The organism is Caulobacter sp. GW821-FHT12F03, from assembly GCF_058806855.1.
This window is the reverse complement of the sequence record NZ_JBXAQC010000001.1, coordinates 219092-445275: the sequence shown is the minus strand read 5'-3', so window position 1 is coordinate 445275 and position 226184 is coordinate 219092. Positions and strand designations below refer to the sequence as shown.

General features: G+C 68.6%; 201 protein-coding genes, 1 tRNA gene and 1 pseudogene (2 of these 203 running past the window's edge). 83 read left to right on the top strand and 120 right to left on the bottom strand.

Annotation, left to right across the window (positions count from 1 at the left end):
• On the bottom strand, positions 1-1025 hold the 5' portion of the coding sequence (locus tag AC1RN0_RS02095) for an ABC-F family ATP-binding cassette domain-containing protein (protein WP_492785772.1). Its footprint begins 604 nt before the window's first position; the window shows 1025 of its 1629 coding nt (coding positions 1-1025); it begins with the start codon at positions 1023-1025; its stop codon lies beyond the left edge, outside the window.
• 164 nt (positions 1026-1189) lie between these two features.
• On the opposite strand from AC1RN0_RS02095, the gene AC1RN0_RS02090 reads away from it, so the two are divergent.
• Together AC1RN0_RS02090 and AC1RN0_RS02085 are read left to right on the top strand one after the other, a co-directional pair.
• Positions 1190-1663, top strand: a complete 474-nt coding sequence (locus tag AC1RN0_RS02090) for a DoxX family protein (protein ID WP_492785771.1) — start codon at positions 1190-1192, stop codon at positions 1661-1663.
• A 117-nt stretch (positions 1664-1780) separates the two neighbouring features.
• Complete coding sequence (locus tag AC1RN0_RS02085; RefSeq protein WP_492785770.1) at positions 1781-2470, top strand: nitroreductase; 690 nt, start codon at positions 1781-1783, stop codon at positions 2468-2470.
• 16 nt (positions 2471-2486) lie between these two features.
• Here the strand turns inward: AC1RN0_RS02085 and AC1RN0_RS02080 are convergent, their stop codons facing one another.
• The 7 genes from AC1RN0_RS02080 to AC1RN0_RS02050 form a co-directional block, all read right to left on the bottom strand.
• The gene (locus AC1RN0_RS02080) at positions 2487-3941 is read right to left on the bottom strand and encodes an MFS transporter (RefSeq protein WP_492785769.1); all 1455 of its coding nucleotides are present in this window, start codon (positions 3939-3941) and stop codon (positions 2487-2489) included.
• A 54-nt stretch (positions 3942-3995) separates the two neighbouring features.
• Positions 3996-4724 (bottom strand): sugar phosphate isomerase/epimerase family protein, encoded by a 729-nt coding sequence (locus tag AC1RN0_RS02075; RefSeq protein WP_492785768.1) that lies wholly within the window; start codon positions 4722-4724, stop codon positions 3996-3998.
• Positions 4724-6415 carry a GMC oxidoreductase gene (locus AC1RN0_RS02070; protein ID WP_492785767.1) on the bottom strand — a complete coding sequence of 564 codons (1692 nt, stop codon included), beginning with the start codon at positions 6413-6415 and terminating at the stop codon, positions 4724-4726. Before AC1RN0_RS02070 ends, AC1RN0_RS02075 begins: the two co-directional genes overlap by 1 nt.
• Positions 6415-7197, bottom strand: coding sequence for a hydroxypyruvate isomerase family protein (locus AC1RN0_RS02065; protein WP_492785766.1), 783 nt, complete (start codon positions 7195-7197; stop codon positions 6415-6417). Before AC1RN0_RS02065 ends, AC1RN0_RS02070 begins: the two co-directional genes overlap by 1 nt.
• A complete protein-coding gene (locus AC1RN0_RS02060; RefSeq protein ID WP_492785765.1) occupies positions 7194-8336 on the bottom strand; it encodes a Gfo/Idh/MocA family protein in 1143 nt (380 codons plus the stop codon). The genes AC1RN0_RS02065 and AC1RN0_RS02060 overlap by 4 nt, the downstream gene beginning before the upstream one ends.
• 1 nt (position 8337) lies before the next feature.
• The gene (locus AC1RN0_RS02055; RefSeq protein ID WP_492785764.1) at positions 8338-9387 is read right to left on the bottom strand and encodes a sugar phosphate isomerase/epimerase family protein; all 1050 of its coding nucleotides are present in this window, start codon (positions 9385-9387) and stop codon (positions 8338-8340) included.
• Positions 9388-9511: 124 nt separating this feature from the next.
• Positions 9512-10159 (bottom strand): glutathione S-transferase family protein, encoded by a 648-nt coding sequence (locus AC1RN0_RS02050; protein WP_492785763.1) that lies wholly within the window; start codon positions 10157-10159, stop codon positions 9512-9514.
• Positions 10160-10279: 120 nt separating this feature from the next.
• Between AC1RN0_RS02050 and AC1RN0_RS02045 the strand changes: the two genes are divergently transcribed.
• From AC1RN0_RS02045 to AC1RN0_RS02035, 3 genes are read left to right on the top strand one after another with little or no spacing between them, the layout of a single operon-like run.
• On the top strand, positions 10280-10885 hold the full coding sequence (locus tag AC1RN0_RS02045; protein WP_492785762.1) for a hypothetical protein: 606 nt from the start codon (positions 10280-10282) through the stop codon (positions 10883-10885).
• Positions 10886-10904: 19 nt separating this feature from the next.
• Positions 10905-11747, top strand: a complete 843-nt coding sequence (locus tag AC1RN0_RS02040; protein WP_492785761.1) for a cytochrome b/b6 domain-containing protein — start codon at positions 10905-10907, stop codon at positions 11745-11747.
• Positions 11744-12529, top strand: a complete 786-nt coding sequence (locus tag AC1RN0_RS02035) for a molybdopterin-binding protein (RefSeq protein WP_492785760.1) — start codon at positions 11744-11746, stop codon at positions 12527-12529. The genes AC1RN0_RS02040 and AC1RN0_RS02035 overlap by 4 nt, the downstream gene beginning before the upstream one ends.
• On the opposite strand, the gene AC1RN0_RS02030 is transcribed toward AC1RN0_RS02035, so the two are convergent.
• The 3 genes from AC1RN0_RS02030 to AC1RN0_RS02020 all read right to left on the bottom strand — a co-directional run bounded on the left by AC1RN0_RS02030 (position 12526) and on the right by AC1RN0_RS02020 (position 14687).
• Positions 12526-12984 (bottom strand): MarR family winged helix-turn-helix transcriptional regulator, encoded by a 459-nt coding sequence (locus AC1RN0_RS02030; protein WP_492785759.1) that lies wholly within the window; start codon positions 12982-12984, stop codon positions 12526-12528. The genes AC1RN0_RS02035 and AC1RN0_RS02030 overlap by 4 nt on opposite strands.
• An 84-nt stretch (positions 12985-13068) precedes the next feature.
• Complete coding sequence (locus AC1RN0_RS02025; protein ID WP_492785758.1) at positions 13069-13833, bottom strand: SDR family oxidoreductase; 765 nt, start codon at positions 13831-13833, stop codon at positions 13069-13071.
• 59 nt (positions 13834-13892) lie between these two features.
• Positions 13893-14687, bottom strand: a complete 795-nt coding sequence (locus tag AC1RN0_RS02020; RefSeq protein ID WP_492785757.1) for an enoyl-CoA hydratase-related protein — start codon at positions 14685-14687, stop codon at positions 13893-13895.
• Between the two features lie 198 nt (positions 14688-14885).
• On the opposite strand from AC1RN0_RS02020, the gene AC1RN0_RS02015 reads away from it, so the two are divergent.
• Positions 14886-16145, top strand: coding sequence for an acyl-CoA dehydrogenase family protein (locus AC1RN0_RS02015; protein ID WP_492785756.1), 1260 nt, complete (start codon positions 14886-14888; stop codon positions 16143-16145).
• A gap of 98 nt (positions 16146-16243) precedes the next feature.
• Entirely contained in the window at positions 16244-17206 is a 963-nt protein-coding gene (locus AC1RN0_RS02010; protein WP_492785755.1) for a hypothetical protein, read from the top strand.
• Positions 17207-17232: 26 nt separating this feature from the next.
• Here AC1RN0_RS02010 and AC1RN0_RS02005 read toward each other — a convergent pair whose 3' ends face one another.
• From AC1RN0_RS02005 to AC1RN0_RS01980, 6 genes are all read right to left on the bottom strand, one after another.
• Complete coding sequence (locus tag AC1RN0_RS02005) at positions 17233-18864, bottom strand: cryptochrome/photolyase family protein (RefSeq protein ID WP_492785754.1); 1632 nt, start codon at positions 18862-18864, stop codon at positions 17233-17235.
• 3 nt (positions 18865-18867) lie between these two features.
• A complete protein-coding gene (locus tag AC1RN0_RS02000) occupies positions 18868-19023 on the bottom strand; it encodes a DUF2256 domain-containing protein (protein WP_492785753.1) in 156 nt (51 codons plus the stop codon).
• A 63-nt stretch (positions 19024-19086) separates the two neighbouring features.
• Positions 19087-20259, bottom strand: a complete 1173-nt coding sequence (locus AC1RN0_RS01995) for a carboxynorspermidine decarboxylase (RefSeq protein ID WP_492785752.1) — start codon at positions 20257-20259, stop codon at positions 19087-19089.
• Between the two features lie 5 nt (positions 20260-20264).
• On the bottom strand, positions 20265-21470 hold the full coding sequence (locus AC1RN0_RS01990) for a saccharopine dehydrogenase family protein (RefSeq protein WP_492785751.1): 1206 nt from the start codon (positions 21468-21470) through the stop codon (positions 20265-20267).
• A gap of 167 nt (positions 21471-21637) precedes the next feature.
• Positions 21638-21808 (bottom strand): hypothetical protein, encoded by a 171-nt coding sequence (locus AC1RN0_RS01985; protein WP_492785750.1) that lies wholly within the window; start codon positions 21806-21808, stop codon positions 21638-21640.
• A 172-nt stretch (positions 21809-21980) separates the two neighbouring features.
• On the bottom strand, positions 21981-22952 hold the full coding sequence (locus AC1RN0_RS01980) for a helix-turn-helix transcriptional regulator (RefSeq protein ID WP_492785749.1): 972 nt from the start codon (positions 22950-22952) through the stop codon (positions 21981-21983).
• 151 nt (positions 22953-23103) lie between these two features.
• Here AC1RN0_RS01980 and AC1RN0_RS01975 point away from each other — a divergent pair, with 151 nt between their 5' ends.
• A complete protein-coding gene (locus AC1RN0_RS01975; protein WP_492785748.1) occupies positions 23104-23580 on the top strand; it encodes a tRNA (cytidine(34)-2'-O)-methyltransferase in 477 nt (158 codons plus the stop codon).
• A 262-nt stretch (positions 23581-23842) separates the two neighbouring features.
• Here the strand turns inward: AC1RN0_RS01975 and AC1RN0_RS01970 are convergent, their stop codons facing one another.
• Positions 23843-25321: an MFS transporter gene (locus AC1RN0_RS01970; RefSeq protein ID WP_492786409.1), complete on the bottom strand. Its 1479-nt coding sequence runs from the start codon at positions 25319-25321 to the stop codon at positions 23843-23845.
• Positions 25322-25519: 198 nt separating this feature from the next.
• On the opposite strand from AC1RN0_RS01970, the gene AC1RN0_RS01965 reads away from it, so the two are divergent.
• Genes AC1RN0_RS01965 through AC1RN0_RS01955 form a run of 3 tightly spaced genes read left to right on the top strand, consistent with a single transcriptional unit; the run spans position 25520 to position 29471 of the window.
• On the top strand, positions 25520-26626 hold the full coding sequence (locus tag AC1RN0_RS01965; protein ID WP_492785747.1) for an acyl-CoA dehydrogenase family protein: 1107 nt from the start codon (positions 25520-25522) through the stop codon (positions 26624-26626).
• A gap of 11 nt (positions 26627-26637) precedes the next feature.
• On the top strand, positions 26638-27831 hold the full coding sequence (locus AC1RN0_RS01960; protein WP_492785746.1) for an acyl-CoA dehydrogenase family protein: 1194 nt from the start codon (positions 26638-26640) through the stop codon (positions 27829-27831).
• 32 nt (positions 27832-27863) lie between these two features.
• Positions 27864-29471 carry a fatty acid--CoA ligase gene (locus tag AC1RN0_RS01955; RefSeq protein WP_492785745.1) on the top strand — a complete coding sequence of 536 codons (1608 nt, stop codon included), beginning with the start codon at positions 27864-27866 and terminating at the stop codon, positions 29469-29471.
• Here AC1RN0_RS01955 and AC1RN0_RS01950 read toward each other — a convergent pair.
• The 4 genes from AC1RN0_RS01950 to AC1RN0_RS01935 are packed head-to-tail and all read right to left on the bottom strand — an operon-like array spanning position 29464 to position 33870.
• Entirely contained in the window at positions 29464-29814 is a 351-nt protein-coding gene (locus AC1RN0_RS01950; RefSeq protein WP_492785744.1) for a YybH family protein, read from the bottom strand. The genes AC1RN0_RS01955 and AC1RN0_RS01950 overlap by 8 nt on opposite strands.
• A gap of 35 nt (positions 29815-29849) precedes the next feature.
• Positions 29850-31445, bottom strand: a complete 1596-nt coding sequence (locus AC1RN0_RS01945; RefSeq protein WP_492785743.1) for an MBL fold metallo-hydrolase RNA specificity domain-containing protein — start codon at positions 31443-31445, stop codon at positions 29850-29852.
• Positions 31442-32326 carry a ribose-phosphate diphosphokinase gene (gene prs / locus AC1RN0_RS01940; RefSeq protein WP_492785742.1) on the bottom strand — a complete coding sequence of 295 codons (885 nt, stop codon included), beginning with the start codon at positions 32324-32326 and terminating at the stop codon, positions 31442-31444. The genes AC1RN0_RS01945 and prs overlap by 4 nt, the downstream gene beginning before the upstream one ends.
• Complete coding sequence (locus AC1RN0_RS01935; RefSeq protein ID WP_492785741.1) at positions 32323-33870, bottom strand: thymidine phosphorylase family protein; 1548 nt, start codon at positions 33868-33870, stop codon at positions 32323-32325. The genes prs and AC1RN0_RS01935 overlap by 4 nt, the downstream gene beginning before the upstream one ends.
• Positions 33871-34037: 167 nt before the next feature.
• Between AC1RN0_RS01935 and yghU the strand changes: the two genes are divergently transcribed.
• Both yghU and AC1RN0_RS01925 read left to right on the top strand, forming a co-directional pair.
• Positions 34038-34916: a glutathione-dependent disulfide-bond oxidoreductase gene (gene yghU / locus AC1RN0_RS01930; RefSeq protein ID WP_492785740.1), complete on the top strand. Its 879-nt coding sequence runs from the start codon at positions 34038-34040 to the stop codon at positions 34914-34916.
• A 76-nt stretch (positions 34917-34992) separates the two neighbouring features.
• Complete coding sequence (locus AC1RN0_RS01925) at positions 34993-35763, top strand: SDR family NAD(P)-dependent oxidoreductase (protein ID WP_492785739.1); 771 nt, start codon at positions 34993-34995, stop codon at positions 35761-35763.
• Positions 35764-35777: 14 nt separating this feature from the next.
• Here AC1RN0_RS01925 and AC1RN0_RS01920 read toward each other — a convergent pair whose 3' ends face one another.
• A complete protein-coding gene (locus tag AC1RN0_RS01920; protein ID WP_492785738.1) occupies positions 35778-37121 on the bottom strand; it encodes an FAD-binding oxidoreductase in 1344 nt (447 codons plus the stop codon).
• Positions 37118-37948, bottom strand: a complete 831-nt coding sequence (locus tag AC1RN0_RS01915; protein ID WP_492785737.1) for a DAPG hydrolase family protein — start codon at positions 37946-37948, stop codon at positions 37118-37120. Before AC1RN0_RS01915 ends, AC1RN0_RS01920 begins: the two co-directional genes overlap by 4 nt.
• Before the next feature lie 130 nt (positions 37949-38078).
• Between AC1RN0_RS01915 and AC1RN0_RS01910 the strand changes: the two genes are divergently transcribed.
• Positions 38079-38744 (top strand): TetR/AcrR family transcriptional regulator, encoded by a 666-nt coding sequence (locus tag AC1RN0_RS01910; RefSeq protein WP_492785736.1) that lies wholly within the window; start codon positions 38079-38081, stop codon positions 38742-38744.
• Here AC1RN0_RS01910 and AC1RN0_RS01905 read toward each other — a convergent pair.
• A complete protein-coding gene (locus AC1RN0_RS01905; protein ID WP_492785735.1) occupies positions 38741-39898 on the bottom strand; it encodes a saccharopine dehydrogenase family protein in 1158 nt (385 codons plus the stop codon). The genes AC1RN0_RS01910 and AC1RN0_RS01905 overlap by 4 nt on opposite strands.
• A 176-nt stretch (positions 39899-40074) precedes the next feature.
• Between AC1RN0_RS01905 and AC1RN0_RS01900 the strand changes: the two genes are divergently transcribed.
• Genes AC1RN0_RS01900 through acuI form a run of 3 tightly spaced genes read left to right on the top strand, consistent with a single transcriptional unit; the run spans position 40075 to position 42795 of the window.
• Positions 40075-40692 (top strand): glutathione S-transferase family protein, encoded by a 618-nt coding sequence (locus AC1RN0_RS01900; protein ID WP_492785734.1) that lies wholly within the window; start codon positions 40075-40077, stop codon positions 40690-40692.
• Positions 40638-41768, top strand: a complete 1131-nt coding sequence (locus AC1RN0_RS01895; RefSeq protein ID WP_492785733.1) for a phosphotransferase family protein — start codon at positions 40638-40640, stop codon at positions 41766-41768. The genes AC1RN0_RS01900 and AC1RN0_RS01895 overlap by 55 nt, the downstream gene beginning before the upstream one ends.
• A 40-nt stretch (positions 41769-41808) precedes the next feature.
• Positions 41809-42795: an acrylyl-CoA reductase (NADPH) gene (acuI, locus tag AC1RN0_RS01890; protein WP_492785732.1), complete on the top strand. Its 987-nt coding sequence runs from the start codon at positions 41809-41811 to the stop codon at positions 42793-42795.
• Between the two features lie 28 nt (positions 42796-42823).
• On the opposite strand, the gene AC1RN0_RS01885 is transcribed toward acuI, so the two are convergent.
• Both AC1RN0_RS01885 and AC1RN0_RS01880 read right to left on the bottom strand, forming a co-directional pair.
• Positions 42824-43597 carry an SDR family NAD(P)-dependent oxidoreductase gene (locus AC1RN0_RS01885; protein ID WP_492785731.1) on the bottom strand — a complete coding sequence of 258 codons (774 nt, stop codon included), beginning with the start codon at positions 43595-43597 and terminating at the stop codon, positions 42824-42826.
• A 24-nt stretch (positions 43598-43621) separates the two neighbouring features.
• On the bottom strand, positions 43622-44677 hold the full coding sequence (locus AC1RN0_RS01880) for a phosphotransferase (protein WP_492785730.1): 1056 nt from the start codon (positions 44675-44677) through the stop codon (positions 43622-43624).
• 153 nt (positions 44678-44830) lie between these two features.
• On the opposite strand from AC1RN0_RS01880, the gene AC1RN0_RS01875 reads away from it, so the two are divergent.
• Positions 44831-45634, top strand: a complete 804-nt coding sequence (locus AC1RN0_RS01875; protein WP_492785729.1) for an enoyl-CoA hydratase/isomerase family protein — start codon at positions 44831-44833, stop codon at positions 45632-45634.
• Between the two features lie 3 nt (positions 45635-45637).
• Here the strand turns inward: AC1RN0_RS01875 and AC1RN0_RS01870 are convergent, their stop codons facing one another.
• Positions 45638-46573: an oxygenase MpaB family protein gene (locus AC1RN0_RS01870; protein WP_492785728.1), complete on the bottom strand. Its 936-nt coding sequence runs from the start codon at positions 46571-46573 to the stop codon at positions 45638-45640.
• A gap of 5 nt (positions 46574-46578) precedes the next feature.
• Positions 46579-48183 (bottom strand): flavin-containing monooxygenase, encoded by a 1605-nt coding sequence (locus AC1RN0_RS01865; RefSeq protein ID WP_492785727.1) that lies wholly within the window; start codon positions 48181-48183, stop codon positions 46579-46581.
• A gap of 172 nt (positions 48184-48355) precedes the next feature.
• On the opposite strand from AC1RN0_RS01865, the gene AC1RN0_RS01860 reads away from it, so the two are divergent.
• Together AC1RN0_RS01860 and AC1RN0_RS01855 are read left to right on the top strand one after the other, a co-directional pair.
• Positions 48356-49588 carry an acyl-CoA dehydrogenase family protein gene (locus AC1RN0_RS01860; protein WP_492785726.1) on the top strand — a complete coding sequence of 411 codons (1233 nt, stop codon included), beginning with the start codon at positions 48356-48358 and terminating at the stop codon, positions 49586-49588.
• 86 nt (positions 49589-49674) lie between these two features.
• On the top strand, positions 49675-50154 hold the full coding sequence (locus tag AC1RN0_RS01855; protein ID WP_492785725.1) for a hypothetical protein: 480 nt from the start codon (positions 49675-49677) through the stop codon (positions 50152-50154).
• 77 nt (positions 50155-50231) lie between these two features.
• Here the strand turns inward: AC1RN0_RS01855 and AC1RN0_RS01850 are convergent, their stop codons facing one another.
• Positions 50232-50678, bottom strand: coding sequence for a hypothetical protein (locus AC1RN0_RS01850; protein WP_492785724.1), 447 nt, complete (start codon positions 50676-50678; stop codon positions 50232-50234).
• A 293-nt stretch (positions 50679-50971) separates the two neighbouring features.
• Here AC1RN0_RS01850 and AC1RN0_RS01845 point away from each other — a divergent pair, with 293 nt between their 5' ends.
• Positions 50972-52249: a tyrosinase family protein gene (locus AC1RN0_RS01845; RefSeq protein WP_492785723.1), complete on the top strand. Its 1278-nt coding sequence runs from the start codon at positions 50972-50974 to the stop codon at positions 52247-52249.
• Here the strand turns inward: AC1RN0_RS01845 and AC1RN0_RS01840 are convergent.
• The 4 genes from AC1RN0_RS01840 to AC1RN0_RS01825 form a co-directional block, all read right to left on the bottom strand.
• Positions 52246-53112, bottom strand: coding sequence for a hypothetical protein (locus AC1RN0_RS01840; protein WP_492785722.1), 867 nt, complete (start codon positions 53110-53112; stop codon positions 52246-52248). The genes AC1RN0_RS01845 and AC1RN0_RS01840 overlap by 4 nt on opposite strands.
• A 101-nt stretch (positions 53113-53213) precedes the next feature.
• Positions 53214-54671 (bottom strand): efflux transporter outer membrane subunit, encoded by a 1458-nt coding sequence (locus tag AC1RN0_RS01835; protein ID WP_492785721.1) that lies wholly within the window; start codon positions 54669-54671, stop codon positions 53214-53216.
• Complete coding sequence (locus tag AC1RN0_RS01830; protein WP_492785720.1) at positions 54655-56190, bottom strand: DHA2 family efflux MFS transporter permease subunit; 1536 nt, start codon at positions 56188-56190, stop codon at positions 54655-54657. The genes AC1RN0_RS01835 and AC1RN0_RS01830 overlap by 17 nt, the downstream gene beginning before the upstream one ends.
• Entirely contained in the window at positions 56187-57266 is a 1080-nt protein-coding gene (locus AC1RN0_RS01825) for an HlyD family secretion protein (RefSeq protein WP_492785719.1), read from the bottom strand. Before AC1RN0_RS01825 ends, AC1RN0_RS01830 begins: the two co-directional genes overlap by 4 nt.
• Positions 57267-57419: 153 nt before the next feature.
• Between AC1RN0_RS01825 and AC1RN0_RS01820 the strand changes: the two genes are divergently transcribed.
• Positions 57420-58379 carry a LysR family transcriptional regulator gene (locus AC1RN0_RS01820; RefSeq protein ID WP_492785718.1) on the top strand — a complete coding sequence of 320 codons (960 nt, stop codon included), beginning with the start codon at positions 57420-57422 and terminating at the stop codon, positions 58377-58379.
• Positions 58380-58389: 10 nt separating this feature from the next.
• Here AC1RN0_RS01820 and AC1RN0_RS01815 read toward each other — a convergent pair whose 3' ends face one another.
• The 12 genes from AC1RN0_RS01815 to ccoN form a co-directional block, all read right to left on the bottom strand.
• Positions 58390-60156: a carboxylesterase/lipase family protein gene (locus AC1RN0_RS01815; protein WP_492785717.1), complete on the bottom strand. Its 1767-nt coding sequence runs from the start codon at positions 60154-60156 to the stop codon at positions 58390-58392.
• Positions 60157-60250: 94 nt separating this feature from the next.
• Positions 60251-61255 carry a zinc-dependent alcohol dehydrogenase family protein gene (locus AC1RN0_RS01810; protein ID WP_492785716.1) on the bottom strand — a complete coding sequence of 335 codons (1005 nt, stop codon included), beginning with the start codon at positions 61253-61255 and terminating at the stop codon, positions 60251-60253.
• Between the two features lie 43 nt (positions 61256-61298).
• Positions 61299-63038 carry an N-acyl-D-amino-acid deacylase family protein gene (locus AC1RN0_RS01805; protein ID WP_492785715.1) on the bottom strand — a complete coding sequence of 580 codons (1740 nt, stop codon included), beginning with the start codon at positions 63036-63038 and terminating at the stop codon, positions 61299-61301.
• A gap of 133 nt (positions 63039-63171) precedes the next feature.
• On the bottom strand, positions 63172-64554 hold the full coding sequence (gene hemN, locus AC1RN0_RS01800) for an oxygen-independent coproporphyrinogen III oxidase (protein WP_492785714.1): 1383 nt from the start codon (positions 64552-64554) through the stop codon (positions 63172-63174).
• Positions 64555-64618: 64 nt separating this feature from the next.
• On the bottom strand, positions 64619-64783 hold the full coding sequence (ccoS, locus tag AC1RN0_RS01795) for a cbb3-type cytochrome oxidase assembly protein CcoS (protein WP_492785713.1): 165 nt from the start codon (positions 64781-64783) through the stop codon (positions 64619-64621).
• Positions 64780-66954, bottom strand: a complete 2175-nt coding sequence (locus tag AC1RN0_RS01790) for a heavy metal translocating P-type ATPase (protein WP_492785712.1) — start codon at positions 66952-66954, stop codon at positions 64780-64782. The genes ccoS and AC1RN0_RS01790 overlap by 4 nt, the downstream gene beginning before the upstream one ends.
• Positions 66951-67436 carry a FixH family protein gene (locus tag AC1RN0_RS01785; protein ID WP_492785711.1) on the bottom strand — a complete coding sequence of 162 codons (486 nt, stop codon included), beginning with the start codon at positions 67434-67436 and terminating at the stop codon, positions 66951-66953. The genes AC1RN0_RS01790 and AC1RN0_RS01785 overlap by 4 nt, the downstream gene beginning before the upstream one ends.
• Positions 67433-68938 carry a cytochrome c oxidase accessory protein CcoG gene (gene ccoG, locus AC1RN0_RS01780; RefSeq protein WP_492785710.1) on the bottom strand — a complete coding sequence of 502 codons (1506 nt, stop codon included), beginning with the start codon at positions 68936-68938 and terminating at the stop codon, positions 67433-67435. The genes AC1RN0_RS01785 and ccoG overlap by 4 nt, the downstream gene beginning before the upstream one ends.
• A 7-nt stretch (positions 68939-68945) precedes the next feature.
• The gene (ccoP, locus tag AC1RN0_RS01775) at positions 68946-69815 is read right to left on the bottom strand and encodes a cytochrome-c oxidase, cbb3-type subunit III (protein ID WP_492785709.1); all 870 of its coding nucleotides are present in this window, start codon (positions 69813-69815) and stop codon (positions 68946-68948) included.
• Positions 69812-69967, bottom strand: coding sequence for a cbb3-type cytochrome c oxidase subunit 3 (locus AC1RN0_RS01770; RefSeq protein WP_492785708.1), 156 nt, complete (start codon positions 69965-69967; stop codon positions 69812-69814). The genes ccoP and AC1RN0_RS01770 overlap by 4 nt, the downstream gene beginning before the upstream one ends.
• A 12-nt stretch (positions 69968-69979) precedes the next feature.
• The gene (gene ccoO, locus AC1RN0_RS01765) at positions 69980-70723 is read right to left on the bottom strand and encodes a cytochrome-c oxidase, cbb3-type subunit II (RefSeq protein ID WP_492785707.1); all 744 of its coding nucleotides are present in this window, start codon (positions 70721-70723) and stop codon (positions 69980-69982) included.
• A 10-nt stretch (positions 70724-70733) separates the two neighbouring features.
• On the bottom strand, positions 70734-72377 hold the full coding sequence (ccoN, locus tag AC1RN0_RS01760; RefSeq protein ID WP_492785706.1) for a cytochrome-c oxidase, cbb3-type subunit I: 1644 nt from the start codon (positions 72375-72377) through the stop codon (positions 70734-70736).
• A gap of 122 nt (positions 72378-72499) precedes the next feature.
• Between ccoN and AC1RN0_RS01755 the strand changes: the two genes are divergently transcribed.
• Positions 72500-72760 carry a hypothetical protein gene (locus AC1RN0_RS01755; RefSeq protein WP_492785705.1) on the top strand — a complete coding sequence of 87 codons (261 nt, stop codon included), beginning with the start codon at positions 72500-72502 and terminating at the stop codon, positions 72758-72760.
• Here the strand turns inward: AC1RN0_RS01755 and AC1RN0_RS01750 are convergent.
• A complete protein-coding gene (locus AC1RN0_RS01750) occupies positions 72757-73206 on the bottom strand; it encodes a hypothetical protein (protein WP_492785704.1) in 450 nt (149 codons plus the stop codon). The two genes, AC1RN0_RS01755 and AC1RN0_RS01750, sit on opposite strands and share 4 nt — an antisense overlap.
• A gap of 81 nt (positions 73207-73287) precedes the next feature.
• On the opposite strand from AC1RN0_RS01750, the gene AC1RN0_RS01745 reads away from it, so the two are divergent.
• Positions 73288-74034, top strand: coding sequence for a cyclic nucleotide-binding domain-containing protein (locus AC1RN0_RS01745; RefSeq protein WP_492785703.1), 747 nt, complete (start codon positions 73288-73290; stop codon positions 74032-74034).
• Here AC1RN0_RS01745 and AC1RN0_RS01740 read toward each other — a convergent pair.
• The 7 genes from AC1RN0_RS01740 to AC1RN0_RS01710 form a co-directional block, all read right to left on the bottom strand.
• On the bottom strand, positions 74031-74678 hold the full coding sequence (locus AC1RN0_RS01740) for an OmpW/AlkL family protein (protein WP_492785702.1): 648 nt from the start codon (positions 74676-74678) through the stop codon (positions 74031-74033). The two genes, AC1RN0_RS01745 and AC1RN0_RS01740, sit on opposite strands and share 4 nt — an antisense overlap.
• Before the next feature lie 224 nt (positions 74679-74902).
• On the bottom strand, positions 74903-76012 hold the full coding sequence (locus tag AC1RN0_RS01735; protein WP_492785701.1) for a ferritin-like domain-containing protein: 1110 nt from the start codon (positions 76010-76012) through the stop codon (positions 74903-74905).
• Between the two features lie 99 nt (positions 76013-76111).
• Complete coding sequence (locus AC1RN0_RS01730; RefSeq protein ID WP_492785700.1) at positions 76112-76237, bottom strand: hypothetical protein; 126 nt, start codon at positions 76235-76237, stop codon at positions 76112-76114.
• A gap of 55 nt (positions 76238-76292) precedes the next feature.
• Positions 76293-76700 carry a response regulator gene (locus tag AC1RN0_RS01725; protein ID WP_492785699.1) on the bottom strand — a complete coding sequence of 136 codons (408 nt, stop codon included), beginning with the start codon at positions 76698-76700 and terminating at the stop codon, positions 76293-76295.
• A 53-nt stretch (positions 76701-76753) separates the two neighbouring features.
• The gene (fixJ, locus tag AC1RN0_RS01720; RefSeq protein WP_492785698.1) at positions 76754-77359 is read right to left on the bottom strand and encodes a response regulator FixJ; all 606 of its coding nucleotides are present in this window, start codon (positions 77357-77359) and stop codon (positions 76754-76756) included.
• Positions 77352-78533 (bottom strand): sensor histidine kinase, encoded by a 1182-nt coding sequence (locus AC1RN0_RS01715; RefSeq protein WP_492785697.1) that lies wholly within the window; start codon positions 78531-78533, stop codon positions 77352-77354. Before AC1RN0_RS01715 ends, fixJ begins: the two co-directional genes overlap by 8 nt.
• A 58-nt stretch (positions 78534-78591) precedes the next feature.
• Complete coding sequence (locus AC1RN0_RS01710; RefSeq protein ID WP_492785696.1) at positions 78592-79254, bottom strand: helix-turn-helix domain-containing protein; 663 nt, start codon at positions 79252-79254, stop codon at positions 78592-78594.
• Positions 79255-79400: 146 nt separating this feature from the next.
• On the opposite strand from AC1RN0_RS01710, the gene AC1RN0_RS01705 reads away from it, so the two are divergent.
• On the top strand, positions 79401-80069 hold the full coding sequence (locus tag AC1RN0_RS01705) for a Crp/Fnr family transcriptional regulator (protein WP_492785695.1): 669 nt from the start codon (positions 79401-79403) through the stop codon (positions 80067-80069).
• A 3-nt stretch (positions 80070-80072) separates the two neighbouring features.
• Here the strand turns inward: AC1RN0_RS01705 and AC1RN0_RS01700 are convergent, their stop codons facing one another.
• The 3 genes from AC1RN0_RS01700 to AC1RN0_RS01690 are packed head-to-tail and all read right to left on the bottom strand — an operon-like array spanning position 80073 to position 84061.
• Positions 80073-81686: a tetratricopeptide repeat-containing protein gene (locus tag AC1RN0_RS01700; protein ID WP_492785694.1), complete on the bottom strand. Its 1614-nt coding sequence runs from the start codon at positions 81684-81686 to the stop codon at positions 80073-80075.
• A 48-nt stretch (positions 81687-81734) separates the two neighbouring features.
• Positions 81735-82475, bottom strand: coding sequence for a hypothetical protein (locus AC1RN0_RS01695; protein ID WP_492785693.1), 741 nt, complete (start codon positions 82473-82475; stop codon positions 81735-81737).
• A 17-nt stretch (positions 82476-82492) separates the two neighbouring features.
• Entirely contained in the window at positions 82493-84061 is a 1569-nt protein-coding gene (locus AC1RN0_RS01690; protein WP_492785692.1) for a toll/interleukin-1 receptor domain-containing protein, read from the bottom strand.
• Between the two features lie 170 nt (positions 84062-84231).
• On the opposite strand from AC1RN0_RS01690, the gene AC1RN0_RS01685 reads away from it, so the two are divergent.
• From AC1RN0_RS01685 to AC1RN0_RS01660, 6 genes are all read left to right on the top strand, one after another.
• Positions 84232-84516, top strand: coding sequence for a hypothetical protein (locus AC1RN0_RS01685; protein WP_492785691.1), 285 nt, complete (start codon positions 84232-84234; stop codon positions 84514-84516).
• Positions 84517-84521: 5 nt separating this feature from the next.
• On the top strand, positions 84522-85544 hold the full coding sequence (locus AC1RN0_RS01680) for a hypothetical protein (RefSeq protein WP_492785690.1): 1023 nt from the start codon (positions 84522-84524) through the stop codon (positions 85542-85544).
• Between the two features lie 191 nt (positions 85545-85735).
• Entirely contained in the window at positions 85736-86188 is a 453-nt protein-coding gene (locus AC1RN0_RS01675) for a hypothetical protein (protein WP_492785689.1), read from the top strand.
• Positions 86189-86267: 79 nt separating this feature from the next.
• Positions 86268-86708, top strand: a complete 441-nt coding sequence (locus AC1RN0_RS01670; protein WP_492785688.1) for a PaaI family thioesterase — start codon at positions 86268-86270, stop codon at positions 86706-86708.
• A 97-nt stretch (positions 86709-86805) separates the two neighbouring features.
• Positions 86806-88506, top strand: a complete 1701-nt coding sequence (locus AC1RN0_RS01665) for a class I adenylate-forming enzyme family protein (RefSeq protein WP_492785687.1) — start codon at positions 86806-86808, stop codon at positions 88504-88506.
• A 39-nt stretch (positions 88507-88545) separates the two neighbouring features.
• Positions 88546-88902 carry a thiol-disulfide oxidoreductase DCC family protein gene (locus tag AC1RN0_RS01660; RefSeq protein WP_492785686.1) on the top strand — a complete coding sequence of 119 codons (357 nt, stop codon included), beginning with the start codon at positions 88546-88548 and terminating at the stop codon, positions 88900-88902.
• Positions 88903-88911: 9 nt separating this feature from the next.
• Here AC1RN0_RS01660 and AC1RN0_RS01655 read toward each other — a convergent pair whose 3' ends face one another.
• The 3 genes from AC1RN0_RS01655 to AC1RN0_RS01645 all read right to left on the bottom strand — a co-directional run bounded on the left by AC1RN0_RS01655 (position 88912) and on the right by AC1RN0_RS01645 (position 92317).
• On the bottom strand, positions 88912-89157 hold the full coding sequence (locus tag AC1RN0_RS01655) for a hypothetical protein (RefSeq protein WP_492785685.1): 246 nt from the start codon (positions 89155-89157) through the stop codon (positions 88912-88914).
• A 121-nt stretch (positions 89158-89278) separates the two neighbouring features.
• The gene (locus AC1RN0_RS01650; protein ID WP_492785684.1) at positions 89279-89899 is read right to left on the bottom strand and encodes a hypothetical protein; all 621 of its coding nucleotides are present in this window, start codon (positions 89897-89899) and stop codon (positions 89279-89281) included.
• A gap of 129 nt (positions 89900-90028) precedes the next feature.
• Positions 90029-92317, bottom strand: a complete 2289-nt coding sequence (locus AC1RN0_RS01645; RefSeq protein ID WP_492785683.1) for a YadA-like family protein — start codon at positions 92315-92317, stop codon at positions 90029-90031.
• Between the two features lie 567 nt (positions 92318-92884).
• Between AC1RN0_RS01645 and AC1RN0_RS01640 the strand changes: the two genes are divergently transcribed.
• Positions 92885-93214 (top strand): hypothetical protein, encoded by a 330-nt coding sequence (locus tag AC1RN0_RS01640; protein ID WP_492785682.1) that lies wholly within the window; start codon positions 92885-92887, stop codon positions 93212-93214.
• A 112-nt stretch (positions 93215-93326) separates the two neighbouring features.
• Here AC1RN0_RS01640 and AC1RN0_RS01635 read toward each other — a convergent pair whose 3' ends face one another.
• The gene (locus tag AC1RN0_RS01635) at positions 93327-94808 is read right to left on the bottom strand and encodes a flavin-containing monooxygenase (protein ID WP_492785681.1); all 1482 of its coding nucleotides are present in this window, start codon (positions 94806-94808) and stop codon (positions 93327-93329) included.
• 171 nt (positions 94809-94979) lie between these two features.
• Between AC1RN0_RS01635 and AC1RN0_RS01630 the strand changes: the two genes are divergently transcribed.
• Positions 94980-96407: an amidase gene (locus AC1RN0_RS01630; protein WP_492785680.1), complete on the top strand. Its 1428-nt coding sequence runs from the start codon at positions 94980-94982 to the stop codon at positions 96405-96407.
• 90 nt (positions 96408-96497) lie between these two features.
• Here AC1RN0_RS01630 and AC1RN0_RS01625 read toward each other — a convergent pair whose 3' ends face one another.
• Together AC1RN0_RS01625 and AC1RN0_RS01620 are read right to left on the bottom strand one after the other, a co-directional pair.
• Positions 96498-97388 (bottom strand): TauD/TfdA dioxygenase family protein, encoded by an 891-nt coding sequence (locus AC1RN0_RS01625; protein ID WP_492785679.1) that lies wholly within the window; start codon positions 97386-97388, stop codon positions 96498-96500.
• Positions 97389-97596: 208 nt separating this feature from the next.
• A complete protein-coding gene (locus tag AC1RN0_RS01620; protein WP_492785678.1) occupies positions 97597-99021 on the bottom strand; it encodes a protein adenylyltransferase SelO in 1425 nt (474 codons plus the stop codon).
• 82 nt (positions 99022-99103) lie between these two features.
• Here AC1RN0_RS01620 and nhaA point away from each other — a divergent pair, with 82 nt between their 5' ends.
• Both nhaA and AC1RN0_RS01610 read left to right on the top strand, forming a co-directional pair.
• Positions 99104-100294 carry a Na+/H+ antiporter NhaA gene (gene nhaA / locus AC1RN0_RS01615; protein WP_492785677.1) on the top strand — a complete coding sequence of 397 codons (1191 nt, stop codon included), beginning with the start codon at positions 99104-99106 and terminating at the stop codon, positions 100292-100294.
• Between the two features lie 188 nt (positions 100295-100482).
• Entirely contained in the window at positions 100483-103023 is a 2541-nt protein-coding gene (locus tag AC1RN0_RS01610) for a TonB-dependent receptor (protein WP_492785676.1), read from the top strand.
• A 217-nt stretch (positions 103024-103240) separates the two neighbouring features.
• Here the strand turns inward: AC1RN0_RS01610 and AC1RN0_RS01605 are convergent, their stop codons facing one another.
• From AC1RN0_RS01605 to AC1RN0_RS01595, 3 genes are all read right to left on the bottom strand, one after another.
• Positions 103241-104170 carry an alpha/beta hydrolase gene (locus AC1RN0_RS01605; RefSeq protein ID WP_492785675.1) on the bottom strand — a complete coding sequence of 310 codons (930 nt, stop codon included), beginning with the start codon at positions 104168-104170 and terminating at the stop codon, positions 103241-103243.
• Between the two features lie 11 nt (positions 104171-104181).
• Positions 104182-106044 carry an AMP-binding protein gene (locus AC1RN0_RS01600; protein WP_492785674.1) on the bottom strand — a complete coding sequence of 621 codons (1863 nt, stop codon included), beginning with the start codon at positions 106042-106044 and terminating at the stop codon, positions 104182-104184.
• A 208-nt stretch (positions 106045-106252) separates the two neighbouring features.
• Positions 106253-107218, bottom strand: a complete 966-nt coding sequence (locus AC1RN0_RS01595) for an alpha/beta fold hydrolase (protein WP_492785673.1) — start codon at positions 107216-107218, stop codon at positions 106253-106255.
• A 141-nt stretch (positions 107219-107359) separates the two neighbouring features.
• Between AC1RN0_RS01595 and AC1RN0_RS01590 the strand changes: the two genes are divergently transcribed.
• Together AC1RN0_RS01590 and AC1RN0_RS01585 are read left to right on the top strand one after the other, a co-directional pair.
• Positions 107360-107581, top strand: a complete 222-nt coding sequence (locus AC1RN0_RS01590) for an antitoxin (RefSeq protein WP_492785672.1) — start codon at positions 107360-107362, stop codon at positions 107579-107581.
• Entirely contained in the window at positions 107521-107841 is a 321-nt protein-coding gene (locus AC1RN0_RS01585) for a type II toxin-antitoxin system RelE/ParE family toxin (protein WP_492785671.1), read from the top strand. The genes AC1RN0_RS01590 and AC1RN0_RS01585 overlap by 61 nt, the downstream gene beginning before the upstream one ends.
• Before the next feature lie 3 nt (positions 107842-107844).
• Here AC1RN0_RS01585 and AC1RN0_RS01580 read toward each other — a convergent pair whose 3' ends face one another.
• The 5 genes from AC1RN0_RS01580 to AC1RN0_RS01560 form a co-directional block, all read right to left on the bottom strand.
• Positions 107845-109416: a long-chain-fatty-acid--CoA ligase gene (locus tag AC1RN0_RS01580; RefSeq protein ID WP_492785670.1), complete on the bottom strand. Its 1572-nt coding sequence runs from the start codon at positions 109414-109416 to the stop codon at positions 107845-107847.
• A gap of 222 nt (positions 109417-109638) precedes the next feature.
• The gene (locus tag AC1RN0_RS01575; protein ID WP_492785669.1) at positions 109639-111078 is read right to left on the bottom strand and encodes an aldehyde dehydrogenase family protein; all 1440 of its coding nucleotides are present in this window, start codon (positions 111076-111078) and stop codon (positions 109639-109641) included.
• 105 nt (positions 111079-111183) lie between these two features.
• On the bottom strand, positions 111184-112131 hold the full coding sequence (locus AC1RN0_RS01570) for an SMP-30/gluconolactonase/LRE family protein (protein ID WP_492785668.1): 948 nt from the start codon (positions 112129-112131) through the stop codon (positions 111184-111186).
• Between the two features lie 31 nt (positions 112132-112162).
• Positions 112163-112636, bottom strand: coding sequence for an NUDIX domain-containing protein (locus AC1RN0_RS01565; protein WP_492785667.1), 474 nt, complete (start codon positions 112634-112636; stop codon positions 112163-112165).
• Between the two features lie 44 nt (positions 112637-112680).
• On the bottom strand, positions 112681-112845 hold the full coding sequence (locus AC1RN0_RS01560) for a hypothetical protein (RefSeq protein ID WP_492785666.1): 165 nt from the start codon (positions 112843-112845) through the stop codon (positions 112681-112683).
• On the opposite strand from AC1RN0_RS01560, the gene AC1RN0_RS01555 reads away from it, so the two are divergent.
• From AC1RN0_RS01555 to AC1RN0_RS01535, 5 genes are all read left to right on the top strand, one after another.
• Positions 112805-113551, top strand: coding sequence for an SDR family oxidoreductase (locus AC1RN0_RS01555; RefSeq protein WP_492785665.1), 747 nt, complete (start codon positions 112805-112807; stop codon positions 113549-113551). The two genes, AC1RN0_RS01560 and AC1RN0_RS01555, sit on opposite strands and share 41 nt — an antisense overlap.
• Before the next feature lie 13 nt (positions 113552-113564).
• Positions 113565-113969 (top strand): dihydroneopterin aldolase, encoded by a 405-nt coding sequence (folB, locus tag AC1RN0_RS01550; protein WP_492785664.1) that lies wholly within the window; start codon positions 113565-113567, stop codon positions 113967-113969.
• Between the two features lie 131 nt (positions 113970-114100).
• Positions 114101-114526 (top strand): hypothetical protein, encoded by a 426-nt coding sequence (locus AC1RN0_RS01545; protein WP_492785663.1) that lies wholly within the window; start codon positions 114101-114103, stop codon positions 114524-114526.
• A gap of 64 nt (positions 114527-114590) precedes the next feature.
• Positions 114591-114986 (top strand): DUF4870 family protein, encoded by a 396-nt coding sequence (locus AC1RN0_RS01540; protein WP_492785662.1) that lies wholly within the window; start codon positions 114591-114593, stop codon positions 114984-114986.
• Between the two features lie 135 nt (positions 114987-115121).
• Entirely contained in the window at positions 115122-115538 is a 417-nt protein-coding gene (locus tag AC1RN0_RS01535) for a hypothetical protein (protein ID WP_492785661.1), read from the top strand.
• A gap of 42 nt (positions 115539-115580) precedes the next feature.
• On the opposite strand, the gene AC1RN0_RS01530 is transcribed toward AC1RN0_RS01535, so the two are convergent.
• Positions 115581-116468: a branched-chain amino acid aminotransferase gene (locus tag AC1RN0_RS01530; RefSeq protein WP_492785660.1), complete on the bottom strand. Its 888-nt coding sequence runs from the start codon at positions 116466-116468 to the stop codon at positions 115581-115583.
• Positions 116469-116548: 80 nt separating this feature from the next.
• Between AC1RN0_RS01530 and AC1RN0_RS01525 the strand changes: the two genes are divergently transcribed.
• Genes AC1RN0_RS01525 through AC1RN0_RS01515 form a run of 3 tightly spaced genes read left to right on the top strand, consistent with a single transcriptional unit; the run spans position 116549 to position 119074 of the window.
• A complete protein-coding gene (locus tag AC1RN0_RS01525) occupies positions 116549-117034 on the top strand; it encodes a MarR family winged helix-turn-helix transcriptional regulator (protein ID WP_492785659.1) in 486 nt (161 codons plus the stop codon).
• A gap of 1 nt (position 117035) precedes the next feature.
• Positions 117036-117728, top strand: coding sequence for a response regulator (locus AC1RN0_RS01520; protein WP_492785658.1), 693 nt, complete (start codon positions 117036-117038; stop codon positions 117726-117728).
• Complete coding sequence (locus AC1RN0_RS01515; RefSeq protein ID WP_492785657.1) at positions 117728-119074, top strand: ATP-binding protein; 1347 nt, start codon at positions 117728-117730, stop codon at positions 119072-119074. Before AC1RN0_RS01520 ends, AC1RN0_RS01515 begins: the two co-directional genes overlap by 1 nt.
• Before the next feature lie 146 nt (positions 119075-119220).
• Here AC1RN0_RS01515 and proC read toward each other — a convergent pair whose 3' ends face one another.
• From proC to AC1RN0_RS01500, 3 genes are all read right to left on the bottom strand, one after another.
• Entirely contained in the window at positions 119221-120012 is a 792-nt protein-coding gene (proC, locus tag AC1RN0_RS01510) for a pyrroline-5-carboxylate reductase (protein WP_492785656.1), read from the bottom strand.
• Positions 120013-120024: 12 nt separating this feature from the next.
• Positions 120025-120534 carry a type III secretion system chaperone family protein gene (locus tag AC1RN0_RS01505; RefSeq protein WP_488899249.1) on the bottom strand — a complete coding sequence of 170 codons (510 nt, stop codon included), beginning with the start codon at positions 120532-120534 and terminating at the stop codon, positions 120025-120027.
• A gap of 125 nt (positions 120535-120659) precedes the next feature.
• Positions 120660-120929, bottom strand: a complete 270-nt coding sequence (locus AC1RN0_RS01500) for an accessory factor UbiK family protein (protein WP_492785655.1) — start codon at positions 120927-120929, stop codon at positions 120660-120662.
• 115 nt (positions 120930-121044) lie between these two features.
• Between AC1RN0_RS01500 and lgt the strand changes: the two genes are divergently transcribed.
• From lgt to AC1RN0_RS01465, 7 genes are all read left to right on the top strand, one after another.
• Positions 121045-121887: a prolipoprotein diacylglyceryl transferase gene (lgt, locus tag AC1RN0_RS01495; protein WP_492785654.1), complete on the top strand. Its 843-nt coding sequence runs from the start codon at positions 121045-121047 to the stop codon at positions 121885-121887.
• Positions 121887-122951 carry a class I SAM-dependent methyltransferase gene (locus AC1RN0_RS01490; RefSeq protein WP_492785653.1) on the top strand — a complete coding sequence of 355 codons (1065 nt, stop codon included), beginning with the start codon at positions 121887-121889 and terminating at the stop codon, positions 122949-122951. The genes lgt and AC1RN0_RS01490 overlap by 1 nt, the downstream gene beginning before the upstream one ends.
• Positions 122948-123724 carry a peptidoglycan editing factor PgeF gene (gene pgeF / locus AC1RN0_RS01485; RefSeq protein WP_492785652.1) on the top strand — a complete coding sequence of 259 codons (777 nt, stop codon included), beginning with the start codon at positions 122948-122950 and terminating at the stop codon, positions 123722-123724. The genes AC1RN0_RS01490 and pgeF overlap by 4 nt, the downstream gene beginning before the upstream one ends.
• Positions 123725-123801: 77 nt before the next feature.
• Positions 123802-124749 carry an alpha/beta fold hydrolase gene (locus AC1RN0_RS01480; protein ID WP_492785651.1) on the top strand — a complete coding sequence of 316 codons (948 nt, stop codon included), beginning with the start codon at positions 123802-123804 and terminating at the stop codon, positions 124747-124749.
• 22 nt (positions 124750-124771) lie between these two features.
• The gene (locus AC1RN0_RS01475; RefSeq protein ID WP_492785650.1) at positions 124772-125848 is read left to right on the top strand and encodes a mannose-1-phosphate guanylyltransferase; all 1077 of its coding nucleotides are present in this window, start codon (positions 124772-124774) and stop codon (positions 125846-125848) included.
• 94 nt (positions 125849-125942) lie between these two features.
• Positions 125943-128390: a glycosyltransferase family 4 protein gene (locus AC1RN0_RS01470; RefSeq protein WP_492785649.1), complete on the top strand. Its 2448-nt coding sequence runs from the start codon at positions 125943-125945 to the stop codon at positions 128388-128390.
• A gap of 11 nt (positions 128391-128401) precedes the next feature.
• Positions 128402-129586, top strand: coding sequence for a glycoside hydrolase family 130 protein (locus tag AC1RN0_RS01465; protein WP_492785648.1), 1185 nt, complete (start codon positions 128402-128404; stop codon positions 129584-129586).
• 36 nt (positions 129587-129622) lie between these two features.
• Here AC1RN0_RS01465 and AC1RN0_RS01460 read toward each other — a convergent pair whose 3' ends face one another.
• The 6 genes from AC1RN0_RS01460 to AC1RN0_RS01435 form a co-directional block, all read right to left on the bottom strand.
• Positions 129623-130678, bottom strand: coding sequence for a 2-oxoacid:ferredoxin oxidoreductase subunit beta (locus AC1RN0_RS01460; protein WP_492785647.1), 1056 nt, complete (start codon positions 130676-130678; stop codon positions 129623-129625).
• Positions 130675-132513, bottom strand: a complete 1839-nt coding sequence (locus tag AC1RN0_RS01455; RefSeq protein ID WP_492785646.1) for a 2-oxoacid:acceptor oxidoreductase subunit alpha — start codon at positions 132511-132513, stop codon at positions 130675-130677. The genes AC1RN0_RS01460 and AC1RN0_RS01455 overlap by 4 nt, the downstream gene beginning before the upstream one ends.
• A complete protein-coding gene (locus tag AC1RN0_RS01450; RefSeq protein WP_492785645.1) occupies positions 132510-134294 on the bottom strand; it encodes an FAD-dependent oxidoreductase in 1785 nt (594 codons plus the stop codon). Before AC1RN0_RS01450 ends, AC1RN0_RS01455 begins: the two co-directional genes overlap by 4 nt.
• Before the next feature lie 146 nt (positions 134295-134440).
• A complete protein-coding gene (locus AC1RN0_RS01445) occupies positions 134441-134767 on the bottom strand; it encodes a hypothetical protein (protein WP_492785644.1) in 327 nt (108 codons plus the stop codon).
• A gap of 13 nt (positions 134768-134780) precedes the next feature.
• The gene (locus AC1RN0_RS01440) at positions 134781-135437 is read right to left on the bottom strand and encodes a peptidoglycan L,D-endopeptidase MepK (protein ID WP_492785643.1); all 657 of its coding nucleotides are present in this window, start codon (positions 135435-135437) and stop codon (positions 134781-134783) included.
• On the bottom strand, positions 135434-136948 hold the full coding sequence (locus AC1RN0_RS01435) for a L,D-transpeptidase family protein (protein ID WP_492785642.1): 1515 nt from the start codon (positions 136946-136948) through the stop codon (positions 135434-135436). Before AC1RN0_RS01435 ends, AC1RN0_RS01440 begins: the two co-directional genes overlap by 4 nt.
• A gap of 410 nt (positions 136949-137358) precedes the next feature.
• Between AC1RN0_RS01435 and AC1RN0_RS01430 the strand changes: the two genes are divergently transcribed.
• The 4 genes from AC1RN0_RS01430 (at position 137359) to AC1RN0_RS01415 (ending at position 140254) form a co-directional block, all read left to right on the top strand.
• The gene (locus AC1RN0_RS01430) at positions 137359-137742 is read left to right on the top strand and encodes a DUF983 domain-containing protein (protein ID WP_492785641.1); all 384 of its coding nucleotides are present in this window, start codon (positions 137359-137361) and stop codon (positions 137740-137742) included.
• Between the two features lie 66 nt (positions 137743-137808).
• A complete protein-coding gene (locus tag AC1RN0_RS01425) occupies positions 137809-137964 on the top strand; it encodes a DUF3309 domain-containing protein (RefSeq protein WP_488899266.1) in 156 nt (51 codons plus the stop codon).
• Positions 137965-138177: 213 nt separating this feature from the next.
• Positions 138178-139509, top strand: a complete 1332-nt coding sequence (locus AC1RN0_RS01420) for an MFS transporter (RefSeq protein ID WP_492785640.1) — start codon at positions 138178-138180, stop codon at positions 139507-139509.
• Between the two features lie 7 nt (positions 139510-139516).
• A complete protein-coding gene (locus tag AC1RN0_RS01415) occupies positions 139517-140254 on the top strand; it encodes a DUF599 domain-containing protein (RefSeq protein WP_492785639.1) in 738 nt (245 codons plus the stop codon).
• Positions 140255-140269: 15 nt separating this feature from the next.
• Here the strand turns inward: AC1RN0_RS01415 and AC1RN0_RS01410 are convergent, their stop codons facing one another.
• Complete coding sequence (locus AC1RN0_RS01410) at positions 140270-140611, bottom strand: MmcQ/YjbR family DNA-binding protein (protein WP_492785638.1); 342 nt, start codon at positions 140609-140611, stop codon at positions 140270-140272.
• A complete protein-coding gene (gene msrA / locus AC1RN0_RS01405; protein WP_492785637.1) occupies positions 140608-141261 on the bottom strand; it encodes a peptide-methionine (S)-S-oxide reductase MsrA in 654 nt (217 codons plus the stop codon). The genes AC1RN0_RS01410 and msrA overlap by 4 nt, the downstream gene beginning before the upstream one ends.
• Positions 141262-141479: 218 nt before the next feature.
• On the opposite strand from msrA, the gene AC1RN0_RS01400 reads away from it, so the two are divergent.
• Positions 141480-141569: transfer RNA gene (locus AC1RN0_RS01400), tRNA-Ser, on the top strand.
• Positions 141570-141956: 387 nt separating this feature from the next.
• Here AC1RN0_RS01400 and AC1RN0_RS01395 read toward each other — a convergent pair.
• The 7 genes from AC1RN0_RS01395 to AC1RN0_RS01365 form a co-directional block, all read right to left on the bottom strand.
• Positions 141957-143618 carry a recombinase family protein gene (locus AC1RN0_RS01395; RefSeq protein WP_492785636.1) on the bottom strand — a complete coding sequence of 554 codons (1662 nt, stop codon included), beginning with the start codon at positions 143616-143618 and terminating at the stop codon, positions 141957-141959.
• Positions 143615-144034: a DUF2924 domain-containing protein gene (locus AC1RN0_RS01390; RefSeq protein ID WP_492785635.1), complete on the bottom strand. Its 420-nt coding sequence runs from the start codon at positions 144032-144034 to the stop codon at positions 143615-143617. The genes AC1RN0_RS01395 and AC1RN0_RS01390 overlap by 4 nt, the downstream gene beginning before the upstream one ends.
• Positions 144031-144396 carry a DUF3489 domain-containing protein gene (locus AC1RN0_RS01385; RefSeq protein WP_492785634.1) on the bottom strand — a complete coding sequence of 122 codons (366 nt, stop codon included), beginning with the start codon at positions 144394-144396 and terminating at the stop codon, positions 144031-144033. The genes AC1RN0_RS01390 and AC1RN0_RS01385 overlap by 4 nt, the downstream gene beginning before the upstream one ends.
• A 237-nt stretch (positions 144397-144633) precedes the next feature.
• Positions 144634-146052 carry a phage terminase large subunit gene (gene terL, locus AC1RN0_RS01380; protein ID WP_492785633.1) on the bottom strand — a complete coding sequence of 473 codons (1419 nt, stop codon included), beginning with the start codon at positions 146050-146052 and terminating at the stop codon, positions 144634-144636.
• Positions 146049-146444, bottom strand: coding sequence for a DUF5681 domain-containing protein (locus AC1RN0_RS01375; protein ID WP_492785632.1), 396 nt, complete (start codon positions 146442-146444; stop codon positions 146049-146051). The genes terL and AC1RN0_RS01375 overlap by 4 nt, the downstream gene beginning before the upstream one ends.
• Complete coding sequence (locus tag AC1RN0_RS01370) at positions 146434-147765, bottom strand: site-specific DNA-methyltransferase (RefSeq protein ID WP_492785631.1); 1332 nt, start codon at positions 147763-147765, stop codon at positions 146434-146436. The genes AC1RN0_RS01375 and AC1RN0_RS01370 overlap by 11 nt, the downstream gene beginning before the upstream one ends.
• A gap of 59 nt (positions 147766-147824) precedes the next feature.
• Entirely contained in the window at positions 147825-148469 is a 645-nt protein-coding gene (locus AC1RN0_RS01365; RefSeq protein ID WP_492785630.1) for a hypothetical protein, read from the bottom strand.
• Between the two features lie 251 nt (positions 148470-148720).
• Here AC1RN0_RS01365 and AC1RN0_RS01360 point away from each other — a divergent pair, with 251 nt between their 5' ends.
• Positions 148721-149170 carry a DUF4429 domain-containing protein gene (locus AC1RN0_RS01360; protein WP_492785629.1) on the top strand — a complete coding sequence of 150 codons (450 nt, stop codon included), beginning with the start codon at positions 148721-148723 and terminating at the stop codon, positions 149168-149170.
• Positions 149171-149311: 141 nt separating this feature from the next.
• On the opposite strand, the gene AC1RN0_RS01355 is transcribed toward AC1RN0_RS01360, so the two are convergent.
• Positions 149312-149785: a hypothetical protein gene (locus AC1RN0_RS01355; RefSeq protein ID WP_492785628.1), complete on the bottom strand. Its 474-nt coding sequence runs from the start codon at positions 149783-149785 to the stop codon at positions 149312-149314.
• 855 nt (positions 149786-150640) lie between these two features.
• Here AC1RN0_RS01355 and AC1RN0_RS01350 point away from each other — a divergent pair.
• Complete coding sequence (locus tag AC1RN0_RS01350; protein WP_492785627.1) at positions 150641-153643, top strand: RelA/SpoT-related domain-containing protein; 3003 nt, start codon at positions 150641-150643, stop codon at positions 153641-153643.
• Positions 153640-154518: a restriction endonuclease gene (locus AC1RN0_RS01345; protein ID WP_492785626.1), complete on the top strand. Its 879-nt coding sequence runs from the start codon at positions 153640-153642 to the stop codon at positions 154516-154518. Before AC1RN0_RS01350 ends, AC1RN0_RS01345 begins: the two co-directional genes overlap by 4 nt.
• Before the next feature lie 467 nt (positions 154519-154985).
• On the opposite strand, the gene AC1RN0_RS01340 is transcribed toward AC1RN0_RS01345, so the two are convergent.
• Positions 154986-159536 (bottom strand): NACHT domain-containing protein, encoded by a 4551-nt coding sequence (locus AC1RN0_RS01340; RefSeq protein WP_492785625.1) that lies wholly within the window; start codon positions 159534-159536, stop codon positions 154986-154988.
• A gap of 202 nt (positions 159537-159738) precedes the next feature.
• Positions 159739-160860, bottom strand: a complete 1122-nt coding sequence (locus tag AC1RN0_RS01335) for a DUF4238 domain-containing protein (protein ID WP_492785624.1) — start codon at positions 160858-160860, stop codon at positions 159739-159741.
• A gap of 276 nt (positions 160861-161136) precedes the next feature.
• On the opposite strand from AC1RN0_RS01335, the gene AC1RN0_RS01330 reads away from it, so the two are divergent.
• On the top strand, positions 161137-161448 hold the full coding sequence (locus AC1RN0_RS01330) for a hypothetical protein (RefSeq protein WP_492785623.1): 312 nt from the start codon (positions 161137-161139) through the stop codon (positions 161446-161448).
• A gap of 96 nt (positions 161449-161544) precedes the next feature.
• On the opposite strand, the gene AC1RN0_RS01325 is transcribed toward AC1RN0_RS01330, so the two are convergent.
• The 7 genes from AC1RN0_RS01325 to AC1RN0_RS01295 form a co-directional block, all read right to left on the bottom strand.
• Positions 161545-161988 carry a MerR family transcriptional regulator gene (locus AC1RN0_RS01325; RefSeq protein ID WP_492785622.1) on the bottom strand — a complete coding sequence of 148 codons (444 nt, stop codon included), beginning with the start codon at positions 161986-161988 and terminating at the stop codon, positions 161545-161547.
• Entirely contained in the window at positions 161985-163424 is a 1440-nt protein-coding gene (locus tag AC1RN0_RS01320) for an aldehyde dehydrogenase family protein (RefSeq protein ID WP_492785621.1), read from the bottom strand. Before AC1RN0_RS01320 ends, AC1RN0_RS01325 begins: the two co-directional genes overlap by 4 nt.
• A complete protein-coding gene (locus AC1RN0_RS01315) occupies positions 163421-164188 on the bottom strand; it encodes a carbon-nitrogen hydrolase family protein (RefSeq protein ID WP_492785620.1) in 768 nt (255 codons plus the stop codon). The genes AC1RN0_RS01320 and AC1RN0_RS01315 overlap by 4 nt, the downstream gene beginning before the upstream one ends.
• Positions 164189-164262: 74 nt before the next feature.
• Positions 164263-164727 carry a RidA family protein gene (locus AC1RN0_RS01310; protein ID WP_492785619.1) on the bottom strand — a complete coding sequence of 155 codons (465 nt, stop codon included), beginning with the start codon at positions 164725-164727 and terminating at the stop codon, positions 164263-164265.
• 2 nt (positions 164728-164729) lie between these two features.
• The gene (locus AC1RN0_RS01305) at positions 164730-165638 is read right to left on the bottom strand and encodes a dihydrodipicolinate synthase family protein (protein ID WP_492785618.1); all 909 of its coding nucleotides are present in this window, start codon (positions 165636-165638) and stop codon (positions 164730-164732) included.
• Positions 165639-165755: 117 nt separating this feature from the next.
• On the bottom strand, positions 165756-166466 hold the full coding sequence (locus AC1RN0_RS01300) for a glutamine amidotransferase-related protein (protein ID WP_492785617.1): 711 nt from the start codon (positions 166464-166466) through the stop codon (positions 165756-165758).
• Positions 166463-167482 carry a threonine ammonia-lyase gene (locus AC1RN0_RS01295; protein ID WP_492785616.1) on the bottom strand — a complete coding sequence of 340 codons (1020 nt, stop codon included), beginning with the start codon at positions 167480-167482 and terminating at the stop codon, positions 166463-166465. Before AC1RN0_RS01295 ends, AC1RN0_RS01300 begins: the two co-directional genes overlap by 4 nt.
• Positions 167483-167583: 101 nt before the next feature.
• Here AC1RN0_RS01295 and dgcA point away from each other — a divergent pair, with 101 nt between their 5' ends.
• Positions 167584-168561 (top strand): N-acetyl-D-Glu racemase DgcA, encoded by a 978-nt coding sequence (dgcA, locus tag AC1RN0_RS01290; protein WP_492785615.1) that lies wholly within the window; start codon positions 167584-167586, stop codon positions 168559-168561.
• Here dgcA and AC1RN0_RS01285 read toward each other — a convergent pair.
• From AC1RN0_RS01285 to AC1RN0_RS01250, 8 genes are all read right to left on the bottom strand, one after another.
• Positions 168558-169379: a M55 family metallopeptidase gene (locus tag AC1RN0_RS01285; protein ID WP_492785614.1), complete on the bottom strand. Its 822-nt coding sequence runs from the start codon at positions 169377-169379 to the stop codon at positions 168558-168560. The genes dgcA and AC1RN0_RS01285 overlap by 4 nt on opposite strands.
• The gene (locus AC1RN0_RS01280) at positions 169376-170491 is read right to left on the bottom strand and encodes a diaminopropionate ammonia-lyase (RefSeq protein WP_492785613.1); all 1116 of its coding nucleotides are present in this window, start codon (positions 170489-170491) and stop codon (positions 169376-169378) included. The genes AC1RN0_RS01285 and AC1RN0_RS01280 overlap by 4 nt, the downstream gene beginning before the upstream one ends.
• Positions 170488-171954, bottom strand: a complete 1467-nt coding sequence (locus AC1RN0_RS01275) for a M81 family metallopeptidase (protein ID WP_492785612.1) — start codon at positions 171952-171954, stop codon at positions 170488-170490. Before AC1RN0_RS01275 ends, AC1RN0_RS01280 begins: the two co-directional genes overlap by 4 nt.
• Positions 171951-173459: a M81 family metallopeptidase gene (locus tag AC1RN0_RS01270; protein WP_492785611.1), complete on the bottom strand. Its 1509-nt coding sequence runs from the start codon at positions 173457-173459 to the stop codon at positions 171951-171953. The genes AC1RN0_RS01275 and AC1RN0_RS01270 overlap by 4 nt, the downstream gene beginning before the upstream one ends.
• Positions 173456-174943: a M81 family metallopeptidase gene (locus AC1RN0_RS01265; protein ID WP_492785610.1), complete on the bottom strand. Its 1488-nt coding sequence runs from the start codon at positions 174941-174943 to the stop codon at positions 173456-173458. The genes AC1RN0_RS01270 and AC1RN0_RS01265 overlap by 4 nt, the downstream gene beginning before the upstream one ends.
• Complete coding sequence (locus AC1RN0_RS01260) at positions 174943-176394, bottom strand: serine hydrolase (protein WP_492785609.1); 1452 nt, start codon at positions 176392-176394, stop codon at positions 174943-174945. Before AC1RN0_RS01260 ends, AC1RN0_RS01265 begins: the two co-directional genes overlap by 1 nt.
• A 3-nt stretch (positions 176395-176397) precedes the next feature.
• A complete protein-coding gene (locus tag AC1RN0_RS01255; protein WP_492785608.1) occupies positions 176398-177753 on the bottom strand; it encodes an MFS transporter in 1356 nt (451 codons plus the stop codon).
• A 71-nt stretch (positions 177754-177824) separates the two neighbouring features.
• A complete protein-coding gene (locus tag AC1RN0_RS01250) occupies positions 177825-180116 on the bottom strand; it encodes a TonB-dependent receptor (protein WP_492785607.1) in 2292 nt (763 codons plus the stop codon).
• A gap of 127 nt (positions 180117-180243) precedes the next feature.
• Here AC1RN0_RS01250 and lhpI point away from each other — a divergent pair, with 127 nt between their 5' ends.
• On the top strand, positions 180244-181215 hold the full coding sequence (lhpI, locus tag AC1RN0_RS01245) for a bifunctional Delta(1)-pyrroline-2-carboxylate/Delta(1)-piperideine-2-carboxylate reductase (protein WP_492785606.1): 972 nt from the start codon (positions 180244-180246) through the stop codon (positions 181213-181215).
• On the opposite strand, the gene AC1RN0_RS01240 is transcribed toward lhpI, so the two are convergent.
• From AC1RN0_RS01240 to AC1RN0_RS01230, 3 genes are read right to left on the bottom strand one after another with little or no spacing between them, the layout of a single operon-like run.
• Positions 181179-182471, bottom strand: coding sequence for an alanine racemase (locus AC1RN0_RS01240; protein ID WP_492785605.1), 1293 nt, complete (start codon positions 182469-182471; stop codon positions 181179-181181). The two genes, lhpI and AC1RN0_RS01240, sit on opposite strands and share 37 nt — an antisense overlap.
• 2 nt (positions 182472-182473) lie before the next feature.
• Positions 182474-184690 carry a S9 family peptidase gene (locus tag AC1RN0_RS01235; protein WP_492785604.1) on the bottom strand — a complete coding sequence of 739 codons (2217 nt, stop codon included), beginning with the start codon at positions 184688-184690 and terminating at the stop codon, positions 182474-182476.
• On the bottom strand, positions 184687-186228 hold the full coding sequence (locus AC1RN0_RS01230) for a serine hydrolase domain-containing protein (protein ID WP_492785603.1): 1542 nt from the start codon (positions 186226-186228) through the stop codon (positions 184687-184689). The genes AC1RN0_RS01235 and AC1RN0_RS01230 overlap by 4 nt, the downstream gene beginning before the upstream one ends.
• A 134-nt stretch (positions 186229-186362) precedes the next feature.
• On the opposite strand from AC1RN0_RS01230, the gene AC1RN0_RS01225 reads away from it, so the two are divergent.
• Genes AC1RN0_RS01225 through dgcN form a run of 4 tightly spaced genes read left to right on the top strand, consistent with a single transcriptional unit; the run spans position 186363 to position 190245 of the window.
• A complete protein-coding gene (locus AC1RN0_RS01225; RefSeq protein ID WP_492785602.1) occupies positions 186363-187616 on the top strand; it encodes an aconitase X in 1254 nt (417 codons plus the stop codon).
• Positions 187613-188011: an aconitase X swivel domain-containing protein gene (locus tag AC1RN0_RS01220; protein ID WP_492785601.1), complete on the top strand. Its 399-nt coding sequence runs from the start codon at positions 187613-187615 to the stop codon at positions 188009-188011. Before AC1RN0_RS01225 ends, AC1RN0_RS01220 begins: the two co-directional genes overlap by 4 nt.
• On the top strand, positions 188001-189176 hold the full coding sequence (locus AC1RN0_RS01215) for a helix-turn-helix domain-containing protein (protein ID WP_492785600.1): 1176 nt from the start codon (positions 188001-188003) through the stop codon (positions 189174-189176). Before AC1RN0_RS01220 ends, AC1RN0_RS01215 begins: the two co-directional genes overlap by 11 nt.
• A 58-nt stretch (positions 189177-189234) precedes the next feature.
• Complete coding sequence (gene dgcN, locus AC1RN0_RS01210; RefSeq protein ID WP_492785599.1) at positions 189235-190245, top strand: N-acetyltransferase DgcN; 1011 nt, start codon at positions 189235-189237, stop codon at positions 190243-190245.
• On the opposite strand, the gene AC1RN0_RS01205 is transcribed toward dgcN, so the two are convergent.
• Positions 190242-191348, bottom strand: a complete 1107-nt coding sequence (locus AC1RN0_RS01205; RefSeq protein ID WP_492785598.1) for an NAD(P)/FAD-dependent oxidoreductase — start codon at positions 191346-191348, stop codon at positions 190242-190244. The genes dgcN and AC1RN0_RS01205 overlap by 4 nt on opposite strands.
• A 153-nt stretch (positions 191349-191501) precedes the next feature.
• On the opposite strand from AC1RN0_RS01205, the gene AC1RN0_RS01200 reads away from it, so the two are divergent.
• From AC1RN0_RS01200 to AC1RN0_RS01145, 12 genes are all read left to right on the top strand, one after another.
• Positions 191502-193598: a thiamine pyrophosphate-dependent enzyme gene (locus AC1RN0_RS01200; RefSeq protein ID WP_492785597.1), complete on the top strand. Its 2097-nt coding sequence runs from the start codon at positions 191502-191504 to the stop codon at positions 193596-193598.
• Complete coding sequence (locus tag AC1RN0_RS01195; RefSeq protein WP_492785596.1) at positions 193595-195082, top strand: indolepyruvate oxidoreductase subunit beta family protein; 1488 nt, start codon at positions 193595-193597, stop codon at positions 195080-195082. Before AC1RN0_RS01200 ends, AC1RN0_RS01195 begins: the two co-directional genes overlap by 4 nt.
• On the top strand, positions 195079-196008 hold the full coding sequence (locus AC1RN0_RS01190; RefSeq protein ID WP_492785595.1) for a branched-chain amino acid transaminase: 930 nt from the start codon (positions 195079-195081) through the stop codon (positions 196006-196008). Before AC1RN0_RS01195 ends, AC1RN0_RS01190 begins: the two co-directional genes overlap by 4 nt.
• A complete protein-coding gene (gene pobA / locus AC1RN0_RS01185; protein WP_492785594.1) occupies positions 196005-197186 on the top strand; it encodes a 4-hydroxybenzoate 3-monooxygenase in 1182 nt (393 codons plus the stop codon). Before AC1RN0_RS01190 ends, pobA begins: the two co-directional genes overlap by 4 nt.
• Before the next feature lie 5 nt (positions 197187-197191).
• Positions 197192-197905, top strand: coding sequence for a CoA transferase subunit A (locus AC1RN0_RS01180; RefSeq protein WP_492785593.1), 714 nt, complete (start codon positions 197192-197194; stop codon positions 197903-197905).
• Positions 197905-198546, top strand: coding sequence for a CoA transferase subunit B (locus AC1RN0_RS01175; RefSeq protein ID WP_492785592.1), 642 nt, complete (start codon positions 197905-197907; stop codon positions 198544-198546). Before AC1RN0_RS01180 ends, AC1RN0_RS01175 begins: the two co-directional genes overlap by 1 nt.
• A complete protein-coding gene (gene pcaH / locus AC1RN0_RS01170) occupies positions 198543-199241 on the top strand; it encodes a protocatechuate 3,4-dioxygenase subunit beta (RefSeq protein WP_492785591.1) in 699 nt (232 codons plus the stop codon). The genes AC1RN0_RS01175 and pcaH overlap by 4 nt, the downstream gene beginning before the upstream one ends.
• A gap of 2 nt (positions 199242-199243) precedes the next feature.
• The gene (gene pcaG, locus AC1RN0_RS01165; protein ID WP_492785590.1) at positions 199244-199888 is read left to right on the top strand and encodes a protocatechuate 3,4-dioxygenase subunit alpha; all 645 of its coding nucleotides are present in this window, start codon (positions 199244-199246) and stop codon (positions 199886-199888) included.
• A 12-nt stretch (positions 199889-199900) separates the two neighbouring features.
• Complete coding sequence (locus AC1RN0_RS01160) at positions 199901-201055, top strand: lyase family protein (protein WP_492785589.1); 1155 nt, start codon at positions 199901-199903, stop codon at positions 201053-201055.
• Positions 201055-202254, top strand: a complete 1200-nt coding sequence (gene pcaDC / locus AC1RN0_RS01155) for a bifunctional 3-oxoadipate enol-lactonase/4-carboxymuconolactone decarboxylase PcaDC (protein ID WP_492785588.1) — start codon at positions 201055-201057, stop codon at positions 202252-202254. The genes AC1RN0_RS01160 and pcaDC overlap by 1 nt, the downstream gene beginning before the upstream one ends.
• Before the next feature lie 200 nt (positions 202255-202454).
• Positions 202455-203600: an NAD(P)/FAD-dependent oxidoreductase gene (locus AC1RN0_RS01150; protein ID WP_492785587.1), complete on the top strand. Its 1146-nt coding sequence runs from the start codon at positions 202455-202457 to the stop codon at positions 203598-203600.
• Complete coding sequence (locus AC1RN0_RS01145) at positions 203584-204567, top strand: NADP-dependent oxidoreductase (RefSeq protein WP_492785586.1); 984 nt, start codon at positions 203584-203586, stop codon at positions 204565-204567. The genes AC1RN0_RS01150 and AC1RN0_RS01145 overlap by 17 nt, the downstream gene beginning before the upstream one ends.
• Positions 204568-204931: 364 nt before the next feature.
• Here the strand turns inward: AC1RN0_RS01145 and AC1RN0_RS01140 are convergent, their stop codons facing one another.
• On the bottom strand, positions 204932-206788 hold the full coding sequence (locus AC1RN0_RS01140) for a bifunctional helix-turn-helix transcriptional regulator/alpha/beta hydrolase (RefSeq protein WP_492785585.1): 1857 nt from the start codon (positions 206786-206788) through the stop codon (positions 204932-204934).
• A gap of 244 nt (positions 206789-207032) precedes the next feature.
• On the bottom strand, positions 207033-212066 hold the full coding sequence (locus AC1RN0_RS01135; RefSeq protein ID WP_492785584.1) for an ELWxxDGT repeat protein: 5034 nt from the start codon (positions 212064-212066) through the stop codon (positions 207033-207035).
• Between the two features lie 570 nt (positions 212067-212636).
• Between AC1RN0_RS01135 and AC1RN0_RS01130 the strand changes: the two genes are divergently transcribed.
• On the top strand, positions 212637-216629 hold the full coding sequence (locus tag AC1RN0_RS01130; RefSeq protein ID WP_492785583.1) for a beta strand repeat-containing protein: 3993 nt from the start codon (positions 212637-212639) through the stop codon (positions 216627-216629).
• Between the two features lie 327 nt (positions 216630-216956).
• Here the strand turns inward: AC1RN0_RS01130 and AC1RN0_RS01125 are convergent, their stop codons facing one another.
• Complete coding sequence (locus AC1RN0_RS01125; RefSeq protein WP_492785582.1) at positions 216957-217226, bottom strand: response regulator; 270 nt, start codon at positions 217224-217226, stop codon at positions 216957-216959.
• Positions 217227-217236: 10 nt separating this feature from the next.
• Here AC1RN0_RS01125 and AC1RN0_RS01120 point away from each other — a divergent pair, with 10 nt between their 5' ends.
• Together AC1RN0_RS01120 and AC1RN0_RS01115 are read left to right on the top strand one after the other, a co-directional pair.
• The gene (locus tag AC1RN0_RS01120) at positions 217237-217524 is read left to right on the top strand and encodes a hypothetical protein (RefSeq protein ID WP_492785581.1); all 288 of its coding nucleotides are present in this window, start codon (positions 217237-217239) and stop codon (positions 217522-217524) included.
• 616 nt (positions 217525-218140) lie between these two features.
• Positions 218141-218695, top strand: coding sequence for a helix-turn-helix transcriptional regulator (locus AC1RN0_RS01115; protein WP_492786408.1), 555 nt, complete (start codon positions 218141-218143; stop codon positions 218693-218695).
• Positions 218696-218850: 155 nt separating this feature from the next.
• Here AC1RN0_RS01115 and AC1RN0_RS01110 read toward each other — a convergent pair.
• A pseudogene (locus tag AC1RN0_RS01110) lies at positions 218851-219693 on the bottom strand (zinc-binding alcohol dehydrogenase family protein); the annotation flags it as partial.
• A gap of 435 nt (positions 219694-220128) precedes the next feature.
• Between AC1RN0_RS01110 and AC1RN0_RS01105 the strand changes: the two are divergent.
• Positions 220129-220569: a DUF2267 domain-containing protein gene (locus tag AC1RN0_RS01105; protein ID WP_492785580.1), complete on the top strand. Its 441-nt coding sequence runs from the start codon at positions 220129-220131 to the stop codon at positions 220567-220569.
• A gap of 12 nt (positions 220570-220581) precedes the next feature.
• On the opposite strand, the gene AC1RN0_RS01100 is transcribed toward AC1RN0_RS01105, so the two are convergent.
• The 4 genes from AC1RN0_RS01100 to AC1RN0_RS01085 form a co-directional block, all read right to left on the bottom strand.
• Positions 220582-221760 carry an acyl-CoA dehydrogenase family protein gene (locus AC1RN0_RS01100; protein ID WP_492785579.1) on the bottom strand — a complete coding sequence of 393 codons (1179 nt, stop codon included), beginning with the start codon at positions 221758-221760 and terminating at the stop codon, positions 220582-220584.
• A 111-nt stretch (positions 221761-221871) separates the two neighbouring features.
• Positions 221872-224307 carry a DUF3857 domain-containing protein gene (locus tag AC1RN0_RS01095; protein WP_492785578.1) on the bottom strand — a complete coding sequence of 812 codons (2436 nt, stop codon included), beginning with the start codon at positions 224305-224307 and terminating at the stop codon, positions 221872-221874.
• A 114-nt stretch (positions 224308-224421) separates the two neighbouring features.
• Complete coding sequence (locus tag AC1RN0_RS01090) at positions 224422-225642, bottom strand: BaiN/RdsA family NAD(P)/FAD-dependent oxidoreductase (RefSeq protein ID WP_492785577.1); 1221 nt, start codon at positions 225640-225642, stop codon at positions 224422-224424.
• Between the two features lie 56 nt (positions 225643-225698).
• Positions 225699-226184, bottom strand: the final stretch of a protein-coding gene (locus tag AC1RN0_RS01085; protein WP_492785576.1) for a TonB-dependent receptor. 1935 nt of this gene lie beyond the right edge of the window; the window shows 486 of its 2421 coding nt (coding positions 1936-2421); its start codon lies off the right edge, out of view — the gene reads right to left on this strand; the stop codon is at positions 225699-225701.

Here is a 226184-nt window from a genome sequence, read left to right as displayed (position 1 = left end):
TCCTCGTAGATCGGCCGGGCGCCGTAGCCCTTGTGGACGCCCCGCAGGCTGATCACGTCGTCGCCTGACCGAGGCGGGCTCCTGAACTCGAACTGGACCGACTGGCGACGACGCGGCGCCTCGACGCGGTCGATCTTGTCGAGCTTCTTCACCCGGCTCTGGACCTGGGCGGCGTGCGAGGCGCGCGCCTTGAACTTCTCGATGAACTTGATTTCCTTGGCCAGCATCGCCTGCTGGCGCTCGTACTGCGCCTGGCGTTGCTGTTCGCCGAGCGCGCGCTGCCGGTCATAGAAATCGAGGTCGCCCGAATAGGTGATCAGCGAACCGGCGTCGATCTCGACCACCTTGCCGATGATCCGGTTCATGAAGGCGCGGTCGTGCGAGGTCATCAGCAGCGCGCCGTCGTAGGACTTGAGGAAGGCCTCGAGCCAGATCAGGCTTTCCAGATCGAGGTGGTTGCTGGGCTCGTCGAGCAGCATGCCGTCGGGCCGCATCAGCAGGATGCGGGCGAGCGCCACGCGCATTTTCCAGCCGCCGGACAGCAGGCCGACATCGCCGTCCATGCGCTCCTGGCTGAAGCTGAGGCCCGCCAGCACTTCGCGCGCCCGCGCCTCAAGCGCGTAGCCGTCCAGCTCCTGGAACCGTTCCAGCACCTCGCCGTAGCGTTCCATGACGGCGTCCAGCCGGTCGGCCTGGTCCGGATCGACCATGGCTGCTTCAAGGTCCGACATCTCGGCGGCGAGCGCGCTGACGGGGCCGACCCCGTCCATCACCGCAGCGACGGCGCTCTGGCCCGACATCTCGCCGACGTCCTGGCTGAAGTAGCCGATCGTCATGCCGGGATCGATCACCACGAACCCGTCGTCGGGCTGCTCCTGGCCGGTGATCATCCGGAAGAGCGTCGTCTTGCCGGCGCCGTTCGGGCCGACAAGCCCGACCTTCTCGCCCTTCTGCACGCCCATCGAGGCGTCGATGAACAGGAGCTGGTGGCCGTTCTGCTTGGAGATGTTGTCGAGGCGGATCATGGGGCGGTCTGCTAGCGCGGGGGGCCGGCAAGCGCCAGCCTCCGGGTCAGGACAATTCGCCGGAGCGGCGTCGCAGCATCCTCATCTGACGGCGCTACGGCCGCTGGCGTCGCGCCCGGCCGCGACCCGGTGCTAGTCTGGTCGCCAACGTTCGGGGGAACTTCATGACCAACCTGCTGATGCCGGCCGGGATCCTCCTGGGACCTGTGTTGATCGTGGTTCTTGTCAGCCTTGTCCGGCCATCCGTGCGGTTCCGGTGGGCCAATGTCTTCCGGCTCTACCTGACCCTGCTGTTCGGCTTCTTCGGCGTCTACGGCCACATCCTGCACGCGCAGTCGGTGGTGGAGCTCATTCCCCCGTTCTTTCCGCTGCGGGTCGAGTCCAGCTACGCCAGCGGCGTGCTGGAACTGGCCTTCGCGGTCCTGATCTGGACGCGGTGGGCGCGCATCACCGGCTGGGCGATCATCGTCTATCTGGCCCTCGTCCTGCCGTTCAACATCTACGGCTGGACCGTCGCCACCAACACGCCGAGCTACGTCAACGCGCCCTGGTACCTGTGGGTTCGCGTCCCGCTGCAGGCGGTGTTCATCGCCTTCGCCTGGTTCGGGACACGGGACCGCAAGACTCTGCCGGCTTGACGCGACGACGGCTCAGTCTGGGCCGGACACTTTTGCCAATCACGATCTTCCGTTGGCCTGACGCTGCGTCAGGCAGCTTCAATCGCCGACACGCCACAACGCCATCCAGGGTCCAACATGCAATTCGACGACGTCATCCTCGGCCGCCGCAGCATCCGCGGCTACAAGCCCGACCCGGTTCCCCGGGCGCTGATCGAGGAAATCATCAATCTGGCGATGCGCGCGCCGTCGTCGATGAACACCCAGCCGTGGAACTTCTACGTCATTACCGGCGAACCGCTGAACCGCATCCGCGCCGGCAACACCGAACGGACCCTGGCCGGGGTCCCGCAATCGCGCGAGTTCCGCACCGGTCAGGCCTTCACGGGTCCGCACCGCGAGCGGCAGATCGGCGTCGCCAAGCAGCTCTTCTCCGCGATGGGCATCGCGCGCGACGACGCCGAGATGCGCCAGGACTGGGTGCTGCGGGGCTTCCGCCAGTTCGACGCGCCGGTCTGCATCATCGTCACCTATGACCGCGTGCTGGACGGCAGCGACGACACGCCGTTCGACTGTGGCGCGGTGGCCACCAGCCTGGTCAACGCCGCCTGGTCGCGCGGGCTGGGCGCCGTGATCAACAGCCAGGGCATCATGCAGTCGCCCGTCGTGCGGGAACACGCCGGCATCGCCGATGACCAGATCATCATGAAGAGCATCGCGCTGGGCTGGCCGGACGAGACCTTCCCGGCAAACGCCGTCGTCTCCGAACGCAAATCCGTCGACGAGGCAGCCGTATTCGTCGGCTTCGACGACCCGGCGCGAGGCTGATCGGGGGTCCGACGGGTCAGCCGGGCGGCGGCGTCCGCCCGAGCGCCGCGGCGATCTCCGCGTGGCGGGCCCGGGTGATGTTGTAGGCGGCGAAGATGATCAGCGCCGCGACGGCGATGACCGCCGCGATCGGACCCCAGATCATCACCAGGCGAACCTGCATGTCATGCGGCAGCACAGCCCCTACGGTCCGCCCGACGTCCTTGGGAAAGTGAACGAGGTCCAGCGCCACGCCGGCCACCATCACGCCCAGACCGGTCGCCGCCTTGTTGGCGAACCCCAGGCCGGCGAAATAGAGCCCCTCGCGACGGCGGCCGAACAGATGCTCATGCTCGTCCGCCGCGTCGGCCATCATTGAGGGATAGGCGACCGAGACGAATCCCGTGCCGATCCCGGCGACGAAGGAATTGATCTGCATCGGCAGCAGGGCGGCGTCACCGAGCGGCAGCCAGACGCCGGTCAACATCGCCCCCTGCAACACCAGCCAGTTGGCGATCAGCAGGCCGAAGCCGACGACGACGACGACCTTCTTCTCCAGCACCTTCTGGAGCGCCGGCGCGGCCGAGACGCCCAGCAGGATGCCGACGAGGTAGGCGTATCCGATGAACTGGATCAGCTCGCTCTTCATGCGCCAGACGAAGACGAAGGCGTGGTTATTGAGACTGGCGTTCAGGCCGAGGGCGGTGAACAGCACCACGGCGGAGATGAACAGCAGGCGGAACGAGCGGTTGGCGAAGATCTCGGCGACCTCGCCGGGCAGGCGTCTCCACATGGTCGAGACCACCTGGTCCGGCTGCGGCAGGCTCGCGGCATAGCGGCGCACGCCGAGGCAACAGATCGTCATGCAGACCAGCAGGAACCCCGCCACAGACCAGCCGAAGCCTGGATAGCCCTGCGGCTGCTGCAGGCCGCCATGGGCGAAGAACACCGAGTAGCCGACGGCGGTGATGATCACCGCCGACACGATGCCGGCGAACGCGCGATACATGACGACGCTGGTGCGTTCGCTGTAGTCGGTCGTCATCTCGGCGCCGAGGGCGATGTAGGGAACGTTGAACAGAGAGATGGCGCTACGGGCGGCGACCGACATCGCCGCCAGCCAGCCGAACAGGGCCAACTGCCCCAGGCCCGCCGGCGGGGAGAACAGCAACCCGATCGATACCGCGATCAACGGCGCCGCAAGGATCATCAACGGAAGGCGCCGACCGAGACGCGATTTCAGATTGTCCGACCAGGAGCCGACGACCGCATCGACCACGGCGTCGAAGGCCAGACTGACCGCCAAGGCGGCGCCCACCAGCGCACCGGACAGGCCGAGCACCGCCGAATAGTAGAAGAAGATGAAGCCGATGGCCGCGTCGAAACCGCCGTTCTGCGCGGCCTGTCCCAGGCTGTAAGCGAGCTTGACGAGCAACGGCGGCCTGAGCGGCAGGGCCTGGCCGTCGGCGATTGCCGGCGTATCAATATTCAAGACGTCTTCTCCCCCAATGCCGTCAACGCGGCGGCGTCGCCCCTGCGGGCAGGCCTAGTCCAGCGTCCGGAGGTAGCCCACGCTGGCCTCGACGCTGGGCCACCAGGGTTTGGGCGGGAAGTCGTGCTCGACGAACATGTGCTCGACCCCGGCGGCCTTGCCGGCCGCGATCAGGGCGGGGAAGTCGAGCGTGCCGGCGCCGACGTCGGTCATCTTGCCATCCGCCGCGTAGTCCTTGAGGTGCAGCAGCTTCACCCGGCCGGCGAGCTTTTCGATCATCGCCTGCGGATCCTCGCCGGCGGTCTTCAGCCAGAACACGTCCAGCTCGAAGAACAGCAGCGACGGGTCCGACTCGCCGACCAGGATGTCGAACGGCCGGAAGCCACGTGCGGTGTCGAACTCGAAGTGATGGTGGTGATAGGCGAAGCGGAAGCCCTCGTCCCGCGCCTGCCGGGCGAAGGTCTGGGCCTGGGTGACGACCGCCGTCCAGTCCGCGTCGTTCGGATCGACGAACGGCAGGACGATGAAGCGACAGCCGAGGGTCCGGGCGACCTCCAGAACGCGCGCGGCCTGGCCGGTCAGATCGGCCAGGCCGACGTGCACCGACGGGCAGTCCAGCGCGATCTCGCGCATCCGGTCGGCCAGCGGCGCGAAGTCCATGTCGAGGGGCGCGGCGAATTCCACCGCGTCGTAGCCGGTCTCGCGTATGCGCTCGAGCGTGCCGACCGGGTCCTCGGCGAACGGCTTGCGCAGGGTGTAGAGCTGGAGGCCGACGGGGGTCATCAGAGGGCTCCTTGTTCGAGCAGGTCGGCCGCATGGTTCGCCGCCCGCGCGGTCAGGGCCATGTAGGTCAGGGAGGGGTTCATCGAGGCGCTGGAGGCCATCACCGCGCCGTCGGAGCAGAACAGGTTGGGCGCCTCGTGCGCCTGGCCCCAGCCGTTGAACACCGAGGTCGCCGGGTCGCGGCCCATGCGCGCCGTGCCCATCTCGTGGATGCGGTCGCCGGGCGGGGTCAGTTCCGCGCTGGCGGCTTCCCAGTCGGTGATGTCGGTGCAGCCGGCGGCGCGAAGCATCTCGGCTGCGTCGCGCGCCGCGGCCCGCATCATCGCGTACTCGTTCGGCCCGTGCGTCGCGCCGATGACCGGCACCGGAATGCCCCAGCTGTCGCGACGGGTCGGGGACAGGGTCACGCGGTTCTCGGGATCGGGCAGCACCTCGCCGAACGGCAGCAGCGAGAAGCGCCAGCCGCGGTGGCCGACATCCTCGTCACCCGTGCCGACCCCCTGGACGGCGCCCTCGGTGTTGCGCGCGCGGACCGCGCCGCCCTGCATGCCGAAGCCGCGCACATAGGGTTTGTCGCCCTCGGTGACGTTGGCGTAGCGCGGGATGTAGATGCCGGTGGGCCGGTCGTTCTGGAACGGCACATCGCCGAAGCCGGGCATGCTGCCGACGATGGGCTTGGTGCTGACGTGATCCATCAGGTTGCGGCCGACCTGGTCGCTGCCGTTGGCCAGGCCGTTCGGGAAGGCCTCGGAGCGCGAGTTCAGCAGCAGGGCCGCGGTGTTGATGGCCGAGGCGTTGAGGAAGACGATCCGCGCCTCGAACACCTCGCCGGTCCTGTCCGTCCGGTTGATGGTCCGCACGCCCGTGACGCGGCCGGTCGCCGGGTCGTGGATGACGCTCTCGACAACGCGGTCGGTCAGAACCGTGAGATTGCCCGTCTTGAGCGCCGCCGGCAGGGTCGCCGCCTGGGTCGAGAAGTAGGCCCCGTACGGACAGCCGTGATGGCACTTCACATGCTGTTCGCAGCGCCGCCGGCCGACGTCCATCTGGGGCTTGGCGACGCGGCTGAGGTTGGCCGTCCGGCCCATGATCATCCGACGGGTCGGAAAGTCCGCCTCGATGCGGGCCTTGGCGGCCAGCTCGACGTCGTTGAACGGAAAGGCCGGCAGGAAGTCGCCGTCCGGCAGCTGCTCCAGGCCGTCATAGTCGCCGCTGATCCCGGCGAAGGCCTCGACGTGATCGTACCAGGGCTCGAGGTCCTCGTAGCGGATCGGCCAGTCGACGCCGTGTCCGTCCTGCAGGTTGGACAGGAAGTCCTGCGGCGCCCAGCGGTAGGACTGGCGTCCCCAGGTCAGCGACCGGCCGCCCAGGTGATAGCCGCGGATCCAGCGGTACGGCTTGCCGGGGACCGTCTCGTAGGGATGGTCGTGGTCGCTGGCCCAGAGGGCCTTGTTGGAGTTGAACAGGGCGTAGGTGACCCCGACGAGATAGGGGTAGTGCAGGTCCGCCTCGTCCTTCGGCACCTGGTCGTCGCGCCGACGCAGCTTGAGGGCCAGGTCGTGGCTCTGGTCGGGGCCGTTGGTGACCTCGGGCCCGCGCTCGAGCATCAGCACCTTGAGACCGCGTTCGCAGAGCTCCTTGGCGGCCCAGCCGCCGCTGATGCCCGAGCCGACGACGATGGCGTCGAACATCACGCCGCTCCCTTCGATTGTGGTGATCCGTCGAACTGGCTGACCGCCGCGCGCAGCGCCGCGACCGGCTCGCCCCGGGGGACGAACTCGTGGCCCACCCAGTGTTTGTAGCCCAGATGCCGCAGCAGCCCGGCGATGGCCGGCCAGTTGATTTCCTGGCGGTCGTCGAGGTCGCGGCGGCCCGGCGCGCCGGCGGTGTGGACATGGCCGATCAGGTCGATGTTGGCGCGGATGGTGCGCATCAGATCGCCCTCCATCAGCTGCATGTGATAGCCGTCGTAGAGCAGGCGCAGGGCCGGCGAGCCCACGGCCCGCACCACATCCGCGCCGAAGGCCGTGCGGTCGCACTGGTGGCCGGGGTGGTCGACCTTGCTGTTGAGCAGCTCCATCAGCAGCCGCACGCCCGCCTGCTCGGCATGGGCGACGACCGGCGCGAGGCCCTCGATGCAGGCCTCGATCGCCGGGCCGTCGGCGCCGTCCCCGATGCGGTTGCCGGAGAAGACGATCACCGCCTCGCAGCCGCCGGCCGCGGCCGTGTCGATGTTGCGGCGAACCTCATCGGCAAGGGCTGTGTGCAGGGAGCGGTCGTTGAAGCCGCGCTCCAGGGTGTGGCCGGTCAGGGTGACGATGGACAGGCCCGCGTCGCGCGCCACCGGCCAGAGCGCCTCGGGCAGCATCTCCACCCCCTGCGCCCCGGCGGCGGCGGCCTCGCGCAGCAGGGTCGCCGGTTCGACCTCGCGGCCGGCGGTGAAGGACCACCAGGCGAAGCTCTGCCGGATCATGCGGCGTCCCCGCTCATGGCCATCCAGCGGCCGTCGGCCGCGGCGCTGCGCACAGAGGCGTCGATGAACCGGACCCCCTCGACCCCGGCGGCGATGCCCGGCAGGTCCGTCGTCGGCGCGGGCTTGCCGGCCTTGTGCGCGGAGATCAGGTCGGCCGCGTCGGCGTAGATCCGCGCGAAGCCTTCGAGATAGCCCTCGGGATGTCCGGCCGGGATGCGCGTCGCCGCCATCGCCGCCGCCGACAGGTCGGGGCCGCCGCGTCGCAGGATGCGGGGCGGCTCGCCGAGCGGGGTGTAGCGCAGGATGTCCGGGTCCTCCTGGGACCATTCCAGCCCGCCGGTCTCACCGTAGAGGCGCAGCCGCAGCCCGTTGGCCGCCCCGACCGCCACCTGGCTGGCCCACAGCTGGCCGCGCGCGCCGGACGCCCAGCGCAGGCGCAGCTGCACGTCGTCATCGAGCCGCCGCCCCGGCACGAACCGCGAGGTCTCGGCACTGACCTGGTCGGCCGCCCCGCCGAGCACGAACGTCGCCAGGTGATAGGCGTGGGTGGCGATGTCGCCCAGCGCCCCGCCCGGTCCGGCCTGGGCCGGGTCGCCGCGCCAGTCGGCCTGTTTGTTGCCGGGCAGCGGCGTGGCCAGCCAGTCCTGGGCGTACTCGGCCTGCACCACCCGGATCGCGCCGAGCGTCCCCGCCGCGACCATGGCCCGCATCTGCCGGACCATGGCGTAGCCGCTGTAGTTGTGGGTCAGCACGAACGGCGTTCCCGTCCGCGCCACGGTTTCGGCGAGGTCGAGCGCGTCGGCCAGGCCGGTGGTCAGCGGCTTGTCGCAGATCACCGCGATGCCGGCTTCGAGGAAGGCCCGCGCGGGGCCGTGGTGCAGATGGTTGGGCGTGACGATGGCCACCGCGTCGATCCGGTCGGGGCGCGCCGTTTCGGCCCGGGCCATCGCTTGCCAGTCGCCGTAGCAGCGGTCGTCCTCCAGGCCGAGCGTCTGGCCGAAAGCCCGCGACCGGCCGGCTTCGCCGCTGAAGGCCCCGGCGACAAGGGTCCAGCGGTCGTCCAGCCGCGCGGCCATGCGGTGCACCCCGCCGATGAAGGCGCCCTCGCCGCCCCCGATCATGCCCAACGTCAGGCGCATCTCAGCGATCGAGGCCCAGCAGCCGGCGATTGGCCGCCGCGTCCACGTCGGTGGCGAGGAAGTCGTCGAAGCTCTTGCCCGTCACCTGGATGATGTGGTCGCGGATGAACGGCGCGCCTTCCCGGGCGCCGTCGCCGGCGTCCTTCAGCGCGCATTCCCATTCGAGCACCGCCCAGCCCTGGTAGCCGTATTGCGCGAGCTTGGAGAAGATGGCCTTGAAGTCGATCTGGCCATCGCCCGGCGAGCGGAACCGTCCGGCCCGTTCCTTCCACGGCGCATAGCCGCTGTAGACGCCCTGCCGCCCGGTCGGCCGGAACTCCGCGTCCTTGACGTGAAACATCCGGATGCGCTCGTGGTAGAGGTCGATGTAGTCGAGATAGTCGAGCTGCTGCAGCAGGAAGTGGCTGGGGTCGTAGAGCAGGCAGGCGCGGGGATGGTGGTCCACGCGGTCCCAGAACATCTCCACCGTCGTGCCGTCGAACAGGTCCTCGCTGGGATGGATCTCGTAGCAGAGGTCGACGCCGACGTCGTCGAACGCGTCGAGAATCGGCCGCCAGCGCCGGCCCAGCTCGTCGAACGCCGCCTCGACCAGTCCGGCGGGCCGCTGCGGATAGGGATAGAGATAGGGCCAGGCCAGCGAGCCCGAGAAGGTGGCGTGGGCGTCCAGTCCCATCCGCCGCGACGCCTTCGCGCCCAGCAGGACCTGCTCGACCGCCCATTCCTGTCGCGCCTTCGGGTTGCCGCGCACGCGCGCCGGCGCCGAACCGTCGAACATCTCGTCATAGGCCGGATGCACCGCGACCATCTGGCCCTGGGTGTGGGTCGACAGCTCGGACACCTCAAGGCCCGCCGCCGCCAGAACGCCCTTGACCTCGTCGCAGTAGGCGTCGCTTTCGGCCGCCAGTTTCAGGTCGAACAGCCGCCGGTCCCAGGTGGGAATCTGCACGCCCTTGTAGCCGAGATCGCCCGCCCAGCGCGCGATCGCCTCAAGGCTGTTGAACGGCGGTTCGTCGCCCGCGAACTGCGCCAGGAAAATGGCCGGGCCCTTCATGCATCCTCCCTTGAAGGGCCGCCTGCATCGGGCCGCCCGTCCATTGTTGGTCTGAGGTTAGCATGCGCCGGGCCTTTGGCGAGGCCGTCCGGGCGTCGATCTGACCGGCTGGCCCGCGCGGGCGTCAGGCCAGCAGCAGCGGCATGCCGGGATCGCCCTTTTCCATCGCCCGGCGGTAGGCCGGGCGCGCGCCGATGCGTTGCAGATAGGCCCGGATGTTGGGAAAGGCGGTCAGGTCGCGGGGGATGAACAGCCGCATGGTGGTGAGCGGGAAGACCATCATGATGTCGGCCGCGGTGAAGGCCTCGCCGGCGAAAAAGGGCGCCTCGCCGAGCCGCTGCTCGACCAGGTCGAAGATCTTCGCGCTGCGGTCGTTCATGAAGGCGCGGCCGGGGTGGTCGCCGGCCACGCCCAGTCCATTGGCCACAAGGGCCAGCATCTCGGTGGCGACGAAGGAGCCGTTGGCGAAGTGGAGCCAGAACAGGTAGTCGCCGTAGTCCGGATGCCCGGGCTCGAGCGCCAGCCGGCCGTCGCCGTACCGGCCGACGATGTAGTCCACGATGGCCCCGGATTCGCCGAGAGTCCGCCCGCCGTCGGTGATGACCGGCGCCATGCCCATCGGGTGTAGCGCCTTGTAGGCCTCGGGCGCCAGGCGGGTGACCGGATCGCGGGCATAGAGCTTCAGCGCGTAGTCGATGCCCAGCTCCTCGCAGAGCCAGACGATCCGCTCGGACTGCGAGACGCCGAGGTGGTGCACGACAAGAGCGGTCATTGGATCGGACTCCGGCAGGGCTGGCGCCGGCCTGAGGCCGGCAAATTATATTGCACACAATCGAATATCATGCAGATTGACGGGCGTCTCGCATCAACCGAGCCGCCTCCGGAGCATACCATGAAGCGCCTGGCCCTGATTCTCGCCGCCACCCTCGCGACCGCCGCCGCCGCGATCGCCCAGCCCGCGCCGCCCGCGCCCCAGGCCCTTCGTGGAACGGTCGTGAAGGCGGACGCCGCAAGCGTCGTCATCCGTCCCCGCACCGGGAAGCCGTTGACGATCGCCCTGACGCCCGACTGGACCGTCCAGGTGACCAAGCCCATCGCCGTGTCCGAGATTCGCGAGGGCAGCTTCATCGGCACCGCCGAAATCCCGCAGGCCGATGGCAGCGGCCGTTCGCTGGAAGTCCATGTCTTCCCGCCGGGCGTGAAGGTCGGCGAAGGCCACTACGCCTGGAACCTGCGCAAGGGCTCGATGATGACCAACGGCACTGTCGGCAAGGTGACCGTCGGCAGCCGTGGGCGCGAACTGCTGGTCAGCTATCCGACCGGAGAGCGCAAGATCGTCGTGCCGCCGAAAGTACCGGTGGTGCAGATCACCAACGGCGCCCGCGCCATGGTCAAACCCGGCGCGCCGGTCTTTCTGATGGCCTTCCCCAAGCCCGGCGGCGGTCTGATAACCGGCGCCATCGCCGTGGGTGAAAAGGGCGCGCCGCCGCCGATGTAACGGCGGGCGCGACCAGCCCATGACGCAGATGATCGAACGGACACGAAAGGCGGAAACGGCGGTCTACCGTCATCCCCTGCTCGTGCGGGCGACCCACTGGGTCAACGCCCTGTGCCTGCTGGTGCTGCTGCTCAGCGGCCTGCAGATCCTCAACGCCCACCCGGCCTTCTACTGGGGCCAGATCTCGCGATTTGACCGCCCCCTCGCCGCCATCGACGCCGTTCAGGCGGAGAACGGCGACCTGCGCGGGCGGCTGACCGTCGGCACCGCGCGGATCGACACCACCGGGGTGCTGGGCGCGTCGAAGTCCGGCGGCGACCAGCTGCAGAGCCGCGCGTTTCCGTCCTGGCTGACCCTGCCGTCCTACCCCGACCTCGGCGCGGGGCGGCGCTGGCACTTCGCGTTCGCCTGGGTGCTGGTGCTCAACGGGCTGGCCTACCTCCTCCATGCCTGGCTGACCCGGCGGACGCGGACCGTGCTCTGGCCGACCAGGGAAGACCTGCGGGGCCTGAGCCGCACCGTCCTCGATCACCTGCGATTCCGCTTCCCGCACGGCGAAGAGGCCCGGGGCTACAACGTGTTGCAGAAGCTCGCCTACCTGGCGGTCATCTTCGGGCTGCTGCCCCTGATGTTGATGACGGGCCTGGTGATGTCGCCGGCCATGGACGCGCGACTGCCGTTGCTGGGCGATCTGCTGGGGGGACGCCAGTCGGCGCGGACCCTGCATTTTCTGTCCGCCTCGGGGCTGACGCTGTTCTTCCTGGTGCACGTGGCCATGGTCGTGGCCGCCGGGCCGGTGAACGAGATGCGCTCCATCCTGACAGGCTGGTTCGTGATCAGGCGGGAGAAGGTCGAGCCATGACCAGCGATCATGGTGGCGGTACGCGCCGCAGTCTTCTGGGCGGAGCCCTGACCGGGGTGGCGGCCGCCGGCCTTTCCGGCTGCGACCGCGTGACCGCGTCGCCAGCCATCAACAAGGGGCTGGGCGCGACTGAAGGCCTGACCTTTCACGTCCAGCGCCTGCTACTCGGCCGATCCGCCCTGGCGCGCGAGTATCCGCCGAGCGCCATCGCGCGGGACTTCCGGGCCAACGGCTCGACCCGGCCGGACAACGAGGACTACCAGCAGCACCTGGCGAACGGCTTCAAGGACTGGCGGCTGGAGATCGGCGGGCTGGTCGAGCGGCCGCTCAGCCTGTCGCTGGACGACCTGCGCAAGGCGCCGGGCCGCAGCCAGATCACCCGCCACGACTGCGTCGAGGGCTGGAGCAGCATCGCCAAATGGAAAGGCGCGCGGCTCGGCCCGCTGCTGGACCGCGCCGGGGTCAAGCCGGGCGCGCGCTATGTCGCCTTCTTCTGCGCCGACACCCTGGAACTGACGCTGGACGGCAGCGGCGACTACTACGAGACCATCGATCTCGTCGACGCGCGCCACCCGCAGACGATACTGGCCTACGAGATGAACGACGCGCCGCTGCCGGAAGCGCACGGCGCGCCGATCCGCCTGCGGCTCGAGCGGCAGCTCGGCTACAAGATGGCCAAGTATGTCATGCGGATCGAGCTGATCGACAGCTTCGCCGGCCTGGGCCTCGGCAAGGGCGGCTACTGGGAAGACCGCGGCTACCAGTGGTACGCCGGCATCTAGGGCTCGGCAGACCGCAGCCCCAGCACCAGTTGTTCGACCAGCCCCTTAAGCGTCACGGCGTCGCTGATCGGCATGGGCAGCTGGCAGAACACCGCCGCCGGCACCGCCGACGCGGCCTGGCGCAGGTCACGCGCCTTGTCGGTCAGGTCGATCATCACGCGACGCTCGTCGGTCGGATCCCGCGTCCGCGTGACCAGGCCGGCCTTTTCCATGCGCTTGAACAGCGGCGTCAGGGTGCCGGAATCGAGGCCCAGCTTCTGGCCCAGCTCGCCGACGGTCCGGGGCGCGCGCTCCCACAGCGCCAGCAGGGCGATGTACTGCAGATAGGTCAGCCCCAGCGGCTCCAGCAGCGGCCGGTAGATGCGCGTCATCAGGTTGCTGGCGGAATAGAGCGCGAAGCAGAGCTGCAGATCCAGACGGAGCGGATCGGGGGGCTGCGCATCGGTTCCGGCCAAGACGACTTTCCTCACGTTACGCACCCCGGCGCCCGCGCCCATAAGGCGGCCAGTTCGCCGGCCGTTCAAGGCGCCCCGCGCGCCCTACCCCTCGTACCGCCGGTTGAGCTTGCGCATGCCGCCGATCCAGCGGCCGTAGTCGGCGGTCTTGTTGCGCATGTAGTCGAGCACCTGGGGGTGCGGCAGGATGAGGAACTGTTCGGCGGCGATGGCCTGGACGACCATCTCGGCGAGCGGCTCGGGCTCCATCATGCCGTCGACGCTGGCCACGCCGTCGGGATTGCCGGCGGTCATCGCCGTGCGCACCGCCTGCGGGCAGAGGACCGAGACCTTGATGCCCTGGTCGCCGTGAGTGATGGCCAGCCACTCGGCGAGGCCGACCGCCGCGTGCTTGGTCACGGCGTAGGGCGCCGAGCCGATCTGGGTCAGCAGGCCGGCCGCCGAGGCGGTGTTGAGCAGATAGCCGCCGCCGCGCGCGGTCATCAGCGGCACGAGATGCCGGGCGGCCCAGACATGGGCCATGACGTTGATGTCCCAGATGCGCTGCCAGTCCGCGTTGGCGGCTTCCGCCCCGCCCGCCACGCCGATGCCGGCGTTGGAGCAGAACAGGTCGATCGGGCCGTGGTCGCGCTCGACCGTCTCGATCAGGCCCTGGATGTCGGCCTCGCGGCTGACGTCGACCGTGAAGGCGACGCCGCCGACGCTGTCGGCCGTGGCCTTGACCCCCGCCGCGTCACGGTCCGCGCAGACGACCAGCTTCGCGCCCTCGGCGGCGAAGCGCTGGGCCATGGCCCGGCCGATGCCGCTGGCGGCGCCGGTGACGACGATGATGCGATCCTTGAGATCCATGGCGTTAGCGCTCCCCGCGGGACGTGTTGTTCTGGTTGGATGGATAGAGCCGGCCGGACCTAGCGGCCGCGGAACACCGGCGGACGCTTCTCGACGAAGGCCAGGGAGGCGGCCTTGTGGTCCTCGGTCTGCATGGTGCGGACCATGTGGATCGCCTCGGCGTCCATGGTCTCCGACAGGGTGCCGTGCTCGGCGATGGCGAGGTTCTTCTTCATGTAGCCGATGGCCACGGTCGGCAGGTCGGCCAGGCGGCGGGCCAGGGCGGCGGCCTCGCGGGCGAGGTCGGCGGTGGGCACGGCGCGGTTGACGATGCCCAGCCGGGCCGCCTCGGCGCCGCTGATCACGTCGGCGGTGAAGTAGAGCTCCCGCGCCTTGGCCGGGCCGACCAGCTTGGTCAGGAAATAGCTGCCGCCGTAGTCGCCCGAGGCGCCGATCTTCGAGAAGGCCGTGGTCATCTTGGCCTCCTCGGACGCGATACGGAAATCGCAGGCGAGCGCGATCGACAGGCCCGCGCCGGCGGCCGCGCCGGGGATGACGGCCAGCGTCGGCTTGGGCATCTCGTGCAGCCAGCGACTGAAGTCCATGCCGTTGCGCAGGCCGTTGACCCGCTGGTCGAAGGTCGGCGCCTCGCCGACCGGCCCGGCCACAAAGCCCTTCACGTCGCCGCCGGCGCAGAAGGCGCCGCCCGCGCCGGTGATCACCACGACCCGCACGTTGGGGTCCAGCGCCAGCCGGGGCGCGGCGGCCGACAGGGCCGCCAGCAGCTCGCCGGTCAGGGCGTTGCGCGACTCGGGACGGTTCATCGTCAGGGTGGCGACGCCGTCCTCGAAGGTCTCGATCAGCTGGTCGGTCATGGGGTCGAAGTCCTTGTGCGGCGGCGTGGGCGTCAGGGTCCGGCGGGCAGCCTAGATCAGGCTCCGGAGGCGGGCCAACGCGAGAATTGCATTGACCCGACGGCGCCCCACTTCCAGGGTGACAGTCAAACAACTGTTTGACGCAGAGTCGGGCGAGCCGCAATCGCGGTGTTCTCCGACCGATCCCCGGAGACCGCCATGAGCAACATCGTCGACATCCGCCCGGACGCCGAGGCCGAGCTGAACAACCTGGCCATGTCGGAGTCGGCCAAGCCGCTGATGGAGGCGGTCAAGCGCCACATCGCCGAGAACGTCGAGCCGATCACCGAGGAGTTCTTCCGCCTGGGCGAGAACCGCACCGACCGCTGGAGCTGGGCGCCCGGCCAGCTGGAGCTGCTGGAAACCGCCAAGGACAAGGCCAAGGCCTCCGGCCTGTGGAACTTCTTCCTGCCCGAGAGCGAGATCGGCCGCGGCCTGACCAACCTCGACTACGCCTACATCGCCGTCGAGCTGGGCAAGAGCCCGCTGGCCTCGGAAAGCCTGAACTGTTCGGCGCCGGACACCGGCAACATGGAGGTTCTGGAGCGCGTGGGCACGCCCGAGCAGAAGGAGCGCTGGCTGAAGCCCCTGCTGAACGGCGAGATCCGCTCCTGCTACGCCATGACCGAGCCGGGCGTGGCCTCGTCGGACGCCAAGAACATCGCCACCCGCGCCGAACTGATCGGCGACGAATGGGTGATCAACGGCGAGAAGTACTACATCTCCGGCGCCGGCGACCCGCGCTGCAAGATCATGATCTGCATGGTCAAGACGAGCCCCAACGCCGCCGCCCAGTACCAGCAGTCGCAGATCCTGATTCCCATGGACACGCCCGGGGTGGAGATCCTCGGCCCGATGCATGTGTTCGGCCATGACCACGCGCCGCGCGGCCACATGCACCTCAAGCTCAACGACGTGCGGGTACCCAAGGAGAACATCCTGCTCGGCGAGGGCCGCGGCTTCGAGATCAGCCAGGTGCGCCTGGGCCCGGGCCGTATCCATCACTGCATGCGTTCGATCGGCAAGGCCGAGCGGGCGCTGGACCTGATGGTCAAGCGCGCCACCACCCGCGTCGCCTTCGGCAAGCCGCTGATCCAGCTGGGCAAGAACCTGGAACTCGTCAGCCGCGCGCGCATCGAGATCGAGGCCATGCGCCTGATGGTGCTCAAGGCCGCCAAGGCCATGGACGTGCTGGGCAACCGCGAGGCCCGCATCTGGGTCAGCATGGTCAAGGCCATGGTGCCCGAGAAGGTCTGCGAGATCATCGACCAGGCAATCCAGATTCACGGCGCCACCGGCCTGTCGGAATGGACGCCGCTGGCCGAGATGTACACCGACGTGCGCCACCTGCGCTTCGCCGACGGTCCCGACGAGGTGCACCACATGGTCGTCGGCCGCGCGGAGCTGCACCAGCACTGAGGCGGCGCGGTTCGCAGAACGCCGGTTGATTTCCTGTTTGAGATGCGATTTTGAAGTGTGGAGACGCTTCAGGATCAGCTCGGGACGGGAAATCTCGGATGGGTATCGGACGGAGTTTTCAGGCGGCGCCGCTGCTGATGGGTCTGGCGCTGCTCGCGGCGCCAATGACGGCGCAGGCGCGGTCGGGAGAGTCCCCGGACGACTGGAAAATCGTCGAAGCCGGCGGCTGCAATTTGCTTATCAACGCCCAGAGCTTTGACATGTTTGCCGGCTTCGTGGCCCCGGAGGGCTTTCAGTTCCGGTCCGTGACCTGGAAAGGCGGGTGCGACGCCAACGGCCTCGCCACCGGTCCGGGTCATGCCATCGTGGCCATCACCGATCCCTTCGGAAAATCGTCTCAGTCCGACTACCGCGGCACGACCCGCAACGGGGCTTTCGAGGGAAGGGTGGCGATCTGGCGGCTGGTCCCGGAGGGGCCTGGCGGTTCTTATATCGTCGACCAGAGCGGCCTCGATGACTCGGGCGACACCTACTATAAGTACGTCTTCACCCGCGGTTGTCGCGACATGGATTTCTGCACCAGCCCGGCGGGCGGCGACACGGTGCTTCAGGCCTACCTTCGCAAACGCGCGGAAGACGACAGAGCCCCCGTGACGGCCGCCACCGGCGCGGCTTCGACGGGCGGCGCCAGCAGCGGCGGCTCAAGCGGCGGCGGCGGCGGCGGCCGAGGCTTCCAGAACAGCTGCGTCAGCGTGCGAGCGCCCGAAGGCGACCGCGCGCCCGGCGCCTGGGCGGCCAACGACTGGGCGCTGGTCAATAGCTGCGACGTCAAGCTTTACGTCACCTGGTGCGCCCGGCCTTCGGATGTCACCGCCGGGCTCAACAACATGTGCACCGACCGCAAGTTCGTGACCAACGAACTGCCGGCCATGGGCACGATCCTGTTCCAGACGGTCAGCGACTCGGTGGCGGTGGACCTTTACGCCTGCCGCGCGCCGAACTTCCCGCAGGACGCCGCCTTCGGCGATGACGGCCGCCTGACCGCAACAAGGTGCCCCTGACGCGCTAACAGTCCCCCCGCCGCGGATCAGGCGTTTCGCCCATCGCCGCCTTGCGCCTGGAAGCCTCGGTCATCGTGTTCTCCGGGACGGCGGGCCAGAACGGACCTGGTGGCGCCCAGAGCCGTTCTCGCCGCTTCCGCGTCGGCGAGCAGATCGCGGCGTCTGTCCTCGCCAAAGCCGTCAAGGGTGCGGTAGGGCATGGCCAGCCGGGCGTTGCCGGCCAAGCGCGCGCGGTTGCGCTCGAGGAAGCCCCAGTAGAGCCGGTTGAACGGGCATGCGCCGTCGCCCGACCTGCCTTTGACGTCATAGCGACAGCCGCCGCAGTAGTCGCTCATCCGGTTGATGTAGGCGCCCGAGGCCGCGTAGGGCTTGGAGCCGACAATGCCGCCGTCGGCGAAAGTGGCCATGCCGCGGGTGTTGGGCATCTCGACCCATTCGTAGGCGTCGGCGTAGACGCTCAGGTACCAGTCGTCGACCGCGTCCGGATGGACTCCGAGCAGCATGGCCAGGTTGCCGGTGACCATCAGCCGCTGGATGTGATGGGCGTAGGCCTGGCGCCGGGTCGAGCGCACCGCGTCGGCGACGCAGGCCATGTCCGTCTCGCCCGACCAGAAGAACCACGGCAGCACGCGGTCGGCGTCAAGGGCGTTGCGCAGGCCGTACTCCGGCATCTTCAGCCAATAGACGCCGCGCACGAATTCCCGCCAGCCGAGGATCTGGCGGATGAAGCCCTCGACCGCGTTCAGGGGCGCGCGGCCCGTCCGATAGACCGCCTCGGCGCGACGGCAGGTCTCCAGCGGATCCAGCAGGCCGATGTTCAGCGACGCCGAAACCAGCCCGTGCCACATCCAGGGCTGACCCTCGGCCATCGCGTCCTGCCAGTCGCCGAAGCCCGGCAGGATGTCGGTGAGGAAGGTTTCGAGAGCGGCCTCGGCCTCCGCCGGCGTCGTCGGCCAGCCGAAGCCCTCGAGGTCGCCGAAATGGTCCGGGAACAGCCGCGCCACGTCGGCGATGGCGTCCCGCGCCGTGGCGTTCGGCGCGGTTCGCGCCCGGGCCGGCGGGCGCAGCCCGCGGGGCAGGCCCTTGCGGTTCTCCGCGTCGAAGTTCCAGCGCCCGCCCGCGGGCTCGCCGCCGTCCATGAGCAGGCCGGTCTCGCGGCGCATCTCGCGGTAGAAATACTCCATGCGCAGCTGCCGCCGGTCACCGGCCCAGGCCCGGAAGCGCGCGTGCGAGCAGATGAACCGGCCGTCCTCTCGCACCTCGACGGACGCCAGCGACGTCGCGGCGAAGACTTTGAGCGCTTCGGCCAGCCGCCATTCGCCGCAGTCGGTCATGACGACGCGCGCGCACCCGGTTTCGGCCACGGCCCGCTGAAGTTCTCCGACGATGGAGTGGGTGTTGGCCGGATCGTCGATCCGCACGTAGCGCACCCGGACGCCGCGCGCCGCGAGGCGGTCGGCGTGGCCGCGCATGGCGGCGAAGATCAGGGCGATCTTCTGCTTGTGATGGCCAACGTAGGTGGCCTCGGCGCGAACCTCGGCCATCAGGACGATGTCGCTGTGAGCGTCGAGGCCGTCCAGGGCGGACAGGCCCTCGGAAAGCTGGTCGCCGAGCACGAGCCTCAGCGTCGGGCCGCCCTGTGTCCGCCGGTCCGTCACCCGTCAGGACTCCGTTCGATCGGGCCGCGCGCGCCGGCAGCGGTCAGAGCAGTAGCGGACCTCGTCCCAGCAGGCCGCCCACTTGCGACGCCAGGCGAACGGTCGTCGGCAGACGGCGCAGTCCTTTGTCGGGAGATCGGACTTGCGCCTTGCCTTCATCGTTCCTGCCCCGTCGGCTATGACCGCCGCCAGATAGGCCGATCGGCGTCCGCGCCCACCCCGTCAGGAGAGCCGGTCGCGGAAGTCCTCGTAAGCGAACCGGCGCACGAGCGTCAGGGCGTCGGTGTCGCTGTTCCACAGGGCGATCGCCGGCAAGGGCACGCCGTTGAAGGTGTTGGTCTTGACCATCGAGTAGTGGGCCTGGTCGAGAAAGGCGATGCGGTCTCCCGGCCGGGGGATGGCCGCGAAGCCGTAGTCGCCGATGATGTCGCCGGCCAGACAGGACGGCCCGCCGATCCGGACCGTGACGCCGTCCGCCCGCTCGCCCAGCAGCGCCGGGCGGTACGGCGCCTCGATGACGTCCGGCATGTGGCAGGTGGCCGAGATGTCGGTGATGGCCACCGGCATCGCGTTGTCGAAGGTGTCGAGGATCTCGCCGACCAGGATGCCGGCGTCCAGGGCGATCGCCTCGCCGGGCTCGAGATAGAGCTGCAGGCCATGACGTTCGGCGATCCCGCGCAGGAAGGCGATCAGGTCTTCGCGTCGGTAGTCGGCGCGGGTGATGTGGTGGCCGCCGCCAAGGTTCAGCCACTTGACCGACCCCAGCATGCCCCCGAGCCGGGGTTCGACCGACGCCCAGATCCGCTCGAGCGGCTCGAACCCCTGTTCGCAGAGGGCGTGGATGTGCAGCCCGTCGACGCCCGCGAGGTGCTCGGGCCGCAACTGCGACACCGGAAAGCCCAGCCGCGAGCCGGCCTGGCAGGGGTCATACTTGGCGACCTCGGCCTCGCTGTGCTCGGGGTTCAGGCGCAGGCCGATGTCGAACACCTCGCCCTGGTCGCGCGCGGCGGCGATCAGGTCGGTGAACCGGGCGATCTGGCCTGGCGAATTGAAGATCACCGAGTCCGACAGCCGCAGGATCTCCGGCAGGTCCTCGCGCTTGTAGGCGGGGCTGTAGGTGGTCAGGTGACCGCGGTAGTGCTCGCGCGCCAGCCGCGCCTCCCACAGACCCGAGGCGCAGACGCCGTCGAGATACTCGCCGACCAGGTCGGCCAGCGACCACATCGAGAAGGCCTTGAGCGCCAGCAGCACCCGGGCCCCCGAGCGCTCGCCGACGTCTCTGAGCGCCGCGAGATTGTCCCGCACGGCGACCGCGTCGACCACGAAACAGGGCGACGGGACGCGGGTCAGGTCAAGGCGGGCGAATGCGCCGGGACCGGCGGCCCTGGTTTCCATGGCCATCAGAAGGCGAGCGGCGCCGGCAGGTCCTGGACCTTCCAGGGCAGGCCCTGCTCGTTGAGCATGGCCATGAACGGGTCGGGATCGAGCTGCTCCATGTTGAACACGCCCTCGCCTTTCCACTGGCCCGTCAGGATCAGGGCCGCGCCGATCATTGCCGGCACGCCGGTGGTGTAGCTGACCGCCTGGTTGCCGGTTTCGGCGTAGGCCGCCTCGTGGTCGCAGATGTTGTTGATGTAGACCGTCTTCGCCTGACCGTCCTTCACGCCCGTCGCGATCGTGCCGATGTTGGTCTTGCCGCGCGTGATCGGGCCCAGCGACGCCGGCTCCGGCAGCAGGGCCTTGAGGAACTCGATCGGGATGATCTCCCGGCCCTGGAACATCATCGGCTCGATGCGGGTCATGCCGATATTCTCCAGCACTTCCAGGTGCTTGAGATAGGAATCGCCGAAGGTCATCCAGAAGCGGATGCGCTTGATCTCCGGATAGAACTTCACCAGCGATTCCAGCTCCTCATGGTACATGAGGTACATGTTCTTCGGGCCGACCTGCTCGAAGTCGAACACCTGCTTGTGGCTCAGCGCCGGGCCTTCGACCCACCGGCCGTTTTCCCAGTGCCGCGACGGCGCGGTCACCTCGCGCAGGTTGATCTCGGGATTGAAGTTGGTCGCGAACGGCAGGCCCGTGTCGCCGCCGTTGCAGTCGAGGATGTCGAGCGTGTCGATCCGGTCCAGCAGGTGCTTCCGGGTGTAGCCCGTGAACACCGAGGTCACGCCGGGGTCGAAGCCGCTGCCCAGCAGCGCCATGAGCCCGGCGTCGCGGAAGCGGTCCTGGTAGGCCCACTGCCAGCTGTATTCGAACTTCGCCTCGTCGCGCGGCTCGTAGTTGGCCGTGTCCATATAGTGGACCCCGGCCGCCAGGCAGGCGTCCATGATCGTCAGGTCCTGGTAGGGCAGCGCCAGATTGACCACCAGCGCCGGCCGGACCTCGCGGATCAGGGCCGTGGTCGCCGCGACGTCGTCGGCGTCGATCTTCGCCGTCGTGATGCTCACGCCGGTGCGCTGCTTCACCGATTCGGCGATGGCGTCGCACTTGGCCTTGGTGCGACTCGCCAGGGTGATGTCCGAAAAGACGTCGCGGTTCATGGCCATCTTGTGGACCGCGACCGAACCAACGCCACCGGCGCCGATAACCAATACTCTGCTCATGTATCTCTTTCTGGCGCGGAAGAAGCCATCTCGCCAAGCCCCCCAACAAACAGTGCGCCCCGATTATCATGTCGGCGGCGGGGGGACTAACCCCGAAACTTTCCGGGACAGGACCGTCGTCGCGCCGCCGTCGCCCGGCGGCCCCGGTCGACGGCGAGCAACGGGTGTCACGGCGGCGGCCCGCCGCCGTCCGGACCCCGCCCGTCACACTCGCACAGGCTCTCGGGCTGGTCGCAGCCGGGGCACATCGGCTCGGGCCTGCCGAGCAGGAGCCAGGCCAGGGCGCTGACCGTCAGGGCCCCGACCAGCGTCAGAAGCGAAAAGACGAAGGCGATCATGGACGCCTCCCGTCGATGCCGGAAAAAGTCCCACGCGCCCGTCCGGGCCAGACCCCGCGGGTCCCACCTTGTGTCATGCCACCCTCGCTGACGCCCCCACGGCGTCGTCGACGGTAAACTACGAACCTCACACGTCAGGATTGGTCGTTCCGAAAATGCGCGCGACGAGTCTTCAGAGGCTGAAGCGCGCCAGTTCACCGGCCATCATCGCCTTGAGGCTGTCGGGCCCGAGGATCTCGATCTCGCCCCGCCAGGTGAACAGGTGCCAGCATAGCTCGAGCAGGCCGCCGGCGCGCAGGCGCACGATCAGGCTCCCGTCGTCCTGTGGCTCGAAGCTCTGGCTGGGATGGAAGCGATAGCTGGCGGCCCGGGCCGCCGCCGCCGGCGTCGCCCGCAGGACGATGTCCTCGAGCGGCTCCTGGAACACCCCGAACGAGCGGTCGGCGAAAGCGACCAGGTCGAAGCCGTCCGGCACGTCGCTGGGGGTGTCGAGCAGTTCGACCTCGTCCATGCGGTCAAGCCGCCAGAGCACCGGCTGCGGCGCGCCGACCCGCCGGGCGACGAGATAGTAGACCGAGCCGAACAGCAGGCCGCAGGGATCGACCGTCCGCGTCGCCGGCGCGCCCTCGCCCGACGGCCGGTAGGTGAACCGCACCTGCTTCATCGCCAGCAGCGCCGCCCTCAGCCGCCGCAGGATCGCCGGGTCGCAGGAGGGTCGGGGACCAGGGCTCAGGGCGATGCGTTCAGCCAGGGCGAGGGCCTCGACGTCGGCGGCGTAGCGCACCCGCAGGCCCGGCTTGATGCGCGCCTCGACCTTGCCGGCCAGACTGCGCAGGCTGTCGGCGCGGGCCGACAGGCCGTCGTTCTCGGCCGCCTCCGCCGCCAGCGCCAGATCGGCCAGTTCCTCGACCGTCGGGACCTCGAAGAAGGCGTCCAGCCCGCCGCGGATCAGAAACCGCTTGGTCCGTCCGTCGCGGACCTCCTCCATCTGCGGAAACAGGTCGCGGACGGCGTCGCGCATCCGCTCGGCCGTGCGCCGGTCGACCTCGAACTCGGCGGCGATCTCGTCGATCGACAAGCCCTCGGCCGAGGCCGCGAGGCGGCGCGAGAGGCGCAGGACGGCGGCAGCTTTTTCGAGACGCATGGGACCGTCCGGTTGAGTCGTGTCGCGCCGACGATCCTCCCGGTAGCCGCGACCATCAAGGCATAACCCGTCAGGATCGGTCGCATTGGACCCCGGGGCCGGTCCGGGGCTAGACAACCGTCCTGTTCCCCGCCGTTCGTGAGTCCCGCCTATGTCGCCGAGCCGGCCCCGCCTGGCCCTGTTCCAGCCGGTCATCCCGCAGAATGTCGGGGCCTGCATCCGGCTGTCGGCCTGTTTCGGCGTGGACCTGCATGTGATCGAGCCGGTCGGCTTCCGCTTCGACGACAGCGCCATGAAGCGGGCGGCGCTCGACTATGGGCCGCTGGCGCACATGACCCGGCACGCCGACTGGGACGCGTTCCGGCGCGACCGGGCGCCGGGGCGGCTGGTGCTGTTCACGACCAGGGGCGCGACGCCGCTGGACGCCTTCGCCTTCCAGCCGGATGACGTGCTGCTGTTCGGCAGCGAGACGGCCGGCGCGCCGGAGGCGGTGCACGCCGTGGCCGACGCCCGGGTGGTCATCCCGCTGCGGCCGGACGCGCGATCGCTGAACCTGTCGGTCAGCGCGGGGATCGGGCTGTTCGAGGCGCTGCGGCAGACGGGCGGGCTGGGGGACGCGCTCCCCTGAGCGCTTCCGTGATGACCGGGCGGGCGCGGGTCCGGATGCTCCCCTCCGGGGGAAGACCCTGCACCTGGTCCTCAAACCCCACGAACACCGCCGCCTCGTCGACCGACTTGCGGTTGGAGACGACCGTGTCGGCCGGGAAGCCGTCGTCCGGGCAGCCCATGGCGACGCAGATCATGATCACCTGGTCGTCGGGGATGCCGGCGTGCTCGCGGACCCCCTCGTCGAAGGTCAGTGATGAACCCGTCTTCGGCGGTCTGCAGGATCAGTCGGCAAGGCGGATCGTCGGCTCGGGCGCCGGCGTCGCCGCCGTCAGCTGCAGGGCCTTGACGATCTCGGCGTGACGCACGCGGGTGATGTTGTAGGCGGTGAAGATGGCCATCGAGACCAGCGACAGCAGCGCCGCGGCCGGGGCCCAGATGAGGATCAGCCGGAACTGCACGTCGGCCGGCAGGATCGCCCCGACCGTGTGGCCGATGTCCTTGGGAAAATGGATCAGGTCGAGGGCCACGCCCGCGACCATGACGCCCAGGCCCGTGGCCGCCTTGCCGGCGAAGCCCAGGCCCGCGAAGTACAGCCCTTCGCGGCGGCGGCCGAACAGGTGCTCATGCTCGTCGGCGGCGTCGGCCATCATCGAGGGATAGGCCACCGAGACGAAGCCGACGCCGATGCCGGCGATGAAGGAATTGATCGCCAGCGGCGTCAGGGCCGGGTCGCCTTCCGGCGCGAACACCCCCGCCAGCCGCAGGATCGGCAGCACCAGCCAGACGCCGATCAGCAGCACGAAGCCGGCCATCACGACATTCCGCTTCTCCATCATCCGTTGCAGCATCGGCGCGCCGGACACGCCCAGCAGGATGCCGGCGAGGTAGGCGTAGCCGAGCACCTGGAGCAGCTCGCTCTTCAGCCGCCAGACGAAGACGTAGGCGTAGTTGTTCAGGCTGGCGTTGACCCCGACGGCGACGAACACGACCACGGCCGAGAAGAACAGCGTGCGGAACGACCGGTTGCGGAAGATCTCGGCCATGTCGCCCGGCAGGCGGCGCCACATGGACCCGGCGTGCGCCGCCGGCTGCGGCAGGCCGGCCGCGTAGCGCCAGACGCCCAGGCAGCAGAGCGCCATGCAGACCAGCAGCACGACCGACACCGACCAGCCGAACCCGGGGTATCCCTCGGGACGCTGCAGGCCGCCCCGGGCGAAGAAGAAGGTGTAGCCGACGGCGAGGATGAACACCGTGGAGAAGATGCCGGCGATGGCGCGGTAGACCACCACGCTGGTGCGCTCGGTGTAGTCCGTGGCCATTTCGGCCCCGAGCGCGATGTAGGGCACGTTGAACAGCGAAATGAAGCTGCGCGCGGCCACCGACATCACCGCCAGCCAGCCGAACAGGCCGAACTGCCCCAGGCCCTGCGGCGGCGAGAACAGCAGGCCGATGGAGATCGCGATCAACGGCGCGGCGAGCATCATCAGCGGCAGGCGCCGGCCGAAACGGGACTGGATGTTGTCGGACCATGAGCCGACCACCGGATCGACCACGGCGTCGAAGGCGAGACTGACCGCCAGGGCCGCGCCGACGAGGGCGCCCGACAGGCCGAGCACCGCCGAATAGTAGAAGAAAACGAAGCCGATCGCCGCGTCGAAGCCGCCGCTCTGGGCCGCCTGGCCGAGGCTGTAGGACAGCTTCACGAGCCGCGACGGGCGCAGGTCCACCCTGCCCGCGGCCGGTCCGGCCGAGTCTTCCACGATCGACAAAAGCTTCCCCCCAAGGGTGGTCTTGTTTTGCGCCAAGCGTAGCGGCCGGACCGCGCATGGCAATGACCCGGGGCGTGATTTCCCCTTGCAGGCTTGAGAATTCCGCATTCCGCAGGGGAAGCCCGAGACCGAGTCTTCCGCTTGCCTTCCCCGCCGTCCGGCTGGCATTCGAAGGTCAGGGAGAACGCCATGATCACATTCGAGCTCAACGAAGAGCAGACGATGATCCGCGACAGCCTCAAGGGCTTCGCCGCGGACGTACTGGCCCCGGCCGCGCGCGCCATCGACGAGTCCGGCGAGACGCCCGACTCGGTGATCCGCCAGGGCTGGGATTTCGGCCTGATCGCCGCCGCCATTCCGGAAGCCTACGGCGGCGGCGGCGGCGAGCGGTCGTGCATGACCAACGCGGTGGCGCTCGAAGCGCTCGGCGGCGGCTGCGCCAGCCAGGCCGTGGCCATCATGGCCCCCGGCCAGTTCGTCGGCGCCCTGCTCGACTTCGGCACCGAGGCGCAGAAGACCGAACATCTGCCGCGCTTCGCCGGAACCGAACCGGTGGCCGCCGCCGTGGCGATTCAGGAGAGCCAGTTCGGCTTCGCCGCCGGCGCGCCGCGCACCACCGCGACCCGCAAGGGCAACGGCTGGGTTCTGAACGGTGAGAAGCGGCTGGTCCCGCTCGGCGACCGCGCCGACACCTTCCTGGTGCTGGCGGCCGAGCCCGAGAGCGGCGGCGCGGTGTCCGCCTTCATCGTACCGCGCGACACCGCCGGCCTGACCGTTTCCGCCGAGAGCGGAACCCAGGGACTCAAGCCCGTGCCCAAGGCGAAAATCCTGTTGAAGGGCGTCGAACTGCCCGGCTCGGCGCGTCTCGGCGGCGACGCCGGCATCGACGCCGCCCGGCTGGTCAACCAGGCCCGCGTCGGCGCGGCGGCGGTGGCCGTCGGCCTGTCGCGCCAGGCCACCGACTTCGCCATTCCCTACGCCCGCGAGCGCGTCGCGTTCGGCGAGCCGATCGGCAAGAAGCAGTCGATCGCCTTCATGCTGGCCGACATGCACATCGAGTGCGAGTCGATGCGCTGGATGGTCTGGAAGGCCGCCAGCCTGCTGGAGCACAAGGACCCTGGCGCGGCCAAGGCCAGCGTGCTGGCGCAGGACTATGTGCGCCGCAAGGCCGTCAAGATCGCCGATGACGCCCTGCAGATCTTCGGCGGCCACGGCTTCATCCGCGACCTGCCCCTCGAAATGTGGCTGCGCAACGCCCGCACCCTGACCGTCCTCGACGGTCCGGTCTCGGTCTAGGAGCTCCGACCATGGCTGACTTCCGACTTTCCGACATCGACCAGCGGATCCTCGACAAGGTGATCGAGGTGGGCAATTCGACCACCGCCCACACCCGCTACTACGAGGACCACGAGCACGAGTTCCCGCCCGAGCGGCTGGAGGGCGAGATCGGCTTCGAGGCCGTCTTCCCGCTGTTCGGCCAGCGCAAGCCCGACGACACGCCGCTGATGACCTTCATGATGGCCGTCAGCATGGCGCGCGGCTCGACCAACGGCGTGGTGCGCGGCCTCGGCCTCGGCATGCCCGGCGCGCGGGCCGGCGGGCTCGGCAACGCCGCCCTGCAGTCGGCCGGCACGCCCGAGCAGAAGGCCAAATGGGGCAACCTGTTCCTGGCCATGTCGATCACCGAGCCGGGCGTCGGCTCCGACACCAAGGCGATCCAGACCACCGCCCGCCTCGACGGCGACGAATGGGTGATCAACGGCGACAAGATCTTCGTCACCGACGGCGTGCGCGCCGACGGGGCCATCGTCTGGGCGACCATCGACAAGTCGGCCGGTCGCGCCGGCATCAAGTCGTTCCTGGTGCTGAAGGACGCGCCCGGCTTCGAGCTGGTGCGCAAGGAAAAGAAGATGGGCATCCGGGCGTCGGACACCGCCGCCTACGCCTTCCGCGACTGCCGCATCCCGCGGGAAAACCTGCTGGGCGGCGACGAGACCGTGCCGAAGGGCGGCGGCTCGGCCTCCTACAAGGGGGTGATGAAGACCTTCAACATGACCCGCCCGGCCGTGGCCTCCGGCGGCGTCGCCAAGGCCAAGGGCGCGCTCGAGTTCGCCAAGAGCGCCATGGCCGCCGAGGGGATCGAGGTCGACTGGGACAAGAGCTTCAGCCAGCGCAGCGCCGTCGAGCAGAAGCTGATCGAGATGGAAGCCGACACCGAGGCCGCCGCCCTGACCGTGCTGCACGCCGCCTGGCTCAGCGACACGCGCCAGCCGAACAACCTCGAAAGCTCGATCTGCAAGGCCAAGGGCGGCGAGGTCTGCCGGACGATCCCGCAGGCCGCCATGGATGTGCTGGGCGGCATGTCGGTCAGCCATGACCACCTCGTGGAGAAGTACCTCCGCGATGGCCGGATCAGCGACATCTATGAAGGCACCGGCCAGATCCAGCGGCTGATCATCGCCCGCGAGATCCTCGGTTACTCTTCGGAAGAACTGACCTGACGGTCATCCAGAGTTCACGACAGGACAGTTCCATGAGCACCGCCAGGACCGCCCCGCCGGTCGATTTCGACCAGATGCCGACGCTCGCCCATGTGGCGCGCTACCACGCCCGCGAGCGGGGCGACGCCACCGCGCTGGTGTTCGAGGGACGGGAGAGCAGCTTCGCCGACTTCGACCGGCGCACCAACCAGGTGGCCAACGCGCTGAAGGCGGCGGGGCTCTCGAAGGGTCAGCGCATCACCTACGTCGGCAAGAACAGCGACCACTATTTCGAGCTGCTGTTCGGCGCGGCCAAGGTCGGGGTGGTGATGACGCCGATCGGCTGGCGGCTCGCGCCGCCGGAAGTGGCCTACATCATCAGCGACTCCGCCGCGCCGCTGGTGTTCGTCGGGCCCGAGCTGATCGGCCAGGTCGAGACGGTCGCCGCCCTGCTGGAGTCCCAGCCGCGGGTCATCGCCATGGAGGCGGCCGGCGCGGGCGACTATCCGCTGTACGAGGCCTGGCGCGACGCCGCGCCGGACAGCGATCCGGGCGTCGAGATCAGCGTCGGCGACGTGGCCGTGCAGCTCTATACCTCCGGCACCACGGGCAAGCCCAAGGGCGCCATGCTGACCCACGCCAACATTCTCGGCGGACGTCGCCAGGCGGCCGAGGCCAACATGCCGTGGAACAGCTGGAGCCCGGAGGACGTCAGCCTGGTCGCCATGCCCGTGGCCCACATCGGCGGCACCGGCTGGGGCATCGTCGGCCTGTTCAACGGCGCCAAGGGCGTCGTGGCCCGCGAGTTCGATCCGTTCAAGGTGCTCGACTTCATCGAGCAGGACCGCATCAGCAAGATGTTCATGGTGCCCGCGGCGATGCAGATCGTCGTGCGTCAGCCGCGCGCCCGCGAGGTCGACTACAGCCGGCTCAAGTACATCCTCTACGGGGCCAGCCCGATCCCGCTCGACCTGCTGCGCGAGTGCATGGAGGTGTTCGGCTGCGGCTTCTGCCAGCAGTACGGCATGACCGAGACCTGCGGCACCATCGTCTACCTGCCGCCCGAGGACCATGACCCCGCCGGCAACGCCCGCATGCGCGCCGCCGGCCTGCCGATGCCGGGCGTCGAACTGAAGATCATCGACGAGGAAGGCAGGACCCTGCCGCCCAATACCGTCGGCGAGGTGGCCACCCGCTCGGTGGCCAACATGGCCGGCTACTGGAACCTCGACGCGGCCACCCGGGCGACCATCGGCGAGGACGGCTGGCTGCGCACCGGCGACGCCGGTTATCTCGACGAGGACGGCTACCTGTTCATCCACGACCGGGTGAAGGACATGATCATCTCCGGCGCCGAGAACATCTATCCCGCCGAGGTGGAGAGCGCGGTCTACGGCCACCCGGCGGTGGCCGAGGTGGCGGTGATCGGCATCCCCGACGAGAAGTGGGGCGAGGCGGTCAAGGCCGTGGTGGCGCTGAAGCCCGGCGCGACCGCCGACGCCGAGGACATCATCGCCTTCGCCCGCACCCGCATCGCCGCGTTCAAGGCCCCCAAGAGTGTCGACTTCATCGACGCCCTGCCCCGTAACGCGTCGGGCAAGATCCTGCGCCGGGAGCTGCGCGATCCCTACTGGGCGGGCCGCGAACGCCGGGTCAACTGACGGGGCCGTAGCAGGCGAAGGACCGGATGACCCTGTCGCCGGGACCGAACTCGAAGGTCTCGGCGACGGTCTGGCCGCGGTGGTTGCGGTAGATGATCGTCAGGCAGTCGTGCCCGGTCAGCACCTGACGCAGCTCGAACCGCAGCGCCGGCTGGGCGTCCAGACCGCCCCGCCAGTAGCCGCGCAAGGCCTCGACGCCCTCAACGCGGCCGTCGCCGAGGCGCGCCCGGGCGACCGGCGAGAGGAACACGATCTCCGGCGCGTAGTGCGACAGGATGCGGTCAAGGTCGTGGCTGTTCCAGGCCGCCAGCCATTCGGTGGCGAAGGCTTCGGGATCGGGCATCGGGGCGCTCCGCTGACTCGTCAGCGGACAGCAAGTCAGGCCCGGCGTTTTCCGGCAAGGCCGGCGCGCACGTTCGACAGGATGGCCTCGCGGGCGGCGTCGTCCGGGGCGTTCTCCAGCGCCTCGTCCAGCGCCATCAGGAAGCCGGCGCGGGCGTTGTGCCAGTCCAGCGCGGCGGCGGCTTCCGGGGCGATGCGCGGCGGCTCGCCCGGCGCATGCTCGGCCCGCGCCCGGTTGAGCACGAAGGTCTCGTCCAGCCGGGGGGCCAGCAATTGCCCGGCCGGCAGGCCCGCCGCGACCAGACGCTCGCGCAGGCCCTCGACCGCCCGGGGCTCGCCATGCGCCATGAAGATCGAGCCGCGCACCGGCAGCCGCGCCTTCGCCCACGCCACCAGCCCGGCGGCGTCGGCATGGCCGGAGTAGGAATCGAACATGCGGATCTCGGCCTGGACGCGGATCTCCTCGCCCTGGATCGTCACGCGCCGCGCGCCGTCGGCCAGCAGCCGGCCGAGCGTGCCGGCCGCCTGGAAGCCGGACAGCAGCACCGTCGTCTCCTTGCGCCACAGCAGCCGCTTGAGATGCTTGCGGATGCGGCCGGCGTCGCACATGCCGCTGGCCGCGAGGATCACGTGCCAGCCCTTGAGGCGATCGAGGCCGTCGCTGTCCCAGGGCTTGTCGAGATACCGCAGCCGTTGCGACTGCCGGGCGCCCTCGAACGGGTTGCGGCCCTGGTCCCGGTTCCAGCCGCGCTCGAGGAACACCTCGGTCGCCTCGATGGCCAGCGGGGAGTCGAGGAAGATGTCGCCGCCGGGAGCCTCGCCGTCGTCCATGACCTGCACCAGGTCGGCAAGCAGCTCCTGCGACCGCTCGACGGCGAAGGCCGGGATCAGCAGCGGGCCGCCGCGGGCGTGGGCGTCGCGCAGCTCCTGGGCCAGAGCCTTGCGGCGAGCGACGGCGTCGACGACGACCCGTTCGCGGTCGCCGTAGGTCGACTCCATGATCAGGTGGTCGAGACCGGAAGGCCCCTGTGGGTCCGGCACAAAGGCGCTGCCGCCCGGCCCGATGTCGCCGGAGAAGAACAGCCGCATCGGCTCGCCCTCCCCCTCGACCAGCACCTCGATCGAGGCGGCGCCGAGGATGTGGCCGGCTTCCCAGTAGGTGGCGGTGACTCCCGGCGCGACCGTCACCGGCTCGCCCAGCTTGACCCGCTCGAACTGGCGCATGACGCGCGCGGCGTCACGCTCGGTGTAGATCGGCTCGACGACCGGCCGGCCGCGCTGCTGGTTGCGGCGGTTCAGGTGCTGGACCTCGGCCTCCTGGATGCCGCCGGCGTCGGCCAGCATGACCTTGCACAGGTCGCGGGTGGCGGCCGTGGCGTGGATCGGTCCCGCGAACCCGGCCAGCATCAGCTTGGGCAGCAGGCCCGAGTGGTCGACATGGGCGTGGGTCAGCAGCACAGCGTCAAGGGTCGCCGGATCGAACGGAAACGGGTTGTAGTTCAGCGCCTTGAGGGTCTTGGAGCCCTGGAACATGCCGCAGTCGATGAGCACGCGGGCCTTGTCCGTCCGCAGCTCGGCGCAGAAGCCGGTGACGCAGCCGGCCGCGCCGTGGAAGGTCAGAGTGGGGGTCATGCGGCGATCTCGCTTCGCAGGGCTTCGGCCAGCCGGCCGGTCAGGTCGAGGGCGTTGGTCGGGTGTGTAATGGAGTCGCTGGAGACGATGCGGCGGGCCCCGGCCTCGCGCAGATGGTCCAGGGCGTCGGCGTCGAACAGGGCGTGAGCCACGGCGACATCGACGGACGCGGCGCCCGCTTCGCGCAGGTGGTGGATCGCCTGGACCAGGGTGCCGCCGCTGGAGCAGATGTCATCGAGCAGCAGCGTGGCGCGGCCGGCGACCGAGGGGCCGGCGCCCAGCGTCATCTGGACCTCGCGGTCGCCCAGACGTTGCTTGTCGAAGGCGGTCCAGTCCGTGTCGAGCCGCGCGGCGGCGGCCTGGACCCAGGGGCGGGATTCGCTGTCCGGCCCGACGATCAGCGGCTGCTCGCCGACCGCGGCGACGGCCGCCAGATCGCCGCCGATGTCGATGTTGGTCGCCGGAATCCCGAGCGCCCCGGTCAGGGAGGCGGTGCGGTGCAGATGGGCCTGGACCGTGACCAGCCGGTCGAAGGCGCCGCCGAGCCAGCCGCAGACCAGGTCGCGGCTGAGCGGCTGGCCCGGGGCGAAGACCATGTCCTGGCGGAGGTAACCGAGATAGGGCGCGACCAGCACGAGGCGGGTGACACCGGCCCTGCGCCAGGCGTCGGCGGCCTGCAGCAGCGGCACCAGCCGCGTGTTCGGCTGGTTCAGCGCGCGGTAGGCGATGACCGTGGTCGCGCGGGTCACCGGCACGGTGGGCAGGGTTTCGCCGTCGGGAAAGGTCTTCAGGTCGATGATCGCCGCCGGCACGCCGAGCGCCGCCGCCAGCCGCTCGACCGGCCCTTCGTCGCCGGGAAAGCCGTGCACCTGGATGGTCATGGCGCGGCGACCCGGAAGCCGGACTCGGCGCCGGCGGCCTCGGCGGCGAAGGCGAAGTCCGACGGGTCGGAGGCGTAGACCCGGTAGAGCGGATCGCCCTTGCGCACGACATCGCCGATGCGATGGAACAGTTCGATGCCGGCGCCGGCGTCGGTCGGCGCGCCGGCCAGACGGGCGACCGTGGCGATGCGCAGGCAGTCGATCGACTCGACCCGCCCGTCCCGCTCGGCCCTCGCCTCCATTCCCAGCGTGCCTGGGCCCGCCCGGAGCGGCGAGGCGCCCTGGGCCTCCATGATCGCGTGCATCCTGTTCAGCGCTGCGCCGGACTCCAGCAGTTCGCGCGCCCGCGCCTCGGCCTGGCCGCCGGGCAGGTCGGGGTCGGAATCCAGCACACGGGCGGCCAGGCGGATGGCCTTCTCGCGCAAATCCGCCGGCGCCCCGGGCTCGTTGGCCAGCACCGCCATGACGTCGCGCGCCTCCAGCCACGGGCCGACGCCCCGGCCGATCGGCTGGCTGCCGTCGGTGAAGACCACCTCAATCTCGAGACCGAGGTTGGTGGCGACATATTCGAACAGCTTGCGCAGCCGCAGGGCCGCGCGGTTGTCGCGCAACTTGGCCGAGGGCCCGATCGGCAGGTCCAGCACGAGGCGGCCGACGCCGGCCGCGACCTTCTTCGACAGGATCGAGGCGACCATCTGTTCGGGGGTGTCGATCGACAGGGGCCGCTCGACGGAGATCAGCACGTCGTCGGCCGGCGACAGATCGACCTTGCCGCCCCAGATGACGCAGCCGCCGCAGCGCTCGACGACGTCGTGCATCTCGGCCTCGGACAGGTCGACGCGGGCCAGCACCTCCATGGTGTCGGCCGTCCCCGCCGGCGAGGTGATGGCGCGGGACGAGGTCTTGGGGATGGTCAGGCCGTGCGCCGCGACGATCGGGGCGATGATCAGCGAGGTGCGGTTGCCCGGGATGCCGCCGATGCAGTGCTTGTCGACGACGCGGCGGCCGTTCCAGTCGAGGCGGGCGCCGGCGGCGATCATGCCGCGGGTCAGGCCCAGCGTCTCCTCCGGCGACATGAAGCGGGCGCAGGCGACGAGGAAGGCGGTGACTTCCATGTCGCTCCAGCGGTGGGCGGCCAGGTCCTGGGCGACGGCGACAAAGGTTGCGTCATCCAGGGTGTGGCCGTCGACCTTTGCCCGGATGGCCGCCAGGCTGTCGGGCGCGCGGGCCTGGGACACCTGGATGGGGTCGCCCGGCTTCACGCCGAGGCGGCGGAACAGCGGCTCGGGCAGGCCGATCTCGTCCGGCGCCAGCAGGCCGTCGTCGCCGATCATGGTGGTCGCCAGCAGGCTGCGCCCGCCGGCCTTCAGCTCGATCCGGCGCGAGCCGCGCAGGCGTTCGGGGCGCAGAACCAGACTGCAGCGCGCCAGCACGGCGACGTTCTCGCGGAAACTGTCGAGCCCGAGCCGCCGGGCCCTCAGGATCCCGCCGCCATCGGACGAAGCCTCGACCGCCTTCACCTCGCCCGTACTCACCTTGATCATGTTACCCCCGATGGCGAACCATGACCTTCCAACGCTCCCTTGCATTGAGCGACATCAAAGGGTCGCCCCGCTTGCAGATTTCGTCGACTAGCCAAACCGGGCCCGGTCCTCCACATGTCATGCAACGGAACCAGCGTTCGCCAAATTCAGACCCGGAGCACCCCCGCATGTCCGACGCCCCTGCCTACACGCCGCCGAAGGTCTGGACCTGGAACAAGGAGAACGGCGGCCGGTTCGCCAATATCAACCGGCCGATCGCCGGGCCGACGCACGACAAGCCCCTGCAGGTCGGCAAGCACCCGCTGCAGCTCTATTCGCTGGCCACGCCCAACGGAGTGAAGGTCACGGTGATGCTCGAGGAGCTGCTGGCCAAAGGACACGCCGGCGCCGAGTATGACGCCTGGCTGATCAACATCAGCGCCGGCGACCAGTTCGGCAGCGGCTTCGTCTCGGCCAACCCGAACTCCAAGATTCCGGCGATGGTCGACCACAGCGACCCGGCCAAACCGATCCGCATTTTCGAGTCCGGCGCGATCCTGATCCACCTGGCCGAGAAGTTCGGCGAGTTCCTGCCCACCGATCCGGCGGCGCGGGCCGAGACCCTGTCCTGGCTGATGTGGCAGATGGGCAGCGCGCCCTACCTCGGCGGCGGTTTCGGCCACTTCTACGCCTACGCGCCGTTCAAGATGGAATACCCGATCGACCGGTTCGCCATGGAGGTGAAGCGCCAGCTGGACGTGCTCGACCGCCGGCTCGGCGAGACCGAGTACCTGGCCGGGGCGGACTATACGATCGCCGACATGGCCGTCTGGCCCTGGTACGGCGCCCTGGCCAAGGGGCTCGTCTACGACGCCGGCGAGTTCCTGCAGGTGCAGGACTACAAGAACGTCCAGCGCTGGACCGACCAGATCGCCCAGCGGCCGGCCGTCAAGCGCGGCCGGATGGTCAACCGGGTGATGGGCGATCCCGCCAGCTGCCTGCCCGAGCGCCACGACGCCGGCGACTTCGACACCAAGACCCTCGACAAGGTGGCCAAGGCCGACTGACGAGGCCGCGCCGCCTTCCTTCCGCATTCAACGAGGGTGGCGCCATGAGCGCGCGCCCCGACATCAGGGACGACCCATGGATCTTCAGCTCAAGGGCAAGAACGCCGTCATCCTCGGCGGCACGCGCGGCATCGGCCGGGCGATCGCCGAGACCCTCGCCGCCGAGGGCGCAAATGTCGCCGTCTGCGCGCGCAACGCCGACCAGGTGGCCGAGGCCGTCGCGGCGCTGGGCGCCACCGGCGTGAAGGCGACCGGCGCCTCGGTCGACATCATGGACGGCGCGGCCCTGAAGGCGTGGATCGCCGCCGCCGGCGATGAGCTGGGCGGCATCGACATCCTGGTGTCCAACGCCGGGGCCATGGCCCAGGGCGGCGACGCCGGCGCCTGGACGCAGAACTTCCAGCTCGACGTGCTGGGCCTGGTGAACGCCTTCGATGCGGCCAAACCCTTCCTGCTGAAGGCGGCGGAAACGCACGGCGACGCCTCGGTGGTGATCATCGCCTCGGTCTCGGCGGCCGAGGCGGACTCGGCCAGCTCCTACGGACCGGTCAAGGCGGCCCTGATCCACTACGCCAAGGGCCTGTCGCGGCAGTACGCGCCCAAACACCTGCGGACGAACGTCGTCTCGCCCGGCACCGTCTATTTCGACGGCGGCGTCTGGCAGATGGTCGAGAAGAACGCGCCGGAGATGTTCAAGGGCGCCTTGGCGCGCAACCCGATGGGCCGCATGGCCACGCCGCAGGACATCGCCAACGCCGCCGTCTTCCTCAGCAGCCCCCTGTCCAGCTTCACCAGCGGCATCAACATGCTGGTCGACGGCGCGATCAGCCGGCGGGTGAACTTCTAGGGTCTGACCGCCCCCTAGTTCGCGCGGCCCATCCAGGGGTGGAAGCGGCCCTCGGGGTCCCAGACCGCACGGATCTGGTCCAGGCGCTTCATGTTGGCGTCCGACAGGAAGCGATCCGGCCGGCGGGCGAGGTTCTCGTCGGCCAGCTGGATGCCGCGGCTGTGGGCCGACAGCGCCTGCATGTGACGGGTCGCCCAGTCGCCGTGCGCCGCCTCGTCCGAAGCCTTCCGCAGGCCGCCGTAGAGCGCCAGATAGGTGCGCGCCTCGACCGAGAAAGCCATGTCCGGCCGGCTGGCGGGCGGGTTCCAGTTGAGCCACAGGGCATGACTGGGCGCCGGCGGCTGGCTGTCGGCGATGGCGCGCAGGGCCGGCAGCAGGGGGCCGATCGGCTCGTCCATCCACATGTTGTCGGCCTGCCAGCGGGTGTCCGGCAGGAACAGGGTCTTCTCGCCGGTCTTCATCATCTGGCCCAGCGACATGGGGACGAGCGGCAGGGTCAGGCTGGCCTTGCGGGCGACCGGGTCGGCGGTCATGAAGCGCACCGCCTCGAGCGCCTCCTTGCGGCTGTCAGCCATGACCGGGGAGAAGATCTCCAGGCCCGGCGCAAAGATGCCGATGGCCTTGCGGTTCATGACCATCTGGAACTCGACGCTCGGCGACACCGCCGGCCCGACGCGGTCGGCCCAGGTGAACACCTCCTCCAGATGCTTCATGCGGAACACCTGCAGCTTCAGGCCGATGTATTTCGGCCGCGCGTGCAGCCGGAGGTGAAAGCGCACGACGACGCCGAAGAAGCCCGGGCCCGACCCGCGCGCCGCCCAGAACAGGTCGGCGTTCTCAGTCTCGCTGGCGTGCACGACGCGGCCGTCGGCGAGGACCACGTCGATGCCGGTGACGTTCTCGCAGCCGAGGCCCAGCCGCCGGCTGTTCCAGCCGAAGCCGCCCTGCAGCAGGAAGCCGCCGATGCCGACGGTCCAGGCGTGGGCCACCGGAAAAAACAGACCTGCATTTTTCACGGCGGCATCGACGTCGCCGCAGTGGGCGCCGGGGCCGACGGTGGCCGTGCGGGCGACGCTGTCGACGGTGATGGCGTTCAGCCGCGAGACGTCGATCAGCAGGCCGTCCTCGCGGATGTGGTTCTGGGCCCAGCTGTGACCGCCCGAGCAGATGCTGACCTTGCGGCCTTCACGCGCCGCGCGGCGGACGGCGGCGATGACGTCGAGCACGTCGTTGGCCTGGACCACCACGGCCGGCCGGCGGCCGGGCTCGCGGGCGTTGAAACTGGTGCCGAGCACCGCAGCGTCGAAGCCGGGCGCGCCGCGTTCGAGGGTCACGCCCCTCTGGCCGGTGGATTTCATGCGGAGGGTCCGGTGCTGAAGGCGGCGTGGACATCGGGAAGGATGGTCGCCAGGTGGCTCATCTCCTGGGCGCAGTGGACCAGCAGGTCCGCGGCCTGTGAGGCTGAAAAGGGGGCCATCCGGCTGGCGGCGCGGCCGAGCGCGGCGCCGAGCGGTCCGGCCATGCCGCGCGGGCGGACGTTCTCGCCGCCGACCCAGAAGCGCGAGCGCATCTCCGCGCCGCCGGGGACGGGCCGCACATGGTGGATCAGCCAGCCGGTCTCGACCGGCGCGCCCGCGAGACCGCCGCGGGCGCAGATGGCCACGGCCCCGTCCCGCGCCAGCCGGGCCTCGTCGAGGCCGAGGCTGGCCGGCGGCACGAAGCGGATGGTCAGGCCCATCCGGCCGGCGCCGACGTACTCGACGACGTTGGAGGTGCGGCCGATGTAGTGGTCCAGGTCGTCGCGGCCATCGGACCAGGCGACATGCACATGGGCCTTCGGGTGCCAGAGCTTGTAGCGTTCGGCGTGGCTGCCGTGCCAGGCGAACCACCAGTCCCACATGGCCGGGGTGACGCCCGGCATCGGCGTCTTGACGAAGACCCGGGCCGATCCGTCGGGCGCGACGGTGTAGCCGGTCTCCACCGGCCAGTCGCCCGCGTCCAGCAGGTCCCCCGCCCGAGCGACCGGCGGCAGCAGTTCGTGGGCCACCGGCCCCGTCGCGAGGGCCTCGCGAACGTGAGCGGACAACGGGGCCATGTCCGGGCGGAAGAACCGGGCCGTGGGGCTGCGCGCGAGGTCCGTCGCGCTGTAGCCGAGGTAGAGGTCTTTTTCGGGGACGGTGGGCATCGGCGCCTCGGCTGAGCGGACACCCCCGAGCGGGCGGCGATATCCTGTTATTGGGATCATTCCCAAATTTGGGATATCTGTCAATTATTGGAAACGTCGCTATGATCCGGGTCCTCAGGGAGTCGCCGGTTTGATCGCTCAGGGCCTGTTCGCCACCGAAGCCAGCAATCTGGGCAAGAGCGCCCGCACGCGCGCGCGGCTGATGGACGCCGCCGTGCAGCTGTTCGCGCGCGACGGCTTCGAGGCCGCCTCGGTCAACGAGATCGCGCGGGTCGCGGGGGTGGTGAATGGCACCTTCTACGCGCACTTCCGCGACAAGGACGAGATCGCCGCCGCCGTGGCCCTGGGCATCGGCCACAATGTCGTGCGGCAGCTCGACGAAGCCATGACCGGCATCGAGGACGCGGTCGAGCGGTCGAGCCTGGCCACCCGGCGGTTCATCGACCTGGCCGCCAGCCAGCCCGACTGGGGCGCGGCCTTCGTCCGGGCCGTGCTGGTGTTCCGCGACCTGCGCGACAGCATGAGCGCCTATCTGCGCGCTGACCTGCAGCGCGGCGTCGACCAGGGCGTGTTCACGGTCGAGGTCGACGACCTGCTGATCGACACCTTCGCCTCGATGATCATGGGCGCCCTCGCCGGCCGGCTGCGCGGCGACTTCGGCCCTGACGCCGGCGCGCGGGTCTCGGCGCTGCAGCTGCGTATGCTGGGCGTCCCGGCCGACCGGGCGCGGGAGGTCTGCAGCCGGGAGATCCCGGCCCTGACCCTCGAGCTCGCGCCCCTGCCGAAGGGCGGCTAGGCCGTTTCGTCCCTGAAGGTCAGGCCGGCGTTGGCCGCGAGGCGATCGACGAGCGCCTGGCCCATCGCCGCGCCGGGCACCCAGACGCCGCCCGGCACGTCGGCGCGGTCCTTGACGAGGCAGATGGCCGTCTCTGCGATGATCTTCGAGGTCGAGCCGTAGCCCGGGTCCTTGTCGCCGTACACCGAGCCGCGCACCTGCTTGCCGTCGGCGTCGATGCCGATGAACAGCAGGTCGTAGAAGCCGGCCTCACGCTCTTCCTTGCTCGGCCCCTCGCCCGGCTTCGGCGCGCCCGCGCCGCCCAGGCTGGTGAAGGACGCGTCGGCGCCGGGGACGATCACCGACATCTCGTCGTAGACGAAGTCCGCGCCGTAGGCCTTGCCCTGCAGAAAGTTCGAGCGGTGGACGTTCTTGGTGTTGATCGTCGCCATCATGAACGGCCCGACCTCCTGGCCGAGATCCGGGTCGACGTGCTTGTCCATGCCGGTCGGCTGGGTCGGACCGGTGAAGCCGGGGGTCAGGGCGAAGGGGTTGAACATCAGCATGCCCAGCGCCGGGTTCTTCTGGATCGCCGCCATGGTCGCCGCCCCGCTGGCCGCGGTGCCGCCCGACAGCCCGCCGCGCATCGATCGGACCCGGCCCTTGATGCGCGGGACAGCGTGGCCCAGCCGCTGGCGGGCGATGGCCTGGGTGAAGAACACGCCCAGTTCGAACGGGATCGAGTCGAAGCCGCAGGAAAAGACGATCCGGGCGCCCGACGCCTTCGCGGCCGCTTCGTGGGCCTCAATCATCTCGGCCATCCAGTTGGGCTCGCCCGACAGGTCGAGGTAGTCGGTCCCGGCCGCCGCGCAGGCGGCGACGAGGTCGGAGCCGTACAGCTGATACGGCCCGACTGTCGTCAGGATGGCCTTGGCGCGGCCGACCATGGCGCGCAGCGAAGCCGGGTCAGAGGCGTCGGCGACGATCAGCGGCGTGTTGGCAGGGGCGCCGATCTCGTCGCGGACGGCGGTCAGCTTGTCGGCGCTGCGGCCGGCCATGGCCCAGCTCACGGACCCGCCCACGCCGTACTTGCCGGCGAGATACTCGGCCACGAGCCGTCCGGTGAAGCCGGTGGCGCCGTAGACGATGATGTCGAATTCAGCCTGGGGGTTCATGACGGTTCTCCTGAGCGCGGCGCGCACCCTCTCCTGATTTACGCCGTAAATCCAGAGTGGATCACTGAACGTCCGGCGGAATTTTCCGGCGGCCGTTGACGCGGGGTCCGGCTTGACGACCCCGCCCCCGGGCCGGTCAAGTCGCGGCAAAACCAGAAGCGACCGGAGGACGCCCCGTGAAACTCTACAATTCGATCGGTCCGAACCCGCACGTGGTGCGGATGTTCGCCGCCGAGAAGGGCCTGTCCCTGCCGACCATCGAGATCGACCTGCTGGGCGGCGAGAACCGCAAGCCGCCCTACAAGGACACGGTCAATCCCGCCGGCCAGACCCCGGCGCTGGTGCTCGACGACGGCCAGATCATCACCGAGATCACCGTCATCTGCGAATACCTCGAGGAAAAGCATCCGACTCCCGTGCTGATCGGCGCGACGCCGGAGCAACGCGCCGAGACGCGCATGTGGACCCGGCGCATCGACCTGAACATCTGCGAGCCGCTGACCAACGCCTTCCGGGCGGCCGAGGGCCGGGGCCTGTTCGAGAGCCGCATCAAGCTGGTCGGGGCCGAGGGCGCGGCCGAACTGAAGGCTATCGCCAGGGACCGCATCCTCTGGCTCGACGGCCTGATGGGTGACAACGCCTTCGTCTGCGGCGACCGGTTCAGCCTGGCCGACATCCTGCTGTTCGTGTTCCTCGGCTTCGGCGGCGAGGTGGGCCAGCCGATCCCCGACGAGGCGAAATGGGTCAAGGCCTGGTTCGCGCGCATCGCGGCGCGGCCGTCCGCGGCGGCCTGACCGCCGTGGGCGCCCCGTCATCGCCCGAGCCCGCCTGGGCGGGGATGGTCGATCTGGCCGTCCTCGAAGGCTGGATGGATGGCCAGGGCCTCGGCTCGGGACCGATCGAACAGGCCCAGGCCCTCGCCGGCGGGACGCAGAACCTGCTGCTGAAGTTCGAGCGGGCGGGCCGGGCCTATGTGCTGCGCCGTCCACCGCGGCATCTGCGCGACAATTCCAACGAAACCATGCGGCGCGAGGCGCGGATGCTGGCGGCGCTGGCCGGCTCCGACGTGCCGCATCCGGGCCTGATCGCCGCCTGTCCGGACGAAACCCTCATCGGCGCGGCCTTCTACCTGATGGAGCCGGTCGACGGCTTCAACCCGACCACCGGCCTGCCGCCGTTTCACGCCGGCGACCCGGCCGTGCGGCGGCGCATGGGCCTGGCCATGGTCGAGGGCATCGCCGCGCTGGGGGCCGTCGACCATCTGGCCGTGGGCCTGGCCGACTTCGGCAAGCCGGCCAACTATCTGGAGCGACAGGTGGCCCGCTGGCGGGCGCAGCTCGACAGTTACGCGGCCTTCGCCGAATGGCCCGGGCCGTCGGCGATTCCCGGCGTCGAGATCGTCGGCAAGTGGCTGGAGGAACACCGGCCGCCGAGCTTCCAGCCCGGCATCCTGCACGGCGACTATCACCTGTCGAACGTGCTGTTCCGGCCGGACAGCGCCGAACTGGCGGCGATCGTCGACTGGGAGCTGACGACCATCGGCGACCCGCTGCTCGACCTGGGCTGGCTGATGGCCACCTGGCCGGACGAAGGCCCGTCCGCCGGATCGGTCGGCGTCACGCCGTGGGACGGCTTTCCGACCCGGGCCGAGCTGGTGGAGCACTACCGGCCACGCACCACCCGCGATCTGGCCCACCTCGACTGGTACGCCGTGCTGGCCTGCTACAAGCTCGGCATCATCCTCGAGGGCACCCACGCCCGGGCCTGCGCCGGCAAGGCGCCCAAGGCCACCGGCGACCGGCTGCACGCCACCACCGTCGGCCTGTTCGAACGCGCCCTGCTGTGGGTCAACCGCGGCCTGGGCGTATGATCGGGACCGCCCCCTCCCCTCCCGCTGACCGGACCAGATCATGACCTTCAAGGCGCTGCTCGCGACCCGCGTTGACCGCACGGTTTCCGTTGACCTGGTCGACATGGCCGAGGCCGACCTGATGCCGGGCGACGTCTCGATCGACGTCGACTACTCGACCGTCAACTACAAGGACGGCCTGGCGCTCGCCGGGCGGCCGGGCGTGATTCAGACCTACCCGCTCGTGCCCGGCATCGACCTCGCCGGCACGGTCACGGCGTCGTCCCACGCCGGCTACGCCGTCGGCGACAAGGTCGTGCTGAACGGCTGGGGCCTGAGCCAGACGCACCATGGCGGCTACGCCCAGAAGGCGCGGGTCAACGGCGACTGGCTGGTCAAGCTGCCCGACAGCATCGGCACGCGCGACGCCATGGCCATCGGCACCGCCGGCTACACCGCCATGCTGGCGATCCTCGCGCTCGAACACGCCGGCCTGACCCCGGACAGCGGGCCGGTGCTGGTGACGGGCGCCAACGGCGGGGTCGGGTCTGTGGCGATCCTGATCCTGTCGCGGCTGGGCTACCGGGTGATCGCCTCGACCGGCCGTCCGGAAGAGAGCGGCTATCTGACCGCCCTCGGCGCCGCCGAGATCATCGACCGAAAGAGCCTGTCCGAGCCCGGCCCGCCGATCGCCTCGCCGAAATGGATCGGCGCCGTCGACTCCGTCGGCAGCCAGACCCTGGCCAACGTGCTGGCCCAGACCGACTATCGCGGCGCCGTGGCCGCCTGCGGCCTGGCCCAGGGCGTCGACCTGCCGGGTTCGGTGTTCCCGTTCATCCTGCGCAACGTGACCCTGGCCGGCATCGACTCGGTCAACGCCCCGTTCGAGGCCCGCGCGAAGGCCTGGGCCCGGCTGGCGCGGGATCTCGACCTGTCGAAGCTGGCGACGACGGTGACGCAGGTGGGGCTGGCCGAGGTCCCCGCCGTCGGCCGCGCCATCCTCGACGGCAAGGTGCGCGGCCGGACCGTGGTGGACGTGAACGGCTGAGGGCGGCGGAAGCGCGACCGCCCCCCAGCTACCGCCCGCTCTGGCCGTCGTCGACGCGGATGGTCGAGCCGGTGACGAAGTCCGAGGCCGGCGAGACGAGGAACAGCAGGGTGCTGTCCAGCTGCGCCGGATCGCCGAGGCGCTTGCGCGGGAAATGCTGGCTGATGTCGCCGACGCGCGAGAGCATGCCGTCCATCATCTCCGAGGCGAAGGCGCCGGGCGCGATGGCGTTGACGTTGATGTTGGCGCTCGACCACTCGACGGCCAGGGCCTCGGTCATGCGCACCACGGCCGACTTGGTGATCGAATAGAGGGCGGCGCCGTTGCCGCTGTATTCGAAGGCGGCGACCGAGGCGATATTGACGATCCGGCCCGGCTTCTTCGCCGCGATCAGCCGGCGGGCGACCTCGCAGCAGAGAATGTAGGGCGCGCGCAGATTCACGCCGATGACCCGGTCGATCAGGTCGACCGACATCTTCACCGCCCGCTGGGCGTCGGGGATGCCGGCGTTGTTGACCAGGATGGTCACCGTGCCGAAGGCTTCCTCTGCCTTGGCCACCACGGCCAGCAGCTGGTCGGCGTTGGTCACGTCGAGTTCGAGGGCCAGCGCCTCGCCGCCGTCGGCGCGGATCTCGGCGGCGAGGGCTTCCAGCCGGTCGAGCCGGCGGGCGGTCAGCACGACCTTGGCGCCGCATTTGGCGAGGGTCTTGGCGAAGCGCACGCCGAGGCCCGAAGAGGCGCCGGTGACGAGGGCCACCTGGCCGGTCAGGTCGGTGGAGACGTTGGGGATCGGATAGGTCATGGGCGGTCTTTCAGGGTCTGAAGATCAGTCGCGGCCTTCGAGGATCTCGAGGGCCTGTCTGGCGAGATGGGGCGTGCCGTTCTCGGCGGGGCGGTCGCTGGCGGCGTTGCCGGCCAGGATGCGGCGGTAGACGCCCTGCGAGATCGAGGCGAGGCGGAAGATCGAGAAGGCCATGTAGAACGGCCAGTCCTCGATCGGCCCGCGGCCCATGCGCTCGCAATACGCCGCCACGTAGTCCGCCTCGGTCGGAATGCCGCTGGCGGCGAAGTCGACGCCCTGCAGCGTGCCCCAGGACGGGGAGTGCGAGCGCCAGAGGAAGGCGTTGTAGGCGATGTCCGCCAGCGGGTTGCCAATGGTCGACAGCTCCCAGTCGAGCACCGCGATCAGCCGGGGCTCGGTCGGGTGGAACATGACGTTCTCGAGCCGGTAGTCGCCGTGGGCGATGGACACCGGGTCCTCCTTCGGGATGCGGCCCGGCAGCTGTGCGATCAGCGCCTCCATCTCCGGGATCAGCTCGCTCTCGGCGCCGCGGTACTGCTTCGTCCAGCGGCTGACCTGGCGCTCGAAATAGCCGCCGGCCTTGCCGAAGTCGCCGAGGCCGGCGGCGACGAAATCGACCTTGTGCAGCTTGGCCAGGGTGGCGTTGAGATCGTCATAGATCGCCGCCCGCTCGGCCGGGGTCATGCCTGGCAGGGTCGCGTCGCGGAAGATGCGGCCCTCGAGATAGTCCATGACATAGAAGGCCGTGCCGATCACCGCCTCGTCCATGCAGAGGGCGCGCATCTTCGGCACCGGGACGAGGCCGTCGAGGGCCTTCATCACCTTGTATTCCCGGTCGACCTGGTGGGCGCTGGCCAGCAGCACGCCGGGCGGCTTCTTGCGCAGGACATAGCGGCGCGGGCCGTCCGCGGCTTGCGTCGTCAGCAGGAAGGTCGGGTTCGAGGCTCCGCCCTGGAACTGCTGGACGATCATGGCGTCGCCGAAATCCGCGACCTCGCGGCGCAGCCAGGCCTCCAGCGGCGCCGGGTCGAACCAGTGGGCGGGCGTCACGTCGCGGACGGGGGGCGCGGAAGCGGTCATGGCGGAATCCTCTTTCGCCCGCACCATGGCCGCTTTCCCTTCCGGCGCCACAAGCCCTTACGTCGGGACACCCGAATTTCCCGATTGAGACGGCCCGTGCGGGCGCGCATCCTGTGACGCAACAAGGCCGGAAACCGGCGTGGGGAAACGATCATGAGCCAGGACGCCGCCGCCGAAAGCGTGACCTACGAGGTCGTCGATCATGTCGCGACCATCACCCTGAACCGGCCCGAGCAGCGCAACGCCCTGAACTTCGACGCCTACGACCGGCTGGAAGCGGCTTTCCGCCGGGCGGTGACCGACAGCGAGGCGCGCTGCGTGATCGTCACCGGCGCCGACCCGGCCTTCTGCTCGGGCGATGACGTGCGCGAGATCATGGCCGGGCCCAAGGCCGTGTCGAAGGACCGCTCGCCCGTGGTGCGGCACAGGCCCACGCCGGCGGCCATGGCGGCGCTGGAGTGCGACAAGCCGGTGATCGCGGCCGTCAACGGCGCCGCCGTCGGCTGGGGCATGGAGCTGGCGCTCTACGCCGACATCCGCATCGCCTCGGAGAAGGCCCGCTTCAGCGAGATGTTCATCAAGCGCGGCCTGGTCTGCGACGTCGGCGGCTTCTACCGCCTGCCCTCGATCGTCGGCCCGGCCAAGGCGGCCGAGCTGCTGTTCACCGGCGACATCATCGACGCGGCCGAAGCGCTGCGCATCGGCCTGGTCAGCGAAGTGACGCCGCACGAGGAGCTGATGACCCGCGCCCGGGCGATGGCCGCGCGCATCGCCTGCAACCCGCCGCTGGCGTTGCGGTACATGAAGGAGGGCCTGCGGCGCGGGACCTACGGCGACCCGCGCGACCTCGGCGGCTGGGCCATCGAGACCATCCGCGCCCTGATGAACACCGAGGACCACAAGGAGGGCGTGGCCAGCTTCCTCGAAAAGCGGCCGCCGGTGTTCATCGGACGCTGAGGTTCAGGCCGCGACCGTCTCGGCGGCATCCGGCGCCGAGGCGGCGCGCGCCGCCAGCAGGCGCTTTTGCGCCGCCTGGCTGCGATAGAGGAAGTTGGCAGGCAACCCGAGGCGCAGGCTGGCGTCGCACGGCGGCGAACCGGGGATGGCGATCCGGTCGGCCAGGGCCCCGGCCAGCTTCAGCGCGATGCGGTCGGCGGTGGTCAGGTCGTACTCGCGGCCCAGGTCGAGCTTCTGCCGCACGATCGGCGGCAGCAGGGACACCGACGCGCGCGCCAAGGCGCGGTGCAGGCTCTTCGGCGCGCCCGGGGCGGCCTGGCCCGACTGGATGATGGCGAGGAACTCCCCGACGATCGGATGCGGCTCGAAGCGGTCGACCAGCCTGTCCATCATGGCCAGGAAGTCGGCCGTCGAGGTCGGCGAGTGCTGCACGCCGTAGAGCCGGGCGACGGGCCCGGCTTCGCTGTAGAACCGGGTCTTCTCGGCCTCGCTCAGCGGCGACACGAACCGGTCGTAGGCGTTGAGGAAGCCATAGCCGGCCGTGGCGCTGACCCAGTCGAGCAGTTCCGGGTCCAGGGCTTTGTAGGCCTCGCCCTTCGGCGTCTCGCCGGTGACGCGCGCGTGCATGTTGGTGACGCCCTGGATCACGCGGCGCGCGGCGCTCTGCGGGCCATAGACCCCGACCATCGCCGCCACGCCCGTGCGCTTCGACCGACCGATCGGATCGACCTTGTAGGTCGAGTGATCCCAGACGCCCGAGCGGATGCGGGCGTCGGCGAACTCCAGCAGCACCGCCGCCACCCCGCCGATGGCGAGGGCGATGGGGTTCTTGTAGACGCGCCAGTGGACCGAACCCGGATCGGCCAGCGACGGCTCCCCGTGGGGATGACGGAAGTCGATCTTCCAGCCGAGGTAGGATTGCATGTCGAGCATGGCCATGGCGGTCACCGGCTGAGGGCGAAGCCGACGTAGCCATCGGCGGCGATCTGGTCGCAGCGCTTTTTGTAGCCCTCGCCGACGTAAGGCATGAAGACGCGGGGCTTGCCGGGCACATTGGCGCCCACGTACCAGGACGCCGCCCGGGGATAGAGCGTCTGATCGGCTTCTTCGTTCACATGGGCGACCCAGTCGTCCTGGGCCTGCGGCGTGGCTTCGATCAGCGCGGACTGGGTCTTCTGCACATGCTGGATGGCGTCGAAGATCCAGTCGACGTGCTGCTCGATCGAGTTGAGCATGTTGCTGAGCACCGAGGGGCTGCCCGGGCCGGTGACCGTGAACAGGTTGGGGAAACCGGCGACGGCGACGCCCAGGTAGGTTTTCGGGCCCTCCCGCCAGACGTCGCGCAGCGCCACGCCGCCGCGCCCGCGGATGTCGATGTTGAGCAGGGCGCCGGTCATCGCGTCGAAGCCGAGGGCGTAGACGATGATGTCGACCGGATATTCCGCGTCCGAGGTCCGCACGCCCGACTCGGTGATCGCCTCGATCGGCGTCTCGCGCAGGTCGACGAGGGTGACGTTGTCGCGGTTGTAGCTGGCGAAGTAGTCGGTATCGACGCAGGCGCGCTTGGCGGCGATCGGGAAGCTGGTCGGGGTCAGCTTCGCGGCCAGCACCGGATCCTTGACGATCTCGCGGATCCTGGCCCGGACGAAGTCGGCCGCCGCGTCATTGATCCGTTCGTTGCGCATCAGCTCCGGGATCATCGCCGCGGAGATCAGCCCGCCGCCATTCCACAGCTGCTCGACCAGCGGGGCCAGCTCCTCGTCGCTCGGGACCCAGCCCTTGGGCGGCAGGGGGATGCCCGGCTCGCCGCTGTCCAGCAGCGCCTTGTAGATCGGGAAGGCCTCGTTGAAGGCCGCCACTTCCTCGTCGGTCAGCGGCGTGTTGAGGGCCGGCAGGCTGAAGTTGGGCGTGCGCTGGAACACCGTGACCTGGGCCGCGTCGGCGGCGATCAGCGGCATCGACTGGATGGCCGACGAGCCCGTGCCGATGATGGCCACGCGCTTGCCCTTGAAGTCGACGCCTTCGTGCGGCCACTGGCCGGTGACATAGGCCTTGCCCTTGAAGGTCGAGGCGCCGGGCAGGTCGGGCACGCGCGGCACGGACAGGCAGCCGGTGCCCATGATGCAGAAGCGGGCGTCGAACACCTGGCCCCGGTCGGTCTCGACCCGCCAGCGGCCGGTCTCCTCATTGAACGCGGCCGAGACGACCTTCGTCTCGAACAGGAAGGCCGGCCGCAGGTCAAAACGGTCGGCGACATGCTCGGCGTAGGCGAGGATTTCCGGCTGGGTCGCGTACTTCTCGCTCCAGCGCCAGCTGTCGCGCAGCTCGTCCGACCAGGTGTAGGAATACAGCAGGCTCGGGATGTCGCAGCGGGCGCCGGGATAGCGGTTCCAGTACCAGGTCCCGCCCACGTCCTTCGCCGCATCGACGCCCTGGACCGTGAACCCCGCGTCGCGCAGCTTGTGGACCATGTAGAGGCCGGCGAATCCCGCGCCGACAACGACGGCGTCGACAGTCCGGGGAGCGTCCTGGGAAGGCGCGGTGGTCATCGTTTCGTCCTCTGGGGCGTGGAGGCGCGGCTGACGTGGCCCGCCTCTCGTTGGGTGTTTCAGGGCATTGAACACGGTTCCCCTGCGTCCGTGGCAAGGACAATTTGACTGACGCAGGGTTTGCCCGCGCCTGCTCGTGAAAACCGCGCCGAAGCGCGGAACGGAGGATGCGATGAAGCTGGCCTGGAGCGACGACGATGCGCGGTTCGCCGACGAGGTGCGCGCCTTTCTCGACGACAACCTGACGCCCGAGCTGCGCTCGGCCGGCTCGCGCATGACCAGCGTCTACGCCGACTACGAGACCGGCATGGCCTGGCAGAAAATCCTGCACCGCAAGGGCTGGGTGGCGCCGGCCTGGCCCGTCGAACACGGGGGCTGCGACTGGTCGATCACCCGCCGCTACATCTTCGCCAGCGAGCTGGCGAAGGCCGGAGCGCCGCCCGTCTCGCCCATGGGCATCGGCATGTGCGGCCCCGTGCTGATCGGCTACGGCACGGACGCACAGAAGGCCCGCTATCTACCGCGCATGCTGTCCGGCGAGGACTTCTGGTGCCAGGGCTACTCCGAGCCGGGCTCGGGGTCGGACCTCGCCACCCTGACCATGAGCGCGGTCGAGGACGGCGACAGCTTCATCTGCAACGGCCACAAGCTGTGGACCACCCACGCGGCCGTGGCCAACTGGATCTTCTGCCTGGTGCGGACCTCGACCGAGGACATCCCGCAGAAGGGCATCACCTTCCTGCTGATCGACATGGCCACGCCCGGCGTGGAGGTGCAGCCGATCATCTCGCTGTCCGGCGAGCATATCCAGAACCACGTCTTCTTCACCGACGTCCGCGTGCCGAAGGCCAACGTCGTCGGGCCGGTCGGCAAGGGCTGGACCGTGGCCAAGTACCTGATGCAGTTCGAACGGGGCGGCAGCGTCGCCGCGCCCGGGATGAAGGTTCGGCTGCAGCGCATCGCCGCCATGCTGAAGGCCGAATTCGGCGACGCGCCGGAGCTCGATGGCGAGGGCCGCGCCCTGCTCTCGCAGCTGGCCGAGGTCTCGACCCGGGTCGATGCGCTGGAGGCGATCGAGTCGACCGTCATGTCGAAGCTGTCCGGCGGCGAGGCGCCCGGGGTGGAGTCATCGATCCTTAAGACCGTCGGCACCGAGCTGAGCCAGCGGATCACCGAGGTGGCGCTTGCCGCGGCCGGCCTCTACGCCGTGGCCCACCAGCCGCATGCGGTGGCCGCGGGCGGACCGACGCCAGGCTTTGTTCCGCCGAACGACTTCAGTTCGGTCGGGCCGGCCTACAGCCACACCGTCGCGGCGAAGTACCTCAACGACCGGGCCGGCAGCATCTATGCCGGGACCAACGAGATCCAGCGCAACATCATGGCCAAGGCGCTGCTGGGCCTCTGAGTTCCCCCGTTCGCAGAAAGGCTTCGGCCCGCGGCCCGGTTGGCGTTATGGTTTCCGCCGAGCGATGTTCGCCCGCGAGGTTGATCATGATTGCGCTTCTGTTGGCCCTCGCCGCCGAGCCGGCGGCCGCCGAAAGCCAGGCGACGCTGCAGTCCTGCGACATGACGCCGAGCGGCTGGGTCTGCCACTACCAGATGCCGTCGGTGACGCTGCTGGTGTCGCCCGACGGCAAGGCGCCGGTGACCACGACCCCCGCCACGCCGACGACGTCGCCGGGCGCCACCCTGCCCGCCGTGCCGCCGGTCAGCGAGGTCGAGAAGGCCGAGGCCGCGCGCCAGGCCCGGCTGGTGGCCAGTTGCGCCGACGCCAACTGGCTGTCGCTGTGCCTGCCCGCCGACCGACGCGAGGCGCGCCGCCTTCGCGAGGAGATGGCCGTGAAGGCCGCCCTGCGCACGAAGGTCACCGGCCTGCTCAGCGAGCAGAAATGCGACGAGGCGATCAAGGCCGCCCTCGCCGGCGGGGACCTGCCGCTGGCCCGCGAGGCGCGCGATTTCTGCACCCGCTGAGGTCGTCACCATCCGCGCAAACGAAAACGGCCGGGCGTGAGCCCGGCCGTTCCGTATTGATCTGGTCGTGCGGCCCCTTAGGGGTGACCGCCCGGAGCCGGCTCGCAGCGTTCGCCTTCGGCGCAGCCCGAGAAGTGGATTTCCGGCGCGTCGACGGTGACGGTCGAGGGACGGACATAGACCTGCGGGCGTTGCAGGTAGATCTGCGGCGCCTGGATGTGGATCGGGGGCGCGTCGACGTAGACGGGCGGACCCTGGATGTCGATGCGGCCGGTGGCGACCTCGACCGGCGCGCCATAGACGCGCACGCCCGGCGCGCGGACGCGGATGTCGCCCCAAGACGAGGTCGGGCCATAGAAGACCACCGCGCGCGTGCACAGGCAGTCGACCGACCCCGGAGGGGGCGGGCCGTAGCCACCGCCCGGCGGGGGCGGCGGCGGGCCGTACGGGTCAGCCGCGAAGGCGGCGCCGGCGGCGGCGGAGGCGAGCGCAAAGACCACGCCCGCGATAATTCTGTTTTTCACGTCAGCACCCCTTCAGCGGATCACAAGACCCGAAGTCTTCGTCACTCGCCGGAACATCGTCCGGAGAGGTCCAGCCTGAGATAACGATGATTAACCATATAGCCGCGGTCAAGCGGCCAGATGCCCATTGTCCCTGAATGGGGAATTATCGGGCCATGGATGACGCCTGACAGGCGAGTCGTCGCCGCACAGCGTCGGGCAGCCGACAGTCCGGCGGCCATTCCCCCGCCGCGCGACGCCATTTGACTTCCCGCTCCGCACCCTGACGAATGCGCCGCCTGGGGGAGCCGGCCATGAGTTTCAATCGACGCGCTGTGCTGGGCGGCCTGGCCGCCGCCGGTCTGGCGGGCGCCGCCGCGACGACGGCCGGCGGACAGGCGTTGCGCACGCGCAAGCCGGTGTCATCGCTGGGCCGGGACGACCCGGACATCGCGGCCCTGCGACGGGCCATTCCGGTGATGCGCCAGTCCGGCGCCTGGGACGCCCAGATCGCGATCCACGCCGACATGAGCCACCGCCACCATTCGTCCTGGCGCTTCCTGCCATGGCACCGGCTGCAGCTGGCCTGGTTCGAGCGCCATGTCGCGGCGATCAGCGGCCGGCCCGACTTCGCCCTGCCCTTCTGGGACTGGGACGACGACCGGATTCCCGATCTCTTCCTGAGTGACCCGGTGTTCCGCGTCCCCGGCCGCACGGCCCAGCCCGGCGACAGCATCACCCGGTTCCTGACCCAGAACGACCAGTGGCTGAACGGCCGGCTGACCGACGACTTCGGCACCTTCTTCGGCCGGCCGCGCAGCGCGCGCGACGCGGGCGGACGCTACTACTCCGGCTCGGCCGAATGGGGCGGCCACAACCTGATCCACGGCTTCGTCGGCGGCGACATGGGCCGGCTGGACCGGTCGCCGAACGATCCGATCTTCTGGATGCATCACGCCAACATCGACCGGATCTGGACGCTGTGGCGCGGCAAGCATGCCGGCCAGGTGTTCCCCAAGGCCTGGCGCAACGAGTCGCTGGGCGGGTTCGTCGATCCGGCCGGGCGGGCGGTCGCGCCGGTGCTGGCCGGAGCCACGATCGAGACCGCCACGCTCGGCTATGTCTACAAGTTCGACCCGACGCCGCCGGTGGTGTTCGCCACCGCGCCCGGCCCGCCCATCGTGCGGCGCAGGTCCTACAGCTGGGCCATGCAGCGGATGGGGCCGGCGTCGGCCTTCGTCGATATCTCGCCGGCCCTCGCGCGGGGCCAGGCCGAGGCGGCGACCGGCTATCTGGAAGTCATGCCCGACCCGCACGCGGCGTCGATGGTGCGGTTCACGGCGCGGGCAAAGCGGGACGGCGCGGTGCTGTTCAAGGACGGGATCTTCCTCGTGCCGATGGGCCACGCCATGGGCAGCCAGCACTATCGCATCCAGCTTGAGGACGTCTGGCGCGGCCGCGACACCGGCGGGATAAGGCTGGAGATCGAGGCCGTCCCGCTGGTCGGGCGCGCGTCCAGCGACATGCCGACGACGCTGGTCGACTTCTTCCTCGACGCGGACCTGGCCTTCACCGCTTCGGATCAGGGCTAGCGGTTGTAGCCCTGCGGGGCGGGACTGTAGGGCGCTTCACCCGGATAGGGGCGCGGCGTCGACGGCCGGCCGTCGGCACACTGGATCGTCCGCCACTCGAACCGACCCTCGCTGACCAGCCGCTGGCGGCTGACCGTGCGATAGACCGGCGGAATCGACCAGGTCTCTTCCCGCTCCGGCTGAAGCAGCACCGGAACCCGCACCGTGCGGTACTGCGCCGGGATGACGCGCCGCTCCTGATGGGCCGGGCAGTCGACGACCTGGCGCGCGACGGTGCGGGTCTCCGCCGGGATGTCGATGCGGACCGTGCGGGCCGGCGTGCGCAGCACCTGCCGCGTCACCAGCCGGTACTCCGCCGGGACCTCGACCAGGCAGAGCACCTCCCCGGTCGGCAGGACCCGGGTCGTTCCGGGCGCGGCCGACACGGCGCCGCCCACGGCCTCGCGACGCCATTCGGTGTGCGCCGGACGGACCAGCACCCGCTCGGTGATCGTATCGTACTCGGCCGGAAGGGTTTCGAAGCGACAGGAGGCCGGCCGGACCACCACCGTCTCGTAGACGGTGCGCCAGGTCGCCGGCACGGTCCAGGTCTCGACCCGCTCGGGGCTGACCAGCTCCTGGCGCACCGCCTCGTCATAGACGGCCGGCACGATGCGCGAGCCGGTGCGGCCGGGCGTTTCGAGCACCTGCTCCAGGACGGTCTCGTAGCGCGGCGGGATCAGCACCTTCTCGTAGCACTGGCCGGGCACGGCGTTGGGCGGGCAGTCGTCGCCGCCGCCGGCCTGGGCCGCGTCGCCGCCGAGCACGGCGACGGCGATCAGCGCCGCCGACGTCGCCCCGAGCATCGGCATCCATCCGCGCATCGGCCGTCCGCCCCCTGATCCACCGTTAACCCTGATCCACTGAACACCGTTTCGCGGCGGCCCTGGCGGGTTTTCGGCTGACAGGCGAATTCCTCGCGCGGTCAGGCCGCGCGCCAGTCTCCGCCGGCGGCCGCGAACAGCCGGATGGCGTCGGCGAGCCGCCGCCCGCGCGCGCGGGCCAGATCGGAGGCGACCTCGCCGACGTGACGCTCGGCGTCATGGACGCTGGCCAGGGTGTCGCCGCCGCGCCGGAACGCGGCCTGGACGTCGCGCAGGTTCTGGTCGGCCTCCGCGAGCGCCCGCTGCTGCACGGCGATCGCGGCATCGTCGGCCGCCAGCGCCTGCAGGGCGTCGCTGACCTGGACGAAGGCGGCGAGCACGGTCTGGCGATAACGCGCGTCTGCGGCCAGCGCCGCCGCCTGGGCCGCGCGCTTGCGCGATTTCAGCACCCCGCCGTTGAACAGCGGCGCGGTCAGGCCGGCGCCGAAGTCCCAGCCGCTGGCGTCGTAGGAGAACAGGTCCGTCGGCTTGAGCGCGCCCTGGGCGAACGCTCCGGTCAGGCTGAGCCTGGGATAGAGGTCGGCCGTCGCCACGCCGACATCGGCCGTCGCGGCGTGCAGGTCGGCCTCGGCGGCGAGGATGTCCGGCCGCTTGCGGACGAGGTCCGACGGCAGGGCCACCGGCACGGGGCCGGTCAGGGCGAGGCCGTCAAGGCGGAAGCCGGGCGCGGCCCACTCGCCGGGGGCCTTGCCGACCAGCTGCGCCAGGGCGTGGCGGGCCGCCGCCAGTTCCGCCCGCAGCGGCGGCAGCAGCGCCTCGTCTTCCTGAAGCTGTTTGCCGGCTTCGAAGCGCCCGCCCGCCGTTGAGCCGCCCAGGGCGGTGGCGCGTTGCACGAGATCGATCTCGGCCTGGTCGGCGGCGATCATCCGCTCGGTGGCGGCGATCTGCTCGTCGAGCGTGGCGATGGTCACCGCCTGCAGCGCGACGTTGGCCGTCAGGGTCAGGTAGGCCGCTTCGGCGCGCCGGGCCTCGGCCTCCGCGCGGGCCTGCGCCCCCTCGACCCGGCGTCGTTCGCCGCCGGACAGGTCGAGGTCGTAGCGGATCGCGCCGCCCACCGAATAGAGGGTGAAGGTCGGATTGCTCATCGTCACGCCGCCGAAGTCGGTGAAGCCGAACGACTGCAGGTTGGCCCGCTGGCGCTTCACGCCGCCGGTGGCGTCGACCTGCGGCAGGCCTTCGCCGCGCGCCTGGGCCAGGGCCTCGCGCGAGGCCGTCAGCCGGGCGTCTGCCTCGGCCAGGGTCGGGCTGTCGGCCAGCGCCTGGCGGATGATCCGGTCGAGCTCGGGCGAGTTGAACGCCGACCACCAGACGCCGCGCCCCTCGGCGAGCGGGACCGTCCGCACACCGCCGACGGGCGCGTCGCCGGCCATGGCGTAGCCGGCGGTCGTCGGCGCGGCCGGCCGCGCGAAGTCCGGGCCGACCGTGGCGCAGCCGGCCAGGGTCAGGCCGGCCGCGCCGGCGAGCAGCAGGCTCCTGAGGGCGTCAGTCGATCGCGACATGGCTGTTGTCTCCCGCGGGGGGCTTCTTAGGCGCGCGCATCAGCAGGATCAGCGGCGCGCAGATGAGGCTGAGCACGACCATCAGGCGGAAGTCGTCGATGTAGGACAGCATCCGCGCCTGCTGGCCGATGAAGGCGTTGAAGGCGGCGATGGCGCTCTCGGAACTGAAGGTTTCCGGGCGATAGGCCTGGAATAGCGGATTGTCGGGCCGCACGTGCTCGACGAGGGCCGAATGGTGCTTCTCGGCGCCGCTGACGTAGAGCGCCTGCATGATCGAGATGCCGGCGGCCGAGCCGATGTTGCGCACCAGGGTGTAGACCCCCGCCCCTTCGGCGCGCAGGTGCGGCGCGACCTTGGCGAAGGCGATGGTGCTGAGCGGCACGAAGATCAGCCCGGTGCCCAGCCCCGACAGGAAGCCGGAGACGGCGATCGGCATGGCGTCCATGCCCAGCGAGAAGTGGGCCATCTGCCATAGCGAGACGGTGTTGATGACCAGGCCGGTGGTCAGAATGGCGCGGATGTTCACCCGGCCGATCAGCTGGCCGACGAACATCATCGAGATGAACGAGCCGACGCCGCGGGTCATGCTGATGACCCCCGCGTAGGCCACCGGATAGCCGAGCACCGTCTGCATCATCGGCGGCAGCAGGGCGAGCACGCTGAACATCAGCACCCCGGTGAAGAAGCCGAAGATGCAGCAGATGACGAAGTTGCTGTCCTTGATCAGGGCGCGGTCGACGAACGGCTTCTTCGCCGTGGCGATCTGCACGCCGAAGATCCACAGACTGATGATGACGATGACCAGGTAGGTCCAGATCTCGCGCGAGCCGAACCAGTCCTGGCCGGGGCCGCGGTCGAGCATCATCTGGAAGCCGCCGATGGCCAGCGACAGGGTGGCGAAGCCGAGGATGTCCAGGCGGTTCTTCACCAGCCCCTTCTTCTCGGACAGGAACAGGAACACGCCGAAGAAGGCCAGGATGCCGATCGGCAGGTTGATGAAGAACACCCAGCGCCAGTCGAGATTGTCGGTCAGCCAACCGCCGAGCACCGGGCCCATGACCGGCCCCAGCACCGCGCCAGCGCCCCAGACGGCCATGGCCTGGCCGTGCTTCTCCGGCGGGTTGATGTCGAGCAGCACGGCCTGGGACAGCGGGATCAGGGTGGCCCCGAAGATGCCCTGCAGCAGGCGGAACAGCACGATCTCGATCAGGCTGTTGGCGACGCCGCAGAGCATCGAGGCGACCGTGAAGCCGACGATCGAGACCATCAGCAGCATCTTGCGACCCAGCCGGTCGGCGAGAAAGCCGGTCAACGGCGTCATGATCGTCGAGGCGACGATGTAGGAGGTCAGCACCCAGGTGATCTGCTCGGCCGAGGCCGAGACGCTGCCCTGGATGTGCGGCAGCGCCACGTTGGCGATCGTCGTGTCCAGCGAGGTCATCACCGTCGCCAGCATGATGGCGACCGTGATGGCGACGCGGTTGCCGGCGTCGTCCCGCCCGTTGCGGGCCGCGCTCATCGCGGCCTGGACCGGTCGCGGACGTCGACCTTGACCCGGGCGCTGAGGCCGGCGCTCAGACGCGGGACGGGGCTGTCGAGTGCGATGCGCACGGGCAGGCGCTGCACGACCTTGACCCAGTTGCCGGTGGCGTTCTCGGCCGGCAGCAGGGCGAAGCTGGAGCCCGTGCCCGGCGAGAAGCTGGCGACGTGGCCGGTCAGCGTCTGGTCATAGGCGTCCACCTTGATGGTCACCGGCTGGCCGATGCGCATGTGGGCCAGCTGGTCTTCCTTGAAGTTGGCCTCGATCCACGGCTGGCCGGAGATCAGCCAGAACAGCGCCTGGGACGCCGCCACGCGGTCGCCGACCTGGATCTGGTCGACCTTGGTCACGATGCCGTCGGCCGGCGCCACGATGACCGCGTAGCTGCTGTCGAGACGGGCGCGCTCCAGCGCGGCCCGGGCGCTGAGCACGCGCGGCTGCTGGTCGACCGGCAGGCCCGGCCGGCCGCCGATCTCGGCCAGGGCCACGGCCACGGTCTGGTCGACCACGGCCGCCTGGTAACGGGCGGTATCGTAGGCGTGCGCGGCCTCGGCCGCCTGGGCCTGGGTGACGGCGCCGATAGCGGCCAGCTCCTTCTGGCGACGGGCCTCGCGTTCGAAGAAGGCGACGTTGCCGCGGGCCGCGAACTGGTCGATCAGCCGCTGGCGATAGACGGCCTGGGCGCTGCGGACCTGCAGGCGCGCGGTTTCGAGCGCCGCCTTCGCCTCCGCCTCGGAGACGGCCATCTCCGCCGCGTCAAGCCGCAGCAGCACCTGGCCCTTTTTCACGACCTGGTTCTCGTGCACCGCGACCTCGACGACGCGGGCCTCGACGCTGGAGCTGATCCGGGTCCGGGCGACCTGGACATAGGCGTTGTCGGTCGACTGGAACCGGCCCGAGGTGAGAACGAACCAGGCGACGAGGGCCAGCACGACCAGAGGTCCGGCGATCATCAACGGCAGGCGCAGCCGGCCGCTCAGGTCACGCCGGTGCTCCTTCTCGGCGGCCGCCTCGTCGGCGTCGGCGATGGCCTGGTATCCTTCGGCGTCGCTCACTCGTCGCTCCACGTCCATGCGCGGCGATCCCGACAATGGGCGCCGTCGAGTCTCATGCATTTTCCGGTGACCCGCGTCGGGAAGGCGCGGATAGGAGCGTTGCAATACGCCTCGCCTGCCACATGATCAAAATGATATGTTGTCACGCAAATCATGAATGACATTCATTTCAAATCCCTCGACCTGAACCTGCTGCGGGTGTTCGAAGCCCTGCTGGCGGAAGGAAACGCGACGCGCGCCGGACTGCGGCTCGGCCTGACCCAGTCCGCCGTGAGCCATTCCCTGTCGCGCCTGCGCCTGGCGCTGAACGACGAGCTGTTCGTGCGCGGCCCGTCCGGCCTGCAGGCGACGCCGCGCGCGATGGAGCTGGGCGGGGCCGTCCGCGAGGCGATGAAGCTGCTGGAAGCGGCCGTCTCTCCCCCGGTGTTCGACCCGGCGACCACCGACCGGCGGTTCGACATCGCGGCCGGGGCCTACACCGGCGCGGTGCTGATGCCGGCGCTCGTGGGACGGGTGCTGAAGACCGCGCCTGGCGTGCGCCTGCGCGTCCGCAACATCGAGGAACCGGTCACCGCCGCGCTCGATCGGGGTGACATCGACATGGTCATCGCCGGCTTCGAGCATGTGCCGGAAAGGTTCGCCTACCGGTCCCTGTTCAGCGAGCAGGGCGTGTGGGTCGTGCGGGCCGACCATCCCGCCGCCCGCCCCGGGATGACCGTCGAGGACATCGTCGGCCTGCCCCACCTGCTGGTGTCGGCCGGCCAGCCGGCCCGCGATCCGCGCCAGGACCAGCGCAACCTTCACCTGCTGCGCATATCAGCCTGGAGCGAGGACTACGCGCTGGGCTCAACCAGCATCAGCGATTTCGACGGCCCGGTGACCGTGCCCGATTCCTATTCGGCGCTGAGCATCGTGGTGCAGACGGACATGGCCGCGCTGCTGCCGCGCCGGTTCGCCCAGACGGCCGTCGAGAAGGGCCGCGTCGTGGTCGTCGAGCCGGCGACGCCGCCGCGCGCGTTCGAGATCGGCGCCGTGGTGCGCCAGGGCGAACAGGACACCGGCCCCGTCGCCTGGCTGCTGGGCCTCGTCGCGGAAACGGCCGCGACGATCTGAAGGCGGGCCGTCAGTGCGGCGGGCCGGCCTCCAGGCCGCGCGGGCAGCGGGCCGCCATCACCGGGCCCAGCTCGGGATTGTCGCGCGCCACGCGGGTCAGGATATCGCAGCGCTGGGCCTGGGTTTTCACCCGTTTGTCGGCCAGCAGGTCGGCGACGATCCGCTGGCTGGTCTCGCGGTCGCTGCTCATGCGCCAGCCGCCCCCGGCCGGGCTGTCGAAGATCATCATCCGCTCGGCCGCCGGGGCGTTCGACCAGGGCTTCCATTCCGGCAGCTTGCCGTCGACGCCGCGTCCCGGCGCGCCGGTGGCGGCGAAGTTGACCCAGTAGCTCATCATCGCGTTGGACAGGGCGATGCGGCCCGGTTCGTTGTGCTTCGTGAAGGCGAACCGGTCGAAGGCGCCCAGCAGCTTGAAGTGGCCGAAGACGAACGGGATCTCCAGGCTGTGGCCGGAGCCGAGCAGCTTGCCGAGATTGCTGATCAGCACCCGCCCCTCCTCGTCCCAGTCGAAGCGGTAGGCCCAGACCGTCGGCAGGCCGCCGGCGGTCATACGCGAGGCCGGCGTATCCACCGCGTTCAGCTTCCACATCCGGCTCGGATAACGGGAGAAGGCGTCGTAGAGGCCCTGCTTCCGGGCCACCGGCAACTTGCCGAACCAGTATTTCACCAGCGAGGGATTGAGCGCGTTGAACAGCTTCATCTCGTCCTGGTTCGTGCCGGTGATCACCGGTACGGCGTTGTACGCCGCCGGATCCCCCAGCACGGAGTCGACGCCGCCGGCCGGCAGGACCACGCCGTCGGCGATGATGCGGATCGGATCGCGCTGTTCGTCCGGCGTCTTGTAGGCCTGGTAGATCGCCTTGACCGGCGCCGCGCGCAGCGCCGCGCCGGTGATCGGATTGCCCTCGCCGACGATCTTCGGCGCCAGGGTGACGCCGGACTCGGCGCGGGGAAACTGTTCCAGCCCTTCGGCTTCCTGGATCGGCGTCGAGCGGAACGAGCCCGACTGGATGATCGCGCGGTGGAACAGGCCCTTCGCGCGGGGGCTGGTCAGCAGGGCGGCGACGTTCTGGCCGCCGGCGCTCTCGCCGAAGATGGTCACCCGGCCGGCGTCGCCACCGAAGGCGCCGATGTCCTGACGGATCCATTCGAGCGCGCGGATCTGGTCGAGCGTGCCGAAGTTCGGCGAGGCGTCATCCGGCAGCCCCCCCCCCTGGCGCAGGGCGTCCATCGCCATCCAGCCGAGCGCGCCGAGGCGATACTGGATAACGACCACCACGACCTTGTAGCGGGCGGCCAGGGCCGAGCCGTCGTACTGCTCGGCCCGGCCCCAGGTGTTGGAGCCGCCGTGGATCCACATCATCACCGGCAGCTTCGCCCGGGCCGCCGCGTCGGCGGCCATCGGCGGGGCGTAGACGTCGAGGTAGAGGCAGTCCTCCTGGCCGACGATGTCGCCGAAGCGTTCCTTCTTCACGCCGTCGAGGGCGCTGAGCTGCTGCGGGCACCATGGGGCGGGCTTCACCGACACGCGCTGGCCGGTCCAGGCGGCGGGCGGACGGGGGGCGCGCCAGCGCAGGTCGCCGACCGGCGGGGCCGCGAACGGGATGGCGCGCCAGACATGGGCGCCGGTGGGGGCGTCGACGTAGCCGACCACGCCGCCCTCGCCGATGACGCGGGCCGTCGCCGGATCGGCGGCCGGCGGCGCGGACGGCTTGCCGGTCGCGCTGGAACAGGCGGCCAGGGCCAGGACGGCCAGAAGTGCGACGATACGGTTCATGCTACCCCCCGAGGTCTCGCCGCATCAGATAGAGCGACTTCGCCGGACAGCCAACCGCCCCGTTCGGGACGTCGGCGTCCGGCGCGTCGGCGCGTCAGAACTCGAGGCAGATCTTGCCGAAGTGCTTCTGCGACATCTGGTGGGCGAAGGCCGCCGAGATCTGGTCCAGCGGGAAGGTCGAGTCGATCACCGGCACGATGCCGTTGGCCTCGATGGCCGCGATCATCTCTTCCTGGTCCTGGCGCGAGCCGACCGTGATGCCCTGGATGCAGACGTTCTTGGACATGGCCATGGCGGTGGGGATATCGCCCGAGACGCCGGTCAGCACGCCGATCAGCGAGATGTGGCCGCCGATGCGGCAGGCCTGGATCGACTGGCCCATGGTGCCGGGGCCGCCGATTTCGACGACGGCGTCGACGCCGCGGCCGCCGGTCAGCGCCATGGCCGCCGGGCCCCAGTTGGGCTCTTCCTTGTAGTTGATCAGATGATCGGCCCCGAGGGCCTTCAGCTTCGCCAGCTTCTCCGGCGAGGACGAGGTCGCGATGACGGTCGCGCCGGCCGCCTTGGCCAGCTGCAGGGCGAAGATCGACACGCCGCCGGTGCCCTGGGTCAGGACGATGTCGCCGGGCTTGATGCCCGCCTCGACCACCAGCGCGCGCCAGGCGGTCAGGGCCGCGCAGGGCAGCGTCGCCGCCTGGGCCGGCGTCCAGCCCTTCGGGATGCGGGTGAAGGCCGTCTCCGGCATGGCCACATACTCGGCCGCGAACCCCTCGGCGCTGTCGCCCGGCACGCCGAGCAGGCGCGGCAGGGTCGGGCCGCCGCCGGACCAGTTGGGGAAGAAGGTCGACAGCACCTGGTCGCCCACCTTGAACAGCGACGCGCCGGCGCCGAGTTCGACGACTTCGCCCGCGCCGTCGGACATGGGGATGCGGCCGTCCGGCACGCGGATCATGCCCGCGACGACGGCGAAGTCATGGAAGTTCAGCGAGCTGGCGCGGACGCGGACGAGGATCTGGCCCGGTCCCGGCGTCGGCCGGTCGCGCTCCTCGATGACGATGTTCTGCAGCCCGCCCGGGGCTTTGACGGCGGCGACCTTCATGGGGTGTCTTCCGGTATGTTCGGTTGAGGGATGGGGATCGTGACTATTCGGCGGCCATGGCCATGGCCGGCTCCTGCCGGCCGCGGATGAGCTTGCCGGGCATAGCGCCGGTGGCCTCGCCGTTCTCGTAGGTGACCACGCCGCTGACGATGGTGGCGACATAGCCCTGGGCGCGCTGGATCATCCGGCGGCCGTCGGCGGGCAGGTCGAAGACCATCTCCGGCGCCTGGATCGCCAGCCGCTCGAAGTCGATGACGTTGAGGTCGGCCTTCATGCCGACGGCCAGCACGCCGCGGTCGTTGAGTCCGTACAGCCGGGCGGTGTCGCGCGTCTGCATCGACACCACCTTCTCCAGCGGCAGGGTCGGGCCGCGTTTGCGGTCGCGCACCCAGTGGGTCAGCATGTAGGTCGGGAAGCTGGCGTCGCAGATCACGCCGCAGTGGGCGCCGCCGTCCGACAGGCTGAGCACGGTGTTGGGATCGTGCATCATCGCTTCGATGTGGTCGAAGTTGAATTCCGTGTAGTTCAACAGCGGCAGGTAGATGTAGCCGCGCCCGTCGTTCTCCATGAGCATGTCGTAGACGACGGCGTCGGGCGCCTGGCCGCTGGCTTCCGCGAGCGCCTTGATCGAGTCCTCGGCGCGGGGTTCGTAGTCGAGGCTGCCGTCCGGCTGCTGCAGCCGGAACATGCGGTCGAAGCCCTGGGTCATGATGGCGCCGAGCGGGCCCATCTTCTTGCTCGGATCGGCCAGGATGGCGGCGCGGACGGCCGGGTCCTTCAGCTTCGCGAGGCGTTCCTCGAACGGCAGGGCGGCGATGTCGCGATAGGTCTGGCGGCCGACGAAGGGGTGGATGGTGCTCTGCCAGCCGAGCACCAGGCCCGTGGGGCGGCAGGCGATCTGCGCGGCGATGCTGGCGCCCTGCGCCCGCGCCTGACGGGTCAGTTCGAGCAGCCGGATCCAGTTGCCAGGCTGCAGCGGCGACTGCAGCAGGCTGTAGGTCACCGTCACGCCGGTATCCATCGACATCGCCCGCATCCAGTCGAACTCGCGTTCGGCCGGGGCCATGTCCGACGACATCTCGAACACGCCGGGCGCGACCGCGGCCATGGCCTTGCCGATGGCCAGCAGCTCGTCCGCCGCCGCCGTCGTGCCGGGCATCACCGTGCCGTCCTTCGTCGTGTGGACCACGGTGCGCGAGGTCGAGAAGCCCAGGGCCCCGGCCGCCATGCCCTCGGCGACGATGGCCGACATCGCCGCGATGTCCTCCGGCGTCGCGTCTTCGTTGCGCGCGCCGCGTTCGCCCATGACGTAGGCGCGCACCGCGCTGTGCGGCACCTGGGTGGCGACGTCGAGCACGCGCGCCTGCCCGTCGAGGCTGTCGAGATATTCGGGGAAGGTCTCCCAGGTCCAGGTGATGCCCTCGGCCAGGGCCGAGCCGGGGATGTCCTCAACCCCCTCCATCAGCTCGATCAGCCACTCATGGCGGTCGCGCTTCACCGGGGCGAAGCCGACGCCGCAGTTGCCCATCACCGCCGTGGTCACGCCGTGCCAGCTGGAGGGCGAGAGATAGGGGTCCCAGGTCACCTGGCCGTCGTAGTGGGTATGGATGTCGACCCAGCCGGGGGTGACGATCCTGCCCGCGGCGTCGATCTCGCGGCGGCCCTTGCCGGGCACGACGCCGACGGCGGTGATCAGGCCGTTGTCGATGGCGATATCTGCGACAAAGGCCGGCGTCTCGGCGCCATCGATGACCCGCCCGTTGCGGATGACCAGATCGTGCATGTCCATCTCCCGTCGGAGGCGTCCCTGGCTGAGTGGCCGGGCGCCCCTTGTTGGACGGGATCATGGACGTGTCTTACGTGCGCGGAAAGTATGACCCGACGTCAGGCCGGGCCGGGCCGCCCAAAGCGGGGCGTCAGAGGACCCGGGAGAAGCGCGACTGCGCGCCGCTGCGCAGGTCGAAGACCCGGGCGACCGAGCGCAGCCAGGGCTGGCCGACCGGCGTCAGGGCGACCGTGTCGCCCGAGACCTCGACCAGACCGTCGGCCTGCATTCCGGCCAGCGCCTCGCGCTCGGGAGCCAGTTCGGCGGCCGACCGGCCGTGGTCGGCGCAGATCGCGTCCAGATCCACCGCCCGGCGGCACATCAGGGTCTCGATGATCGCGCCGCGGAAGCGATCCTCCTCGGTCAGGGTCACGCCCCGCGCGACCGGCAGGCGGCCCTCCTGGACGCGGCGACGCCAGCCCAGTTCGGTCGGGTCGTTCTGGTAGTAGCCCTGCGGCAGGCTGCTGATGGAGGAAGCGCCGACGCCGATCAGCGTCATGTGCGGGTCGGCGGTGTAGCCCTGGAAGTTCCGGCGCAGGCGCTTTTCCTTCATCGCCACGGCCAGGGGATCATCCGGCAGGGCGAAGTGGTCGAGGCCGATGCGGACATAGCCCTCCCCTTCCAGCAGCGCGGCCGCAGCCTCGCTCTGGTCGAGTCGCTCGGCGGCGCCGGGCAGGTCGCCCTGGTCGATGAGCTTCTGGTGCGACTTGACCCAGGGCACATGGGCGTAGCCGAACAGCGCGAGGCGCTCGGGCCGCAGGGTAAGCACGGTATCGAGGGTTCGCAGCACATCCTCGGTGCGCTGACGCGGCAGGCCGTACATCAGGTCGAGATTGATCGAGGCGATGCCCGAATCGCGCAGCCAGGTGACGGCCTGTTCGACGACCTCGAACGATTCGATGCGGTTGACCGCCTGCTGCACGTGCGGCGACAGGTCCTGGACGCCGATGCTGGCGCGCGTCAGGCCGTGGAAGGCGGCGGCCTTCACCCAGGACTCGGTGAGCACGGATGGGTCCAGCTCGGCGGCGATCTCCGCCCCGGGCGAGACGTTGAAGACGTGGCGCAGGGCGCGGAACAGGCTGCCGAGATCCTCGCGCGACAGCATGTTGGGCGTGCCGCCGCCGAGGTGGATCGCGCCGACATGGGGGCGACCCGGCAGGGCCTTCTCCAGCAGGGCCAGTTCCTCGCCGACGAAGGCGATGTAGTCGCTGATCAGGTTGCGGTTGCGCACCGCCCGCGTGTTGCAGCCGCAGTACCAGCACAGCCGCTTGCAGAAGGGGATGTGGACATAGACCGACAGACGCTCCTCGAGCGACACCTGGCCCAGCCAGCCGGCGACGGCGTCTTCATCGACCGCGTTCGAGAACTCGACGGCGGTCGGATAGCTCGTGTAGCGCGGCACGTTGCCGTCGTAGCGCTCCAGCAGGTGTTGGCGCTGGTCGGCGAAGGCGCTGATCGGGTCGGCCAGGGTCATTGCGGCATCCGGTTGGGGAACGACGCCAATGTGCAGGGCGATGGAACTTTCACCCTGATCTGTATCAAACCCCGGAGTCGGGTCCGTCGGCGAGGTGATCGTCGAGGATGCGGGCGGCGTCGCCCTTGGGGTCCTCGTACTGGCCGGAGCGGATGGTCCACCAGAAGGCGGCCAGACCCGCGAGGGCCAGCAGCAGCGAGAACGGGGCCAGCAGCAGGACGATGGTCATCGGCGTCCGCCCGTCAGGTTCATCCTCAGCGCGTTGAGCGTCACGACCAGCGACGAGCCGGACATGGCCACGGCCGCCACCAGCGGGTTGACGAAGCCGAACATCGCCGCGGGCGCGGCCACCACGTTGTAGAGGGCGGAGAAGGCGAAGTTCTCCATCGCCCGGCGGCGGGCGGCGCGGGCCACCCGGACGCTGAACGGCACGGCGTCGAGCAACTTGCCGGAAAACACCAGGTCGGCCGCGTTCTGGCTGGCGTCGACCGCCGACCCGGGGGCCATCGAGGCGTGAGCGCGGGCGATGGCCGCCGCGTCATTGAGGCCGTCGCCGACCATCAGGACCTTGCGGCCCTCCTGCTTCAGGCGGTCGAGCACGGCGACCTTGTCGAACGGGGTCAGGCCCGCGCTCCAGCGATCGATGCCGGCCTCGTTGGCGGCGCGCAGCACCGGGCCCGCGACGTCGCCGGACAGCACCTCGACCGTCAGCCCCATGGCCTTGAGCTGGGCCACCGTGTCGGCGGCGTCGGACCGCAGGCGGTCCTCGAAGGTGAAACGGACGCGGGTGTCGCCGTCGAAGCCGAACCACAGCTCTGTCTCGTCGGCGTGCAGCGATTCGACGCCGAGGAAGGCGGCGCGGCCGAGACGGGCGCGGCGGCCGTCGATGACGCCCTCGACGCCCATGCCGGCGACTTCGTTGACCTCGGTCGCGGCGTCCCCGCAACCGGCGGCCTCCGCCAGCGCGCGGGCCAGCGGGTGGCGCGAGGCGCGGGCCAGCGGCGCGGCCATGGCCAGCAGCTGCGGCGGGGCGTCGAGCAGCATCGGGCGGCCCTCAGTCAGCACGCCGGTCTTGTCGAACACCACGTGGTCGATCTCGGCCAGGCGCTCCAGCGCCGCGCCGGTCTTGACCAGCACGCCCTTGCGGAAGAGGCGACCCGAGGCGACGATCTGCACCGCCGGCACGGCCAGGCCGAGCGCGCAGGGGCAGGTGACGATCAGCACGGCCGCCGCGCGCAGCAGCGCCTCGCGCGGGCCGAGGCCGAGGGCCCAGCCGCCGGCGAAGGTCAGGGCGGCCAGGGTGTGGACCACCGGCACGTAGAGAGCGGCGGCCTTGTCGGCGAGCTGAACGTAGTTGGAGCGGCTCTGGGCGCCGGCCTCCATCAGCCGCGCGATCGCGGCGATCGCCGAATCCTCGGAGCGGGCCAGAACCCGCAGCACCAGACGGCCCGAAAGGTTCAGGGCGCCGGCGTTGACCACCGCGCCGGGGCCGACGACCAGGCTGGCCGTCTCGCCGGTGATCAGGGCGTTGTCGAGATCCGAGCCGCCGGCCTCGATGATGGCGTTGACCGGGATGCGGTCGCCCGGAACCACGACCAGCGAATCGCCGACCTCGACCTCGCCGACCGGGATGGTCCGCTCGACGCCCAGGTCATCGATGCGGGTGGCGACCGGCGCCTGCAGCGCCAGCAGGTCGCGGGCCGCGCTGCGCGCCCTCGCCCGCAGCTTGTGATCGAGGTAGCGGCCGATGAGCAGCAGGAACAGCAGGGTGACGGCGGCGTCGAAATAGGCGTGCGGGCCGTTCTGGATCGTCTCGGAGAAGCTGACGATGAGGGTCAGGATCACGCCGATCGAGATCGGCACGTCCATGTTGGCCTTGCCCTTGCGCAGCGAGGCCCAGGCGGACCGGAAGAAGGGCTGGCCGGCGAACAGCGCGCAGGGCGTCGCGACCATGGCCGCGAACCAGTACATCAGCTGGCGGGTGGAGGGATCGAGCTCCTGGCCGAAAAAACCGGCCCAGACGGGCACGGTGAACATCATCGCGTTGCCGGCGCCGAACCCGGCGACGCCGAGCGCGAGGGCCAGCATGCGGCCCTCCTTGTCGTGCGCGGCCTCGGCCTTGCCCGGATCGAAGGGGGTGGCCGGATAGCCTTCCTTCTCCAGCGCGTCGATGATCAGGCCCGGATCACCCGTGCGGCCGAGGAAGCTGACGGCCAGCTTGCCGGTGGTCAGGTTGAAGCGGGCGGCCGAGACGCCGGGCGCGGCGGCCGCGACCCGTTCGATCTTGGCCATGCAGGCGGCGCAGCGCGCCCCGGTGACCAGCAGTTCGACCCGCCCGTGCTCCGTGTCGTCGGTGGTGACGAAGGCGGACAGGTCACGCGGGGCCAGGGCGATGGTCACGGCCGCACCATCCGGCGGTCGGCCTCGAACACCGCGCCGTTCGGATCCCTGGCAATGACATGCAGGTCCCAGGCGCCGTCGAGCGCGGAGGTGTCGGCGCGATAGCCGCCCTTGCCGTCCGGCGTGAAGGTCAGCGCGCGCTGGCCCTTCACCGTCGCCGGCCGCACCAGAACGCCGGTGACCGTCAGGCCCTCGATGCTCTTGCCGGCCTTGTCGGCCACCCGCACCACGACCAGATCGCGCTCTTCCTCGATGGTCGCCTTCCAGCCCAGCGCCGCCTCGCGGCGGCGTTGCGCCAGGGTGTTGTTGTACATGATGCCGGCTTCGTACGGATCGTGGATCGCCTCACCGGAGAAGGTCTTGTAGGCGGCCATGGCGAAGCCGACGTCGACGGCGATGATGATGCCGAAAAAGGCGATGAACCCGAGCAGGACATGCCAGCCCTTGATGGTGAACCCGGGGGTCGCTGTGAGATCGGTCATCGTGCGTTCGCCTCTCCTGAGAGGAACACCGTACGGGTTTCGGCGGCGGTCGACTTTGATCTAATCGAAAACGTGACCGGCAGACTGGGCGCCGTGAGAGCCGCTTCCGGCGCGTTGACGAACACCCGCATGGCGCGGACCTCGTCGGGCTGGACCAGCACGGTCAGGGTGTTGGCCGAGACCGTCTCACCCGGCGTCTTGAGGGTCACCGGCGCGATGCCCCTGAAGGTCACCTGGTAGGTTTCCGGCTGGAAGCCGCGGTTGGTGATCTTCAGCGTGTAGGCGTTGCGGATCGACCCGTCGTGCAGCCGGATGAAGGTCGGGTTGCGGTCGCGCAGCACATGCAGGTCGACCGGCTGGCGCTGCAGGAAGCCCCACAGCATGACCGAGCTGACCACGGTCAGCGCCGCGGCGTAGTAGATCGTGCGGGCGCGGATCGGCTTGTAGACGACCGCCTTCTGCTCGACGCGGCTGAGCACGGCGTGATCGGTGTCGTAGGCGATCAGCCCCTTGGGGCGGCCCATCTTGACCATGATCTCGTCGCAGGCGTCGACGCACAGGCCGCAGTTGATGCACTCCAGCTGGGCGCCGTCGCGGATGTCGATGCCCATCGGGCAGACCACCACGCACTGGTTGCAGTCGACGCAGTCGCCGCGACCTTCCCAGGTTTCGTTCTTCTTGTGCGGGCCGCGCGGTTCGCCGCGATCCTTGAGGTAGGTGACCTGCAGCGAGTGCTCGTCGAGCATGGCGCCCTGGATGCGCGGCCAGGGGCACATGTAGGTGCAGACCTGCTCGCGCATCGTGCCGGCGAAGATGTAGGTGGTCGCGGTCAGCAGGCCGCAGGAGATGTAGGCCGTCAGCGGCGCCTGGCCGACCCAGAAGGTGCGGATCAGGGTCGGCGCGTCATGGAAGTAGAAGATCCAGGCGCCGCCGGTGGCGAAGGCGATGCCCAGCCAGACGATGTGCTTGCCGGTCTTGCGCCAGAGCTTGTTGAACGACATCGGCGAGGCGTCGAGCTTCATCCGCGCGTTGCGGTCGCCCTCGAACAGCCGCTCGACGGCGATGAACAGGTCGGTCCAGACGGTCTGCGGGCAGCTGTAGCCGCACCAAAGGCGGCCGAACAACGCCGTCACCAGGAACAGCGCCAGGGCCCCCATCACCAGCAGACCGGTGATGAAATAGACCTCCTGCGGCCACAGCTGGATGAAGAAGAAGTAGAACCGGCGGCCGGTGAAATCGACCAGCACGGCCTGATCGGGCAGCGCGCCCGGGCGGGCCCAGCGGATCCAGGGCACGACGTAGTAGACCGCCAGGGTGGCGATCAGCATCGCCCACTTGATGGTCCGCCACTTGCCGTGGACCAGCTTGGGATAGATGGGCGCGCGCTTCTGGTAGAGACCGCCGCCCCGACCCGCCTTGCGACGGGCCAGAGCGGCGGCACTGACCGGACCCGGGCTTTTGGCCGCGCTGGGGGGCGTGGTCCGGTCAATTACAACGGTCATGACTGCACTACTGACCTGAGTTGGCGTGGATGTAGACGGCGATGGCCTTGATGGTCTCGGGGCTGAAGCGGTGTCCCCACGCCGGCATCACGCCGCCGCGGCCGTTCTGGATCTGCCCGTTGATCGAGGCGCGATCCGACCCGTAGAGCCAGTCACCGTCGGTGAGATCGGGGGCGCCCATGGCCTGGGTCCCCTTGCCGGCCGGACCGTGACAGCTGACGCAGTTCTCGGCGAAGACCGGAGCCGCGCGCGCCACGGCGGCGGCGTTGGCCGGCCGACCCGACAGCGAGACCACGTATTCGGTCAGGTCCGCGATCTGCGGGGCCTGCAGGAGACCGTCCTTGCCGAAGGCGGGCATCTGCGAGACGCGCGCCTGGTCATCGCCGGAGCGGATGCCGTAGGTCACGGTCTGCTGGATGTCCTCGGCGGTGCCGCCCCACAGCCAGACGTCGTCGCGCAGGTTGGGATAGCCCTTGCCGCCGCCGCCGCCGGCGCCGTGGCAGGTGGCGCAGTTGTCGCCGAAGATCGAACCGCCGACCTGCAGCGCGTAGGCCTGCAGCTGCGGGTCGCTTTCGATCTGGGCCAGGGAGGCCGTCTTCAGCTTCGCGGCGCCGGCGCCGCGAACGACCGCCAGATCCTTGAGCGCCTTGTCGACTTCGACACGGTCGGACCGGCCGAGGACGCCGTGGGTGTAGTTGGTCAGACCCGGCCAGGCCGGCATCAGCACCCAGTAGCCGATCGAGAAGGCGATACTGGCGTAGAACACCCAGAGCCACCAGCGGGGCAGAGGATTGTCGAGCTCACGGATGCCGTCCCACTCGTGACCGGTGGTGTCGACTCCGCTGTGGGCGTCTTTTTCGGGGACGTGGTCCGTCATTGGTCATCCTCCTCAAGAGGCAGGTTTGCGGCGCGGACAAAGGCATCCCGGTTTGTGGGCCAGAAGGCGTAGGCGCAGCCGGCCAGGAAGATCAGCCCGAAGTAGATGAGCCCTCCCTGTTGGGCGAAGCGGGCGGCGATTTCGTAGGTCATCGTGCGCGCTCCCTAGCGTTGGTTGGCAGGCGCATCGGCCTGGTAGGTGCTGAAGTCGACGAGCGTGCCGAGCATCTGCAGGTAGGCGATCAGGGCGTCGAGCTCGGTGAGGCGCTCGGGATCCCCGTCGAAGTCGCGGCTGACGGCCTTGGCGCCGTAGCGCTTGCGGAAGTCAGGACCGTCCGACGAGAAGGGATCGGCCTGGGCCTGGAGATCGGTCATCGTGTGATCGATCTGGTCCTGGGTGTAGGGCACGCCCACCGCCGTCATCGCCTTGACCCGGGCCTGAAGGTCCCGCGTCTGCAGGTCCTTCGTCGCCAGGAAGGCGTAGGGCGGCATCACCGATTCCGGCACGACCGACCGCGGATTGATCAGATGGTCGCGGTGCCAGCTGTCGGAGTACTTCCCGCCCACGCGGGCCAGATCAGGCCCCGTGCGCTTGGAGCCCCACTGGAAGGGGTGGTCGTACATGCTCTCGGCGGCGAGGCTGTAGTGGCCGTAGCGTTCAACCTCGTCCCGCAACGGGCGGATCATCTGCGAGTGACAGACGTAGCAGCCCTCGCGGATGTAGATGTCCCGGCCGGCCAGTTCGAGCGGGGTGTAGGGACGCATCCCGTCCACCTTCTCGATCGTGTTCTTGATCCAGAACAGCGGGGCGATTTCCACCAGGCCGCCGATCGAGACGACGATGACGATGCCGATGATCAGGAGCAGGGAGTGCCGCTCCAGCTTTCCGTGATGTTTCCACAAGCTCATGGCGCGATCCTCAAGCGGCTGCCGGGAGCGGCGCGGAAAGCGCGTCGCTGGTTTCGACGGACGGCAGCCGGACCGTGCGCCACAGATTGTAGATCATGATCAGCGTGCCCGAGAGGAACATCAGGCCGCCAAGGGTCCGGATGATGTTCTCGACATGCTTGGCCGAGACCGTCTCGATGAAGCTCCAGGCGAGGAACCCTTGCGGCGTGTATTCGCGCCACATCAGGCCTTCCATGATCCCGGACACCCACATCGCGCAGATGTAGAGAACGATGCCGGTGGTCGCGATCCAGAAGTGCCACTCGACGAGGGCGTTGGAGTACAGCCGGTCCTTCTTCCAGAGCCAGGGCACCAGGCAGTAGATGGCGCCGAAGCTGATGAAGCCGACCCAGCCGAGCGCGCCGGAGTGCACGTGGCCGATGGTCCAGTCGGTGTAGTGGCTGAGCGCGTTGACCGCCCGGATCGACATGACCGGACCTTCGAAGGTCGACATGCCGTAGAAGGCGATGGCCACGACCATCATACGCACGACCGGGTCGGTGCGCAGCTTGTCCCAGGCCCCCGAGAGGGTCATCAGGCCGTTGATCATGCCGCCCCAGCTGGGCATCCACAGCATGATCGAGAAGGTCATGCCGAGGGTCTGCGCCCACTGCGGCAGCGCCGTGTAGTGGAGGTGGTGCGGGCCGGCCCAGATGTAGATGAAGATCAGGGCCCAGAAGTGCACGATCGACAGGCGATAGCTGTAGACCGGGCGCCCGATCCGCTTGGGCACGAAGTAGTACATGATGGCCAGGAAGCCGGCGGTCAGGAAGAAGCCCACCGCGTTGTGGCCGTACCACCATTGCGTCAGGGCGCTCTGGACGCCGCCGAACAGCGGCACGCTGCTGTGGTTGAGGAGACCGACCGGCAGGGCCAGGTTGTTGACGATGTGCAGGACGGCGACCGTCACGATCATGGCCAGGTAGAACCAGTTGGCCACGTAGATGTGCGGTTCCTTGCGCTTCCAGATCGTGCCCAGGAAGGTGAACAGGTAGCCGACCCAGACGATGGTCAGCCACAGGTCAACGACCCACTCGGGCTCGGCGTATTCCTTGCTCTGCGTGATGCCGGCGAGATAGCCGACGGCCGCGGCGACGATGAACAGCTGATAGCCCCAGAACACGAACCACGGCAGGACGCCGCCGAAGAGGCGCGCCCGGCAGGTCCGCTGGACCACGTAGAAGGAGGTGCAGATCAGCGCGTTACCGCCGAAGGCGAACACCACGGCCGAGGTGTGCAGCGGACGCAGGCGGCCGAAGTTCAGCCAGCCGAAGTCCGAAAAGTAGAAGACGTTGGGCCAGGTCAGCTGCGAGGCGATGACCACCCCGACCAGCATGCCGACAGCGCCCCAGAACATGGTGGCGATGACGCCGGCCTTGACCACGCCGTCCATGTATTTCGTCGAGTCGTTGTTCAGAAGCCCGCCGCTCATGGCCGCGTTCAGCGCGAAGCCGCCGACGACGGCGGCGGCCACGAAGATGAACGCCTGGAGGCGGAACAACGGATCGTCCGTCATCGCCGCGCCTACGGCGAACAGGAGTCCGACGAGTATTGTGGAGATCAATAGGATCGGTGCGTCGAGCGATCCGCCGCCCGGTTTCGATACCTGTGTCATGTTTATGCCCCAAGCTGTCTTGGGGTTCAGCTAGGGCCGCCGGGGAGTCGTCGCGTTGATCTGCATCAAGGCCTCTCGCGCCCGCACGGGGAAAAGAATGCAGCGCAACATAGGAGTCGAACATGCAAGTCCGGGCGCTGACGAAGCTGGCCAACACGGCGCAGCTTGAGCTCATTACGCTGCACAGCGCCCTGGGCGCGGCGGCCCTGTGGATCGGCGTGATCGTGCGGGAATGGCCGCAGCTGACGGCCTATGGCCGGATCTGTGGAGAAACGGTCGCGCTGTTCGGTCACTGCCCGCTCTGCTTCCCGGCGGCGGCCCTGACGATCGTCGCGTTCGCGGGGGCCGCGGCCCTGCTCGGACGCGACGCCGGGCGCGCCTAGACCGTGGCGCTGACCAGGGTGGATTTCGCGCAGCCCGGCTTGCGGCCCAGCGCCGTGAGCAGCGCGCGGTCGCCCGTCTCGATCTGCACGGTCATCCCGCGACAGCCGAGCGTGCGGGCCACGTCGCGCAGGCCTTCGGCCAGCCCCTCGATCACCGGGCGGCCGTCGAGCAGCGAGAAGGACGCCACCCGCTCGACCCAGAGACTGCGGCCGGCCTGCAGATTGCTGCGCACAGTGAATGGCGCGAGCCCGCTCAGCCGGCCCGCGCCGTCGCGCGCCACCAGGGCGCCGGTCGCGCCGGCCGGATGCGCCGTCCAGCGCCGCGCGGTCGCCCGCCAGCGGCCGGGCGTCAGTCCGGGGAAAGCCAGCCTGGCCAGTCCAAACGCCTCGTCGATCTCATCCGCCGAGAGGCGCGTGACCACAATACTGTTCAGTCGCGATTTCATGCCGTTGATGAGGCTCGCAGTCTCGCCCGTCCGCATCGTTGATCTGCGTCAAGCCTGTAGAACTCTGGGGGATACCGCATCATGAGCAGCTCGACGGACGCCATCGTCTGCGCCAACGACAGCCGGCCGGACCCGTGCAGCGTCTGCGCCGCGCGTCATCTGAGCGTGTGCAACGTGCTGGCGGAGGACGGCCTGCGCCGCCTCAACGCCATCTCCGATCACCAGGAGTTCGACACCGGCGAGATCCTCGTCCGCGAGGGTGACCCGGCGACCAACCTGTTCAACATCACCTCCGGATCGGTGCGGGTCTACAAGCTGCTGCCCGACGGTCGACGGCAGATCGTCGGCTTCCTGTTCCCGGGCGACTTCCTGGGGCTGGCCACGGGCGACCGCTACGCCTTCTCGGCGGAAGCGCTGTCCGGCGGCTCGGCGTGCCGGTTCCAGAAGAAGACCTATCGCAAGATGCTGGCGGAGCAGCCCGATCTGGAAGCGGCGTTGCTCGACCGCGCCTCGCATGAGCTGCAGGCCGCGCATAACCAGATGCTTCTGCTGGGTCGAAAGACGGCCGTCGAACGGCTGGCGTCCTTCCTGGCCGACCTCGCCGCGCGGGACCGGCGGTCCGGCGGCGCCGGACGGATCATTCATCTGCCCATGACGCGGGCGGAAATCGCCGACTATCTGGGCCTGACAACGGAAACAGTCAGCCGGGTGACGTCGCGCCTGAAAACCCGCGGCGTCATCCGGCTGTTGTCGCTTCACAGTCTCAGCATCGAGAAACCGGCCGAACTCTCCGAGCTGGCCGGCCTCGAGGCGGGAGACGGCGCCTAGAACTTGCGTCCCACGCCGACCGACACGACCAGCGGGTCGATGGTCACGTCCGACTTCAGGGCGCCATGGTTGATGTTGGCGTTGGTGTCGAAGAACACCTTCTTCACGTCCACGTTCAGCGACCAGGGGCCGGTCAGGGCGATGTCCGCGCCGGCCTGCAGCGAGTAGCCGAAACCGTTGTCCACATCGACCGTGAAGCCGTTACGGTCCTTGCCCTTGTAGAAGATCATGTAGTTGACGCCGGCGCCGACGTACGGGCTGAAGCGCGCCGCGGGCAGCGGGTGATACTGGACCGACAGGACCGGCGGCAGGACCCAGGTGTCATGCACCGCGGTGTCGGTCGGCGCGGTCGTGGCCGAGATGGTGTGCTTGGACGTGCCGAGGATCAGCTCGACGGCGACCTTGTCGGTCACGAAGTAGGAAATGCCGAGCGACGGGATGGTGTCGCTGTCGATCTTGACGTCCAGGCCGGTGTCGACGTTGGCGGCGGTGAAGATCGCGCCGGACTCGTCAGGGGCCACCGAGGTGGCGCGCACATCGACCAGCCAGGTGCCGGCAGTCTTGGGCTGGAAGTCGGCGGCCGAAGCTCCGCCCGCGGCCGCCAGGGCAGCGGCGACCACCGCAGTGGCGATCATGGTTTTCATCTTGGTATCCCCTTGATTTTGGGCCGGGGCGTCTGTTGCTCCGGACAACTCATCAATAATCGATCCGGGGACGTGGGCCCTGACGTGGATCAATTCAGGCAGGATCAAGTCTATTGACCTGGATCAATTCATGATCGTCGGGCGGGCTGCGGACAAAAGGAGGCCCCCGCGCCGGAGGAGCCGGGGGCCTGAGGTGGACGAAAGCAAGAGGGGTGGTCGAAAGCCTATTCGGCCGCCATCTGGCGAGGCGTGACCGGCAGGGGCTTTTCGAGGGTCGCCCAGTCGATCAGACCGTCATGGACCTCGTCCTCGAAGCGCAGCACGCCGAGCGCCTCGAACTTGGGCCGGACGGTTTCGGTGAGCAGGCCGATCCGCTTCAGGTTCGGGATCATGCGGGCGAACAGGAAGTCGCGGAACGCGTCGCCGGCCTGGGCCTTGTGGTTGATCTCGCGGGCTTCCTCGAGCGTGAAGCCGTATTCCTGCGGCACGTCGAGACTGAACAGCCGCTCGCGCATGATCACGCAGGCCTCGTAGGCGAACTGGGCCCGCTCCTCGATCTCATGCTCGGGCAGCGCCCGGATCCAGTCCTCGAGATAGTTGACGCCGAAGGCCACGTGCCGGCCCTCGTCGCGCTGGACCAGCTCGAGGATCTGCTTGAGCAGCGGATCGCGGGTGCTCTGGGTCATGGCCTGGAACGCAGCCAGGGCCAGGCCCTCGATCAGCACCTGCATGCCGATGAACTTCAGGTCCCAGCGCTCGTCGGTGAGGACCTTGTCGAGCAGCGCCTTCAGGTTCGGGTTGATCGGGTAGACGATCTTGCAGCGCTCGGTCAGGTACTTGTGGAACACCTCGACGTGGCGGGCCTCGTCGAAGGTCTGCGACGAGGCGTAGAGCTTGGCGTCATAGGTCGGGGCGCAGCTGACCAGCTGGCTGGCGACCAGCATGGCCCCCTGCTCGCCGTGGAGGAACTGCGAGAGCGTCTGGGCATGGCTGCGCCAGGCGAAGTCGAGCTTCTGCTGCGAAGTCAGGGCTTCATACTTGGGATGGCCCGCGAAGGCGTTGCCCGCCGGATCATTGGGCGTTTCGCCATGGGGGAACGGCACGTCCCAGTCGACATCCATCTGGGCGTCCCAGTTGAACCGCTTGCCCAGTTCGTAGAGCTTGCGAATCCGCGCGTTGGCGTCCTGGTAGTCCCAGTTGTAGGACCCGGTCAGCGGCGTGCGGAAGATCTCGCGGATGACATCCACGTCCTCCGACGTCAGCTTGTGGGTCAGTTCGTCGTCGAACTCGCGAACTTCCTGCGGCGGGCCTTCCACCAGCGTGACTTTCAGCATTTCCATCTCCCGGTTCTGTGCCCCGTTTCAAAGATGACGGGGGCGTCATTTTTAGATCGTGAAAAACGCCGGCGCGGTAATCCGGCCGGCGTCGAGGGCTTACTTGCTCAGATTGACCCAGGTGGACACGGCCCCGAGGGTGACCGCGAAGGCCGAGAACCCGATGACGACCATCGCCAGATAAGCCTGGTGTGCGGACGGCAGGGCGGACAGGGTCTCAAGCATTCCGGGGTCTCCTTTCGGGTTGAGAGCCCAATAGGCCTCGCCCCCGGGAGGCCCTTCATTGACCTGGATCATTCCTTGGAGTCAGGGCGGCGTGGATCGCGCGGATCAGGGTGTCCCCCAGCAGGGGCTTTTCAACCAGGGTCGCGCCGGCCGCCCGCACGCTCTCGCGGACCGCGGGGCTGGCGTGGCTGGTGATGAGGATGGCCGGCTGCCGGCCGCCGGCCGCCCTCAGCCGGTCAAGCAGCTCCAGGCCGTTGGCGGCGGGCAGGCGGTAGTCGAGCACCAGGCAGGCGTTGTGCTGCGGGATATCCGCCAGGTTCACGGTTTCAGAGGATCGGTGCGCGATCACGCGCAGCCCGTCCAGCTCAAGCGAGAATTTCAGCGCCGCGAGGAGGTCCGCGTCATCGTCAACGATGACGGCGGTTGCCTGGCCACGGGCCGAATTTCCGCTGTCGGGACGCATGGACGACAGTCTGGCGTCGCGCGCCGCCGCCGACCTTGATCTGAATCAAGGGGTCAGTAGCCGGCGACGAGCGCCATGCGCACCAGTTCCGACAGGCTGCCCGCGCCCATCTTGGTCATCAGGTTGGCGCGATAGACCTCGACCGTGCGCGGGCTGATGCCCAGGTCGTGGGCGATGATCTTGTTCGGCTTGCCGGCGACCACGCCGCCGAGGACATCCCGCTCACGCGGCGAGAGTTCGTCGAGTCGCGCCTTGATCGCTTCCCGTTCGGGATTGGAGCCGGACTGGTCGGCGCGGTCGCGGAAGGCGATCCGGATCGCATCGAGCAGCGTTTCATCGTCGAACGGCTTTTCGATGAAGTCGATGACGCCCGCCTTCATGGCTTCGACGGCCAGCGGCACGTCGCCATGACCGGTGATCACCACCACCGGATAGGCATGGCCGTCCCCGCGCAGGACCTTGATCAGTTCCAGACCCGTCATGTCGGGCATGCGGATGTCGGTGACGATGCAGCCGAGATTCGGATTGGGGATGGTCTTGAGGAACTCCGCCGCCGAGGCGCTGGCGGCGACCGTGAACCCCGCTGTGTCGAGCAGGAACACCAGCGAATCCCGCATCGCCGCGTCGTCGTCGATGATGTGAACCAGCGTGTCAGTCATGGTCACCCAGATCTCCGGGCTTCACCGCCCGCAGTGTGAACCGGAAGGTGGCGCCGCCCTTATCATTGGATTCGACCCAGATGCGGCCGCCGTGCGCCTCGACGATGGTCCGCGAAATCGACAGTCCGACGCCCATGCCCTGGGATTTGGTGGTGAAGAAGGGCTGGAACAGACGTTCGGCGATATCGGGACTGATCCCCGGCCCCGTGTCGGCGATGGCGATCTCGACCATCTCGCCGCGCGCGGGCGTGGCGGACACCGTCAGTTCCCGGCGGTCCGAGCCCTGCATGGCCTCGATGGCGTTGCGCATGAGGTTCACCAGCACCTGCTGGATCTGGACCTTGTCGGCCAGCACCAGATCGACGCGCCGGTCCATGCGGTACTGCACGCGGACGCCCCGCTCGGCCGCGCCGATCAGGGCCAGAACGCCCGCTTCCTCGATCGCCTTCGGCAGGCTTTCGATCCGGGGCTCGGATTCGCCGCGGGCGACGAAGTCCCGCAGGCGGCGGATGATCTGGCCGGCCCGCACGGTCTGATCGGCCGCCTTCTCCATGGCGTCACGCAGCCGCGGCAGGTCGGGCGCGTCGGATTCCAGCAGCCGCCGGGAGCCCTTCAGATAGTTGGCCGCCGCCGACAGGGGCTGGTTCAGTTCGTGAGCCAGGGCCGAGGCCATCTCGCCCATGGCCGTCAGCCGGGAGACATGGACCAGTTCGGTCTGCAGGTCCTGCAGCCGGCGCTCGGTCTCCTGGCGTTCGGTCAGGTCGCGGACAAAGCCGGTGAAGTGGCGACGATCGGCGGAGACCATCTCGCCGACGGACAGCTCCATCGGGAAGGTCGACCCGTCGCGGCGCTCGCCGACGACCACCCGGCCGATGCCGATGATTCGGCGCTCGCCCGTTGCGAGGTAGCGTTCGAGATAGCCGTCATGGGCGTCATGGTAGGGCTGCGGCATCAGCATGCTGACGTTGCGGCCGATCACCTCGTCAGCCGTCCAGCCGAACAGGCGTTCCGCCGTCGCGCTGAAGGACTGGATGATTCCATGGACGTCGATCACCACCATGGCGTCAGGCACGGTGTCGAGAATCGAGCGCAGGTGCGCCTCGCGCTCCCGCAACGCCTGGAGGGCCTCTTCCGGGCCTACGGAGTCATCATAGGATTTGCGGATGTCTGTCATGATCGCCCTGACCAACTATACCCATCCGGGCATAGCGGTCGAGGCGTGTCGATCCGTCTCAGGCGGCGAGGCGCTCCAGGGCCTGGAGATTGCGGACCTTGAAGTGGCGCAGGGCGTCGAATTCGACCACCGACGTCGACTGAAGCTGGCTGAGCATGCGCGACACCGTCTCAATGGTCAGACCCAGATAATCGGCCATGTCCTGGCGCGTCATCGGCAGGTCGCCCAGACCGCCGGTCCGGTCGATCACGCCCCACAGGAAGCTGGCGACCCGCTCCGCCGCGGTCTTGCGCCCCAGCATCAGCACATGGTCCTGCGTCCGGTCGAGCTCACGGACCGTGGCTTCCCAGATCATCCGGTCGATCGCCTCGCCGGCGTTCGATTCGCGCAGGGTCGAGCGCTTCACCGAAAGCACCACGCTGTCGCACAGCGCTTCGGCCGAGAACCGGTGGTCAGGCCCGGTCTCGAGACCGAACACGTCGCCGGGGAAGTAGAACTCGCCGACCTGGCGGCGGCCGTCGGCCATCAGACGGGTCGTGCGGATCGCGCCGCTGACCACGCGATAGATGCGCGCCACCGGTTCGGACTGGCCGTAGATCTCGGCATCCTTGGCGTAGCTGTCGCGCACGCCGAAGCGCGCCAGGGCATCGAGCGCGAGGTCGGGCCCGGCGTCGTCGGAGACGGGCGCGTTCGACCGCAGCGTGTTCATGGAAGAGAGCATGATCAATACCCCAAGATTGATGAGGCGAGGCTAGGCCGATGGCCACGGGCCCGAAATTCGGGTCGTATGCTTAAGGGAGACTACGTAGGCGCTGGGCGAACCGTGTTACACGACGGTTCCGGCGCGGCGGGCGGGAGGCGCATCCCTTGGATCTGGACGACGAGCTGCGGGCCTTTATCCAGCAGGTCTTCGCCTGCCCGCGGGAGGTCGCCGAGGCCATCGGCGGCCGGGCCGCGGCGCTCAGCTATGACCTCAGGGCGACGATCCTGCTGCAGGGCGACCAGGTCGACGAGACCTTCCTGCTGATCGCCGGACGGGCGCACGCTCTGGCCTATGGTCTCGAGGGGCAACTGGTTCTTCTGCAGGAGCATCTGCCGGGAGATCTGTTCGGAGCCGTCGACGGCGCGCCCGGCGGAGCCCAGGCCGCGGACGTGGTCGCCATGGCGCCGAGCCGCGCCGCCGTGTTCGCCGCCGCCGACTTCCTGGCGCTCATCGAGCGCCATGCCTGCGTCGGACTGGCCGTCTCGAAGCTGCTGCTGCGGCAGCTGCGGACCACCATGGGCCGGATGGCCGAGCGCGTGACGCTGTCGGCCCGGGGACGGGTCCATGCCGAGCTGTTGCGCCTGGCCCGGCAGAACGACGGGCGCACCATCCGTCCGGCCCCGGTCCTCTCGGTGCTGGCGCTGCAGGTCTATTCGACGCGGGAAACCGTCTCGCGGACGATCAACGCCCTGGAACGCCGCGGCCTGATCCGGCGCGGCGACGACACGCTGGTGGTGCTGTCGCCCGCGCGGCTGGAAGCCCTGGTCGTCTGACGGTCAGCCGGTCGGCGCGGCCTTCAGCGAGTACAGGCGGTCCGGCCGCTCGATATCGTCGCCGGCCAGATCGCCGACGTATTCGAGCCGGACCGAAAGACCGTCGGGGGCGGCGAGCAGCGCCATGGCGAAGGGCTCGGCCAGATGGATCGCGCCCGGCGGAACGGACCGCAGGATCTCCAGCGACATCGCCGCCGTGGGCCCGACGAGGCGCACCCGCCCTTCCCCGTCCAGCGGCGCCTGGCCATAGGCGCCGGCGATCCGCACGGCGGCCTCGTCCCGCAGCGCCGCGCCGAAGGCCAGGGCGGCGGCCGCCGCCTCGCGCGGCGTGGCGAACGCCAGCTGCACCGATCCTCCGCGCCAGGAGGGCGGCGCAAGCATCGTCGGCAGGCCGGCGACCAGCGCCTCCAGCCCTGGCAGCACCCGGGCGGCGAACAGGTCGGCGGCCGCGAGACCGCCGTCCACGGGCTCGGCCGCCTCGACCAGCAGCACCGCCGCCAGGGCCCGGGCCGGAACGTCGGCGACGGCCGGCGGAACGCCGACGCGGCGCGCCCGCAGGCGGTGCTGGCGGCCGCCCGCCCGGCGCCAGGCCTCGCCCATCCAGGCGCTGCCGCCGGGCTCGCCGGCGACGGGGTCGGCCGCGTCGAGCACCAGCAGCTGCACGGCTTCCGTGGCCAGGGTCCGCGCCTGCATCACCGCCGCGCCCATCGCCGCCTCGGCCGCCAGCTGCAGCCCCGGCGGCGTGGGCCGGTCATCGGCGTGGCCCGGCCAGACAAGGCTATCCGCCCGCGCCAGCGCGGCGTCGAACCGCTCGCCCCAGTCCCCGCCCCGCCCCGCGACGGATGCGGCGCGGAAGACCGCGGGCGCCGCCGGCAGCGTCAGGTGCAACTCGGCGCCCCGCGCCAGCAGGGCCTCGGCGATGATGATGTCGGCCCCGGCCGCCAGCGCGCCGTAGCCGAAGCCGACCCCTTCCGCCTCGAGCACGTCGCGGACCGCCGCGGCCGTCTCCAGGTCATCGGGGCCGACGGCGATGTGGCCGCCGAAATGCAGGCAGCGGGGCGGCCTGAGCCGGTCCAGCCACGCCGCGTCAGCCCCCTGCGCGGCGAGGATCCGCGCCAGCTGCTGAAGGGTCGAGGCATGGTCCTCCCAGGCCCTGGGGGCCCGCGCCATGGCCTCGTCGAGCGCCGCCCGCGCCGCCGCCGTCTCGCCCAGCAGCACCAGCGCCTCGGCGCGTGTCGCGGCCTGGTAGTAGGGGGTGTCCGGCTCCGGCTCGCCGGCCTCAAGCCGGGCCAGGACGTCGCGCGCCCGGCGACGCGCCTGTTCCGGATCGTCGGCCAGCAGCGCCAGGGTCGCGGCGTTGATCAGGGGATAGGTCGCGCCGCTGATCGCCCCCGCCCGGCCATAGGCGTCGGCGGCCTGGCGATACAGCGCCCGGCCGGCGACGCCGCCCGTCGAGAGCGCCTGGTCCTTGAGCAGCCGTCCCTTCAGGCTGAGAACGGCCGGATCGTCCGCGACGTCCTCCAGCCCCGCCTCGCGAAACAGCCGCCAGGCATGATCCAGCGCCCCGGAGCGGGCGTGGGCGATGATCGTGAGAAGGGTGGGCGAAGGAATCGACACTGGAACCGGCACGACGATGGGAAGGGTGGGGTGAATCCGGGGCGGGCGTTATCCGCCCCCGCCCCCGCCGTCGCCGCCCCCTCCCCCGGGCGGCGGCGGGAAGCCGCCGCCGTCATTCTTGATATCCGGGTCGAAGATGGTCGGCAGCTGGATCGGCTTGCCATTGCTGTCCCGGCCGTAGGTGATGGTCGTGTGCAGGTTCAGCCGGTGGCCGGCATCGTTGTCCGCCCGCGCGAATACGCCGAACATCACCGCGCAGCAGTCGGTGCGGTCGCCGTGAGTATCGAAGGCATAGGGATCCAGGTCGAAGATCTCGAGGTGATCGCCCACAGCCTTCAGGTAGGTGATGTCGCCGTTCTTCATCCCGTAGTCGGCCTTTGCCGTCACTCCGAGAAAACCGAGGTCAAAGCACCAGTTTTTGTATTTGCGGTCGAGTTCGATCAGGATGAAGCACTGGTCCTCGAAGTGGAAGTCCAGCGGCGTGGTCAGGCGGGCGGCGCGGGAGGCCTCGATGTCCATTGGATTTTCCGGAGGCGGTCCGACAATCTTGTTCACGAGGTTGTTGAACGCGTCGATGGAGCGGGCGCTCAGCGAATAACCGGCGCCGCTGGTCGCGATATCCGTCGGGAAATCGTATCGCTTCTTGAAGACGACATCGAAGATGTGCGGCCCCACCCGGCCGCGCTTCAGGCCGATCTTGAAGTAGTAGATGCTCTTGGGCGTGAACCGGGGGGCCTCGGCCTGCGGCAGGGCATAGAAGCTGACGTTCTTGATCAGGGGCGTGGTCATGGAAATCGTCCTGTTCGCTAGCCTTTGATGTCGCGCTGGTATTGCTGAGCGATCTGGACCTTCAGGCGCGCCCAGATCTGATTGGCCGGATCGGCCGCGGTCAGCTTGTCGATCCGCAAGCGGGCTTGCTGCAGACGCGATCTGGCAAGCGCGCCGCGTCCGGCCCGCGCATCAAGTGACGCTAGGGCCCGCTGCGTCGCGATCCACGTTTCGATCAAGTCGGCATCCTTGGCGTCAGCCGCCATCAAGCCGGCGAGAAGCCGCTCCTGGATCAGGCGTTGCTCCAGCGCCGCGGCCGGATCGCCGTTGGCCCGGTAGGCGTCGGCCAGCCAGCCGTGGCGGTTGATGACGTCCTTGATGAGTCCGACATCGCCGGGCCGGGCGGCGGCGGCGGCCTGCATTGCCGCCAGACCCGCCTGGCAGTGCCGAAGCGCGGCCTTCAGGTCGCGAAACTCCGCGCCAACGACCGTGCAGAGGTTGCCCTCGGCGTATCCGACTTCCCGCTGGTAGTCGGCGTTTCCGGGCGACATCGCCGCGAGACGCCCGGCCAGTTCCCGATAGGTCTCGAAGCCCCGCCGCGCGCCCGCGTAGTCGCGACGCGCATAGGCCACGGAGGCCACCCAGAATTCGCTCTGGGCCTGGGCGAAGATGCGCTCCGGATTGTTCGGATCGGCCGCCAGAAGCGCCGCTGTCGTGCGACGCGCCTCAACGAACTGCCTGAGGGCCAGATCGGGTTTGCCCCGCGCCAGATCGTCCTCGCCCATCGCGTGGAGAACCGTGGCGCGCCGCTCGAGTTCGTCCGGCGTCAGGCGCCGCAGTCCCTGTCCGGCATAGTGCGCCAGCGCCCGCTCGTTGACCGTGGTCATGACGTCGAGCCGCCCCACCCCCTTCAGCCTGTCGCGCAGATCGGTCAGCATGAAGCCCACGAGTCCCTCGGCCTCGGCGCGCTGGCGCTCGGCTTCGGCCCGGGCGGTCAGCGCGATGAAGGTCAGCACCGACATGGCTAGCATCGCCGCGACGGCGACCGCCGTGACGGCCGTCACGCGGGCGACGCGGCGCTGGGCGTCGCGCTGGACCAGCTCGTCGAGGCCGACCCCGGCGATGCCCGCCGCCAGCTTGAGCAGCGCCAGCCGGGGGCCGTCGCCCTCGCGCCGGAAGTCGGCCGCGAGGGGCTCGCCGCCGCCGGCGGTCAGGGCGGCTGGGAAGGCCTCGGCCGGCTCGCCCGCGGCCAGGGCGACCAGCACAGGCTGGTCCGGATGCAGGGCGCGAAACGTCTCGATCTCGCGGCCGACCCAGACCGAGGCGGCGGCGGCCGGGGAGCAGACGACCACCAGCACCGCCGACCGCGCCAGCGCCGCGCGAACCTCGGCGCTCAGGTCGCCGGCGGCGGACAGCTCCTCCCGGTCACGGAAGATCGGCGACAGGCGGGCGGGCACGGGTCCCAGTCGTCCGGGGCGGCCGACCAGCCGGCGCGGCAGGCTGTAGCGTTCAAGCCGGCGATGAAGCCGCGTTCCGAAGGCGGCGTCGCGATGGCTGTAGCTGATGAAGGCGCGGTAGCGCGGCGCCGTCCCGTCTGCCTGTTCCATGACGCAGCCCCCCGGCTGAAACCCGCGTTCTCCGACCCTGCCAGAGGAACAGGGCGCACACAACGTGTGGTCGCTGTCGAGCGCTGTTCGCGCAAGCGTGACGGCCGTCACGGCGGGGTTCGGCAAGTCGGTGGATCATCGGGGGGCATCAACCCCAGGGAGACAGGGTCATGGCCACCATCGAAATCCGCATTCAATCCAATGCGGACGCCTACTGGATCAAGATCGACAAGCAGGACGTGCACATGTCCGGGCCGACCGGCGACGCCGCCGGAATGGTGGTCGTCCCCGCCGGCCCGCACACCATGTTCTGGGGTCTGTTCGGCGACCCCGGCGAGCACTGCGCGATCGACATCCTTCAGGACGGCGAGAGCCTGCTTCCCGGACCGACGCTCGGGAAGATCCTGCCCGGGTTCCGCAACGACGGCGGGTACACCAACTTCGAGGCGCGGTGATCGTCATGTGGAAATTGCTCTCCGGCGCCAGCATGGCGCTTCTCGTTGTCGGCGCGGCAAGCGCCGAACCCACGATATCGGCGACAGCCGAAAAGGCGCCGCTCGAAGCACCTGTCGCCCCGCGTCAGGGGCTTCAGATCACGAGCGAGAACGGCAAATCCACGGCGCTGCTGAGTTACGGATGGGAATTTACCGGGGCCAGCGCGCGAATGGGCGTGCTGAACGCGGTCACGTTCCAGGCGAGCGCGCCGCTCGACGCGGCGACCTCCGACGGGTCGCAAACCAGCCTCGACGCCCTCGCCGGCGCGACTACGCTCACGTTCAAGTTTACCCGCACGGCCTTCAGTCGGGCCGAGTCCCAAGACGAGGGAGGCTTTGCCAGAATTTGCGACGAAGTCGCCGCATCAGCCCATATCGCGTCGCCCAGCGAAAGCACCTGCTCATTGACCTGGGTTCGGGAAAACGAACCTGAGGCGGATCATGGTAAGGGCGCGCGGGCCTTCGATCTGCTGTTGAGCGGCGACAGACCCCATGCTTCCATCTGGGGAGTCAGCGGTCGGGCGGGCTCTGACACCTTCGACTATATCGACCCGGGCACGCTGGCGCAGCGGTCGGTCGACAGGGCGGGCTGGTCGGTGAAGGCCTTCTACGCATTCATCCCCTTTCAGAAAAACGCCTGGCTCGTCACGGCCGATGTCGAGCACCAGGACGCATACGAGGCGCAAAAGGAAGGCACGCTCTGTCCCGGCGGCGGCGGGGCCTGCCTGACGGGACCGGTCGGTGCGCCAAGACGCGTCCTCAAGGATATCGTCTCGGTCGACGCCCGACGGGACTTTGGATCGTTCGCCGCTTCGGCGACGCTCCGCTACGACACCGTCAGCGACGTCTACGCGATCGAGGCGCCGGTCTATTTCGCGCGTGGCTCCGAAGGGTTGCTGAACGGCGGCATCAAGTTCGGGTGGCGCAGCGACGACGGTGAGGTGACGGCCGCAGTCTTCCTCGGCAGCACCTTTTCGCTGGGCCGGTAGGACGCGCCTTCAGACACCCGCTTGCGGCCGGCCTTCGGTCTGACGCCGCCCTCTCGCTGTTCGAGATCCAACCCCGGGGCGTCGTCCAAAGGGCGACGCCCCGCCTGTGAAGGATGAAAGTCATGAGTCTCAATTCGCTAGCCCTTCGCGAATCGTCGAGGACGTCGCCCTCGCTCCTGCGGGGTCCCGGTGTGGCGCCTGCGGCCAGGAACGCGGCCCCCGCCACTACCCCCGCGGACGACAACTTCGCCGTCCTGACCCGTTACATTCCCACGGAAACCATCACCCTGTTCGTGGCGGCGATGTCGGTGCAGGGGATGCTGGCGCAACTCTGGCCGCCAATCGACCCGTGGGTGCTTTACTGGACGTTCGCCGTCCTGACGCCGGTGATCCAGTTGGGCCTGACCTGGCTGAAGCAGCGGGAAGCCGAGGTCGCCGGGGGGCAGCCCAAGGCGCCGTTCAGACCGCACCCCTGGCCGGTGATCGCCGCCCTGATCGCCTATCTGGTCTGGGCGCTCTCGATCAGCGCCGTGCCGCCGGAGGCCTTCGTTCATGGCGACGCGGCCAAGGCCGTCGCCGCCTTCGGGGCCCTGTTTGTTTCGACGATCCTTTCGGCGGGCGACAAGATCGCCGGGGTCGCCTGATCCGCCGCCGGACAAAAGTCCCGTTGAGGCGCCGTAGCGGCAACCGGCTAGACGGTCGGACAAACCGCAAGGAGCGTCCATGTCCGACCCCCAGCCGTCCGGCGTTGAAGACCTGAACCGCACGCTCGGCCTGGTGCGCCGCGTCGAGATGAACCCCGAAGGCCGCGCCGTGCTCGAGTACGAGGCCGGCCCGCACATGTGCCATTCGGGCGGCGTGGTGCAGGGCGGCTTCGTCACCGGCTGGATCGACGCGGCCATGGCCCACGCCGCCATCGCCATGGTCGGCGCCGACATCGTGCCGATGTCGCTGGAGCTGAAGGTCAGCTTCTTCGCCCCCGCGCGGCCCGGCCGGGTGATCGCCGAGGCCTGGGTCGAGAAACGCGGCCGCACCACCTGTTTCTTCGAGGGCCGGCTGCTCGACCCGGCCGGCAAGGTGCTGGCCAAGGCCACCTCGACCCTGCAACTGGTCGACCGGGCGAAGGTCGAGAGCGCCAGCCGCGCGGCCGCCGGCGCCACCTGACAAGAAAGTTCGCCCACGCCGCCGGCGGGGCGCTATGACGACAGCAGGCAGCCGGCCACAGAAGCCGGCGCTGATTCAAGACAGGGATGGAGACACGATGCACTACGCGGAACTGAATGACGCCTGGGCCGAACTGACCGCGCCGGGCGCGCCGTTCGAAATCGAGGAGATCGAGGTCCGCGGATCGAAGATCCGGGCGTTCAGGAACGCCCCGCCGAGCGTGCGCGAGGTCTGGCTGTCCACCCTGCCCTTCGCCGAGCGGGACTACCTCGTCTACGAGGATGAGCGCATCACCTATGGCGAAGCGCACGATCAGGTCGCCTCGATCGCCAACTGGCTGCTGATGCACGGCGTGCAGCCCGGCGACCGCGTGGCCATCGCCATGCGCAACTATCCCGAATGGATGCTGATCTACTGGGCCGCCTGCAGCATCGGCGTGGCCGTGGTCGGCATGAACGCCTGGTGGACCGCGCCCGAGATGGCCTACGGCCTGAAGGATTCCGCGCCCAAGGTGGTGTTCGCCGACGAGGAGCGCATCGCCCGGATCCAGGAAGACCCGGCCATGCTGGGCGGCGCGACGCTTGTCGCCGTGCGGACCGGGCCGTTGCCGGCCGGGGCGACGCCCTGGTCGGACCTGCTGGCCGTCGGCGGGACCCTGCCGGACATCCAGGTCGACCCGGACGACGACGCCTGCATCTTCTACACCTCGGGCACGACCGGCTTTCCCAAGGGGGCGCAGCTGACCCACCGGGGCTGCGTCAGCAACCTGTTCAACATGATGTTCGCCGGCCAGGTCACGGCCCTGGCGACCGCGCACGGCACGGGCGTCATGCCCGACCCTGACGCGCCCGTTCCGATCCCGGCGACCCTGGTGACCACGCCGCTGTTCCACGTCACCGCCAACAACTGCGGCGCCTACGCGACCACGGCCGCCGGCGGCAAGATGGTGCTGATGTATCGCTGGGACGCCGGCGAGGCCCTGAAGCTGATCGAGCGCGAGAGGATCAGCAGCGTCAGCGGCGTGCCGGTCATGGCGCGCGAGCTGGTCACCCACCCCGACTTCGGCAAGTACGACACCTCCAGCCTGATGACCGTCGGCGGCGGCGGCGCGCAGATCCAGCCGGACCTGGTGGCGAAGATCGAGAGCACGGTGGCCACGGCCCGGCCCAACACCGGCTACGGCATGACCGAGACCTGCGGCATCATCACCTCGATCAGCGGCGACTTCTTCGTCGACAAGCCGTCCAGCTGCGGCCGGGCCATGCCCAGCTTCGAAACCAAGGTGGTCGATGACGCCGGCGAGGCCCTGCCGCCGGGCCAGCCGGGCGAGCTCTGGGTGCGCGGCTCGTCGGTCATCAAGGGCTACATCAACCGTCCCGACGCCACCGCCGAATCGATCACCGACGGCTGGCTGCACACCGGCGACGTGGCGCGGCTCGACGAGGAGGGCTTCATCTTCCTGGTCGACCGCAAGAAGGACATGGTCCTGCGCGGCGGGGAGAACATCTACTGCGCCGAGGTCGAGGCGACGATCCACCAGCACCCGGCCATCGCCGAATGCTGCGTGTTCGGCGTGCCCGACCCGCGGCTGGGCGAGGAGGTCGGCGCGGCCATCGTGCTGCGCCCCGGCGAGAGCCTGTCGGCCGACCAGATCCGCGAGCACTGCCTGTCGCTCGTGGCGAAGCACAAGGCGCCGCGCTACGTCTGGCTGCTCAACGAGTCCCTGCCGCGCAACGCCAGCGGCAAGTTCCTCAAGCGGGAGCTGCGCGAGAGCCTGAAGGTCGAACACGCCGCCTGACCGCTTGCGGCGGGCCTCGATCGCCCTAGCTTGGGCGGGATGGTCAAGGTCACGGTCTGGTTTGACGGCTCCTGCCCGCTGTGTCGCCGCGAGGTGGCGCTGCTGCGGCGGCTCGACCGCGACCGGGCCGTGGCGTTCGTCGACGTGGGGACCGGCGACGGGGCCTGTCCGATCGACCGGGCCGAGCTGCTGAACCGTTTTCATGCCCGCGAGGGCGACGGTCCGATGCTGTCGGGCGCGGCAGCCTTCGCGGCGATGTGGCGGGTGCTGCCGCTGCTGCGGCCGCTCGGGCTGATGGCGCGCCGTCCCGCGGTCCTGGCCGTGCTTGAGCGGCTCTACCGCCTGTTCCTGCGGCTGCGTCCGCCGACGGCGGCCCAGCGGGCCTGCGCCGGCTGAAGCCGCGCGTCAGCCCGGCAGGCGGCGGGCGCGGATCTTCTCGATCAGCGGCGGATCGGCGAGGAAGCTCGACGCCAGCCCCAGCCGCGCGTTGCAGGCCGGGCAGCGGATGTCCTGGTCCGGCGCCTCGGTTCCGGTGAGGGTGACCGTCGCGCCGCAGGGCTTGCACTTCCAGCGGACCGGCGCGAGCGGCGCGGCCTTGGGCTTTGGCGGAAACTTCAGGCTCAGGATCGGCCGGCGGGGCGTATCGGTCATCGGGTCACGGATCTGCGGATCGGCGAGGCGGGTTTCCCCATCCTCGCCCCGGCTTGTGACAGGTTCGCCGCCGCGACGAAAGGGTATCGGCCGTCGGCCGCTTGCGATCGGTCCGGCCAGATCAGGGGGTCGTCGCGTCGCGCATCTCCAGCACGCCGCTCCAGGGAATGCGGTCGAACCGGACCTCGGGCCCGCGGGCCTCCTTCAGCGCCTGGAGATCGGCGTAGACGACGCTGACGAGCACGGGCGTATCGGTCAGGATCGCGACCTCACAGACCGCGGCGATCGCGCGGGTCCTGCCGGACCAGGCCGTCAGGTCCAGCTTCTGCGTGCAGATCCGGCCGTTGACGATGATGGTCAACTGCTGCCGGGGATGGGCGCCGATGGGCATCGACGCCCCCTGGGCGGACACGCGATAGCGGCCCGCGGTGCGGCCGGGGATCAGGCAGTCACGCCGCCCGGCGTTGACCAGGTGACAGGCCTGCGGCGGGACGTCCGGGTGGAAATAGCCGGACAGACCGGCCAGGGCGACCGCCGGCACGGGTGGGGCCGGCGCCGGGGTGTTGGTCGACGGGGCGGCGATCCGGGGCGCGGTCGGAACCGGCCGCGCCGGCGCGCGCGGACCACCGGTCTGCGCCAGGGCGATTGCCGGGCAAGCCAGAACGACCGTCAGCGCGAGGATGACGTGGCGGCCTGCCGTGACCGCAACGGGCCGCCGGCCCGGACAGGGAGGGACGTACATCGACGAAAGCCGTTCCAAAAAAGGGTGCGCCCCCGTCCTGCGGCGGACGGGGGCGCCAAATGCGTCAGGATTTCATCAGGGGGGTTGCCCTACTGAGCCTGACGCATCTGTCCAGGGATGTCGGCAGGGTTACCAGCCGACAGTGAAGCCGACGCGGGCGGCCGTTCCGCCATTCCCGCTCATGCCCGTGGCGACCGCGCCGGAGAGGGCGAAGCCATCCGAGACGCGATAGGACAGCTGGGCCGCGACCGCCGATTCACCTTCGTAGCTGCCCAGGTTCATGGTCAGGTTGAAGGTCTTGCCGGGGAGGAACACGCCGCCGCCCATGGCGACCGCAACGGCCGTCGCGCCGTTGATGTCGTCGGTGAGTTCGCGCTGGACCGAGGTGATGCGCGCGTCGAGCGCATCATCGCCGGCCTGGCGGGCCGCCGCTTCAGCCGTGATCCGGTTGCCCAGAACGACGTCGGCCGCGGCGCGCGTCGTGGCTTCGGCGTTGATGTTGCCCTGCAGGGTCGCATCGCCGGAGATCCGGGCCGCCGTCTCGGCCGCATCGTTCGCGGCGCGGGTGGTGGCTTCGGCGTCGATGTTGCCTTGCAGCACCACATCAGCCGCGCCACGGGTGGCCGCTTCGGCGGTGATGTTGTTCTGCAGCGTGACGTCAGCCGCAGCGCGAGTGTTCGCTTCGGCCGTGTCGGCGGCGGCGCGGGTGGCCGCTTCCGCGTCGATGTTGGTCTGCAGCACCACGTCGGCCGCGCCACGGGTGGTCGCTTCGGCAGTGATGTTGTTCTGCAGCACCACGTCGGCCGCGCCACGGGTGGCCGCTTCGGTGTTGATGTTGTTCTGCAGCGTCACGTCGGCCGCGGCGCGGGTCGTCGCCTCGGCGTTGATGTTATTCTGCAGCACCACGTCAGCGGCGGCCCGGGTGGTCGCCTCGGCGTCGATGTTGTTCTGCAGCGTCACGTCGGCGGCGGCGCGAGTGGTGGCTTCGGCGTCGATGTTATTCTGCAGCACCACGTCAGCGGCGGCCCGGGTGGTCGCCTCGGCGTCGATGTTATTCTGCAGCGTCACGTCGGCGGCGGCGCGAGTGGTGGCTTCGGCGTCGATGTTGTTCTGCAGCGTCACATCGGCGGCGGCGCGGGTGGTCGCCTCGGCGTCGATGTTGTTCTGCAGCGTCACGTCGGCCGCGGCGCGGGTGGTGGCTTCAGCCTGGTCGGCCTGATCCAGCGCGTCGAGGGCCTGGACCACTTCGACTTCGTAGGATTCGTCGCCCGGCGCGGGCGTGCCAAGCAGCGCATTGGCCGCCGCTTCAGCGACCCCGCCAGGCGTGACCGCCGCGAGCGCGGTGTTGCCGCCGCCGATCACGCCGAGCAGGGCGGTCGCGTCGGCTTCATTGCCGTTCGCGGTCGCCAGCGACGTGGTAGCGGCGTTGGTCGCGGCGGTGTTGGCCGCCGTCACGCCGGCGTAGGTGTCGCCGAGATTGCCCGTATAGGCCTCGGTGGCCGTATCGACCGCGGTGGTCGCCAGGGCGACGTTGGCGGAAGCGGCGGCTTGCGGGGCCACCAGAGCGGCGGCCGAGGCGGCGTCGATACCGGCCTGGGTCAGGGCGGCGGTTTCAACGTTGTTGGCCGTCGTGGCGGCAGCCGTCGCAGCGACAGAAGCGGCGTTGGCCGTGGCGAGGTCCGCAGCCGCAGCCGTGGTGGCGGCCTGTGCGTTGGCGTAGTTGGTCGCGCTCGCGGTCGCCGTGGCCTGAGCGGCGATCGTGGCGGCCTGCGCAGCCTGGAGAGCCGCGAGGTTGGCGGGGTTCGGCGTGGTGTTGAAGGTCGTCAGCGCGGCGGCTTCAGCGGCTTGAGCCGCCGTGACCGCGTTGTTGTCGATCGTCAGCTGGATCAGGGCGTTGTTCTCGGCCGTCTGGGCGGCCGTGGCGGCGACGCCGGCCGCGACCGCGTCGTTGGCGGCGGTCAGGGCGTCGGCGTCGGCCTGGTTCGACGCCGCGGTGGCGGCGGCGGCGGACGACGACGAAGCAGCAGCCGTCGCGCTGGCCGCGGCGAGATTGCTGTTGGCCGTCGCAAGCGCAGCGTTTGCGGCGGTCAGAGCCGCCTGGGCGGCGACCACGCCCGGGTCAGTGTCGAGGCCGGTCTGAGCAGCGACAGCAGCGTCGAGTGCGGCCTGCGCCGCGGCGGCGGCGGCCTGGGCGGCCGCCTGATCGGCCGTGGCCGTAGCGACCTGGGTGTTGGAGTAGGTGCCGTCCAGGCTGCCCGGGACGATCGCCGGCGCGGCCCAGCTGGCGGACGCGAAGCCGAGCGTCGCGGCGCAGATGGCGGCGGCGCTTACACCCAGCAAGATCTTGCGGGGAGCGCGCTTGGCCCCGAATGCCGAAGCCATCGACGTCGCGGCCCCCGCGTTAAAGATATCCCCCATTGGAGTTCTCCGACCAATTCATGATTACGAACTCCGAAATGGAGTCATGTCGGATAGAATACCGAGAGGTTAATTCGGGCAACAACGTTCGAGGAACATAAATACCGGCAAGAAATAGCGGAAGACAACATACAGGAAACTTGTACTCAAATATTGTCGGAAGAAATGTTACATACTATTATGCATGCACTAAATATGCATAACGCTACGCCTTTGTATATTCTATGTCATGGCGACCCAAAATGAGTTTTGTCTGTAATATTGCACATGTAACTATATGTACGTTGTAGCCACACGCCCGGAACCACGTCCCATTTGGACGTTTCAGCGGAAAATTGGCGTTGACACCCCCATTTCTATCGCGATGGTTGCGCCAAATCGGCCTTGAGGGGGGCAGATGGGGCAGGCGCGGCTGTGAAAGCCGGGCCCGTCAAATGCTGAGGCTATTCCGCCGAAAAACAGTACAGCGCTCGATCTGTGCTGGTCGGGGCCCCGCGCCTCGCCCAGAAAGCGGACCGCTGCGCCTTAAATAGAGGCCATAGTATCACAATGGACGCGCGCATTCTGATGTCCATCGACTCCATCGTTAAGCAAACCAACGAATTTGGTATGCTATCTATGGAATACCGCATCCTTCTTTACATCTTCATGAAGCCAGGAAAGCCAATCAAGGATGTCCAGGCTGAAGTTGGACTCTCTCATCGAGGTTTCTATCTGAAACTGCATGAATTTATCGAGAACGGGCTTGTATTTGCAATTAACGATGTCGTCGACAAGCGTCGTCGGTGCCTATACGTTACAGAAGCAGCAAAGGCGATCATCGAGCGTACATTCGACGCTTACTACGACTCCACGCATGGCGCGAGCCTGCGCGGCCCAGCCTCATGCAGCCCCTGATCCATGTGACAGAAAACGACATACAGGGCGTGATCATTACGGTGATCGCGGTAGCTGCTTATGTCGTACTGAGAACCGCCCTCGAGCGCCGACGGTGACGATTGCCCGCTGATCAGGCGGCCTTCTTGACCGCCGCCTTGGGGGCGGGGTTGGAGAAGACCATGACCTCGTCGGTGACCGAGCCGAACTTCAGCGCCATCAGGTCGCGGGCGTAGTTCTGGTGCAACTTCCACGGGGCCCTGGAGCCCTGTTTGGGGAACTTGGCGATGGTGCGCTGGACGTAACCCGACGAGAAGTCGAGCCACGGCTCTTCCTGGATCGTCGGGTCGTTGCGCCGCGGCGTGCACTGGCGCTTCCCGGTGCGGCTCATGTGGTTGAGCAGGCGGGTGACGTACTCGCACGTCAGGTCGCACTTCAGCGTCCAGGAGGCGTTGGTGTAGCCGAACGACGAGGCCAGGTTGGGCACGTCGCTGTACATCATGCCCTTGTAGCTGAGCGTCCTGGCCGGATCGATGACCTGGCCGTCGACCACCAGCTCCAGGCCGTTGAACACCTGCAGGTTCAGGCCGGTGGCCGTGACGATGACGTCGGCCTCCAGTTCGGCGCCGGACTTCAGCTTCAGACCCCTGGGCGTGAAGGTCTCGATGTGATCGGTGACGACCGAGGCCCGGTTGCTCTTCAGCGCGTCGAACAGGTCGGCGTCCGGCACCAGGCACAGGCGCTGGTCCCAGGGATTGTAGCTGGGCGTGAAGTGGGTCGCGACGTCATAGTCCGGCCCCATCTGCTCGCGGACCATGGCCACGAGGCGTTCCTTGGTCTTCGCCGGGTTCTTCCGCGCCATGTTGTAGAACAGCATGCTGAGCAGCACGTTCTTCCAGCGCGTGACGCCATAGGCGGCCATCGGCGAGAGCTTGGTGCGCAGCCAGTTGGCGATCGAGTCCTCGGCCGGGCGAGACACCACATAGGTCGGCGACCGCTGCAGCATGGTCACGTGCGCGGCGTCGCGGGCCATCTCCGGCACCAGTGTCACGGCGGTGGCGCCGCTGCCGATGACCACGACCTTCCTGCCGGTGTAGTCGAGATCTTCCGGCCACTTCTGCGGATGGACGATGCGCCCCGTGAAGCTGTCCATGCCGGCCCAGTCGGGGGTGTAGCCCTCGACGTAGCTGTAGTAGCCGCCACACAGGAACAGGAAGTTGCAGGTGAAGGTCAGCGCCTCGCCGCCCTTCTCGACCTCGACGGTCCAGGCGGCGTCCTGCGTCGACCAGCTGGCGCGCTTGACCATGCAGCCGTAGCGGATGTGCTTGTCGATGCCGTAGTGGGCGGCCGTGTCCTTGACATACTTGAGGATCGACGGGCCGTCGGCGATGGCCTTGGCGTTGGTCCAGGGCCGGAATGAATAGCCCAGGGTGTACATGTCCGAGTCCGAGCGGATGCCCGGGTAGCGGAACAGGTCCCAGGTGCCGCCCATGCTCTCGCGCCCTTCGAGGATCACGTAGCTGCGGTCCGGGGCCTTGTCCTGAAGATGGTAGCCCGCGCCGACGCCCGACAGGCCGGCGCCCACGATCACCACGTCAAAATGCTCGGTCGCCATGCTGCGCCCTTGTTTCCTGAGATTGAGAGTCATTCCCCAAGGTCATTGTGCCGGTCAAACGCCTGTTTGTCTCCGATAAAGTGATCGGCGATCACTCTGGCTCCCGCCACGTCCTTGGCGGGGCCGCCCGTCTGTGGTCGGATCGCGCAAACAGACCGCGGGGAGACGGCGATGAACCAGGACGAATACCAGGCGCAGGACGCCACGGGGCTGGCCGCCCTGATCGCAAAGAAGGCGGTCAGCGCGGCCGAGGTGCTCGAGGCGGCGCTCACCCGGGCGGCCGCGGTCAACCCGACGCTCAACGCCATCATCCTGTCGCTGGAGGACCAGGCCCGGGCGCAGGTCGCGGGCGGAACGCCCGACGGGCCGCTCGGCGGCGTGCCCTGGCTGATCAAGGACATCAGCGCCCAGGTCGCCGGAACGCCGACCACCAGCGGCTCGCGGCTGTTCCGGGACAACGTCGCCGCCGCCGACAGCGCCATCGTCACGGCCTATCGCCAGGCCGGGCTGGTCATCTTCGGCAAGACCAACACCCCGGAGTTCGGGCTGGAGCCGGTGACCGAGCCGGAGCTGTTCGGGCCGACCCTCAATCCCTGGAGCCTGGACCACACGCCCGGCGGCTCGTCCGGCGGCGCGGCGGCGGCCGTGGCGGCGGGTATCCTGCCGGCGGCCCACGCCAGCGACGGCGGCGGCTCGATCCGCATGCCGGCCTCCTGCTGCGGCCTGTTCGGGCTGAAGCCCAGCCGCGGCCGGGTCTCGTTCGCACCGGCCGACGAGGGCTGGGGCGGGTTCTCGATCCAGCATGCCGTGACACGCACCGTGCGAGACAGCGCCGCCTTGCTGGATGTGGTCTGTCGGCCCGTCGGGGGCGATCCCTACTGGCTGGAGCCGCCCGCGACGCCGTTCGCCACCGAGGTCGGCCGCGATCCGGGCAGGCTGCGCATCGGCGTGCTGCCCGGCGGCGTCGCCGGAGAGACGATTGATCCCGAGTGCGCGGCCGCCGTGGCCGACGTGGCCCGCCTGTGCGCCGCGCTCGGCCACGAGGTCGAGGAGATCAGCCTGACCGTCGACTTCCCGGCCATGCGCGAGGGGGCCGGCTCGATCATCGCCGCCAACATCGCCGCCACGATCGACGGCGAGATCGCCCGCCGCAACCGCCCGCTGGAGGACGGCGAGATCGACGCGGTCACCGTCGCCATGCACCGCCGCGGCCAGCGCGTGTCCGGCGCCCTCTATGTCCAGTCGATGCAGGCGGCTCATGCGGCCGGCCGCGCCGTGGCGAAGACCCAGGAGACCTTCGACGTGCTGCTGTGCTCGACCATGGGCCAGCCGCCGATCCCGAAAGGCGCCTTGCGGGGTGAGCCGCTCGACCTGCGCGGCTACGCCGACCGGCTGTTCGCCTTCATGACCAACACCCAGCTGGCCAACCTCACCGGCCAGCCGGCCATGAGCGTGCCGCTGGCCTGGAGCGCGGGCGGTCTGCCGATCGGCATCCAGTTCATGGGCCGGCCGGGCGACGAGGCCGGCCTGCTGCGCCTGGCCGGGCAGCTGGAGACGGCCCGGCCCTGGGCCGGGCGACGCCCCGCCTTCAACCGCTGATCGAAAAAAGACCAGAGCCGCGAGGCTCTGGTCAGGACCGTCTTCGCAAGAAATCGTCGGGAGCGAAGACCAGGGAACGCGGTCGAAAGGTCAGAACGGCTTGTCGTGGCCCGCGACGGTGACGCGCTCGACGGCGCGGTAGGCGGGCCAGTAGTCGAGCACGGCGTAGTGCTGGGTGGCGCGGTTGTCCCAGAAGACGATGGCGTTGGGCGTCCAGCGCAGGCGGACCTGGTACTCGGGGGCCTTCACCCGGTCGGTCAGATAGGTCAGGAGCTCACGGCTCTCGTCATCGTCGAGGCCAAGGATGCGCGTCGTGAAGACGTGATTGACGAACAGGTGCTTTTCGCCGGTCTCGGGGTGGGTGCGGACCACCGGGTGGACGCGCGGCGGATAGTCCCGTCGCAGTTCGGCCCGTCGCTCCCCGGACACGCGGTAGCCGTAGCTCTGCAGGATGTCGTGCTCGGCCTTCAGCCGCGACAGCCGGTCCTTCAGCTCGGGCGGCAGGTCGGCATAGACCGCCGCCGTATCGGCGAAGATCGTGTCCCCGCCCTGCGGCGGCAGGGTCCGGGCGCGAAGGATGCCGGCGAACGAAGGCTTCTCGCGAAAGGTCACGTCGGTGTGCCACTTGTTGGCCGGCCGGACGATCGGCAGCAGGTCGTCGGTCAGCTTCAGGCCGTCAGCCGCCTCAATGTGCAGGATCTCGCGATAGCCGGGCACCGTGGTGGTGACCGGATGCCCCTCCAGCTCGCCGAAGTAGCGGCCGAACCGGACGTGGTCCGCATGGCTGATGTCCTGGTCGCGGAAGACCAGCACCTTGTAACGATTCAGGCCCCCGCGGATCGCGGCGACCTCGCCGGCCTCGAGCGGGCGGGTCAGGTCGACGCCGGACACCTCGGCGCCGAGAAGGGGACCCAGAGGGGTGAAGGTCAGCCCTTCGACGACTTCCGTCTCGAAGCGGCTTTTGTCGATGATCGCGGTCATGGGCGCGTCCTCATGGCGTTGCGGGGTCGCGCGGACCGGACGCTCAGGCCGTCCGATCCGCGCTTGCACCATCCGCGGCGACAGGGGAGGAGCGTCGCCGCTGACTAATTCCTATCAACTGAATAGGATTTAAGTCCCGGCAGATTTTCTGAGGGCGTTATCGGCGGTTCTGTTTTGCTGATGGCGGGATGCGTCAGGCCCGCGGATGTCAGGCGGCGGGATCGAGCCCCCAGGCCTGACGGGCCTGTTCCAGGCGCGCCAGCTTCGCCTGCAACGGCGCCCAGTCGTCACGGTCGGCGATGGCCGCCCAGAGGGACTCGACCTCGTCGACCAGCATCTCCTCGGGCTCGACGGCGGCGAACATCGGATGGTCCAGCCGCTCGGGCCGATCCGCGTCCGCCTGCCCCAGCAGCGCGCGGAACGCGAGAAACGCCTCGCCGCCGTAGAGGTCGGCGCGCGGGCCGGCCAGGGCGCGGTCGTCGCGTCCGCCGAACCAGTCGAAGAAGAACGGCTCCCAACGCAGGCGCTCCCCGCCCTCGGCCAGCGCCCGGAAGGCCGCGTTGACCAGGTCGAGGTCGGCGTCCGGGCCGCGCGAGCGCACGCCCAGCCGCGCCAGCATCGCTTCGCGCATGGCCTCGCGGTAGGCCGGAGTGAAGCCGTTGAGCGCCGCGACCAGCGCGTCGGACTCGGCGACCAGCGACAGGCAGCCGGCCAGCTGTTGCAGGTTCCAGAACGCCGCCTCCGGCTGCCGGCCGAAGCTGTAGAGGCCGGTCTCGTCGAAATAGGCGGCGGTGAAGTTGGGATCGTTGCGCGGCAGGAAGCGCCAGGGACCGTAGTCGAAGCTCTCGCCCGTCACGACCATGTTGTCGGTGTTGAGCACCCCGTGGACGAATCCGGCGGCCATCCAGCGAGCGACCAGCCGGGCGGTGCGCGCGACCACGGCGGCGAGAAACGCCGCGGGCCGGTCGGCGACGTCCGCCAGCTCCGGGTAATAGGCGTCGATACAGTGATCGACGAGCCGGCCGACATTGTCGCCGCGCTCGAAATAGGCCTGCCGCTGGAAGGTGCCGAAGCGCATGTGACTGTGCGACAGCCGGACCATGACGGCCGAGCGCGTCGGGCTGGGCTCGTCATTGCGCTCAAGGTCCTCGCCCGTCTCGATCAGGGAGAAGCAGCGGCTGGTCGGCACGCCGAGCGCCTCCAGCATCGTCGCGGCCAGCACCTCGCGCACGCCGCCCTTCAGCGTCAGGCGGCCGTCGCCGCGCCGCGACCAGGGCGTCTGGCCCGAGCCCTTGGTGGCCAGGTCGAGCAGCCGGTCGCCCGGGGTCTCGCGCAGCTGCGCGAACAGAAAGCCCCGGCCGTCGCCGAGGTCGGGGTTGTAGGTGCGGAACTGATGGCCGTGATAGCGCATCGCCAGCGGGCCGGGCTGGTTGTCCGGGAGGGGGTCGAACAGGCCGAAGTGGCGGATCCACTCCGCCTCGGTCAGCCCGCCCAGGCCGACCGTCTCCGCCGCCCGCTGGTTCCGGTGGCGCAGGACCGTGCGCGGAAAATCCGCCGCCGTCACCGGGTCGGCGAACTCCGGACCAAGCTGCATGAAGCGGGGATCAGGACGATAGTCGGGGGACACGGGCATCCCTCGCAGATGACCGTCGATATCGCCCGGCGCAAGTCCGGTTTTGATTGGGCGCCCCCTCGCCGCATGGTAGCTGAACGCCATGACACGCCGGTTCACCCTCGATTTTCTCAGAACGGAGGCCGCCTCGGGCCTGGTGCTGGCGACCGCCGCGCTGGCGGCCGTCGCCCTGGCCAACTCGCCGCTGCGCGAGGCCTATTTCGGCTTCGTGAAGGCGCCCCTCACCCTGCAGGTCGGCGGCTGGGAAGAGACGAAGTCGGTTCTGAAGTGGACCAAGGACGGCCTGATGGCCGTGTTCTTCTTCGTCGTCGGTCTGGAGATCAAATACGAGATCCTCAAGGGCGAGCTGTCCAATCCGCGCAAGCTGGCGACCCCGGTGTTCGCCGCCCTCGGCGGGATGCTGGTTCCGGCGCTGGTGTTCCTGGCGTTCAATCTCGGCGACGGCGGCTCGCCGCGCGGCTGGCCGATCCCGACCGCCACCGACATCGCCTTCGCCCTCGCCGCACTGGCCATGGCGGCGCCGCGCCTGCCCCCCTCGCTGAGGGTGTTCCTGCTCACGCTGGCCATCGCCGACGACCTGGGCGCCGTGGCGCTGATCGCCGTGCTGTTCAGCGCCCACATTGATCTGGCCGCGCTGGCCGGCGCCGGCGTCGGCCTGGCCGTGCTGGCGTGGATCGGACGCTGGAAGGCTGACCCGACCGTGCTGTTCGCGCTGGTGTTCCTGGGGGTCTGGGCCTTCACCCTGAAATCCGGCGTGAACACCTCGCTCGCCGGGGTCGTCGCCGCCATGACGGTGCCGCTCAACGGACACAAGCCGGGCGAGCACGGGCAGCTGAAGCGCTACATGGAAGCGCTTCACCCCTACGTCGCCTATGGCGTCCTTCCCTTCTTCGCCTTCGTCGCGGCCGGCTTCGCCTTCGACGCCTTCCCGGCCGGCGGGCTGCTGGCGCCGCTGCCGCTCGGCATTGCGGCCGGTCTGGTGCTGGGCAAACCGCTCGGCGTCCTCGGGGCCACCGCCCTGGTCTGCGCGCTGAAGCTGGGCCACCGGCCGAGCGACGCGACCTGGCCGCAGATTCTCGGCGTCTCGATGCTCTGCGGGGTCGGCTTCACCATGAGCCTGTTCATCGGCGGCCTGGCGTTCCACGACGGCGCCGCCGCCTCGCAGGTCCAGCTTGGCGTCATCGCCGGCTCGCTGATCTCGGTGCTGGCGGGGGTTTTGACGCTGCGACAGGCGCAACCGGCCGTGCCAAAAAAGGCGAACGACGTTTTTTGACGCCAGCGCTGTCACACGACAGACACGAAGTGACCATTTTCCTTTTCCGGCAAGGGATTGACGCTTGTGCAGGCTTCCCGGCTTACCGTAGGTGAACGCCGTCAACTTTGACGGGACCGTCAGGTCCCCAGAAGTGTCTCAATCCGCGCGGCTCCTCCCCGACCGCGCCAAAAAACTCAGGACAGGAAATGCGCTTTTCTCAACTGCTTCGCGCGTCGGCCTCGGCCGCCGTGCTGTCGGCCCTTTTCGCCGGCGCCGCCTACGCTCAGGACCAGGAGCCGTCCACGGTCGACGCGATCATCGTCACCGCCACCAAGCGTGAGCAGAGCCTGCAGGACGTGCCGGTCGTCGTCACCGCCGTCAGCGGCCAGCTGATGCAGGACGCCGGCGTCAAGGACATCAAGGACCTGACGATCCTGACCCCGGGCCTGACGGTCACCTCGACCTCCAACGAAACCGTCACCACCGCCCGCATCCGCGGCGTCGGCACCGTCGGCGACAACCCCGGCCTGGAATCCTCGGTCGGCGTCGTGATCGACGGCGTCTATCGCCCGCGCAACGGCGTCTCGTTCGGCGACCTCGGTGAACTGCAGCGCGTCGAAGTGCTGAAGGGCCCGCAGGGCACGCTGTTCGGCAAGAACACCTCGGCCGGCGTCATCAACATCCTGTCGGTCGCCCCGTCGTTCAACTTCGGCGCCGACGGCGAAATCACCGTGGGCAACTACGGCTCGCGCGGCGTGTCGGGCTCGGTCACCGGCCCGCTGACCTCCGACCAGACGCTCGCCGGTCGCCTGTTCTTCGCCACGCGCCAGCGTGACGGCTACCTGGACGTGGTCACCGGCACCGCCGGCCCGCGCACCCAGAAGGACGATGTGAACCAGGACTTCTGGACCGCCCGCGGCCAGCTGCTGTTCGTTCCCAACGACGACCTGAAGATCCGCGTCATCGCCGACTACACCAGCCGCGACGAATCCTGCTGCCTGGCCACGCAACTGGTCGTCGGCAACGCCGCCACCTCGCGCGCCAACTACATCAACGCCGTCCGTCCGGGCTCGATCGACACGAGCGAGCGCCCGTTCGAGCGCAACGCCTACGCCAACCGCGACACCGGCCAGTACATCGTCGACACGGGCTTCTCGGCCCAGGCCGACTGGGACCTGAACGACGACATCACCATGACGTCGATCACCGCGTGGCGGAACTGGCGGGCCGAGACCGGTCAGGACTCCGACTTCACCGCCGCTGACGTCGCCTATCGTCCCAACGACGGCTCGAACTACACCGAGTTCACGCAGTTCTCGCAGGAACTGCGCTTCGCGGGCTCGGCCGGTTCGCTCGACTGGCTGGTCGGCGCCTTCTACGCGAAGGAAGACCTCGATGCCCGTTCGGTCCTGCTCTACGGCAAGGATTTCTACGGCTACTTCGACCAGCGCGTGCTGGGCAACGTGCCGGCCGCCATCGGCCTGGTCTCGGGCACCATCCACCAGCAGGGCAACGGCTCGGACGACCGCTACACCCAGACCGACAAGACCTTCGCCCTGTTCACCGACAACACCTGGTCGATCACCGATGCGCTGAAGCTGACGGTCGGCCTGCGGTACAGCAGCAGCGACAAGTCGCTGGGCACCACCTACAGCACCACCGGCGCCTCGTGCGACCAGGGTGAAGCGGCCTACGGCGCCATCGCCGGCCTGGCCGGTGTGGCGACCGCCCGTGCGATCGTCGGCGGCCTGTGCCTGAACGCCCAGAACAACGACTTCGACGCCCTGGGCCACTTCACCCAGACCCGCAGCGAAGACGAGACCACGGGCACCATCAAGCTGTCGTACAAGATCACCGACGACATCATGACCTACGCCTCCGCGGCGCGGGGCTACAAGTCGGGCGGCTTCAACCTCGACCGCACGAGCCGCGCCCGGATCACCCCGTTCGGCTCGCCCCTGCCCTTCAACCCGGCCGTCAACTGCGCCGTGGCCACGGGCTGCCTGGACTTCGCCGTCCTGACCGACACCAGCTTCGCGCCGGAGTTCGCGGACTCCTACGAAGTCGGGATCAAGACCAAGTGGTTCAACAACTCGCTGCTGCTGAACGCGACCGTCTTCTATCAGGACTACACCGACTTCCAGCTGAACACCTTCATCGGCACGGCCTTCGTGGTCGAGTCGATCCCCGAGGTGATCTCCAAGGGCGTCGACGCCGACTTCGTCTGGTTCACGCCGGTCGACGGCCTGGCCATCCAGGGCGGCGTGACCTACGCCGAGACCCAGTTCGGCGACTTCACCGCCGCTGACCTGACCGACCCGACCCGCTTCAACGCCGTGTTCCGCCTGCCGGGTTCGCAGGTCTCGTTCGCGCCGCGCTGGTCGTCGTCCGTCTCGGCCACCTACGAGCGCGACATCAGCGACTCGCTGGTGTTCCGCACCAACGTCTCGGCCAAGTACAGCTCGCGCTACAACACCGGCTCCGATCTGCACCCCGTCAAGGAGCAGGACGCCTTCACCCTGGTGAACGCCCGCATCGGCATCGGCTCGCAGGACGAGCGCTGGTCGGTGGAACTGTTCTCGAACAACCTGTTCGACCAGGACTACCTGCAGGTCGCCTTCAACGGCCCGTTCCAGGTCGACACGTCCAACCCGTACAACGCGACGGCGGACGCCAACACCTCGACCTACGACACCTTCCTGGGCGCGCCCCGGACGGTGGGCCTGACCCTGCGCGGCAAATTCTAGTCCCGCACTCAGCGCTGAGCTGAAAAGCGAAGGGCGGCTCGGGGAAACCCGGGCCGCCCTTTTTCTTTGTGTCTTGCAAGGTGCGTCCTTCGAGACGCGATGCTGGGGGATCGCTCCCCAGCATGACGGGCAGGGTTGGGCCGCACGTCCCTTCGTCATGGTGAGGCGCGGGCCATCAGCCCCCGCATCAGTCCCGGGCCTCGAACCACTCTGGGTGTTACGCCAGCGCCGCCTTAAGAGCCGCCGCCGTTTCCTCGATCGCGGCCGGCACGGCCGGGCTGAACGGGGCCAGGGTGAAGAAGTCGTGGACGAAGGCGGCGTACTCGACGTGCCGCGCCGTGCCGCCGGCGGCGTTGATGGCGGCGGCGTAGGCCTTGCCCTCGTCCTTCAGCGGATCGAAGCCGGCGGTGATCACGAGGGCCGGCGCGACGCCGGTCAGGTCGGCGAACTTCGGCTCGGCGCGCTTGCGATCGGGGTGGCGATTGACCCCGAAGTGGTCGCCGAACCAGTCCATCACCTCGGCCGTCAGCAGGTGGCCGGTGGCCAGGTCGCGGCGGGACGCCGTATCCTGCTCCATCGCCGTGGCCGGGTAGAGCAGCAGCTGGAAGGCCAGCCGGCGCTTCGGATCGTCCTTGATCTCCAGCGCCACGACGGCCGACAGGTTGCCGCCCGCCGAACAGCCGCCGACGGCGATGCGGGCCGGATCGACGCCGATCTCGGCGGCGTGGTCGAAGGTCCACTTCAGCGCCGCCAGGGCGTCGTCGTGCGCCGCCGGAAATTCATGTTCCGGCGCCAGGCGGTAGTCGACCGACAGCACCCGAACGCCCGAGGCCGCGGCGAGCCGGCGCAGGAAGCCGTCATGGGTGTCGAGGTCGCCGATGACGAAGCCGCCGCCGTGGAAATAGACCAGGCCCGGCCCGACGGCGGGCGCGTCCTTTGGCGTATAGAGGCGCGCCTTGATCGGCCCCGCGCCGCCGGCGACCTCAAGGTCACGAACGTCGAGGTCGGTCGGCGCGCCGGCGTCGACCCCGACCCGCTGGGCGCGATAGCCCTCGCGGATCATGGCCGGCGGCAGGGTCTTGAGAGGCGGCATCTCGACCGCGTTGGTCGCGTCGAGCAGCGCGCGGAAGGCGGGATCCATCGTCATCGTTCGTTCCTTCAGACCGTGACCACGCCGGCGGCGGGCGGATTGGCGTAGAGGCCCTGCACCAGGGCGTCGCGGCGTTCGAGCGTCGCGCGCTGGTTGACGTAGCCCTTGTCGGTGATTTCGCCGGCGTCGATCGACGGCGGCTCGGTCAGGATCACGAAGCGCCCCACGCGACGCGAGGAGCCCCCGGCCGTGGCGTTGAACGCCGCCAGCTTCTCGCTGAGGATCGCCGTCAGCTTGTCGATCGGCGAGCCCGGGCCCGGATCGGCGGCCAGCGCCTGCATCCCGGCCATCGATGGCCAGAACAGCGCCCCGATGAACGGCTTGTCCTGCCCGGCGATGACCGCGTCCATGACCCAGGGACTGGCGGCGGCGACCAGGTCGGGGCGCAGCGTGCCAACGCTGACCCAGGTGCCGCTGTCGAGCTTGAAGTCCTCGGTCACGCGGCCGTCGAACATCAGGCCCTGGGCCGGATCGTTTTCGTCGACGAAGCGGGCGGCGTCGCCCAGCTTGTAGAAGCCTTCCTCGTCGAAGGCGGCGGCGGTCTTTTCCGGGTCGTTGTGATAGCCGGTGGTGACGGTCGGGCCCTTAACCCGCACCTCCAGCTTGGTCCCGTTCGGCACCAGCTTGATCGTCACGCCGGGCACCGGCAGGCCGACGAGGCCGACCTGCTCGGTCGCCCAGTGGGTCACGGTCACGCCCTGCGTCTCGGTCGCGCCGTACATCGTCGTCAGCGGGATGCGGTGGCCCGTCTCGGCCACGGCCAGGGCCTGCAGGCGGTCGTTGATGTCGTTCGACAGGGTCGCGCCGCCGTAGCCCATGTAGCGCAGGTTCTTGAAGAACGACGCCCGCAGCACCGGGTCGCGCTCCATGGCCTCGGCCAGCATGCCGAAGGCGATCGGCGCCGAGCCGAACACCACCGGCGAGACCTCATAGAGGTTCTTGATCGTCGTTTCGAACATGCCGGGGATCGGCTTGCCCTCGTCGAGGTGCACCGTGCCACCCGACCACAGCACGCCGTTGAAGCTGATGTTGCCGGCGCTGATGTGGCTCCAGGGCATCCACTCCAGGCTCTGCGGGATGACGTCGGGATCGGCCTCCTCCGAGCGGAGGCCCTCGCCGCCGGCGATGGTCGCGGCCATCATGCCGAAGGTCTGCGGCACGCCCTTGGGCATGCCGGTCGAGCCCGAGGTGAACAGATACTTGGCCACGGTCTCGTGGCCGAGCTTTTCGCGGGCCGCGTGGACCGCGGCGGTCGGTTCGGTCGCGGTAAGCGCCGAGAGCGGTATCGCCCCCTCCCCCGTGCCGTCAGCGGTCACGAACACCAGCGTCGGATCGTAGGCGCGCAGGGTGGCGATGGCCCGTTCGAACATCACGCCCGACTGGGCGAAGATCACGCGGGGCTTCACGGTCTCGACGCAGTGCTTGAGCTTGGCGTGGTCGGTCGAGATCAGGCTGTAGGCCGGACTGATCGGGGCCACCGGCACGCCGGCCGTGTAGCAGCCGATGGTCACCAGCGCATGCTCGATGGAGTTGGCCGACAGGACCATGACGCTGTCCGCGCCGGTCAGGCCGCGATCGAGCAGCCACTGGGCGATGCCCTCGGCGGCGCGGACGGCCTCGCCGTAGGTCACCTGGCGCCAGGGACCGTGGCCGGGCTCGCGCTGCTTCATCCAGGGGCGGTCCGGATGGAGTTGCGCCTTGTCGCGGATCAGGTGGGCGATCGAGCGGGGCCCCTCGCCCGGCGCATGGTTCGAGCGCAGCAGGATCGAGCCGTCAGCGCGCCGCTCGACCGTGACGTCCGGCCCCTTCTGGGGCAGGGGCTTGAAAGCCGGCTTCACCGCAGCCGAAGCCGCACCGTCAGCGGGGGTCATGGGCGTTTCCTGGGCGTTTGTTATCGTTGTTCTCTTGAGACTATCCCTGCCCCTAGGGGAGTCAAACGGCGGTTGGGCGCGGTGCGTCCTTCGAGACGCGGACCTGGGGGTCCGCTCCTCAGGATGACGGGCAGGGGTGGCCTGCGCTCTTGTTCGTCATGGTGAGGAGCGAGGCCCCGGCCGAGCGTCTCGAACCACGCAGCCTGCTTCACAGTCCCTTCAGCCACCCCACCAGCAGGTCGGTCACCGCCTCGGGCGCTTCCTGCTGGGTCCAGTGGCCGACGCCGGGCAGCAGATGGGCGCCTTGCAGGTTCGGCAGGTGCGGGGTCATGACGTCGAGCGGATTGACCCCCGGAATCATCTTCAGCACCAGGTCGCGCTCGCCGCCGATAAAGAAGGACGGCTGTTCAATCTTCCGGTCCTTGAACGGCTGCAGCCAGGCGAAGTCGCGCTCGTGGTTGCGGTAGCGGCTGAGCGGCCCGAAGAAGCCCGAACGGTGGAACTCGGCGGTGAAGTAGTCCTCGTCGTCCTTCGTCAGCCAGGCCGGGAACTGGCCGGGATCCGGCAGACGGTCGAGCAGGGCCTCGCCGTGCGGCTTGTCGACCGGCCAGGTTCCGTCCGGCGCATCGCCGCTTATGGCGTAGTAGAACTTGCGGATCGCCGCGCGCGGGTCGCTGCCCAACTCGGCTTCCGCCGGCCCGACGTCCTGGAAATAGACCTGGTAGAAGAACCGGCCGTTGTCGGTGAAGACCGCCTTGATGATGTCCATGAACTGCACGGCCGGCACGCCGGTGTAGGGCACCGAAAGACCGGCCACCGCCCGCACCCGGTCGGGCCGGGTCAGGGCCGTGTTCCAGACGATCGGCGCGCCCCAGTCGTGGCCGATCAGCACGGCCTTCTCGCCCGGCGCCAGGTGCTCGATGACCCCGGCGACGTCGGTGGTGATCTGTTCGAGGCTGTAGTCTTCGACCCGTCCGGGCTTGTCCGATCCGCCATAGCCGCGCACGTCGATGGCGCAGACGGTGAACCCGGCCGCCGCGATCGGCGCGATCTGGTGACGCCAGCTGTACCAGCTCTCCGGAAAGCCATGGACGAGGACCACCAGAGGGCCCGAACCCTGGACGACCGCGCGCAGGTTTATCCCGTTGGTCGGGATGGTGGTGAAGGTGGTCATGGCGTTTCCCCGTTTCCCCCGAATCCATCACGGACGACGTCGGGGCAGGCAAGGGCAAAGGGCGGTGATCGATTTGCTACCTTTACGCGTATAAATACATTATGCTCTTGTTTCCTCCTCGACGCATGCTAGGTTTTCATCATGAGCGATGAAAAGCCTCCCGGCGTTGAGGAGACGCCCGCGCTGTTCGATGCGGAGATCGAGCCCGCGCCCCCCCTGACGGACGAGGAAGAGGCCGCGCTGCTGGAGGCCGAGGCCGATGCGGACGCGGGACGGGTCGTGCCGCATTCAGAAGTGGTCAAGTGGCTCAAGACGTGGGGAACCCCCGACGAGGGGCCGCCGCCAAAGTCGTGGTTCAGGTAGTCTGGACCGAAAGCGCTATCGGCGATCTCGAAGCCATCCGAAACCATGTCGCGCGGGACAGGCCGATAGCCGCCGACAGATTGGCGGAAAGGCTCATTCAAGCAGGAAATGCGCTAGATCAGAATCCTGACCGTGGCCGACCCATCGGGGGTAACCGCCGTGAGCTCGCGCATGTCAGGCCATATCTCATCCGGTACCGCGTGAGATTTGGCGCCGTCGAAATCCTTGCGGTCCGCCACGCGGCGCGGAAGCCGGACTAAACATCACCCCACCAGCCGCTCCCGGCCCTCCCAGAACGGCGCCCTGAGCTCTCGCCGCAGCACCTTGCCGGACGGGTTGCGCGGCAGGGCCTCGATGAAGTCGATGCTCTTGGGCGCCTTGTACCCGGCGATCCGGCTACGGGTGTGAGCGATGATCTCGTCGGGGGTCGCCGTCGCGCCGGGCTTGAGCACCACCAGGCCCTTGACCGCCTCGCCCCAGCGCTCGTCCGGCACGCCGATGACGGCGGCGTCGGCCACGGCGGGGTGGCTGAACAGAGCGTTCTCGACCTCGGCCGGATATACGTTCTCGCCGCCGGACACGATCATGTCCTTCACCCGGTCGTAGATGTAGAGATAGCCCTCGTCGTCGAAGTAGCCGGCGTCGCCGCTGGAGAACCAGCCCTGCGGGCAGACCGCGTCGGCCGTGGCCTCCGGCCGGTTCCAGTAGCCCTTCATCACGCCGCGGGCGCGGATCTGGATCTCCCCGACCTCGCCCGGCTTGCCCGGCTCGCCGGTGGTGGTCATGACCCGCACCTCGAAGCCCGGCCAGGGCTTGCCGCAGGATCGCAGCTTGTCCCGCTCCGGCGCGTGGTCCTCGGGCGGCAGGTAGGTGGCGCCGCCGATCGTCTCGGTCAGGCCGTAGAGCTGGGTGAAGTCGCAGCCGAACCGCTCCTGGGCCTGGCGCAGCACCGCTTCGGAGATCGGCGAGGCGCCGTAGAAGATGCGCTCCAGCCGGCGGAAGTCGGCGTGCTCGACGCCCGGCGTCTGCAGCAGCATGTTGATGATCGTCGGGGCGAGGAAGGCGTAGGCGACCTGCTTGTCCTGCAGCCGGTCGATGATCTCGGCCGCGTTGACCTCGCGGGTCAGGATGTTGCGCACGCCCTGCAGCAGGGCCAGCAGCCCGCAGTTGGTGCCCGCCACATGGAACAGGGGCATGACGACGAGGTTGGTCTTGCCCGCCTCGTACCTCGCCCAGCCCGCCTCCAGCGCCGTCGCGAACAGGCTGAGGAAGTTGGCCTGGGTCAGCTGCACGCCCTTGGGCAGGCCTGTGGTGCCCGAGGTGTAGAGCTGGATCACGTCGTCGTCGGGCCGGGCTTTCAGCCGGGGATCGCTGGCGTCATGGCTGCCGATCCAGTCGCGGAAGGCCGGCCAGCGCGGATGACCGGGCTCGAACTGCACCAGGCCCTGGATGTCGGGCAGGTCGCCGACGATCATGTCGACCACGCCGCCGAAGTCCTGGCCGACCACCAGCACCTTCGCGTGGGCGTCCTTGAGGATGAACGCGATCTCCGGCGGGGCCAGCCGCCAGTTGACTGGCGCCAGCGTCACGCGGGCCTTGATGCAGCCGAACCACAGCACGAAGAAGTCGTCGATGTTCTTGGCCAGGACGCCGACGCGGTCGCCGGGCCTGAGCCCCTGGGCCAGCAGGGCCTGGGCGCACTGGTTCGAGGCGCGGTCGAGGTCGCCGAAGGTGGTCGTGCGGCCCTCGAACCAGATCGCCTCGGCGTCCGGGCGCAGCCGCGCCTGGAGACGGGGGACGTCGGCCACGGACTGAATGTCGGCGAGAAGAGTCATGCGGTTTCCTGTCCTGCCGCGCCTCTGTCGGGCGCTGGCGGCGGCAGGATGCACAAGGCCGGCGCAAAGAAAAAGGGCCGCCGGAGTGATCCGACGGCCCTTCTCTTGTTCAGTGCGTCCTTCGAGACGCGGACCTGAGGGTCCGCTCCTCAGGATGACGAACACAGGTGCGCGTCATGGTGAGGAGCGAGCCTCAAGCGAGCGTCCCCAACCACGCAAACCCTATTCCGCGGCCTTGGCCGGGTTGTAGCCGAGCATGGCCTTGGTCTCGAGGAACTCGTGGAAGCCGTAGTCGCCCCACTCGCGGCCGTTGCCGCTCATCTTGTAGCCGCCGAAGGGGGCCATCAGGTCCCCGCCGCCGCCGTTGATGCTGACCTGGCCGGCGCGCAGGCGCGAGGCCACCTTGTGCAGCTGCTCGACGTCGGTGCCCGAGACGTAGGCCGCGAGGCCGTACTCGGTGTCGTTGCCGACCTTCACCGCCTCATCGACGCTGTCGTAGCCGATGATCGAAACGACCGGGCCGAAGATCTCTTCCTTGGCGATGGTCATGTCGTTGGTGACGTTGGCGAACACGGTCGGCTTGACGAAGTAGCCCTTGTCGAGGCCTTCCGGACGGCCGACGCCGCCGCTGACCAGGGTCGCGCCCTCGTCGATGCCGGCCTGGATCAGCTTCTGGATCTTGTTGAACTGGATCTCGGAGACGACCGGACCCATCTGGGCGTTGCCCTTCGGGTCGCCGACCGTCGTGGAGTCGGCCGCGGCCTTGGCGATGGCGATGACCTCGTCCATGCGCTTGCCGGGGACCAGCATGCGGGTCGGGGCGTTGCAGGACTGGCCCGAGTTCATCATCACCGAGCGCACGCCGCCGGTGACGGCCGCCTGGAAGTCCGCGTCATCGAGGATGATGTTGGGGCTCTTGCCGCCCAGCTCCTGGGCGACGCGCTTGACGGTCGGGGCGGCGTTCTTCGCCACTTCGATGCCGGCGCGGGTCGAGCCCGTGAACGAGACCATGTCGATCTCGGGATGGCTGGAGATGGCCGCGCCGACGGTCGGGCCGTCGCCGTTGACCAGGTTGAACACGCCGGCCGGCACGCCGGCGGCATGCAGGATCTCGGTCCAGACATAGGCCGAGAACGGCGCGACTTCCGACGGCTTGAGCACCATGGTGCAGCCCACGGCCAGGGCCGGGGCGACCTTGCAGGCGATCTGGTTGACCGGCCAGTTCCAGGGGGTGATCAGGCCGCAGACGCCGATCGGCTCCTTGACCAGACGGGTCGGGCCGCGATCCTCGACGAACTTGAAGTTCTTCAGCACCGCGATGGCGGTCTGGGTGTGGGCCAGGCCCATGGCCGCCTGGGCGCGCTGGGCCAGCGAGGCGGGGGCGCCCATTTCCTCGGTGATCGCGTCGGCCATGTCGCCGTAGCGCTTCTGGTACTCGACGACGATGCGCTCGAGCAGGTCGATGCGCTCCTCGATGGTCGTCAGGGAGAAGGTCTCGAACGCCTTGCGGGCGGCCTTGGCGGCCTGGTCGACGTGGTCGGCCGTGCCCAGCGAGATCTTGCCGCAGACCTCTTCGTTGGCCGGGTTGATGACGTCCAGCGTCGTGACGCCGGTGGGCTGAACCCACTGACCATCGATGTAGAATTTCGTGTAGTCGCGCATCACCGTCATCTCCCTGCGGGCCGCAACACGGCCTCTTCAAACGCTAGTTTAGTTACCGCCGATCACCTCGGGAAGGCCCGACATCAAAACTTGATGCATCCGTCTTCAAAGCTGATGCACGTGCGGTTGTCCGGCGACCGGGCTGCGGGCCTTCAGCACATAGCCGGCGCGGATCGAGCCGATGTAGAGGTCCTTCAGGTCCGGGCCGCCCCAGGTGACGTTGGTCGGGTGGTTGACGATCTCGCCGGAGGGATCGTGGACCACGGTCTCGACCACGCCCGACGGGCGGATGGCGACGACCTTGTTGGCCGCCGGCAGGCAGACCCAGAGCACGCCGTTGGCGTCCATGCCGACGCCGTCGGTGTAGCCGAGGTCGTCCGGGTGATGCGCGGCGGCGGCCTGCGCCTCGGCGTCCCCGGGGGCCATCAGCCGGCCCAGCTGCGGACCGTAGCGTTCACCCGGGCCAAGCCTGCCGCCGGGAAGGATTTCGAACCGCATGACGTCCGCGCCGCTGGTCTGGGCGCAGTAGAGCCAGCGGTCGTCGGCCGAGAGGGCCAGGCCATTGGGAAACTTCAGGCCGTCGGCGACGATGCTCGTGGACCCGTCCGGCCGCAGCACGAAGATGAAGCCGTCAGGCCGGCCGTCGAGCGCCTGGGGCCAGGTCTCCGCGTGGGTCGAGTTGGCGCACCAGATGTTCCCGGCCCGGTCGAGCACGGGATAGTTGGCGCTGGTCAGGCGCCGGCCGCCGACCTCGGCGACCAGCGTCTCATGCTTGCCGGTGGCCGGATCGAACCGCTGCAGCGGCCCCTCTTCCTTGTCGTAGATGCCGAAGTTGGCGATCAGGACCCGGCCCTGCAGGTCCATATTGATGCCGTTCGGCGCGCCGCCCTTCGGGCCCATGCGAGTGAAGCCGCCGTCCGGGTGGATCTCGGCCACCGCGCACTGGTGATCGGAAGCGAACACCCGGCCGTCCTTGCCGACCACCACATCCTCGGGCCGGTCGATGCCGACGGCGATCTTGGCGAAGTCCTGCGGGACCATCCAGTTGGGCATCTGCGCTTCTCCCTGTTCTGTCTTGTTGGCGCTACCAGAACAGGTCGGGCGGGCCGCCGTCCAGCATCTCGGCCAGGCGGTTTCGCGTGCCGCGCGTCGCCCCTTCGGGCAGGGCGTGCGGGTGGAACCAGTCGACGCGCAGGATCTCGCCGCGCGAGGTCGCGACGGCCTGCTCCCAGTGATCGACGCGATAGACCAGCACATGGTCGCCGCGGAAGTTGCCGCCGTTGGAGTGCATCGACACCAGCCTGGGTCGCGACAGCGGACGCACGCCGGCCTCCTCCTCCAGCTCGCGGGCCGCGGCCTGTTCGACCGTCTCGCCCTTCTCCACGCCGCCGCCGGGGAAGTGCCAGCCGGGGGTGTAGCTGTGCTCGATCAGCAGCACGCGACCGGCCTCGTCAAAGACCATCACCCGCACGCCGAGCGTCAGGCCGCGCACCTGGCGCATGACGGTCTGGTAGACCGGTCGAAGCCGGGGCTCGAGAAGGCGTTTCCAGCGGGACATGGCGTCAGCCTAGAACGGCCGCTTGCCCGGCGCGAGAGCGGCGGCTAAAGCCGGTCGACTTTATCCAACGGAGCCGCGTCATGGTCGCCATCGGCGTCATCGGTCTTTTCATCGTCATTCTGGCCGCCCTGAACCTGTTCGAGTTCGGCCGCGTCGACTGATCCCGTCTTGAGCGGCGCGGCAGTCATCACCGGCGCGGCGCGGCGCATCGGCCGCGTCCTGGCCGTGCAAGCCGCGCGCTCGGGCTATGACGTCGCCGTCCATCATCGCGATTCGGACGCAGAGGCCGCGGAAACGGCCGCCCTCGTGCGCGCCGAAGGCCGCCGCGCCTGCGTGCTGGCCGCCGATCTGACCGATCCCGATATCGGCGCGCTGATCGGCCAGGCCGAGGCCGCGCTCGGCCCCGTGACCCTGCTGGTCAACAACGCCTCCCTGTTCATCGACGACCGCCTGCAGTCCTTCGACACGGCGACGTTTGACGCCCACATCGCCACCAACCTGCGGGCGCCGGCGCTGCTGGCCCAGGCCATGGCGGCCCGGCTGCCGGAGGGCGCGGGCGGCGTCATCATCAACATTCTCGACCAGCGGGTCTGGCGACCGAACCCGCAGTTCTTCGGCTACAGCCTGTCCAAGGCCGCGCTCTGGCACGCGACGCAGACCATGGCCCAGGCGCTGGCGCCGCGCATCCGGGTCAACGCCATCGGCCCCGGCCCGACGCTCGGCTCCGTGCACCAGGCGCCCGGCGAGTTCGAACAGGAGGCCGCCGGCACGCCGCTGGGCCACAGCGTCAGTCCCGACGAGATCGCCGCCGCCCTGCGCTATCTGATTGACGCCCCGTCGGTGACGGGTCAGATGATCGCTGTCGACAGCGGCCAGCATCTGGGCTGGCTGACGCCCGACATCGTCCACCCCTGACCCGCAGAGAGACGTGGCCGCCACCCTTCCCGAAACGCCTTTCGAACCGGCCTCCGCGACCCGCGTCGTCGTCGCGAAGATCTTCGTGCGCGGGCTGAAGGTCGACGCCGAGATCGGCGTCTACGATCACGAACGGGGCCGGTCGCAGCCGCTGGTCGTCGACGTCGAGCTGGATGTGACCACCGTCCACGCCGAGCGCCTGTCCCAGACGGTCAACTACGAGACCATCGCAAACGACGCGCGCGATCTGGCCGCCGAGGGCCATATCGAACTGGTCGAGACCTTCGCCGAACGGCTGGCCGAACGTTGCCTGGCCGATCCGCGCGTCACCCGCGCCCGGGTGCGGGTCGAGAAGCCGATGGCCCTCGCCCCCCGGGCCGAAGCGGCCGGCGTCGAGATCACGGCGGTCCGGGTCTGACCGGGACCGGCCTTTCGCATGCCGCGCGCCTCGCCCCGCTGAGGCCCGAGACCGTCTGGACCGTCGACGCCGACGGCCTGACCGAAGTCGCCGGCGCGAAGACCCGCCGGTTCGCGCTGGCCGATCTGCGTGTGCTGCGGCTGGCGGGTCTGCCGAACAGCCCCCGCCGCGCCGTGACCCTGCAGTTCGCCCGGGGGCGCTGCGTGATCCCCTCGCACAGCTGGACCGGGCCCGGGCGGTTCGACGACCGGATGGAGAGCTTCTCGCCGCTGGTCCGGGCGATCGCCGAACAGGCCGCAGACCTGGCGCCGCGCGCGCGGTTCGCCACCGCCGGCCTGGAGGTGGGCGAGGCCTTCCTGTGGACCATGGGCCTGCTCGGTATCGGCACCGCCGTGCTGCTGGTCGCCTCGATCAGCGCCGGCGCGGCCGCGCTCGGCGTCGCGCTGGCCGCGCGGCTGGTCTTCGTGCTGATCCTGATGCTGGCGGTGATGCCGTGGCTGAAGGGCCGCACGGCCGCGCTCGACCCCCGGGCCCTCTCGCGCGGTCTGCTCCCGTAAGCGTGACCCCGTCCGGTTTGCCTCGCACGGCAAAACCCGGCAGCATCCCCCACGGAGGCCCATCATGACCGAGACCATCGACCGACCGCATGAAGACCGGGTTCTCCCCGCCGTCGTCTACGCCCTGTATCTGCTCAGCCTGCCATCGGCCTGGGTCGCGGTGCTGATCGGCCTCGTCCTGGCGTACGCCAACCGCGACAACGCCGGGCCGCGCATGGCGACCCACTACCAGTTCCTGATCCAGACCTTCTGGAAGTCGATCTGGTGGGCCGTCATCGGGCTGGTGCTGTTCGTGGTCGGGCTGATCTTCTCCGTGCTGCTGATCGGCATCCCGGTGCTGATCGCGGGCAGCCTGATCCTGGCGGCCGTGCACATCTGGTTCTACGTCCGGGTGGCCGTCGGCCTGATCTACCTGGTGCAGGACCAGCCCTATCCGCGCCCCGACGCGTGGCTGTTTTAAAGGCAGACGGCTCCGCTTCTGCCCATTGAACGAACGGCTTCCGGCCACCCCTTCCCCTGACGGTTGCAGCCTTTTGACCCGGCCGGTTCCAGACCGAACGGTCAGGCGGCGTTGGGGAAAGACGGGGGAGAATCCATGGTCGCGCGTTTACTGAGCCTGCTGCTGGGGCTGATGCTGGGCGCTTTCGGCTGGGCCATCGTCGACCCGAAGGGGCCCGCCGCCGCGCGGATGCCGCCGCTCGATCTGGGGATGTTCGAGGGTCACAGGGCCTTCATCGGTTGGGGCTTGCTGGCGCTGGGGATCGCCGCGCTGCTCTCGTCGGTGGCGCCCAGGGCCAGGCGGAAGCCAAAGGGGCCGCCCCTGGTCGACTTCGACGCCGCGCCGGACGTGACCTCCGTTTCGGATCATCACGAGGACCCGGCGCACCACGACAGCCATGAGCACCACGAAGAGGCGCACCACGACGACGGGCACGGTCACGAGCCGCATGGGGACCGTCATGGCCGCCACGTCTCGTCCTCGGGATCGCCCCGACCTTCAGCGCTCTGGTAGGGGGTGGTCCGCCCTCCCCGTCGCCGGGGAGGGCGGGAACCGTCAGGCGTCGACGAGTTCGCGCCGCACCATGCGGGCGTAGTCGTCCATCAGCGTCAGCGAGATCTGGCCCGGGGTGAAGCGGTACTCGCCCACCTCGGCCACCGGCGTCACCTCGGCGGCGGTGCCGACGATGAAACACTCGCTGAAGCCGGCCATCTCTTCCGGCTTGATGTGGCGCTCGATCACTTCATAGCCGCGCTTCTTCGCCAGCTTCATCACCGACCGGCGGGTGATGCCGTCGAGGAAGCAGTCCGGCGTCGGCGTGTGGATGACGCCGTCCTTGACGAAGAACACGTTGGCGCCAGTCGCCTCGGCCACGTAGCCGCGGTAGTCGAGCATCAGCGCGTCGGAATAACCGTCCTTCTCCGCGGCATGCTTGGAGATGGTGCAGATCATGTACAGGCCGGCCGCCTTGGCCGCCGTCGGGGCCGTTTCCGGCGACGGGCGCTTGTACTTCGCCCAGGTCAGACGGATGCCCTTCTTCTTCTGCTCGGGATCGAAGTAGCTGGGCCAGTCCCACACGGCGATGGCCACGTGGATCTTCGTGTTCTGGGCCGAGACGCCGATCATCTCCGAACCGCGCCAGGCGATCGGACGGACGTAACAATCCGTCAGGCCGTTCTTCGCGCAGGTCGCCTTGCAGGCCTCGTCGATCTCCGACACCGTGTAGGGGATCTTGAAGTCGAGGATTTCCGCCGATTTGAACAGCCGCTCGGTATGAGCCGTCAGCTCATAGATCTCCCCGCCGTACATCCGCTCGCCCTCGAACACCGAGGAGGCGTAATGCATGGCGTGCGTCAGTACGTGCACCTTCGCCTCGCGCCAGGGCACGAACTGGCCGTCCAGCCAGATCCATCCGTCGCGATCATCGAAGGGAACGATAGACATTGGGAGCAACCCTCCTTTCAAGGGAACCGCGACCTTAGACGCCCGGCGCCGTTTGGCGTCAAACAAAATGGTGCAGTGCAGTGACCTTCCCCGCCGATCCGCGGCTCATTCTGAGGGATGAAGAGCTCGACCAGGGCCTCGAGCTGATGCTCCTGGCGGAGGCGAGCCTGTGGGCGGCGGTCGACGCGGCGCTGGAGGCGGAGACGGGTCTCGGCCGCCCGCACTGGCGGGCCGCCTTCCTGCTGCGACGGCGGCCGGGCCTGGGCGTGCGCGACCTCTCCCGCCTGACCGGTCTGTCGAAGCAGGCCGCCAGCCGCACCCTGGCCGACCTCGTCCGGCTGGAGCTGGCCGAAACCGAGGCCGGGGATCTCGACGCCCGCCGCAGGCCCGCGCGCCTGACGCCGGCGGGCCTGGCCTTCGAGGAGCGCATCGCCGAGCGCCTGCGCGCCCTGCTGGGCCGGGCCTATCGCACGGGCGGACTTGACGGGGTGGCCGGCGCAAGGCGGATTCTCGCCGCTCTGGCCGGATCGCGCACGGGCGTGGGCCTTCGCCGGGAGGAGACCTGACGTGAGCCTGCCGGACCGACACCTGCTGGTGGTCGACGATGACGACCGGATCCGCGAACTGCTGCGTGAATACCTCGCCCGGGCCGGCTTCCGCGTGACCGGCGCGGCCGACGCCGCCTCAGCCTGGCGGCTGATCGAGACATTCGACTTCGACCTGATGGTGCTGGACGTGATGATGCCGGGCGAGGACGGCGTGTCCCTGGCCCGACGCCTGCGCGCCCGGACCGACCAGCCCGGCCGCACCCCGGTGCTGATGCTGACCGCCCGGGGCGAGGCGGGCGACCGCATTGAAGGCCTGACCGCCGGCGTCGACGACTACCTCGCCAAGCCGTTCGAGCCGCAGGAGCTGCTGCTGCGCATCGAGGCCATCCTGCGCCGGGCCGGCCCCCGCGACACCGGGCCCAGCAGCCTGTCGCTGGGCGACTGCGCCTTCGACATCGAGCGGGGCGAACTGACCCGCGACGGGGCCCAGATCCGCCTGACCGAGGCCGAGGTCGAACTGATGCGCCGGCTGGCGAAATCGGCCAACGCGCCGGTCGACCGTCTGGAACTGGCGCGCGACACCGCCGACGTCACCGGCCGGGCCGTGGACGTCCAGGTCACGCGCCTTCGCCGCAAGATCGAGGTCGACCCGAAGAACCCCCGCTATCTGCAGACCGTGCGCGGCGTCGGCTATCGCCTGGCGCCCGACTGATGAAGCTCCGCGCGCTCAAGATCATCATCCCGCGCCAGATCAAGCGGTGGCTGCCGACCAGCCTGTTCGGCCGCAGCCTGCTGATCATCATCCTGCCGATCGCCCTGATGCAGATCGCGGTGACCTGGGTGTTCTTCGACGCCCACTGGCAGACCGTGACCAGCCGCCTGTCCGACGGGCTGGCCGGCGACATCGCCTGGGCCGTCGAGAGCTACCAGGACGATCCGAGTCCCGCCTCGCTGGCCCGCATCGCCGATCGGGCTCAGGACTCGATGTCGCTGTCGATCGCCCTGTCGCCGATCCGCACCCTGCCGCCGCGCCGGCCGAGCTCGGTGTTCGGCGCGCTGGACCGGTCGCTGGACCGGGCGCTGTCGGAGCACCTGGAGGCGCCCTACTGGTTCGATACGGTCCGCTTCCCGGGCTACGTCGACATCCGCGTCAAGGTGCACGGCCAGGTGTTGCGGATCATCGCCCCGGCCGACCGGGCCTGGGCCACCCAGGGCGGCATCTTCGTGCTGTGGATGATCGTCACCACCCTGCTGCTGACGGCCATCGCCATCCTGTTCATCCGCAACCAGGTGCGGGCCATCGAGCGGCTGGCCACGGCGGCCGAGGCGTTCGGCAAGGGCGGCGACGTGGCCGACTTCAAGCCCTACGGCGCGCGCGAGGTGCGCCAGGCGGCCCAGGCCTTCCTGGCCATGAAGAGCCGCATCCAGCGCCATCTGGAGCAGCGCACCGCCATGCTGGCGTCGGTCAGCCATGACCTGCGCACGCCGCTGACCCGGCTGAAGCTCGAACTGGCGCTGGCCGAACCGTCGAAGCGCGTCGAGGCGATGAAGACCGACCTGTCCGAAATGGAGCACATGATCGACGAGTACCTCGCCTTCGCCCGCGGCGAGGGCGGCGAGTCGGTCGAGGTCACGGTCCTGCGCGACCTGATCCAGGAGGTCAGCGCGGGCGCGGCCCGGGCCGGGGCGGAGGTGTCGATCGACGTCGACCCGGGTCTGTCGCTGGCCGTTCGGCCGCACGCACTGAAGCGGGCGCTGTCGAACCTGGTGATGAACGCCGCCGGGCATGGCGAGCGGATCCTCATTTCGGCGCACCAGACCCCGGCGGGCGGTGCGGAGATCATCGTCGACGACGATGGTCCGGGCATTCCGCCCGAGCAGTACGAGGAGGCCTTCCGGCCGTTCAACCGGCTCGACGAGTCTCGGAACCAGAACGAGAAGGGCGTCGGCCTGGGCCTCGCCATCGCCCGCGACGTGGCGCGCGGCCACGGCGGCGAACTGAGCCTGGACCGGTCGCCGATGGGCGGCCTGAGGGCGGTGATCCGCCTGCCGGCGTAGGGTCCGCCCCGGCGCAATTCCTGGCCGTCGGAAATCAGGGAAATCAGGGGACAGCTTACTTATTTCGCCATTGCCCGGTGACCCGGTCCCAGCGGGGGGTAGAAATAAGTAAGCTGTCCCCTGATTTCGGTGATCCGGCTGCCCGCCTAGCCGAGCTCTTTCGAGCGCCGGACAGCGGCCGCCACGGCGTCGACCAGCAACGGCCCCAGGCCATCGGCGCCCATCAGCACCTCGAGCGCCGCCTCGGTCGTGCCGCCCGGCGAGGTCACCTGTCGGCGCAGTTCGGCGGGCGAGGCGTCGCTCAGGGTCATGAGGGCTGCGGCGCCGGCGATGGTGGATTGCGCCAGCGTCGTGGCCGCCTCCGACGACAGTCCGGCCTGGACGGCGGCGGCCTCGAGCGCCTCGACGAAGGCGTAGAGATAGGCCGGGCCCGAGCCGGACACCGCCGTCGCCGCGTGCATCAGGGACTCGTCGTCGACGTCGACGACCCGGGAAATTCCGTCGAACAGCTGGTGGGCCCGGTCCCTGGCGCCGTCGTCATCCGAATAGATGGTCGCCGTACCCTGCGCGATCGCCACCGCGATCGTCGGCATGACGCGGGCCACGAACCGGAGTCGAAACGCTTCACGCAGGTCATCGAGGCCTACCCCCGCGACGACGGAGACGATGATGGCGTCATGGGCCAGGTAAGGTTCGACCGCGGCGACGGCTTCGCGCCAGAGCTGGGGCTTCACCGCCAGCACGACCGTGTCGGCCCGCATAAGCTCGACGTCTTCAGGATTGAGCTCGGCGCCGGCCTCGACGGCTTCCATCGCCTCGGCGCCGGGATAGGGATCCCTGATGATCAGGTCGCCGCTGCTCACGGGCCCGCCGAACATCCAGCCGGAAATCAGCGCGCCGCCCATCCGTCCGGCGCCGAGCAGGAGAACCCGTGACATGCGTGGATCGCCCTAGGCTTCGCCGACGGTCTCGAACATGCAGGCGGCCATCGCCTCGTCCGGGGACTTGGCGCCGGCCAGCAGGAAGTCGAACGCCGGATAGAACCGGTCGGCCGCTTCCACGGCCGCGTCGATCATCGAGGCCGCGGCCGCGAGGGTCGGGCGTTCGCCGCCGGGCAGGCTGAGGGCGTGGCGGAAGACCACCTCGCCGTCGTCGGCCCAGACCTCGAAGTGGCCGAGCCAGACGCGCTGGTTGATCAGCGACAGCAGTTCATAGGCCGAGGCGCGCTTGGCCTTGGGCGTGGTCATGCCGATCGACAGGCACAGCTGCAGGCAGTCGGCCTCCGGCCGCCAGGCGAACCACAGCTCGTAGTCCTTCCAGTCGCCGGCCAGGGCGAAGGCGAGATCGCCGTCGTCGGTGCGGTCGAAGGTCAGATTTTCGGCGGCGAGCACGTGCTCGACGACTTCCAGCGGATCAAGCGCCAGCAGGGCGTCGTCTTCTTCGGGATGGGGCGTGTCCATGGGGCCTCTGTATCCCTCCGACCTGTGGCCGAGCGGGGAAGCGCCCGGCGGAAGCAGCGTCCTTGATCAAGGAGCCTAGACTGCTTCGCGACGGGCGTAAGGGGGGTTCTTGCCGGGCGCGAGCCCTACTCGCCCTTCTTGGCCGGTTTGGCCTTCGGGGCGGGTTTGGCGGCGGATGCGGCGCTTTTGAGGGTCTCGACCTCGGCGCGCAGGGCCGCGATCTCGGCCTTCAGGGCGTCGAGATCGTCGCGACGCACGAGGTCCATCTCGGCGACCATCCGGTCGGCCTGGGCGCGAAACGCGGTCTTCGCCTCTTCACTGGCGGCCTGGGCGACACCGGCCGCCGCCGTGGTGAACTTGGCGATCTCGTCGAGGAAGGGGTTCTTGGTCTGCATCGGGGCCCTGTCGGACGCGAAATGGCGCGCCCAGACCCCTAATATGGGAAACCGGGGGTGAAAGCGAAGGGGATCACCGCTATCACCGCAAGAAGACGCCCACACGGAGAGAGACGTGCAGTTTCCGAACTTCGATCCGGTCATCTTTCACATCGGACCGCTGGCCATCCGCTGGTACGCCCTGGCCTATGTGGCGGGTATCCTGCTGGGCTGGCGCTACGCCGTCGGCCTGATCTGCAAGACCCGCCTGTGGGGCGGCCAGAGGCCGGTGGTCAACGCCGAGCAGATCGACGACCTGATCCTGTGGATCACCCTGGGCATCATCGTCGGCGGCCGGATCGGCTACATCCTGTTCTACGCGCCCAATCTCGTCTGGGACGACCCGCTGGAGATCTTCCAGGTGTGGAAGGGCGGCATGAGCTTCCACGGCGGGTTCCTGGGGGTGATCACGGCCATCGTCCTGTTCTCCCTCGGCAACAGGATCGACATGTTCAGGCTGGGCGACATCGTCGCGCCGGCCGTGCCGATCGGCCTGTTCTTCGGCCGCATCGCCAACTTCATCAACGGCGAGCTGTGGGGCCGTCCGACCAGCGTGCCCTGGGCCATCCAGTTCCCGCAGGCCGGCATCGAGTACCGCCATCCCAGCCAGCTTTACGAAGCGGCCCTGGAGGGCCTCGCGCTGTTCCTGATCCTGCGGTTCGCCACCCACCGCCTGCTGTGGCTGCAGCGCCGCGGCGCCCTGGCCGGGCTGTTCATGGTCGGCTACGGCCTGTTCCGCATCTCGCTGGAGAGCGTGCGCGAGCCCGACGCCCAGATGCTGCCGTTCCTCAGGAACGTGATCACCATGGGCACCCTGCTGTCGATCCCCATGCTGCTGTTCGGACTGTGGCTCGTCTGGCGGTCTTTTTCGCAGCCGGCGCCGGTCGCCGTGTCCACGCCGGAGCAGGTTGAAGGCTGATGAGCTTGATGGAACGCCTGCGCGCCGAGATCGCGCAGACCGGCCCGATTTCCGTGGCCGAGTACATGAACCGCTGCCTGAACGACCCGCAGGACGGCTACTACGCCACAAGGCCGTCGCTGGGCGAGGCCGGCGACTTCATCACCGCGCCCCTGATCAGCCAGATGTTCGGCGAGCTGCTCGGCGTCTGGGCCGTCGAGACCTGGACCCGCATGGGCAAGCCCGGGGCGTTCCGGCTGGTCGAGATGGGCCCCGGCGACGGCACCCTGATGAGCGACCTGCTGCGCACCGTGCGGCTGGCCCCCGACTTCGTCGCCGCCGCCGAGGTCTGGCTGATCGAAACGTCCTGGCCGCTGCGGGCGGTGCAGAAGGCGAAGCTGGCCGGCGCAAGCCCCGAGCCCAACTGGACCGGATCGCTGGGCAATCTGCCCGGCGGCCTGCCGGTGATCCTCATCGCCAACGAACTGCTCGACTGCCTGCCCGCCCGCCAGTTCGTCCATGCCGGCGACGGCTGGGTCGAGCGGCTGGTGGGCCTGGGCGAGGACGGCGGACTGGCCTTCGGCCTGGCCCCCTCGCCGACCGGCGCGGTCCCCCCGGCCGACAGCCCGATCCTCGAGGTCTCGGCCGCCCAGGAGGCGCTCGGCGCCGAACTGGGCGCGATGATCGCCCGCGAGGGCGGCGCCGCGCTGCTGATCGACTACGGCCGCGGCGGTCCGGAGTTCGGCGACACGCTGCAGGCCATCCGGGCGCACGAGAAGGTCGATCCGCTGGCCTTCCCGGGCGAGTCCGACCTGACCGTCTACGCCGACTTTCCGACGGTGCGCGACGCCGCGCGGGCCGCCGGGGCCGAGGCCACCGACCCGATCGCCCAGGGCCTGTTCCTCGGCATGCTCGGCATCCAGCACCGCGCCGAAGCGCTGAAGGCCGCCCGTCCCGACCGGGCCGAGGTCATCGACCGCCAGCTGATCCGGCTGATCTCGCCCGACGAGATGGGCGAGCTGTTCAAGGTCGCCTGCATCCACTCGGCCGAACTGATCCCGCTGGGCTTCGAGGCCGCGACGTGACGGCGCTCGCGCCCCTGCAGAGCGGCCTTCTTGCCGCCGTGCCGGGCGTGAAGCACGGCTTCTTTTCCCGCGCCGGCGGGGTATCGAAGGGCATCTATGAAGGCCTCAACGTGGGCCGCGGGTCGAATGACGACGCCGGCGACGTGCTGGAGAACCGTCGCCGCGTGGCCGACTGGTTCGGCCAGACGCCGGACGCGCTGAACACCTGCTACCAGATCCACTCGGCCACCGCCGTGACCGCCGACGCGCCCTGGTGCGGACGCCTGCCGGAGGGCGACGCTGTGGTGACGGGCGAGGCGTCGGTGATCTGCGGCATCCTGACCGCCGACTGCGCGCCCGTGCTGTTCGTCGATCCGGAGACCCGCATCGTCGGCGGGGCCCACGCCGGCTGGCAGGGCGCCCTGAACGGCGTCGTCGAGGCGGCGGTCACGGCCATGACCGCGCTCGGCGCCGAGCGGTCGCGGATCATCGCCGCCGTCGGCCCCTGCATCGCCCAGGCCTCCTACGAGGTCGGGCTGGAGTTCCTCGACCGGTTCGAAAGCGCCCGGCCGGGCTCGGTGCGGTTCTTCGCCCCCGGCGAGACGGCGGACAAGCGGCGGTTCGATCTGCCGGGCTTCGTGCTGGATCGCCTGGCCGAGGCCGGGGTGGCGGAGGCCGAGTGGGTCGGTCGCGACACCTGCGCGGAAGGCGAGCTGTTCTTCTCCAACCGGCGCGCTTTCAGGCAGGGCGAGCCCGATTACGGACGTTTGATGTCCGCCATCATGGTGGCCTGACCCTTCGTCCCCACATTTCCTGAACCGGCGACGCTCTCGCGCGTTTGCCGAGCTGAACAGGATTTGTGGAGATCACGTTGGCGCGCAGGCGACCCAAAGGCGTTCTGGAAATCGGCTGGGCCTGCTTCGAGTCGGCCGCGGCCGGTCGTTTCGAGCATGTGCCGATCCATGTCTGCTATGCGGAGGACACCGTCCGCCGGGTCAATCTCGAGGCCGGCGGCGGCCACGGCTGGCGCATCTCCGCCCTGACCACCCCGCGTCAAAAGACGGCCCCGTGGAAGATCGTCGTCGTCACCGGCGCGCCCAGCTGGGCCGAATACTGGGCGCCGCTGCTGGCCGCCCTGCCCCCCGACCGCGAGATGATCGTCGTCGACCGTCCGGGCTTCGCCGGCAGCGAGCCGGTCGAGTATGTCGGCGACATCCGCGTCCAGGCCGCGGCCCTCGCCCCGCTGCTGGAGGCCGCCCCGGGTCAGAAGGTCCTGCTGGTCGGCCAGTCCTACGGCGCGGCCATCGCCTCGCTGATGGCCGCGGCGCGTCCGAAGGGCCTGAAAGGCCTGGTCCTGTTGTCCGGCTATTTCGGCGAGTCCGGCCCGACCGCGAAGTGGCTGGTCGAATGGGGCTCCAAGCTGCTGCCGTTCATTCCGCGCGACCTCAAGAACGCCGTGCGGGAGGTCGCCGGCCAACGCTCGCAGCTCGAACATCTGCACGCGGCCATCGCGCGCATCCGCGTGCCGCTGCACATCCTGCACGGCGACGCCGACGACTTCGCGCCGATCGAGACGGCCGAGCGGTTCCACGAGACGGCCCGCGGCCACCGGGCCACGAAGGCCCGGTTCCGGCGCGTGCCGGGCGCCGACCACTTCCTCAATGACGGTCCGCCGGATGCGCTGATCGCCCTGCTTGAGGAATGCCTGCCCCAGTCGCGGGCATGGCCACGCCTGCCGCCCCTGGCCTTGCCGCAGGGGTTGCAATTCCTGAAAACTATACCTTTGAATGTGTCGCGTTTTGTCACCCGTCCCGGGTGAGTGTTCGGAAGTCAGGTGACCTATGCTCTATCCCGTGATCATGAGCGGCGGGTCCGGCCAGCGGCTCTGGCCTGCCTCGAGGCCACATTTCCCCAAGCCCTTCATCCCCCTCGTCGGGTCGCGGTCGACCTTTGACGAGGCGCTGGAGCGCAGCAAGGCGCTGTCGAACGCCGCGCCGGTGACGGTCGTCGCCGGCCGCAGCCACGCGCCCGCCATCCGTCGCGCGCTGCAGCGGGCGGGCGGCGAAGGCCTGCTGGTCATGGAGCCCGAGGCCCGCGATTCCGCCCCCGCCATGGCTGCGGCGGCCCACCTCATCGCGGCGAAGGACCCCGAGGGGGTGATCCTGTTCCTGGCCGCCGACCACCACATTCCCGACCAGCATGCCTTCGCCGAGGCTGTCGGCCTGGCCGAACGCCATGCCCGCGAGGGCTGGATCGTCACCCTCGGCGTCCAGCCGGACGCGCCCTCGACCGCCTACGGCTACATCCGCCCCGGGGAGCCGCAGGGCGGCATCCACCACGTGGCGGCCTTCGTCGAGAAGCCCGATCTGGCCCAGGCCGAGCAGTTCCTGCGGGACGGCTACCTGTGGAACAGCGGCATGTTCATCACCCGCGCCGACACCTTCATCGCCGAACTGGACCTCTACGCGCCCGAGATCAGCAGCGCCGCCCGCCTGTCCGTCGAGGAGGGTGAGCACGAGCCGCACCAGGTCTCGCTCAGCGCCGCCTTCCGGGCCGCGCCGAAGATCTCGATCGACTACGCGGTGATGGAAAAGACCGATCGGGCGCTGGTCGCCCCGGCCCATTTCGCTTGGTCGGACCTGGGCGCGTGGAACGCCGTCCTCGCCGCCTCCAAGCGCGACGAGAGCGGCAACAGCGCCGCGGGCGAGGTCGTGCTGGAGAATGTCGAGGGTTGTCTGGTCAGGGCCGGCGAGGGCATGACGGTGGTCGTGGTCGGCGGCCGCAACCTGGCGGTCATCGCCGACCGCGAGGCGGTCATGGTCTGCGACCTGGACTCCTCGGAGGGTCTTAAGGCCGCCGTGGAACGGGCGTCGAAGATGGGCGTGGCCGCGCCCAGACCCGTGGCGATCAACGGATAGCGGTTCCGTGAGCGCCCGCGGCGCATCCAACCCCGGCGGTTGTGCGTTGCGGTATGAACGGACGGCGGACAGGCCGACGTCCACGGGGTCCATCATGCACCGCACGACCGTACCTGTATTCGCCGCGCGAACGTCCCTGACCGCCGCGCCCGTGAGCACGCTGAAGCGGGTCATTCTGATCGGCAGCTTTCCGCCGCGGCGCTGCGGCATCGCCACCTTCACCTGCGACGTCCACGAGGCGCTGACGACGGCCGCGCCCGACCTGGACTGTCAGGTCGTGGCGATGACCGACGAGGGCCAGAGCTACGACTACGGCCGTGAGGTCATGTTCCAGGTGCGCCAGAACAGCGCCGCCGACTATCTCGAGGCCGCGCGGCGGATCAACGAGGCCGGGCCCGACGCCGTCTGCGTCCAGCATGAGTTCGGCCTGTTCGGCGGCCCGGCCGGCGAATACCTGATGATGATGCTCGATGCCGTGCGCGCGCCGGTGACGACCACCCTGCACACCGTGCTGACGCATCCCGACGCCGACCAGCGACGGGTGTTCGAGCGGCTCATCAAGCGGTCGTCGAAGATCATCGTCATGGCGGAGCGCGGCCGGGCGATCCTGTCGGACGTGTGGAACGTGCCGGACTCGAAGATCGTCGTCGTCCCGCACGGCGCGCCGGACCGGCCTCTGCTCGACACGGCGGCCCCCAAGGCCCGCCTCGGCCTCGACGGCCATGAAGTCCTGCTGACCTTCGGCCTGCTCTCGCCCGGCAAGGGGCTGGAGAGCGTGATCCGGGCGCTGCCCGCGATCGTCAGCGCACGGCCCACCGCCCTCTATGTGATCCTCGGCGCGACCCATCCCCATCTCATCGCCCGCGAAGGCGAGGCCTATCGCGAGGGCCTGGCCGACCTCGCCCGCGAGCTGGGCGTCGGCGATCACGTGCGGTTCCACAACCAGTATGTCGACACGCCGCTGCTGCTCGACTGGCTGTCCGCCGCAGACCTGTACGTCACGCCCTACCTCAACGAGGCGCAGATCACCTCCGGCACGCTGTCCTACGCCGTGGCGCTGGGCAAGGCGGTCATCTCCACGCCCTACTGGCATGCCCAGGAGCTGCTGGCCGACGATCGCGGCGTGCTGACGCCGTTCAACGATCCCGACGCCCTGGCGACGGCCGCGATCGCCCTGCTCGGGGATCCCGACCGCATGACCGCGCTGCGTCAACGCGCCTGGGAAGCCGGGCAGGAGACGCTGTGGAGCCGGCTGGCCGAACGCTACCTCGAAACCTTCGCCCAGGTTCGGGACTCCCGCGCTCCCGCCCGCGCCGCCAGCGCCGAGCCGCGCAGCTTCGCGCCCGCGGCCCTGCCCCGTCCGGCCCTCGGCGGCGTGCGACGCATGACCGACGGCGTCGGCATGCTGCAGCACAGCGTGCACGACGTGCCCGACCGCAACCACGGCTACTGCGTCGACGACAACGCCCGGGCGCTGCTGCTGATGCACCGTATGCGCGGCGTCGGCGTCCACACCGCCGAAACCCAGACCCTCGCCGAGACCTACGCCGCCTTCGTCCAGCACGCCTGGAACGACGGCGCCGGGCGCTTCCGCAACTTCATGGGCTATGATCGCAGCTGGCTCGAGGATGTCGGGTCAGACGACAGTGTCGCCCGCGCCTGGTGGTCGGTGGCCGTCACCGCGTCCGAGGCCGGCTCCCCGGCCCTGCGCCGCTGGGCCCGCGAGCTATCGGTGCGCATCACCCAGCACCTGGACAGCTTCACCGCCATCCGCACCTACGCCTTCCTCGTGCTGGGCCTCGCCAGCCTGGTCCGCGCCGAACCCGGCCTGCACCGTGAGCGCGACCTGCTGGAGCGCCTCGCCGGCGGTCTGGCGGGCGTGCTCGGCGGCAACGAAGCCGGCGACTGGTGCTGGTTCGAGGACGGGCTGACCTATGACAACGCCCGGCTGCCGGAAGCCCTGCTGCGGGCAGGCCAGGTGCTCGACGATGCGGCTCTCACCGCCGCCGGCCTGCGCTCGCTTGAATGGCTGTGCGGCATGCAGACCGGGGTGGACGGCGTGTTCCGCGCCGTCGGCACGGACAACTTCGGCAGGCCGTTCACCGTCGAGGCGCCGTTCGACCAGCAACCGCTTGAGGCGGCGGCCACGGTCGACGCCTGCGCGGCGGCCTTCGCGGCGAGCGGCGACACCCGCTGGCTGGCCGAGGCCCGCCGGGCGTTCGACTGGTTCCTCGGCAGAAACGATCTGGGCGTTGCGCTCGGCGACCCGGTCACCGGCGATTGCTACGACGGTCTGACCCCGACCGGTCCCAACCTCAACCGCGGCGCGGAGTCGGTGCTGTCGTTCCAGCTGGCGACCTGCGCGATGCTGAACCTCGAACGGACGGCCCAGCCAGGCCCGCGTCCCGCCGCCAAAGCCCAAACAGAAGGCCAGCCCGCTGAACGATGCCAAACCTCCTCCACAGCGACCTTCGACTCCCCCCCAACCCGGCGCGGGTCGTTATCCGTCCCTTCCACATCGCTCCAGATCCCGGACCGCTGAAGCCGGGCACGGTGTCGCGGCCGCGCCGCATCGTCGACGCCGTGCTGGCGATGGACATGCGGACCTGCGAGGCCGAGCTGGCGCTGGTGAACCGCGACTTCGGCGACCGCCACTGGCAGACGCGCGGCGTCCACCTGGAGCGGTACGGACAGATCAAGGCGCTGCTCGGTCTCAAGTCGGGCATCAACGACACGCGGAAGGCGCTGATCGGGGCCTACTTCTGTCATGAATACAGCTACGCCAGCGCGGCGCTGACCAACCCCAGCATAACGCCGCATCCGGACCAGTCGGGCCTGGTCGGCGGCGCGGTGCGGATCGTGCTGTCGATGCGGGCGGTGGGCGAAGGCCACATCTCCTCTATCGCCTTTCGCGAAGGCATCCTCACGCCGGACGGGGACCTGCATCTGTTGGCCGAGCCCCGCGTCGCCATGGCCGCCCATGCCTGCGATCCGCCGCCGGAGGGCATTCCCGAGGGGCCGATCTGCGCCACCCGGTACGACGAGGCCTCGCTGTCCGGCACGGTGATCTTTCCCTTCACCCAGGCCCAGCGCAACGGCCTGGAAGACCTGCGCCTCGTGCGGTTCACCGACGAGAATGACGCGCCCGTCTGGTACGGCACCTACACCGCCTACAGCGGGACCGCGATCGCCTCGGAAATGCTGGTCACGCGCGACTTCCGCAGGTTCGAGCTGCTACCGATGCGCGGCTCGGCGGCGCGCAACAAGGGCATGGCCCTGTTTCCGCGCAAGGTCGGCGGCCAGTATGCGATGATCGGCCGGCAGGACGGCGAGAACATCTGGTTCCTGCGCTCGGACGACCTGCTCGACTGGAACGGCGGGGAGATGATCGTCTCGCCGCGGTTTCCCTGGGAGCTGGTCCAGATGGGCAACTGCGGCGCGCCGATCGAGATCGACGAGGGCTGGCTGCTGCTGACCCACGGGGTCGGGGCCATGCGCAAGTACGCCATCGGCGCGGTGCTGCTGGACAAGGAGCATCCGACGAAGGTGCTGGGCCGGATGACCACGCCGCTGATCTCGCCGTCGGACGAGAACCGCGAAGGCTATGTGCCGAACGTGGTCTACACCTGCGGCGCGCTGGCCATCGGCCGCCGGCTGATCATCCCCTACGGCGTCGCCGACAGCTCGATCGCCTTCTGCTCGGTGAGCCTCGACGAGCTGCTGGCGGAACTGGTCTAGAGCTTCCTCTCCCTCTTGGGAGAGGAAGAGCTTCGCCTACCGCAGCGCCGCGTTGATCTTGTCCAGCGCGGCCGAGCCCGGGGTCAGTTCGGCGCCCGACAGGGCGTTGAGCGGACGGCGCACGGTGTTGAGGGCGTCGTGCAGGTCTTCGGATTCCGGATCCACGTAGAGCAGGCCGGTGACGATCTCGCCGACGGCCTGACGCTCCTGCAGATAGGTCATCGCCTTGACCCGGTCGGTGGCGTCGTAGTCGTGGGCCACCTTGCGCAGCATCAGGGTCGAGCCGTCGTGCTGCGCCACCTCGACCAGCGAGCCGGGCTCGTAGGACGTCGTGATCGGCGCGCGGCCGAGCAGGACGTCGAGCTTGTTGACCGCCTCGTTGTGCTCGCGCACCCAGTCAAAGCTCTTAGTCGAGCCCTTGTGGTTGTTGAAGGCGATGCAGGGGCTCAGCACGTCGATGAAGGCCGCGCCCTTGTGCGTCAGGGCCGCCTTGATCAGCGGCACCAGCTGTTCCTTGTCGCCCGAGAAACTGCGGCCGACGAAGGTCGCGCCGAGTTGCAGGGCCAGGGCGACCAGGTCGATGCCGCTGTCGGAGTTGACCACGCCCTTCTTGGACTTGCTGCCCTTGTCGGCGGTGGCCGAGAACTGGCCCTTGGTCAGACCGTAGACGCCGTTGTTCTCGACGATGTAGGCCATGTTGACGCCGCGCCGCATGGCGTGGGCGAACTGGCCCAGACCGATCGAGGCGCTGTCGCCGTCGCCGGAGACGCCGAGGTAGATCAGCTCGCGGTTGGCCAGGTTGGCCCCCGTCAGCACCGACGGCATGCGGCCGTGCACGGTGTTGAAGCCGTGGCTGGCGCTGAGGAAGTAGTCCGGCGTCTTGGACGAGCAGCCGATGCCCGACAGCTTGGCCAGGCGGTGCGGCTCCAGGTCGATCTCGAAACAGGCCTGGACGATGGCGGCGCTGATCGAGTCGTGGCCGCAGCCGGCGCACAGGGTCGAGACCCGGCCCTCGTAGTCGCGGCGGGTGAAGCCCAGCTTGTTGGTCGTCAGGGACGGGTGATGGAACTGCGGCTTGACGATGTAGGTCATTGGGCCATCTCCCCGGCGGCGTTCACATCGACCGCGCCCATGCCTTTGGCCAGCTCGGCCTGGATGAAGCGCGCCGTGATCGGCGAGCCGTCGTAGTTGAGAACCTTCACCAGCCGCGCCGGATCGACGCCGCCCTCGTTGATCAGCAGCGCGCGCAGCTGGGCGTCGCGGTTCTGCTCGACCACGAACACCAGCTCGTGGCCGGCAATGAAGTCGAACACCTCGCCCGCGAACGGGAAGGCGCGCACGCGCAGGGCGTCGACCTGCAGGCCCCTGGCCTCGAGGCCGGCGAGGGCCTCGTCCATCGCCGGCGAGGTCGAGCCGTAATAGATCACGCCGTAGGAGGTCTGCTTGCCGGCCTTCTTGAGGATCGGGGCCGGCACGAGCGACTTGGCCGTCTCGAACTTGCGCAGCAGCCGTTCCATGTTGTCGACATAGACGGCGCCCTCTTCGCTGTAGCGGGCGTAGGGGTCGCGCGAGGTGCCGCGGGTGAAGTAGGCGCCCTTCGACGGATGGGTCGCCGGCAGGGTGCGCCAGGGAATGCCGTCGCCGTCGACGTCCTTGTAGCGGCCGAAGTCGGCGCCCGCCTCGAGCATGTCGGCGGTCATCACCTTGCCGTGGTCGAGGACCTTGCTGTCGTCCCACTTGAAGGGGTCGATCAGCCACTCGTTCATGCCCATGTCGAGGTCGAGCATGACGAAGATCATCGTCTGCAGCCGGTCGGCGAGGTCGAAGGCCTGGGCCCCGAACTCGAAGCATTCGTTCGGGCCTTCCGGCAGCAGCAGCACATGCTTGGTGTCGCCGTGGCTGGCGTAGGCGGCCGAGAGGATGTCCGATTGCTGGGTGCGCGTCGGCATGCCCGTCGAGGGACCACCGCGCTGCACGTCGAAGATCACCGCGGGGATCTCGGCGAAGTAGCTGAGACCGATGAACTCCTGCATCAGCGAGACGCCGGGGCCGGAGGTGCAGGTGAAGGCCCGCGAGCCGTTCCAGCCGGCGCCGACGACGATGCCGATCGAGGCGATCTCGTCCTCGGCCTGGACGATGGCGTAGCGCGCCTCTCCGGTCTCGGGATCGTGGCGCAGCTTCTTGCAGTAGTCGGTGAAGCCTTCGGCCACCGAGGTCGAGGGCGTGATCGGATACCAGGCGCAGACCGTGGCCCCGCCGTAGACAGCGCCCAGCGCCGCGGCCGTGTTGCCGTCGACGAAGATGCGGTCGCCCACGGCGTCGGCGCGCTTCAGCTGCAGGCCGAGCGGCTTGAGATTGGCCTTGGCATGGTTGAAGCCGATGCTCATGGCCTCGATGTTGGCCGGGATCAGGGCCGGCTTGGAGGCGTACTCCTCGGCCAGCAGCGTCTCGACCACCTCCGGCTCGATGCCGAGCAGATAGGTCAGGGCGCCCAGATAGATGATGTTCTTCAGCACCTTGCGCTTGGACGGCTCGACATAGGCCGCGTTGCACAGGGCGGTCAGCGGGATGCCGACGACGGTGATGTCGTCACGGAACTTGCTGGCCGGCATCGGCTTGGTCGAGTCGTAGAACAGGTAGCCGCCGCTATCGATCTCGGCGATGTCGCGGTCCCAAGTCTGCGGGTTCATGGCGACCATCAGGTCGACGCCGCCGCGGCGGCCGAGCCAGCCGTTGCCGCTGACGCGGATCTCGTACCAGGTCGGCAGCCCCTGGATGTTCGAGGGGAAGATGTTGCGGGCCGCCACGGCCACGCCCATGCGCAGGATCGCCTTGACGAACAGGCCGTTGGCCGAGGCCGAGCCCGACCCGTTGACGTTGGCGAACTTGACCACGAAGTCGTTCGTGGCCTGGATCTGACGGGTCATTTCGAGCACCCCCCGCCGGCGTGGGTCATTTCGATGACGAACTTCTGCATGTCCCAGGCGCCCGTCGGACAGCGCTCGGCGCAGAGGCCGCAGTGGAGGCAGACGTCCTCGTCCTTCACCAGCACCCGGCCGGTCGGCAGGGTTCCGGAGACGTAGAGGTCCTGCGTCAGGTTGAGGGCCGGCGCCTTGAGGCGCGGCCGCAGCTCGTCCTCATCGCCGTTGACCGTGAAGGTGATGCAGTCGGTCGGGCAGATGTCGACGCAGGCGTCGCACTCGATGCACAGCGGCGCGGCGAACACCGTCTGGACGTCGCAGTTGAGGCAGCGCTGGGTCTCGGCCCAGGAGCGGGGATCGTCGAAGCCCAGCTCGACCTCGGCCTTCACGTCGGCCAGGGCCTGGGCGATCGGCAGCAGCGGCACCTTCTGACGGTCCTCGGGGGAGACGTCGTTGTCGTAGCTCCACTCGTGAATGCCCATCTTCTGCGAGGAGACGAGCACGCCGGGCGGCGGCCGCAGGCGCAGGTCCGTCCCGCGGCAGTAGTGGTCGATCGAGATCGCCGCGTCGTGGCCGTGGGCCACGGCCCAGATGATGTTCTTGGGTCCGAACGCCGCGTCGCCGCCGAAGAAGACGTTGGGCAGGCTGGACTGGAAGGTCGTCTCGTCGACGACCGGCATGCCCCACTCGTCGAAGGCCAGGCCGATGTCGCGCTCGATCCAGGGGAAGCTGTTCTCCTGGCCGATGGCCACCAGGACGTCGTCGCATTCGAAGTGCTGGTCGGGTTCGCCGGTCGGCTTCAGGGACCGGCGGCCCTTCTCGTCGAACACCGGGGCGACCTTTTCGAAGGTCACGCCCGTCAGCTTGCCGCCCTCGTGGGTGAAGGCCTTGGGGACGAGGAAGTTGTGGATCGGGATGCCCTCGTGCTGGGCGTCTTCCTTCTCCCACGGCGAGGCCTTCATCTCCTCGTAGCCGGAGCGGACGATGACCTTCACATCCTCGCCGCCGAGGCGGCGCGAGGTGCGGCAGCAGTCCATGGCGGTGTTGCCGCCGCCGAGCACGATGACGCGCTTGCCGATCTGGTCGATGTGGCCGAACGAGACGCTCGACAGCCAGTCGATGCCGATATGGATGTTGGCGGCGGCTTCCTGCCGGCCGGGCACATCCAGGTCGCGGCCGCGCGGGGCGCCGGTGCCGACGAAGATGGCGTCGTAATCTTCCTTGAGCAGGGCGGCCAGGCTCTCGACTCGCTCGCCCAGGCGCATCTCCAGACCGAGGTCGGTGATGAAGCCCATCTCCTCGTCGATGACGCTTTCGGGGAGGCGGAAGCGGGGGATCTGGCTGCGGATCATGCCGCCGGCCTTGGCGTCGGCATCATAGACCGTGACGCTGTAGCCCAGCGGGGCCAGGTCGCGGGCGACTGTCATGGCCGCCGGGCCGGCGCCCACGCAGGCGACCTTCTTGCCGATCTTCTGCGTGGGCGGGGTCGGCATGCGCGCAACGACATCGCCCTTGTTGTCGGCGGCGACGCGCTTGAGCCGGCAGATGGCCACCGGCTCCTCGTCCACGCGGCCACGCCGGCAGGCGGGTTCGCAGGGGCGGTCACAGGTCCGTCCGAGAATTCCCGGAAAGACGTTGGACTTCCAGTTGACCATGTAGGCGTCGGCGTGACGGCCCTGTGCGATCAGTCGGATGTACTCTGGCACAGGCGTATGGGCCGGACAGGCCCACTGACAATCGACGACCTTGTGGAAGTATTCCGGCGCCTCGGTGTTCGTAGGCTCCAACGCGTAGAACTCCTCTCCCCCGCTCCCGTGTCTGAGTGAGAAAGGCCGTCCCGCTACAGTGGGACCGCTCCGCCCTACGCCCGCACAAGATGCTCGAACATTTGTTTTAACGCGCGTCGTGCGGCCTATCCAGCCCGCCGCGACGATTATTCGCCGGCGGGCGTCGGACCGCGGGATGTGGCGCCCGAGGCGGCCGCGTCGTCAGCCATCTGATCGTCCGTCGCCGGATCAAGCCCGGCGTCGTGCGGCGCGGGGACCACGGCGGCCTTCGGCGCGGGCGCGGCCGGAGCCGGCAGCGCCGCCGCGTCGGCCGGCGAGGCCGCCGTCGAGGCCGCGTCATCGGCGATCGTGCGCGTGTCGCCCCCGTCGCCCGAACCGGCGTTGAGGAACAGCAGCGCGCCGAGCGTCAGGGCGACGCCGAGCAGCAAGCCCACCAGCAGCCAGAACCAGCCGCCTCCGGATTTCTGAGCCATGATCCTATTCCCCCTACGTGCCCTGCCAGGTCCTGACCGGGCCGATATCAACATGAACAAACGCGGAGTCGGCATAGTAGCCGACGCCCCCGCCCTGCAAGGCCAGCGCGGCGTCGCGGAAGCCGGTCAACGACACGTCGTTGAGGCGCACATCCATCGCCTTGCCTTCCATGTGCAGGCTCTTCTTCGCCACCTGGGTCGCGCCGTTGGTCGCCGCGCTCTGATCGCTGAGCATCTGGTTGGTTTCGGGCGACCTGAAGGCGGAAATGATGCGGTAGGGCTCCTTCGAGCCGGTCAGCGACTGCAGCGTGAACAGAATGTCGAGCAGCCGCACGTCGATCGGATGCACCTCGAGCGAGCGGAAGTCGCGCAGCAGCAGGTTGATGGCGCCCAGCGCGTCCCAGACATAGCGACCGTTGTCCCAGTAGACCGCCTCGAGGTCCTGGCCCGTGTGCAGGTGGTGGAATTTCAGGTGGCGCGGGCCCGGCGGCGGCGGGGTCAGCGGGATCGGCGACAGCAGAAAGTCCGGCGGCACATCCTCGGGATCGTCTCGCGGACCGGCCGCCGGCGCATCGGCCGGCGGGGGCGCGTCCTGGGAACGGGCGATCGTTGCGGCGCTGCTCGCGACTCCGGCCAGACCGGCTGTCAGGAACGCGCGCCGCCTGATCAAGCCCCGCGCCCCTGGGCCGCGATGCGCTGGATCAGCAGGGTGTCCCAGCCGTACGGATCCTGGCGGAAGTTCACCTGGCCGTCCGGCGTGACGTAGGCGGTCCAGTAGAGCAGGAACACCGCGACGGGACGGGCGACCGGCGCGCGGGTAGTCTTGCCGCCGGCGATGGTCGCGTCGATCACCTCGGGCGTCCAGACCGGGTCGCCTTCCATGATCGCCCGGGCCAGGGCCAGCGGCTTTTCGAGCCGCACGCAGCCGTGGCTGGCCGTGCGGGTGTAGCGCGCGAATCCGCCCTTGCTGGGGGTGTCGTGCAGATAGACCGCGTAGGGGTTGGGGAAGTCGAACTTGATCAGGCCCAGCGCGCTGCGCGGTCCCGGCGCCTGCTGCAGACCGCCGCCCGGCAGGATGCGGAACCCGGCGCTGGCCAGATAGGCCCGCCCCTTGGGCAGCAGCTCCTTGGCCGCGATGCCGGCGGGCACGTTCCACGGCGGATTGAGCACGATGCTGTCGATCGTCGAGGTCAGCAGCGGCGTCTCGCCGCCGTTCGGCCGGCCGGTCACCGCCCGCATCGACAGGGTCGGCTGGTCGTTCTTGAACAGCGTCAGGACGCCGGCGGCCACGTTCACCTGGACCCGGTCGGCCGGCAGGGTGCGGGGCAGCCAGCGCCAGCGCTCCATGTTGGCGACGATCTGGTCGATGCGCCGCTCGACAGGGATGTTGAGCGCCGCGCGGGTGGCCGCGCCGACCACGCCGGACGGCTCGAGGCCCATGCGCTTCTGCGCGCGCCTGACCGCGTCAGCCAGGGCTTCGTCATAGAGCGGCAGGCCCGGCGCGACGACCGGGGCCGGCGGCGGGGCGCCGGTGGCCGAGCCCGCGGCGGGCGCCGGCGCGACCGGCTGGGTCCGGGCGACCTGCGCCGGGACCGAAGGATCCTCGATGGCCAGACGGGCGCGCACCGCCTCGACGGCGGGACCGGTCGAGCCGACCTTCAGGTCCGGCCCGTCGGGCAGGCTTTGCCAGCCGCCGCGTTCGCGAAGCGTGCGATAGGTGACCAGGCCCTTCTGCAGGTTCTCGTAGCCCGGGAAATCAGGCGGCAGGCTCTTGAGCCAGGCGTCGACCTGGTTGTCGTAGACCGCGCGGGCCAGACCGGCGCGCGCGTCGAACGGCTGCGGCCGCAGGCCCCAGTCGTCGCGGAAACCCGACAGGGCCAGGCGGCCGGTGCGTACGGCGCGGGCGTAACGGAGGGTGGCGTCGATCAGGGCGGCGTCGCCCGGACCGGCCGGGGCGAACTCGCCCGGCGCGAAGCCATGGCGGTCGGCGTCGGCCAGCGCCTGGCGCAGCAGGTCGGCCTGGGCCGGCGTCAGAACAATCGGCGCGCCCGGCGACAGGGCCGGGGCGGGCCGCGCCAGCGGCGCAGGCGGCGTCGACTGGGCCATCGCCGGCGACAGCGCGCCCGCGATAAAGGCCCCGACCAGACAAGCCGTGGCGACCTTGCGCGTCAGATGCGGCATTGAATCCGTACGCCCTCTAAATCCCAGCTCCTGAACCCTAGCAGAGCATTTGACCGATCGCGCACCGTTGTCACCCCTGACACGAAAAGAGATCGCGGGTGTTGCCGTCGCGCCTGTCTCGCGGGCCACGCCCTGCCCGTTTTGCGGGCCGCGGACACGATCCGGCGCGGGGACAGGCGGCGTCCCGGGAGCGGCGGCGGCCGGCGAGCGGGCCGGCTTCGAGGAACTGGAACCCAACAGACTCAAGATGTTTCGATCCTTGTGCGGCCCATTGTAACCCGGCCCCGGCGGAGGGGGAGACGTCTCCCCCTCCCTGGTGACAACGCCGTCCCGGCTGTCCTGTTGCCCGGCATGTTTGTCGCGGAATTATCCGTCCCGCGTGTCTCGCTTTCCGGGGCGCGATGGCCCATATGAACGTCATGACCGACATCGCCCCGACGCGCCCGTTCATGACCGGCCTCCTGCGGGGGCTGCGCCACCGCTGTCCCAACTGCGGCGAGGGCAAGCTTTACCGCGGCTATCTCAAGATCGCCCCGGCCTGCGACGCCTGCGGCCACGACCTCGGCGCCTATCGCGCCGACGACGGCCCGGCCTATTTCACCATCCTGCTGGTCGGCCACCTGGTCGTCGCCCCGATGTTCTTCTTCCCCTTCATGTGGGAGTCCTCGCCCTGGCTGATCGTGCCGGCGGCCCTGGGCGGACTGACGGCCCTGATCCTGCTGCTGCTGCCGCGCATCAAGGGGGCCTTCGTCGGCGCGCTCTGGGCGATCCGCCCGGCTCCGGCGCACGGCTAGACCGGAACCCCGGCCCGCCCCCGGGGATTGTGCTCCTGAAACACACCGCTGTTCAGGAGAGCTCCCATGCTCGGCACCATTCTCATCGTCGTTCTCATTCTGGCCGTCATCGGCTCGCTGCCGACCTGGGGCCACTCGCGCTCCTGGGGCTATCTCCCCAGCGGCGGCCTCGGCCTGGTGCTGGTGATCCTGATCATTCTCTACCTGATGGGCCGCCTCTGATCCCCTTCCCTCCCCTTCATGGGGAGGGATGATCGCGCCGCGATCAGGGTGCGGGACCAGGACGCCCTACCGGAAGCATCGGAGTGGCGGAGGACTCCCTCACCCGTCCGGGCTTCGCCCGTCCACCCTCCCCGTGAAACCGAGGGAGAATTGCTTCCCCTGATCCCAAGGGCCGCCTAACCTTCCCGACCACAAAAGGTCGGGGGGAACGGCATGGCGGTGACGGAAACAGGCGTTCTGGGCGAGATCCCGGAAGGACCACGCCCGCCGATGACGACCGGCCAGCGGCTGAAGGCGATCCTCGGCGGCTCGGCCGGCAATCTGGTCGAGTGGTACGACTGGTCGACCTACATCTTCTTCACCGTCTATTTCGCCAGCCACTTCTTCCCCGAAGGCGACCAGACCGCGCAGCTGTTCAAGGCCGCCGCGGTCTCGGCCGTCGGCTTCCTGGCGCGGCCGCTCGGCGCCTGGCTGATGGGCGCCTACGCCGACCGGGCCGGGCGGCGCGCGGCCCTGACCCTGTCGGTCGCCATGATGTGCCTGGGCAGCCTGATCATCGCGCTGTGCCCCACCTACACGCAGGTCGGCGCCCTCGCGCCGGCGATCCTGCTGGCCGCGCGCATCCTGCAGGGCCTGTCGGTCGGCGGCGAGTACGGCGCCAGCGCCACCTACCTGTCCGAGGTCGCCGGGGCGAAGCGGCGCGGCTTCTGGTCCAGTTTCCAGTACGTGACCCTGATCGCCGGCTCGCTGTCGGCCCAGGGCATGGTCGTGCTGCTGCAGACCGTCCTGCCCGAGGCCGACCTCAAGGCCTGGGGCTGGCGCATTCCGTTCGTCATCGGCGCCGTGCTGGCCGTGGTGGTGTTCTGGATCCGCAGCGGCATCCACGAGAGCCGCGGCTTCGAGAACGCGAAGTCGGAGGGCGAGAACCGCGGCCGGACCATGCTGCTGTTCGTCAAACACCCGCGCGAGACCGTGATGGTCATGGGCCTGACCGCCGGCGGTTCGCTCGCCTACTATGTCTACACCAGCTACATGCAGAAGTTCCTGATCAACACCTCGGGCTTCTCCAAGGCCGTCGCCAGCGAGATCATGCTGGGGGCGCTGTTCTGCTTCATGCTGATGCAGCCGCTGTTCGGCCTGCTGTCGGACCGCATCGGGCGCAAGCCGCTGCTGCTGTTCGCCTTCGGCGGCGGGATGCTGGCCACCTGGCCGCTGATGACCGCGATCGCCGGAACCACCAGCGTCTGGACCGCCTTCGGCCTGATCATGGTCGCCCTGACCTTCCAGTCCGGCTACAGCGCCATCTCCGGCCTGTTCAAGGCCGAGATGTTCCCGACCCACATCCGGGCGCTGGGCGTCGCCCTGCCCTACGCCATCGCCAACTCGGTGTTCGGCGGCTCGGCGGAATCGGTGGCCCTGGGCTTCAAGGCGGCCGGGCACGAGAGCCGGTTCTACCTCTATGTCAGCGTGATCCTCGCCGTCGGCCTTCTGACGGTCATGCTGATGCCCGATACCCGCAAGACCAGCCTGATCAAGGACGACTGACCCCGCCATGCCCGCCGCCGACTTCGCCGCCCTGGTCTTCTTCGTCCTGTGCTGGCTGTTCTACGAGCCGCTGCTGAAGACGGTCTCGCGCGGCGGGGTGCTCAACAGCGACATGACGGTGATCCGCGGCGCCTGGATGGGCCAGATGGCGCGGCGCGAGAGCCGTTTCATGGACGGCCAGCTGCTCGGCCACGCGCTGAACTCGGCCAGCTTCTTCGCCTCGTCCAACCTGCTGCTGATCGCCGCGGCGGCGGGCGTGCTGTTCGGCGGCGAGGGCTCGTTCGCCAAGGTCTCCAGCCTGCAGCTGATCCAGACCTCGACGCGAATGCTGTTCGAACTGCAGATGGCGGTGATCGTGCTGGTGCTGGCCCGGGGCCTGCTGGCCTTCATCTGGTCGATCCGCCAGATGAACTACTGCCTGACCATCTTCGGCGCGACGCCCGAGGACCAGAACGCCGATCCGGCCCTGCGCGACGCCTTCGCCGAGGCGGGCGGCGCGGTGCTCAACCCGGCCCTGTCGGCGTTCAACGCCGGGGTGCGCGGCTACTATTTCGCGCTGGCGGCGGCGGCCTGGATGTTCGGCCCGATCTCGCTGACCATCGCCACGGTGGGCGCCATCAGCCTGCTGGTCTGGCGCCAGAGCCGCTCGCCGGCCGCCCGGGCCATCCGCAGGCTGCGGGCGGTGCTGGAGGCGCGGTCAGACCAGCCCCAGGCCGCGCCACATCGCGGTACGGGGACAGGTTAACCTGTCCCCTGCCCGTTAGATGCCGAGCTCAAGGCGCAACCTGCGGGTCAGCTTCGCCGCGACCAGGCCGTGGGCCGATCGCAGCCAGCCCGTCACCTCGGCCTCGTCCTGCGTCGACAGGTCAGCGAACCAGACCCACTTCGCCCGCGCCAGATAGGGCGCCGGCTTGCCGGGACCGGTCCCGGTCAGCACCTCGAAGGCGATGTCGCTGGCCTTGAAGCTGAAGCTGCCGCCCGACGGCGACAGCACGGCGAACATCTTCCCGCCGACCTTGAACACCTGGTCGTCGCCCCACTGGACGTCCATCGTCACGCCCGGAAGCGCGTGGCAGGCCGCCGCGAAGGCCTGGGGCGTCACGCCCCGACGCCGACGCCGATCGGGCAGGTGACGCCCGTGCCGCCGATGCCGCAGTAGCCGTTCGGGTTCTTGGCCAGGTACTGCTGGTGATAGTCCTCGGCGTAGTAGAACGGGCCGGCCGGCGCGATCTCGGTGGTGATCGGGCCCATGCGCACCCGCGCCAGCGCCTGCTCGTAGGCAGCCTTCGAGGCGGCGGCGATGGCGGTCTGGGCGTCGTTCAGCGGATAGATCCCCGAGCGGTACTGGGTGCCGATGTCGTTGCCCTGGCGCATACCCTGGGTCGGGTCATGGTTCTCCCAGAAGGCCTTCAGCAGGGCCTCGTAGGTCACGACCTTCGGGTCATAGACCACCAGCACCGCCTCGGTGTGGCCCGTGCGGCCGCTGCAGACTTCCTCGTAGGTCGGGTTGGGCGTCGCGCCGGCGACATAGCCGACGGCCGTGCTCCAGACGCCCGGGATCTGCCAGAAGATCCGTTCCACGCCCCAGAAGCAGCCCATGGCGAACACCGCCTGCTCGTAGCCCTCCGGCCAGGGCCCCTTGAGCGGATGGCCGTTGACGAAGTGGACCTCGGCCGTCGGCAGGGGTGCGGCCCGGCCCGGCAGGGCCTCGGCGGCGGTGGGGATTTCCAGAGTCTTGCGGGCGAACAGCATGGCGTCCCTCGATGCGGCGGTCGCATGGATATAGGCGTCGCGGCGCGAGATTCCACCGTTCCGCCGACAATCGCCGCCGCGCCCTCCGACGCGGCCGGCAAACTCATTTCACCCGGGGCCGCCGAAGCGCCAGTGCGCGCTTGCCTGCGAGGGGGTGTTGAGTATATTCCGCGCCTTCCTGCGCCGGGGGCTTTGACCAGCCCCTGACCTGTGGTGCTGGTGAGGTGGCCGAGTGGTCTATGGCGCACGCTTGGAAAGCGTGTGTAGGTTAACGCCTACCGTGGGTTCGAATCCCACTCTCACCGCCATCGACCCCGGTCGTCTGTCTCGCGCCGATACCCTTCGCGCTAAGCCCCGGTAATCCCCCGTCTAATCCCATCCTTCCCGCCGTTGCGCGCCCGTTCTGGCGGCCTCAACGCGGCGGTTTCCCGCCTTCGCGCCGGCCCGTCTCCGACGGTCCGCGATCTAGTGCAGTTTCCCGTGATCAGGGAAATCTACAGGGTAATTCGGCCGAATTTGCGATGGCAGGGTTCATCTGCCGCCCGCTTTCTTCCAGATTCCCCAGTCAGCACGGGGACTTAGCCCTGCCCCAAACGCAAATTCCCTGCTCGCCTGGAGCAGGGAATTAATTCAACCCGAGCAGGGAATTCTCACTCACCAGCAGGGAATTTCCCTGCTCGCGATTTAGGGCCTAATCAGAACTCGAACTTCGCCTTCTGATCGGCCCAGGCCAGGGGCAGGGGCCCGCGCAGGAGATATTCCAGCTTCAGCCCTGCCGGCTGCCTTCCCGCCACGATCGCCGCCTGGATCTGCGGCGAGAGGAACGCCAGCGACGCTAGTCGCCGCTGATAGGCGCCGGCGGGAGAGCCGGCCGCGCGGCCTTCCACGGGCCGACCATCGGGCCGGATCCCCGCCTCGGCGATGATGCCATGAGCCTTGGAGAGGCCGCCGAGCAGCACGGCATCGACCCGCGATAGTGACGCCGGCGCCTGGCCGTCGGGCAGCGCCAGCCAGCTGCGCCCGCCCCGGGTCTTGAGCCGAACCGGCAGAATGACCCGGATCAGGGAAGCATCGGCGGCTTCGATGGCCAGCCGCTCGCCGGGTGCCAGCCGGCGAGTGAGGGCCTCGGCATCGGCCGCGGCCTCCCGATCGCTGGTGAACAGCGCGCGACGCTTCATCACGAGATGGACGCTCTCGGCATGCAGCTCGACGCGCGCCAGGTAGCGACCGATGTCGGCCTTGGGCGCCGGCCCCCGCACGAGGCGGCTGATGGCGTCTGCCACCAGATCATCAGCACTCTGACCCGGCACACGCCTCAGCGTGTCGTCGTCCTGGACCGCGCCGCCCTTCTGCAGCGGCGAGGAGACGTAGTAGCGATAGGCCCTGCCCGCGCGGCCGTAGGAGAACGTCGGGCTCATCGGCCGGCCTTCGGCGTCGAAGATCAGCCCCTTAAGCGCAGCGTGACCGGCTTTGGACTTGCGCTCACGAGGCGCGCTGGCCCGGGCGGCGAGCAGGGCCTGGACCGCATCGAACGTGGCCGGTTCGATGATCGATGGATGGGCGTCCGGGTGGCTCACATCCTTGTGGGTGATCTCACCGAGATAGACCCTGTTCTTGAGCAGATGGAACAGTGCGCCCCGACTGAACCGCAGCCCGCCCATGGCCCGCCCGCGGGTGGAGGTCCAAGCCTTGGAGCGGATCTGCTGGTCATGGAGCCAGCGCTCGAGCAGGTTGACCGATCCCAGCTCCAGGTACCGGGCGAAGATCAGCCGCACCGTGTCGGCCTCGCCCTGATTGATGACCAGCGAGCGGGTCGCAAGGTCGGTCGGGGTGTCGTAGCCGAGCGGCAAGTGGCCACCCATCCACATGCCCTTGGCCTTGGAGGCTGCGATCTTGTCGCGGATGCGCTCGCCGGTGACCTCACGCTCGAACTGGGCGAACGACAGGAGCACGTTGAGGGTCAGCCGCCCCATGCTGGTGGTGGTGTTAAACGCCTGCGTCACCGAGACGAACGAGGCTCCACTGGCATCAAGGACATCCACGATTTTGGCGAAGTCGTTCAGCGAACGCGTTAGCCGGTCGATCTTGTAGACGACCACCGTATCGACCTTGCCGGCGCCGATGTCCGCCAGCAGACGTTTGAGCGCGGGCCGCTCCATGGTCCCGCCGGAGAAGCCCCCGTCATCGTACTGCTGCGCCAACGGGATCCAGCCTTCGCCGGCCTGGCTCAACACATAGGCCTCGCAGGCCTCGCGCTGGGCGTGGAGGCTGTTGAACGCCTGGTCCAGGCCCTCCTCGCTGCTCTTGCGGGTGTAGATGGCGCAGCGGACGGCCTTGATTGTGGGGCGCGGGCTCATGGTCCCTCCTCCCGGTCCAGCCCGAAGAACCGCCGGCCGCTCCATTTCACGCCGGTGATCACCCCGGCGACCTTCGAGAGACTCCTGTAGGTCTCGCCGCGATAGCGGAACCCCTCGCCGCAGGCCTCGACCTCGTGAGTGACGCCCTGCCACTCCCTGGCCAGCTTCGACCCGACCGGAACGTCGGTGCGATTGCTGCCGAGACCTGTGCCCCGGCGCAGGCGGCGCGAGAGGTCGGCGTCCAGTCCCCCCAGCGCCTCGCTCTGGACCCGCCAGGCCAGCATCCGGGCCAGCAGATCCGCCGAGCGAAGCCGTGGCGGCGGGCCGTACCGCCGCCGCCACTCCTCCCTCAGAGGCTCGAGGCCCAGGCCCTCCAGGGCCCGGACCTCAGCTGTGATGCGCGCCTCCAGGCTCACGCCGGCGCTCCCTCACTGATGCGGTAGATGCGCACGCCATCGACCTTGTCGGAGGCGATGGTCAGGCCCATCGCCTTCTTCAGCGAGCCGGACATGGCCCCGCGCACAGAGTGAACCTGCCAGCCGGTGGCGGCCGTCATCGCCTCCAGCGTCGCACCTTCAGGCTGGCTGAGTAGCTCGACCAGGGTGGCGAGCTTGCCTTTGGGTTTGTCCTTGGGGGCCGGCGCCTCCGCATTTGCGGGCTTGGCGGGCTTGGCTGGTTTGACAGGCTTGGCCGCCTTCACCGGCGTCTTCGCTTCGCCGGTCTTGCGCGCCTTCGAAGCGGCCTTGGCCGGAGTCGCCTTCTTGTCGGTCTGGGTCATGGGATCCTCGTCTGGTTGACGGGGCCGCGACCTTCGCGGCCCCTACCAGCACGAGCCCGGACCGGAGCCGGGCGCGTCGAGGACAGTCAGACCAACGCTCTGTTCAGAGGCGTAGTCCAGTCAGTTCAAATCGCTCCCGGAAAACGGCGAGAGACGTCCCACCCCACGCTATGCCCAGCCTGAGCATGTTCCGGAACGAAGCCGGTACGCCCCCGGAACATCGAGCCAAGAGCGGTCCTAACGGGCAAGCTTCGCCCAGATCTCCAGCATGTCCGGGACCCGCATGTGGTCGAGGGCCTGGGTCGTGGAGTCGACCTGGTCGTCCTTGCGCGACCCCGGGAAGCTGAGGAGCTCGGTCAGATAGTCCGACAGCCAAGGCGCCTGGGTCGGCAGATAGACCAGCCCGTTCTCGAACAGGGGCGTCTGCGCGTGCAGGCGCATGATCTTGTCCATGCCCGGCGGCGGCTTGTAGGCCGTGACGCCCCAGAGGCGCTCCTCCTGCAGGGTCTGGATCAGCTGGGTGCCCGAGGCCTTGTCCTCAATCAGGATCGAACATCCCGGCCAGGCCCGCGCATGCGACCGAACCCGCCGCTCCAGCTCGGGGAAGTTCAGACGCTCGCGGATCACATCGAGCAGATAGAACCGCCGCTCAAACAGTCCCCAGGTGGTGCAGACGCTGAAGTCCGCCAGCTCGTTGGCCTTGTTGGCCGTATCCCAGCTCTGGACGATGCGGGTGAACTTCGGCGGCAGATCCGAGGGCTCGTAGTAGCGGATCCAGTCCGCCTTCACGAGCATGCCTTCCACCGGGGTCGGGCTCTGCTGATACTGGCTTTGGAAGTTGTAGTCGGAGATCGAGTTGCGGATCGTCGCCAGGGTGGAGAGGCTCTCCCGGGCGCAATGCAACGGTTCCCCGCGCCGACGGACGAACGGCGCTTCCTCCAGTAGGCCGCCGATCTCGTGGCGTTCGTCTTCCTCGGCGATAGCCGGGAACCGCAGCACCTCCCACGGCCCCTGCTCCAGCACGTGGCCGACCAGATCGTCCTGATGCAGGCGCTGCATGATCAGGATGATCGAGCCGGTCTCCTTGTTGTTGAGGCGGCTCAGCAGGGTGTTGTCGAACCAGTCGTTGACCGCCGTGCGCCTGGGCTCCGACAGGGCCTCGTCGGGTTTGAGGGGGTCGTCGATGATGATCACGTCGGCGCCGCGGCCGGTGAGCACCCCACCCACCGAGGTCGACATCCGCCCACCCTTGGCCGTGGTGGTGAAGTCATGGACGGCCTGTCGGTCAGCCAGCCGTGCGGCGAACACCTGCTGATACCAGGCGGACTGCATGAGCGTGCGGCAGTCCCGCGCCAGCTTGTCGGAGAGATCCTGGCCGTAGCTGGCGCAGATGATCTGCAGGCTGGGATCGAGGCCCAGCCACCAGGCCGGCAGGGCGATCGAGGCGCAGTGTGATTTAAGGTGGCGGGGCGGGAGGTTGATGATCAGCCGCTTGATCTCGCCGCGCCGCACCGCCTCCAGCTTGCTGGCCATCACCGACACATGGCCGCTGTGCAGGTAGGGCGTCTGCGGATTCAGTTCGTAGAAGGCGCGCTCGATGAAGCTGGTCAGGTCCTGCCGCAGAAGCTGACCGAACAGGGAGGGGTCGAGGGTCATCCCTGATCCTCCCCGGAAGGCGTGCTGCGAAGGCGCTGCAGCGCTGTCAGCAGGACCTTCTGATCCTCATCGGCCAACACCGGCGCCGTGACCTGTCCGCCGTCCGGCTCGGCCTCGCCGTGCCTGCCCTGGGCCAGGAACGGCATGGCCTTGGGGTCACCGGCGACGGCCTTGTTGACCAACTGTTTTGCCACCGCCTCGCGCTTGGTGATCGACCGGCGGCGGCCGTTCTCGGTGATAGTCAGAGGCTGGTCGAGCTCTCGCTCGATCAGCTGGGCGAGGTTCCTTGAGCCCTTCGCCCGTCCCTGCGGATTGCCGGAGCGCCCCCTCTGGAATCGCGTCGCCACCGGCGGCTTGCCGTAGCCGACCTCGTAGTCCCCCTTACGCGACATCGGCCGCCTCCGGCGTGCGGGCGGTGAACGTCTCACCGCTGGCCTCGTGGATGGCGTCCTCGCCGGTGATCAACTGCCAGCGCCGGATGGCCAGGTCGACGTAGAGAGGATCGATCTCCAGGCCGTAGCAGACCCGCCCCACCCGCGCGGCCGCCAGCAGGGTCGAGCCGCTGCCCAGGAACAGGTCCAGCACGATGTCGCGCCGCGCCGACGCATCGAGGATCGCGTCGGCCACCAGGGCGACGGGTTTGACGGTTGGATGGAGGGCGGCAAGCGGGCCTTCGCTGCCACTGCGGTTGAAGGTGTTGGCGCCTGGGTATTCCCAGACGTTGGTCCTGTTGCGGCCGTGACGGCCCAGCTCGACGTTGTTGCGGGATGGCCCCTCGCCGGCCCTGAACACGAACACCAGTTCATGGCGGCTACGATAGAGCGAGCCCATGCCGCCGTTGTCCTTCACCCAGACGCAGACGTTCTTCAGATCGGCATAGATCGGCTCGGCGGCAGCCAGAAGCTCGCCGGCGTGCCGCCAGTCCATGCAGACGTAGTGCAGCGCGCCATCGCAGCTGTGCTCGGTGGCTCCGGCCAGGCTACGGGACAGGAACACCGTGAACTGGGCCGCCGACATCTCGCCAACCGCCATGGCGAACTCACGGTGGCGGACCTTGCCTTTGCCCGAGACGTGGCCATCGATTTTCACATTGTAGGGCGGGTCGGTGAACACCATCGCCGCCTTCTGGCCTCCCATCAGTTCAACCAGCGAGGCCGGCTCCAGGGCGCTGGCGCAGAGGATGCGGTGTTCCCCCAGGCGCCACAGGTCGCCCGGCGCCGCCACCGCTGGCCCCGACGAGGCCGGGGTCAGGTTGTCCGCCGGGTCGGGCCCCTGCCCCTGGTCATCCAGTCCCTCGATCCGCAGGTCGATCTCGCCCATCGAGAACCCGGTCGCTTCGATGCTGAAGTCCAGGTCCTGTTCGGAGAGCTCCTTCAGCACTTCACCGAGCAGCCGGTCGTTCCACGACGAGGTGTCGGTCAGCCGGTTGTCCGCGATCGCGAACGCTCTGGCCTGCGCAGCGGTCAGGTGGCCCAGCCGGATGACCGGGACCTCGTCATGGCCAAGGAGCTGGCAGGCCGCCAGGCGACCGTGGCCGGCGACCACCAGACCGTCAGCGTTGATCAGGATCGGAACGTTGTAGCCGAAGCTCTCGATGCTGCGGGCGATCTGCTTGATCTGCGCTTTGGAATGCTGGCGGGCGTTGCGGGGATCAGGCTGGATCGAGGCGATGGCCGCCCACTCGACGGCCAGGGTGTTGGGTTTTGAAGACAAGGCGGTACCTCCGAAGACCGGCGGGCGCCGGCGCTCGGAGGCTGCAACGTGGAGTCACGCTAGCCAGGCTGTTGTGACCGGGTCTGCGGCTTTCTGGCCTTGCTGACCCGGTTGCCAAACGTTCGGAGGGTCATCTGGGCGGTGTCCATGCGGTCCCCATTGGGAATGTATTGGACGCAAGCCCGCTTGGGGTCTTTGGCGTTGAGCTCCTTGGGCTCAAGGCCCAGCTCCTCCAAGGCGGACTGGAAGTGCGGCCAAAGCTCCTTGGCGGTCAGGTCCTGATGTTCGGGGTTATTGGCAAGGCGGCTGATCACTTCGCTCATGCGTGAGCCGTCGGCGAGTTTGCCGCGGGGCTTGGCGGCACGTTCAGCCTGGCCAACATGGGTCCTGTGGCCCAAGGCACGGAATGGCTCTTCGATTACCTCGGCGACGAGCCTGCAGCCGGCTTCAAGATTGTCCCGGCTGATTTCCAGCTCGGCGTTCACGACATTCAGAAATGCGTGGGCTCGAGCGAGACTGGAGTACTCCTGCCTGAAGTCCCTAGCGTAGGTGAAAGGCCAGATCTGAAACGGCAGGCTGGTGTCGAGATTTCTGAATTGAATGGAGGCGATCTCTCTGTCCGTCCACCCCTGCTCGTAGAGCCTGTGGATGATGATTTGTTCGGGACTGGGGGGAGATGCGTCGACGTTCGGGGATACAGGCATGGCCACATCTCGCTAAGAACGAAATGGGAACAATGTCGCACGGGATTGCATAACGAGCAATTGGGAAGCTGTCTGGAATTTCTCAGGCAGGACGGGCAGAAGGTCGCCAGTGCGCCAGGAGCAGACGCTGGCAAAGTTATGACAAGGTGTCGTTCAATCAGAACTGTGAGCGGACCCGACACCTTGAAGCTGACCACAAGTTGCACTTGAGGCCGGCGCGAGCGAAGCTGCCCTGCATCCTAGGGGGCACCATGATTCACGCGAAGGGCCACAATGGCCAGGTCAGTTTTGACGGCAACAACGTCACGATCAGTCGCAAGGGTGTTCTTGGGTTCCTGACCCAAGGACTGAAGGGCGACAAGGTGATCAAAGCTACCGCGATTACGTCGATCCAGTTCAAGAAGGTCGGCATGATCACAAGTGGATACATCCAATTCTCTCTGATGGGCGGAGGTGAAGCCAAGGGCGGGGTCTTTGACGCCACCCAGGACGAGAACTCAGTGATGTTTGTCAAAAAGCAGGAGAGCGATTTCGAGCGTATCCGGGACGCAGTCCAAGCGGTGCTAAATGCACCGGCGCAGAGTGCGGTTGCTCAGACGTCGGTCGTAGATCAGCTCGAAAAGTTAGCTCGACTTCACGAACGCGGCGTTCTCACCGACATTGAGTTTCAAGTGCAGAAGAGCAAGCTTCTCGCTAGCTAAAGGCCGCGATGATTCGCGTTAGTGCGAGTTCGGGGCTCGATCTTCTCGAAATCCCGATGAAGCACTTCGCGCGATTTGCGCCATAAGGAGACATCCAGATCAGCGTCGAGAACGGACCTTCGACGCGACTATCGGAACCCCCTAGCTACCCCAGAGATCCTCGACTGTAAGGGCGATACCCACCAATGAGTCCGCGTCCTCCTCGGTTTGGACTACATCGACGAACGAGGTCGCCTTCAGGTGCGTGAACGCACTCGGGTCGTCAGGAACGAGCGCCGGAAAATCGAGTGAGATCGCAAGCGTGCCGGAACGAGCCTGCATCTCCCCCCACAGCCAAGCGAATGCTCCTTCGCTGAGTTGGAGATTGATCGTCAGTACTTGCTCGTTGAAGTGAGGATGTTCCGCTCTGTCCTCGCCTTCCCACCGAAAGATGCGGAGTTGTCCACGCACATCCGGAACGTCCTGAGCGAACCCGTAGGAGTCGATGATCCCTATGATGTTGATGGGAACAGCAAAGTTTGCCTCGATTGTCCGCGCAGACCAATCTTGTGGATTCTGACCGAGTGCAAACGGCGCGCTTCTGATCACCTCAGAGGCCTTCACGTTGAGGCTCATGCGCGAGCGAACCAGTAGTCGCCCTTGGCTGGACGGCCCCGGCGGCTCTCTGTGAAAGGCTGTTGGGGGCTTAGTCACCGACGCGCGCGCTGGTCGAACAAGGCCTGCTCAGCTGCTCCCACGTGCTTTCGCAGCAGGTCTGCGTATCGATCTAAATGTCGCCGCTCGAGTGCGTCGATTACCCAGGGCAATGGTGGCCAATTTCGCTCCCAAGGGTCATTGGGTCCGGTGTATGCACCCCCACCTGGACCTTTGTACAGGAAGCCACCGGGCCCGGAATACATTCCTCCGCCTGGTCCCGTGTAAGCGCCGCCGCCGGGGCCCGTATAGAGCCCCCCGCCGGGACCACTGTACAATCCTCCGCCTGGCCCCGTGTAGAGACCGCCACCAGGGCCTGAGTAAAGGCCGCCGCCTGGCCCGGAGTAGGCTCCGCCACCGGGACCGGTGTAAAGACCGCCCCCCGGACCGCTATAAAGGCCGCCTCCGGGGCCGGAGTATCTGCTGCGAGGCCAGGACATTTTGGCTCCAAGTCAGCGTCCGGTAGACCCATGCCCACAGGCTGCGCTGGTTGAATTGCACTACTGCCGGGTCGACGTCCACCATCGCCATCAACGCTCCATCCGCTCCGCGCCAGGAGCGGACATTCAGTAGCGGTCGGAAAGCCGACCTTTAGACAGCTAGCGGCGGCACGTCCGCTTTGGGTCGGTAGCGGACGTTCGCTCAAGCACTGCAGCCGGACCGAGCTTGTTGATTGCTAAAGCCGGCTACGTGCCCGCTTCCCTATACCCTGATAGTAAAAGCTAAGGTTGATGCTCCTGACCCTGGTGGCTGGCGAGGCCTGAGCGGAAAAGATCGATGACCCTGGACGAGTATGAACGCGGCGGACGTCAGGCATACGAACAGCTCGCAGCGACGATTGCCAATATCATCAAAATGATCGTTGCCGGCATGCCCGACATTCGCATGCAGCAAATTCAGTTTCGGGCGAAGGACCCCGCTTCACTGCGCAAAAAATTGCAGCTGCGGAATGCGCCATCCGACGCGCCGGTAGAGGACCAAGTGAAGGACCTCGCTGGCTGCAGAGTGATCTTTTACACAAACGCCGACGTGGAGACATTTCTCCAATCGCGGGGGATTTTCGAGAACTTCGACGTCGACTGGGACCGAACGAAGTTTCACTACCCACAGGGCGAGGGATCGGACGAGCTATTTGTGGCCCGCAACTACGTAGTGAAGTTGAAGGATGAACGGGCAGCGCTGCCTGAATATGCCCACCTAAAAGACAAGTGGTGTGAAGTTCAGGTCCAGACGACGTTGAACCACGCCTGGTCGGAAATGGCGCACGACACCCTCTACAAGCCGCCTGCTCCTGGGTTCGGAGCTACGATCATGGCCGACGTCGAGCGGCGCATGAACGACCTGATGAACAAGTACCTGCGTCCTGCAGGCTTCGACTTCCAGAAGGTCGTGAACGACGTTCGGACCTATCAACGAGGCCGCGTCCTCTTTGATCGCGACCCTCTAGCTCTTCTGAGAGCAAGCGGTAGCACGAACGAGATCAGCGACTTGCTGGACGAGTTCAAGAACTATGTTTTGCCCTTTTACGATGACCACGCGTCCGTAGGTGCGGAAGTTCGCGCTTGCATGGTCGAGGTCATCAAGAAGGTTCGGCAATTAGAAGCGACGCCATATCGCATCTCAGGCGTCGAATTTCCCGGAAAGCTGCCGGACGACACGATCACACGAGCCATCTCGCTCCTGAACCATGTCCGCTTTCTGGGCGAGAACGCGATTGAGGAGACGTTCGACGCGCTAGCTGAGCTCTGGCCGGGCGCGGTTGGAACTGAAGAGGTCAAAGCGCTGATCTCCTCGGCGAAGCGTCTTGCTAGCCATCAGATGTTTGCTTGGAAGCAAGTAGGTCCCGCGGTGCAGGGGGCCTTGGTATCACGCATCAAGGGTCTCTCCTCTGAGGCACGTTCGGCCTTGAAGCCAATCATCATCCCAGTGTTGGGCGAAGTACTCAGCACCGAGATCGAAGGAACGACCGAGGGCTACAATACGATCACTCTGCACCGGGGCGCTGTAGTGCCGAGCCCAGCGTTGACTGCGTTGCGGGCAGACTCGATCGAGCTGCTTGAGGAGCTTTTCTTGGCCTCGTCGAACGAGGCCGAACGAAAGGAAATAATCGAAACGCTCAGGAGATCGGACGCACTTCCGAACACGTCGGGATACGAGGCCCCGCTCGTAATTCTGACGGTGCGCGATGCAGCGCGTGTCATCGCATTTTTGACGGCGAACATTGAGACCCTTTCCTATGAGCTTAGGCAATCCGTCGAACACGACGTGCTGTGGCTGTATCGGCACCGGGTAGGTGTTTCTCGGCGTTGGCCGGACGATCAAGAACTACAAGCTGCCGAAGTCGAGCTGCTCCGGGCAATCGAAGAATTTCGAACAGCTGCGAAAAGCGACCAGGAGTTTGTCATCCACAAAACCCTGGTCGGGTTTCAATCTGTATTCGAGTCAAGTTGGGACTCCGATCCCATGGACATCGAGGCGGAGCAAAAGCAACGCGATGTGCTGATCGGGCGGTTGGTCGAAGACGTAACGCCGGATCGTTACGACTACTGGCTGGGTATGGTCAGGCGCTGTGCTCAGACCGAGTCTAACGACCTCGCGACATTTCCAAGCTTCGGTCGATTCCTCGAGCTAGTAGCGCGCCGACAACCGGACTTCGGGCTCCGCCTCTTGGAAGACGGAGATGACCGGATCATCAGGTTCGTCGCACCGATCATGGCCGGCTTGGAAGGTACGGCTATTGTTGAAGACGCTAAAGCCATCTTGAGGGGATGGATCGCCGAAGGGCGCCACCTCGCCAATATCGCCTTCTACTGTGGGCGCACCCAACCGCTCGATTCAGAGATGCTTTCAAGCGTCTTTGCCAGAGCGACCGCCCTTGAGGACGTAGACGCCGCCGCTACGGCAGTTGCCGCCGTCGGAAGATCTGAAGCCGATAGGGTATCCATCGCCGAGGTCTTCGTTCCTGGCATCAAGTTTCTCAGTGATCGGCAGAACTATAGCTGGATTTGGAACACTTGGTACCTGTGGCGAACGCAGGACGAATTAGTAGGCGCGTTCACGGAAGCGGAGATTGATCAGGTACTGACAAGTCTGATTGGCTTCCCTCGGGTCGACTATCGAGCTGAAGAGCTTTTGCATGCGGTCGCGCAGCGATATCCAGAGAAAATCATCGCGTATTTTGGTGATCGAGTCCGCCTTGATTCGAGCGATCACGCGCCTCCGGGCTACGAGGAAATCCCGTTTGATCTCCACCGTGTGGACGAAGTCTTGCGAGCGCATCCTCGCGAGATCGTCGACGCTGCGCGGCAATGGTTCGATGAGAACGACAAACTCTTTGAGTATCGCGGCGGCCGGCTCGTGTCTCGTGTATTCCCCGAAATTGGTCCGGTTGAGGACCACCTCAGAGCGGTTGCAAGTTCTGGTCGCGACCAGGACATTGCCTTCGTCCTGAGCATTCTGCGAGGCTACAGTGGCGAAGATTTCCTCATTCCACTGTCTCTCGACATCGTCGATCTGCTGGAGCCAGGTGACAAGCGGCTGGGGCTGGTTGGCATCATCTTGGACGCTACGGGTGTTGTCCGTGGCGAGTTTGGTCTTGTTGAGGCCTATGAAGCTAAACGAGAAACGCTAGCTTCTTGGGGCAATGATCCACGCGAACGAGTTGCTGCTTATGTTCGCCGACACCTTCGTGAGCTCGACAACCAGATCGCGGCAGAACGACAAAGAAGCGAAGAGGGATTGGAGCTCCGGAAGCGTGACTACCCCGAGACGGGCGTATGAGTGCGATACGCCCGCTGGATCTGCTTCTTGTCGAGCAACTCTTCGAGAGCACGGTGGAGAGAGGCGCGATTCTCGACTTCTCAGTACCGTCACTCGCTAAGTTCCTCGCCGGAGAGGCAGGCTGCGATCTGATTCAGTCGAAGTACGAAGAGGACGGCCCCCTCGCACTGAACCGTCTCACTTGTTTGTTGCAAAAGGAAGATAATCCCGTCGCGCTTCAGGTGGTGCAGTCGCTGTGGGAGTATCGCGAGAACAAGCGGCTTCATCGCGGTGGGCCCGAGAACGTCCCGAACGTACAAGCGCGCTTGGACAAGCTCCTGCAAAACCTCCAAGGCCCAGTGGGGCCTGTGACTCCCCCACCAAACGGTGGTGCGGCCTTTCTGGCGCGCATTGCTCAGCTTCGCGATGAATATGAGCAGATCGCTCTAGAAGCCGTACCCCAACGCCGCGGTTACATGTTGGAGGCGTTTCTCAACGACCTGTTTGTCGCCTGGGGGTTGTTGGCACGTAAGGCATTTAGGTTAAAGGGGGAGCAAATTGACGGGAGCTTCTCAATCGACGGCAACACCTACTTGGTTGAAGCCAAATGGGAGGCGGCCCTCACAGCTGCCGCAGCACTGAATAATTTTCATGTGAAGGTTCAGTCGAAGTCCGCATTCACCCGTGGTCTCTTCGTCAGCCAGGCAGGCTATTCGCCTGACGGCCTCGAAGCCTTTCGGTTCGCGTCGGAGCGCGTCATCTGTCTCGACGGTCCGGATTTGGAGGAAGCGTTCCTGCGCGGCTATCCGCTGCCGGACGTGATCCGAAGGAAGGCCAGAAGGTTTGATGAGACGGGATTTCCGTTCGTCTCGGTGAAAGACCTCTTTCGTACCTGATCGCGTTGCGATGCTGGCAGAGTCTCGTCGCTCTTTGCCATCAGAACTTGGGGCTCCGCCCCTGGCGCTCTAAGGTCGCGCTTCCGCCCAGCTTCGACATGCTGCAGCCGGGTCCCCGCGAAGCACACACTCCGTTTGCACCCCGGTCTCGCCGACGGGCAGGGCTGTAGGAATCTTCGTCCCTACCAGCCAGGTGGAGACTTTGGTCCACTTCGTGAGCGGGTATTGGCCTGCGCGGTGTGTCGGCGTGGCACGCGAACGTAGGTTCCTCCGCCTGGTGCTTGCCCGCAACCTGACCTTCCCGAGGTCAGCTAAGAGTCAGGAGCGGAAGTTCAAAACGCGCGAGTCGACGGTCGGCTTCTGACTCAACACCGAACTTCGCGTTGTCACCTTTCGACCATCGCGTTCAGGTGGAGAGGCGTTCGCCGCCCCACTGTCCGGCTGCCCAATTGCAGTTGATCCACGCATTAGTGGCGCTCGTAGGCTGAGATCTCCTGCCGCAGATCCTGGAGATCACGCGCGAGATAGTCATCGAAGAGATCAAGGATCTCCGCTTCCTTGACGGGGTCGTTCTCCATAGCGCGATAGAGATTGACGAGCGTCTTGCCGAGCCGGTGCAAGACGCTGAAGTAGCCGCGCTGCCTGTCTTTCTGCCATTCGTCGAGCAGTGAAATAACCCGCCTGACGGCCTGCATCGTAAGTTCTGGATAGACGTCCGTCTTCTCGCTCAAGGCCATCATCAGCCTGTCGGCATGGTCGGCGAACGTGAGCGACGCGATGTAAGTCTCGCCAAACGCCGTGTGATCTTCCGAACCGTCCAGGAGCTTTTCCCAATGGCAGTGTGACGCCTCATCCCGAACGGCCTTCTCGGTGTCGGAGAGTAGCGGCGTGACCCATTTTTCCGCACGATCACCGAAGCCTTCTGCCTCGATGTTGCCCGAGCCCCTGAAAGCAAGCACACGCCGAGCAAGGAGATCTGTTTCCGCGAATGCCAGAAGCTGCGCCTCAGCTCCCGAATCGCTGAGCGCGACGCCGCTGAGGTAGAAGAGCCCTTGCGTGCGTACTGGCTCGACCTCGCTCGCAATCATGCAGTCAAGCAGGGGCATGAGCACTTCTGGATAGTTGTAGATCGCCCAACGGAGGAAATGTGAGCTATTCCGCGCATGGACTATACCCAGGTCTCGGGCCGCCAAGCGCAGAAAGAGCGCGATGCCGCCTTCAGGATCGTACTTCGAGATCGCATTGATGACCCGCACCATACAGGTGCGTACCGATGCCAGGGGTTCGAGTTCGATCTGCTGATCGAGTAGCTGGCGTATCGCCGGGAGCGTGGCTTCATGCTCCCACAAGACTGCTCCGAGGGCTTCATAGGCCGCCCCTCGGTCACCGTTGATCCCACTGCTTTCGATGTCCATCTTACCGCCAAGCAACTCGCGGATGGTCTGGGTGCGCTCGTCCCGACCTTTTGGGCTCGTCGTCCGCACAGCGGTGTCTGACGCAGTGCCACTGGCCGCAACATCAAGCAGGAACGCCAGTATCTTGAGGTTCGCCCCGACTTGCGGGCACTCTTGCACCGCCCAACAGATGGTTCGGTCGAATTCGGGGCGAGGCCATGTCAGGCCGATTTCAATTGCCGGCTCGACCAATTCCGACGGGGTTCCCGAGTTGTGGAGCCCGCCCAGAATCGCTTCCGGGTAAGCCGCGCTTGCCGTTCGAGGGAGACGCGCGAGAAGATTGACGAACCGCCCTGGGTTCTTCGTCGTCTCGGCCCGCAACACGGAAGCCAGTTCTCTACATCCGCCAATCACATGCCTGCGATGGTAGATGTGATTGTCGTCATTCTTGTACCGCGCCATGGCCTTGAGCCATTGGTCGTCAGTCATGCGGGCCGCCGCCTCGGAATCGATTGGCGAGCGAACGAAGCCCCCACCGCCACTGTAGCGTTTCGGCAGGGGCTCGCCCCGGAACTTACGATCAAGCTCGTCCAGCCGCCGCGATGCTGCATCGCTCAGGAACTCGCGCCCAATCGTCGTCAGTATCGCGCGCTCCTCACAGCCGGACTGCGCGAGATAGTGCAGTGTCGTCAGGCGGTCGCCGGCCGTCGGCGGGCCATCACCCGGTTCCCGGCGAAGGCGCGTGAGGACGTAATCGAGTTCCGGTCGGTGAGAGAGAGCAAGCCTTTCGACGGCGATACGGTCACGTTCCGAAAGGCCTGACATCGCTGTATGCGCAGCATCGGAAAACGAAGACCACAGCGCCCAGTGATAGCCCGCCTCAAGGAGAAAAGGGCTGGCGAGCAAGGGTGGCAGCGAGGCCGCAAGTTCCTGGCTTGCTGAGATGGTTTCCAGTTTCAGATGCAGCGACAGTTTTGCTTCTGGGGGGAGAAGTTCAAGCAGCCGCCTAGCGTGACCTGGGTCTTCTGCAGCAACCGCTTTCAGGGCATTGCGGACAAGCGCCGTGTAGTTCCGCGGCGGCAGGGTGTCTTCGTCGTCATCCGGTTCTAGGCTTGTAAGCTCGCTATAGCGAATAACGCCCTTCTCAAGGGCAATGTGTTCGCGGCGGATCGCCTCAGCAAAGCTCGGCAGGATAGCGTCGGCAAATGCCTTAGGCGCCTTGTCGGCAGCTTCTTTGACCCAATGCCCGTCGTCGCTGTTGCGCTGAATACGCTCAAAGGGGTGTCCCCCGGGAAACAGCTCAAACCAGCGGTGAAGCCACATTCCTAATACGCGCGCGCCGCGCGCTGGATCGCCATGTGTCCATGAACTCAGGCCCATGATCTGCGGGAGATTGCCGGCGTCGAACACTTCCTGTGGCGCGGCAGCGACGAGCTCCGCGTAGAACTTTTCAAGCACTCCCACATCGCCATCGACATAGAGCTCTCCAAACCACTTCAGCAGCTCGATTGTGCGTTCGGGATTGCTCTCCCATCGGTGACGCAGGATGGTCTCAATCCGATCAGGGCTGGCGGTCGCGTTCTGTCGCAATAGCCACATGGCGAGGTTCTGATCTTCTTCGGTGCCTGAGAGCCATGACGTGATCGTTCCGCCATCGACCAGCACACCGAACCAGGATCGTCCGTGGATGATTGTGCGACTGATGGCGCTCAGTGGGTGGGCTGGCGGCATCCAGCTGAGCGCGAGCTTGAGTTCTTCCTTCGTTGGCGTTTCGACCGCCGCCAACCAACTACCCAGCGCGTCCTTGACGAGATAGCGCACTTCGGGCGCGCCCATGACGTTCGTGAGTTCCTGCAAATAGCGGCGATTGACGCCTTGATCGCGCAGCTTGGCGAAGATCTGGCGCACCTGCGTCCGCCTGAAGAGGCGCTGCTCATCCGAGCGAAGAAGATCGACGACCTTTGTGCCTTGCGCGAGAAAGCGGGCGGCAAAGACGTAGTCGAAAAACGACTCGTGCGCGAACTGCACTCTCCCGTTCTGACACGAAATGAGGCCGGCGGATTCGAGGGCCGTGGTGGCACCTGGGAATGTTGCCAGCACAGCTTCGGGCGCAACGAGCTCCTGATTAAGGCTCATGTAGTCAGATATTGCGCCAAGCGGCTCGATGGGTGTCCAGGTGAACCCGTCCTCCAAAATCTCCCGCGCCCTCGTCTTTAGGAGTGCATCGAACAATCGTCCCGTTGATAGGTCGGGCGGTATGGGCTCGCCCGAAAGCGCTACCTCTATGAACAGATGGAGATTGAGAGGCAGGGCCAGGATTCTCTTCGCGGACTCTGTGAAGCCGGCAGCCTCAATGCCTAGCTTTTCAAGCGTCGGCGCAACGATTGTCGTCCAGTCAAGCGCAACTAGTTTAAGTGTTTTGGTTTGCTCTGCCTCGGACAATTGCTTGAGATTGTAGTCGTTCGCGAGGTCGAATGTGCGACAAGCGATGACAACCTTCATGTCCGGGAAGAGATTTGCGGTTCGCACCAGCTTGAAGAACAAATCTCTGGCAAGTGCCGAACGACCAGACGCTTCGCTCACGGCGTCCACCTGGTCGATTATGACAACGCAGGGCTTCCCGCCGCTCCGATTGCCAAGCACGGCTACCGGGTTGTCGTCGCGGCCCAGCACCACGGCGCCCATTTCCTCGACGGTCTTGCACGCGAGGAGCCTATCTATCCGAAACGCCACCACTTGAAGGCCGGCGCTCCGCGCAACATCGACAATTGCGGCAATGACGGAGCTCTTACCGCTGCCAGCGGTGCCGGCAACCACGATGTTCTTCGTGTCTCTGGATTGAATGGCGGCCAGCGCATCGCCCTCAGCGGGGGTCGTGATCCTGATGCCGCCAATCGTATTTCGAAGGGTGCTGAGGTAGCTGTCGGTAGCATCAGCCATGACCGCATCGATGCTGGGATCGAGCTCTGCGCGTAGGTGAAGTCCGAGTTCGTGGGTAGCGGCCTGCCTGAGCTTGTCGGTTGTGAGCGTATGGGTAAGGTGTGCCTCAAGATGGGCCTTAAGGATGCCAATCGCGCTCCCCGGCTCATCGCGAAGAGTTATTGAGCAGAGCGCCTCGATCTGACGCCGCAGCGACTCATCCGAGATGATTTCAACGCGGCAGCGGCGCAGCCAGTCATGCTCGACTTCAGGCGCTATGCGCCAAACCTCTCTTAGCGTTGTAAGGCCCTTTAGTTCGTCGTCGCTTAGGCTTGACCCAAAGGCTCTATGGTCTTCAGTCAGCTTGGCCTTGCCCGTGAGAGTCTTGAAGGGCGCGACTACATCTGATGAGATGAAGACGCAGCGCGCATCTGGCGCTGTCAACTTTTCGGCAAAAGCAGCCAAGACCCCTTCCCGCGCCAGCGTCGCCATTGTCCAAGTGCCGGTGCTGCGCCGGCTCTTGCATTGGTGCCATTCACGCAGACCGTTGGCGTTGATCCAGAATTCGAAGCCGTCTGCGCCCTCGTCAAAGGGTTCTAGCCGGATAGCGTCAGCCGCTCCCCGCAAGACATACAGAGCTTCAAGAACGGTCCAGTCGGCCTCATAATTGTTGCCGAGCTTATCTGATATGCCGCCGGGGATCATCTCTAGACTCTACTAATTGCCGAGGGATTATTCCAATTCAATATTGACGAATGGAGCGCCGTATGCGGATAGAGGCCTTCGAGCCTCGCGCATTGAAGGTCGGCTTTGCGGCCCCTGCTAATGTCCCCTCCTAGCGCGGTCTGTCTGCTTCGGCGGTCGATATGAGCTAAGTGACCTGTCTCTAGCCCTGAGAGCACCCAATCTAGAGCCGGCCTTCGCCGCGCGCGGCCGCCAACTGAGCCTCTAGGCGCGCTGCCTTCTGCGGAGTGTCGATAAACGGCGAAAGGGTAGGGCGTGGTCCAAACCGGTTCCGCCAATGGATCTCCGTCTTTTTGCCCAGCATTCGCACGTCCGCCTCGATCGTAGGACTGGTGGCGGCCAACTCGGCGATGACCGCGTCGCTGGAGCGGTCTAGCGCGATCACCAGACGATAACCGAACTGAGCGATTGTCCTGTTGATCGCGCGCACCGCGCGGCGGTCGCCCAGCTCGCGATGATGCACGACCACGTTTGTGGGCCTAAGCCGACTGGAGCCGCGCAGCGCCGTTCGAGCATCAATCGGAAAGATCAGCTCGACCTGACCGTCGTATTCGTAGGGCCGGCGCGCCTGGAAGGGGACGCACGGATCATAGATGCAGACGGGATTGTCGGAGGTGATGAAAGGCAGGCTCGTGGTGTTGTGCAGCACCTCGAACCCGAGCTTGAAAAATAGGTCACCCTGCTGGAGGAAGCCATCCCGCATAGCTAGCAGGGTCTGAACAGGGTTGATCCCAACGGGGATCGTCTCGAGTTCACCGGCGTAACGTTTGAATACGTCAGGTAGCAGTCCATGAGCCTCTAGGGCCAAAGCCTCCGACCGCAGCTTCTGAGCGAGGAGCAGTTGGGTGGCCTCGCGGGCGGCCGGCACCCGAACGCGCATCATCGAGACCATGCCCAGGAGGTTGAACGACATCGCCGCCGAAAGGCGTTTTTCGGCGACCCCGCGGCGGGTGGCGGTCCAAGTCGTCTCGATCCGGCCCCAGAGGTCCTCGTAGCCGTGGTTCTCAAGGGTGCCGTCGTCGCGCTTGTGTGAATAGTAGTGGTTCTCGTAGCCGACGCTTGCGGGCCGCGCACGATGCGGATCGTCGGCGGCCTCAGCCCGATAGGCCCAGACGCGGCCGTCCTCGCCGGCGAACCCGTCCATGTAAGTCACCGAAATATAGTGGTGGCGCTTGTTGCGGCGGTTGGCCTGGCCCCGATTGGGAGGCAGCTTGCTGAACGCGCGTAGGTCGCCGTCGTCGGGAACGTCACCCCAGTTGCCCAGCCAACGAATGTTCTCGCTCAAGGTCAATTCTCGCGCTCAAGGCACGGGAAGCCAGGCTCATCTCCAGATAGAATCTCGCCAGTTCGGCCGATGGGGATTTGCATCGAACAACCTTAGCCAAATGACGTCGCTCTGTCCGCAGCGGGTTGTAGGCGCCGGCGGCACGAGGATCTGAAGGTCACGTTTCCAGCGGCTATCCAGGGTCTGTTCCTGGCGCTCAATTAAACATTCGCAGCCTGCAGTGACGTGGCGCAGGATAGTGGGGCCTAGTTCGCAGTAGATAAGCTGGGAGAGCCCGTGAAGCCCACGGATAGGCCGGAAGCCATCGGCATCGCCGAAGTAGTCGCTGGCGTGCGCTACGGTCTCGCATTCGATGCCAAAGTTCGCCCCCGCTCACTCAAGAAACTGACGCGGATGTGCCGCCAAGTTCTTGAGAAGATTCCTGCGGCGACTGGCTATCGTCCTCGGCGCGACGGCGCTGTGACCCTTTCCTTGTTTCATCGAGAAATGGAACAGCGTTGGCGCGAGATGTCATGGATCGTGCAGGATGCCTGCTTGAACTGTCCGCTCAGAGCTAGAATACAATGCTCTGGGGCAAAATTCAGCTGATGGCCGCTCCCGGCGCCGAGCTAGCGTCGCTGTTGGCGCGAACCGGCCCCTCCTCCAGCCCAATCGCGCCTAGGTTCCATTGTCGGAAAGTGGACACTAGGTCTTCGCGCATTTGCTCGTCCACGCGTCGAAGGTGTTGCAGCCCAGCGCCGACATGCAATCCTCAACCGCTTGGCGCTGCAGCTCCAGTTCCGTCAGTTTTCGGCCTAGTAATGTCAGGGCCTCGGACGCCCGGTCGTGACGTTCATGGTGATCACCTGCCTTCAGTAGATTTCCGATCTCAGCAAGCGAGAGCCCTGCCCGACGCGCCAGGGCGATAAAGGTCAGCCGCTCGACCATGCTGGCGTCGTACCAACGCATTCTCTGGGGGTCACGCATCGAGACGACCAAACGCTTTTCCTCATACAGACGGATCGCTCGTAGGGTCAGACCCGTACGCTGAGCGATGGCCACTATGGAAGTCCGGCCGAGACCGTGCTTGAGCGTCGATGCTCGACGCTTCAAAGCCGGTTGAGACGACAAGGTGCTGGCCACGGTCATGCGCAACCCTGGTAGGTCGTCTTCATCCGCGTGAAAAAGGCCCGCGCGGCGCGGCCTTGCTCGCGTGGACCGAAGCTTGAGGCGCCGATACCGCCGAAGGGCGCGTGATGGTCGACACCCGCTGTCGGAAGATTGACCATGCACATGCCCGCCCGGGCCTCGCGCTTGAAAGCCTCCGCCTTCGCCAGGGAGCGGGTGCAGATCCCGGCCGAGAGTCCGAACCGGGTCGCGTTGAGTATCGACATGGCCTCGTCGAAGTCGGCCGCCCGGAAGAGTCCCGCGACCGGGCCGAAGATCTCTTCGGACGCCAGCGGGCTCGCCTCGCCGATCTGATCGAATAGTGTGGGAGGGAAGTAGGCGTGGGGATGCACCGAGCGTGGCCCACCAAACCGGAGCGTTGCGCCGGCAGCCATGACCCGTTCCACCGCCTCGATCACCCGCGCCTTCTGCCGGGCTGACGCCAGCGGACCAATGTCGGTGTCGTCGCGTCGGGGATCGCCCAGCCTCAGCTCGGCCACCCGGGCCGCGAGCCGGGCGGCGAAGGCGTCCGCCACCGTCGCTTCCACGATAATCCGCGACGTCGCCGTGCAACGCTGGCCGGCAGCGAAAAAGGCGCCGTTGACGGTCGTCTCGACAGCAGCGTCCAGATCGGCGTCCGCGAGCACGATCAGGCCGTTGACGCCGCCCATCTCGAGCTGCACCGCGGCCCCCCGGCCCGTCGCCGTCGACCTGACGGCATGGCCGGCCGCCTGGGAGCCGGTAAACGAGACGGCGTCCATGCCATCGCAAAGCGCCACCTCGGCGCCGGTGGCGCCGCTGCCGAGAACCATGTTGACAGCGCCGTCCGGCAAACCTGCCGTGGCGATCACCTCCAGCAGCGCGGCCGCTGTCGCCGAGGACAGTTCCGAGGGTTTCCAGACCACCGCATTGCCGAAGGCGAGCGCCGGCGCGATCTTCCACGCCGGGATGGCGACCGGAAAGTTCCACGGGGTGATCGCTGCGATCACGCCGATCGGCTCATGAGCCACCTCGACAGTCACGCCCCTGCGGGTCGAGTCGAACCGTTCGCCGGCGTTCCTCAATGTCTCGCCAGCGAAAAACCGGAATATCCTGGCGGCGCGAACAACCTCGGCCCGCGCATCCCGGATGGTCTTGCCCGTCTCGCGGGCCGCGAGCACCGACAGGGCGGGCGCTTCGGCCATCAGGCGATCAGCAATCCGGTCGAGAGCGTCGCCGAGCGCTTCGATGCCGCCGCCGCGCAGGGCGGGCTGAGCGGCCCGAGCGGCCGCGGCCGCTGCCTGAACGACCTCGGCGCCCGCCTCTGGCCCGATGACGACAAGATCGTCCGGATCGGCGGGGTTCCGTTGCTCAAAGGCGTCCGGGCCGGCGATGCGCCGGTCAGCAATCGCGTGGCGGAGGGTCAGGGTCTCGGTCATCGATGGATCGCCACTGGCGGCGTATAGGCCCGGCGGTTGGTGAGCGCGGGGATGGCGACGCGAGCGGCGGCGACGGCCCCGAGGTCAAGGTCGGCGAACACCAGTCCGGGCCGATCTCCGTCGTCGGCGGCGAGAAGCTCACCCCACGGCGTGACGATGGTGGAACGGCCCCAGGTGGCCTCGCCGTCGGCGTGGTCACCGCCCTGGGCCGGCGCGAGGATGAAACAGCCCGTCTCGATCGCGCGCGCGCGCAACAGGACCTGCCAGTGCGCGGCGCCGGTCTGGCGATTGAAGGCCGCCGGCACAGCGATCATCGCGGCTCCCGCCAGCGCCAGGTCCCGGTGAAGCACGGGAAAACGGACATCGTAGCAAATGGTCAAGCCCAGCCCGCCCCAGGGAGTATCGGCGACCACCGCGGCGGTCCCGGCCTCGTAGTTGGCGGACTCCCGATAGCGCTGGCCGCTGGCCAGGTCCGCGTCGAACAGGTGGATCTTGTCATACCGCGCCACGATCTCGCCGCCGGGATCCAGAAGCAGACTACGGTTTGCGCGCAGACCGTCGTGGCGCCGCACCACCGCGGAGCCCAGCAGGATCCAGACCTGACGGGCGGCGGCGAGGTCGCGCAGGCCGGCGATGAACGGGTCATCGGCCTCGCCGACGACCTTGCGATCAAGCGCAGCCCGGTCGCGCTCCATGATGTTGCAGGTCTCGGGCAGCAGGATCAACTCCGCGCCGCCCGCGACGGCGGACTGCACGAGCGGCATGGCGTGGTCCAGCGCCGCCGCGCTGTTGTCTGGCGTGCAAAGCTGGACCAGAGCAACGCGGCAGCGCGGGCGCATCAATCGCGAACCTCGACGACGGCATCGACCTCGACCGCCACCCCGCCCGGAAGGCGATAGACGCCGACCGTCGTGCGGGCGTGCCGGCCAAGGTCGCCGAACACCTCGACCATCAGGTCGGAACATCCGTTCATGACCAGGGGGAGCTGCTCCAGATCGGGTCCGGCCTGGATACTGCCGCAGAGCTTGACCACGCGGACAACGCGATCGAGGTCGCCGCCGCAGGCTTCACGCATCTGGCTGATCAGATTGAGACCGCACAGGCGCGCCGCAAGAACGCCCTGTTCGATCGAAAGATCGGCGCCCACGGTTCCGACGAGGATCCTGTCCGCCGTCCGCGAGACCTGACCCGAGATGTGGACGAGCGATCCGGTCCGGACGAACGAGACGTAGTTCGCAGCGGGCGAAGCGGCGGACGGAAGATCGATGCCCAGCGCCGCCAGGCGATTGTTGACGGCGGCCATGCTCAGACGGCCTCGCGCAGGGGCCGCGCCGCCAGGGCGGTGCGGATGACAGCCTCGACCTCGGCGCGCCGCGCCCCGGTGAGCGGCAGCCGCGGCGGCCGGATGCGATCATTTCCGCGCCCAACCGCCGCGTTGCACATCTTGATCGCCTGAACCAGATCATGATCGGCGTCGAGATGCAGCAGGGGCATGAACCACCGGTAGATCCGGCGGGCCTCGGCGAGGTCACCGGCCTTCATCGCGTCCCACAGGGCCAGGGATTCGGCGGGGAAAGCGTTCGTCAGACCCGACACCCAGCCGTCCGCGCCGAGGGCGAGGGCCTCAAGCGCGACATCGTCGAGGCCGGCGAACAGGACATACCTGTCGCCCAGGGCGTTGATCAGATCCGTGTAGCGGCGCGTGTCCACCGCCGCTTCCTTGAGCGCGACGACGGTCTTGTGCCGCGCCAGTCGCTCCAGGGCCGGAATCGAGATGTCGACCCGGTAGGCGGGCGGATTGTTGTACAGCATCAGAGGCAGCCCCGACGCGCCCGCGACGGTGTCGAAATGGGCGACCAGCTCGTCTTCCGTGGGCACGTAGACCATCGCCGGAAGCACCATCAGACCATCGGCGCCGAGCTTCTCCGCGTCCCTGGCGTAGTCCGCCGCGGCCCCGGTCGTGAACTCGGAAACCCCTGACAGGACCGGCACGCGGCCGACGGCGACTTCGACCGCCGCCTTGACGACCCGACGTTTTTCATCGGCCGTGAGCGAGTTGTTCTCGCCGACCGTGCCCAGCACGATCAGGCCGTGCACCCCGTCCTGGATGAGTCGGTCGTAATGCTGCTGTGTCGCATCCAGGTCGATCGACAGATCCGGCGCGAACTGGGTGGACGAGGCGGGATAGACCCCGCTCCAAGCGATGCGGCTCATTAGCTGTTCCTTGCCTGCGGCTTCGATCCGCCTGATGAACCGCGATCATCGCCGTTGGGACAGCCCCTCGGGCCGCCTTCGGGCGACCTCGCCGCCTCTTCGTGACACCGGGCCGGGTCAGTCGCGGGCAAGCGCGAGAAAGGCCCGGATCCACCCGGCGACACGGTCGCGGTCAGCCGGGCGCGCAAGGGTTTCACGAGCAGAGTCAGCCTGCTCCGGGGTCACCGTGCCGAGACGGCGGCGGCGCTCGACGAGGGCCTCGGCGAACGGGATCGGAAACTCCGGATGGCACTGGAAGGTGATCGCCGCGCGGTCGCGATACGCGATCGCGGCGATGGGACAGAAATCGTTGGACGCGACCACCTCCGCGTTGGCCGGCAGTTCCACCACCTGATCCTGATGGGCGACCGCGATGGCGAACGGGTCGGACGAGTCCATCCAGGGCTCGACCGAGGTGATCGCGTAGCTGTGCAGCCCGCCGCCCCATCCCTTGTGCGACTTCACCACCTTGCCGCCGAACGCCTCGGCCATGATCTGATGGCCGAAGCAGATCCCGACGATGGGCGTCGCCGGATCGGTCTTCGTCAGCCACGATCTGAAGGGCGCGATCCACGGCAGGTTGTCATAGACCCCCGCGGGCGAACCGGTGATGACATAGCCGTCGACCACCGTCGAAGGCGACGGCAGCTCGCCCGCCTCGATGTCGAACTCGTCGAAGACATAGCCATCGCCGAGCATGGACCGCACCATGTCCGGATAGGTGGGAAACCGATCGGCGATGTCCGCGGGCGGATTGCCGGTCTTGAGAATTCCGATCTTGCGGGTCATCCGACCGCTCCCTTTGTCAGTAAGGCCGCGTACAGGTCCGGGTCTACGTTGCCGCCACTTACGATCGCCACAGCGCGATCCGGAGCGGCGTCGCGCAGGGCCGCCGCCACGGACGCCGCGCCACTGGGCTCGGCCACGATCCGCCCTTCCCAGGCCGCCCAGGCGACCGCGGCCCCGATCTCGTCTTCGGTGACCGTCATCATATCGTCGACCAACGCCTCGATGTGCGGCCAGGTCAGTTGCCCCACCTGCTCGACGCGGAGTCCGTCCGCCATGGTCCGGACCGTCTGGCCATAGGGCAGCGCCTGGCGCCGGCCGTCGCGAAAGCTCCTCGACGCGTCGTTGGCCAGCTCGGGTTCGACGCCGACGATGCGCACGGACGGCTGGACGGACCGGATCGCCGCGGCGACGCCCGAGACAAGTCCGCCGCCCGAGACCGGAACGTAGATCGTCGACAGATCTGCGGCGTCCTCCAGAATTTCGAGGCCAAGGGTCCCGGCGCCGGCGATGATTTCCATCGCATCGAAGGGATGGATCAGGGTGAGACCCAGGTCGGGGCCATGGCGCGCGGCCCAGGCCATGGCCGAGCCGTCGACGGCGGGGTCGACGAGCTTCACCTCCGCCCCCCATCGCCGGACGCCCGCCCGCTTTGCCTCGGGCGAGGAGGTCGGCATGACCGCCAGGGCCCTGATCCCCAGCCGATGGGCGGCATAGGCGACGGCCTGGGCATGATTGCCGCTCGAGGGCGCGATCACGCCGGCGGCGCGTTGCGCGTCGGACAGGCTGAGCAGCCAGTTGAAGGCGCCCCTGATCTTGAAGGCGCCGCAGGGATGGAGGCTCTCGGCCTTCAGGCGCGGGCCACCTAGCGGCGTCAGCATCGGCGTCCGCGTCACGAAGGGCGCGATGCGCGCGCGCGCGGCTTCGATCTCGTCCAGATGGATAAGGGCGCCTGGTGACATGTCCGCCTTCCGAATTGTCGAGCCGGCATTGTCGGGGCGATGGCGGAACAGCGGCATGGCCTTCTGTCACGACGCCTTCGCCGATCGCCATTCCCGGGCCCCGCCGTCTGGCTTCCCGGGCGCGGCGCTGCAAGTTGGGCCGATCGACGGAGAGTTTCATGCAGTTGTCAGCTCGCCTTGAGACGTGGCCCATCCGCGGCGTGTTCCGCATCGCCCGCGGTGAGGTTCGCGAGGTTTCCTGTCTGGTCGTGGAGATCGAGGACGGAGGGATCACCGGCCGGGGCGAAGCCGCGCCGGCAACGGATGTCGGCACGACCGGGCCGCTCTCGATGGCCCTGATCGAAAGCGTGCGGAGCAGGGTCGAGGCCGGCGTAAGCTGTGAGGCGCTGCAGGACCTGTTGCCGGCCTGTCCAGCCCGCAATGCGATCGACTGCGCGCTCTGGGATCTCGAGGCGCGCCGGTCGAAACGCTCCGTGGCCAGCCTGGCAGGGCTTCCCCCGTCGCGGCCGGTCCAGACGGTCTACACGCTCAGTCTGGACACGCCGGCCGCGATGGCGGAAGCCGCGCGGGCCAACCGGCGCATGCCGGTCCTGAAAATCAAACTGGGAGGCGAAGGCGATGACGCGCGGGTCGCCGCCATACGCGCGGCGGCGGCCGACAGCAGGCTGATCGTCGACGCCAATGAAAGCTGGCCCGCTGCCGATGTCGAACGGCTCCTGCAGCGCATGACCGACCTCGGCGTGGCGATGGTGGAACAACCCCTGCCGAAGGGCCGCGACGAGCGGCTCGCCGTCATCCATCGCCCCTTGCCGGTCTGTGCCGACGAGTCCTGCAGTAGCCGGGAGGACCTGCCGCGGCTCGTCGGTCGCTACGACATGATCAATATCAAGCTCGACAAGACCGGGGGCCTGACCGAGGCTCTGGCGCTGGCCCGCGCCGGGCGGGAAGCGGGCCTGCGCCTGATGGTCGGCTGCATGGTCGGCACCTCGCTGGCCATGGCGCCTGCCCATCTGGTCGCGCAGCTGGCCGAACTGGTCGACATCGACGGGCCGCTGCTGCTCGACCGGGACCGCGAGGGAGGGCTCCGCTACGACGGCGCCATCGTCCAGCCGCCCTCGCAGAACCTCTGGGGTTAGCGGGCGCGGGGATCGTAGCTGGTCGCCACCACGATCATCCGGGACGCCTCCTCCATGTCCCGCGCGACGAAGCGAACCGCCGTAGCGCTGACCTGCTCGACACCCGGCCACATGGACAACACCTGAGCCGGCGCGCGTTGCTTGAAGGTCATATCGACCGTGACAGGGCCGGCGATACGGTAGGGCGACCGCTGCTTTCGGTACCGAATGGCGCGTTCGGCCGCCGCGCGGATCAGGCCCCGCGACCTCGCCGGCGTGATGGTGCGCACGCAGTAGTCCGTGTAGGCGGTCTTTGTGGTCGCGGTCGGTGTGTCGCCGAGAAGGCCATGGACATGGGCGGCATACGCCTCATCGCCTGTTGCGAGCAGGATCGGAACATCGAAGTGGCCCGCGACCGCGGCGTTGATCCGGGTTTCGGAGGCCGGCTCGCCGTTGAGGCGGATTTCGTAAACCGCTCCCGAGATGGTGTGGGCGATCGTGCCGGTCATGTCGGTGTGACCGGTATGCTGACCGATCAGGAAGGCGCCGCAGAAGCCGCCCTCCTCCACCCCCTGCATCATTTCGAGGGGGCGCGGCCAGGACCGGATGACCGTCACGTCTTCCGGCAGATCGTCAAGGAGCAGGTTCTGGCCGTTTCCGTGGCTGTCGCTGACGACGAATTCCGTCACGCCCGCCAGACGGGCACCCTCGATCGCGGCGTTGACCTCGCCGGTCATCCATTCGCGCGCCTTGTCGTACTCGAACCCGTCCGGCGACAGATGATCCATGGTGACCACCCCGGCGACGCCCTCGATGTCCGCGCAGATGTAAAGCTTCATGCCGCCGCCTCGTTCACAAGTCTCCGATACAGATCGGGATCGGTTGCCCCTTCCGTACCGAACAACAATACCCGCGAGCCTTCATCAACATTGAGCGCCGCCCTCAGGGCGCTATCCTGGCAGACCCGCAAGAGCCCGCACAGGCCCGCGACCGCCGACTCGCCGGCGGTGATCGAGGGATCGCCGCTCGCCGGCCGCGCCAGCCTGCGCATGGCGGCCACCGCATCTGCGTCGGGCACGGTCATGAAGGCGTCCGCGCCGGTTCGCAGAATGTCCCAGGCGAGGGGGGAGGCCTCGCCGCAGGCCAGGCCGGCCATCAGGCTGTCGGCGTCGCCGGTCGCCGGCGTCAGGCGCCCCTGCCTGGCGGTTTCGAAGAGACAGGCGGCGCGATCCGGTTCGACGACGATGAGCCGGGGCCTGCCGGCGCCCGTCCGGTGCCAGACCGCCGCGCAAACGGCCGCGGCGAGGGCGCCGACTCCCGCCTGGACGAAGATGTGCGTCGGCGGAAGCGGGACCTGCGCCAGCGCTTCGGAGACCATCACGCCGTAGCCGTACATGACCAGGCGAGGGATCTCCGAATACCCCTCCCAGGACGTATCGGACACCACCGTCCAGCCGTTGATCTCCGCGTCCCGCGCGGCCTGGCGCACGGAGTCGTCATAGGTTCCCGGCGTGCGGATCACCTCCGCACCGAACGCCCGGATCGCGTCCGCGCGCCCCTCGCTCACCGTCTCGTGGATGTAGACGACGGCGCGCCGCCCGAACCGTCGCGCACCCCAGGCGACGGCCCGCCCGTGGTTTCCGTCGGTCGCGGTGGCCACGGTCTCGACGTCACCGGTCTCGACCAGGCGCTGGACCGCATAGGCTCCGCCAAGCGCCTTGAAGCTGCCGAGGCCGAACCGGGTTCCCTCATCCTTGTAGAACAGCCGCCCGACGCCGGCGGACGCAGCCAGTCCCGGCAGATTGACGATCGGCGTGGGCATGTACTGGGGCCAGCGAGAGATGGCCTCGGCCGCCGCCTCGAACCCGCCGGCGGTCAGGATGGCGGCCTCGTCTTCGGTCATGACCCTCGCGCCCGCCGCCAGGCGGTTCAGCAGGACTGCCTCGCTCATCCGAAGGCGACGTCGTCCAGCGGCCAGATCGGGCGCGCGAGGTTCCGGTACGGGCGACGCGCGACGTTCAGGGACGTCGTGCCCGGCGCGTCCGAATAGAGCACCTTCTGCGCGATGGCGGCGTAATGGGCGTAGAAGTGCTGGTTGGATTTGACGACCAGAATGCGCTTGGACAGCGGATCGACCCCCAGTTCTGTGAAGCACTCCAGGCTGAGGGTCTGGACCCGGTAGCTGTTGACGATCACGTCGATCCCGCCCACTCGCAAGGCTGCGGCGGCCCCGAAGCCGAGGGTCTTCTCGCCTGAAAAGCCGATCTGTTTCGGATCCTCGTGCACGGCCAGAACCTCGACCTCCGCGTCGACGGGATCACCGGACATGGGACTCGTCTTGCCGCCGATCCGCATCGGTAGCCGCGCGCCCGGCCCCGCGGTCATGGCCAGCTTCACCGCGGTCGGATCCCAGATCATCGCGAGCCCGGCGTTGGTGATACCGCGTTCCAGCATCCGCCTAAGCAAGAAGGTTGAGTCGCCGGCCGCCCCGCCACCGGGATTGTCCGCGCCGTCGGCGATGACCACCGGGCGGCCCTCTGGCTCCGCGAGCGCTGCATCGAGCACGGCGTCCACGTCGAGCGCCTTGGGCCCCCCGACCTCGCGCAGGGAGAAGAACAGTCGCGCCAGCCCCTGGGCGATGCGGTCGCCTTCTTCGGGTGCATTGTCGGTGACCACGATGACGCTGGCCGCCGCCTCGGGAATGTCCGCCGAGCTGAAGCCGTGGGCCAGGGTGGTGGTCAGTACGCCGCCCTTGCCCTCCATCGCCATCGTGAGGTCGACCAGGCCGCGCATCGGCTGTTCGGGAGTGAAGAACAGGTTGAGCATCGGCACCCGCACGAACGACGTCACCGGCTTGATCCGACCGGCCGCGGTCGCGGCGATCAGGTCGAACAGCTCGATGGCGCGATCGCCAAAGTCCGTGTGCGGATACTCCTTGCAGGCCATCAGAATGGTGGCGTTCTCGAGCATCGCGTCGGAGATGTTGCAGTGCAGGTCGAGCTCGACGCCGATCGGCGTTGTGGCGCCGACCATCGCCCTGGCCCGGGCCAGCACGTCGCCCTCGCAGTCCCGGTATCCGACCGCCATCTGGGCGCCGTGGAGAAACAGCAGCACGCCGTCGACCGGCCCCGCGCTGCGCAAGCTTTCCAGGAGCTCATCGCGGAGGGCCTCGTAGTCGGCCTGGACCGTCAGACCGCTGGGACCGGCGGAAAACACGGGTCCGCCGGCGATGGTATGCCCCTGCTCGGCGGCGCGTCGGACCCACTGGCCGTAGACCGAAGCGCCGCCGAGCTTCTGCAGCTCGTCCATCGAGGCCCCGGGCGCCGGCCGGGTCGGGTGAAACTTCCTCAGACTCGTGGGGATAGGTGAGAAGCTGGAGGTCTCGTGCACCAGGCCGCCGATGAAGAACCTCATGCCGCCTGCTCCACCGGAGCCGTGTTGGCGTCGAACGACAGTTCATCGAGCGGCCAGACCGGTCGCTTCAGCTTCAGATACCCCCTCGCTCGCACGCGACTGACGCTGCCGCCGACGCCGTTGCAATAGAGCACCCTGGCTGCGATGGGCTCGAAGAAGGCATAGAAGTGCTGCGACGACTTCAGCTGGAGGATGTGCTTCGTCGTCGGGTCGATGCCCAGTTCGGTGAATACGTCCGGACTGAACGGTTGGGTGCGGACCGAACAGAGCACGACGTCCACGCGGCCGCAGCGGATCGCCACCGCGGGGCCAAAAAGCCCGGGTTCGGAGCCGAAGATAGTCCGTTGGCGCGCGTCGGGATTCACCGCCGTGACCTCGGCGTCCACATCGAGCGGGGGGCCTGAAATCGCGCCGATCTTGCCGCCGATACGCAGCGAGAGTTTCGCCCCGACACCGGCGTCCGAGCAAATCTGCACCGCGACCGGATCGTAGACCAGGGCGACCGCCGCGTCGGCGTTCCGCGCGAGCAGCGCCCGCAGGATATCGACATTGTCAGCCGGCCAGCCCCCGCCGGGATTGTCGCCGGGCTCGGCGATGATGACCGGGCCCCGCGGCTCGGCCAGCGCGGCTTCGACGACGTCTGGGATCGACAGCTCGCCGGACTGGACCGACCCCTTTATCGCCCAGAAGCGTCCGGCCAGGTCCCGGGCGACCGCCTCGCCCCGAGCGGGGGCGTTGTCGGTCACGACGAGCACATTGCCCGTCGAGTCCTCGACATCGCCCAGCGAAAAGCCATGGACGACCGACGTCGACAGGACGCCGTCGCGCCCCTCCAGGGATTGGGCATGCGCGACCAGGTCCTTGCCCGGCGAACTGCGGGTATGCAGGCCGCCCAGACAAGGCACGGTCATCCGGGTCATGACGGGTTTCAGCTCGCCGCGCGCGGCCCCCTCGATAATGTCGAAGAGCTCCACGGCGCGTTCACTGTAATCGGTGTGCGGATACTCCTTGCAGAAGATCAGCGCCGTGGCCGACGTCATCATCTGGGTCGTCAGGGAGCCATGCAGGTCCAGCAGCGCGCCGATCGGCACGGCAGGCCCGACTACCTCGCGGAGCCGCGCGATCAGATCGCCCTCGCAGTCGTCGTAGCCGTCGGCGACCTGCGCGCCGTGAAGGAACAGAAGCACGGCGTCGACCGGCATCGCGGCCTTCAGGGCGGTGACGATCGCATCACGAATGGTCTCGTAGTCACGCCGCACCACTGCCCCGGCGGGCAGGGCGGACGCCACCGGACCGAGCACCGCTTCATGTCCCCGCTCACGGGCCAGCCGAAGGAAGTCGCCCGCGCCGGCCGAGGCTTCGACCCGCCGGGTCGCCTTGAGCCGGTCGTCGTCACTGCTCACGCCCGGCAGGTAGAGCGCCAGCTCGCGAAAGCTGTCCAAGCCCGTCGGGATGGGGGAAAAGACGTTGGTTTCATGGGACATGACGGCGGTGAAGATCTTCATGCCGCGGCTCCTTCGTAATCAGGGTCAGGGTCGAGCGGCCAGATTGGCCGGCGGATGTTCTTCAGCGGCAGCGCGGCCAGATCGAACGTCAGGCTGCCCGGCGCCGAGGCGTAGACGATGTCCGCCGCCAACGCGGCGAAGTGGGCGTGGAAGTGCTGCATGGACTTCACAACGATCAGCCGCAGCGCCGCGGGGTCGAAGCCGAAGCATGTGAAGGCTTCGGGACTCACGCACTGCTGCCGCCGTCCCGACAGCACGATGTACAGCCCGTCCATCTCGACCAGTGCGCCGCCCTGGGGGCGTCCAGACCGCTCGAACGGGCCGCCCTGGCGAACGTCGTCCGCCGTGGCGATGACCCGGGCCACCCCGTCGAAGGGCGTGCCGGACAGCGGCCCCGCCTTGCCCCCGACACGCAGTGGAACGGTCGCGCCCGCGCCGGCCCTCCTCGCCAGCCGCACGGCCGCGGGGTCCCAGATGATCGCGACGCCGGCGTCCCTGACGCCGCGTTCCCGCAGCGCGTGCAGGAAGAACGTCGAGTCTGACGCGGCGCCGCCGCCTGGATTGTCCGAGGCGTCGGCGATGACCACCGGCCCGGCCGATGCGTCGAGCGCGCGATCCAGCGCGGCGTTCAGGGACAGGTGTCGCCCGCGCACTTCTCCACGCAGATCGAAGAAGCGCCGCGCGAAATCGGCGGCGAGCCGGCCGGCCGCCGGGCGGTCGCCCGTGGCGGTCACCAGAACGCAGGCTCCGGCGTCCGCGCGATCGCCCCACGGGAAGCCGTGCATCAGGGACACCGCCAGCACGTCCCCTGCTTCCGCCGCGCGCGCCTGGTCTACCAGGCTCTTCATCGGTTCGCGGGTGGTGTGATGCATGTCGATCATCGGCGCCCTGGCCAGGACCGTGAACGGGCGCGCGCCCCCGTCGAGCGTCGCCTCGACGATGTCGAACAGCTGATCGGCGCGAACATCGAAGTCCGTGTGGGGGTACTCCAGACAGGCCAGCACGACGTCCGCCGCATCGATCATCCGCTGGCCGACATGGCCGTGAAGGTCGAGCAGGACCGCGATGATCGTCCCGGGCCCCACCTGGCGGCGCACCGCCTCAAGGAGATCCGCCTCACAGTCGTCGCACCCCTCGGCCATCTGGGCGCCATGCAGGGCCAGCAGGACCGCGTCGACCGGCCCGCCGTTCGCCAGATCCTCCAGAATGGCGTCCCGCAGCCAGGCCCAGGTCCGGGCGGTGGCCGGCGCGCTGGGCTGGGCGAAGGCCGCCGGACCGAGCACCGCGGACCAGCCCGCCGCACGCGCGCGGTCCAGCAGTTCGCCATAGCCGACCACATTGGCGAGGGCAGCCTCAGCCGCCCCGGGGCTGCGTGAGGGCCTCAGCCACAGGCTGTCCTCGAAGCTCGTGCGTCCGGTCGGGATCGGCGAAAAGCTGTTGGTCTCGTGCTGGCAGGCCGCGAGATAGACACGTCGACTGGCCATTATTCGACCCGCTCGAAGACGCCGATCCCATGGATCGTCAAGGACCGCGCCCGGCCTCCGGCCAGATCGAACTCCGCCTCGAACCGGCCGCCGACAGCATCGCTGACCAGACCCGGATAGTCAGGGACCGCGAGAAACCGGTCCCCACCCAGCGGCGCCAGTTCGCCGTCGAAGACCGGGGCGTCCAGGAAGTGGAGCGCCAGTCCTTTCGCCTCAACGGCGATGTCCAGCGCCCCTTCCCGCCTGCTCAGGAATCGGCCGGCATAGGTCTCCCACGGCCGCTGCGGCATCGCGCCGTTCGGGCGCAGAGCCGAGTGTTTGAATCCGGCGTTTGTGTCGGGCAGCTTCCTGTCGAAGATGATCTCCCGCCAGTCTCCCGGATTCCAGCCCATCAAGGCGTCGAACACCGCGTAGCTGATCTCGATCGAGGCCTTGCAGTCCTTGTTTACGTAGACAGCCACGCCCGCCCCTTCGGAGGGCGCAAGGGCGACGTGGGCGTTGATGCCAAAGTCCGAACCGGAATGGCGGATAACCCGGATCCCGTTCTGCCAGGCGACGCCCCAGCCCAGGCCGTAGGCGGGGCCGGTCGCGCCAGGGGGGGCAATCCAGATGGCGAGCTCGTTCTTGCGCAGGGCGATCTGTGGCTCGAACAGCTCGGCCAAGCCCGCTGTCGGCAGGATGGGTGAACCGTCCCCAAGATTGAAGGCGAGCCAGCGTGCCGCATCCTCCGCGGACAGGCATAGGCCCGCCGATCCCCGATGAACGTCGGTGAATATCGCCGGAATTTCGACCGTCTCTCCATCCAGCGCGCAATGCCAGCCGGCGGGATCCTTGAGATCCGTGCGCGCGACAGCCCCGCCCGAAGCGTCCCGCATGCCGAGCGGCCCGAAGATCTCCCGCTTGAGAAAGTCCACATAGGCGAGACCACTGGCCCGCTCCACGGCGAGGGCGACCGCCGTATGAGCAATGTTCGAATAGGTGAAGCGTTCTCTCAGCCCCGCCGCGGACGGAGAGAAGCGCAGCCGCCGGACCACTTCCTCGGCCGGGATGATCAACTCGGTGCCGAACTCCAGGATTCCATTGCGCGGCAGCCCGGCCCGGTTCCCGGAAAGATCACGTAGGGTCATGGCGACGGCATCCGCCTCCCGCCAGGTCGCGAAGTCGGGCAGCCACCGACGGACGGGGTCGTCCCAGGTCATGACCCCGCGCGCGACGAGAATTGCCGCGGCGGTCGCGGAGAACGCCTTGGACGTGGAGCCGACATTGAACGCCGTGTTCGGTCCCACGGGGTCGGGCCCGGCCAGGTGACGCCGACCGAAGCCCGATGCGAAGGCCTTGCCCTTCGAGACCACGGCGACCGCCGCACCCGGCGCGTCGTATGCGGCGAGAATGTCGCGGATACGCGCATCCAGCGCGCCGTCGAAGGCGCTGACAGGAGGAAACGCCGACATTGCCTACTCCGCCGGCGCGGCGTGCGAGCGCCGACCCTCGACCCGTCGTCGGATGATCTCCGCGCGGCGACGGTCGATGGGGAACCGCCAGATAAGCGACGCGGCGAGCACGTTGCAGATCATCGGCAGCAGCATCCCGACCACGATCAGGCCGACGATCGCGCCGCTGCTGTTCACCGCACCGGGCTTGGGATCGTAGCTGATCATGGCGAGCAGCCAGAACGCCACGCCACTGGAGACCGCGGCGCAGAACTTCACCGCCAGCGACGAGGCCGCGAAGTAGCTGCCCGCCGAGTTCTCACCTGTCTTCAGGATGCCGTAGTCGATTGCGTCGGCCATCAGGGCGCGCGGCGCGACGATGTCGGCCCCCCCGACCGCCGAGCGGACCATGGCGAGGATCAACAGCGGCCAGATGGCGTGTTCGCCAGGCGGCACCAGCAGGGTCAGCGGCGTCATAGCGGCCGAGAGACCCCAGCTCAGGGCCCAGGAGCGGTGCTTGCCGAACCTGTAGATGATCTTAAGCCAGATCGGCATCGCCGCGAAATGAACGGCCTGGTAGCCCATGAAGATCAGGCCGAAGTTGTGAGCCTGGTGGAAATATCCATCGAGCAGCAGGAGCTGTGTTCCGAGGTAGATGCCTCCGCCAAAGCCGCCAAGCAGCTGGGAGCAGAGCAGGACCTGAAGCGCGCTGTTACTGCGCAGGGCCCGCCAGAGGCCGCTGAGTTTCGGGGTTTCAAACGCCTTGGCCGATTGCGCGCCCGACGGCACGAAAATGGCCGCCAGGATGACCGATCCGGGCAGGACGATGAGGCTGGCCCATCCCACCGCGCGCAACAGCTCGGCGCTCATCCCCTTGCCGAAGATGCCTGTGACGGAGGCGGCGAAAAAGACGAAACCGCCGGCCTGGGCCGCGAGACCCTGCCAGCCGGAAATCCGCGAGCGATCATTGTAGTCGCGGGTAAGTTCGGTCAGCCAGGCGTCCGAGGGAAGCTCGAACATGGTCCAGCCCAGATAGAAAATCAGGGACCAGAGCAGGAAGTAGGTGACGGTTGCGTCGCCCCCCGGCTGGAAGAGAAAAAAGATCGAGGCGGCAATGAGGATCGCCCCACCCACGATCCAGGGTTTCCGAGCGCCCCAGGGCGATTTGGTCTTGTCGCTGAGCCAGCCAATCAGGGGGTCGGTGAAGGCGTCGAACAGGCGGGACGCGATCAGCGCTGTGCCCAGTCCCGCGAGCGTGGCCTTCGTGTTCTGGGCATAGAAGGTCGGCAAAACATAAAAGAAGGGCGCCGTGATCAGGCCCAGCGCCAGTTTAGGGAGAACGAAGGCGGCAAGCTGCCCGATGGGTACGCGAGAGGTCATTGAGGGGGTCCTCGGCATCAGGGCTGCGGAGCGATGCGGCGGGGATGGCCGTCCATCCCCGCCCGTCCAGTTCAGTTGAACTTGGCCTTGAACTCGAGCCCGATCATCCGGGGCCGACCGACGGTCGTCCCGAGGACGGCGCTGCCGGCTCCGGAAATGTCCAGCTGGATCCGTTCGTCTGTCAGGTTGCGGCCGAAGAGATAGACGCTGTAGCGGTCGTTCTCGACCCCGACGCGGGTCGCGAGGGTCGTGTAGGCGTCGAGCTCTTCGGAAGGCAGGTTGCGGAAGTCAGAGAACGACTCTCCCTGGTAGACGACGCTCACCGTGGCGCGCCCTTCCCAGCCGTTCGCTACCGGCCAGGTGTAGGTGCCGGACGCGGAGTAGCTGACATTGGGCACCTTCTGCAGCTGGTTGCCCTTGGCCGCGATGATGTCGGGATCGCTGGCGCTCGGGTCGATCGCTGTGATCTCCGTGTCGATCAGGTTGAGGCCCGCAGACAGTTCCAGCCGGTCCGTCGGCCGGGCCGTGACCTCAAGCTCAAGCCCGGTGACCTCCGCCTCGCCGATGTTGCGCACCGCGAAGAACGGTGGCGTGGCGATATCGTCAAACACCTGCACGTCGGTCCACTCGATCCGGTAGAGCGCTGTGGCGATCGAGAACCGGTTGTCGGCCGTGTGTCCCTTGAGGCCGACTTCGTAGTTCCAGACGCTGTCAGGCTTGAACGGCGTCACCCCTGTGAAGCCGCCCGAGCGGAAGCCCTTCGAAGCCGTGGCGTAGGCCATCCAGCCGTCGTTCATCTTGTAGGAAAGAACGAACCGCGGCGTCGTGGAGGTAAACGTATCCGAGACGGGGCCGAACTGGACCGGCGTCGTCGTCGGCGGGTAGGTGCCGAAGTTATACTGGAACAGGCCATCCAGGTTCTCCCGGTTGTGCACCTCCTCCGAGGCGTAGCGCAGGCCGGCGGTGAAATCGAGACGGGGCGTAAGGTGCACCGTGACCTCGCCGAAAGCCGCGATCTGCTTCCAGTCGAAGGTCAGCAGGGTCCGGCTGCGACGAATGCCCAGGTTGGCGAAATTGACCACCGGCGAGTTGGTGATCACGCCTTCGAAGTAGGTGTCCTTGGTGTCGTGGCGGTCCTTGTAGAAGGCGCCGACGATCCAGTCGACGCGCTCACCGGGCTTCGAGACCAGACGGATTTCCTGTGTCAGCTGCTCCGCCTCGCCAGTGAAGTCGACCAGCGACTCCGGCGTCGTCACGAACGGGAAGCCCGGAGGGGCGCCAAACTGGGCGAAGGGGCCGAAGCCGGCCGCCGCGCCGCTGATCTCGTTGTAGAAGAAGCGGGTCCCGCCGGTCTGGTTGTTGTTGCCGACCGTGTTCTGGGTCCGCGTGTAATAGGACGTGTCAGAGGTCAGGTCAGCGAAGCCCAGGTCCCAAGCCAGCGTGGCGCTGAGGATGCTGAGATCGTCCGAAACCGACTCGTCGACCCGCGTCGAGCGTTTCAGGTCGCCGAGCGCGGGGTCGATCACATTGCGAGGCCCGCCCAGCGAGATGCTCTGGCCGATATAGGTGAGCGTGAGATCGGCCGTATCGGACAGGCGCAGCTTGAGGGCCAGGCGGCCTGTCAGGGTCTGCTCGTCATTGTCGGCATGCCCCGGCCCGACGTTCGTGATCCAGGACGCGTTGTTGCGATAACTGAGCACGCCGCGGATGGCGGCATTCTCGCCCAGCGGCGCATTGAAGAAACCGGCGGCGGAGTAGTTCAGGCCGTCGCCGTTTTCGAACTGGGACGCTGCGGTCTCGAAGGAGCCGTAAGCGCCGGACATGTCGGGCGCATTGGTGATGATCTTGACGGTGCCGCCCAGCGAACCTTCGCCGTACAGCGTCCCCTGCGGCCCGCGCAGCACCTCGATGCGATTGACGTCATAGAGCTTCAGATCAGGGTCGAGCTCGTTCTGCGTGACGGGCGTTTCGTTGATGTAGACGCCGACGCTGCTGGTCACGGACTCGGACGACAGGCCGCGGATCGTGATCTTCGTGATACCCGGCACCGGGGCCGTGATGTCGAGACCCGGAATCAGGTCCGCATAATCCTGGACATCCTTGACCATCAAATCGTCCATGGCGTCCTGGCCGAGCGCTGCGATGCTCCCGGGGACCGTCAGCAGCGATTGTTCGCGCTTGTTGGCCGTCACGATCAGCGAATCCACCGTCGTATCGGTCGTTGGGCCCTCGGCGAACGCGGGCGTTGCCAGAAGCGCGCCGACGGCCACGCCAAGCAGCAGATTTTGCAAGCGGTAAGACATGTTGAACCACCCCCTCTTTTGCCGTTCAGGATTTCCTGTTCCGGCCACGCTGACCATCATGATCCGCACCCGAAGCGTATGCCGCCCCGGCGAATGCGAAACGGCGGCGCGTCACGCCCGGCCGTCGCGATATCACTTTGCCCCAAGACTCCTCCCCCGGACCCGGGTTCTCGGCTAGAGCCGGAACATGATGCACATCGGTACTGACGCGGTCGCTGCGGCCGCCGGCTATGAAGCGCTCGCCGACGCCATCGCGGCGGCGTTCCGCGAGGGGGTCACCGCGCCGGTCCGCGGCCACTACACCGTGCCCGTGCCGGGCGCACCCGACGCGACCCTCCTGACCATGCCGGCATGGACCGAGGGCGGCTATCTTGGCGTCAAGATCGCGACCGTGTTTCCCGGCAACGGCAGGACCGGCCGGAGGGCCGTTTCCGGCCAGTATCTGTTGCTCAACGCGATGGATGGCGAGCCCCTCGCCCTCATCGACGGAGGCGAACTGACCGCGCGCCGGACGGCGGCGGCGTCCGCGTTGGCTGCCTCCTTCCTCGTGCGGGGGGACGCGTCTGTGATGACCATGATCGGCACGGGCCGACTGTCGGCCCACCTGGTCAAGGCGCACCTCGCCCTGCGTCCCTCGCTTCGCGAGGTGTTGGTCTGGGGCCGGAACGCCGAAAAGGCCACGACCCTGGCGGCACAACTAGGGTCTGAGCGCCCCGACCTGGATATCAGCCGGACAGAAGATCTGGAGGCATCCGTCCGCCGGTCCGATCTGGTGAGCGCGGCCACCTTGTCGACGGATCCGGTCATTCGGGGCGCCTGGCTGCGCCCGGGTGTTCACGTCGACCTCGTGGGCGGGTTCACGCCCGGCATGCGCGAGGCCGACGACGAGGCGATCCGGCGCGCACGGGTGTTCTGCGACACGCTGGAAGGCGCCCCGCACGAGGCCGGTGACCTTTGCCAGCCGATCGCGACCGGCCTGCTTGATCCCGGGGCGCTGACCAGCCTGACCCACCTCTGCCGCCGGGAGCGGCCGGGTCGTCAGGCGGCGGAAGACATCACCCTGTTCAAGTCCGTGGGCTGCGCCGCCGAGGATCTGGCTGCCGCCATCAAGGTCTACGAGGCTCAGAAGAAGGTCCTGAACGCGTCCACCACGTCATAGTCGGCGTTCACGACCGGGATCACCCGCCATTTGTCGAAGGTGGTGCAAGGATGGGAGATGCCGAAGGCGACCAGGTCGCCAACCTGGATCCCGTCGTCCGCCGGCACCTCGAGGTGCAGGTGCTGGTCGTTGAGCCTCAGCGTCCGCCAACTCGCGGGCGCCGGCCGCGGGGCGCTGTGCAGGCCGGGCCGGAACCAGGTGGTGGGCGTCGGCAATTCCCAATCATAGGAAATGTCGCGCTTACCGAGATTGACGTAGGCCCGTTCTGCTTCAGGGCGCGACTGGACGGCGCCCCAGACCTCGAGGGCCGGCTGCAGCGCGCCCGGCAGGGCCGCCGCATCCGGAGACCGGGTGATCAGGCGCTCGATGCAATCGGCGTAGTGCAGGCTGTCGTGGGTAATGTAGCAGCCGCTGCGGATAACGATCTCCACCGGCCGGCCGAGATCGAGACGACGGAAGCGTTCGACCACCAGGTCGAAGAAGTCGGATCCGCCGGCGGTGAGCAGGAACGGCTCCGTCGACGGCGGCAGTTCCGCGGCGATCCGTTCCGCCGCCGACGCCGCCAGGTCCAGCAGTCCCGCGACCGGGCGCTCCGGATCGGTCTTCTCTGCCTCTGGGAAGATGCTCTCGTAGGTTTCGACACCGGCCAGCCGGACTTCCGCCAAGCGCACGGCGAGGCGCGCCAGGGCGACCCCCTCCCCGATCGTGCGCACGCCCGTTCTCGCGCCCGCAGCCCCGATCTCGATCAGGACCTTCACCGGCCGGTCGAGGCCCAGTTCTCGGGCCGTGTCCGCGAGCGCCTGAAGGCCCGCTTCGGAGTCGACGAGGCAGTAGAGCTCGAACGCCGGATCGCGAAGATGAGCCAGGGCCATGCGCAGGTTGGTCCGCCCGACCAGTTGGTTGGCGAGGATGACGCGCGGCACGCCGGCGGCGCGATAAACTTCCAGATGCCCAGCCGTCGCACAGGTGATCCCGAAGGCGCCGTCCGCCATCTGCAGGGCGAACAATTCGGGCGTCATGGTGGTCTTGCCGTGGGGGGCGATCGTGACCCCGGCCATCGCCGTGAAGGCGCGCATCCAGGCGCGGTTGGCGTCGAGCGCCTCGCGTTTGAGCACGGCCAGCGGGAATGGCAGGTCCTGCCTCAGGACGTTCCAGCCCATGTCTCCGACTCGCCCCTGGGGCATGGCCGCCAGACCGCCAGGCATGCCCTTGGTGGTCGAGTCCACCGGCAGCGCGCGGATCCAGTCGATGTCCATCGTCAGACCACCTCGTCCAGGGGGCCTTTGAGTACATAGTGGGGCGGCGGTTCCTGGCCGTTGAGGTGCCGCACGAAGAAGTCCCAGAGGCGCCGGGTGAAATAGCCCGCGCCGCCGGGCGTCATGTGGTTGTGCCCGGGCATGATCAGCAGCTCGAAGTCCTTGTGGGCCTTCATCAGGGCATGGGCGACCTGCAGCGTCATCGCCGGGTGGCAGTTGTCGTCCAGCTCGCCGGCGACCAGCAGGATCTTGCCCTGGAAGTTAGCCGCAAGGTCTCCGTTCCGGACCCGCCGGTAGGACTCCGCCTCGAACAGGCCTTCGTACTTCTCCCCCCAGTAGGCCGTGTAGCCCAGGAGATCATGGCTGCCCGCCGCCGCGACGCCGGCCTTGAAGAACTCCGGGTACTCGAACAGGGCCCGGCAGGTCGCCGTGCCGCCGCCGGAAAAGCCGAAGATGCCTACCCGGTCGAGATCGAGGCCGGGATAGCGGTCCGCGAGCTGGCGGATGGCCACGATATGGTCCTCCAGCCCCCCCGCCCGTTCCATCCGGCGGTAGGAGATATCGTGGAACGCCTTCGAACGGAACGGCCCCCCGGTCGCGTCGATGGTGACGACCGCGAAGCCGAGCATGGCCATCGCCGCGCCGCCGGCCAGCGACCCCATGCCCCAGAGGTCGCCCGAGACGCCGGCCTTGGGCGTGCGGATGGTCTGGGGCCCCGGGTAGATGCTGTCGATCACCGGCCAGGAACCGGCGTCGTCATAGCCGCGCGGCAGCCACAGCGCCCCGTAGATGTCGGTCTTCCCGTCGGCCGCCTTGACCCGGAAGGGAACCGGCCAGGTCCAGCCGGCCTGTTCCAGGGCCGACACGTCCACCGTCTCAAGCACCGATACGACCGCCCCGTCAGCCGTGCGGCGGAGGACGGACACTGGGGACTCCGTGACCGTCGAATAGGTCTCGACCACATGGCGGCCATCCGGCGAGACGCCCTCGGCGCGGGGCGCATCGAAGTCGGGATAGCCGCGCCAGGTCAGGAACGGCGGCGGCGACCAGACCGCGACACGGTGCTCGGCGGGCTCGGGCGTCAGAAGGGTCAGGCCCGACCCGTCCAGCCGCACCGAATAGAGGTGCTGGAGGTAGGGGTCACGGTCAGGCTCACGCCCTCCCGCCAGGAAGAACACCCGACCGTTCGCCTCATCGACGCGGACAACCTCCCGCACCACCCAGTCGCCGGACGTGAGCTGGACCAGCGGCTTGCCGGTCATGCCGTCGTGCAGCCACAGGTGCATCCAGCCGCTGCGCTCCGACATCAGCAGCAGCTTGCCGCCGTCGTCGAGTACTCGGCCAATCGGTTCGTTCCAGCCGACGTTCGCTTCGACGTAGGTCTGGCCGGCCTCTGTCCAGAGTAGGGTGGCCACGCCGGTCGCCGGGTCCACCCGGTGAATGTGAAACGCCTTGTCCCCCCGATCGACTACCATGACGAACAGCACGGCGCCCGAGGCCGACCACCAGACCTGGGCCCGCTCGATCGGCGACTCGCGGGTGATCAACTGGGGCGACATCTGGATGGGCCGCGAGGCGCCGGTCTCGATATCGAAGATCGCAAATTCGGCCGTGGCGAGGACTGCGTCATCCGGTGTCGAGAACTTAGCCGAATAGAGCTTGGGCAGCGCCGAGCCGTCCTTCGGACAGGCTTCGAGGAAGTGGAAATCCCGCAGGTCGCGCTCGTCGATGCGATGGGCGACGACGCGCCGGGAGTCCGGCGACCAGGCGGCCACCGGCAGCGGAACACGTCCGGACCGGGTCTGGGTCACCGGCTCGAGGCTCGTGCCCGGCGATCCGCCCCAGCCGTTCAGCGGAACCCCGTCCGTCGTCAACGGGCGGTCTTCGCCGGTCGTGACGTCACGAAGGATGATGTTGTCGTCGACCAGGCGCAGCGCGCGCCGCCGGTCCGGCGACGGCAGCTCTCCATCTCGCCAGGCCTGACCCGCTTTCGCCGGTGGGCCGGCCGGAACGCGCTCGCCTGTGGCGACATCGACTCTGACCCACTGCTCCACACCGTCGGCATCCTGACGCCGATACCGGAACGAGGCGCTGTCGGCCTCCCAGATTGGTGAAACAGAGGCGTTGCGGACAAGCTTAGCCGCGTTCCAGGACAGCAGAGCCTCGGCCTTCTGATACGCCTCGACAGACAGTTTGGGCAGGCCGGTCGGGGCGGTCATGGAAGTCTCCGGAACAGGATGCGTTCGGCCTTGGCCATTGAAACAAGAAGGGCGTCGTCGGCAGTGCGGGTGATGACCGCGCCCGCGCGCGCGCCGTCGGGGCGCAGCAGGGTCCAGACGTCGCGGGCCACGGGCTGAAGCGGATAGGGGGGCGAAGGTCCCTCCAGGCCGTGGATCACCAGGCCATCCTCCAGGACCTCCAGCCGGGCCTGCACCTCAAGGCCCTGATAGACTCCCGTCGGCGGCGGAGACGCCCCCGCCGGGCGACGAGTCAGGGTCACCGGCGCCCCGCGACCGGCGGCGAGCGCGAGGCTGTCCGCTCCCAGCCGCCGCACGACGGTATCGCTGCCGGGATCTTCGAGGATGTCGGGAGCGGCGGCCGACAAGGGGACCGTCCAGCCGAACTGGGTCAGTTCGGCGAGGTCCCCGTTCACTGTGATCTCGGCGGTCAGCCCCGCCCTCTCGTCCTGCCAGCAGCCGGCCCAGTCCGGCGCCAGCGATTTCGGCGCGACGGGCCGCCGGGTCGCCGGCTTCAGATTCAGGAACAGGTCCGCCAGCCTGAAGCCCAGCTCTTCAGCGTCGCCGGCCGGCCCGTTGAACGCGGTGACCACCGCCCCTCCTTGATCGGGGAGGCAGACGAGATTCGTCGACATGCCTGCCAGCCCGCCGGCGTGGCCGAACCACCGCGCGCCCCCGCGCTCTCCCGTGCCAAAGCCGCTGGCGTACCAGCTCGGATGCCCGCCGGTCAGCAGCGTGGGCGTTGTCAGACGAGCGATCAGGCCCGGTGGGCCGAAGCCGCCGGACGCCAACGCCGCCCCGTACCGCAGCATATCGTCCAGCGTGCTCCACAGGCCGCCATCACCCGCCTCGTGGACATCGAGGCGCGGCGCCCTGAACCCACCCTCGCCATCCTCGAAATAGCCGAGCGCGGCCTCGTTCGGCTCCGGGATGGTCTGGATGCGGAATTCGCTGCGGGTCATGCCCAGCGGATCGAGGATCCTGTCCCGCACGAGGGTCGCGTAGGTCTGGCCGGTGAGCGACTCCATAACCCGACAAAGGGCCACGAAGTTGCTGTTGGAATAGGAGTACCGCGCGCCCGGTGGGAACATCAGGGTCGGCTGCGCCAGAGCGTGCCGCTCCATGGGCTCCCGGGGATAGACCCCAGCCATGCGGCCTGCCTCCAGCCACATCAGCGGGAAGTAGTCGCGCAATCCACTGGTGTTGGTGACTAGATGGCGGAGGGTCAGGGGCGTGTCGTAGTCCGGCGTCGAGGGAAGGTGACGGCGCAGGGGGTCGTCCATCGACAGCGCGCCATCTGCCTCCAGCAGGCCAAGAAGCAGGGCCGTGAAGGTTTTGGTTATCGAGCAGACATGAAAGCGGGTGTCGGGCGCGAAGGGCCTACCGGTCGAAAGATCGGCGAGGCCGAATGCACGCCGCCAGACCAACTCCCCATTGACGACCACGCCGGCGACGCCGCCGGGCGCGTCTGGGCGGGACAGGTCGTCGATCATGGCGTTGGCGGCATCCGACTGGCGCATTGGGGCCCTCCTCGGGACACCCTGCCGCAAGCAGGGCCGCGAGCGTCAAGGCGGAAATCCCCCGTGGGCGGGGGATTGTCACTTTGACGGACCGCGGGGGATGACCGTCAGCGCGGCCGTGATAGGCCAACGACATGGAACTGACAGCGGAAGAAAATTCTTGGCTCGAGGGCGCCTGCGGCCCCGGCGTGGCCATGGCGATGCGCATCCTCGTTGACATGGGGCGCATTCTTGGCGCGGACCGGCTTATCCCGATCACCTCAAGCCATATCGACGGCTGCCTGTACCACGGCCCGGCCGGCGTCGCCTTTGCCGAACGCCTGGTCGAGGGCCGCGCGCAGGTCGTCGTGCCCTCGACCCTGAACGTCGGCGCCGTCGACCTCAGGCGCCCTGATCGTATGCTTCTGTCGGAGGAGGACCATGCCCTGGCCCTCCGGCTGATGCGCGCCTACGAGGCGCTGGGTTGCAAGCCGACATGGACCTGCGCGCCCTACCAGGCCGGTCACCGGCCGGCCCAGGGTCAGGATATCGCCTGGGCCGAAAGCAACGCCGTCGTGTTCGTCAATTCCGTGCTCGGCGCCCGGACAAACCGGTACGGCGACTTCATGGACATCTGCTGCGCGGTGACCGGCCGCGCGCCGCGCTACGGCCTGCACCTCCCCGAGAATCGCGCGGCGCGGCTGGTCGTCACGACCGACGGACTTTCGGATCGACTGAAGTCGATGGAGGCCTTCTATCCGGTGCTCGGCGCGTGGCTTGGTCGCGAATCCGGCGGAGAGATCGCCGTCATCGATGGCCTTCCGTCCTCGACCACAGAGGACCAGCTCAAGGGTCTCGGAGCGGCGGCCGCGTCCACGGGATCGGTGGCCCTGTTCCACGTGGCCGGCGTGACGCCCGAGGCGCCGACGCTTAAGACCGCCTTGCAGGGGCGCGCGCCGGCCCGCGTGGTGGCCCTCACGCCCGAGATGGTCCGCACGGCGCGAGACAGCCTGTCCACCGTGGCCGGGGAACGGCTCGATGTTGTCGCCCTGGGCAGCCCGCACTTCTCCGAAGCGGAGATCGACGCCTTCGAAGCTGCGCTCGCCGGCCGCACAACGCGTGCTCCGGTCTACATCTGCACCGGCCGCCATGTCGCCGACCGGCTGGCGGAGGCGGGCCGGCTCGAAGGCCTAGAAGCGCGCGGCGTGGAAATCGTCATCGACACCTGCGTGGTGGCCACGCCAATTCTGAAGGGGGGGCCAGGCGGCGTTTTGATGACCAACTCCGGCAAGTTCGCCCACTACGGACCGGCCAACACCGGCTACGAATCGGTGTTCGGCACGCTTGGCGATTGCGTCGAAAGCGCCGTCGCCGGACGGATTGTCCGCGACGAGAGGGCCTGGTCATGAACGGCGCGGTGATCGTGGCCGGCGAAGGCTCGGGCGAGGTCCTTCGCCTTACCCGTCCCATCAGCTTCTGGGGTGGTGTCGACCCAAGGGACGGCCGCGTGACCGACCCGCGTCACCCCCAGGCCGGCCAGTCCCTGAGTGGACGGGTGGTGGTGGTCGATCGCTTGATCGGATCGAGCTCAGGCAGTTCCGTCCTGCTCGAGCTCGTCGCGCGGAGCGCGGGCCCAGCCGCGCTGATCCTGGGAGAGGTCGACGCCATCACGGCCCTTGGTGCGATCGTCGCCCGCGAAATGGGTCATGCCGCTACACCGGTCATCCAGCTTGATCCCAGCCTGTTTGCCGGGCTCCCGGGGCGATGCCGCGTCACGCCGGAAGGGAGCATCCTTGCTGTTTGAAGTCGCTGAGCTAGCATCGGGTCCAGGACGGCGCGACGGTCGCGTCCGTCCGGACGGAGGTGGCGTTGTGGCGCTGCTCAAGGACGATCCCTCGCGACTGCCGGATGTTCCCGCCGCGGACGTGACCGACTTCGTCAGGCAGGCGGACCGCCCGGAGGCGGGCCGCCTCGACGAAGCTCAGCCCCTGGCCGACGGAGTCGGCGCCCGTTACCAACTGGATGGCGTCGAGGGCGACGGATACCGCGAGTTCATCCGGGCTTCCGATGACCTGTTCGTCGTGATGGTCGACACCACGGCGAACATCGACTGGACGCTGAAGTTCGTCGAGGAGGACTTCCTGACCTTCCAGTTCCGCCTCGAGGGCGCCTCGACTGAGATGGCGGCGGAGCAGGATGAGCCCATGGAGCCGGACGCCACGTTCTTCGGCGTCGACCTGCATCCGGCCGGGATGGAGAAGATCGTCTGGATTCCCAGCGGGACGCGCTTCCGCCAGGTCTCCCTCAAGCTCAAGCCCTCGTTCGTTCAGCGCCTGCTGGGCGGCCCGCCGAACTGGATGCCCGAACCTCCCCGCGCCTATCTCGACGGCGGCGCGGCCGAGTTCTTCAGCCTGCGCCTGCCGCTCTCCGGCGCCATGCGCCAGTCCTGCGCCGACCTGCTGGACTGCGGATTCCAGGGCGCGCTGCGGCGGGCCTACGCCGAGGCCAAGGCAGGTGAACTGCTGTGTCTGGCGCTAGACGCCATGGCGCGTCGCGACGAGACGCGCGTGCTCCCGGTTCGCCTCTACGAACGGGATATCGTTAGGCTGCGCGAGGCCCAGGAAATCCTGTCCGAGAACTACGCCGCACCGCCGCCGGTCAACCGCCTGGCTCGCCGCGTCGGGCTGAACCGGAACAAGCTGGCCTACGGCTTCAAGCACATCTTCGGCGTCACGATTTCGCAGTTCCTTCAGATGAAGCGAATGGAAGAGGCCTACGCCCTTCTGAAGGACGGCCGGATGGGGGTCGCCCAGGCCGCCGAGACGGTTGGCTACGCGGATCCCGGAGGCTTCGCAAAACTCTTCCGACGCCATTTCGGCATCCTGCCGAAAGACGTGCTGCAGGACGGCGTCAACAAGCGGCCCGATACCGCTGGGCGTGACGCCCGCCCCTCCCAAAGTGAGCCCTGACCCTGTCGTAAGGTGGCGCCGTAGCTAGGGTCGATCTCGTTTTCGCGAGGTCCCTGCCATGTCTGAAGTCCGTCTTGATACCCCCTACCTGCTCTTTCTTGGTGACGTGCAGGATCGGATCCTGGCCAAGACGGCGGCGGGCGTCGCCTACTGGAGGCCGGACATCTGCGTGGGTGAAGTCGCCCTGCCCCATTGCGCGGTGAGCCTTGGCCTGCCGCGGGTGTCGCCCGCCGAAGGGGCGGCCCTGGGCGCCAGGACCCTGGTGGTCGGGGTCGCCAACGCCGGCGGCTATATCTCCGAGGCTTGGACCGGACTCCTTCTGGAAGCCCTGGAAGCCGGCCTCAACATCGCCAGCGGCCTGCACGGGCGGATCGCGGATGTTCCGGTTCTGGCCGAGGCCGCGAAGCGGTTGGGCCGTCGGATTGATGACATCCGCCACCCGCGCGAGACTCTGCCCATCGGCCGTGGCAGCCGCCGCAGCGGACGTCGCCTGCTGACCGTCGGCACCGACTGCGCGGTCGGTAAGATGTATGCGTCGCTGGCTATCGCCAGGACTCTGAACGAGCGCGGAAGCAGCGCCCGGTTCCGCGCTACGGGGCAAACGGGCATCTTCATCGCCGGCGAAGGAGTCTGTGTCGACGCCGTGGTCTCCGACTTCATCTCCGGGGCGGTGGAAGCGCTGTCCCCGGCGATGCCCGCCGACCAGTGGGATATCATCGAGGGCCAGGGCTCGCTGTTCCACCCCGCCTACGCGGGAGTCACCATGGGACTGATCCATGGCAGTCAGCCCGACGCCATCGTCGTTTGCCATGAAGCCGGACGTGAGCGCCTGCACGAGTTCGACGATTTCGCGGTCCCTTCCCTGGCCCTGGCGATCGCCCGCAATCTGGAGGCCGCTCGCCTGACCAATCCGGACGTCCGCTGCGTCGGAATCTCGATGAACACGTCCCGGCTCCCGATCGGGGAGGCCGAGATCCTGATGGCCCGGACCTCACGGGAACTGGGCCTGCCCTGTGTCGATCCGGTCCGCACCGGGGTGTTGGCGATCGTGGACCGGCTTCTCGGCTAGGCGCGCGCGGGCGAGAGCGCCGCGGCGGTGAGGCCATCGCGAGCGAGCTCCGGCGGCGTCTCTCCGGTCTCCAGGATCGCAGCGGCCGCCGCGGACAGGGCCGGCGCCGTCATCAGGCCGGCCCCGCCCAGGCCGGCGAGCCAGAAAAGGCCGCTGGTTTCCGGGTCCCAGCCGGCAACGGGCTGGTCATCCCGGGGGTAGGTGCGCAGCCCGGCCCAGGTCGCGCCAAGTCGCCGCACAGGGCGCCCTGTCGCTTCCTCCGCCATCCAGGCGGCCGTCGCCACGTCGATTTCCTCGGGGCGTGCATCGCAAGGCTCCGAGGGCGTTGCATCGCCCGGACAGGCCATGAGCCGCCCGCCCTCGGGCTTGAGATAGAAGCCGCTACCGGCGTCGTCGGCCGACGGGAGTCCCCGCACATCGAGACCTTCGACAGGGTCAAACGTGATCGCGGTCCTGCGGCGGGGCTGCAGACCCAGGGGCCTCGCGCCGCACAGGTTCGCCAGGCCATCGGCCCACGGGCCGGCCGCGTTGACCAGCACATCGCACTCCACAGGACCGTCCGACGTCGCCAGGCGCCACCCGTCGGGCCGACGTTGCGCCCCAAGAACGGCGACGCCTGTTCTGAACGCGGCGCCCTCCCGCCGGGCGTCTCGCTGGCAACCGGTCATGAGGGCGTCGACGTCGATCTCCCCGTTCAACGGATCCCAGAAGGCCGCCGCGAGCGCCCCCGGGTCGAGAAAGGGCGCGCGGTTCGCCGCCTCCCGCGGCGAGATCTCCCGGAGGTCCGGCTGCAGAACGCGGCCATGCTCCAGCAGCCGCGAGAGGGCCCCGAGTCCGTCCTGCCGTGCATAGACGACATTGCCGCGTCGGCGGACGATCGGCAGTTCGGCAAAGCCCGCTGGCGGCGCATCGAAGAAGGCGGCGCTGGCCGCGGTCAGGGTCCGGGTCAGGCCCTCGGCATGGACCAGCGACCATTCCGCCGCCGACCGGCCCGTAGCGTGAAACCCAAGCCCATCCTCGCGCTCCAGGAGCACGACGCTGAACTTCGGCGCCAGCCGCCACGCCAGCGCCACGCCAGCGATGCCGCCTCCGACGATGGCCACCCTTGGAATTCCCATGACGCCAGCATAGCGACTTCGGGGGGGGCGGGGGATCGGCGACACGGTCTGCGGGACGAGGGTCGGCCCCTTCGTGACGGACGTCCGCATCGGTTTCGGACACCCGGCCTAAGCTCCCGTTCGAGGAGTCAGCGTCCCATGGAAGTCTCATTCGCGAGCGAAGCGGCCCAACTGCGCCTTGGCGCCGGCGAGACTTTTCGCGGCGAGGGGGTCCTCGCGGTGACCAAGGCGCTGCTGCAGTCCGGCGTCGCCTATGTCGGCGGCTACCAGGGCGCTCCCGTCAGCCACCTGCTCGACGTGATGGTTCAGTCCCGCGACCTGCTCGACGAGCTGGGGATTCACCTCGAAACCTGCGCCAATGAGGCCGCGGCCGGCGCCTTGCTCGGAGCCTCGATCGCCTATCCCCTTCGCGGGGCGGTCACCTGGAAGTCCGTGGTCGGCACCAATGTCGCCTCCGACGCCCTGTCCAATCTCGCGTCGGCCGGGGTGACGGGCGGCGTTCTCATCATTCTGGGGGAGGACTACGGCGAGGGCGCGAGCGTCATCCAGGAGCGCAGTCATGCGTTCGCGCTCAAGTCGTCGATCTGGCTGCTCGACCCGCGCCCGGACACCGACCGGTTGGTTGACGTCGTGGAGCACGCCTTCGCCTTGTCGGAGGCGAGTCATACGCCGGTGATGATGGAGTTGCGCATCCGCGCCTGCCACCGCTACGGCGAGTTCGCGACAAAGGACAACGTCGCCCCGGTCCACGCGAAGACGGCGCGGTCCGTCGCGCCGGCGCCGTTCGACTACGGACGCCTGTCACACCCGCCGTCGACCTTTCTCCAGGAGCAGGACAAGCTGTCCCGGCGGCTGCCGGCGGCGCTGGACTACATCCGCGACCATCGGCTGAATGACTTCATCGATGGCGACATCGGCGATGTCGGCCTGATTCTGCAGGGCGGTCTGTTCAACACGGTCCTGCCGGAGCTCGCACGCCTCGGGTTCGCCGACCGTGACGGCGCCAGCCGCCTGTCCATGCTGGTGCTCAACGTCGTCCATCCCATTTCCCCGGATGAGATCAGCCGGTTCTGTCGCGACAAGCGCGCGGTGCTGGTGCTGGAGGAAGGGGCGCCCGACTACATCGAGCAGTTTATCGGCGCGACGCTCAGACGCGCGGACATCTCCGCGGCCCTGCATGGCAAGGACCTGCTGCCGCCGGCCGGAGAGTATACCGCCGAAGCGGTGCGGGCCGGACTTCGCGGCTTTCTGACAAGGGTTGGTCTTGCGTCGATTGACGACGGCTGGGAGTCCATCGTCGCCGGCGCCCGGGCGGTGGCCTCCAATGTGCTCGGCGCCGTCCCGGACCGGCCGCCGAGCTTCTGCGTCGGCTGCCCGGAACGACCCTTCTTCACCGCCCTGAAGCTGGTCCAGAAGGATACGGGACCGCTGCACGTCGCCGCTGACATCGGCTGCCACGCCCTGGCGACCTTTGGGCCCTTCGACTCGGGCCAGACCATTCTCGGCTACGGCATGTCGCTGGCCTCGTCCCAGGCGGTCGCGCCGTTTCAGGCCCGGCGCCCCCTGGCGGTGATGGGCGACGGGGGCTTCTGGCATAACGGTCTGATCACGGGCGTCGCGGGCGGCGCCTTCAACCAGGCCGACCAGATTCTGGTCGTGCTGGACAACGGCTACAGTTCGGCGACCGGCATCCAGGACATCCCCAGCAGCCGCAAGGGTCTGGCAGCGTCGATCGAGGCGGCTGTCCGTGCCGTCGGCGTTCGCTGGGTGCGCAATGCGCTGACCTATCGCGTCGCCGACATGGTCTCCCTGCTGAAGGAAGCGGTGACCACCGCGGAAGCCGGGCTGAAGGTGATCGTGGCCGAGGGCGAGTGCATGCTCGCCCGGCAGAAGCGGGAACGGGCCGCCGCCGCCGCGAGCCTAGCGCGCGGCGAGCGTGTCGTACGGGTCCGGTACGGCGTGGACGAGGCGATCTGCACCGGAGACCACGCCTGCATCCGCCTATCAGGGTGTCCGTCGCTGACCCTCCGGCCCCGTTCGGATCCCCTGCGCAGCGATCCGGTCGCCCATGTGGACAACGATTGCGTCGGATGCGGGCTTTGCGGCGAGGTCGCCCACGCTGCCCAGCTTTGCCCCTCGTTCTACCGGGCCGAACTGGTGCGCAATCCGCGGCCGTGGGAGCGCTGGATCCACGGGGTCGGTCTTTGGGCCTCCGGCGCGGCGGCCGCGGCATGAGCGCGCCCGATCCGATCACGGTTCTCATCTGCGCCCTCGGCGGCGAAGGCGGCGGCCTGCTCGCCCAGTGGATCACCCGGGCGGCTACACTCGAGGGGCTGACCGTTTCGGCTACGTCTGTTCCGGGCGTGGCGCAGCGCACCGGAGCCACCAGCTACTACCTCGAACTCCAGCCGGGCGCCCTCGGGGGATCCGTTTTGGGCCTGCATCCGGTGCCGGGCCGCATCGATATCCTCCTCGCCAGCGAGATGGTTGAGGCGGGCCGGGCGATGCTCCGGGGCTTCGTCACGCCCGACAGAACCCGTCTGATCGCGTCGACCCATCGGGTCTTCACCATTTCCGAGCGCGCCGCGCCAGACGACGGCAGGGTCGACCGCGGCAGGATTCAGGCGGCGGTTCGAGACCTGGCGCGCGAGGCCCTTTTGTTCGACGCCGAAGCGCTGGCCAGAGCCAATGGCGCGCGCACCAACGCCGTCCTGCTCGGCGCGCTCGCCGCCAGCGGCGCCTTGCCGATCCGGGTCGCTACGTTCGAGGCCGTTCTGGGCGGGAACAGTCCGGGCAGCGCGGCGAATTTGGCGGGCTTCGCCGCGGGCCTGAACGCCGCCGACAACGGCGAGACCGCGCTGTCCGACCCGGACGTGACGCCGCCCCCGGCGACCGATCTTGAAGCCCTTCTGCGCCCGCTCCCTGAAGCGGCGCGCGACACGGCGGCCCATGGCGTCGCCCGGCTGATCGACTACCAGGGGCGTAGGCACGCGAAGACCTATCTCGACCGGCTCGGCAGGATCGCAGACGCGGACCCGGACGGCGCCTTGACGGAGGCCGCGGCCCGCCAGCTCGCGTTGCTCATGTCCCAGGAAGACGTGATCCGCGTCGCCCAGCTGAAGATCGACCCCCAGCGGCTGGCGCGCGTGCGCCGCGAGGCCGGCGCCGGCCCGGCCGATCCCTGCCGAATCCACGAGTTCATGAAGCCTGGCCTTGCGGAGGCCGTGGCCCTGCTCCCCGCCGCCGCCGGTCGCGCTCTGTCCGCCAGGATCGCCGCCTCGCCGCGCCTCGCCAACCTGTCATGGTCTCTGAAAATCGAGACGACGGCCATGTGGGGCTTTCTTCTTCTTCGGGGACTGGCCGCTCTGCGCCCCCTGAGACCGTTCAGCTATATTCACGCCGACCGGGAGGCGCTGATCGAGCGCTGGCTCGGTCTCGTCGCGCGCGCCGCGCACCGATCTCCGGGGCTTGCCCGCGAGATCATCGAGACCGCATCGCTGATCAAGGGATACGCCTCCACGCTTGAGCGTACTCGCGGCGCGTTTCTCCGCGTCCTTGAGGCGGTCGTCGAACCCGCCGTGTCGGGCGACCTGTCCGAAGCCCATGCGGCCGACGCGGTGCTGCAGGCCCGTCTGGCCGCGCGGCGTGATGATGATGGCCGGGCGCTTTCCGCCCTGATCGCGGCGTTGCCGCGCGTTAGCGGGGAGATCGCCGCATGAATCTCGAGGATCGTGACGGGCTGATCTGGCTGGACGGCGCGCTCGTCCCGTGGCGCGAGGCGCGGGTGCACGTGCTCTCCCAGACCCTGCACCACGGGATGGGCGCGTTCGAAGGCGTGCGCGCTTATGACGGCGAGAACGGCGTGGCGGTATTCCGCCTGCGAGAACACACGCGGCGCCTGTTCAACTCCTGCAAGATCATCGGCCTGACCCTGCCCTGGACGCCTGAACAGATTGACGAGGCCTGCCTCGCGGTCATCCGGGCGAACGGCTACGGCGGCTGCTACCTGAGGCCGATCGTCTTCCTCGGCGGCGAGAAGCCGGGCGTTTCAGCGGCGGGGAACAGCATCCACGCCGCCGTCATAGCCTGGCCCTGGGAAGACTATCTGGGGGCCGGCGCCGCCCAGCTGGGCGTCCGCCTCAAGGTGTCGTCCTTCAGCCGGCACCATCACAATGCGGTCCTGCTGAAGGCCAAAGCCAACGGCCTCTACATCAACTCGATGCTGGCCAACCAGGAGGCCCGGTCGCTCGGCTTCGACGACGCCCTGATGCTCGATGTCGCCGGCTTCGTGGCCGAGGCCTCGACCTCGAACATCTTCGTGGTTCGGGACGGTGAGATCGCCACTCCGCCCCGCACGTCGGTCCTTGAGGGAATCACACGCGCCAGCGTGATCGCCCTGCTGGCCGACCTCGGACATCCCGTGGTCGAGCGCCACCTGACCCGCGACGAGCTCTATATCGCCGACGAGGCATTCTTGACCGGCACGGCGTCGGAGCTGACGCCGGTTTCCTCGGTCGACGACCGGCCGCTCAACACCTGTCCGGGTCCGCTCACCCTGCAGGTCCAGACCGCCTTCCAAGCCGCGGTGAGAGGCCGGTCGCGGGACCGGCTCGACTGGCTGACTCTCGTGGGACCGGGGCGATGACCGAACGGACCCAGGTCGTCATTGTCGGGGCGGGTCCGGCCGGCCTGTTCCTGGCCCACCTGCTGCATCAGGCCGGTATCGAGACGGTGGTGCTCGAACAGCGTAGCCGCGACTATGTCGAGGGCAGGGTCCGCGCGGGGGTGCTCGAGCAGGTGACCATCGACCTGATGGCGCGGCTCGGCCTCGACGCCCGCATGCGCCGCGAAGGGCTTGTCCATTCGGGGACGATGATCGCCTGCGACGGCGATCTGTTCCGCATCGACATGGCGGCCCTGACCGGGGGCTCGACCATCATGGTCTATGGTCAGGCCGAAGTGATGAAGGACCTTGGGGACGGCGCGGCCGCGCGCGGCCTGACCGTCATCTATGACGCTGATGCGGTGACCCTCCACGACATCGAGTCCGACCGGCCGTACGTCACCTGGCGCCAGGCGGGGCAATCCCGACGCCTCGAGTGTGACTACATCGCCGGCTGTGACGGCTTCCACGGCGTATGTCGCGCGAGCATTCCCGGCGTGGACCTGTCGACCTTCGAGCGCGTCTATCCCTTCGGCTGGCTGGGCGTTCTGGCGGAGGTCCCCCCCTGCGAGGACGAGCTGATCTACGCCAACCATGAACGCGGCTTCGCCCTCGCCAGCATGCGGTCGCCCACGCGTAGCCGTTACTACGTCCAGTGCAGCCTGTCCGACCGGCTCGAAGACTGGCCGGACGAGCGCTTCTGGGACGAAGTCTGCCTCCGGCTGGGGCGGTCGGCGGCCGCTACGGTGACCCGCGGGCCGTCCTTCGAGAAGAGCATCGCGCCGTTGCGCAGCTTCGTCTGCGAGACAATGCGGCATGGCCGCCTGTTTCTCGCCGGCGACGCCGCCCACATCGTTCCACCGACGGGCGCCAAGGGCCTGAACCTGGCCGCGTCAGATGTCATCTATCTCGCCGAGGCGCTGATCGGCCACTCCCGGACGGGCGACGACGGGGCGCTCGCTTGCTACGCCCCCCGCGCCCTCGCCAGGGTCTGGAAGGCTGAACGCTTCTCCTGGTGGTTCACCGGTCTGACCCACCGCTTCCCGGACACCGATCCCTTCGACCGGCGAATCCAGCTGGCTGAACTGGCCTACCTGCGCGGCTCGCGCGCCGCCCAGACCACGCTCGCCGAAAACTATGTCGGACTGCCGTTGAGTTGAGACCGATGACCCGCAAGATCTTCGCCGACGCCGACGAGGCCCTCGCGGGCTTCCTGTTCGATGGCATGACGCTGATGTCCGGCGGATTCGGACTCGTCGGCATCCCCGAGGACCTGATCGCGGCCGTTCGCCGATCGGGCGTCCGCGACCTGACGATCATCTCCAACAACTGCGGCGCGGAAGGCGTCGGGCTCTGGACCCTCCTGCAGAACGGGCAGATCCGGAAGATGGTCAGCTCCTACATCGGCGGAAATCGCCTCTTCGAGGAACGTATGAGGGCCGGCGAAGTCGAGCTGGAATTGACCCCGCAAGGCACGCTGGCCGAGCGCGTGCGGGCGGGCGGCGCCGGCATACCCGCCTTCTATACTCGCACCGGCGCCGGCACGATGATCGCCGAGGGCAAGCCTTCGGAGGTGTTCGACGGCAAGACCTATATCCGCGAGCGCTGGCTTCGCGCGGACCTTTCACTGGTCAAGGCCTGGAAGGCGGATCCGGCGGGCAACCTGCAGTTCCGGAAAACCGCCCGCAACTTCAACCCCGTCATGGCGACAGCCGGACGGGTCACGGTTGCGGAAGTCGAAGAGATCGTGCCGGAGGGCGGGCTCGACCCCGACGCCGTGCATACGCCCGGCATCTACGTCGATCGCGTCATCCTGAGCCAGGCTCCCAAGCGCGTCGAGAACCTTACGACCCGCGTCCGTCCGGCAGAGACGGTCTGATGGCCTGGACGCGGGATCAGATGGCCGCTCGCGCGGCCCGCGAACTGGTCAGCGGCCAGTATGTGAACCTCGGCATCGGCATTCCCACCCTTGTTGCCAATCACATCCCGCAGGGCGTCGAGGTGATCCTCCAGAGCGAAAACGGGATGCTCGGCATGGGCCCGTTTCCCTTCGAGGACGAGGTGGACCCCGATCTGGTCAATGCCGGCAAGCAGACCGTCTCGCAGCTTCCGACCTCGAGCTACTTCTCGTCGGCCGACAGCTTCGCGATGATCAGGGGCGGTCACATCGATCTGACCATCCTGGGCGCGATGGAGGTCTCCCAGGCGGGCGACATCGCCAACTGGAACGTTCCTGGCGAGACGCTCAAGGGCATGGGCGGGGCCATGGACCTGGTCGCCGGCGTGCAGCGCGTCGTGGTCATCATGGATCACACCAGTCGCACGGGACGTCCCAAGATCCTGAAGCGTTGCGCGCTGCCCCTGACGGGAGCGGCCTGCGTGGATCTGATCGTGACAGATCTCGCCGTCTTCGACCGGCAGGGAGGCGGTCTGACCCTCCTTGAGCTCGCGCCCGGCGTATCGCTGGACGAGGTGCGGGCAAAGACAGATGCCGAATTCAGCTGCGGAGCCCTCATATGACCATCCCGGTCCTCATCCGGCGGGAGGACGCCGGGCAACCCTCTCCGCTTCACCCCGCCTATCGATCGACCCTCCTGCGCGCGCCCCTTGAGGCGCCGGTTCGCATCCCGCAGACTCTGACGGAGACGACGGGTCCGACGCAGTGGACGCGCCTGATGGGCGGGACCATGGCCGACCTGACGACACAGCACCGAGGGGCGCCCCTCGGCCAGAGGATCATCGTGGCGGGGCGCGTCCTGGACGACCGTCGCCGGCCGGTTCCGCGAACGGTGATGGAGATCTGGCAGGCCAACGCGGCCGGCCGGTATATTCACAAGAAGGACCAGTGGAACGCGCCGCTCGACCCGAACTTTACCGGCGTCGGGCGGATCATCACCGATGACGAGGGGCGGTTTCGCTTCGTCACTGTTCGGCCCGGCGCCTACCCATGGGGCAATCATCCGAACGCCTGGCGGCCGGCCCATATCCACCTCTCCCTGTTGGGCCCCGCCTTCGCGACGCGGCTGACGACGCAGATGTACTTCCCGGACGATCCCCTCGTGGCCCTGGACCCGATCGCGGGCGCCGTGCCCGCCCCGTTCCTGGAGCGGCTGGTCGCCAGGTTCGACCTGGATCTCACCGAACCGTCGTGGGCGCTCGGCTATCGCTTTGACGTCGTTCTGCGGGGGCGAGACGCCACCCCGATGGAGGCCTGATCGTGCCACCCGCCCCTCAGCACCCCGACCTGTTCGGCCAGACTCCGTGGCAGACGGTCGGCCCCTTCTTCCACTATGGGCTGCCCTGGAAGGGTGGCGCGGACCTTGTCGGCCCGTCCGACCGCGGCGCGCGGGCGGATCTCGTCCCGGAGGATCACTATCTGCTGGCCGATCCGGCGCCGCGCGGCGAGATCGTCGGGGATGTGATCGAGATCACAGGTCGCGTGACAGACGGAGCGGGAGAGCCACTGCCCGACGCCCTGCTCGAAATCTGGCAGGCCGATGCCTTTGGGCACTACAATACCGACGATCCCGAGGGTTTTATCGGGTTCGGTCGCGCCGCCACGGATGATGACGGGACGTATCGATTCCGCACCCTGAAGCCGGGTTCCACGCCAGGGCCCGACGGCCGAATCCAGGCCCCGCACATCGCCTTCGGAGTCTCCGGCAGGGGCCTGTTGAAGCGGCTGGTCACCCGTCTCTATTTCGAAGGGGACGCGGGCAACGCCCGGGATCCCGTGCTGGCGCTCGTCCCGGAGGCGCGGCGGCGGACGCTGATGGCGGCGGCGACCGCCGGTTCGCCGAACACCTGGCGCTTCGACGTCGTCCTGCAAGGCGGCGGCGAAACCGTGTTCTTCGACGTCTAGGGCGACCGAGGAGTGACCTCGCTGATCCGGGATCTGGCGGCCTCGACGCCGGACATGATCGAGGTGCTGGGCGACGCCGCCATGGTGCGCGCGGCCCTCAGCTTCGAGGCCGCCCTGGCCGGCGCCGAGGCGTCGGAGGGTTTGATCGAGCGGGATGCCGCGGAGGCCGTCATCCGGGCCTGTTCGAACCAGCCGGACCTGACGGTTCTGGCGCGCGAGGCGGCCCACGCGGGCGTGCTGGCCATCCCCCTGGTGCGCTGGCTGCGAGCGGCGACGGAGGCTATTTCGCCGGGCGCCGGCGCGGCCGTCCACCTGGGCGCCACCAGCCAGGACGTCGCCGATACCGCGATGATGCTGCAGGCGCGGGACGCCGCCCGCCTCGTCGACCGGGATCTTGCGCGCCTCGCGGACGAACTCGCGGCCCTCGCCGCCGCCCACGTGGCGACGCCCATGATTGGCCGGACACTGCTTCAGCAGGCCCTTCCCGTCACCCTCGGCCTGAAGGCGTCGCACTGGATGACGTCGATCGACAGCGTGGGGGTCCGGCTCAGACGCGAGACCGACGCCGCCCTGATGCTGCAGTTCGGCGGCCCGGTAGGGACGTCGGGCGGTCTGGCTGGCAGGGGCGAAGCCATCCGGCGGCGGATGGCGGAGGAACTGGGCCTGGGGTGCACGTCACTCGCCTGGCATTCCCGGCGGGAGGCCATCGCCGGGCTCGCGAGCGCGCTGGCGATTGCGACCGGCGCGGTCGGCAAGATCGCCCTCGATATCGCCCTCCTCGCCCAGGGCGAGGTCGGCGAAGTCTCCGTGCCGCGACAGGGCGACCGGGGCGGGTCATCGGCCATGCCCAACAAGCGGAACCCCACCGGCTGCCAGGTCGCCCTGTCCGCCGCCAGCCGCGCGCCGGGGCTGGCGGCTTCGATCCTGGCCGGCTTGCCCCAGGCCCATGAAAGAGGCCTGGGCGGCTGGCAGGCGGAGGGACCGGTCCTGGCCGAGCTGTTCCTGCTCACCCACGGCGCCGTCGTCGCGGTCGCGGATGTTGTCCATGACCTGGAAATCCATCCCGACGTCATGCGCCGCACGCTCGATGCTGCCGGCCTGGGGCAGGACATCGGCGAATCCATCGTCCTGGTTCGCCGGGCGCTCGTTGACCGGGAGACCCGCTGATGCCCTTCGCTCATCACGACGGCGCCCGACTCTTCTGGCGGCAGGAGGGAAGCCACGACAATCCCGTGCTGCTGTTGTTGAACTCGATCGGCACGGACCAGGGCCTGTGGGACCTCGTCGCCCCCCATCTGCTGGACGACTTTCGGGTCCTGCGCATGGATACCCGTGGACACGGCGCGTCCGACGCCCCCTCCGGGGCCTACAGTCTTGCCCAACTCGCCGGAGACGCCCTGGCAGTGCTGGACGCCGCCGGCGTCGAGCAGGCCACGATCTGCGGCGTCTCTCTCGGGGGCATGACGGCCCTTCGCCTGGCGCTGGACGCGCCGGAGCGTGTCGCCGGCCTGGTGCTCGCCTGCACGTCCGCCGCGATGGACCCGGCCGCCTGGCAGACCCGGATCGACACGGTGACAGCGGGCGGGACCGCGGCGGTCGCCGATCTGGCCATGCAGCGGTTCTTCCCGGAGACATTTCGCAGAACCCACTCCCGGATCGTCGCAACGGTTCGATATGGCCTGCTGGCGACCGCCCCCGCGGGCTATGTCGGCTGCTGCGCCGCCATCCGCGATATGGCCCTTCTGCACCAGCTGGCCGCCATCGCCGCACCCACGCTAGTCATCCACGGTCTGCGTGACGTCTCAACGCCCTTTGCGGGCCATGGCGACCGCATCCTCGCGGCCATCCCGGGCGCCGCGTCCGCCGCCCTCGACACGGGTCACCTTCCCTGCCTGGAGGCGCCGATCGGTTTCGCCGCCCTGGTGCGCGGATTCCACCACCGGACCGTCGATGGCGCCGTGGAGGACGAAGCGGCAGATGTCCTGTACGCGGCGGGTCTTCGCACGCGTCGTGAGGTGCTCGGTGACGCGTGGGTCGACGCCTCCCTCGAGGCCAGGACCCCCTTCAACGCCGACTTCCAGGCGATGATCACACGGTACGCCTGGAATGAGGTCTGGGGGCGACCGGGCCTGGATCACCGGACCCGGCGCCTGCTGGTCCTGGCGATGACGGCAAGCCTCGGTCGCTGGGAGGAATTCCGGCTGCATGTCCGGGCCGGCCTGGACGCGGGGGGCTTCTCCGTCGACGAGCTGAAGGAGGTGCTGATGCAGATCGCCGTCTACGCGGGGGTTCCGGCGGCGAATACCGCCTTCGCTGAAGCCGCCGGGATTGTCGAAGCATGGCGTACGCGCCCTTCGACGGCCTGACCCCGGCGCACGATGACACACGACCCGGCCGACGTGCGGCCAGACGCTGGCGGAACCGGGCGTCGCATCGCCAGAGTGGCGCTTCGAAGCGGAAAGGGACGAACCTTGAAGACTGCCTTCAACGGCCTTGAGGTGATGGGTTGCAGCCACCGGGACGCGTTAGGCCTGACGGCACGGCCGGACAGAAGGCGGGAGGCCCCTTGACCATCAGCGTGGATTTCGTCGTCGTGGGCGCCGGCATCGCCGGAGCGTCCGCCGCTTGGGCGCTCGCCGAGCATGGCAGGGTTCTGGTGCTTGAGGCCGAGGAGCGAGCGGGTTTCCACGCCACCGGCCGCTCGGCGGCCTTGTTCCACCTGATCTATGGCGGCCCGGCCGTACAGCCCCTTAGCCGCGCCTCCCTTGAGTTCTTCGCGACGCCGCCGGCGGGCTTCACCGACGTCGAGCTCTTGAAAACCAGGGGTATCCTGATTGTCGCCCCACCGGGTCGGGAATCCGCCCTGGAGGGAAAGATCGCCGAGGCACCGGACGCGTTGCAGTCTATTACGCCCGCCGAGGCCGGAGACCGGTGGCCCGCGCTGCGACCTGGCTATGTGTCGGCGGCGGCCTGGGATGGCTCCTCCGCCGACATCGATGTGGACGCCCTCCATCAGGGTTTCATCCGCGGGCTGATAGAGCGCGGATCGACGCTTCGAACCGACGAGCGGGTTTGTGGGATCGAACGCCTGACGACGGGGTGGCTCGTCAAGGCACCCGGTCTTTCCGTCGCGTGCGGAGTGGTGGTGAACGCAGCCGGGGCCTGGGCCGATCAGGTGGCGACTCTCGCCGGCGTGGCGACGCTTGGCCTTCGCCCCAAACGCAGGACGGCCGCCCTGATCGATGCGCCGGCGGACGCACAGAATTGGCCAATGCTGATCGATGTGGACGAGACCTTCTACGCCAAGCCGTCCGCGGGCCGGATGCTGCTCTCGCCGGCGGAGGAGACCGACGTGGAGGCTCACGACGCCGCGGCCGATGATCAGGCGCTTGCCGAAGGCGTCCATCGGCTGGAGACCGCCACCACCCTGAGCGTTCGACGCAAGCCCGTGGCCTGGGCTGGCCTCCGGACTTTCACCGCCGACCGGCTGCCCGCCGTCGGCGAAGCGCCCGACCATCCTGGCTTCTTCTGGCTCGCCGGCCAGGGGGGATTCGGCGTCCAGACGGCGCCGGCCTTGGCGCGCCTCCTCGCATCGGCAGTTACTGGAACGCCGCTCCCCGCGTCATGGCGAGATATCGGCCTGTCGCCGGATGCGTATCGCCCCGCCCGCCTTCTCCCCACACAGGTTTCCAGCAATGCCCGTCAGCCGTGAAGTCCACCTGATCGAACGCCCCTCCGGCATGCCCCGGCCCGACCAGTTCGCCCTCGTCGAGACCCGGGTGAGCGACGCCGCTGACGGCCAGGTGCTGGTCCGCAATCTCTACATGTCCGTCGATCCTGTGATGAGGTCGCAGCTCAACGGGATGACCCCCCTGAATGAGGCCATGCGAGGGGCCGCCCTCGGTATCGTTGTCCAGTCCCGGTCGACGAACTTCGCCGTCGGCGATCTGGTCTCCCACTATCTTGGCTTCCGCGAGTACTTTCTATCGGACGGTGACGGGTTGACGCCGATCACGGCCCTGCCTGGGCTTCCGCTGACGAGCCACCTTCACGCCCTCGGCATGACCGGCTTCACCGCCTATGGCGGGCTGCTGAGCATCGGCAAGGCCAAGGCCGGCGAACAGGTCTTCGTATCCGCCGCCGCCGGAGCCGTCGGATCCGTCGCCGCCCAGATCGCCAAACTCAAGAACTGTCGTGTTATCGGGTCCGCGGGGTCCGCGGAGAAGGCCGAGTGGCTCAGGTCCGTCGCCGGTCTGGACGCCGTCATCAACTACCGCGACACGCCGATCGGCGAGGCCCTCCCGGCGGCGGCGCCCGATGGCCTTGACGTCTATTTCGACAACGTGGGCGGCGAACACCTCGACGCCGCCCTCGCCTGCATGAACACGCTGGGCCGAATTCCCGTTTGCGGAATGATCTCCGGCTACAACGATCCGACCGTCGCTGTTCGCAGGCTTTCGACCATTGTCTATCGCCGCGTCATGCTGCGGGGCTTCAGCCTTATGGATTTCCTCGACCTGAGAGAGGACTTTGAGCGCGACATGACGAACTGGCTTCGCGAAGGCAGCGTTCGTGTCGAGGAGACGGTCCTCGACGGGATCGAGAACGCGGCCCCCGCGCTCATTGGCCTCTTTCAGGGCAAGAACCTTGGGAAGATGCTGGTCAGACTGAGGGCCTAGGCCTCGCGGATCGTGGCGGTACCGCCAGGCGCCCCCGAAGTGAAAGAAATACTCGCGTCTGCCTGCCTCCGCCCCGCTCAGTCACTCAAGTCTCAACGGGAGGGTTTGGTGGGGTCCAGAGATTGTTTGTCCGACGACCGCGCGTGAGCCCGTCAGCCGATATCAAAGGGCTCGCAGTGATCGCGAGCAACCGCCAAAAGTGGAGAGGGATTCGCCCCTGACTGCCTCCACCGCCACTAACCCGCGCACTCCGCCGGGCCCTGCGCCGGCGCTCCAGGCCGGTAATAGACCCCAGCCTGAAACTCCTCCCCCTCCCGGATCAGCCGGTACTGTTCCCGCATCCCGCCCGGCCGGCGGCGATCGGTCAGCCCGGGCCCCCGGCTTCCGACGGGGCCGCGACGGGGGCCGCGCGCAGGGCTTCGGCGATGAGTTCGGGGTGACTTTGGACCAGGAAGCGGCCGGCGCCCTGCACGATGCGAAGGTCGGCGCCGGGAAGCAGGTCACGCCAGAACGCCGCGACCTCGCCGGGCGTGGCCATCCAGTCGGTCTCGCCGAGGATCACGCGCCAGTGTTCCACGCCCGCGAGCGCGGTCGACGACCAGCGGGTCATGGCGGTCTGCTCGGCGACATAGCCGGCGACCTGGCCAGTCGCCATCGGCCGGAAGCCCCGTTCGTAGTCCGCGAGATGGCGGGGATTCGACATCAGCGCCCGGTCGGACGGACTGTCGGCGACAGCCTGCTGCACGAGCCTTCGCCCAAGACCGCGGCCGAGCCAGTAGCTCAGGGCGCCGGCAAAGCGCTCGATCAGCGCCGGGTGCTGGAAGAAGAAGGCCGCGGCGGCGCCGACCGGTCCGCGGTACAGCCGGTCGTCGGTCGGAGGGTCGGGATTGATCAGGACGGTCCGGCCCAGGCGTTCCGGCAGGAGGCGATGGGCGGCGACGGCGACCTGGGCGCCGCCGCGGCAGAGCAGGTCGAACCGGTCGAGCCGCAGGGCGTCGGCGACCAGCCGCATGTCGGCGACCGCCGCCGAGAACGGATCCTCGCGCCAGCTCGTGGCGTCGCGGGGCGGCTGGGTCAGTCCGAAGCCCGGCCGGTCGATGGAGATCGGCCGGAACCCCCGCGCCTGCAACGCCCATACGATGCCGCCGGGCAGGAACCGGCAGGCGGAACTGGTGTGCAGGACAAACACAGGCTCGCCCGACCGCGGCCCGTAGTCACTATAGGCGACGAGTGTGTCGCAGGGGCGCCGGACCAGGGCCAGGGGTTCGGGATGCTCGGCGTCGGCGATCGAGGTCGTCCCGGTGGCGTCGGTGAGGAGGCCGAGAATCTGCGCCTCGATGACCACCCGTGCGAGGCCCGTCGCCGACTGGACCCCGAGGGTCTCGAAGACGACCTTCATCTCCGCCTTTACGGTCGCATCGGAAACGCCGACCACGGAGGCCGCCTGACTGCGGCCCATCCCCTCGGCGACCCGCAGGGCCAGCGTCGCCTGGCGCAGGGTAAGGCCCCAGCAGTCAAGCAGGATGGCCTTTCCCAGGTCGCCGGATGGCCAGACGCCGAACGAGAGCCGCACCAGGCGTTCGATGAGCGCAGGGAGCTTTCTCACCCCCACCTTGCGCATCGCGCCGATGACCGCCTCCCGCGCGGTGTCGTAGGCGATGCCGAGATCGTCGGCGGTACGGCGAATGTTGCCCGTGAGCAGGACGCTGCGCGCGACACGGGTCTGACCCGGAGTCAGTCCAAAGGCGGCGCAGGCCTGGAGAAACCCCGCGCCGGTGGAGCCCGGGGTGGCTGTCAGCGCGACGAAGGCCGCGCCCGGCAAGCGCGCGGCGGCGGCGATTTCCGGCGGAAGCTTCCAGGCGGTCGCCCTTGCCGGCGTCGTCAGGGCAAGGCCGCTGAGGACCCCCGCCTTCGACGGATGAACCAGCTGAATTGTCGGCCCGTCGGGGTCGAACCCGATGTCGAAGACGCTCGACGCGTCGCCCTCGAGGCCGAGATCCGTGGCGAAGGTGGGCGTCGCCACCAGAATCCGGCCGTCGTGATCAAGCACCGCGCCGCCGAGAGCATCGGCCCTGACCACGGCGTAGGACGTCGAGAGCCCCTTGAGTTCGCCGTCGAAGTCCTGTGCCCCCGCGCGGATGGACGCTGTCAGGGCCTCATGATCGACAACAAAGCGATCGAAGAGGGCCTCCGACGGCGGGCCGGCAGGGTCAGGCGTCATCAAACCAAGCGACTCAATCAAACAGACTCTACGCGCGACAAACGACCCGCCGGGACGCAGGCGCCCCGCGGGATCGGATCACCCACAGTCAGGTTCGTACTTTACGAAAGGGTTGCCGTCGCCGGTGACCGGTCCGGTGCGGCCGGCGGCGATCACGAAAATGGGTAGTAAAGTTCGCGGGCGACACGCGCCGGCCTCCGCTCCCACCCGGTCAACGGCCTCGACGGCCCAGGCCGGGCGCCCGTCAGAGCACCCAGCCGCCGTTGGCGTCGCCGGCGCCGGTGTAGAGGTTGGCCGTCGTCCCGCTGACATTGCCGGTGATGGCGATGGAGAAGTCGGCCCGGCCGTCGCCGTCGACGTCCAGCTGCAGGGTGGTGACGCCGCCGCTGAAGCCCAGCACCGCCTGCCCCGCCAGTTTGGTGAACCTGCCGACGAAGCTGAACGCCTGGTCGCCGTCGAGGTTGATGTTGGCGTCGATGGCGCTGAGATCGATGCGGTCATTCGCCGCGAACGACAGGTCCACGATCGTGTCCTTCTCGACCAGGCCCGCGCCCGCGGCGGCCAGGTGGATGTCGAGGTCGGTGAAGGCGAACGTATCGGCGCCGGCGCCGCCGGTCAGGCGGTCGTAGCCCGCGCCGCCGATCAGCATGTCGTCGCCGTCGCCGCCGTCCAGCACGTCGTTGCCGGCGTCGCCGTACAGCGTATCCGCCCCGTCCATGCCGCTGATCGTGTCTATGTCGCCGCCGCCGTGCAGGACGTTGGCGCCGCTGTTGCCGATCAGAGTGTTCTTAAGGGCGTTGCCGGTCCCGTTGAGGTCGCCCGAGCCGGTCAGGGTCAGGTTCTCGACGTTGGCGGTGAGGCTGTAGCTGATCGACGCTGAGACGGCGTCGGTTCCCTCCCCGGCCGCTTCGATGACCGTGTCGCCAGCGTCGTCGACCACGAAGGCGTCGTTGCCGAGCCCGCCGGTCATGCTGTCGGCGCCGGTCCCGCCGTCGAGCGCATCGTTGCCGATGCCGCCGACGAGGGTGTCGACGCCCGCGCCGCCGTTCAGCGTGTCGTTCTGACCGCCGCCGTCGAGGCTGTCATTGCCGTTCCCACCGTTCAGCACATCGTCCCCGCCGTCGCCGGTCAGGGTGTCATTGCCGTCCATCCCGCTCAGGGTGTTGGCGAAGCTGTTGCCGAGGATGACGTTGTCCAGGCTGTTGCCCGCGCCATCGATCGCCCGGCCGGGCGCCGCCAGCGTCAGGTTCTCGAACGCCGTCCCGAGCGTCCAGGTCAGGCGGCTGTGCACCAGATCCACGCCGTCGCCGCCGGTCTCGTCGGCCGTGTCGCCGGCGTCGTCGATGACATAGGTGTCGTCGCCGGCGCCGCCCTGCATCGTGTCGGCCCCGGCGCCCCCGCGCAGGTAGTCATTGCCCGCACCCCCGATCAGGAGGTCGTCGCCCGCGCCGCCGTCGAGCAGATCATCGCCGCCGCCGCCGTCGAGCGTGTCATCGCCGTCCAGGCCGCCGAGCGTATCGGGATCCGCGGTTCCGGCCAGCACGTCGGGCCCGGCCGACGGACCGTCCGGCCCGTCGTTCACCTTGACCGTCAGGGAAACGGCGGCGCTGTCGGCCACCTGGAGCGAGAGGATGCGCGTGAGGCGCGGCGTCAGGCTGACGTCGCTGTAGACCAGATTCTGAATCAGGGCGTCGACGGCCGCCGCGGTGGCCGAGCCGTTGAGCGTAATCGTCAGAGAGGCGCCGACGCCGCCGGTCAGGGCGCCGATGACGACGCCGCCATAGGTCACGTCGCTCCCCGCGACGCCGATCTGCCCCGCGCCCGTCCCCTCGTTGCGCACCGTGACCCGGTCTTCGGCGAGCAGACCGGTCACACGGACCTTCTCGCCGCTGAAGCTGTGGCCGGCGATCGCGGTAAAGGTGACGTCCGGGTCCAGCAGCTGGCCGGCGTTCCCCTCGGCCTGGGTCCAGCTGGACGACGCCCGGACACCCGTGAGGCTGGTCGTCGCGAACGCCGTGATCTGCCCGGGACTGGAGCCGAAGCCCCCCTGGGCGTCGGTCAGGCGGACGGTGCCCGCCGTCGTGCCGTCCGTGATCCAGAGCTCCGTTCCGTTGACGCCGTCGTCGGCGGTGAACATCACCTTCGTGCCGACAATCTGCAGGAAGCTGATCGAGGAACTCGCTGTCCCGGCGTTGATATCCTTGATCAAGACCGTGCCGCCCGCCGTTCCGTCGGTGACCCACAGCTCCATGCCGGCCGCCGCGGTGGTGGCCGAGAAGAGGAACTTCGAACCGAGCGTGAACCCGCTGGCCGGGCCGCTGCTTGCACTGCCCCCGTTGATGTCCTTCAGGAGGGTCGTGCCGGCCGTCGTCCCGTCGGTGATCCACAGTTCCGTGCCGTTGGTCCCGTCACTGGCGCTGATCAGCGCCTTGGTTCCGAGCACGCCCAGCACATAGGCGCCCGAGTCGCCGGCGGGATTGATGTCCTTGAGCAGGCTGGTGCCGGCGGCGGTGCCGTTGGAAACATAGAGCTCGATGCCGGATGGGCCGGCCGCCCGGAAGATCACCTTCCCGTTGACCGACCGGTAGTCGTAATCGTAGGGCCCCAGCGACGACGACGACCCGGTGACGATGTCCTTCAGCAGGACCGTGCCAGCGACCGTGCCGTCCGACACCCAGGGCTCGTAGCCGGCCGCCGCCGTGTAGCCGACGAAGTAGAATTTGTTGCCGATGGTCGGGCCATAGTTGTACTCGCCGCTGGCGAAGGCGTCGGGAAGCTGCACCGTCCCGGCGGTCGTTCCGTTCGTGCCCCACAGATGGCGGTTGCCGCTGGCGTCAAAGGCGTAGAACAGCAGTCGCCCGTTCCCGAGCTGGGCCCACAGTGTCGGCGAGGACCCGGCGGTCCCGGCCGCGATCTCCTTGAGCTGGAAGGTGCCGACGGCGGTGCCGTCCGACACCCAGACTTCCTCGCCACTCGCCGTCGATGTCGCCGTGAAGAAGGCCTTCCCGCCCTCGACGATCAGGTTGCTGATCGACGGCGAGCCCGCGCCGGAGACGATATCCTTCAGCTGGAAGGTGCCGGCGGCGGTCCCGTCGCTGACCCACAGCTCGGCGCCGCCGGACGCCGATGTGCCGACGAACACGATCTTGGACGCCGACAGGGCCACGCTCGCGCCGGTGGACGTAAGGCTGGCCGACAGGCTGGTCGTGCCGGCGACCGTCCCGTCGGTGGCCAGGAGCCCCGCCGAGGTCGCCAGAACCTGCTTGCCGCCGATCAGATAGCTGCCATTGGCGTAGGATCCGCCGGCCCCGGCGACGGCGTCGACCAGCATGACGGTTCCGGCGCCGGTCCCGTCGCTGACCCACAGCTCGGAGCCGTTGACGCCGTCGTCTGCATAGAACAGCACCTTAGATCCGAAGGCCGTCAAACCGGTGACGGACGAGCTGCGCGTTCCCGCGGCGATGTCCTTGACCAGCTGGGTGCCGGCGACCGTGCCGTCGGTGACCCACAGCTCGGTTCCCTCGGCCAGCGTGCTGGCGGTGAAGAATTGCCGGGAGCCCGCCACCGGGCCGATCGAAATGCTGCTTCCCGTGGCGCCCGCAATGCCGTCGGTCAGTCGACGGGTGCCCGCCAGGGTCCCGTCTGTGCTCCACAGCTCCTCGCCGTAGACCGGATCGGACGCCTCGAACACGAACCCCGACCCCAGGGCGGAAAAGACCGAATTCAGGCCGCTCATGCTGGCCAGGGCCGGGGACGTCGCCCGGACGTCGCTGACCAGCCGGGTGCCGGCGACCGTGCCGTCCGTCGCCCACAGCTCGGCTCCGTACGTCGGATTGCTGGCCTGGAAGAACAGCGTATCGCCGACGAGTTTGAAGCCCGAAGGATTGCTGCTCGCAAAGCCCGGGTTGATGTCGGCGAGCAGCACCGTTCCGGCGACCGTGCCGTCGGTCGACCAGAGTTCCAGCCCGGAGGTCGCGCTGGTGGCGGTGAACACCATGCGGTCGCCGACGACCGTGCGGTTGTTGATGGAGCCGCTGCCGGCTCCCGCATAGATGTCGGCGAGCATCATCGTGCCCGCGGATGTGCCGTCGGTCACCCACAGCTCAGCGCCCGCGCTGGTCGTCGTGGCGGTAAAGACGAGCCGGTCGCCAAGCCGGGTGAAGCTGGACGGCGACCCGTGGCTGGCCCCGGCGTTGATGTCGAGCAGCAGCTGGGTTCCCGCCACGGTCCCGTCCGAAACCCACAGCTCGAAGCCGACGCCCGTGCCGAGGGCGTTGAACACGACCTTGTCGCCCAGCACGGTGAAGCTGCTCGGCGAAGAGCTGGCCGACAGCGAGGCCAGGTCGCCCAGACGGAAGGTGCCCGCCGCCGTGCCGTCGGATATCCAGGGCTCGGCGCCCGTGGTTCCGTCCTGGGCCTGGAAGATCACCTTGTCGCCGAAGGCCGTCAGGCCGGTGATCGACGATGCGCCCACGCCGGGCCGGATGTCGGCCACCCGCTGGACTCCGGTCCCCGCGCCGTCGGCGACCCAAAGTTCCGTGCCGGCCGTCGCGTCGGTGGCGAGGAAGAACAGCTTGTCCCCCACGACCGTGAGCGACGTGGGCGATGACCCCGTCGACCCCGTGCGGATATCGAACTCCCGGGTGCCGGCGGCCGTGCCGTCGGTGACCCAGAGTTCACTGCCGTTCGGACCCGAGCCGACGAAGAACAGCCTGTCGTTCAGATAGGCCAGGGCGCCCGCCGACTCCGGGCCATTGGTGGTCAGGCGGTCAACCGAGGTTCCGTTGGCCGCCCAGAGCTCCAGGCCCTCGGCCTGACCGCGGTCGCCGATGAACAGGACCCGCCCGCCGACCGTGGTCGATCCGATGACGGAGACAAAGAAGTTCGACGCCCCGACGTTGGCGTCCGCCACCTGCCGCGTACCGGCGGTCGTGCCGTCGGTGAACCACCATTCCTGTCCGGTCGCCGCGTCGGTGGCGAGGAAGATCGCGCCACCCTGGACGGCGAAGAAGCTTGAGGGTGTCGAGCCGGTCGCGCCGCCGTAGATGTCCTTGACCATCCTGGTGCCGGCGGATGTCCCGTCCGTCGCCCAGAGTTCAAATCCGGTCGTGGCGTTGAAGGCGCGGAAATAGAGCGTGTCGCCGGCCTGCCCCAGGATGGCGATGTTCGAACCGTTGATTCCGGGATTGATGTCGGCCAGACGCAGGGTTCCCCCGGCCGTGCCGTCGGTGACCCACATCTCCTGGCCGCCGGTGGCGTCGGTGGCGAGGAACACCATCCGCCCGTTGATCAGCGTAAGGCTTCCGGGGCTGCTGGAGGATGTGCCCGAATTGATATCCCCGAGCAGAACCGTTCCCGCCTCCGAACCGTCGGAAACAAAAAGCTCAAGCCCGCTCACACCGTTGTCGGCCCGGAACAAAACGCGCGGCATCACTCAACTCCAGCACTGCGACAACAGCGGGACGTCGGGCAGCCCTGCGGCGATCCTCGCTCCGCTGACCCAAAACGGGTGCAGTCCGATAGTCGATCGTCCGGCTACCGCGGCTCAATGCCCATTTGCGGGGTAAGCGCATCGCGCCAAAGGCGTCGCGGGCGCCTCACCGACGCCGGACTGGAAGGCCGTGGAAAGGGCCGTCCGGCAGGATTGACTCGCCCCATGGCCGAGGACATAAGATTTGCAATCGATAACACAGTTCTGTGTGGTCGGGGGGACGCACGAATTGACTGCAAAAAGGGCAGAGTCATGGTGCGTCTCGTATCGTCAGCGGGTCTCGGAAACGCGAATCCGGACCTGAACCCAGCAACATCAGCCAGGCGACGGCTCCTGCAATCGCAGGCGAGCCGGCTCGTGTTGCTGTCGGCGATCGGGCTCGTCGCCACCTCGGCCGGGAGCCTGCTCGGCCCGGACCAGGCCCTGGCGGCCTGCGCCGTCGGCGCCACCACGGTGACCTGCGACACGACCGTCACCACCGACACGACTTTCCCCGGCAACGCGCCGCTTGACCGCAACTATGTCGGGCTGCTGCCGGTGCCGGTGGTCCTCAACGTCGACGCCGGCGCGACCGTGAGCGGTTACGGCCTCGCGGTTTCCAACACCGGAAACGGCGGCGTCACCATCACCAACAGCGGCTCGATCAGCGTCGACGCGGGCAACACGCCGACCGCGGGCGGCACCGCCGCGCTGTCGGTCGCGGCAGCCGGCGGCCCGATCATCTATACGGGCGGCGGCATCATCAACAACGGGAACGGCGATGCGTTCGACGTGACCCAGACGGCCGGCGCCGGTTCGGTCAGCATCACCCTGTCCGGCGGCGTGGTGGCGGCGTCGGGCCGCGGCGTCGTGGTCCGCGACGTGGCGACCAGCACCGGCGTTTCGGTGACCACCGGCAATGTCACCGCCCTGACCGCCGGGCAGAACGCCATCGACGTCCAGAGCCAGTCCCTGACCGGTAATGTGACCGAGGTCGCCAACGGCGCGATCCAGGCGGGCAACGCCGGCATGGTGGGCGCCATCCTCAACGGCGCGGCCACCGGCAACGTCAACGTCACCGCCAACGGCGCCATCACCGCGCGGTTCGGGGTCGACGCCGAGAACTTCGGCACGGGCTCGACCACGGTGACCACCGTCGGACCGGTCAACGCCACCAGCGGCAACGGCGTGTTCGCCCTGGCGACCGGCGGCGCGGTCACGGTCAACGCCGGCAACGTCACCTCCACCGGCAACACCGCCATCATCGCCCAGCAGACCAGCGCCGCCGGCGCCGGCGCGGTCAGCGTCACCGCCGGAACCGTCTCGGGCACCACCGGCATCGTGGCCAACAACGTCGGGACCGGCGGTCTCAGCGTCACCACCCACGGCGTGGTCACCGGCACGGCCGCCGAGGGCATCCTGGCCACCGGCAACGCCGGCGCCACGATCGTCGTCGACAACACCGTCACCGGCGCGACCCGCGGCCTCAGCCTGGTCGCCGGAACCGGCGGATCGGGCAACATCTCGGTGACCGGGACCGGCGGGTTCGCCGGCGGCACCGGCGACGCGGCCAACATCCTCAACAACGGCTCGGGCACGACCACGGTCAACGTCTCCGGCGCCAGCAGCTCGACCGGCGGCAACGGCTTCATCGTCCGCGACGTCGCGGCCGGGACCGGCGTCAGCGTCACCACCGGCGCGGTCACCGCCCTGACCGCCGGCAAGAACGGCGTCGACGTCCAGAGCCAGTCCCTGACCGGCAACGTGACCGAGGTGGCCAACGGCGCCATCCAGGCCGGCAACGCCGGCATGGTGGCGGCCATCCTCAACGCCGGCGCCTCCGGCAACGTCACCGTCACCGCCAACGGCCCGGTCGACGCCCGGTTCGGGATCGACGCCGAGAACTTCGGCACGGGCTCGACCACGGTGACCACCGTCGGACCGGTCAACGCCACCAGCGGCAACGGCGTGTTCGCCCTGGCGACCGGCGGCGCGGTCACGGTCAACGCCGGCAATGTCACCTCCACCGGCAACACCGCCATCATCGCCCAGCAGACCAGCGCCGCCGGAACCGGCGCGGTCAGCGTCACCGCCGGAACCGTCTCGGGCACCACCGGCATCGTGGCCGCCAATACGGGGACGGGTACGACGTCCGTGGTCGCCACGGGCGCGGTGACCGGGACCTCGGCCGACGGCATCGTGGCGACCGGAAACGGCGCGATCACCGTGACCAACGGCGCCGCCGTGACGGGGGCGACCAACGGCATCCGGACCGCGACCACCGGGGCCGGCGTCACCACCCTCAACGTCAACGGCGATGTCACCGGCAACGGCGCGGGCGATGCGGCGATCAATGCGGCCACGACCGGCGCGGGGACGATCACCGTCGCCATCGGCAACAACCGCACGATCACCGACACCGTCGGCAGCGCGGTCCGCACGACCAGCAATGGCGGCGCGGTCAACATCACCACCGGGACCGGCACGACCCTCGTCGGGGCCGGCGCGGGCGTGAACGGCTGGGTCGTCGACCTGAACAACGCCGCGGGCGGCACGACCACCTTCACGGTCGGCGCCAACTCGGTGGTCCGCTCGACCGACACGGCGACCACCGGCTACGACGACCTCGCGATCCGCGGCGTCGGCGGCAGCGCGGTGATCAACAACGGCGGTCGCATCCAGGGCCGGGTCAACTTCTCGGGCCTGACCGGCAACGTGCTGTTCAACAACACCTCGACCTTCAGCTGGCACACCACCGGGGCCTCGACCTTCAGCCCCGGCGCCGACACGCTGAACAACACCGGCACGATCTTCACCAACGCCGGCGGCGTCGCCACCTCCTGGGACTTCCTGGGCGGCAGCGACACCTTCGCCAACAGCGGGACCCTGGTGGTGGGAGAGCCCACCCTGGCCGCCTCGACGCTGACGATTACCAACCTCGAAGCCTGGAACAACTCCGGCACGATCGTGTTCGGCAGCTCCGGCGTCACGGCGTCGGATGGCCAGACCAACGACGCGATCTTCGCCGGCGGCGCCACCTTCACAGGGTCGGGCTCCAGCCGGCTGGTGATGGACGCCAACCTCGGCGCCGTGACCCAGACGAGCTGCGCGGTGCTGGCCGCGGCCGACTGTTTCAGCCTGGTCAACGGCACGACGGCCGGCAGCACGACGATCCGCATCAACGACACCGGCGCCGCCGGCGGGGCGTACAACCCGACCGGCATCGTGCTGGTCGACGTCAGCGGCACGGGCGCGACGGCCGACAGCCACTTCTCGCTGCTGGCCGGACAGCCCCTGTGGCGCGCGGACCCGGCCTCGTCCGACGGCGTGCTGGACAAGGGCCTGTTCTTCTACGACCTGACCACCAACCTGAACAAACAACACGTCCTGGTCGGCCTGCCCGACGGCGATGCGTTCGAGTTCACGGTGGCGGGCACGGCGGCGCAGAACGCCTGGTACCAGTCGACCGGCAGCTGGTACGACCGCCAGGCCGACCTGCGCGACCAGCTGGGCGACGTCGACGCCAGCGGCGCGGGCGTGTGGGTGAAGATCGCGGGCGGGGCCACCAACCGCGACCTGATCAACAGCTACGACCTGTTCGGCAAGACCTACAGCTTCGACACCAGCTACGCGCAGGACACCATCTCGCTCACGGGCGGCGTGGACTTCATCAGCGCCAACACCGGTGATCGTCAGTGGGTCGTCGGCGGCATGATCGGCTACGTCGACACCAACGTGAACTTCGACGCCTCGAACACCATGATCTCGATGGACGGCCTCACGGTCGGCCTCTACGGGACCTACGTGGCGAAGAACTTCTTCGTCGACGGCATCATCGCCGGGAACTTCCTGGACGTTCTGCACCAGGCCCCGTCGCTGGCCGCCGCGCCGAACAACCGCTTCACCAGCGAGGCCAACTCGGTCGGTGGTCAGATCGAAGGCGGCTACACCGTCGCCCTCGGCGAGAACGCCTTCTTCGAGCCGCTGGCCAGCCTGTCCTACGTCAAGACCACGTTCGACGACATCACCGTCCCGGGCGCGGTCATCGCCTATGACGACCAGACGAGCCTCCGCGGCAGCCTCGGGGCCCGCCTCGGCGCCAACCATGACTTCGACACCTTCACCTCCAAGTTCACGATCACGGCCCGCATCTGGGACGAGTTCGAGGGTGACAACGGTCTGGTCATCGACAGCGCCGGTCCGGACCTTCCGCTGACCGACGACTTCAGCGGCAGCTTCGGCGAAGTGTCGGGCAGCGTGAACGTGTTCAGCAACGAGGCGGCCTTCTCCGCCTTCGTGAACGCGGGCGTGAAGTTCAAGGACGACTACCAGTCGACGGACGCCTCGCTCGGCTTCCGCTGGCGCTGGTAGCCGCGGCCAACACCAACGGGGGGGCCGGTCGCGAGACCGGCCCTCTTCGTTTCCACCTTCCGTTTTCATGACGTCCCGCCGTCATCCCGCCCGCGCCCGGCGCGGCCGGCCAAGTCCGCGAGACTGCCGATCGCCGTTCAAGGTCTCGCGCCTGCCCCACGGCGGATGAGGCCGCGGCGAGGCCTGGCCGTCAGGCCCAGGGCCCGGGGGTGCGGAGCGGGGCGCCGCGATCTCCAAATTCTCCGCCGCCGTCAGCGACGGGAGCGGGCTAAAGTCCCGCGAGGTCACACAGGGCGGACGTGCCGCGGCCGCTCGCGCCGTCCCCCGTTAGAGGGGCGGCCTGTCGCCTGCCAGGGCGCGGGCCTCCTCTCCGGCCGGGTCCGGGTCCTCGATCGCGTGGGCGACGGCGCCGATCAGGGCCTCGGCGCTGAGGGGCTTGGTCAGGAAATCATCGGCCCCGGCGTCCATCGACCGGGTGCGGTGTTCGGGCATGGCGTTCGCCGTCAGCATGCAGATGGGGGTCCGCCGCAGACCGCGGCGGCGTTCGTCCTCGCGGATCAGCTCGACGACCCGGCGGTTCGTCGGGGTGCGCGACATGACATGCCATGTGGCGGCTCCGGACGACGTCCTGCTGGCGGAGATCGCGCCGATCAGCCGGGCGGCGATGAACGTCGCGGAGGTCGCGGACGCGGCGGATCTCGAATTGGTCGGCGCCGTCGCCATGGGAATCGTCGCCATGGCCGACAGCTGGACCGCCGCCGGACTGTGGCATGCCGACGCACTCCGGGTGCACCTGGCGTCGCTGAACCTTGTCATGGAGGCGGGCAACCACCAGGGGCGCCAGATCGTACAACAGCTGCAAGCCCTGCGACGGTCGATCGGCGTTTCCGAATAACCAACGCGCCGATGACTCGATTTCTACTGCACTGGCTCGGAGCGGGTAGGCGAGTAAGCAGAACTGGATACTTTTATGATACAGATGAACCAGAAGAATGCCTGCGCACCCGGCCGCATGATGCGCGGGGCCCTACGACTTGAATGCGGCGACTCCGCTATCGTCGCGAGCTGATCGACAAGTCAACTTGATTGAACAGTGATCTGTGTAGAAGCTTTGAAATTCACCGAACCGAAAAAACCTATGTATAACTTAACGAAAATGGCGCTTTTTCTAAAATTTGCCCCAAAATTGGGCCGATAATACATTATATCGTCGAAGATGTTACCCGTCCGGAACAGCCGTATCGTTACTGCTACCCATTTTGGGTTTAATATATAGACCTTTTGATTGTCACACACACCCGAATTTTTTCCGAACAATTATGGCGACATTGTCCCTAAATCGAGCATGGGCATTGTCTTCGCCCGCCGCCTGCGGCAAGACTGGATTCACAGCAGCGCGATCCGCGAACCAGATAGAGTGAGGCAAGATGGTCAGGACCGTACTTATTGTTTCAGACCGGCCCATCTGTACTGAAGTATTGACCGAAATAACAACGCGTCGCTTCAGCTCCGTGAATGTTCGCGTCGAGGTGGCCCTGGCGGACGCCGTGGGCCTGATCGAAATGCTGAACCCCGACCTCGCCATCGTCGTCCTCAACGGCGCCGGGCCGGGCGAGGCGGCGGCCCTGCCGGCATTCGTCGACCGCATGGCGCCCTGCCCCGTCGTGGTGCTCGATGACCGGTTTGACCGGGCCAAGTTCGAGGCCGTTCAGGCGGGCGGCGCCAAGGCCTACGTCCCCCTGACGTCCAGCCGGGATCTGATCGACGCGGCCATCGGCCTCGTCGCGGCGGGCGGGGTGCATTTCCATATGCCGGTCGGCCAGCCCCGGGCCGGCAAGCTCGAGGCGTCGCTTTCGGCCCGCCAGATCGCCGTGCTTCGCTGCGTCGCGGCCGGCAAGACCAACCGCGAGATCAGCGAGGAGCTCGGCATCACCGTCGCCACGGTGAAGCTCCACGTCCACGCGATCCTGGCGGCCATCGGCGCGCGCAACCGCACCGAGGCGGCGATCCTGGCCCATGAACAGGGACTGTCCGAGACGCGCGCCGACCTGCTTACGCCGGCCTGACGCCGCGGTCGTCGCCGACCAGCAGCACGGCCGCGCCCGTGAAGGCGCCGTCGCGCAGATCCGACAGCGCGCGGTTGGCGTCCCGCAGGGCGTAGGTCGTGACCCGCGGCCGGACCCCGGGCCCGCGCGGCCAGCGGCAGATAGTCCCGGGCGTCGTCCCGCGTGAGGTTGGCGACCGAGACCAGTCGCCGCTCGCCCCACAGGTCCGCGTAGGGAAACGACGGAATGTCGCTCATGTGGATGCCGCCGCAGACGACCACGCCGCCCTTGCACACGGCCCGCAGCGCGAGCGGAACGAGCGCCCCCTGCGGCGCGAACAGGATGGCCGCGTCGAGCGGCTCCGGCGGCGGCCCGTCCGAATCCCCGGCCCAGGCGCAGCCCAGCGATCGGGCCAGCCCCTGGGCTTCATGGTCCCCGGGTCGCGTGAAGGCGTAGACGGTCTGCCCCTCATGGATCGCCAGCTGGGCCAGCAGATGCGCGGCCGCGCCGAAGCCGTACAGGCCGAGGCGACGAACGGGCCGCCCCTCGCAGGCCTTGCGCCAGGCGCGGAAGCCGATCAGGCCCGCGCACAGCAACGGAGCAGCCTCCGCATCGCCGAGCGCGGCCGGCAGGGGGAAGCAGAAGGCCGCCTCCGCCACGACCTTTTCGGCGTAGCCTCCGTCGCGGGTCCAGCCGGTGAACCGGGCGTCGTCGCAGAGATTTTCCGCGCCCTCATGGCAATAGGCGCAGTGTCCGCAGACACCGCCGAGCCACGGGACCCCGACCCGGTCGCCGGGTCGGAACGCGGTCACGTCCGGCGCCGCCTGTTCGACCACCCCGACGATCTCGTGACCCGGAACCACCCCCGGCCGGATCGCGGGCAGCTCTCCGTCGACAATGTGCAGGTCGGTGCGGCAGACGCCGCAGGCCAGCACCCGCAGCAGCACCTCGCCCGGTCCTGGCGTCGGATCAGGCCGCGTCACCGGCTCCAGTCGACCGCCGTGTTCGGCGAGGGCCATGGCGAACATCGTCTGCCTCCTTCAGCGGCGCCGGAACCCCGCCGCCTGCGTGGCGGACGCGTCGCGCCGCCGGTCCCTGCGGTATCACCCGCCGACGCGAGGTTCGAGACCCTCGTGCTCACAGAGCGCGAACGGGGCCGCGCGGGACGCCATCCGGAGACAGACCGCCAGGTCCCGGAAAGGCGGATCCCGTCGAAATGGAACGCGACGATCCCGGGTCCGAAGCATGGCGAAGACCGGCCGGGCCGCCCCCTGCGACGCCCTGTCGCGGCGGGGATTGACCCCGGTCAACGCGGACCTTTTCCGGTGCGATAGTCAGGTCAGGCTTTCCGCGGCCGTCAGGCCGTCGAAAGCCGGTCCGGCGCCGGGCCACCCTGTCTTCCATCACCCCGGACCGGCGCGCCCGCGCGGTCCCCGGAGAAGGAGCCCTGTCCCATGACCACCGGCCTCCCCGTGTTCGACACGACCGTCCAGCAGTCCAACCGCTGGCTGGCGCGCGTCCAGGCCATGCTGCCCGACACCTCGCGTCAGGACGCCTACGCGGCCTTGCGGGCCGTGCTGCACACCCTGCGCGATCGCCTGCCGATGGACGCCGTGCTGGGCCTGTCCGCGCAGATGCCCATGCTGCTGCGCGGCGTCTTTCTCGAAGGCTGGCAGCCCGCCGCCGGCCCCGCGGACGCGGCGGCGGCGGGGACCTTCCAGGAGGCCGTGGCGAGACAGTTGCCGCGGGACTTCGGTCGCACGCCGGACGCCGTCGTCGCGGCGGTCTTCGCCGTTCTGGCCGACCGTCTCGATCCCGGCGAGACCGACCGGCTCATCCGGCTGTCGCCAGGGTCCGTGCGGGACTTCTGGCCCGCCGACTACCGCGTCGCCTGACGCCCCGGGGATCTAGCGCGCGGCCTGTTCCCGCTTGATGCGCTTGGCGATCGACCAGCGATGGACCTCGGACGGGCCGTCGTAGATGCGGAAGGCGCGGATATCGCGGAAGATCTGGTGCACCGGGGTGTCGTCGCTGACGCCGATGCCGCCCAGCACCTGGACGCAGCGGTCGGCGATGCGGAACAGGGCTTCGGACACCGCCACCTTGGCGATGCTCGACTCCGGACCGCCCGCGCCATGGCCGGCGTTGTCCAGCACCCAGGCGCACCAGTCGATCATCAGCTCCGACTGCTTCAGGTCGATCTCGTTGTCGGCCAGCATGAAGCCGACGCCCTCGTGGTCGATCAGCGGCTTGCCGAAGGCGTGACGCCGGCAGGCGTACTCGGTGGCGATGTCGTGGGCCCGCTTCGCCGCCCCCCACCAGCGCATGCAGTGGGTCAGGCGGGCGGGCGCCAGCCGCACCTGCGCGTACTTGAAGCCCTGCCCGACCTCGCCCAGAACGGCGTCAGACGACACCCGCAGGTCGTTCAGCTGGATGATGGCGTGTCCGCCCGGCATGGTCCGGTCGATGGTGTCGAGCACCCGCTCGGTGACGATGGCGGGATCGGGCATGTCGGCCAGGAACAGGGTCGCGCCCTCCTCCGTCCTGGCCATGATGATGCCGACAGACGCGCCGTCCGCGCCGGTGATGAAGGCCTTGCGGCCGTTGATGACCCAGTGGTTGCCGTCCTGGCGGGCGGTGGTCTTCATCATCGAGGGGTCGGAGCCGGCGCCGCCGTCCGGCTCGGTCATGAAGAAGGCCGAGCGGGTCCGGCCCTCGGCCAGCGGCCGCAGGAAGTGCTCCTGCTGCGCCGGGCTGGCGACCTTTTCCAGCAGGGCCATGTTGCCCTCATCGGGGGCCATGATGTTGAGGGCGATCGGCCCGAGCATCGAATAGCCGGCCGCGCGGAACACGGTGGCGATCTCGCGATGGTTCAGGCCGTGGCCGCCGAACGCCTCGCCAACATGCGGCGACAGCAGCCCGGCCGCCCGGGCGTGCGCCTTCAGCTCGTAGCAGAGCTCGTCCGAGGGGCCATGACTGCCGATGCGCGGATCGTTTTCGTAGGGAATGACGACCTCACGGATGAAGGTCTCGGTGCGGGCGGCCAGCGCCGTCTCGCGCGCGCCACGCGTCAGATCCACGGTCATTCCCGAACTCTCCCCGCCCTCGTCTGGCGCTGCGGGCGGCCCACGCCGCCCCGACGCGCGTGGGCTTAGCCGGATTGCCGCCGGCCGTCAGCCACGAACACGGCGCCTTCCCTAGGGGGCGACGCCGAATTTCGCGATGTACTCGGCGACCTCGGGGTTCAGGGCGATCGCCGTGGCGATGTCGTCATCGCCATCCTCGGTCCGGCCCAGCCGCCGCTTGGCGACGCCGCGCATGAACAGGGATGGCGACAGCTCCGGCGACTTCTCGAGCGCGGCGTCATAGTCGGCGATCGCGCGGTCAAACTGGCCCATGCGGAAATAGACCAGGGCGCGGCTGTCGAGATAGCTGGCCGTGTCCGGCCGCAGGGACAGGGCCTTTTCACAGTCCGCCAGCGCCCTGGGCAGGTCGCGGTTGGCCCGGCCCAGAAGCCAGCAGCGTACATTCCAGGCCTCCGGCTTGTCCTTGTCGCGTTCGAGGCCGGCGTCGAGGGTGGCGATGGCCTTGTCCACCCGTCCCAGTTCGAAGAGGGCGTCGGCGCGGTTGACGTACTCGAAGAAGGTCGTGCCCGTGCGGGCCGCCTCGATTTCCAGCTCCGCGGGCGTGCGCTTGTAGCCGCGCGGGGCCTCCATATAGACGTCGCCGCTGAGCGCGATCAGCCCGGCCTCGGCGGCCTGTTTGTCGGCGAACGGGATCTCCGGAACCAGCGCGCGCTTGCTCGCCATGCCGGTGAAAACGCCGTCCTTCAGGGTCATGGTGCGCCTGAGTTCGTAGCCGGACACCGTCTGGCTGACGTCGCCGCCGGTGAAGCGGAAGCCGGCCCCGCCGCGGGGAAGCCGGACAATGATCTGCTGCAGATCGAACTTCGGGGACTCCGTGGCGAAGGGGGCTTCGGCGTCCGGTCCCGGCTCGCGTTTCATGTCCGGCCGCCAGCCGACGGTCAGTTCGGACATCTGCCAGCGCCGCGGCCGGGCGCCGCGCTCGGCGGACCAGTCGAGCGACGCGGCGCCCTCCATGGTCAGCCGGACATCGCCGGTGGCTTCGTCGCGGCTCCAGCCCACCTTCACCGGCGTCACGTTCCAGGGCATCTCCCCCCAGAGGCTCTTGAGCGCCTCGTCCCGCTTGTCGTCGGACATGCTCTTGAGGCCGTAGGCCATCACCAGGCTGAGATCGCCCCGCATGATGATCTCGGCGGTGACCGGCGCCGGCGCGTCAAGGCCGGCCGTCGCGTCGATCTCGACCCGCGCTTCCACCAGCGGTCGTTCCGGCGGCGGGACGAGGATGGGCTCCAGCGTCGCATCGGCCCGTACGGGCAGCGCCCAGCGGTAGGGCGGCGGCACGAGGCTGTCGATGTTGCGGTCACCCTGCCGGGTGCCGTCCAGCCAATAGGTCTTGCCGTCGATGCGCGCCCGCACGATGGCGTGGTCGAACACCTCGACCAGCGGCAGCTGTGCGTCCAGCCCGTCGCCGATGACCGTGCTGACGAACACCACATCGGCCTCGATGCCGAGCTCGCGCAGCAGGGCCGCCAGCAGCACGCTCTTGCCCTTGCAGTCGCCGAACCGCCGGGTCCAGGTCGAGTCCGCCGAGGCCGGCGTGAAGCCGCCGAGATTCATGCCCAGGTACAGGTAGCGCACCTGGTCCTCGACCAGCCGCAGCGCGGCGGTGGCCCGAACCCGCGGGTCGCTCGACGCCGCGGCGATCTTCGCGACCTCGGCGCGCAGCGGCGAGTCCGGCGCCAGCTGCGAGGCCCTCTCGTACATCGGGGCCATGACCGCGGCGATGTCGCCCCAGCTGCTGAATTCGGTGGCCGACAGCCGGCCGGGGCTGTTGAAGCGCGGCGGCGCGCCGGCGGGCGGGGCGTCCGGCGTTTTGACATCCGTCAGATCGACAAGAAGCTCGGTTTCCCGGGCCGTTCGCGTCACCTTCGGCGCGCCGAACTGGCCGGTCCCGACCCATCGCACGGGGCGATCGTTCGACCAGACCTGACGCAGGTAAAGGTGGCCGATCCGGCCCCGGTTCAGGCTGACCATAGCTTCGCCGCGGCCCTGCATGACCGGATCCTTGTGACGCAGGGTGTAGGCGACCTCGATATAGTCCCCGACCTGGACGCCTTCGACCTGGAGCGTGGCCGTCAGACGGCCGTCGAGCATCGCCGCCTCCAGCCGCGATTCCCGGCGCAGGATGGTGAAGACATCCCCCCTCGCGAGCACGTCGATCACCGTGTCTCCGCGACGCAGCAGCACCTGGTGGACGGTCAGATCATCGGTCGCGGGATCCCAGCTCAGCGCGAGATTGGCCAGGGCCAGGGCCTGCGGCGTGCGCAGTTCGACGACGGTATGGAGGAAGGTCTCGATCCCCGCCTCGCCGATGCGGACCTGGTAGTCCTGCAACGCCAGCCGCGCCGGCTCGCTGGCCTCGACCGGGGCCGTCACGGCGAACGACTGTGGTTTGATCCATGCCGCCGGCTTGCCATAGCCCGGCGACTCGCCCGCCGCCGCCGGCGCGGCCCACATCAGGGCCAGCCCGACCAGAACCCATTTGAACATTACGCACTCCCCCGATGCGGCACGATATCGTCGCCGACCGGGCTTGCAACCCATGATCCCTCATGGGGTGAAAATACAATGTCCGGGAGGGTGTGTGGCGGTCGGCGGCCGGTTTCACCCGGCGGCCGGGCCCTCGAGCCAGGCGGCGACGCCGGCCGCCGCGGCGGCGCCGGACGCGATCGAGGCCTGCAGCAGATAGCCGCCCGTCGGGGCCTCCCAGTCGAGCATCTCGCCCGCCACGAACACGCCCGGCAGGGCCTTCAGCATCAGGCCGTCGTCGACCTGGTCCAGCGCCACGCCGCCGGCCGAGGAAATGGCCCGCTCGAGCCCCTGCACGCCCGTGAGGGTCAGCCGCACGGCCTTGATCCGCCGGGCCAGCTTGTCGGCGCCCATGGGCATGTCGCCGGGGATTTCGCGCAGCAGGCCGACGGCGACCGGCGACAGGCCGGCCGCCTTGCGCAGCCAGTTGGTCACGCTGTCCTTGCCGCGCGGTCGGGCCAGCCGGGCCGCGAGGGCGTCGATCGACAGATCGGGCCGCAGGTCGACGACCAGGGTCGCGGCGCCGTCGCGGGCGATGGCGTCCCGCAGGCCGGCCGAGAGGGTGTAGACCGCGCCGCCCTCAAGGCCGTAGCGGGTGACCATGGCCTCGCCGCGCACGGTCGTCTCGCCGTGGGTCAGGGCGATGGCCTTGAGCGGCTGGCCCGCGAACCGTTCGGCGAAGACCTCCGACCAGGCGACGTTGAAGCCGACATTCGACGGCCGGAACGGCGTCACCGTCACGCCCCGCGCCGTCAGCCACGGAACCCAGGCCGCGTCCGAGCCGAGTCGGGGCCAGCTTGCGCCGCCGAGGGCCAGCACCACGGAGTCGGGCGTCTCGGTGCGCGGGCCGTCGACGGTGTCGAACCGCAGGGCGGCGCCTTCGCCGAAGCCGGTCCAGCGCGAGCGGGTGCGCAGGGTCACGCCGGCGGCAGCCAGTCGGGCCAGCCAGGCCCTCAGCAGCGGCGAGGCCTTCATCGCCTTGGGAAACACCCGGCCGGAGGAACCGACGAACGTCCGCTGCCCCAGGCCCTCGGCCCAGCCAATCAGGTCGGTGGGCGTCAGCCGCTCCAGCCACGGCGCGACGGCGCCGCGGGCCGCGCCGTAGCGGCCGAGGAAGGCGTCGATCGCCTCGGTGTGGGTCAGGTTCAGCCCGCCGCGGCCGGCCATCAGCAGCTTGCGCGACGGCGAGGGCATGGCCTCGTGCACCACCACGGCGTGGCCGGCGGCGGCGAGGCGCTCGGCGGCCATCAGGCCGGCGGGTCCGGCTCCCACGACATGGACGGTTTTATGGGTCATCGGCCTCTACTAGCCCCCCGCCGCCCCCACGGGAACGGCTGTCAGGGCCGGCGGAGTCAGAAGGCGACCTTCAGCGTCAGTTCGGCCGTCGCCGGGCGCTGCGGCGTGACCTGGGGCGAGGTCCTCAGGGTGAAGGGATTGCCGTAGGCGAAGGTGTCGCCGCGGCTGTTCGCCGGATTGGTCACGGCCAGGGTCAGCACCCAGCGGTCGGTGACCAGACTGCCGGCGAGGCGGGCGTCGATATAGTCGCCCATGGTCGGCGAGGTCGCGGCGTCGAAGGTCAGGGTCGACTTGCCGATGTAGGCCAGCCGGCCGTCCAGCGCGATCAGCCGGTCGCCTGACAGCGGCCAGGCATAGTGGGCCGACAATCCGCCGGACACGTCCGGCACGGCGGCCAGGGCCAGGTCGCCGCCCGCGGTGAACCCGGCGTTGGCCCGGTCCAGTTCGGGCGCGTTGAGCAGGGCGTTGCCGGTCAGGACCAGCGCGCCGGACCGGTAGACGCCCTCGACCTCGATCCCGCGGTTCACCCCGTCGCCGATGTT

Excerpts from the sequence above, each read along its gene's own strand:
- pcaH (WP_492785591.1), top strand. The coding sequence starts at position 198,543 with ATGACCATCCCGGTCCTCATCCGGCGGGAGGACGCCGGGCAACCCTCT.
- AC1RN0_RS01995 (WP_492785752.1), bottom strand. The coding sequence starts at position 20,259 with ATGGAAACCAGGGCCGCCGGTCCCGGCGCATTCGCCCGCCTTGACCTG.
- AC1RN0_RS02070 (WP_492785767.1), bottom strand. The coding sequence starts at position 6,415 with ATGTTCGACGCCATCGTCGTCGGCTCGGGCATCAGCGGCGGCTGGGCC.
- AC1RN0_RS01600 (WP_492785674.1), bottom strand. The coding sequence starts at position 106,044 with ATGACCCCCGCTGACGGTGCGGCTTCGGCTGCGGTGAAGCCGGCTTTC.
- AC1RN0_RS01255 (WP_492785608.1), bottom strand. The coding sequence starts at position 177,753 with ATGACCTCTCGCGTACCCATCGGGCAGCTTGCCGCCTTCGTTCTCCCT.
- AC1RN0_RS01570 (WP_492785668.1), bottom strand. The coding sequence starts at position 112,131 with ATGCCCAACTGGATGGTCCCGCAGGACTTCGCCAAGATCGCCGTCGGC.
- AC1RN0_RS01385 (WP_492785634.1), bottom strand. The coding sequence starts at position 144,396 with ATGACCCAGACCGACAAGAAGGCGACTCCGGCCAAGGCCGCTTCGAAG.
- AC1RN0_RS01250 (WP_492785607.1), bottom strand. The coding sequence starts at position 180,116 with ATGATGGTCAGCGTGGCCGGAACAGGAAATCCTGAACGGCAAAAGAGG.
- AC1RN0_RS01140 (WP_492785585.1), bottom strand. The coding sequence starts at position 206,788 with ATGACGCCTGACCCTGCCGGCCCGCCGTCGGAGGCCCTCTTCGATCGC.
- AC1RN0_RS01260 (WP_492785609.1), bottom strand. The coding sequence starts at position 176,394 with ATGTCGGCGTTTCCTCCTGTCAGCGCCTTCGACGGCGCGCTGGATGCG.
- AC1RN0_RS01820 (WP_492785718.1), top strand. The coding sequence starts at position 57,420 with ATGAATGACATTCATTTCAAATCCCTCGACCTGAACCTGCTGCGGGTG.
- AC1RN0_RS01475 (WP_492785650.1), top strand. The coding sequence starts at position 124,772 with ATGCTCTATCCCGTGATCATGAGCGGCGGGTCCGGCCAGCGGCTCTGG.
- AC1RN0_RS02025 (WP_492785758.1), bottom strand. The coding sequence starts at position 13,833 with ATGGATCTCAAGGATCGCATCATCGTCGTCACCGGCGCCGCCAGCGGC.
- acuI (WP_492785732.1), top strand. The coding sequence starts at position 41,809 with ATGACCTTCAAGGCGCTGCTCGCGACCCGCGTTGACCGCACGGTTTCC.
- AC1RN0_RS01750 (WP_492785704.1), bottom strand. The coding sequence starts at position 73,206 with ATGAAATCGCGACTGAACAGTATTGTGGTCACGCGCCTCTCGGCGGAT.
- AC1RN0_RS01415 (WP_492785639.1), top strand. The coding sequence starts at position 139,517 with ATGCCCGCCGCCGACTTCGCCGCCCTGGTCTTCTTCGTCCTGTGCTGG.
- AC1RN0_RS01595 (WP_492785673.1), bottom strand. The coding sequence starts at position 107,218 with ATGACCACCTTCACCACCATCCCGACCAACGGGATAAACCTGCGCGCG.
- AC1RN0_RS01875 (WP_492785729.1), top strand. The coding sequence starts at position 44,831 with ATGAGCCAGGACGCCGCCGCCGAAAGCGTGACCTACGAGGTCGTCGAT.
- ccoP (WP_492785709.1), bottom strand. The coding sequence starts at position 69,815 with ATGACGGACCACGTCCCCGAAAAAGACGCCCACAGCGGAGTCGACACC.
- AC1RN0_RS02085 (WP_492785770.1), top strand. The coding sequence starts at position 1,781 with ATGCAATTCGACGACGTCATCCTCGGCCGCCGCAGCATCCGCGGCTAC.
- AC1RN0_RS01905 (WP_492785735.1), bottom strand. The coding sequence starts at position 39,898 with ATGAACCCCCAGGCTGAATTCGACATCATCGTCTACGGCGCCACCGGC.
- AC1RN0_RS02075 (WP_492785768.1), bottom strand. The coding sequence starts at position 4,724 with ATGACCCCCGTCGGCCTCCAGCTCTACACCCTGCGCAAGCCGTTCGCC.
- AC1RN0_RS01710 (WP_492785696.1), bottom strand. The coding sequence starts at position 79,254 with ATGCTCTCTTCCATGAACACGCTGCGGTCGAACGCGCCCGTCTCCGAC.
- AC1RN0_RS01190 (WP_492785595.1), top strand. The coding sequence starts at position 195,079 with ATGAATCTCGAGGATCGTGACGGGCTGATCTGGCTGGACGGCGCGCTC.
- AC1RN0_RS01730 (WP_492785700.1), bottom strand. The coding sequence starts at position 76,237 with ATGCTTGAGACCCTGTCCGCCCTGCCGTCCGCACACCAGGCTTATCTG.
- AC1RN0_RS01300 (WP_492785617.1), bottom strand. The coding sequence starts at position 166,466 with ATGACCCGCAAGATCGGAATTCTCAAGACCGGCAATCCGCCCGCGGAC.
- AC1RN0_RS01735 (WP_492785701.1), bottom strand. The coding sequence starts at position 76,012 with ATGCTGAAAGTCACGCTGGTGGAAGGCCCGCCGCAGGAAGTTCGCGAG.
- AC1RN0_RS01100 (WP_492785579.1), bottom strand. The coding sequence starts at position 221,760 with ATGACCGTGGATCTGACGCGTGGCGCGCGCGAGACGGCGCTGGCCGCC.
- AC1RN0_RS01175 (WP_492785592.1), top strand. The coding sequence starts at position 197,905 with ATGGCCTGGACGCGGGATCAGATGGCCGCTCGCGCGGCCCGCGAACTG.
- prs (WP_492785742.1), bottom strand. The coding sequence starts at position 32,326 with ATGACCATCCAGGTGCACGGCTTTCCCGGCGACGAAGGGCCGGTCGAG.
- AC1RN0_RS01340 (WP_492785625.1), bottom strand. The coding sequence starts at position 159,536 with ATGATCCCCGGCGGCATATCAGATAAGCTCGGCAACAATTATGAGGCC.
- AC1RN0_RS01855 (WP_492785725.1), top strand. The coding sequence starts at position 49,675 with ATGATTGCGCTTCTGTTGGCCCTCGCCGCCGAGCCGGCGGCCGCCGAA.
- AC1RN0_RS01355 (WP_492785628.1), bottom strand. The coding sequence starts at position 149,785 with ATGAGCCTCAACGTGAAGGCCTCTGAGGTGATCAGAAGCGCGCCGTTT.
- AC1RN0_RS01860 (WP_492785726.1), top strand. The coding sequence starts at position 48,356 with ATGAAGCTGGCCTGGAGCGACGACGATGCGCGGTTCGCCGACGAGGTG.
- AC1RN0_RS01620 (WP_492785678.1), bottom strand. The coding sequence starts at position 99,021 with ATGCCCGTGTCCCCCGACTATCGTCCTGATCCCCGCTTCATGCAGCTT.
- fixJ (WP_492785698.1), bottom strand. The coding sequence starts at position 77,359 with ATGACTGACACGCTGGTTCACATCATCGACGACGACGCGGCGATGCGG.
- AC1RN0_RS01670 (WP_492785688.1), top strand. The coding sequence starts at position 86,268 with ATGTCCGACCCCCAGCCGTCCGGCGTTGAAGACCTGAACCGCACGCTC.
- AC1RN0_RS02060 (WP_492785765.1), bottom strand. The coding sequence starts at position 8,336 with ATGCGCCTGACGTTGGGCATGATCGGGGGCGGCGAGGGCGCCTTCATC.
- AC1RN0_RS01460 (WP_492785647.1), bottom strand. The coding sequence starts at position 130,678 with ATGACCTACATCGTCAAGCCGCAGTTCCATCACCCGTCCCTGACGACC.
- AC1RN0_RS02010 (WP_492785755.1), top strand. The coding sequence starts at position 16,244 with ATGGGTATCGGACGGAGTTTTCAGGCGGCGCCGCTGCTGATGGGTCTG.
- AC1RN0_RS01655 (WP_492785685.1), bottom strand. The coding sequence starts at position 89,157 with ATGACCGATACGCCCCGCCGGCCGATCCTGAGCCTGAAGTTTCCGCCA.
- pcaDC (WP_492785588.1), top strand. The coding sequence starts at position 201,055 with ATGCCCTTCGCTCATCACGACGGCGCCCGACTCTTCTGGCGGCAGGAG.
- AC1RN0_RS01990 (WP_492785751.1), bottom strand. The coding sequence starts at position 21,470 with ATGAGCAGAGTATTGGTTATCGGCGCCGGTGGCGTTGGTTCGGTCGCG.
- AC1RN0_RS01565 (WP_492785667.1), bottom strand. The coding sequence starts at position 112,636 with ATGTCCCGCTGGAAACGCCTTCTCGAGCCCCGGCTTCGACCGGTCTAC.
- AC1RN0_RS01590 (WP_492785672.1), top strand. The coding sequence starts at position 107,360 with ATGAGCGATGAAAAGCCTCCCGGCGTTGAGGAGACGCCCGCGCTGTTC.
- AC1RN0_RS01285 (WP_492785614.1), bottom strand. The coding sequence starts at position 169,379 with ATGAAGCTTTACATCTGCGCGGACATCGAGGGCGTCGCCGGGGTGGTC.
- AC1RN0_RS02040 (WP_492785761.1), top strand. The coding sequence starts at position 10,905 with ATGACGCAGATGATCGAACGGACACGAAAGGCGGAAACGGCGGTCTAC.
- AC1RN0_RS01975 (WP_492785748.1), top strand. The coding sequence starts at position 23,104 with ATGTCGCCGAGCCGGCCCCGCCTGGCCCTGTTCCAGCCGGTCATCCCG.
- nhaA (WP_492785677.1), top strand. The coding sequence starts at position 99,104 with ATGACACGCCGGTTCACCCTCGATTTTCTCAGAACGGAGGCCGCCTCG.
- AC1RN0_RS01690 (WP_492785692.1), bottom strand. The coding sequence starts at position 84,061 with ATGGAACAGGCAGACGGGACGGCGCCGCGCTACCGCGCCTTCATCAGC.
- AC1RN0_RS01435 (WP_492785642.1), bottom strand. The coding sequence starts at position 136,948 with ATGCCGCATCTGACGCGCAAGGTCGCCACGGCTTGTCTGGTCGGGGCC.
- AC1RN0_RS01135 (WP_492785584.1), bottom strand. The coding sequence starts at position 212,066 with ATGGTGTTCCTCGCCACCGACGCCACCGGCGGCCAGGAGATGTGGGTC.
- AC1RN0_RS01530 (WP_492785660.1), bottom strand. The coding sequence starts at position 116,468 with ATGTCTATCGTTCCCTTCGATGATCGCGACGGATGGATCTGGCTGGAC.
- AC1RN0_RS01745 (WP_492785703.1), top strand. The coding sequence starts at position 73,288 with ATGAGCAGCTCGACGGACGCCATCGTCTGCGCCAACGACAGCCGGCCG.
- AC1RN0_RS01870 (WP_492785728.1), bottom strand. The coding sequence starts at position 46,573 with ATGGCCATGCTCGACATGCAATCCTACCTCGGCTGGAAGATCGACTTC.
- dgcA (WP_492785615.1), top strand. The coding sequence starts at position 167,584 with ATGCAGTTGTCAGCTCGCCTTGAGACGTGGCCCATCCGCGGCGTGTTC.
- AC1RN0_RS01235 (WP_492785604.1), bottom strand. The coding sequence starts at position 184,690 with ATGACCGCCCCGACCGGCCTGCCCAAACTGTCTGTCGAGGCGTATCAG.
- AC1RN0_RS01240 (WP_492785605.1), bottom strand. The coding sequence starts at position 182,471 with ATGGACATCGACTGGATCCGCGCGCTGCCGGTGGACTCGACCACCAAG.
- AC1RN0_RS01125 (WP_492785582.1), bottom strand. The coding sequence starts at position 217,226 with ATGTCGCGCACCCCGACGAACCGCCGGGTCGTCGAGCTGATCCGCGAG.
- AC1RN0_RS01685 (WP_492785691.1), top strand. The coding sequence starts at position 84,232 with ATGGCCACCATCGAAATCCGCATTCAATCCAATGCGGACGCCTACTGG.
- AC1RN0_RS01430 (WP_492785641.1), top strand. The coding sequence starts at position 137,359 with ATGAACGTCATGACCGACATCGCCCCGACGCGCCCGTTCATGACCGGC.
- AC1RN0_RS01840 (WP_492785722.1), bottom strand. The coding sequence starts at position 53,112 with ATGCGCGGATGGATGCCGATGCTCGGGGCGACGTCGGCGGCGCTGATC.
- lhpI (WP_492785606.1), top strand. The coding sequence starts at position 180,244 with ATGATGCACATCGGTACTGACGCGGTCGCTGCGGCCGCCGGCTATGAA.
- AC1RN0_RS01755 (WP_492785705.1), top strand. The coding sequence starts at position 72,500 with ATGCAAGTCCGGGCGCTGACGAAGCTGGCCAACACGGCGCAGCTTGAG.
- ccoN (WP_492785706.1), bottom strand. The coding sequence starts at position 72,377 with ATGACACAGGTATCGAAACCGGGCGGCGGATCGCTCGACGCACCGATC.
- AC1RN0_RS01815 (WP_492785717.1), bottom strand. The coding sequence starts at position 60,156 with ATGAACCGTATCGTCGCACTTCTGGCCGTCCTGGCCCTGGCCGCCTGT.
- AC1RN0_RS01265 (WP_492785610.1), bottom strand. The coding sequence starts at position 174,943 with ATGGCCAGTCGACGTGTCTATCTCGCGGCCTGCCAGCACGAGACCAAC.
- AC1RN0_RS01500 (WP_492785655.1), bottom strand. The coding sequence starts at position 120,929 with ATGCAGACCAAGAACCCCTTCCTCGACGAGATCGCCAAGTTCACCACG.
- AC1RN0_RS01605 (WP_492785675.1), bottom strand. The coding sequence starts at position 104,170 with ATGACGATGGATCCCGCCTTCCGCGCGCTGCTCGACGCGACCAACGCG.
- hemN (WP_492785714.1), bottom strand. The coding sequence starts at position 64,554 with ATGACCCTGGCCGACCCGATCAGCGCCTTCGCCGACCAGCGCCAACAC.
- AC1RN0_RS02045 (WP_492785762.1), top strand. The coding sequence starts at position 10,280 with ATGAAGCGCCTGGCCCTGATTCTCGCCGCCACCCTCGCGACCGCCGCC.
- AC1RN0_RS01770 (WP_492785708.1), bottom strand. The coding sequence starts at position 69,967 with ATGACCTACGAAATCGCCGCCCGCTTCGCCCAACAGGGAGGGCTCATC.
- AC1RN0_RS01985 (WP_492785750.1), bottom strand. The coding sequence starts at position 21,808 with ATGATCGCCTTCGTCTTTTCGCTTCTGACGCTGGTCGGGGCCCTGACG.
- AC1RN0_RS01830 (WP_492785720.1), bottom strand. The coding sequence starts at position 56,190 with ATGAGCGCGGCCCGCAACGGGCGGGACGACGCCGGCAACCGCGTCGCC.
- AC1RN0_RS01375 (WP_492785632.1), bottom strand. The coding sequence starts at position 146,444 with ATGTCGCGTAAGGGGGACTACGAGGTCGGCTACGGCAAGCCGCCGGTG.
- ccoG (WP_492785710.1), bottom strand. The coding sequence starts at position 68,938 with ATGACCGTTGTAATTGACCGGACCACGCCCCCCAGCGCGGCCAAAAGC.
- AC1RN0_RS01295 (WP_492785616.1), bottom strand. The coding sequence starts at position 167,482 with ATGCCGCTGTTCCGCCATCGCCCCGACAATGCCGGCTCGACAATTCGG.
- AC1RN0_RS01560 (WP_492785666.1), bottom strand. The coding sequence starts at position 112,845 with ATGCGCCGCGCCGCGCCGGTGATGACTGCCGCGCCGCTCAAGACGGGA.
- dgcN (WP_492785599.1), top strand. The coding sequence starts at position 189,235 with ATGTCTGAAGTCCGTCTTGATACCCCCTACCTGCTCTTTCTTGGTGAC.
- AC1RN0_RS01715 (WP_492785697.1), bottom strand. The coding sequence starts at position 78,533 with ATGACAGACATCCGCAAATCCTATGATGACTCCGTAGGCCCGGAAGAG.
- AC1RN0_RS01455 (WP_492785646.1), bottom strand. The coding sequence starts at position 132,513 with ATGACCCGTCAGATCCAGGCCACGAACGACTTCGTGGTCAAGTTCGCC.
- AC1RN0_RS01880 (WP_492785730.1), bottom strand. The coding sequence starts at position 44,677 with ATGACCGCTTCCGCGCCCCCCGTCCGCGACGTGACGCCCGCCCACTGG.
- AC1RN0_RS01180 (WP_492785593.1), top strand. The coding sequence starts at position 197,192 with ATGACCCGCAAGATCTTCGCCGACGCCGACGAGGCCCTCGCGGGCTTC.
- pobA (WP_492785594.1), top strand. The coding sequence starts at position 196,005 with ATGACCGAACGGACCCAGGTCGTCATTGTCGGGGCGGGTCCGGCCGGC.
- AC1RN0_RS01470 (WP_492785649.1), top strand. The coding sequence starts at position 125,943 with ATGCACCGCACGACCGTACCTGTATTCGCCGCGCGAACGTCCCTGACC.
- AC1RN0_RS01925 (WP_492785739.1), top strand. The coding sequence starts at position 34,993 with ATGGATCTTCAGCTCAAGGGCAAGAACGCCGTCATCCTCGGCGGCACG.
- AC1RN0_RS01725 (WP_492785699.1), bottom strand. The coding sequence starts at position 76,700 with ATGCGTCCCGACAGCGGAAATTCGGCCCGTGGCCAGGCAACCGCCGTC.
- AC1RN0_RS01785 (WP_492785711.1), bottom strand. The coding sequence starts at position 67,436 with ATGACCGATCTCACAGCGACCCCCGGGTTCACCATCAAGGGCTGGCAT.
- terL (WP_492785633.1), bottom strand. The coding sequence starts at position 146,052 with ATGACCCTCGACCCCTCCCTGTTCGGTCAGCTTCTGCGGCAGGACCTG.
- AC1RN0_RS01535 (WP_492785661.1), top strand. The coding sequence starts at position 115,122 with ATGGTCGCGCGTTTACTGAGCCTGCTGCTGGGGCTGATGCTGGGCGCT.
- AC1RN0_RS01630 (WP_492785680.1), top strand. The coding sequence starts at position 94,980 with ATGAACCAGGACGAATACCAGGCGCAGGACGCCACGGGGCTGGCCGCC.
- AC1RN0_RS01635 (WP_492785681.1), bottom strand. The coding sequence starts at position 94,808 with ATGGCGACCGAGCATTTTGACGTGGTGATCGTGGGCGCCGGCCTGTCG.
- AC1RN0_RS01960 (WP_492785746.1), top strand. The coding sequence starts at position 26,638 with ATGGCTGACTTCCGACTTTCCGACATCGACCAGCGGATCCTCGACAAG.
- AC1RN0_RS01320 (WP_492785621.1), bottom strand. The coding sequence starts at position 163,424 with ATGACCGAGACCCTGACCCTCCGCCACGCGATTGCTGACCGGCGCATC.
- AC1RN0_RS01145 (WP_492785586.1), top strand. The coding sequence starts at position 203,584 with ATGCCCGTCAGCCGTGAAGTCCACCTGATCGAACGCCCCTCCGGCATG.
- AC1RN0_RS01645 (WP_492785683.1), bottom strand. The coding sequence starts at position 92,317 with ATGGGGGATATCTTTAACGCGGGGGCCGCGACGTCGATGGCTTCGGCA.
- AC1RN0_RS02000 (WP_492785753.1), bottom strand. The coding sequence starts at position 19,023 with ATGAAGGCAAGGCGCAAGTCCGATCTCCCGACAAAGGACTGCGCCGTC.
- AC1RN0_RS01505 (WP_488899249.1), bottom strand. The coding sequence starts at position 120,534 with ATGGACACGCCCCATCCCGAAGAAGACGACGCCCTGCTGGCGCTTGAT.
- AC1RN0_RS01865 (WP_492785727.1), bottom strand. The coding sequence starts at position 48,183 with ATGACCACCGCGCCTTCCCAGGACGCTCCCCGGACTGTCGACGCCGTC.
- AC1RN0_RS01315 (WP_492785620.1), bottom strand. The coding sequence starts at position 164,188 with ATGCCGCTCGTGCAGTCCGCCGTCGCGGGCGGCGCGGAGTTGATCCTG.
- AC1RN0_RS01325 (WP_492785622.1), bottom strand. The coding sequence starts at position 161,988 with ATGACCGTGGCCAGCACCTTGTCGTCTCAACCGGCTTTGAAGCGTCGA.
- AC1RN0_RS01360 (WP_492785629.1), top strand. The coding sequence starts at position 148,721 with ATGATTCACGCGAAGGGCCACAATGGCCAGGTCAGTTTTGACGGCAAC.
- AC1RN0_RS01845 (WP_492785723.1), top strand. The coding sequence starts at position 50,972 with ATGAGTTTCAATCGACGCGCTGTGCTGGGCGGCCTGGCCGCCGCCGGT.
- AC1RN0_RS01805 (WP_492785715.1), bottom strand. The coding sequence starts at position 63,038 with ATGCACGATCTGGTCATCCGCAACGGGCGGGTCATCGATGGCGCCGAG.
- AC1RN0_RS02035 (WP_492785760.1), top strand. The coding sequence starts at position 11,744 with ATGACCAGCGATCATGGTGGCGGTACGCGCCGCAGTCTTCTGGGCGGA.
- AC1RN0_RS01660 (WP_492785686.1), top strand. The coding sequence starts at position 88,546 with ATGGTCAAGGTCACGGTCTGGTTTGACGGCTCCTGCCCGCTGTGTCGC.
- AC1RN0_RS01490 (WP_492785653.1), top strand. The coding sequence starts at position 121,887 with ATGAGCTTGATGGAACGCCTGCGCGCCGAGATCGCGCAGACCGGCCCG.
- AC1RN0_RS01580 (WP_492785670.1), bottom strand. The coding sequence starts at position 109,416 with ATGACTCTTCTCGCCGACATTCAGTCCGTGGCCGACGTCCCCCGTCTC.
- AC1RN0_RS01425 (WP_488899266.1), top strand. The coding sequence starts at position 137,809 with ATGCTCGGCACCATTCTCATCGTCGTTCTCATTCTGGCCGTCATCGGC.
- ccoS (WP_492785713.1), bottom strand. The coding sequence starts at position 64,783 with ATGACCATCGTCCTGCTGCTGGCCCCGTTCTCGCTGCTGCTGGCCCTC.
- AC1RN0_RS01920 (WP_492785738.1), bottom strand. The coding sequence starts at position 37,121 with ATGAAATCCACCGGCCAGAGGGGCGTGACCCTCGAACGCGGCGCGCCC.
- AC1RN0_RS01310 (WP_492785619.1), bottom strand. The coding sequence starts at position 164,727 with ATGGCCGCCGTCAACAATCGCCTGGCGGCGCTGGGCATCGATCTTCCG.
- AC1RN0_RS01195 (WP_492785596.1), top strand. The coding sequence starts at position 193,595 with ATGAGCGCGCCCGATCCGATCACGGTTCTCATCTGCGCCCTCGGCGGC.
- yghU (WP_492785740.1), top strand. The coding sequence starts at position 34,038 with ATGTCCGACGCCCCTGCCTACACGCCGCCGAAGGTCTGGACCTGGAAC.
- AC1RN0_RS01220 (WP_492785601.1), top strand. The coding sequence starts at position 187,613 with ATGAACGGCGCGGTGATCGTGGCCGGCGAAGGCTCGGGCGAGGTCCTT.
- AC1RN0_RS01640 (WP_492785682.1), top strand. The coding sequence starts at position 92,885 with ATGTCCATCGACTCCATCGTTAAGCAAACCAACGAATTTGGTATGCTA.
- AC1RN0_RS01105 (WP_492785580.1), top strand. The coding sequence starts at position 220,129 with ATGACCACCGGCCTCCCCGTGTTCGACACGACCGTCCAGCAGTCCAAC.
- AC1RN0_RS02055 (WP_492785764.1), bottom strand. The coding sequence starts at position 9,387 with ATGAAGGGCCCGGCCATTTTCCTGGCGCAGTTCGCGGGCGACGAACCG.
- msrA (WP_492785637.1), bottom strand. The coding sequence starts at position 141,261 with ATGCTGTTCGCCCGCAAGACTCTGGAAATCCCCACCGCCGCCGAGGCC.
- AC1RN0_RS01980 (WP_492785749.1), bottom strand. The coding sequence starts at position 22,952 with ATGCGTCTCGAAAAAGCTGCCGCCGTCCTGCGCCTCTCGCGCCGCCTC.
- AC1RN0_RS01305 (WP_492785618.1), bottom strand. The coding sequence starts at position 165,638 with ATGAGCCGCATCGCTTGGAGCGGGGTCTATCCCGCCTCGTCCACCCAG.
- AC1RN0_RS01740 (WP_492785702.1), bottom strand. The coding sequence starts at position 74,678 with ATGAAAACCATGATCGCCACTGCGGTGGTCGCCGCTGCCCTGGCGGCC.
- AC1RN0_RS02020 (WP_492785757.1), bottom strand. The coding sequence starts at position 14,687 with ATGACCGACCAGCTGATCGAGACCTTCGAGGACGGCGTCGCCACCCTG.
- AC1RN0_RS02015 (WP_492785756.1), top strand. The coding sequence starts at position 14,886 with ATGAGCAACATCGTCGACATCCGCCCGGACGCCGAGGCCGAGCTGAAC.
- AC1RN0_RS01895 (WP_492785733.1), top strand. The coding sequence starts at position 40,638 with ATGGGTCAAGGCCTGGTTCGCGCGCATCGCGGCGCGGCCGTCCGCGGC.
- AC1RN0_RS01945 (WP_492785743.1), bottom strand. The coding sequence starts at position 31,445 with ATGACCCCCACTCTGACCTTCCACGGCGCGGCCGGCTGCGTCACCGGC.
- AC1RN0_RS01230 (WP_492785603.1), bottom strand. The coding sequence starts at position 186,228 with ATGCGCCAGTCGGATGCCGCCAACGCCATGATCGACGACCTGTCCCGC.
- AC1RN0_RS01270 (WP_492785611.1), bottom strand. The coding sequence starts at position 173,459 with ATGAAGATCTTCACCGCCGTCATGTCCCATGAAACCAACGTCTTTTCC.
- AC1RN0_RS01345 (WP_492785626.1), top strand. The coding sequence starts at position 153,640 with ATGAGTGCGATACGCCCGCTGGATCTGCTTCTTGTCGAGCAACTCTTC.
- AC1RN0_RS01365 (WP_492785630.1), bottom strand. The coding sequence starts at position 148,469 with ATGCCTGTATCCCCGAACGTCGACGCATCTCCCCCCAGTCCCGAACAA.
- AC1RN0_RS01515 (WP_492785657.1), top strand. The coding sequence starts at position 117,728 with ATGAAGCTCCGCGCGCTCAAGATCATCATCCCGCGCCAGATCAAGCGG.
- AC1RN0_RS01810 (WP_492785716.1), bottom strand. The coding sequence starts at position 61,255 with ATGAAGGTCGCCGCCGTCAAAGCCCCGGGCGGGCTGCAGAACATCGTC.
- AC1RN0_RS01575 (WP_492785669.1), bottom strand. The coding sequence starts at position 111,078 with ATGCGCGACTACACGAAATTCTACATCGATGGTCAGTGGGTTCAGCCC.
- AC1RN0_RS01395 (WP_492785636.1), bottom strand. The coding sequence starts at position 143,618 with ATGAGCCCGCGCCCCACAATCAAGGCCGTCCGCTGCGCCATCTACACC.
- AC1RN0_RS01915 (WP_492785737.1), bottom strand. The coding sequence starts at position 37,948 with ATGCCCACCGTCCCCGAAAAAGACCTCTACCTCGGCTACAGCGCGACG.
- AC1RN0_RS02090 (WP_492785771.1), top strand. The coding sequence starts at position 1,190 with ATGACCAACCTGCTGATGCCGGCCGGGATCCTCCTGGGACCTGTGTTG.
- AC1RN0_RS01835 (WP_492785721.1), bottom strand. The coding sequence starts at position 54,671 with ATGTCGCGATCGACTGACGCCCTCAGGAGCCTGCTGCTCGCCGGCGCG.
- proC (WP_492785656.1), bottom strand. The coding sequence starts at position 120,012 with ATGTCACGGGTTCTCCTGCTCGGCGCCGGACGGATGGGCGGCGCGCTG.
- AC1RN0_RS01095 (WP_492785578.1), bottom strand. The coding sequence starts at position 224,307 with ATGTTCAAATGGGTTCTGGTCGGGCTGGCCCTGATGTGGGCCGCGCCG.
- AC1RN0_RS01695 (WP_492785693.1), bottom strand. The coding sequence starts at position 82,475 with ATGACCACGCCCCTGATCAAGAACGTCAGCTTCTATGCCCTGCCGCAG.
- AC1RN0_RS01225 (WP_492785602.1), top strand. The coding sequence starts at position 186,363 with ATGGAACTGACAGCGGAAGAAAATTCTTGGCTCGAGGGCGCCTGCGGC.
- AC1RN0_RS01350 (WP_492785627.1), top strand. The coding sequence starts at position 150,641 with ATGACCCTGGACGAGTATGAACGCGGCGGACGTCAGGCATACGAACAG.
- AC1RN0_RS02065 (WP_492785766.1), bottom strand. The coding sequence starts at position 7,197 with ATGATCCGGCAGAGCTTCGCCTGGTGGTCCTTCACCGCCGGCCGCGAG.
- AC1RN0_RS01540 (WP_492785662.1), top strand. The coding sequence starts at position 114,591 with ATGACCGAGACCATCGACCGACCGCATGAAGACCGGGTTCTCCCCGCC.
- AC1RN0_RS02050 (WP_492785763.1), bottom strand. The coding sequence starts at position 10,159 with ATGACCGCTCTTGTCGTGCACCACCTCGGCGTCTCGCAGTCCGAGCGG.
- AC1RN0_RS01610 (WP_492785676.1), top strand. The coding sequence starts at position 100,483 with ATGCGCTTTTCTCAACTGCTTCGCGCGTCGGCCTCGGCCGCCGTGCTG.
- AC1RN0_RS01955 (WP_492785745.1), top strand. The coding sequence starts at position 27,864 with ATGAGCACCGCCAGGACCGCCCCGCCGGTCGATTTCGACCAGATGCCG.
- AC1RN0_RS01200 (WP_492785597.1), top strand. The coding sequence starts at position 191,502 with ATGGAAGTCTCATTCGCGAGCGAAGCGGCCCAACTGCGCCTTGGCGCC.
- AC1RN0_RS01965 (WP_492785747.1), top strand. The coding sequence starts at position 25,520 with ATGATCACATTCGAGCTCAACGAAGAGCAGACGATGATCCGCGACAGC.
- AC1RN0_RS01665 (WP_492785687.1), top strand. The coding sequence starts at position 86,806 with ATGCACTACGCGGAACTGAATGACGCCTGGGCCGAACTGACCGCGCCG.
- ccoO (WP_492785707.1), bottom strand. The coding sequence starts at position 70,723 with ATGAGCTTGTGGAAACATCACGGAAAGCTGGAGCGGCACTCCCTGCTC.
- AC1RN0_RS01275 (WP_492785612.1), bottom strand. The coding sequence starts at position 171,954 with ATGAGGTTCTTCATCGGCGGCCTGGTGCACGAGACCTCCAGCTTCTCA.
- AC1RN0_RS01885 (WP_492785731.1), bottom strand. The coding sequence starts at position 43,597 with ATGACCTATCCGATCCCCAACGTCTCCACCGACCTGACCGGCCAGGTG.
- AC1RN0_RS01950 (WP_492785744.1), bottom strand. The coding sequence starts at position 29,814 with ATGCCCGATCCCGAAGCCTTCGCCACCGAATGGCTGGCGGCCTGGAAC.
- AC1RN0_RS01625 (WP_492785679.1), bottom strand. The coding sequence starts at position 97,388 with ATGACCGCGATCATCGACAAAAGCCGCTTCGAGACGGAAGTCGTCGAA.
- AC1RN0_RS01680 (WP_492785690.1), top strand. The coding sequence starts at position 84,522 with ATGTGGAAATTGCTCTCCGGCGCCAGCATGGCGCTTCTCGTTGTCGGC.
- AC1RN0_RS01445 (WP_492785644.1), bottom strand. The coding sequence starts at position 134,767 with ATGGCTCAGAAATCCGGAGGCGGCTGGTTCTGGCTGCTGGTGGGCTTG.
- AC1RN0_RS01935 (WP_492785741.1), bottom strand. The coding sequence starts at position 33,870 with ATGATCAAGGTGAGTACGGGCGAGGTGAAGGCGGTCGAGGCTTCGTCC.
- AC1RN0_RS01420 (WP_492785640.1), top strand. The coding sequence starts at position 138,178 with ATGGCGGTGACGGAAACAGGCGTTCTGGGCGAGATCCCGGAAGGACCA.
- AC1RN0_RS01090 (WP_492785577.1), bottom strand. The coding sequence starts at position 225,642 with ATGACCCATAAAACCGTCCATGTCGTGGGAGCCGGACCCGCCGGCCTG.
- AC1RN0_RS01280 (WP_492785613.1), bottom strand. The coding sequence starts at position 170,491 with ATGAGCGAGGCAGTCCTGCTGAACCGCCTGGCGGCGGGCGCGAGGGTC.
- AC1RN0_RS01650 (WP_492785684.1), bottom strand. The coding sequence starts at position 89,899 with ATGTACGTCCCTCCCTGTCCGGGCCGGCGGCCCGTTGCGGTCACGGCA.